We start from the raw sequence: 226,751 nt of genomic DNA on the forward strand, positions 1-226,751 counted from the left end.
CGGTGATTGGCGTGCGCTTCATGGACATGATTGCCGAAGGCAAGATGCAACTCGATGAAGTCGAGGACATCGGCAAGATCATCGCCGGCGCTGCGCAAGGCCGTAGGAACGATGAAGAAATCATCATCATGTCGGTGGGCGGCATGCCCGTGGAAGACGTGGCCTGGGGCACGGTGGTGTATCGCAACGCGATCGAAAAAGGCATCGGCGTCACCTTGAACCTGTGGGAAACCCCGGTTCTGCGTTAAGCCATCCATCACTTATTTTGAAGAGGCATTCCACATGACAAACATCATTAAGCTCAAGACCGGTTCCCCGTTTGAGGATCAGGCCAGCTATTCGCGCCTGGTGGTCGTGGACAACTGGATCTACGTGTCCAACACCGCAGGCCGCAACCCGCAAACCAAACTGATTCCGGAAGATACCCTCGAGCAGACGCACCAGGTATTCGCCAACATCGAGGCGGCCCTGGCGGCGGTCGATGCGAGTCTGGCGGACGTGGTGTGTTCGCGGGTGTTCATCCAGGACCCCAAGGACGTACCGGCCGTGATGGCCCTGATCGGCGAAAAGTTTCGCGGCGTTGACCCGGCCAGCACCGTCACCTGTCCGCCCTTGGGGTCGACGGTCTACAAGGTTGAGCTGGAGGTGACGGCGTATCGCAATGCGTCGAAGGCGCAAGTTGAAGTCATTCGCCTGTCGCAGTAACTGTCACGCGGCCGTGCGCAGGTGCGGCCTACTTCATTCGATTACCGAGTCTTGATCATGGCCCCCACAATAGCGCCCGTGAATACGTCTACCGTGTTTCCCTCCGCAACCTCTGTCGTCATCATTGGCGGCGGGATTATCGGCCTGACTGCTGCGTTGACATTGGCCGAACGCAATATCTCGGTGGTGGTGCTGGAAAAAGGCCATATCGCCGGTGAGCAGTCGTCACGCAACCTGGGCTGGGTACGCAAGACCAGCCGCCACGCGGCCGATATTCCCCTGGCCCTCGCCGCGGACCGCTTGTGGGCGAAGATGCCTGAGCGGGTAGGGGCGGATGTCGGGTATCGCCAGGAGGGCATCATGTTCGTGGGCCGCAACCCCTCGCAGATGGCGATGCATGAGGGATGGCTCAAGTCGGTGGAGCATTTGTCACTGGATTCACGGCTGCTCAGCAAACGCGAAATTGGCGAGCTGGTGCCAGGTGGCGTGGGTGACTGGGCCGGCGGCATCTTTACCCCCTCCGATGCGCGTGCCGAACCGACGCTGGCAAGCAGCGCGATCGCCAAGGCTGCCATGGCCTTGGGTGTGGTGATTATCGAGCAGTGCGCGGTGCGTACGCTGCAGATGTCCGCCGGTGTGGTCAGTGGCGTGGTCACGGAGAAAGGTGAGATTCGCTGTGATCATGTGCTGCTCGCAGGGGGGATGTGGTCACGGCGCTTCCTGGGCAACCTCGGTGTGTCGTTGCCGACCTTGCCCTTGACTTGCTCGGTGTTGCGTACCCACCCAATGGAAGGGCCGACTGAGATTGCTGTCGGCGCACCTGACTTTTCGTTTCGCAAGCACAGGGACGGCGGCTTCATCATTACCCAGCGCGGCAAACTGGATGCCTTCCTGACACTCGATCACTTGTTGCTCGCCAAGCAATATATGCCGCAGTTCCGTGCGCAACGCAGCGTTCTGAACGTGTCGTTGGGCAAACCTTTTTTCAATGACCTGGCACTTGCCCGGCGCTGGAATTCCGACAGCGTCAGCCCGTTCGAGCGCGTCAGGGTCCAGGACCCGGCCGCCAACCCGCGGCTCAATAACGACGCGATGAACAACCTCATGGCGGCCTGGCCGGTGTTTGAGCACGCGCGGATCGCCCAGGCCTGGGCAGGCACTATCGACGTCACGCCGGATTCGAATCCAGTCATAGGGCCGGTCGCGCAGATTCCGGGGCTGACCGTGGCCACCGGATTCTCGGGGCACGGCTTCGGCACCTCGCCGGCGGCAGGCCACCTCGCGGCGGATCTCGTCAGCGGTCATGCACCGATCATTGATCCAAGCCCTTATCGGTTCGATCGTTTCTAGGTCGGTCGAAGCCACGCATTAAGGAACCAACCGATGCCATCTGACAGCTGTTTCTTTACCAACCGTTCGGGCTTGCGCCTGCACTTTTTGCGCTGGGGTGAGTCAACCGGCGTTCCCCTGGTGCTGTTGCATGGCTTGCGGGCCTATGCACAAACCTGGGAATCGCTGGTGCAATCCCTGGGTGCGGGCTACTGCATCTATGCCCTGGACCAGCGCGGCCGAGGACTGAGTGATTGGGCCGCGCCCGGCAGCTACCACACGCAGTCGTATGTCGAGGACCTCGAGGACTTTGCCGCCCATGTTGGCTTGTCGCGTTTTGTATTGCTGGGGCACTCATTAGGGGGCGCCAACGCCCTTGAATATGCACGGCAAAATCCGCGACGGTTGATTGGCTTGATGATTGAGGACATCGGTCCCGGCTCTTCAAGCCAGGGCGATGGTGCCGCGCGCATTCGCCGCGAGATGAGCCAGACGCCTTTGCAGTTCGAGAGCTGGGAGGCGGCCCGCGAATTCTGGCAGGCTTCGCGCCCGGGCTTGTCGGAACAAGGCCTGGCGTCAAGGCTCGCTCATTCGATGAAAGAGAGCGAGGGCGTGATCACCTGGCGCCATGATCAGCAGGGTATTGCCGAGGCGCGCCTGAGTATCGAGCCGACAGACCTGTGGCCGGCGGTGCGCGCGCTGGATTGTCCGACCCTGTTCATTCGCGGCGGCCGCTCGGACTTTCTGCCGCCCTCGACACTGCAGGCGATGAGCGCCAGCAATCCGCACGTGCGGACGGTGGAGGTCGCAGGCGCCAGTCACTATGTACATGACGATCAAGGCGAGGTGTTCAACGCGCTGGTCGCAGGCTTTCTCAAAAGCCTTGAGCTCCCGGGTCAATGAAACCCACGGCACGTCTGATCGCACTGCTGGCATCGCTGACGGCCTTTGTGCCGTTTTCCATCGATACCTACCTGCCCAGCCTGCCGCAGATCGCCGCTGACCTGTCGAGCAGTACTTCCCAGGTGCAACACACGATCAGTGCCTTCCTCGCAGGGTTGTGCCTGGGCATGCTGTTCTATGGGCCACTGTCGGACCGCTACGGGCGTCGCCCACTGTTGCTGGGCAGTCTCGTGCTCTATGGCCTGGCGACACTGGGCTGTCTGTTTGCCGGCAGCATCGAACAACTGACGGCGTGGCGATTTCTCCAGGCACTTGGCGGGGCCGGTGCGCTGGTCCTGGCGAGGGCCATTGCCAGAGACCTGTTCGGTCTGGCGCAAGCGGCCAAGGTGCTGTCCTGGATGCATCTGCTGACGATGATGGCGACGTTGGTCGCGCCAATGATCGGTACCTGGCTGGTGCTGATTGACGGCTGGCGCACCATATTTGCCGCGTTGTTCATTCTGTGCGGGCTGTGCCTGCTGATGGTGAGCGTGGGGCTGAAGGAGAGCCTGCCAACGCAGGCGCGCGGCACCTCGCTCAAGGGGGCGTTCGCCGCTTACCCGGGCATCGTCCGACAACCTCGGGCGGTGGCGCTGATCCTGTGCATGGCACTGGCCTTTGGCGGCATGTTCGCTTTTATCACCGCCTCACCCTTTGTGTACGTCGTGTACTTCGGAGTCTCACCGCGTACCTTCAGTTGGCTGTTCGGCCTGAACATTCTAGGCATCATCGTGGTGACCTTTATCAATGCCCGCTGGGTCACTCGCTTCGGACCACAACGCATGCTGGGAGTGGGCGCCTTGCTGGCGGGCGTCGCAGCGTTGGCGCTGATGGTGGCGGGGTATACGCAGTGGGGCGGGCTGACGAGCATTGTGCTTTGCATGGTGCTGTACATGGGCGTCACGGGCTTGCTGGGAGCCAATTGCACGGCGAGCCTGATGAGCATGTTCCCGGCGCAGGCGGGGGCGAGTGTCGCCCTGGGTATTTCGGTGCAATTCGCCAGCGGGGCGCTGGCCAGTGTGTGGGTCAGTCGCCTGGCCGATGGCACCCCATGGCCCATGTGCCTGGTGGTGGGAAGCTGTGGGCTTGGCTGCCTGGTTGCGTATGGCATCTCGATCCGCGCACCTGTCAATCCAGCCGCTGCGCGGGATGAAGTGAGTGCGCCGCTTCGACCCTGACTTCAAGGTTTGGTATTGCCCTCGGCCTTTTGACACGCCCGCTTCGAGACATCCCCTCTCTGAAGGGAGCCTGAGAAGCGGGCGTGGCCGTTCAACGCTTTTGAGCCGGATTACTGCTCGCGCTTTACTACCAGGGTCAAAATGTCATAACTGGCTACCAGTTCTCCCAACTGATTGGTCACTTCCACATCCCAGGCCACCACCCCTTGCGGAATGCCTTGCGGGCTCTTTTTGCCCTGGTCGATTTTGCGTTTGCAGGTCAGGCGCGCCTGGATGGTGTCGCCGATGCCCACCGGGGTGATGAAGCGCAACGTATCCAGGCCATAGTTGGCCAGGACCGGGCCCGGCGCCGGGGACACGAACAGGCCGGCCGCCGCCGACAGCACGAAGTAACCGTGGGCGATGCGTTTGCCGAATTGCGATTCTTTGGCGGCGATGTCGTCGAAGTGCATGTAGAAGTGATCGCCGGACAGGCAACCGAAGTTCACCAGATCGGCTTCGGTCACGGTGCGACGGTGAGTCAGCAGCGATTCGCCGATCTGCAGGTCCTGGAAGAACCGGCGGAACGGATGCACTTCGGTTTCGATGACCTTGGCGCCACGCACATATTCGCCGGTGACCGCCGCCAACATGGTCGGCGAGCCTTGCACCGCCGCGCGTTGCAGGTAGTGTTTCACTGCGCGCAGACCACCGAGCTCTTCACCGCCGCCGGCACGACCCGGGCCGCCGTGTTTGAGTTGTGGCAGGGGTGAACCGTGGCCGGTGGATTCGGCGGCGGATTCGCGGTCCAGCACCAGCAAGCGCCCGTGCCAGGCAGCCGCTACCGGGATTGCCTTGGCGGCGATCTGCGGGTCTTTGGTGATCAAACTGGCCACCAGGCTGCCTTTGCCGCGAGCAGCCAGGGCCAGAGCTTCATCCAGATCGTCGTAGGCCATGAGGGTGCTGACCGGGCCGAACGCTTCGATGTCGTGAGCGCCGCCCTCGGCGTGCGGGTCGCGTGACTGCAGCAACGTCGGCGCAAAGAATGCACCCTGGCTGACGTTTTCACCGCGCGGCTCGAAACCGTCGCGGGCACCGAACAACAGGTCACTGCTCTGCAACAGGTTTTCCAGGCGCTCGGCGACGTCTTTCTGCTGATCGTGGGAGGCCAATGCGCCCATGCGCACGCCTTCCACGGACGGGTCGCCGACCACGACTTTTTTCAGTCGATCACGCAGGCGAGTGGCAACGGCATCAATGTGTTTGGCCGGAACAATCGCGCGGCGGATGGCGGTGCATTTCTGCCCGGCCTTGGTGGTCATTTCCCGGGCGACTTCCTTGATGAACAGCTCGAACTCTTCATCGTCCGGCGTCACGTCCGGGGCGAGGATTGCGCAGTTCAGCGAGTCCGCTTCGGCGTTGAACGGCACCGAGTTACGAATCAGATTCGGATTGACCCGCAGCTTGGCGGCGGTGTCGGCGGAGCCGGTGAAAGTCACCACGTCCTGGCCTTGCAGGCGATCCAGCAGGTCACCGGTGCTGCCGATGATCAATTGCAGGCTGCCTGCCGGCAACAAACCGGATTCGTCCATCAGGCGCACCACGGCTTCGGTCAGGTAGCTGGTGGCGCTGGCCGGTTTGACGATGCACGGCATGCCGGCGAGAAAGCTCGGGGCGAATTTTTCCAGCATGCCCCAGATCGGGAAGTTGAACGCGTTGATGTGCACGGCCAGGCCGCCACGAGGCACCAGAATATGCGTGCCGGCGAAGGTGCCGAGTTTGCTCAGTTGCATCGCCGGGCCTTCGTGGACGATGTTGCCCGACGGCAATTCTCGCGAGCCCAGGCTGGCGTAGGTGAACAGCGTGCTGTTGCCGCCCTCGATGTCGATCCAGCTGTCGGCGCGGGTGGCGCCGCTGTGGTGCGAGATCGCGTAGAGCTGTTCTTTGCGTTCGCTCAGGTACAAGGCCAGGGCCTTGAGGCGCTGGGCCCGTTGCTGGAAGTCCAGCGCCATCAATCCGCTGACGCCTTGGCGACGGCCGTGCTCGACGGCTTCGGCGAAGTCCGGGCGCTCTTCGTGAGTGCGCGCAATCTCGTGGCCATCGATGGCGCTGCGCAGCACCTGGGCACCTTGTTGGCCGATCCAGCGACCGGCGATGAAGCTTTGCAGGGTAGGGGCGTGAGGCATCACGATTCCTCCAGGTTATGAAAAGTGTTGGCGCGACCGTGACCGCGCCATTCAGGGATTACCAAAGTGCCAGGGTGTAACCGACGATCAGTCGGTTCTCGTCGAGGTCGGTGGTCAAGCCATTGCCGGAACGGAAGGTCACGTTGCGCCAGCGCAGGCTGACGTCCTTGAACACGCCGCTCTGGATGACATAACTGATGTCGGTGTCGCGTTCCTGCTCGCGGCCGTTGTCGACGCTGCCGGCCTTGACGTGGCGACCGTCGGTGTAGCGCGTCATGAAGGTCAGGCCGGGGATGCCTTGCGCCGAGAAGTCATAGTCGTAACGCAGTTGCCAGGAGTCCTCGTCGGCGCGGGTGTAGGTGTTGAAGGTCACCAGGTTGACCACGTACGGATCGCCGCCGTTGAGGAACGGAAAGGCGCTGTCACCGGACAATTGCTGGTAGGTGGCACTGACCTTGTGGGCGCCGTGGGACACGGTGAACATGCTGTTGAAATTGCGGTTGTCGATACGCCCGGCGCGCTCGGCGCCATCCCCTCGGCTATCGAAATAGCGCACGTCGCTGCGCAGGTTGAAACCGTTGCCCAGCGGCTGGGTATGCACCAGCCCGACGAACTGCTGACGATAAATTTGATCAAGCTTGCCGTAGTAATAGCTCAGGTTCAGCTGCGGGCTGAAGGCGTAGCTGCCGCCGGCAAAGTCGAAGTGATCGCTGCTGGCGGCGCCGTAGCCGATGTCATCGTTGCTGGAAGAGTCCCGCAGGTTGGCCTTGGTCAGGCGCCCGGCATTGACTGTCAGGCCACTGATTTCCTGGCTGGTCAGCAAGCCGCCCTCAAAGGTTGAACCCAGCAGGCGGGTGTCGTTGTAGGTCGCCACCGGCAGCAAGGGTTGCAGGGTGCCGAGTTTCAACACGCTTTTGGATACGCGCAGCTTGCCGGTCAGCCCCAGTTGGCTGAACTCGTCAGCCGGCTCATGGCTGTCCGGGCCGAACGGCAGCAGCCCGGTGCCACGGCGATCCGGGCTGGAGTCGAGTTTGAGCCCCAACTCCCCAAGAGCGTCGAGACCGAAGCCGAATGTGCCGTCGGTGAACCCGGACTCGACGCGCGCGGTGAAGCCCTGAGCCCATTCCTCGGCCTTGGATTGCGGCGCGTTGTCCTGACGGAAATCGCGATTGATGTAGTGGTTGCGCATTTCAATACGGGCCTTGCTGTCGTCGATGAAGTCGGCCATGGCGCAGGGGGCGACCATGGGCAGACTCAATGCGGCGGCTAACGAAAACAGTGATTCGTAGGGTGCGGTACGCGCGGGCTTCATTATTTTTATTCCCTGACATCAAATCGGTCGTTGTTTAGTGCTTGCTGGCGCCGGAGGCACCGATGCCGGTCATCGAACGGATGAACTGCGCCAGATAACGGCCACGCTCAAGGGCTGCACGCGGGGACGTGTCGGTGACCGAAAAAAACCAGGCGCTGAAGAACGCCAGGCTCATGGAGAACAACGCCGGGTTGGAGTAGGGGAACAGCGCCTTGTCGTGATGCAGCACGTTGACCCACACCGCCGGGCTCAGCACCAGCAGGACAATCGCTGAGGTCAGCCCTGCCAGACTGCCGGTCACCGCACCGCGAGTGGTCAGGCCTTTCCAGTACATCGAGAGGAACAGCACCGGGAAATTCACCGAGGCGGCGATGGCCAGCACCAGACCGGACAGGAACGCGATGTTCTGCGATTCAAATAACAGGCCGAGGATGATCGCCAGGACACCGATGCACAGCGTGGCGATCCGCGACACACGAATTTCCTGCTGTTCGCTGGCCTGGCCCTTGCGCATCACGCAGGCATACAAATCGTGGGACACCGCCGAAGCACCGGACAACGCCAACCCGGCAACCACCGCGAGAATGGTGGCGAAGGCGACCGCCGAGATGAACCCGAGGAACAGGTTGCCGCCCACGGCCTGGGCCAGGTGCACGGCGATCATGTTGCCGCCGCCGATGATTGCGCCGTTGGCATCACGGAACGCCGGATCGGTGCCGACCATGACGATTGCGCCGAAGCCGACGATGATCAGCAGCAAGTAGAAGTAGCCGATAAAACCGGTGGCGTAAAACACGCTTTTACGTGCTTCCTTGGCATCGCTGACGGTGAAAAAACGCATCAGGATGTGCGGCAGACCAGCGGTGCCGAACATCATGCCCAGGCCCAGGGAGATCGCATCGATCGGGTTCGACAGTAAACCGCCAGGCGCCATGATCGCGTTGCCTTTGGCGTGCACGGCAGTGGCCCCGGCGAACATTGCTTCGGTGCTGAAACCGAAATGCTTGAGCACCATGAACGCCATGAACGTGGTGCCGAACAGCAGCATCACGGCCTTGATGATTTGCACCCAAGTGGTGGCGAGCATGCCGCCGAAGGTCACGTAGAACACCATCAGCACGCCGACCAGCATGACGGCGTAGAGGTAGTCGATGCCGAACAACAACTCGATCAGTTTGCCGGCGCCGACCATCTGCGCCACCAGGTACATCAGGGCCACGGTCAAGGTGCCGAAGGCTGAGGTCAGGCGCACCGGGGTTTGTTCCAGGCGATAGGAAACCACGTCGGCAAAGGTGTATTTGCCCAGGTTGCGCAGGCGTTCGGCGATCAGGAACAGAATGATCGGCCAGCCCGCCAGTACGCCCAGCGCGTAGAGCAAGCCGTCATAGCCATTGAGGAACATCATCGCCGAGATGCCCAGGAAGGACGCCGCGGAAATCATGTCGCCGGCAATCGCCAGACCGTTCTGGAAACCGGTCATGCCACCGCCAGCGGTGTAGAAATCGCTGGCGGAGCGGGTACGCAGCGCGGCCCAGCGCGTCACACCAAGGGTGAACAGCACGAACACCAGGAACATGCCGATCGCGTTCCAGTTCAGCGGGCGGGACGCGCCGTCGGCCGCTGCCGCAAAGTCAGCGACGAAGGCCAGAGGCAGCAGGAATAACGCCAGGAACCGGCTCATCGGGCGCACTCCTGTTTCAGCTTTTCGTTGAGCGGATCGATCACGTTGTTGGCGCGGTAGACGTAGAAACCGGTCAGTGCGAACGCCAGTACCACGATCACCACACCCACCAACATACCTACAGTGGTCACTCCGCCACTGAGGGATTGGCCGAGTGTGGCGGGGGAGAACGCCACCAGTAAGACGAAGCCGAAATAGATCACCAGCATGATCAGCGACAGCGACCAATACAGGTTCTGTTTGCGGCGTACCAACTGGATGAAATCGGGGTTCTGACGGATGAGTTCTACGTCTGTGGGTGTCATGGCGCGCTCTCTGTTGTTGTTTTTGTTGTGGGGTGAAACGGGTTTTCCGGCCTCTGTAGGAGCGAGGCTTGCCCGCGAAAGCGGAATATCAGGCGACATCGATGTTGAATCCGATGGCCTCTTCGCGGGCAAGCCTCGCTCCTACAGGTTCGGGTGGGGCTGAAATCAGAACTGGTCGAAATCCAGCACCACTTTGTCGCTCACTGGAAACGCCTGGCACGACAGCACATAGCCGGCAGCCACTTCGTAGTCTTCCAGGGCGTGGTTGCTGTCCATTTCCACTTCACCTTCGATGACCTTGCATTTGCAGGTCGAGCACACGCCGGCCTTGCACGAGTAAGGCAGTTCGGCGCCTTGGGTATTGCCGGCGTCAAGGATGCTTTGGCTATTGCGCGGCAGGTCGAACGCCAACGCGCGGCCGTCGCTGATGACGGTGATCTGGCTAACGGCGGCATCAACCTGCCGAGCCGCCTCGCGGGCCTCGCGTTTCTGCTGGCTGCCGACAGCGGCAAACAGTTCGAAATGGATGCGTTCGTGCGGCATGCCTTTGGCTTTCAGGCTGTCGCGCACGGTTTCGGTCATCTCCTGCGGGCCGCAGATGAACGCGGCGTCGAGGGCTTTGACGTCGAGCCAGCGGGAGAACAATTGCTCGCATTTCTCGGCGTTGATCCGACCGTTGTACAGGTCGACATCCTGCTGTTCGCGGCTGAACACGAAGATCAGGTTCAAACGCTGCAGGTAGCGGTTTTTCAGGTCTTCGAGTTGTTCGCGAAACAACGCGCCGGAGCTGGAACGGTTGCCGTACAGCAGCGTGACGCGGCTATGCGGTTCGGTTTGCAGGGTGGTCTTGATGATCGACAGGATCGGCGTGATGCCGCTGCCCGCCGCGACCGCCAGGTAGTTGCCATGGCGGGTCGGGTCGAGGTCGACATGAAAGTGCCCGGCTGGCGGCATCACCTCCAGGCTGTGCCCGGCCTTCAACTGCTCATTGGCGAACGCCGAGAAACGTCCACCCACCACGCGCTTGATGGCGACGCGCAGTTCACCGTCGTTGACCCCGGTGCAGATCGAGTAGGAACGGCGCACTTCTTCGCCGTCCATCTGCGTGCGCATCACCAGGTGCTGGCCCTGGGTGAAGTGAAAACTGTCTTGCAGGTGCTGCGGAATCTCGAAGGCGATGGACACCGCATCACGGGTCTCGGTGCGCACGTCCTTGATGGTCAGGCTGTGAAATTTACTCATTATTGTTCTCCAGCTGGGACGGCCGATCGCCGCTCAGATGCATTTGAAATAGTCGAACGGTTCCCGGCAATCGACGCAGCGGTACAGCGCCTTGCAGGCGGTTGAACCGAACTCGCTGAGCACTTCGGTGTGCGCACTGCCGCATTGCGGGCAAACGATTACCGGGCTTTCGCCGAGCAGACTGCGCTTGCTGATGCTGCCGTCGGGCGGCGCAATGCCGTAGGCGCGAAGGCGTTCGCGACCGCTGTCGGTGATCCAGTCAGTGGTCCAGGCCGGGGTCAATTTGCGTTCCAGCTGTGGCGCCTTGAACCCGGCGAGCTCCAGCGCCTCGCGGATGTCGCTTTCGATCACTTCGGTGGCGGGGCAGCCGGAGTAGGTCGGCGTGACCACCACGTGCAGGTGCCCGGCCTGCCAGTCGAGATCGCGAACGATGCCCAGGTCGACGACGCTGACCACCGGCACTTCCGGGTCCATGACCTGCGCCAGTGTCGCCCAGGCAGCGGCCAGGTCGGTTGGCTGAGCCGGCCGTGCGCCCTGGTCGCTGGCGATCAGCTCACCAGGTTGCATCGGGGTACGCTCGTGGCAGTGATTGCATCTCGGCCAGCAGAATGCCCAGGTGTTCGGTGTGCAGGCCTTTGCGCGCATTCAGGTAGAAATAGCTCGGCGCGGCGGGCACGGGCAGGGTGGCGCTGGCGAAAATTTCGTTGACCTTGACCTGCCAGGCCGCAGCGACTTGCGCAGCGTTCGGGGTGACGCCGGCATCGCACAGGCGTTGTTCGCTGTCGTCGGCGCTGGTCAGCTCGACCGTGAAACGCCAAACCTCAGGGATGGCCGCGAGCATGCGCTGATGACTTTCCTCGGTGCCGTCACCCAGACGCTCGACCCATTCACCGGAGCGGCGCAGATGATAGGTGACTTCCTTCACGGCTTTGGCGGCAATGCCGGCGATGCGCTCATCGCTGGACTGGCTCAGGCCGCTGAGTACTTGCAGGTGCCAGGCGTCGTAGAGGAATTGCTTGAGGAGGGTCACCGCGTAGTCGCCGTTGGGTTGTTCCACCAGCAGCAGATTGCGATAGGCGCGCTCATCTCGACGGAACGCCAGGTGATCGGCGTCGCGACCGTCGTTCAGCAGTTCGGCGGCGTATTCCAGCCAGTTGCGTGCCTGGCCCACCAGGTCGAGGCCGACGTTCATCAGCGCCAGTTCTTCTTCCAGTGCCGGGGCCTTGCCGCACCATTGGCACAAGCGCTGGCCCTGGATCAGGGCGCTGTCGCCGAGGCGCAGCAGGTATTCGATCAGATCTGTGTTGTTGTTCATGGTCGACCTCACATGTGCCCGACTTCAGGTGGCAACTCGTAGAAGCTGGCATGGCGATAGACCTTGTCGTCTGCCGGGTCGAACAGCGGGTCTTTTTCATCGGGCGACGACGCGGTGATCAACGCCGAGGGCACCACCCACAGGCTCACGCCTTCGCTGCGGCGGGTGTACAACTCGCGCGCGTTCTCGATGGCCATGGTGGTGTCGGCGGCATGCACGCTGCCGACATGCTTGTGGTTGAGACCGTGCTTGCTGCGCACGAAGACTTCGAAAAGGGTCCATTCAGACATATCAGTGACTCCACATCAGGTGGCCGATCAGGCGGCGTTCTTGTTTTGTTTTTTGCGAGCGTGAGCGACTGCGGCTTCGCGGACCCAGGCACCGTCTTCAATGGCTTTGCGACGGGTTGCAACGCGTTCCTGGTTGCACGGGCCGTTGCCCTTGAGCACTTCGTAGAATTCGTTCCACTGGATTTCGCCGAAGTCGTAATGGCCGCGCTCGGCATTCCACTTCAAGTCCGGGTCGGGGCAGGTGCAGCCCAGCAGTTCCAACTGTGGGATGGTCTGGTCGATGAAGCGCTGGCGCAGTTCGTCGTTGCTCTGGCGCTTGATTTTCCAGGCCATGGACTGGGCGCTGTTTGGCGAGTGTTCGTCGCTCGGGCCGAACATCATCAGCGACGGCCACCACAGGCGGTTGATCGCGTCCTGGACCATGTCTTTCTGCGCCTGGTTGCCGTGACGCATCATGGTCAGGAGGATTTCGTAGCCCTGGCGCTGGTGGAAGCTCTCTTCCTTGCAGATCCGCACCATGGCCCGGGAGTAGGGGCCATAAGAGGTGCGCTGCAACACCACCTGATTGACGATCGCCGCGCCGTCCACCAGCCAGCCCACGGCGCCCATGTCGGCCCAGTTCAGCGTCGGGTAGTTGAAGATGCTCGAATACTTGGCTTTGCCGCTGTGCAGCTTGGCGATTTCTTCATCGCGGTCGGCGCCGAGGGTTTCCATCGCGCTGTAGAGGTACAAGCCGTGGCCGGCTTCGTCCTGAATCTTCGCCATCAGTTGCAGTTTGCGTTTGAGCGATGGCGCGCGGGTGACCCAGTTACCTTCGGGCAGCATGCCGACGATTTCGGAGTGGGCGTGCTGGGAGATTTGCCGGATGAGGGTTTGGCGATAGGCATCAGGCATCCAGTTTTTGGCTTCGATCTTGATTTCTGAATCGATTTTTTCCTGGAAGGCGCGTTCCTGGTCGGACATCTCCGACAGGTCTTTTATGCGCTTGACGCCGGTTTCTACGAGCTGTGCGTACATGAGGGGCTCCCGCCGTGAATCTTCTTGATGGCATGGAGAACTTTATAAGCGATACATAAATTAATATCAAACACAAAATAACGTGTCGCTTGTGTTTTTGTATCGCTTCGGGATGAGTGGTCGATTTGGGAGAGGTTGTTATGTGTGTATATCCATTTCTTCGGTAACGGCTGCTGATGGTTCCGCTCTTACAGCGGGTCACTTGGAAAAGCCCCAAGTAACCAAGGGCTCTTGCCCCTGACGTCCGGCCCTTCGCCTAGGCTCAGGGTGCCCTCGCTCCGGTCCTGCTCCGTGGGCCCGCCGCCATCGGCCATCCATGGCCGGGGGCGGCTACCGCGGCATCCTTGCCGCGGTGCCCACTGCGCAGAACCTCCACTCGGCCTTCCGACGGGGCAGATCAAGATCAAAATCAACAACGAGGCGGCCTGCCAGCCGGCCTATTCTTCAGGCCACGCGCCCAATCTAATGTCCGGCAAAAATCCAAATTGTGGGAGCGAGCCTGCTCGCGAAGGCGGACAGGCATCCGCCATTGATGTCGACTGACACGGCCACTTCGCGAGCAAGCCCGCTCCCACAAAAAAGCAGATCGGCGTACGGCTTTCGCTCTTCACCACTCAACAGGCCGAGCGTTAGCTCGCCTGCCGCTTTTGATCTTGATGCACCGCCCCCTCGAGAGGCCGAGAGGAGGTTCTGCGCAGTGGGCAACCCGGCATGGATGCCGGGTTAGCCGCCCCCGGCCATGGATGGCCGATGGCGGCGGGCCCACGGAGCAGGACCGGAGCGAGGGCATGCCGAGCCTAGGCGAGGCACCGAACGAAAGGGGCAAGAGCCCTTGGTTACTTGGGGCTTTTCCAAGTGACTCGCTGTAAAAGCGAAACCAATAGCCGCCGTTACCGCAGCAACGGATATGTACAAAAAAAAACCCAAAAAAAACCCCGCAAAAGCGGGGCCATAAAGGGTGCAGCAGTCATGCTTTCGGGCGTTTGTCCAACACGTGACAAGCCTTGCCCTCAGACCGCTTGATCGAATGCAGAGGCTGCAAGACGATCCGCGTACTGATCCCGATATACGTCTTGATATGCCGACTCAACTCGGCAGCGACGGCTCTCTGCTGATCATCGCCCAGATGCTGATGCTCAGCCTTCAGCTCCACATGCACATCCACGCTGTCCAGGTTGCCATTGCGATACAGATGAATCTCGTAACACTCCGAAAGCTGTTTGATTTTCAGCACCTGCTCCTCGATCTGCGTCGGAAACACGTTAACCCCGCGAATGATCAACATGTCATCGCTGCGCCCAGTGATCTTGTCGATACGCCGCATCGGCCGCGCAGTGCCCGGCAACAGACGCGTCAAGTCGCGGGTGCGATAGCGGATCATCGGCAACGCTTCTTTACTCAGCGACGTAAACACCAGCTCGCCCATCTGCCCGTCCGGCAGCACTTCACCCGTGACCGGATCAATGATTTCCGGGTAGAAGTGGTCTTCCCAGATCGTCGGCCCATCCTTGGTTTCCGCGCATTCCATGGCGACGCCTGGCCCCATGATCTCCGAGAGGCCGTAGATATCCAGGGCGGTAATGCCCATACGCGCTTCGATGGCGCTGCGCAGTTCGGCGGTCCAGGGTTCGGCGCCGAAGATGCCCAGGCGCAGGGCCAGTTTGTGCGGGTCGATGCCCTGACGCTCTATCTCATCGGCGATGTTAAGCATGTACGACGGGGTGACCATGATGATGTCGGGTTGGAAATCCTTGATCAGCTGCACCTGTTTCTCGGTCTGCCCGCCGGACATCGGAATCACCGTGCAACCCAGGCGCTCAGCACCGTAGTGGGCGCCGAGTCCGCCGGTGAACAGGCCGTAACCATAGGAAATATGCACTTTGTCGCCACGTCGGCCACCTGCCGCGCGGATCGAGCGGGCGACGACGTTGGCCCAGGTGTCGATGTCGTTCTGGGTGTAGCCGACGACAGTCGGTTTGCCGGTGGTGCCACTGGAAGCATGCAGGCGCACGACGTCATGCATCGGCACGGCGAACATGCCGTAGGGGTAGTTGTCGCGCAGGTCGGATTTGGTGGTGAAAGGAAACTTCGCCAAGTCTTCCAGCGACTTGATGTCATCCGGGTGCACGCCCAGCGCATCGAAGCGTTGACGGTACAGCGGCACGTTCTGGTACGCGTGTTTCAGGCTCCAGCGCAGCCGATCCAGCTGGTGCTGACGGAGTTCGTCGATGCTGGCGGTTTCAATCGGGTCCAGCACTGGATCAAGCACGGCGTTGGCAATTGGCATGTTCATAACTTCACTCGAATTATTTTTGTGTTTCAGCCCTTTCGCACAAGGGCTTAGAGTGCATGCCCCAAGGATACCTCTCGGCTCCTCGGGAATCGCGGTTCTTTAGTCGGATAGGCGCTCGATGATCAGCGCGATGCCTTGGCCAACGCCGATGCACATGGTGCACAAGGCGTAGCGACCCTGACGCTCTTCCAATTCATGCAGGGCGGTGGTCACCAACCGCGCGCCGCTCATGCCCAGCGGATGACCGAGGGCAATGGCGCCACCGTTGGGATTGACCCGCGGATCGGTGTCGCTCAGGCCGAGTTCGCGCAACACTGCCAGGCCTTGTGCGGCAAAGGCCTCGTTGAGTTCGATCACGTCCATGTCGGCGAGGCTCAGGTTGGCCAGTTCCAGTACCTTGCGCGTCGCCGGTACCGGGCCGATGCCCATGATGCGGGGTTCAACGCCGGCGGTGGCCATGGCGACGACCCGGCCGCGCGCTTTCAGGCCGTGGCGCTTGGCGATTTCCGGGCTGGCCAGCAACAGTGCGCAAGCCCCGTCGTTGACCCCGGACGCATTGCCGGCGGTGATGCTGCCGCCTTCGCGAAATGGCGTGCCAAGCTTCTGCAACTGCTCAAGCGTGGTATCGCCGCGCGGGTGTTCGTCGTGCTCGACCACTTTGCCCGGGCCTTTGCGCTGGGGGATTTCTACCGCGACGATTTCTTTGGCAAAGCGGCCGCTGGCCTGCGCTGCGGCGGCGCGCTGCTGGCTGCGCAGGGCAAAGGCGTCCTGGTCGGCGCGAGAGATGTTGAACTGCTCGGCGACGTTCTCGGCGGTCTCCGGCATGGAGTCGATGCCGTAGGCTTTTTTCATCAGCGGATTGACGAAGCGCCAGCCGATGGTGGTGTCGTAGACCTGAGCGTCGCGGGAAAACGCCTGTTCGGCCTTGCCCATCACCAGCGGTGCACGGGACATTGATTCCACGCCGCCGACCAGCATCAGCCCGGCCTCGCCGCAGCGAATCGCCCGGGCGGCGGTGCCGATGGCATCCAGCCCGGAACCGCACAAACGGTTGAGCGTGGTGCCGGGCACGCTGACCGGCAACCCGGCCAGCAGCGCCGACATGCGCGCGACGTTGCGGTTGTCTTCGCCGGCCTGGTTGGCACAGCCGTAGATCACATCGTCGACGCCATTCCAGTCGACCTGCGGGTGACGGCGCAACAGTTCGCGCAGCGGCACGGCGCCGAGGTCGTCGGCGCGCACGCTGCTCAAGGCTCCGGCGTAGCGGCCGATCGGGGTCCGCACCGCATCGATGATCAAGGCGTCATTCATTCGGGATCTCCTGCGTCAGCACAGTGCCGCGCACTTTGTAGGATTTGCCATGGAACAGGGCGATCAGTTGGCCCTGTTGGTTTTCAATGCGTACGTCGTAGTTACCGGTGCGACCGGAACGGCTTTGCTCGGTGCAATCGGCCGTCAAGGTGTCGCCCAGGTGTGCCGGGGCGATGTAGTCGATGCTGCAACCGATGGCTACCGTGGCCTCGTTGTAGCTGTTGCAGGCAAAGGCAAACGCTGAATCGGCGAGGGCAAACAGGTAGCCGCCGTGGCAGGTGCCGTGGCCCTGAATCATCTCGGCGCGCACGTTCATCCCAACGCGGGCACAGCCGGGCGCCGCTGAGAGCAGGCGCATGCCCATTGCCTGGCTGGCGGCGTCGCGCTTGAACATCGCTTGCGCGCAGGTGCTGGCCAGAGTCATTGCTTCATGGTTTGTCATGGAATGTCCTTCCTTCTGCGACCCGACGGCGCAACAGCAGCGACGGCCGATAACGTTCTTCGCCGTAGCTGGCTTGCAGGTGTTCCAGCACGGTGAGGATCTGCGAAAGCCCGATGGCATCGGCCCAGGCCAGCGGGCCTTGGGGGTAATTGACCCCGGCGCGCATCGCCAGGTCGATGTCGGCGGCCGAGGCCACGCCTTGCAGCAGGGCATCGGCGGCTTCGTTGGCGAGCATGGCGACGGTGCGCAACACGGCGAGGGCCGGGCTGTCGCTGAGCAGGCTGACTTTGAATCCTGCCTGTTGCAGCAACGCGACACCCTGTTCGAGCGCGGAAGGTTCGATGCCAGCCGAACAGCTGATAGCGATTCGGCTGGCCTTGCCGTAGTCGAACGCCAGATCCAGCAGGATCAGATTGCGCAGGCCGTCCTCATTGGCCCGTTGACTGGCCATGCGCCCGTCGCTCAAGGCCAGCACCGCATCACCGACGCGCAGCAAACCCTGGCCATCGCGCTGGATGACGTCGACGCCGTGCTCGCGAAAGCGCGAGATCAGAGCGTTTGCGATGCCCAGATCACCTTCTACAACGCAGGTTTCAACGGGCTGTCCGCTGCTGATTGAAGTGGGCTGCGGGCGCTCGATACCTTCGGCATAGCTGTAAAACCCCTGGCCGCTTTTGCGCCCCAGCCGCCCGGCGTCGACCAGCTCTTTCTGGATCAACGACGGCAGGAATCGCGTGTCGCCGTAATAGGCGTCGAATACCGAGCAGGTCACGGCATAGTTGACGTCATGGCCGATCAGGTCTGTCAGCTCGAAAGCGCCCATGGCAAAACCACCGGCATCGCGCATCAGCGCATCGAGGGTCGGGCAATCGGCGGCGCCTTCCTGGAGCAAACGCAAGCTTTCGGCATAGAACGGCCGGGCCACGCGGTTGACGATGAAACCCGGCGTGGAGCGGGTGTGCACCGGTTTTTTGCCCCAGGCTTTGGCGGTGTCATACAGGCACTCGGCCAACGCTGGATCGCTGGCCAGGCCCGAGACGATTTCCACCAGCGCCATGACCGGCGCCGGGTTGAAGAAGTGCAGGCCGAGCAGACGTTGTGGGTGATGCAATTGCGCGGCGATGCTGGTGATCGACAGCGACGAAGTATTGCTGGCGAGAATGCAGTGCTCGCCGCAGATGCTTTCCAACTGGCGGAACAGGGCGCGTTTGACCTCAAGGTTCTCGACAATGGCTTCGATGATCAGCTCGCAATCGGCCAGCGCTTCGATGGCTTCCACCGCCTGAAGACGGGCGATGGTCGCCGTGCGTGCTTCGGCCGAGAGCTTGCCGTTTTCGACGCGTTTGCCCAGTTGTCGGTCAATGCCATCGATCGCCTGCGCAGCAGCGCCGGGACGATTGTCGAGCAACAGCACGGGATGGCCGGCCTGTGCGGCGACCTGCGCAATGCCGGCGCCCATGGCTCCGGCGCCAATCACCGCGATGCGCGCGTTAGTGTTCAGTGCAGTCATGACTCAGCGCCCCTTGAAGCTTGGGCTGCGTTTTTCCATGAAGGCGCTGACGCCTTCACGGTAATCCTCGCTACGCCCAGCCAGACGCTGCAGGTCTCTTTCCAGCTCCAGCTGTTCGTCAAACGTATTACTCAGGCTGGCGTTCAGGCTGCGCTTGATCAGTGCCAGTCCGTAAGTCGGTTGCGTGGCCAAATGACGAGCCAGCGTCAGGGCTTCATTGCGCAGTTCCGCGTCGTCCACGCAGCGGTAGATCAGTCCCCATTGCTCGGCTTGCTCGGCACTCAAGCGATTACCCAGCAAAGCCAGGGCCTTGGCGCGGGCCATGCCGACCAGGCGCGGCAAGGTCCAGGTGCCACCGGAATCAGGGATCAGCCCGATCTTGCAGAAGGCTTGGATAAAACTCGCCGAGCGCGCCGCCAGCACCAAGTCGCAGGCCAGCGGAATGTTGGCCCCGGCCCCGGCTGCCACGCCATTGACCGCGCAGATCACCGGCATCGGCAGGTCGCGTAATTGGCGGATCAGCGGGTTGTAGAACTTCTCGATGGACTCGCCCAGATCCGGCGCGGCACTGCCCGGCGCGACATTGCGGTCGTTGAGGTCTTGTCCGGCGCAGAAACCGCGACCTTCACCGGTCAGCAGCAAAACGCGCACGTCCGGGTTTTGCCGCACGTGTTTCAGCGCTTCCTTCACTTCGCCATGCATCTGCGGGTTGAAGCTGTTGAGTTGGTCCGGACGATTGAGGCTGAGCAGGGCGACGCCGGCCTCGACGGAAAACAGGATGTGTTCGAAGTTCATGGTCATGGCGCTCTCTGAGAGGTCGTTCGCTGCTTTTTTATTGGGGGTGACCGGGTTATTGCCCGGTGAAAGTCGGCGTGCGCTTTTCCTGAAAGGCTCGGATGCCCTCATCACGATCGCGGGTGCCGGCCAGCACGGTGAAGGCATGGCGTTCGAAGCGCAGGCCGCTGGCCAGGTCGGTGTCCATCGCCTTGAGCAGCGCTTCCTTGGCCAGACGCACGGCCAGCGGTGCCTTGCCGGCAATGCTGCGGGCGATTTGCAGGGCGCGTTCGACGGTGAATTCCGGTTGGGTCACTTCACTGACCAGGCCGGCACGTTGGGCCTGGCGGGCGTCGATCGCCTCGCCGGTCAGGACCATCTGCATGGCCATGGATTTACCGACGGCGCGCAGCAGGCGTTGGGTGCCACCGGCGCCGGGCATGATCCCGAGATTGATTTCCGGCTGAGCGAAGCGCGCATCTTCACCGGCAATGATGATGTCGGCGTGCATCGCGAGTTCGCAGCCACCGCCCAGGGCGAAGCCGTTGACGGCGGCGATCAGCGGTTTGTTGAAACGGGTGATGGTCTGCCACGACGTCTGGCGTGGGTCGTCGAGGATGCCGACCAGATTGCGTTCGGCCATTTCCTTGATGTCGGCGCCGGCCGCGAAGGCTTTTCGGCTGCCGGTCAGGACCACGGCGCGGGTGTCGGGATCGGCCTGCGCAGCGTTGAGTTCGTCCGCCAGTTCACCAAGCAATTCGGTGGTCAGGGCGTTCAGCGCTTGTGGGCGCTGCAGGGTAATCAGGCGGACGCCCGGCTCGATGAACTCGACAGCAAGGGTTAGAGGCATGGCGGATGCCCTCACGGTGCACGCTCGGCTGTAATGCCGGCTCATTATTGGATCGGCGCGGTGGGCCGGTTTTGCCTGAGTATACCTACAACGTGATACGCAAATACAACACTAAAATAGATTTAATGTGTCTTATTGATGAGTGGCTGGTGTTTGGGTGAGAGCTTTATGAGGAGGCTTTGCAGCGGAATATCGCTGGTTTTATTGGCTGGGATGGTTGCGCCAGACGCATTGCCGGACCTTTTTCAAAGATCGTTATTAAGTGATACGGATTTTTTGTCTTTGTGCTGGTAAAAGCGATGTGATACAAAATGACCCCATATCGGCATCGCTTTGCAAATACACCCGGCATTACGCTTAAAGGAACGTCCCATGACTTGCTACAGCCTCGATGGCTTGACCCCGGTGGTTGATCCCACTGCTTACGTTCATCCGTCGGCCGTCCTGATCGGTGACGTGATTGTCGGCCCCCATTGCTATGTCGGGCCGTTGGCCAGTCTGCGCGGGGACTTTGGCCGGATCGTGCTGGAGGAGGGCGCCAACCTGCAGGACACCTGCGTGATGCACGGCTTTCCGGACAGCGACACGGTGGTGGAGCGCAACGGCCATATTGGTCACGGCGCGGTGTTGCACGGTTGCCGGATCGGCGCCGATGCCCTGGTGGGCATGAATGCGGTGGTGATGGACAACGCGCGGATTGGCCCTCGCTCATTCGTCTCGGCAGCAGCCTTCGTCAAAGCCGGATTCGCATGCCCGGAGCAGTCATTGGTGATGGGCGCACCGGCCAGCGTCAAGCGCAGCCTCAGCGATGAGGAAGTGTCATGGAAGCAGGCGGGCACTCGTGAATATCAGCAACTGGCCAAGCGTTGCCTTGAGCAGATGCAAGTCTGCGAGCCGCTGACCGAACCGGAACCCGATCGCCCACGTATCAGCGACAGCGGCTTGCGGCCCAAGGGCACCATGCTATGAACGCTGAAGAACCTGTAGCAGCTGCCGAAGGCTGCGTTCGAGCGCGAAGCGGTCGCCATTCAGACGACTCAATCATCCTGAATCACCGCATGCTTGGATTTAGCGACTGCTGCGCAGCCGAACGCAGCCTTCGGCAGCTGCTACAGGGGTACGTGTGAGCTTTATGAAACCGGTATATTCCTTTTCTTTTTTTAGCTCGGTACGCCCATGTCGTCCCTGACACCATTGAACCATCTGATTACCCGCTTCCAGGAGCAGACGCCGATCCGCGCCAGTTCCTTGATCATCACGTTATACGGCGATGCCATCGAACCCCACGGCGGAACGGTCTGGCTGGGCAGCCTGATTCAATTGCTCGAGCCCATCGGCATCAACGAGCGGCTGATCCGCACCTCGATCTTCCGTCTGACCAAGGAAGGCTGGCTGACCGCCGAGAAAGTCGGGCGCCGCAGTTACTACAGCCTGACCGGCACCGGTCGCCGGCGTTTCGACAAGGCTTTCAAGCGGGTCTACAGCTCCACCGTGCCGGCGTGGGATGGCTCCTGGTGCCTGGTGATGCTCACGCAACTGACCCAGGACAAACGCAAACAAGTGCGCGAAGAACTCGAGTGGCAAGGTTTTGGTGCGATCTCGCCAGCCGTGCTGGCCTGTCCACGCAGCGACCGTACCGATCTCAACGCCACCTTGCTCGACCTCGGCGCCCAGGAAGAGACCATCGTCTTTGAAACCACCGCGCAGGACGTGCTGGCCTCCAAGGCCCTGCGTTTGCAGGTGCGCGAGAGCTGGAACATCGAAGAGCTGGCGACCCATTACAGCGAGTTCATTCAGCTGTTCCGACCGCTCTGGCAAGCGCTTCGCGAGCAAGAGAACCTCGAACCCTCCGACTGCTTCCTGGCACGGGTTCTGCTTATTCACGAGTACCGCAAATTGCTGTTGCGCGACCCGCAATTGCCGGACGAGTTGTTGCCCGGTGATTGGGAAGGTCGGGCCGCCCGCCAGTTGTGCCGCAACATTTACCGGCTGATCTACGCCAAAGCCGAAGAATGGTTGAACACTGCGCTGGAAACCGCCGATGGCCCGTTGCCGGACGTCGGTGAAAGTTTCTATCGGCGGTTTGGCGGGCTCAAGTAGCCCGTCAACGTTCAGGGAGAATGACTGTTCAGGAGAACCTGTGGATTGGCGTAGACAATAAAAATAAGCCTGCGTGAGGCCCGACATGATTTCTTCAATTGCACAGCGCCGTGATGGCTTTGATCAGTGGATTCATCAGATCAACCAGATCTGTGGCGCCTTCAATGCGCAACCTCTGGGCGCTGAGTTTGCCGGCGATATCCGGGAACACCAGGACGGCGCGCTGAAACTCAGTTTTGTTGATGCCTGTCAGGCTCGACTGTTCCGCACGCCACGGGAAGTCGCTGCCGGCGAGGGCGGGAAATACTTTGCGGTGTTCCAACTCGACGGCACGGCCGGCATGGCCCAGGGTGACAACAAGGTTTTACTCTCGGCCGGTGACATCACGCTGATCGACGCTTCGCGCCCCAGCGACTTCACCTACAGTGAAAACTCCCGGCAATTGTCGCTGATTCTGCCGTCGCAACTGGTTGAGCACACCCTGCGCTTCAATCAGGTCAAATGCGGCCACCGGATTGCCGCGACATCGCCCATTGCGATGCTGTCTCACCGCTTGATCCTGGATGCCACGTCCCAGACAAACCTCAGCCGGCAAGAAAGCGAAGCGACCCTGGAGGCCATTGTCAGCCTGCTGCGCCCGGCGATCAGTCATGCCGAAGACGGCAGTGATGTGCATGAACGTATCTTCCGCAAGACCTTGGGCGTTATTGATGCGCAAATCCGCTCGGAAGACCTCTGCCCGGAATGGCTGGCACGGGAGGTCGGCATGTCGACTCGTGGGTTGTATCGGATGTTTGCCAAGAAGGGATTGGTGGTCGCGCGCTACATCAAGAATCGCCGACTGGATTTGTGCGCCGAATCCCTGCGCCAGTCGGGTATGGAGCAGAAGCTGTCGGTGCTGGGTTACTCGTGGGGGTTCTCCGATTCGAGCTACTTCTCCACCGCGTTCAAAACACGCTTCGGCATTTCACCTGGTGAGTACCGCAAAAAGCACGCCTGATAGTTCCCTTGATACACGCTCCCACAGGGGTAAAGAAGGGCTACGGCTTGAGCAACTGGCTGAACGCCTCCAGTTCACTTTTCTCCAGATCGGAAACCAGCACGAAGCGCATGTGGCTGGCCTGCCATGACACCACGTTAAAGCCGCGAATGGTCTGGCTCTGCCGGGGCTTGTCCGCCTCCGGCGTGGGCAGTATGAACACATTGATAATGTGCCTGGCCCGCCCGTAACTCAGCGCCGCTGTGGTCTGATGTTGCAGGTAATCCAGCCGCCCGCCCAACAGCGCAAACCCTTGCGCCGAGTAATCGAATACCGGCGGCGAAAAGTCGAGTTTGCCGGTGAACCAGGGCTTGACAGTGTGCCGGTCGGACGAAACCACATCGTTCAAATGCTCGCCCATCAATGAGCGGACATGGCTCGACACCGCCTCATCCATCAACGGTTGTTCACTGCCCGGCGTGACCACATACAGCACCACCGCCAAGGCCAGCGCCGCCGCTGAAAAAACCGGTGCGAGCCATTTTCGCCAGTGTTCGACAGCGCGGGGCCGTGGCGCAACAGCGGCCAGTACGCTATCAGCCAACACCACCGGCGCCGGATAATAAGGGGCCTGGCGCTTCACGCTGACCTTCAGCAGCCGTGCCTGATCGTGCAACCGAGCACACTCGGCGCACGCGGCTAAATGCCCGGCCACCTGCGCAGCCATCGGCGGATCAAGTTCCTGGTCCAGATAGCCATGGATCAGCGTCTGGCAAACCGTGCAGTCGAGTTTATTCATGATCGTGCAACTTCATCAGTTCGAGCTTGAGCATGGCGCGAGCCCGGGCCAGTCTCGACATGACGGTGCCGATGGGAATGTCGACCACCAGGGCGATGTCCTTGTAGGGCATGTCTTCGAGCTCCTTCAGCACAATCACCTCGCGAAACACCGGCGGCAGGGCGCACAGCGCTTGCTGGATCAGCGCGGCGTTTTCCGTGTGGATCGCTTGCAATTCCGGGGTCTGGCTGTGGCTCAGCGCTGCGTAGTCTTCGGGGAGTTCGTCGCCGATAGCGACCCAACGGTGCCCGGCCGAGGCCTTGAGCCAGGTGTAGCTTTCGTTGCGCACGATGGTCAGGAACCAGGCCTTGGGGTTGCCATCGGCGAAACGCTGCAAAAACCTGAAAGCGCGCAGCGCACTTTCCTGCACGACATCGTGCGCGGCGCTGTCGTTGCCCGTGAGCCAGCGCGCGAGGTTGTAGGCGGCGTCCAGATGGGGCGCAATCAGTTCCTCAAATCGCTTCATAGTGATTCCCGCACCGTCCCACCCCTATAACTGTGAGTCGCCGTGTTTTATTCCCGGAGAAAAATTTATTTTCCGGCGCGGAATAAACCCCGGTTTCGCAAGGTTGTACCTCGTGTCAGCTACATCACTGTAGTTCGCCAGAGAGGGCATACCGATGGACATTCATGCAAAACATCAACGCCGCACCGACGGTCCGTTGAACCCTGACCGCCGTACGCTGCTCAAGTGCTCGGCGTGGGCCGGTGCCGGGGTGATCTGGGCCCTGAGCGGCGGCATTCCCCGGGCCTTCGCGATGGATGAGGCAGGCAACGTCACCGACCCCAAGGCACTGGCCAGTACGTTTCACTTCGTGCAGATCAGCGACTCGCACATCGGCTTCAACAAGGAGGCCAACCCTGAGCCGCTCAAGACTTTGCAGGTGGCGATCGACAAGGTCATCGCGCTGCCAAAACGGCCGTCGCTGATCCTGCACACCGGCGACATCACGCACCTGTCCAAACCCGAAGAGTTCGACACCGCCGCGCAGTTGCTCAAAGGCCTGCCGTCCACCGTGCATTACGTACCGGGCGAGCACGACACCCTCGACGAGGGCGGCGGCAAGCTCTACCTGGAGCGCTACGGCAAGGGCACCAAAGGCAATGGCTGGTACAGTTTCGATGATCACGGTGTGCATTTCATCGCACTGGTGAATGTCTTCAACTTCCAGGCCGGGCATGAAGCAACCCTCGGTGCCGATCAACTGGCCTGGCTGGCCGATGACTTGCGCGCCGTGACCAGCAGCACGCCCATCGTGGTGTTTACCCATATTCCGTTGTGGACGATTTATCAGCCGTGGGGCTGGGGCACCGAGGATGGCGATCAGGCGATTGCGATGCTGCGCAAGTACGGTTCGGTGACGGTGTTGAACGGGCATATCCATCAGGTGATCCAGAAGGTCGAAGGCAACATCACCTTCCACACCGCCCGCGGCACCGCCTATCCACAACCCGCACCGGGTACGGCGCCAGCACCGGGGCCCATGACCGTGGCGGCTGATCAACTGCGCAATTATCTGGGGATCACCGATGTGCGCGCGACCCAGGGAGATCATCCGCTGGCGCTGATCGATTCGACACTGGTTTAGGGGAGGGCTGAGGAATGAACACGCGACTGTTGGCCGTGATCGGCCTGATGCTGTCGATGCCGACATGGGCGCAGGAAGTGAAAGTCGACATCAAGGAATTCATGTTCAGCCCCAAGGATTTGAATGTGGCCGTGGGCACCAAAGTGACCTGGGTGAACGACGATCAGATTCCGCACACGGTGTCGGAAACCCACAAGGCGTTTCGCTCGGGGGCGCTGGATACCAATGACAGTTTTTCCTGGGTGTTCAACACCCCGGGGGAGTTTGAGTATTTTTGTGTGCTGCATCCGCAGATGATCGGGAAGATTGTGGTCCAGTAATTGCGCAGGAAGCCTGCAAGAGATCCAGCTGACGTCACGCTAACCCACTGTGGGAGCGAGCAAGCCCGCTCCCACAGGTTTTTGTGCATGACCCCATTACTGCGGGGCGTTGAGGTTCAGCGTCGGTGTCTCATCGAAGAAATTCCACGGCTTCAACAGCACATGCACCCACTCGGTCGGCATGATCGGCCACTCTTCAGCCCGCGCGATGTGCGTGGTGCCCGTGGTCAGCCAGACCACATCGTCGGTGTTTTCGATGGACTGGTTATCGTGAGTGAACTGTCCCAGGCCTGAGTCTTTGTCCGAGCGATTCGGGTATTTACCTTCCGGGTATTTCTCGTCCGGGTTGTAGCGCGTCACCCACAGTTGTTTGTCCATGAAGCTCAGGCGGTGATAGAGCCATTCGTCCTTGCCGAAGTTGGCACCCTTGGCCACCGGGTGAGTACCGCCGGCATACGGAATCAGCTGATAGGAAACCGGGTTGCCGACTTTGTTTTCCTTGCTGAAATTGGTCATCAAGCGGACGGTCGAAGGGTCGAATTTCTGCGCGGCTTGCTGTTCGGTGCTGACCACGTTGTGCTCGGTCTGCATCGTACTGCTCCGCGGTCCGCCACGGTCGTTGGCGACCACCACCGGGTTCACTTCAACCAGTGAGTTGTTTTCACCGTCCACATCCATATCCAGACGGAAGTTGTAGATGTGCTGGTGGGTGGTGCCGACGATGTTGTGGTCCAGCAGGGTGCCGTAGCGGGTGTCTTCGTTGGCCGTGGCTTCATGCATGGTTTTGGATTTCACACCCTTGACCGCTTCGATACCGGTGGCGCCGGCATCGATGCCGAGGGTCCCGTTCTGCTGGAAGACCCAGTCGAAGATGTAGTCGTAGTTGCCGACGGTGCTGATCCAGCGCACCACCAGCTCACGACGCTCGGTACTGAGGTTGGGCTGGCCCATCTCCTGGTGTTTGTATTCCGGGCCGGCGTAGCGTTCGAACACGGCCATTGCGCGCGGAATCGAGGTCGGTGCGCCGGTATAGTCCGCAATGGTGGCGTCCAGCAGCACAGCGTTTTCCGGGGCGTCTTTGCCGCGCGCGATCGGCGAGGTCAGCGTGCCCATGCCGTAATCGCCCGAATCCAGGTAAGCCTTGAAGTACCAGCCGACGTCGGGATCGCCGTAAGGCACGATCATGCCGCCCAGCGAGCCCTCGTACATGATTTTGCGTTTCTTGCCCTTGTCGTCATAAGTGACCGTCGACAGTATCGGGCCGACCCGCGAATCGAGGCGAACATGGAAGTCCCAGTTCTGCCAATGAATGCTGTTGCCGGTAATGGTGTAGTTCTTTCCTTCCGGCTCGATGATCTCCAGCGGCTTGACCTGCGTGCCTTTGCGGCCACGCCCGTCATAGGGTGTCGGCTTCATCGGAACCGGAATGACGGCCTCATCTTCGATCTTGATCAGCTTCTTCTGCTCCAGATCGACAATCGCCACCAGGCCCTCGATCGGGTGCGCCCAGTAGTTGCCATCACCGGTATTGAGGTAGCTGACGATTTTCAGCAGGCGTTTATCCTGCGCCAGACCGTCTTTGCCGTCGAAGTAACCGACGGTCAATGGCGTGGCCACGACCTTTTTGACATCGGTGATACCACGCTTGGCCAGTGCTTGCGTGTATTCGGGGCTCGTCTCTACGGCCGACTGCACGGTCGCGAAGTCGTCCAGCAAGACCATGCCGTGAGCGCCTTCGACGGGTTTCCATGACTTGAGTGTCTTGCTGTCGAGATCGACCAGCGCCTCGATCACATGCTTGCCATCGAGCACCACAATATTGGCCTGGCGAGGCTGGGTGACGTTCTGGCCGGTGTAGACGAAATTCCAGACCTGAGCCTTGGGTGGCTCATTGACGGACACTTCGGTGAAGCGAAAGCCGGGCTTGTAGTGGGCGGAATGCTTGACGACCTCCACCGCCGCCTTGATTTCGTCGGCGCTTAGCGGGTTGAGCGGGTTAGGGCGGGTCTCGACGACAAACGTCTTGTCCAGGCCGGACTGGAAGACCTGGTTGATGAAGTCCTTGGACATGAACGCCGTCTTGCCTTTGAACACCACCGGCACTGACAACTCCATCCGTTTGCCGTTGAGCACGGCCACCTTGCTACCCGGTTTGACCTTGAGGTAGACACCGTCCTTGGCAATCACGAACAGGTCGGAATAGTCGTCCCATTTGACCGTGGCGCCGAAGTCCTCAAGGGTCGATTGCAATGGCACCATTTCGGCGTGACCGCCGTGAGCATGGGCACTGGACATCCAGCAAGGCAAGCCGAGGGTGCCCAAGGTAATGGCTAGCGCGAGCCGGGCAAGTGGTTTTCTTTTAAGCAGCGCAACGGAGGCGAACATTTCTGAGTTCCTTCAGGCGAGCCGAGGAGAGGCACACCTGCACTTTGCTACAAATGGTGGATGGATTCTTTTTGATTCTTGCCAAAAACCTTTTGCTCTGTGCCGAAATCAGTAACTCATCCCGTCTTCAATCGCAATGCCTTGCGCGCGCATCTCTTTTATCAATTCGGCGCGGGTGCCCGGGAGGTTGAGCATGGCTTTTTGGCGCAGCGCGGAGACTTCTTCGGCGCTGTAAGGCTGGTAGTGCGCGGGGGTGCTTTTGCCAGCCATGCCGTCTTCACGCATTAACCAGTTGAGTAAGTCGGCCAACTGCGCGTTGTTAAGCGCGGACTGTGACATACCGGGCACACGCACGAGAAATTCGCGGCCGCCCGGTACTTTCAGAAAATTGCCGACAAACCCCTGTAGCCGAGGCGTGTCATTGGCGGGGGACCCCATACCATCACCCAGATGGCAACCGGCGCATTGCAGTTGGTAGTTCACGCCAACACCGTAACCCGCCTCGGAAATGGGTTTTTGAAGTTCTTCGTTGCCCGGAGCATGACGCTGCGCCGGGTTGGGAATGGCTCTGGCATAAACGAGCGGGGCGGTCATGACGCAGACAAGACCGAGCAATAGCAACCTACGCATGACAAGCACCTTTTTCTTGTTGTCGGTAACAATGAACAAAAAAAACAGCTCACAAACACAAAAAAAAACCGCCGATTGCGCGAGCAACCGACGGCAAATGCGCGTTAAACCGCGACGCCGCGGATGATCGAAACGGTGCAGTGGTAGATGTGCGATTTAGCGGCCAGGCACCAGTTCACATCGTTGTTGTTGAACGGGCGATAGGCGGGTTCTTCACTGTCGTTACGGGTGCACGCGCACTGGGCGCAGCTTTGCTTACCGCAGCAGTCGTTGTACGAAATGATGTAGTCCTTGCCGTCGGCCGGGTTGCGGCAGGTGCCGATCCAGGTGACTTGCGACGCTTCCGTGCCCGGCGGGCAGGACGTGACCGAGCCCCCGCAGCAGCTGCACAAGAAGCCATCGATGGAGCAATAGCGCCAGTAGTCGCAGCTGTTCGGATCACCCGGGTCGCCGGCTTTCGGGTTATCGGCGGCCAGGGCTTTGCTGGTGCGATCCAGCGGCAACAGCAGGGGCAGCGCAGCACCCGCGACCATCAAGGAACCCATGCGCGCGAGCAGTTTGCGTCGAGAGGTGGTGTCGGCGACACGGCGAGCCGAGCGCTCAAACAACAGATCCAGCAGTTTCATAAAAGTCTCCCTGCCTTAATCAGTGGCTATGGCCGTGGCTGTGGTCGTGCGTGTGAGGTTGGCTGTTCAGGTAGTCCTGCAGCGTGGCGCTTTTCAGGTGCTCGACTTCGAACAGGCTGTCCAGGTGCTCGCGGGAATTGACCAGGCCTTTGGCGCGCAGGGTGCCGGCCTTGTCGATCAGCGCAGCGTAAGGCAGCTTGCCAATCTGATAGGTCATGCCCACTTGCGGGCCGACCACGTAAGTGGCGTCGTCCAGTTTGTGCTCGCGGATCAGCGCTTGCTGAGCGTCCATGTCGCCGTCGCTGATAAACACCACGTCGAGACGATCGGCCTGTTCCCGGGCGATGGATTTAATGGCCGGCAGCAGGGATTTGCAGATCGGGCAGGTCGGCGAGAGGAAGAACAGCAGTTGAGATTTTTCACCGGCATAGCCGAAGTTCACCGGGCGACCGTGACGGTCGGTCGCGGTGACTTGCGGCGCGGGCTCGTTGACGGCCACGCCTTTGTCGACCATCAGCGCACCGGCCGGGGCCAGTCGGCCGTGCAGCACACCAATTTGCCGAACCAGGCCCATGACGACAAACGCCACGGCCAGCAGCAGCATCCAGAGCAGAACGTTGGAAACGATTAAGCCTTCCATTGATCACCTACCAATCAGTTTGAGCAGAAGAGGGGAGTTCGCCAGCAAGCCATCGGCTGCGGCGTAAATGAGCAGCGCGACGCTGCTGGCGGCGACGGTCACAAAGCCGTCGAAAACGTTCAGGTCGCGGACGATGGGCGACACGCTGGCCAGCAGCGCCAGCCCCACCAGTACGCTGTTGCGCAGCAGCAGAATCGGGCGCAGTGGCTGCGCCTGATCCGGGCCGGCACAGCCGCAGTCGATATCCCGACGGCCGCGCCACAGGTTGATGCCAATGGCGGTGGCATACAGCGCGATCAGGCTGGCGGCACTTAGTGCAGCCCATGAACGGCAGGCCGGAACCAGCAGCGCGAAGGCAATCACCAGCTCAAGCACTGGAATCAGCCGGGCGCTCGGGCGCACCAGCGAATCGGGCAGTAGCTGGTAGTCAGCCAGTTGCTTGGCAAAACGTGCCGGCGCCCGCACCTTGTTGGTCGCGGCACTGGCCAGCAACACGGCAATAGCGAGTGCGCTGGCAATGATGAAGATCGGATCTGTGTGCATGGCCGAACCTCGTTAGTAGCTCAGAACCTGAGTCGCCGTTTTCGCGACTTTCGGCATGCTGCCGGTGAGCGTGTTGGTCTTGAGGTCGAAGATCTGCAAGCCGCCTTCCACGTCGGTGCCGAGCAACAGCGGTTTGTCGTCGCCGGTCGCTTGCATGCTCCACACCGGAACCGGTGCTTGCAGGGTCGCCAGTTTCTTGTGGGTCTTGAGGTCAAAGGCCCAGATCAGCGGGCTTGGGTCTTCCCACTTCATGGGTTCGTGGGCGTCGTGCATCAGCACGTACAAACGGTCCAGCTTCGGCGCGACGGCCATCAGCTGCCAACCACCCGGAGCCCAGCCGGCTTTCTTTTCCTCGTCAGTGGTCAACGACCAGGACGGCAGGATTTTTGGCGCTTCACCGGCAAAATCCACCGGCCGCACGGTGCCCGTTGTGGTGGTGAAGTAATAGGTGTCGCCGACGTTCACGGCGCGCTCCACCAGTTTTTCCGCGTTCGGGTCGAAAAACGGCGTGCGGCTGCGCGAGGCTTCCAGGCCTTGCTCATTGAGAGTGACCACCTGCAAGCTGCCGTCGCCACACAGCGAGGCGAAACGGCGGTTGCCGATCGGGTAGTTGAGCACGCAACCCGGAATCGCGATTTCGCTGGTGACGGCCTTGGCTTGGGTATCGACCACGGTCACCGAGGTTGAAGGGGTGAAGTTGTAGACGTAGACAAAACGGTCATCACCGCTCGGGTTCAGCGAGTAACGCTGGGTCAGGGATTCGGCGCGCTTGGTCGGAATCAACAGCTCCCAGGCCGGCGACAGGGTCGAGCTGTCCCAGGCGGTCAGCACATCGGTACGCGTACCGCGGGTACCACGGGAGTAGAAGATGTCGGCGCTGTAGATCGTCTTGCGGTCATGGCTCAGCGTCGAGGGGGCGGCAAAGCCGGTCGGCACCATGCCGAGGACGCGTTTTTTGTCAGGGTCGACCACGGTGACACGGCCCGCCACGAAACTCTCGAATTCAACATCAATGATGAATGCTCGGTGTGCTTCAGCGGGAAACGCCAAGGTGGTCTGGCCGATCGTGTCAGCGGGCAGATCAGCACTGGCATGATTCAAACCGAGTACCAGCAGGCTGAGACTCAGCCCTGACTGTACGGTGATCCTGGTGGCTCGCATTAGGGGGAACTCCCTGAATTATTGTTCTCGCACATCGCGGGTGCAGTGGCAGATTTTTGCAGTTCGATTCTGCCTCGACGGGAAAACCGAAGAATTGTTGTGGCTGCCAAGTGTTTGTGTGTCTGTGCCAGTCTGATGAAACTGGCCGCACACGCCGCGATTGCGGGGTCAGGCGGGGGTTGCGAGGGGAAGGGAGAAGGTGAAAACGGCGCCGCAGGGCTCGAGGTTTTGCGCCCAGATATCGCCACGGTGACGGCCGATGATGTTTTTGCACAGGGCCAGGCCGATGCCGTTACCGCTGACCTTGGAAGAGAAGAAGCCGTCGAAAAGCTTCTCTTGCGCCTCCGCTTGAATACCGCGACCGCAATCTTCGATGCTCACTAATGCGACCTCTTTGTCGGCGCTGGCATGGATGCGCAGCAGACGCCGTTCGACGGGCAGATCGCTCATCTCTTCAATCGCATTGAAGGCCAGGTTGAGGATGACCTGGCCGATCAACACTTTCTCGCAGCTCACCAGCAGCGGTTCGGGGCTGGTGACAATGTCGACTTTGATCAAGCTCGGGGCGGCCCGCAGGCTGATGAAATAACGGGTTTCGCGCAGCAGCTCATTGAGGTCGATCAGCTCTTCGGATTGCTCCAGCTTGACCACGTAATCGCGCACGCTTTTGATGATCAACGAGGCATGCTCGATTTGTCGCACGGCGTTTTGCAAACCCCAGGCGACGCCTTGTTCAGTCGTTTCAACGTTGCCCAGGCGAATCACCGCGCCTTCGATGAAGTTGCGGGTGGCGGCCAGTGGCTGACTCAGTTCATGAGCGATGGCCACGGCCATTTCGCCCATCGCGTTGTAGCGCGCCAGGTATTCGAGCTTTTGCTCGCTGACGCGCCTTGCTTCTTCGGCGCGGACTTGCTCGGTGACGTCGCGGAACAGCAGCAGATGGCCGATCAGGTCGTCTTCAATCTCGATATAGCGGCACGTCGCGTCATGCCAGCGCCACTCACCGTCACGCCGCTGCACGTGGTAGTGCACGCTGAAGGGCGCGTGCTCCGGTTGTTCGCTGGCCATCTGGTGCAGCAGGCGCAGGCGCGAAGGCTCGTCGCACCAGGCGAGGAAATTTTCGCCGATCAGCGCGTCTTCTTCGCTATGGAGCAAGTGCGCGCCTGAGTCGCTGATAAAGCGAATATCACCTTGCGGGCCGAGCACCGCCACGCCCTCGGCCAGGTCCTGCATAAACGCCTTGAGCCGGCTTTCGAAACGCTTGAGGTCGCGCTTGACCTTGTCTTCCTTGGAGATGTCACGGAACTGCACCATCAGCACATCGCGGTCATCCAGATTCACCAGGGTCGCGACCGCCTCGGACAGAATTTCCACCCCTTGTTTGGACCGATAACACCACTCGATGGCGCGCTGACCAGTGCGCGCGGCGCCCTCCAGCCAACGCAAACCTACCGAGCGGCGGTACTTCGGCGCGTCGCGGGTCATGTCCGGGGCTTTTAGCGGAGTAAGTTCTTCCAAGGTAAAGCCGAGCGCCTTCAAGGCCGCGGCGTTGGCCCAGAGAATCTCCTTGCTTTGTGCGTCATGAAGAATGATGCACAACGGCATGGCTTCAATGAGGGTGTAAAAGTCGTTCGGTTTAGGCAGATACATCGCGCAACCCTTGGAGGCGGAGAGTTCCACTAGGGGTGAAAGTGGAAGTATGGCGTTTTATACCGTCTTGCGTGTGGGGATGCGCTCAGAGGTAACGGGGGGCGGGCTAGGGGTTTTCTTTAGCCGAGGGGCTGCACGCCCCAATAGTGGCGAGCGGATGCGGTTTTTACACTGAACCCATCAACGGTCGCCACGCCTCCAGGCAGGCTCCGGCTAATAACAAGTAAACGGAGAGAAGCCCATGCTGCGTTCAGCTGTCGCGGAAAAAGACGCTCTGCCAAGCGTTGTCGATAATATCGTCGAGAGTCGGGAATTTCAGCAGGTGCTCGATGAGGTGCGCCAGCGTCGGAACGAATTCGACACCGGCTCCCACGTGCCACGGGACATGATCGAGCGCTTCAAACAGGTGGGCATCTACCGTGCCGCGACGCCGAAATGCTACGGCGGTGACGCCCTGGCACCGGCACAATTTCTACACATAATTGAACGCATCTCCGAAGCCGACGGCTCCGCAGGCTGGGTGGCCAGTTTCGGTAGCGCCGGCGTCTATCTTGCGGCTTTGCCGAAAGAAACCCTGGCCGAGATTTACGCGCAAAGCCCTGATCTGGTGTTCGCCGCTGGCTTGTTCCCGTTGCAGCCCGCCGAGGCAGTCGAGGGCGGCTGGCAGGTTAACGGCACCTGGAAATTTGCCAGCGGCTGCAAAGGCGCTGATTTGCTAGGCGTCGGTATCGGCGCTGCCGGCGGCAAGCCGCGCACAGCGGTATTCCCGGCAAGCCAGGTCGAGATCATCGAAAACTGGGATGTGGTCGGTCTCAAAGGCACCGGCAGCCATGACCTGCGCGTCAACGACAAACGCGTCGATGAGCGCTGGACCTTCATTCGTGGTGGTGCCTCAACCGTCGATGAACCGTTGTTCCGCTACCCGTCGATTGCCTACGCCGCGCAAGTGCTGGCGGTGGTCAACCTCGGCCTGGCCCGTGCAGCGCTCGACGAAGTCAGCCGCATGGCCGCCGGCAGTGGCATCACCGGCGCCCCGAAGATGGCCGACCGCGCCTATGTGCGCATCGAGATTGCCAAGGCCGAAGCGCAACTCGCCGCCGCACGCGGCTTCTTCTACGGCGCTACCGAGCAGGTGTGGAACTCGATCCTCGCCGGCAACCCGGTCACCGCCGAACAAACCAGCCTGTTGCGCCTGTCCGCCATTCACGTTTCCCAGGCCGGTGCGGCCGTGGTGCAGAGCGCTTACAGACTGGCCGGGACCACCGCGATTTACTTGCGCCATCCGCTGCAGCGTTACCTGCGCGACTCGATGGTGGTCACCCAGCACGCATTTCTCAGCGAAGGCCTGTACGACGGCGCCGGCTCGGTATTGCTCGGCGTGCCGCCATTTCCTGGCTACATCTGAATCGTCATCACTTCTTCAAGGATCAATCCCATGTCGCAAGCCACCCAAGAACCCCTGCGCGTCGTCTTTTGCATCGGCATCACCCAGAACTTTTTCGACTTGCCGACCGGCGAAGGCCTGAGCGTGTGGAAAGGCTTCAGCCAGATGATGGGCTCACTCGGCGCCATGCCGGGCATCACCGTGCTCGGCGCGATGGACGATGACCGCTTGATGGTCGGCCCATCCACGACCTCGCCATGGACCGTCTACATCATGGCCGACGTCGATTGCCATCAGTCGGTGATCGACGCCTGCAACCTGTTCCGCACCACGCCGGTGAACGAATACAGCCTGTGGCGCTACGCCAAGGTCGAAGCGCGCATCGGCCGTCCGCTGACCATTCCTGACGCCGCCAAGGTTTAAGCCATGAACGAGGCCTTGCTGCAGCGTCTCGAGACGCTCGAAGGGGAGAGTCAGGTGCGCCGTTTGATGGCGCGCTACATGGACCTGTGCGATGTGCCAAGGGCGGCCACCCATGTCAGCCAGTTGGCGCAGCTGTTCAGTGCCGATGCCATCTGGGAAGGCGTTGGCAGCCAGACCGCGCAGACCTTTGGCCAGCACCGCGGGCGTGACGCCGTGGCGGCGTTTGTGGCCGGTTACTTGCCACCGTCCGAGCACTTTCGCCTGAACCTGCATTACCTCACCAGCGAGTCGATCGTGGTCGACGGCAGCACGGCGCAAGGGCAATGGATCATGCAGCAGATTTGCACCTACGCCGATGAGCGCAGCGAATTGTTCGGCACGCGGCTGAACATCGATTTCCGCTGTGTCGACGGTGTCTGGTTGATCGCGCATTTTCGTACGCAACGCTTGTTCAACACGGAGCTGGGTGCATGAGTACGTTTATCAGCGAGTTCTTACTGGGCGGCAGTGGCAAACGGGTCGCGATCAAAGACTCGATCGACATTGCCGGGCATCCGACACGTTCGGGCAGCCGCGCATTTGCCGATGCCGCGCCCGCAACACGCAACGCCGAAGTGGTGGACGCGATCCTCGACGCCGGTTGGCAGATCGTTGGCAAAACCAACCTGCATGAGCTGGCCTTCGGTGTGACCGGCATTAACGACTGGACCGGCACGCCGATCAATCCGCAAGCACCGGATCGGGTACCGGGCGGCTCTTCCAGCGGTTCGGCAGCCGCCGTAGCGGCAGGCCTGGCGGACATTGCCATCGGCACCGACACCGGCGGTTCAGTGCGTGTACCGGCGGCGTGTTGCGGCATCGCCGGGCTGAAACCGACTTACGGGCGAGTCAGCCGCGTGGGCGCGCATCCGGCAGTGTCCAGCCTCGATTGCGTGGGACCGTTCGCGGCGAACATGGACGACCTGATTGCCGCGATGCAAGTGATCTGTCCCGGCTTCCGGGTTCAAAACCAGCCTTCGAGCAATGTGTCAGTGGGCTTCCTCGACGTCGCCTGCGACCCGCATCTGCACGCGTGCCTCGGCGCCGCTGCTGACCGTGCGGGTTGGCGTCGCAGTAACGTGCAACTGAGCGAATTCGACGCCGCATTCGCCGCGGGCCTGACCGTCATCAATTTCGAAAACTGGGCCGCGTTTGGCCACCTTACCGGTAAAGGCCTGATCGGCGCGGATGTGGAGCAGCGCCTGTTGGCCGCCAGCCGCACCAACGCCGCTGACCTGGCGGAAGCCGAAAAGGTGCGCGTGCGCTTCAGCCAGCAGGTGGATGCCGCCCTGGAAGAATTCGCGGTACTGCTTCTGCCGACGCTGCCGAGCCTGCCACCCACGCTAAGCGAAGCCCGCAGTGCGAGCAAAGCCGTGGCCGGCATGACGCCGCTGGTAAGACCTTTCAACCTCAGCGGCCATCCCGCACTGACGATACCGGTGGAACTGGATTGCGGCGGGCTGAAAGTCGGCCTGCAAATCGTTGGCCGTAAAGGCCAGGACGAACTCGTCTGCGCCTTCGGTGCGCAGTTGCAACAGAGCATGGCCGGTGAACGGCCCGCCTCTAAAAATAAATCTTGAAAAGCCATGAGGAGGACCGCATGAGCACTCATGAATACCGGCTGATCGCAACGTCGAAAAGCCCTGACGAACTGGTCAAACACGACCGCGTTGACGTCTCGCTGTACAACGATCCGGCGCTGTTCGAAGCGGAGCTGGAAAAGATTTTCTACCGCACCTGGGTGTGGGTCGCCCACGAAAGTGAAGTGCGCAACAGCGGCGACTTCAAGACCGCCACCATCGGCCGTCGCCCGGTGATCGTTGTTCGCGACAAGAAGAACAACATCAACGTCCTGGAAAACCGTTGCCGGCACCGCGGCGCCACTGTGTGTGAAAAGCACAAAGGCAACGCCACCGGTTTCACTTGCCCGTACCACAGTTGGTCGTATGGGCTGGATGGCAAGCTGCGTGCGCTGCCTTATCCGGACGGCTATGAAGGCATTCTGGAAAAGTCCGAACTGCCGCTCACCAGCCTGCGCGTCGAAAGCTACGCCGGCATGGTGTTCGCCAGCTACAACGATGAGATCGAACCGCTGGAAGACTTCCTCGGTGGCGCGAAACACTGGATGGACCTGTTCATGAAGCAGGGCGCTGGCTATCCGATCAAAACCCAGGGCGAACACAAGTTCAGCTTCAAGGGCAACTGGAAGATCCAGCTGGAAAACACCACCGACGGTTACCACTTCCCGATCGTGCACAAGTCGTTCATGTCGTCGGTGGATGCAGAAACCTCGGAAATGCTCTCGTTCATGACCGACGAACAGGCCGTCACTCATTCGCTGGGCAACGGTCACAGCGTGATGGTAATGGTGCCCGAGCACGTCGACCTGGATCACGACGACGGCACCGAACAGTTGCAGGAGCGCTTCGCTCACGTCACTGAAGAACTGTCGAAAACCATGGAGCCTGCGCAAATCCGTCGCATCGTCCGCTCGCTGCACGGCGCCGGTTTCAACCTCAACCTGTTCCCGAACGTTGCGATGTCGATGTCGTTCTTCCGCGTGCTGCGCCCGGTCTCGGTCACTGAAACCGAAATCCGCCACGTCGCACTCGGCATGGACGGCGGCCCGGAGATCGCCAACCGCGAACGGATGCGCATTCACGAACACTTCCAGGGCCCGTTCGGTTTCGGCAGCCCGGACGATGCCGAGGCCTGGGACCGTGTGCAGCGCGGTTCGTACGCCGGTGTCGACGCGCCGATCCTGGTCAACCGTGGCCTCAATCGAGAACTCACCGCTGAAAACGGCGACAAGGTCTCCCACGCCACCGACGAGGGCGGCATGCGCGGTGCCTACGACATGTGGAAAAGGATGATGAGCCAATGAGCAATCAAGACACCCTGAACGGTTTTTCCGGTCCGTTGGCCCAGGCCATCGAATTCATCTGGCGTGAAGCCGAACTGCTCGACCACAAGAATTACGCCGAATGGGCGACCCTGTGGAGCGACAGCGGTAAGTACATCGTGCCGATCGACCCGGGCACCGAAGACTTTGAAGCCACCCTCAACTACGCCTACGACGATGCGCGCATGCGTGACTTGCGCATCGAACGCCTGACCGCCGGCTACTCGCCGTCGGCAGTGGACGCGGCGAAAACCGTGCGCAGTATTTCGCGGTTTCGCTTGGTGGAAGCGGCGGGTGACGTGGTTGAAGTCAATTCCGCGCAGCTGCTGTATGCCTACAAACGCGGCGTGCACACGCCGTTCGTGGCCGATCTGAACCACCGCATTCGCTTCACTGACGGAGTGGCGACGTTGGAACGCAAGGTCGTGCGCCTGATCAATTCGACCGACAGCCTGAGCGCGCTCGGCTTCCTGCTATGAGGGCCACCACCATGAACCGAGTAGCCCTGGTGACCGGCGCCTCGCGCGGACTTGGCGAATGCATCGCCCGTCGCTTGCACGCGGCGGGGTATCGCGTTGCCCTGGCCGATGTGCGCCTCGACGGCGTACAGCATCTGGCTTCGGAGTTGGATGGCAGCGGCGCGAGTGCCATCGCCATTGAGCTGGATGTGCGCAACAAGGCGGATTTTGTCCGGGCTCGTGACTTGCTCGCCGAGCGTTGGGGCGGCACCGACATTCTGGTGAACAACGCCGGCGTGTCGAAAGTCGCGGCGCTGATGGAGATCACCCCGGAGGAGTTCGACGAGTCGATGGCGATCAACCTGCGCGGCACGTTTGTCGCGTGCCAGGTGTTCGGCGCGCACTTCGCCGAGCGCGGTTTTGGCCGCATCGTCAACATCGCTTCCCTGGCCGGGCAAAACGGCGGCACCGCCACCGGTGCGCACTACGCCGCGGCCAAGGGTGGCGTCGCGACGCTGACCAAAGTCTTCGCCCGCGAACTGGCCCCGCAAGGTGTGACCGTCAACAGCATTTCGCCAGGGCCGCTGGACTTGCCGGTGGTGCGCGAAACCGTGGCTCCGGAGCGCCTGGAGCAGATTCTGAAAATGATCCCGGCAGGCACCCTCGGGGCGCCCGAGTACATCGCCGACAGCGTTTTGCTGTTGATCGCCGACCACGCCAGCTCCGTAACCGGTGCCTGCTGGGACATCAACGGCGGCTTGTTCATGCGCTGACATTTGTCACGACGCGAACAAGTAGCAGCTGTCGAGCCTGCGAGGCTGCGTTCGGCTGCGCAGCAGTCGTGAAGTCAGGCGGTGCGGTGGATCAGTAAGACCGCGCACTCAGGTTTTACGACTGCTGCGCAGCCGAACGCAGCCTCGCAAGCTCGACAGCTGCTACAGGCGAACGCGGCGGCTCCAGGGTTGCTCATTAACCAAAAACGTATTTCAGGTGATGCAATGATGAAGGTGAAAATCCAAAGGATCGTCGACGAAGCGCTGGATATCCGCTCCTTTCGCCTCGTGCGCAGTGATGGCCAGCCGCTCGACACCTATGAACCGGGAGCTCATGTTGACCTCACCGGGCCGACCGGGGTTACCCGCCAGTATTCTCTGTGCAGCCCGCCGCACGATCGCCGTGCGTATCTGGTGGCGGTGAAGAAGGAGGCGCAGTCGCGTGGTGGCTCATTGGCGCTGCATGAGCAGGTGCAAGAGGGCATGGAGCTGGAAATGGGTGCACCGCGCAACCTGTTTCGCCTCGACCCGACGGCGACCGAGCATGTGCTGTTCGCTGCCGGCATCGGTGTGACGCCGCTGCTGAGCATGGCCTATCGGCTGGCGGAAAGCGGCCAGACCTGGCGCCTGCACTATTTCGCCCGCTCGCCGGAGTACGCCGCGTTTGCCGAGCTACTGGCGAGCACCTTTGCCGGCCATGTGCAGTTCCACTACGGCGTCGAGCCGGGTGATCTGGAGGCGGCGTTGAGTGAATGCCTGAACCAGGCGGGACTTGCAGCGCATGTGTACACCTGCGGCCCGGCACCGTTCATGAACAAAGTGGTGGAAGTGGCTGCGCGCAGCCGATCCGACGACGCGATTCACCTCGAACACTTCGCCGCCGACCCGGCCGCCAATGCCGGCCCGAGTGGAGGATTCGAAGTGGAGCTGGCCAGCTCCGGCGTGGTCCTTCAGGTCCCGGCCAATACCAGCCTGATCGATGTGCTGCAGGCCCACGGCTGTGATATCGACACCGAATGCCGCGAAGGTATCTGCGGTACCTGCATAGTGGAGGTCCTGGAAGGTGTACCAGAGCACCGCGACAACTGTTTGTCGAACAAAGAGAAGGCAGCCAACAAGCAGATTTGCGCCTGCGTTTCGCGAGCACTTTCCGCTCGTCTGGTATTGGACATTTAACCAGAGGGAACGCTGGCAAGCTAACGCCGGAGCCTGTTGAATGGGGGCCGGCGGCCGTCGAAGGAGGTGACGACCCAGTACGATACATTTGCCGAACCGCTCGACGAAGCGGTCGAAAAATAACAATAAAATACGCGTGAGGCTTTGCAGTGATGATGACTTCTTCGGCGGTTCGCAATGAGGCGTTCGAAAACTGGCTGAGCCAGGTCAACCAGGCCTGTGGGCGTTTCGATGCCCGAGCGCTGGATTCGGATTTTTACGGTGAGCTGGCGGAGTTTCGCAGCGGCGCCATCAACCTCAGTGTCGTCGACATGGCGCACGTTCATCTGTATCGCACCAGCAAAGACGTCAGCATCAGCAGCGACGGCCACTACTACGCGGTATTCCAGATGCGCGGCAGCTCGCAGCTGGAGCAGGGCGACAACCGCGCTCAGCTGGGCACCGGCGACATCGCCCTGATCGATGCCTGCCGCCCGAGCGACATGACCTACAACGATGACTCCCGACAGTTGTCACTGATCCTGCCACGTCAGGTGGTGGAGCGTGGCTCGCATTTCAATGCGGTCAACTGCGCCACGCGCATTGCGGCTAACACGCCGTTGGCCGCGATGGCCAATAAGCTGGTGCTGGACACCCGGCAGCAGGAAGGCCTGGACATGCAGGAAAGCGAAGCCGTGCTCGACGCTCTGGTCAGCCTGCTCTTGCCGGGGATCAGCGCCCGTGACAGCGGCGGCGATGCCCATGAGCGGCAGTTCCGCAAGATCATCGCCTACATCGACGAACACCTCAGTGTCGAAGAACTGTGCCCCGAGCTGATTGCCCGTGAGGTAGGGATTTCGGTGCGTGGCCTGTACCGGATGTTCTCCAAGCGCGGCCTGGTGGTGGCGCAATACATCAAGCACCGACGCCTGGATTTCTGTGCGGAAAACCTGCGCCGCGCGCACGTCGAGCAGAAGCTCTCGGCGCTGTGCTACGCCTGGGGATTCTCCGACTCCAGTTACTTCTCGTCGGCCTTCAAATCGCGTTTTGGCGTGTCGCCGGGCGCGTATCGCAAGCGCTACAGCCACAACTGAGGCAACACCGCGAACTCCGTAGCAGCTGCCTCGCAGGCTCGACAGCTGCTACGGGGTGATGTGGTTATCAGTGCCGCGCCGTCTCATCGACCGGCAGGTGCAGCACTTCGCGCACCAGCATCGCAATGCTGGTCACGCCCATCTTTTCCTTGATCTTGGTCCGGTGCACGTCCACGGTTTTGACGCTGATGTTCAACTCGCGGGCAATGACCTTGCTGGCTTTGCCGTCGATCACCAGCATCAACACTTCGCGTTCGCGGCTGGTGAGCAACTTAAGCTTGCTTTGCAGATGCTGGCGTTGCTCCTGATCGGCCTGGGCATGCACGGCAACTTTCAGCGCCGCCTGGATTCGGTCGATCATTTGCTGCGGGTTGTAGGGCTTCTCAACGAAGTCCAGTGCGCCGTTCTTCATCGCTGTCACGGACATCGGAATGTCGCCATGGGCGGACACGAAGATGGTCGGTAAGGTGCTGCCGCGCTGGTTGAGTATTTCCTGCAGCTGAAAACCGCTGGTCTCCGGCATGCGCACGTCCAGCACCAGACACGCCGGCTGCTTGGGATCGTATTGGCTGAGGAATTCTTCAGCGCCTGCAAAGCACTGTGCTTGCACGCTGACCGACTCCAGCAACCAGGCCAGCGAGGTGCGCAGGTCTTTGTCGTCATCAACGATATAAACAATCGGTTTGCGGATTTCCATCAGGGACTGCCACGAAAATTTCTAATTATTGTTTTCGCACGCGTGCACGCTGCGGCGGATATCGGCTCATCAAGGAGCTCAGTAGCAGAATACCCACTGCGACGGGCCCTGACGATAAAGAAACCACCTAGTCGACTAGCGGAAAGCCAACCTCCGCATGGGGATGGTCAGGATGGTCGTGCAGCGTGTCGGACCTTAGTCTAGTTCCATCACCTACGGACCGCACACTGGCGGTCCTTCTGAAGGAGGGGCAACGACATGGCCGACCTGAGCCAGCATCAAATAGACTTTCGCAACGCCATGGCGCAGTTGCCTGCTGCAGTAAACATCATCACCACCAATGGCCCGGGCGGGCGCTGCGGCATTACCGCCAGCGCGGTGTGTTCGGTGACTGATTCGCCACCCACCGTGCTGGTCTGCGTCAACCGTGGCAGTGCGACACACGATGTGTTCCGTACCAATGGCCGTCTGTGCATCAACGTCCTGTGTGGCGAGCAGGAAGAGTTGGCCCGACACTTTGCCGGCATGACCCAGGTGCCGATGGCAGAGCGTTTTGCCTGGGATTTGTGGGACGGTGGCGAGACGGGCGTGCCGGTGCTGCGCGATGCGCTGGTGCAGCTCGAAGGGCGGATCAGCGAGTGCAAGGAAGTCGGTTCGCATTCGGTGATGTTTGTCGAACTGTCGAAGGTCGGTGTGCGCGGGGAAGGTGACAGTCTGGTGTATTTCAACCGGTTGTTTCATCGGCTTGAGCATGCCGGTGCGGTGTGCTGAAACCGTCTTGATTAAAAGCGTCTAGCGTAACTGTGGCGAGGGAGCTTGCTCCCTCGCCACACACGCTCTGGCGTTTGCCGCTACTGTTGCAAATACTCCCGCGCCAATCGACACGCCCGATCAATCAACATCGGCGCCATCTCAATCGCCGTCGGCGTGCCTTTACGGGTATGAATCCAGCCCAGGTACGTCGTGCCACGCAGCAGCAGAAACAGCGCCAGCGTCTCTCGATCAGCCGCAGTCAGTGGTTTGATCGCGTCATAACCAGCAAACAGTGCCGTTTTGATTTGCTCATAACGCGGGTCGTCCAGGCTGAAGTACAGCGCGGTGGCGAGCTCAAACATGTGCCAGCCGAACCCGGCATCGTCGAAGTCGATCAGGCGCAGGTTGGCACCTTCGATCAGCAAATTCTCGGGCACCAGGTCGGCGTGGATCATCCCGAAGTTGTCCAGATGCCGACCATATTGGCGCAGGTCGCAGCGTGCGCGGCGACGGGCCTGTTGCAACAGTTCACGTTGTTCTTCATTGAGTTGTTCCAGGTCCCAGAAACGTCCCCAGAACGGGTTGGCACCAATCAAACCTTCTTCATCCCAGGCGTGCCGGACAAACTCGTCCGGCTGCTGCCACTCGGCTGTATGCAAATGAATGCGCGCGGCAATCGCGCCTGCTTCGGCAAACAGAAAGTCGATTTCGGTATCCGCCTGTACACCGGCTTCCGAGGTGCCCGCCGTCGCGCCGGGCAGCCAGGCGAGCATGTCGACATGGCGCGGTTCTCCGATGTCGGCATGGAGCACTTCGATCAGATGGCGCTCGTTCCGGGCCCGGATTATCTGCGGCACGGTGATGCCGGCCGTGGCCAGCGCCTCCATCCATTGCAGCTCGGAACGCAGCGCCGCCTCGCCGTGATAGCCGTTGCGATGGATGCGCAGGGCGACCCGTTGGCCGTCCTCACGGCGTGCCGAGAACACCGCGTTCTCGCGGAATTTCACCAGTTCAACCTCGGCAAAGGTGCCCTCCCAGTGTTGCAGGGCGTGGCGCGCTAGGTCATGCAGTTTGGCGACTTGCTGGTCGTGGCTCAGGGTATGGAAATCATTCATGGCGAGGCCTCAGATAGCACACAGGGCGATGTCTAGCGTGTCGACGAAAAGGTCGGCGTGGTCGCGGTTGAACACCAGCGGCGGCCGCAGTTTGAGAATGTTGTCGCCCGCGCCGATCTTGCTGATCAGCACGCCAAGTTCGCGCATATGGTTGACCACCTTGCGCGCTTCCAGCCCGGCGGGTTCTTTGCTGGTGTGGTCACGCACCAGTTCCAGGGCGAAGAACAGGCCCTTGCCGCGTACATCGCCAATGATCGAATGCTTGCTGGCGAGCACTTGCAGACGCTGCTGCACATAAGCGCCCACGGTGTGCGCATTGCGCAGCAGCTGTTGATCTTCAATCACATCGAGCACGGCCATGCCGACCGCTGCCGCCACGGGCGAACCACCAAACGTGTTGAAGTACATGGCACTGCGCCCGAACGACTCGACCAGTGCCTTGCTGGTGATCAAACCGGCTAACGGATAACCGTTCCCCATTGGCTTGCCGAGGGTGACGATGTCCGGCACCACTGCGTGGGCCTGATGCCCCCACAGATGTTCTCCGGTGCGAGCAAACCCGGATTGCACTTCATCGGCAATGAATAAACCGCCCGCCGCGCGGATCAGTTCAGCGGCTTTGTTAACGAAACCGGCCGGCACCCGTGGCAAGCCTTCGTTGGCAAACAGGGTGTCGATCAGCAATGCGGCCGGGCGAATGCCCTGAGCCTGCAGCGAGGCGATGGCCGCTGCAATGTTCGCGGCATAGTGCTCCGTCAGTTGCGCCTCGGTGGTCCCGGCGGGTGCCCGGTACAGACAAGGAATGGGGACCGCGCGGGCATGTGCGGCGAACGGTTCCGGCGACGGCAGTGCGGTGGTGACTTCGGCCAAGGACGCGGAGTTACCGTGGTAGTTGTAATCGCTGACGATGATGCCGTTGCCACCGCTGGCGAAACGTGCCAGGCGTAGCGCCAGTTCGTTGGCTTCGCTGCCGGTGCAGGTGAACATTGCGGTGTCGAGCGGCTCGGCGAAGGTGGCCGTCAGGCGCTCGGCGTAGCGCACGACGTGTTCATCGAGGTAGCGCGTGTGGATGTTCAGCGTCATGGCCTGGCGGTGCATCGCTTCCACCACGTGAGGGTTGCAGTGACCGACGCAGGGCACGTTGTTATAGACATCGAGGTAGCGCCGACCGTCAACGTCAAACAGCCAGACACCTTCACCGCGCACCAGGTGCAACGGCTTGTCGTAGAACAACGGTGAGGCGCTGCCGAGTACGCGGTGGCGGCGCTGCAAAAGTGTGTCTTCAGGCATGTTCTTGAACCTCGAGTACGGTGGTGCGGCCTTGCAGTCGGGCACGCAGCAGGAAGTTGAAAATACACAGGGCGAATGTCACCGCGAGGGCGATCAGCATCAGTTGGTCAAGTTGGAAGCAAGCTGCGATCACCACCAGCGTCAGCGCCAGGCCTAGCCAGGCAATCACCTTGCCAGCCGCCAGACGGAACGGACGCGGCAGATCCGGTTGGCTGCTTTTAATGCGCAGATAGGCGCCGAAAATGAACAGGTAGCAAACGTTGAGCAGCAGCACGACCGCGAGCATCACAGTCGCCGGTTCGACCGCTGACATCGGCAGGCCGATCACACTAATCAACAGCAGCGCCGAGAAGGGAGTGCCGCGCTTGCCGGTTTTCCCCAGCCACTGGGGGAACAAGCCATCGCGGGCCATGGCGAACAGCTGCCGGGAGGCGGCGTACACCAACGAGAAGAACGTAGCGATCAGCCCGAACACCGCGCCGCAGCCAATTACCTTTGCCAACCACGAGGCTTCGCCGTAGGCGTTGGTGCTGGTCATCGCGGCGTACAGCGGATCACCGGCCGACCCCACCAGCTCGACGCCGCCCGCGCCAGGTGCGCAGACCAAAACAACCAGCGCCGTCACCAGCAAAGTGCCGATGGCCGCAAGAATGCCGCGCGGCATGCTGCGACCAGGATTATTCGCTTCTTCGGCAGCCGAGCCGATTTGCTCAACGGTAATGAACAACCAGATGGCGAACGGAACACAGGCGAAGATGCCGCCGAAACTGATCGCGGGCGCTGCGTTGGCAGAAGGCATCTTCAGCAGGTTGGTCAGCTCGACATGCGGCGCCATGGCCACACCAAAGGTGAGCAGGGCGACGACCGCGATGACGCCAGCGATCATGGTCAACCCCATGGCTTCACCGACGCCGCGCAGGTGGATGCCGATAATGACCGCGAACAAAGCGATTTTTACCGGCCAGCCGCCGAGACCGAAAATCGACTCGGTATAAGCGCAAATGAAGGTCGCCGCCGCGCCAGTGCTGATGGTCAGTGCCACCGCACACGCCACACCCACCAGGTAGCCCACGAAGGGGCCGAACGCGCTTTGTGCATAGACGAACACGCCGCCGGCACTTGGCAGCGCGGTCGACAGTTCTGCTACGCATAACGCCAGACCGCCACAGAGCAAGGCCATCAACAATGTGGCGATCAGCATGTTCAGCCAGCCGCCCGCCATCAGCCCGAAATTCCAGCCGGAAAACTGCCCGGCCACCACCAACGCAATTCCGAGGCCGGCGATTTTTGGCCAGCCCAACGCATTTTTCTTAAGCACAGAAGTCTCCTGCGACCCGAAGGTCGATTTATTGTTTTTGGGGGTAGAAGAGGTCGGTTTTGATACTACGCGCGGCGGGCGGCGTGGCTTGTTTGCGCGCATGCCATCTGGTTGCGTGTGGGTGCCAGATTTGGCGTGATTGCTGACACACCGCGATATCGGTGTGTCAGGCAACATCGTTTTTCAGATACGAAAACTCCCCACCAACTGATTAAGCCGATCAGCCTGCCGCTCCAGCTCTGTGCAGGCCTGCAACGTCGAATGCAGGTTTTCCACCCCTTGCTGATTCAGTGTGTTGATTTCTGTTATGTCCACGTTCAAAGCCTCGACCACTGCGGTCTGTTCTTCAGTCGCAGCCGCAACGGACTGGTTAACGTTGTCGATCTCACCGATGCGCTGGGTCACGCTGCCCAACCGTTTACCGGCAAGGTTGGCGATGTTGACGCTTTCCTCGCTGTGCTGCTGGCTCTCGGTCATGGTGGTGACCGAGTCGCGCGCGCCCACTTGCAGCGCTTCGATCATCTGTTGGATCTCCAGCGCCGACGTTTGGGTGCGCCCGGCCAGGCTGCGCACTTCGTCGGCGACCACCGCGAAACCTCGACCTGCTTCACCCGCGCGCGCCGCTTCGATGGCCGCGTTGAGGGCCAGCAGATTGGTCTGTTGAGAGATGCCCTTGATCACTTCAAGGATCTGCCCGATGTTCACGGTTTTGTCGTTCAACACTTCAATGTTGATGCACGACGCGCTGATTTTTCCGGACAGTTCGTTCATCACCTGAATCGTGCGCTCCACCACCTGACGCCCGTCTTCGGCTTGTTGCCGTGCGGCAGAGGCCTGCTGTGAGGCATTGGACGCATTACTTGCTATTTCCTGTGCGGCGGCACCCAGCTCGTTGATGGCGGCGGCGACGCTGTGGGTGCGGGTCGATTGTTCGTCGAAGTTGCTCATCGACGAGTTGGAGGCCAGCAGCACGCGCTTGGCCACTTCATTCACCCCGAGCGCCGCCGAAGACACCTCGCGGATCGACTGGTGAATACGCTCGACAAAGCGGTTGAAGGCGGTCGCCAGTTGGCCGATCTCATCCCGCGATTGCACCTCAAGGCGCCGGGTCAAGTCGCCTTCGCCCAGGGAGATATCTTCCATGACCCGGGTCAACACTTGCAGCGGCCGGGTGATACGAAACGCCGTGTACCAGATCAACAGCAAGCCGAGCAGGGCGGAGCCGCCACCCAACAGCAGTTCCAGCGCGGTGCTTTGCACACCTTGCGCATCGAGTTCTTTTTGCAGCGTGGTGACCGGTGCCAGTAGCACCTCCTGTGGCACACCCACCAGCACCCCCCATGGCGCAGCGCCGGCAATCGGTGCCAGCGGCTCGAGCACCTTGATTTGCTGCTGATCGACAAACACTGTCGGTCGTCCTTGACGCAACGCGTCCATGACGTCGGGACTGTCCAACGGTTGGCCGAGGCGACTGACGTCCTGGCTGTTGGCCGAAATCACCCCGTGCGGGCTGACGATGCTGATCTGGCCGTTGCCGTCGAACAGTTGATGCGCGCTGGCTTCGCTGTTTTGTTGCAGGGCGGCGAGGTTGATGTCGAGGCCGACCACGGCGATGACTTTGTCATTGTCCATCAGCGGGAAAGCGATGCTGGTGACCAGTTTGCGGCTGCCGGACGCCTCATCGAAATAGGGCTCCAGCACGCAGACCTGACGGGTATCGCGGGCGCAGGTGTAGAAAGCGTTATACGGCGCGCCGCTGGGACCGGGAGAGGTGTTGGCGAGTAGCGATTCGTCGCCGATCACCGCTTGCAGTTCGCCGGGTTTGCTTTGTACCCAATAGAGGGAAAAACGGCCGGTCTCGTTGCTGCCCGTGGCGGCCTGGTCGACGAAACTGGCGTCGGCGCCGTCCAGTGCGTCGGGCTCGAAAATGACATAAAGCCCGAGCAGGTCGGGCTTGTCGATCAGGGCCTGGTGAAGCTGTGTACTCAGCTCCTGCCGCAGTTGTTGGCGGGTCAGACTACCCTGGTGTTGCAGTTGCCTGAGGTAGAGCAAATAGCGCGATAACCCTTGGCCGAATTCGTGCGTCTGCATGAAGGTTCGTTGCACCTGCATGGCCTGCACTTTGCCTAACGCTTGCATGTGTTCTTTGGCAGCATCGGCCAGCATCTCGCTGCTGGCGCGAGCCACTTGCTGGCTGCTTTGATGCGTTTGATAGAGCGACAAGCCCATCAGCAAACCCACCACCAACAGCAGGCAAAGGCCGGCAAGCAGAGTGATCTTGCTCTGGATCGTCAGGAATTTTTTGTGCATTGGAAAGGCCTTTTTCCATAGGGGCAGTGGATGCGCCACTGCCCCGGTCTGGCTTAGAACGTGGTGGCAAACACCACTTGGCTGTAGAGGTTTTTGTCGTTGCTGCCTAGCTGGGTGCCACCCTGTTCGGCGCTCTTGTCCGGTTGGTACAGACCGATCAGCGGCATCACGGTCAGGTGCTCGTTGACGTGCCATTCGGCATACAGATCGACTTCGTGGCCATCGGTATTGCCCAGGCTGCGGTCGATGGTGTCGTAGTTGAAATACATCGCGCCCACCGTCAGGTTTTCCAGTGGCGAGACTTTCAGTGTGACGTTCTGGATGCGCGAGTTGGTGTTGAACGGGCCTGCGTAGTTACCGGCGACTTCACCCTGGAACCAGGTGCCGAAACCGCGGTTGAAACCGTAGAACAGGGTGTCATAGCCTTCCGAGAACCGGCTGTAGCGGTAGCTGACATACGGCGTCCAGGCGACGTCGGCAAAGGTCCAGCCGGCTTCCAGGTACCAGGCATCTTCGGTGGCGGTGTGGGGTTTGTCCTGCTTGGCGTATTCGCCGGAGAGGAACAGGTTTTTCACCCCGGCGTTGCCTGTCGCACGCAAGCTGTAGGTCTTCATGCCGTCGCGTTCAAGTTGCGCAGGGGAGGCGAATTGCTCGTCGACATCGGTGCTGTCGATGTAGGTCAAACCGACCGTGCCGGCTTCAGCGACGTGTTCAAGCGTGCCGACGTACATTTCGGTCTTGGCCTGGGCGCGATTGTCTGATTTCAACCACATGAGGTCGCCGCGCCAGCCTTCCTTGCCACCCAGACGCAACACGGCGGTCTCGTCGAACGCTTTGCGCGCGGCCAGCCAGTAGGCGCCGCCACGGTTGAATTCGCCGTCGGCCAGGCCTTTGCCCAAGTTGAGCGCGTCGCCATTAATCAGGAAACCGTCACCGACCACAATGTTCTGGCGGCCGAAGGACAGGTCCACACCGTCCTCATCGAGCACGTCAAAAAGCTTGCCCGAGCGCCAGCCGAGGTAGGCGTCTTCGAACTTGGTGGTGCGTTCAGAACCGTCGCTGAAGCCCGCGGCATCGCCGTCGCCCCAGGTGCCGGAACTGAGCAGGTTCGCCGCGCCATACGCGGTGCCCACACCGGCGAGGCCTTTGTCGAAGCTCAGGCCATATTTGATGTAGCCCTCGCGCCACGACGACGAACCTTGGTCAAGGCGGCCGGACAGCGCGTAGTTTTCCTGGCTGTGGAAAATACCGAATACCGCTTCCAGGGTAGCGTTCAGGTGACTGTCATCATCGGCATAGAGTTCGTAGGCGCCAGCCTGGCCGGCACTGATCATCAGGGCGAGAGTCGAGAGACGAAGCAAGGGGGACTTGAGCATGTGTGGCATCCGTTCTTGTTCTTGAGCGCAGGTTTGCGGTCTTTTTCGATACTACGGCCCGGAACTTTTTCGCCCTTTTGTGTGGTTGCCAAAGAGTTGGCTGTGCTTGCCAGATTGGCCCGTTTGGCAGCCCCACCAACACGACTGGCACGCAGGACAAAACCTGCGTGCCTGCGACCATCGACAATCCGTACCAACCCCACCGATGCGGCGCTGTATCGGTACTTTCAGTGTTGGCGCTCGTCTGGCGAGCGCGCGGACTCCAAGGTCGTTTCTTATGTTTACCTCCCTGCGATTGCCTCTTATCGGCTTGCTCTCCTTCACCCTGGCGCACACCGCGCTGGCTGCCGAGTGCACCTCAAACCAGGACCGTGGCGCCCAGGTCTTCGCCAATGAATGCGGTGTTTGTCATTCGGTGAACAAGGGAGTGGCGGGGATGATGGGGCCTAACCTGGCGGGTGTGGTCGGGCGTAAATCCGGTTCGCTGGAAGGCTTCAACTACTCCCAGGCCATGCGCAGCAAAGACATCAATTGGCAAGCCGAAAACATCGCGCAACTCATTGCTCAACCCCAGGCCTTTGTGCCGGGGACCTATATGCCCTACATGGGGCTGGCCTCTGCAGACGATCGCCAGGCGGTCGTGTGTTTCCTCAAAGAACAACAGTAATCAGCCGGTTTACTGGCTGAACAGCTCGTCTGAACGAAAGGTGAATTATGAAAAACGTTGAAATTCTGCCGCAAGTGGCTGCATTCCTCGACCGCCGTCATGGTTGTTTTATCGACGGTCAGTGGGTGTTCGCTGAAGGGCAAGGCATTGCCGTGGTCAACCCTGCTACCGGGCAAACACTCTGCGAAACACTGGATGCGCCGCTGGAAATGGTCGAGCGCGCGGTGCAGTCGTCCCATGCCGCCTTCAAGTCCGGCGTGTGGTCCGGTTTGCGCCCGGCGGACCGCGAACGCATTCTGCTGAACTTCACCCGCCTGGTTGAGGAACATGCTGAAGAGTTGGCCCAGTTGGAAACCTTGAGCCAGGGCAAATCAATCAATATGGCGCGCGCGCTTGATCTGAACGCCACCGTGGAGTTCATGCGCTACATGTCCGGCTGGGCGACCAAGATCGAAGGGCAGACCTTTGATGTGTCGATTCCGCTGCCGCCGGGTGCGAAGTTCACCGCCTTCACCAAGCGTGAACCGGTGGGTGTAGTGGTCGGGATTGTGCCGTGGAATTTTCCGCTGTTGATCGCCACCTGGAAGCTGATGCCGGCGCTGGCCACCGGTTGCACGGTGATCATCAAACCGGCGATGGAAACCCCGTTGACCGCCATGCGTCTGGCTGAATTGGCGATTGAGGCGGGCATTCCTGCGGGCGTATTCAACGTCGTGACCGGTGGCGGCGCCTCGGTTGGCGGCGCGCTGACGGCGCACCCGCTGGTGAGCAAAGTGTCCTTCACCGGCTCCACCGCTGTGGGCAAAAGTGTCGGCGTTGCCTGCATGGAAAACATGACGCGTTTTGCCCTGGAACTGGGTGGCAAGAACCCGATGATCGTTCTCGAAGATGCCAACATCGAAAAAGCCATTCAGGGCGCGATCCTCGGTGGCCTGCTGAACAACGGCCAGGTCTGCGCAGCGGCCTCGCGCTTCTATGTGCATCGCTCGATCTACGACAAGTTTGTCGAAGGTCTCGCGGCGGCGGTATCGGCCATGCCGATCGGTGCGGGTATGAACTGCGACGCAGCGATCAACCCGCTGGTATCACGCAAGCAACAACAAAGCGTGCTCAAGCACATCGAGCTGGCTCGCCGGGAAGGTGCGCGCGTGGTATCGGGCGGCGAGTTGCTGGAAGGCGAGGGCTTCTATGTGCAGCCGACCATTCTGGCCGACATCGACCACAGCATGGCGGTGGCCCGTGAGGAGGTGTTTGGTCCGGTACTGGGCGTGATGGCGTTTGATGATGAAGACGCGGTGATTGCCTTGGCCAACGACAATCGTTACGGCCTGGCCGCCAGTCTGTGGACCAACGACTTGAGCAAAGCCATGAACATGGTGCCGCGTATCGAGGCGGGCACTGTTTGGGTCAACGCTCACGTACTGCTAGACCCTGCGATGCCGTTTGGTGGCGTTAAACAATCCGGTATGGGCCGTGAGTTCGGTCGCGCGGTCATTGAGGCTTACACCGAGCTGAAGTCGGTGTGCATCGCGCACTGATTTAGCCGGCCTTGGCTCGTTTACCGCTCCTGGATTCACAAAAAACGCCACTCAATGAGTGGCGTTTTTTGTGTGTGATAGCGCTCAGTGATTTTGAAACGCTTTCAATCCTCGCTGTACGGCGGGCCGGGCTTCGATCGCGTCGAACCAGCGTGACAAGCGTGAAAGCACTGCCCAATCCAGCCGGTCACGAATGGATGCCGCAAGGGTGAAAGCAGAGATGTCCGCCATGGAGAACTGATCGCCGGCCATAAAGTCTCCGGTAAGAAACCGTTCTGCATAAGCAAGTTGTTCAATGACGCGCAGATCGATGACTGTGGCCGCATCAATGAATCCCGTCTGGCGCAGGAAAAATGCCGCATGGCTGGGCCCGATGACGTCCGTTACGAAAAAGAAGTAACGATCAAACACCCGGTCGCGCTCTGGTCCAGGATGCGCGGGTGCGAGTCGGCCGGGAGCTTTGGCGTCCGCGAACTGAATGATTGCGTTTGATTGGTTGATGACCCGTGCCGGTGTCGACGTATGGTCGACCAGGGTCGGGACTTTTCCTGTCGGATTAAGCGCCAGGTACGCCAAGTCGCGCTGCTCGTTCGCTTGCAGATTCAGTCTCCGGGCCGTGTAGGGGATACCTGCTTCTTCCAAGGCTATCGCAGCCCTCAGACTGTTGCCGGTTTGAGCGCCATACAGCTCTATGTTGGGGTTCATCAGGCACTCCATGGGAAATGAATGGACAATCATTGGATGCTAAGTGAAAAGCGGCGTATGCGTATGTCTTCAAGACCAAGTGCATACGCCCATAGCGATCACACCTCGAACGCTTGCCGGTTTGCGCGCACGAAGTCAGCCACCGTTTGAGGCGCTTGTCCGGTGATTTCGCCGATAACCCCGTCCTCACCGCTAAAGATTCCATTCTGGTAATCGACCGCGACGGCAAGGAAGTGCTGGATCACAAACTCCGGCAGATCGTAGGTCTGCAGATGCTGGCGATACTCTTCCAGGGTCGAAGGGCTATAGGTGATGGTGCGGCCTGTGATGCCGCTGATTTCGTCGGCAATTTCTTGATGGCTCAGCTCGACAGGGCCGTACAGCGGATAGGTTTTCCCGATATGGCCAGACGGCTGTGTGAGAACGGCGGCGATTAGCCGCGCCTGGTCTTCAGCGGCGATGGGTGCATGTCGGCCGGTACCGTATGGCAGGGTGATCTTGTTGTCCTTTTTGATCTGATCAAGCACCCACGGAAAGATCAGCCACTCGGAAAAGAATGTCGGGCGGATGTGCACGGTGGGTACGCCCGACCAGTCGAGTACGCGCTCTGCAATCCAGTGGTCGCGCGCGGCGTGACTCAAAGAGTCTTCCCGAGCAGAAATCTGCGACATTTCCACAACGACCTCGACGCCGGCTCGCCGGGCGGCATCCGCAAAATAGGCGGTCGCCTGAATGTAGCCAGGACGCACGGGATAGCACAGGTAGGCGCCTGTCACGCCCTCCATCGCGCGAATGATGTCGTCATGTTCAAGGAGGTCGCCCACAAATATTTCGGCGCCTTCGCTTTGGAGCGCCGCGCTGCGCTCGTCCTCCTGGTGTACAAAAGCCCGAACCGCATGACCGCCGTTGAGAAGGTGGCGAATGGTGTAGACGCCGGTTTTTCCCGTAGCGCCGGTGACGAGGTATTTACGTTGCTGCATGGTGAATACTCCACAGTAAAGGAACACACATGGCTGGCGCCGATATCACGTATCGGGCGTTACCCATTCAAGAAGGCTGTGCAGGAGCGCATCGCCGTCAGCTATCGAAAGGAGCGTGGTCAATCAGGTCGCACACATTCGGGCATTCGAACCCGTGCACGTGACGACGTCCGACATCCGCGAGCCCGGTGCCAATTGCGGTGTGAGGTTTCTTCCGGGCCACTTCGGCGACCGCTTGGGTAAACGCGGCCTTCATGCCAATGCGGGGGTAGAGGGCCAGCGTATCCTCGACCAGCGATGGCGTGATTTCCTCCAGCCGTAATCCCATCACATCGACATGGGCGCCCATGTAGATCAGGGCGATCTCTGGCTGTTTGCGGTCGGCGATGCCGGCGCTAGAGTGAAGGGCGATCGCATCCCAAACCAGTTCGGCTTTTGATTCCGGATAACCGTTTTCCAACAGGAAGCGGCTGGCAGCGTCGGCGCCGTCGACCTCAAAACGTTGGTCGCCTGCAAATTCGTACGTCAGGCCCAGGTCGTGCAGCAGTGCGGCGAGATAGACGGCCTCGCGGTCGTATTTCAGGCCTCGCTGCTGGCCGAGGAATTCGGCAAACCACCAGGTGCGATGCACATGGTGCAGGAGCACGGTCGAGTGAACGCGTTCGACGAGGAAAGAGGCCTTGCGAGCGAGTTCAGAGTCTGGAGCGCTGAAGCCGCCGATGATCACGGGTGTACTCATGTTTGCTCCCGGGGGATGAAGTGGGCTCGCGGTTCATTTTAAATAGTTGCAATTGGCAAAATTGACTATTTTCAGATGATTTGTGCCAATGTGCGTGCCAGGTCAATGCGGGAGATCGCTGTGAAAATGACGACGAAATCAAGCCACTCCTTTGTCGGCGTGGCGCAAAAACGAGTGGTGATATTGGGTTTGCCGCCCGTGGACTCACTTGATGTGATCGGCCCGGCAGAAGTGTTTGCTTATGCAAACAACCTGCACCGTGGTGACTCAGTGCCCTACGTACTTGAGCTCGTTTGCGCAGGTGCCAATGAACACCTGGAGAGCAGCACCGGCATCGCACTCATGGCGCACAAGACGCTTGAACAGGAGCGACTTGAAAACAGGGCCATCGACACGTTGATCGTGACGTCGGGCTGGAAAGCCATGGATCAGCTGGATCAGACGGCCATCGAGTGGATCCGCACGCGAGCCAAGAGCGTCCGGCGTGTGTGCTCGATCTGTGTCGGCGCGTTCGCCTTGGCCGAGACAGGGCTTCTGGATGGTCGAAAGGCAACAACCCATTGGCGGATGGCACGCAGCCTGGCCGATCGCTATCCCAACGTGCAGGTCGATCCCAACCCGATCTGGGTCAAGGACGGCAACGTGTACACCTCGGCAGGCATCTCGGCGGGAATTGATCTTGCGCTCGCCTTGGTCAGCGAAGACCTGGGTGACGACATCGCTTTGGAGATCGCGAAAAATCTGGTTCTGTTTCTGCGACGTCCAGGCGGCCAGGCACAGTTCAGCGTCGCACTCCAGTCGCAGCATGCGACAGGTTCGAACCTGGATGAGTTATGCGTATGGATCAGTGAGCATCTGCATTCGGAGCTGACGGTCGAGATACTGGCAGACAGGCTCGCCACCAGTGTGAGGACCTTGATTCGCATGTTTCAGCGGGAATTCAAGACCACGCCTGCGAAGTACGTCGAGGACGTCCGGGTCGAAGCAGCCTGTCGGCAAATAGAGCTGGGAAGGCGGTCGATGGAAGAGGTTGCGCGCCGATGCGGCTACCACAGCGTCGACGTGCTCAGGAAAGCCTTCGTGCGACGCATGGGGGTGAGTCCAAAGGAGTACGCACAACGTTTCGCGCCAGTTAAGGAGCCCGCATAGGTATTGGCAAACAGAATGTAAACGCTGCTCAGCACTAATGTGACTTGTCATGGTCAATAAATCCCGCACGACCGCCAGCGGTCGTACTGCTCGGAGCCGACCGGGTCCGCATCGGCATTTTGATCAAGGACAGTGAAAGCATGCTCGCCGCAAGATAATCAGCAACCGCCTCCACCGGGTTCCGTGAATCGGGACTCGCCGTACGTTTACTCTCAATTCAATTCGAAGATTAAAAGCATGCACCTACGCAAAATTGCAGTTGGGCTGTCGGCCCTTGTTTTGCTCTCGACCGGGGCAGAAGCCCGCAGTCTGCTGGATCTCCTCAAGCCGCCCGCCCAGCATCACGAACAAGCGTCCCACTCGGGCTCGATCAGCCAGAACGCGGCGCTGGAACTCTACTCAAACAAACAGAAACAGGCATCGTTCGACGGCTGCACAGATCTGTTCCCGGCAGCCAAACCGATCAACATGGCCACTGTGCCTGCAAACATGAATCCCTTGGCCCTGTGCTCTGACAATTTCGCGGTGCTGTACTCGCAAACCAGTAAGACGCCGTTGGTAGTGGTCGAACGCCTCAATGCCGCCCAGCTGCAGGATGCCAAAGGGGAGGAGCGCACCAACCAGTTCTACCCGGACCCACGCATCCCCAAGAGTGGGCGGGCAGAGTTGAGCGACTACCGTAGCCAACATCCGGCGGTGGACCGCGGCCATCAATCCCCGGCAGCCGATGCACCGAACCCCAATGCAATGGCCCAATCCTTTGCGCTGTCGAACATGGTGCCGCAAGACCCCACCAACAACCGGAAGATCTGGAGCAAGGTCGAGGCGGATGTCAGAAAATTTGCCAAGCGAGCCGATGGCAATGTGTTTGTCTTCACAGGCCCGCTCTTTGACTCAGGCCACAGCACCATCGGCGACAACAAGGTCTGGGTGCCGACTCGCCTGTTCAAGCTGGTTTACGACGCATCGTCCAAACGTGCCTGGGCCTACGTACTACCCAACGCTGAAACCCGTATCGAGAGACCGATGGACTATGACGCTTTCGTGAAGAGTACCGGGCTCCACTTGCTGGGGAATCTGCCGGTCACAGGATCCGTGGGGCGCTCTTGATGGCTTGATGAATTGCACCCCAAAGGCTGGATGCAACCGATGGGGGGCTTCATTCACGGATAGATGGCGGCGGTTTAAACGGTGGTGCGTGACATCGGATTTGTAAACGCTACTTGCGTCTTGAACGGTCTTTTTCCGGTTCGGTAAACACATCAACAACCGTATGGGGAAAGGCCGATCGCCCGCGTCTGGCCGTTTACTGCCGGCCATGATTGCTTAGGGGATCCAAGCCTGAAAGGACAGATCCAGAGAGTTTCGAAGTGCCATATCTGGACACTCGTTAAGTAGCCGTGTGAGTGGCTAAGTGCTATCATCTGTGGCCTCTTTGGACTATACAATCACAAGGATTTTCGAATGACGTACCTCCGCTTACTGTTAGCTTCAGCCCTGATTGCTCTTTGCACTGGCTGTGCCTCGCCCGCTCAAATTTCCGGCATGTCAGTATCTGCCGATCAAGCAAAGGCAAGCACCTATGACTCTCAGCTAAGAAATAATGTCCGGCTTTCCGAGGTGAATGGCGGAGATAAAACCAACCCTCTATGGACTTCGGAAATCGACAGCCCTGACTTCGGCGCTGCACTCAAGCAATCGCTCGCTAATGCTGATTTACTTGGTGACGAGTCAGCCTCCTATGCTCTACGTGCCAATTTGCTGCGCGTTGACCAGCCTATATTCGGACTGGATTTTGAGGTGACCAGCGAAGTGGAATACACGTTGACAGAGTCATTGACCAACAAGGTTGTTTTGCGTGAAATTATCCGAACGCCTTTTACGGCTGGCTTCGGCGATTCCGTTATAGGAATCAAGCGTCTACGACTGGCCAATGAGGGATCCGCTCGAGTAAACATCATCGCTATGCTCAAGCGTCTCAGTGATCTCAAAATCGAAGCCAAACAAGTTGCGTTAAAGAACTAGGTATTTCCTAACACTGCTCTTCTGCCCAGACCCTAGGCTATGCGCGAGTCTACCATCTCAATTTAGTAACTCGATTGTCCGCTTTTGGCCGTTTTCTGCCCGGTGCGACTGGCTGAAGTCGACCCAAAGCGGACTGCACACGTTCAGGCATATTGATTCAGATTTCATCGCGTCAGGGGCGATGCAACCCCGTTACGTCCCGCCAGTACAAGATTTCTTCGAACTGGAAGGTTATCAGGAAGAGTGAAGAACTGGTCTGAGCAATGGCTTCGGCTATTTTGTCCAGGTCTTCCATGGCCGACTGCCCTTCCGGTTCAGGGCCTTTGATTCTGATGTTACAACGCAGGGCGACGCGGAAGTCGATGCCCTTCGTATCCTCAGCGTAAATCGTAGAGTCAGTGGTTGCGCCATCGGCAGTCAATGTTAGGCCCGACATAAAGGCAGCTTCCAAACCGCCGTTCACCATGTTGACTTCCAATGCGCCAGCAGTTTCCAAGGCTAGTCCAAGTGCCGGGACTGTGAGTGCATTATCAGCTTCTAGATACAGATCAAGACTCACCTGAACCCTTCCTTCTGCGGGAGCACCAGCACTGAAAGGTATTTTCAGTGCGAGTGTCACGGCATTGTAGTGGTCAACGGTTTGGGCGTCAGCTATTGGGCCGATTGCTGCCCTTTGGCACAGGCAGCTTCGGGGCGTCAGCCCATGGTGTCGACGACAGCTTTAAGGCGCTCCAGCCCTGTGCGGTAGAGTGCCTCGAAATGCTCGACGACCTCAGTTTCATCTGCACCCTGGACCACAAAGGTGTTGGACCAAAAGGCCAGCGTCCCGCCTTTGCCATGAGAAACGCTCCAGGATTCACAAAAAACGCCACTCAATGAGTGGCTTTTTTTTGTGCGTGAGATTTATGTTCAGCGTCCGGCCATTAGAACTGCTTTGACGAGCGTTCTGAGCCTGAGGCATGAGTCGCCTGCAACGCGCCTTGCAGGGCACTCATCACCATGTCTTGCAGCAGCTTGCGGCGTGCGCTCTTGCTTGCCTGAGGCTCGCCAACCCAGGCCGGCAGTTGGTTGAGGAGGGAGACGATGCCGCTCAAGGTGGCACGCCGGGTGGCACTGGTCGGTTTACCGGTGAGCTGCTCGACAACGTCCACCAGGTGCTCCTCGTAGCGTCGGCGCAGGTTCAGGATCAAGGCCTGCTGTTCGCTGCTCAAACAGTGGAGGTCGTACTCCGCCAGGCGGAAATGCGCCCCCATGCGCTCGTGCAGCAGGAGGTGCGCCTCAAGCAGGCCGTGCAGACGTAGCGCCGGTGCGGATTTGCGACGAGTCACCAGGCTGGCGCCGTGCAGCAACTGTTCGTAGAGTTCCTCGATCAGCTCGAACAGCAGGGCTTCCTTGCTGTCGATGTGGTTGTAAATGGAGCCGACATTGATCCCCAGATAAGTGGCGAGGTCGCGCATGCTGACCCGGCTGAAACCACACCGGGCAAACAGCTCGAGCGCCTTGTGGCGGGTTTCCAGGTAGCGCGAGGGTTCGACAGGTGCCGCCATCCCCTTCATACGCGAAACTGCCCCAACAGCCGATTGAGCTGACCCGCCAGTTGGCCCAATGCCTGGCTGGCCTCGTTGGAGCGGCCTGCGGCCTGGGCATTGTCGTGGGCCAGCGAGGCGGCACGGGTGACATTCTGGTTGATGTCCTCGACCACATGGGACTGCTCCAGGGTGGCGCTGGCGATCGAGGCGTTCAGTTCGGTGAGATTGCGCAGCGCGCTGAGAATCTGGTGCAGGCTTTCCCCTGTTCGGCGGGCCTGTTCCACGGTGTGTTGAGCGGCCTGGCTGCTGGTGTTGATGACCTTCACCGCCGCTTCCGAGTTGCCCTGCAGGCGCTCGATCATGCCCTGGATCTGCGCGATGGACTGCTGAGTGCGCTGGGCCAGCAGGCGCACCTCGTCGGCGACCACGGCGAAGCCGCGGCCCTGTTCTCCCGCGCGCGCCGCCTCAATGGCGGCATTCAGCGCCAACAGGTTGGTCTGCTCGGCGATGGCACGAATGACTTCCAGCACACTGCCGATCTGGGTGCTTTCCTGGGCCAGGCTCTGGATCACCTCGACAGCCTGGCCGATGGTCTCGGACAACTGGTCGATCTGGCTCAGGCTGTTGTCAAGGTTGTGCTGGCCCTGGCGTGCCTGCTCATCGGCCTGGCGGACTTCGTTGGCGGCGTGTTCGGCGTTCTTCGCCACTTCCTGCACGGCGTAAGACACCTCGTGAATGGCGGTGGCCACCAGTTCCATCTGCTGGGACTGTTGCTGGCTGTGGCGCTGGCTGTCGCTGGCAATCCCGGCCAGTGATTGCGAGGCCTGATCCAGGTTGCCGGCGGTCTGCATCGACTCGCCGATCACCGTGCGCAGCTTGTGGGTGAACACGTTGAAGTGCCCGCTCAGCGCGGTCAGTTCGTCGCGCCAGCGGCTGTCCAGGTTACGGGTCAGGTCGGCCTCGCCGCTGGCGATGTTCGCCATGGCGTCGACCACCTGCGCCAGTGGCGAGGCGATGCTGCGGGCAATCAGCAGGATCAGCGCACTGAGCAGCAGGGCGATGGTCATCAGGATGACGATCGCCTGTATCAGTTGGCGGCGGAACTCGACTTTGACATCGTCGACGTAGATGCCCGAGCCGACGATCCAGCCCCAGGGTTTGAACAGTTCGACGTAGGAAACCTTCTCCACCGGCGCGTCGGAACCCGGCTTGGGCCAGCGGTAACTCACCAGGCCGGAGCCGTCGCGTTTGGCCACGGCCACCATCTCGTCGAACAGCGCCTTGCCATCCGGGTCGAGGGTGCCGGTCATGCGCTGGCCCTGGAGCTTGGGATTGGGGTGCATGACCATCCGGGTGTCGAGGTCTTCGAGGAAGAAGTAGTCCTCGTGGTCGTAGCGCAGGTCACGTATCACCGCGCTGGCCTGTTGCTGCGCCTGCTCTCGACTGAGCCCCTGAGCTTCCAGGTTTTGGAAGTGGCGCAGGATGCCACTGGTGGTCTCGACCACGTGGCGGGTTTTCAGCGCCTTGGCGGCATAGAGGTCGTCATAGCTTTGCTTGAGCATCAGGCCGGCCAGAATCAGCAGCATCAAAATGGACATCAGCAGGATCAACCACAGGCGACGGTTGATCGGAATATTACGCAGACCGAGCATGGGCGACTCCACAAGGTGTGGCAAAAAGGGGGGGGCAGCCGGACGCAGCGGGCGCGTCCGGTCGGAGGGGCTCAGAGTGCGTAGTGGGTCAGTTCGCGGGCGATCAGCAGGCGCTGGACCTCGCTGGTGCCTTCGTAGATCTGGGTGATGCGCGCATCGCGGTAGTAGCGCTCCACCGGGTAGTCCTCCAGATAGCCGTAGCCACCATGGATCTGCATCGCGCTGGAGCACACGCGTTCGGCCATTTCAGAGGCGAACAGCTTGGCCTGCGAGGCTTCTGACAAGCACGGTTGCCCGGCGCTTTTCAGGCGTGCGGCATGCAGCACCAGCAGTCGGGTGGCATTGAGCCGGGTGTGCATGTCGGCGAGCAAATTGGAGACGCTCTGGTGTTCGATGATCGGCTTGCCGAACTGGATGCGTTCGCGGGCATACCCCAGCGCGGCCTCGAAGGCGGCGCGGGCGATGCCCAGGGCCTGGGCGGCGATACCGATGCGTCCGCCTTCCAAGTTGGACAGGGCAATCGCCAGGCCCTTGCCGCGTTCGCCCAGCAAATGGTCCTGGGGGATCACGCAGTTGTTCAGGGTCACTGCGCAGGTATCGGAGGCCTTGATACCCATCTTGTGTTCGCTGCGGTCGACCACGAATCCTGGATTGTCGGTCGGCACCAGGAAGGCCGACAGCCCCTTCTTGCCCAGCTCCGGATCAGTGACGGCAAAGACGATGGCCAGCTTGGCACGCCTGCCGTTGCTGACGAACTGCTTGGCGCCGTTGAGCACCCACTGACCGTCGCGCAGTTCGGCGCGAGTGCGCAAGTTGTGCGCTTCGGTGCCGGCCTGTGGCTCGGTCAAGCAGAAGCAGCCGATGGCCTGGCCGCTGGCCAGAAGCGGCAACCAGCGGTCTTGCTGGGACGGGCTGCCATATTTCAGCAGAGGGCCGCAGCCCACTGAATTGTGGATGCTCATCAATGCGCCGAGCGCACCGTCGCCGGCCGAGATTTCCTCCACGGCCAGGGCGTAGGCCACATAGTCGGTGTAGCTGCCACCCCACGTGTCCGGCACTACCATGCCCAGCAGGCCCAGCTCACCCATCTGCGCCACCACGGCGTCATCGATCCAGCCGGCCTTCTCCCAGGCTTGGGCATGCGGGCCGACTTCGCTGCGGGCAAAGTCGCGCGCCATGTCGCGGATCATGCGTTGTTCTTCGGTCAATTCGATATCGTGCATTGCGGTGTCTCCTGCCGGTCAGGCGGTGCGAAGGGGGTTGGCAGAGGCCGGACGGAAGCCGCTGAAAAAGGAATGCACTCGCGGTGGTGCCAGTTCCGCCAGGGTGGGTGGGTTCCAGCGTGGGGTCTTGTCCTTGTCGATGATCAGGGCGCGCACGCCCTCCATCAGGTCGCCTTTGTCGAACCACTGATAGTCCAGGTGCAACTCCAGGGCAAAGCAGTCGGCCAGGCTCAGGTAACGACCGCGACGCAGCAGCTCCAGGGTCACGGCCATCGCCAGTGGTGAACGGCTGTCGAGCAGTTTGGCCGTCTGCTCGGCCCAGTCGCGCAGCTCGGGACGTTGCTCGCGCAGCAGGGCGGTGCGAATGGCCGGCACATCGGGCAGGGAAAAATACTCATCGATCACCTGGCGATAGGCCTTGAGTTCCGATCCTGCAATACGCTCGGTGGCCATGCCGGCGAGCAGGTCTTGCAGGTCTTCCTCGGGAGCACCGGTCCAGTTCAACTGATCCAGCGCGGCATCCAGTTCGGCCAACTGCTCACTGGGCAGGCAGTAGTCAGCCAGGTTGGCATAGAGGGCGTCGGCGGCACGTATCTGGCAACCGGTGACGCCCAGATAGATACCCAGCTCACCCGGAAGGCGCGGCAGGAAATAACTGCCACCGACATCGGGGAAAAAACCGATGCCGACTTCCGGCATCCCCATCCGTGTGCGCTCGGTGATCACCCGCAGCGAGGCGGCCTGGGCCAGGCCCATACCGCCGCCCAACACATAACCATCCAGCAGCGCCAATACCGGTTTGGGGTAGCGATGCAGGTACTCGTCAAGGGCGTATTCCTCCTCGAGGAACACCTCGTGCAGGTCGTCGCCGGCCTTGTGGCTGTCGTACAGCATGCGGATGTCGCCACCGGCGCAGAAGGCTTTTTCCCCGGCACCACGAATGGTCACGGCGACAATCTCCGGGTCCTGTTCCCAGACCCACAGGTGCCGGCACAGCAGTGTCACCATGGGCAGGTCCAGGGTGTTCAACGCGCCGGGTCGATTCAACGTCAGGTGGCCGACGCGGTTGCGCACACTGGCCAGCACCGGGGCTTGCTGCTCGCTCATGCTCAGGCTTCTCCACGGAACAGTTTGATGATCGCGGAGAAATCCAGGCCGCCATTCCCTTGCAGGCTGAAGGTCTGGTACAGCTGCTGTGCGGCAGCACCGAGCACCACCGGCTGGCGCACATGTTTCGCAGCTTCGGTGGCGAGGCCGAGGTCCTTGAGCATCAGGTCGGTACCAAAGCCGCCACTGTAACCACGCGAGGCCGGAGCGTTTTCCAGCACGCCCGGGAACGGATTGTTGATCTCCGAACTCCAGCAGCGACCGGTAGAAGTGCCGATGACACCGGCCAGCACCTTGGCGTCCATACCCAGGGCCACACCCAGGGCCATGGACTCGGCAACGCCGACCATGGAGATGCCGAGCAGCATGTTGTTGGCGATCTTGGCCACCTGGCCGTTGCCTGCGCCGCCGCAGTGCACGATGTTCCTGCCCATGGCCGAGAGGATCGGCAGGGCTTGGTCGAACACGCTGACTGGGCCGCCGACCATAAAGGTCAGGGTGCCTGCCGTCGCGCCGCCGGTGCCACCGGATACCGGTGCGTCGAGCATCGGGTTGCCTTGGGCCAGGGCAAATTTTGCGACTTCGCGGGCACTGAGCGGGTCGATGGTCGAACTGTCGATCAACAGCACGCCTTGGCCAATGTTGGCCAGCAGGCCGTCCTTGCCGCGATAGACCTGCTTCACATGATCGGCGGTTGGCAGCATGGTGATGACCACCTCAACCCCGGCTTTGGCCACGGCTGCGGGTGAGTCTGCGGCGCTGGCGCCAGCTTCCACCAGGGCGGCGACCGCCTGCGGGAAAGGATCGAAGACGGTCAGGCTGTGGCCAGCCTTGAGCAGGTTGCGGGCCATTGGGCCGCCCATGTTGCCGAGGCCGAGAAATCCGATATGCATGATGGTTACCTTTTGCGTGTGGTGGCGAGGGGATAAATCCCCTCGCCACAGATCATTTCAGGGTGATGGTGGTGTTCACCGAACCGCCGGTGTCATCCTCGTCGAACCAGCGCTGGGTGACCGTTTTGGTCTGGGTGTAGAAGGTCACCACTTGCTTGCCGTAAGGGCCCAGGTCGCCGAGCTTGGAGGCGCGCGAACCAGAGAACGAGAACAGTGGGACCGGTACCGGGATCGGCACGTTGATGCCCACCTGGCCGACGTCGATTTCTTCCTGGAAGTGACGGGCGGCAGCGCCGGAGCGGGTGAACAGGGCGGTGCCGTTGCCATTCGGATTGGCGTTGATGATCTCGATTGCCTCGCTCAGGCTGGCGGCGTGCATGACGCACAGCACCGGGCCGAAGATTTCTTCGCGGTACACAGACATTTGCGCCGTGACGCTGGAGAAGATGGTCGGGCCGACGAAGTTGCCGTCCTGGTAGCCAGGCACGCTAGGGTTGCGTCCATCCAGTTCGAGCTTGGCGCCTTCTTCGATGCCGCTGGCAATCAGACTGTGGACACGATCCAGCGCCGCGCAGGAGATCACCGGGCCGATGTCCGTGCCAGGCTCGGTGCCGCCATTGATCTTGAGGGTCTTGGTCCGCTCGATCAGGTCCGGCAGCCAGGTCTGCGCTTCACCCACCAGAATCACCACCGGCAGGGCCATGCAGCGTTGACCGGCGGCGCCGAAAGAGGCGCCCAGCAGGTTGTTCAACGTCTGCTGCTTGTTGGCATCAGGCAGGACGATGGCGTGGTTCTTCGCGCCCATCATGCACTGCGCACGCTTGCCGTTCTGGGTGGCGCGGTTGTAGACATGGGTACCGACTTTGGTCGAACCGACGAAGGACACCGCTTTGATGTCCGGGTGGTCGCAGATCAGGTTCACCGCGTCGACGCCGCCATGGATGACGTTGAGCACGCCCTTGGGTACGCCGGCCTCCAGGGCCAGTTCGACCAGACGCATGGTCACCAGCGGGTCTTGCTCGGACGGCTTGAGGATGAAGGTGTTACCAGTAGCGATGGCCATCGGGAACATCCACAGCGGGATCATCGCCGGGAAGTTGAACGGGGTGATGCCGGCGCACACGCCCAGCGGCTGCATCAAGGTGTAGGTGTCGACGCCATTGGCGACGTTGTTGGCCAATTCACCCATCTGCAGGTTGCCGATGGAGGTGGCGTGTTCGACCACCTCCAGGCCGCGGAACACATCACCTTCGGCATCCGGCAGGGTTTTGCCCTGTTCGGCGGTGAGCAGGGCGGCCAGTTCCTTGATGTTCTCGCGAATCAGTTGCTGGTATTTGAAGAAGATCCGGGAGCGGGCGCCGATCGGGGTCTTGCGCCAGGTCTTGAAGGCTTCCTTGGCGCTGGCCACGGCGGCGTTCATTTCCTCGGCGGTGGCGAAGGGCACGCGAGCCAGAACTTCCTGGGTGGCTGGGTTGATCACGTCGCGCCACTGAGTGCTGCGTGATTCGACGAATTGGCCGTTGATGAGGAGCTTGACGGTTGGAATGCTGGAGGAGGTCATTTTCGAGTCCTGTCTACTTTTTTTGAGTCGAGTGAGGCCCCTCGGCCTGATTGGCCGAGCGGTCGCGTTTGAATTCAGAAGGGCCGGCGTACCGGCCCGGGTTCAGCCCTTGAGGTGCGGGAAGTCTTCTTCGAAGTATTCCTGCGGGCCTCGTGCGTCGCCCTGGCGACGCTGCACTTCCATTTGCCGCAATTCCACCCGGCGAATCTTGCCGGAGATGGTCTTGGGCAGTTCGCTGACGAATTCGATACGTCGCACCCGCTTGTAGGGCGCCAGGTGCTCGCGGGCGAAGGCGAGGATGTTGGCGGCGAGTTCGGCACTGCCGGGTTCGTCATGGGCCAGGATCAGGAACGCCTTGGGCACGGCCAGGCGTAGCGGGTCAGGGCTTGGCACCACGGCCACTTCCATCACCGCCGGGTGCTCGATCAGTGCGCTCTCCAGCTCGAAGGGACTGATGCGGTAGTCGGAGGCCTTGAACACATCGTCGGCGCGGCCGACAAAGGTGACGTAGCCATCCTCGTCGATCTGCGCGGTGTCGCCGGTGCGGTAGAAGCCGTCACGCATTACTTCGGCGGTTTTTTCCGGGCTGTCCTCGTAGCACAACATCAGGCCGAGTGGACGCACGTCCAGTGGCAGGGCCACTTCACCCTCGTTGCCCGGCACCCCGTCGGGGTCGAGCATGGTCACCCGGTAGCCCGGCAGTGGGCGGCCCATGGACCCGGGCTTGAGCAGTTGGCCGGGCGTGTTGCCGACCAGGGCGGTGGTTTCCGACTGACCGAAACCATCACGCAGCGGCAAGTCCCAGGCATGCAGGATCTGCTCGATGATCTCCGGGTTCAGTGGCTCACCGGCGCCCACCAGTTCGCGCAGGTTCAAGCGCTCTTTGTAACTGGCGAGGTCTTCCTGGATCAGCATCCGCCACACGGTAGGCGGGGCGCACAGGCTGGTGACGCCGTAGCGTTCCAGCGCGCCAAGCAGGGCCGGGGCACTGAAGCGCGCGACGTTGTGGATGAAGATGCAGGCGCCGGCGTTCCACGGTGCGAAGAGGCAGCTCCAGGCATGTTTGGCCCAGCCCGGTGACGAGATGTTCAAGTGCAGGTCACCCGGCTGCAGGCCGATCCAATACATGGTCGACAGGTGGCCGACCGGGTAGCTCTGGTGGCTGTGCAGCACCATCTTTGGCTTGGAGGTGGTGCCGGAGGTGAAGTACAGCAGCATCGGGTCGGTGGCCAGCGTGCGGCCCTCGACTTCGAACTGCTCGGAATATTCGCTGGCGGCGCTGTGCGGGGTCCAGCCGGCGGGGGCCGGGCCGACGCAGATGCGGCTGCAGCCTTCTCCCAGGCCGACGAACTTGTCGACATGGGCGCTGCCGACCACCAGGTGGCGAACCTGGCCGCGTTCGATGCGGTCACCCAGGTCATCGGGGGTCAGCAGGGCGGTGGCGGGGATCACCACGGCGCCAAGCTTGAAGGCGGCCAGCATGGTTTCCCACAGGGCCACGTCGTTGCCGAGCATCAGCAGGATGCGCTCGCCGCGGCGCACGCCGAGGGCACGCAAGTGGTTGGCCACCTGATTGGAGCGCGAGGCCAGTTGCTGGAAGCTGTAGCGCTGTTCGCTGCCGTCTTCTTCGACGATCCACAGGGCGTTGGCCTGGTTGCCCTCGGCCATGGCATCGAAGTAATCGAGTGCCCAGTTGAACTCGTTCAGTTGCGGCCAGCGGAAGTCACGCACGGCAGTGGCGTAATCGGTACGGTGGGCCAGCAGGAAGTCTCGAGCGGCGAGGAAGGGTTGGCAGTTGCTGTTCATTGGAGTCTCCATCGATCGTGGTGACGATCGGCGCGGTTACAGGTACGGGAGGGTCAGGCGGCGAGGGGGGCTTCGCTGCGGGCAGCAATGCGTACAAGACGCGTGGAGGTACCTGAGAGCGGGGAGACGGCGGCAAGCATGGATGTCTTCACGGTGTATGCCCTTGTTTGTTTTTGTTGGGTCTGGCCCGGTTCATGACCAGGCTGTTGAGCCCAGTATAGGCATGCAAAAATCAATTAAAAATGCTCATAAAAACCGGTGCGTTGTGCAAAAAAATCATAGATCTGGCGCGTTGGATTTGAGGCCACTCGCACCGTCAGGCGACGCGAGTGGCCCCCGTCTGGCGAGGGGATTTACCAGATCGGTAAGGTGTAGCTGAGGATCAGGCGGTTTTCATCCAGGTCGCTGCCGAAGTGGGTCGAGCGCACCGTCGCGTTGCGCCACTTCACCCCGACATTTTTCAGCGGCCCGCTCTGCACGACATAACCGATGTCGGTATCACGTTCCCATTCCTTGCCTTCCGGGCGATTGCCGCCCAGATCGATATTGTCGCCGGTGAGGTAGCGGGTCATGAAGGTCAGCCCCGGTACGCCGATGGCGGCAAAGTTGTAGTCGTAACGCGCTTGCCAGGACTTTTCGTCCTTGCTGGCGAAGTCGCCGATCTGTACGAAGTTCACCAGGAAGGCATCAGTGCCGTTGACGTAGGCGTAGCCGGTGTCGCCGCTCATGCCTTGATAACCCAGGCCGAACGCATGCCCGCCGAGGTTGTAGGTGAACATCGCGCCAATCGCATTGTTATCGACATTGCTGCCGCCATCGTCCGTGGAGCGGGCGAAACGCAGATCCGTCTTCAGCGATTGCCCGGTTGTGACTGGCAACACGTAGGTCAGGTTGACCAGGTGCTGACTGTAGAAGTTGTCGAGATGGCCGTAGCTGTAGCCAGTGGCGAGGTTGCTGGTCCATTTGTAGTTCAGGCTGGCGAAATCGAAGCTGTCGCTGTCGACATGGCGGGTGGTGATGCCCTTGGCGCCGGTGCGGGTGATGCCCATGTCCTCGTAGTCCGAGGAGTCGCGCTGATTGACCTGCGTCAGTCGCCCGGCATCCACGGTCAGGCCTTCGAGTTCCAGCGAGGTCAACTGACCGCCCTTGAAGGTTTGTGGCAGCAACCGTGAATCGTTGGCCAGTACCGTCGGCAGTTTCGGCAACAGCGTGCCGAGTTTCAGGGTGCTTTTGGAGGCACGCACTTTGGCGGTCAGGCCCAGTTCGCTGTACTCATCCTGCGCCCCTTTGCTCGTGTCGCGGTGACGTTTGAGCAGGCCGGAACCTGCGCGATCCGGGCTGGAATCGAGCTTGACGCCAACCAGGCCGATGGCATCGAAACCGACACCGATCAAACCGTCGGTGAAGCCCGATTCGTAGCGCAGCAGGAAACCCTGGGCCCATTCCTCTTGTTTGGATTGGGCGGCGTTGTCCTGGCGATAGTCACGGTTGAAATAGAAGTTGCGCAGCTCAAGACTGGCCTTGCTGTCTTTGACAAAGTCCGCATGGGCTTGGGTGGCAAGGCTGCTGCCTGCCAGGAACAGGGTGATCAGGGTGGGTTTCATTGCTTTTCTCTTGTTGTTATGAGCAGTGTTGTTTTGAGCAAGCCGTTCCCGCACTGACCGGGGCCAGTGGAGGGGAGGCTCGTTGAAGGTGCCCCGCGCCGGGCGGCGCAGGGCGGGAGTAAAAAAGCGCGAGCAAAGGAGCGGACTCGCGCTCGGGGCTGTTGACCCCGCAAAGCTGCAGCGTTAGTGACTGCTGGCCATGGCAGCGCCCAGGCCCGTCTGGGCGCGGACGAACTGATCGGCATAGGCCGCGCGCTCGCGGTCGGCGCGCTCGCTGCGGTCCAGCTTGGACGCCACCACGATGACCAGGAAGGCCAAAGGCATGGAGAACAGTGCCGGCTGATCGTAGGGGAAGATCGCCTGGGCATGGCCCAATACGCCGACCCACACCGACGGCGAGCCGATGACCAGGGCCAGGGCGCTGATCAGGCCAGTCAAACCGCCATAGAGGGCGCCACGGGTGGTCAAGCCGCCCCAGTACATGGCCATGATCAACACCGGGAAATTCGCAGAAGCCGCGATGCCAAACGTCAGGCCGACCAGGAAGGCGATGTTCTGGCCCTCGAACAGAATGCCGAGGGAAATCGCGACGATGCCCAGACCGACAGTGGCGATGCGCGAAACGCGCATTTCCTGCTTCTCGTCGGCCTTGCCCTTCTTCAATACCGAGGCATAAAGGTCGTGAGAGATGGCCGAGGCGCCAGCCAGTGCCAGGCCGGCCACCACAGCAAGAATGGTGGCGAAGGCCACGGCGGAGAGGAATCCGAGAAACAGGTTGCCACCCACTGCCTTGGCCAGGTGCATGGCCACCATGTTGCCGCCGCCGATCATGGCGCCGCCGAGCTTACCGTCGACATAGTACTGCGGGTCTGTGCCGACGATGACAATGGCGGTGTAGCCCAGGATGCAGACCACCAGGAAGAAAAAGCCGATGAACACCGTGGCGAAGAGCACCGATTTGCGCGCCTCCTTGGCATTGGGCACGGTGAAGAAACGCATCAGGATGTGCGGCAGGCCGGCGATGCCGAAGACCAGGCCGAGTGACAGTGACACCGCGTTGATCGGGTCGGCCAGCAAGGTGCCCGGGCCCATAATCTGCACGCCGCTGGCATGCACCGCCACGGCTTGGGCGGCCAGCGTCTCGAAGCTGAAGCCGAAGCGACTCAGGGCCAGCAGCATCAAGGTAGTGCCGCCGGCCAGCAGCAGGACCGCCTTGGTGATCTGCACCCAGGTGGTGGCGAGCATGCCGCCGAAGATCACGTAGACCAGCATCAGCAGGCCGACCACCACCACCGCCGTGCGGTAGTCGAGACCGAACAGCAGCTTGATCAACTGACCGGCACCGACCATCTGCACCACCAGGTAGCAACACACCACCGTCAGCGAGCCGAGGGCGGCGAAGCTGCGCACGCGAGTTTGATCCAGGCGGAAGGAGACGATGTCGGCGAAAGTGTAGCGACCCAGGTTGCGCAGGCGCTCGGCCATCAGGAAGGTGACGATGGGCCAGCCGACGAAGAAGCCAATGATATAGATGAAACCGTCATAGCCCTTGGCGAACACCAGGCTCGAGAGACCCAGCAAAGTGGCCGCCGACATGTAGTCACCAGCGATCGCGAGGCCATTCTGAAAACCCGTGATACCGCCACCGGCGCTGTAGAAGTCGGCGGCGGAGTGCGTGCGACGGGATGCCCACCAAGTGATCAGCAAGGTGGCAAGGACGAAGACGAAGAACATGCCGATGGCATGCACATTGAGCGGTTGCTTCTCCGCGGTGATAGTTGCGGCGTTGGCCAGCAGGGGGCTTAGGGCGAGAAGGGCGAGTAGGCGTTTCATGCGCGGGTCTCCAGGAGGATCTGCGCGCTGAGCGCGTCGAAACGGGTGTTGGCGGTGTTCACGTACCAGGCGGTAAGCAGCCAGGACAGCAGGATAATTGCCACGCCGATCGGCATGCCGAGGCTGAGATGACTGCCGTCGTACAGTGGCAGGTGCAGCCAGGCAGGTGCGAAGGCCACTACCATGATGAAGCTGTAATAGACAGCCAGGACCGCGGCGCTCAGTGACCAGGCCAGCAGCGCGCGCTGGCGGGTGAGTCGCTGGAACTTGGGATTGGCCCTGACCTGGGCGCAGGTCTGGGCGTGGTTCGGATGGTCAGTCGTCATGATGAGGCTCCGCTTCTAATTGTTGTTGTATGTCGGCCTTTTGAGGGGCGTACGGGTACCCGGGCGACGTCCCGAAGCGGAGCGTCACCTGAATGCTGCTGGAGTCGTATCTGCCCTTGCGATCTTCCGGAGGCGAGGGATGTTGAAATGGCACCGGTCAGGTGCCGACAGGGAACCCGCCTATGAGCTCTCGACGGGTCCGAATGTGGCAGTGGTTGCGCTGTCGCACAGCTGCCTGTTTCGGCTTGAAAGCAGTGTTTTTTTCCTGCATTCATGCCGTCAGCCCTGATTGAAAATTGGGCGTTTCCGGTTGAGAAACGATGCTGGTCAAACCAGGCTGAATGCGAGTATATGTTGGCTAATTTCCAATATGTATTGGCAGAAAAGCCTGATGAATATGCAAAAACGCACAACCCAAAGTCATGTGAATTGGGACGATATGCGCTTCTTTCTCGAGGTCGCCCGTGCTCACACCGCGAGTGGCGCAGCACGTCGTTTGGGGGTGGACTACACCACGGTGTCGCGGCGCATCCGAGCCCTTGAGCAAAGCCTTGGCGCGTTGCTTTTCGAGAAGTCCCGAGCGTCGGGTTTTGTCATGACTGTCGAGGGGCAGCGCCTGGTCAGTCACGCCGAAACGCTGGAAAGTACGCTGCTGGCAGCCTGCGAACAGGTTTCCGGAACCACCGGGGGGCTCGCCGGGCACCTGCGCATCGGCTGTACCGAAGCTTTCGGCTCCTGTTTCATCACCACGCAGATGAGCCACTTCATCATCCACTACCCGCATATCTCCGTGGACATCCTGCCGGTCCCGCACTTCGTCAACCTGTCACGGCGCGAGGCAGACATCGCCATCACCCTGGAGCGGCCTGAGCGCGGTCCGTACGTGTGCTCGCGGCTGTGCGACTACCGACTGCGTCTGTATGCGACACCGGAGTACCTGGCCAATCATTCGCCGATTGCCAGTCGCGAGGATCTGGCCGGTCACCCCTTCGTGACCTACGTCGAGGATCTGGCCTTCAGCTTCAAGCTGCTCTACCTGAACGATCTGCTTCCCGGCGCGCACAGCCGCCTGCGCAGCACCAGCGTAGTTTCCCAGTACCATGCGGCGCTGGAAGGGCGTGCGCTGGCCATCCTGCCTTGCTTCCTCGCCGGTCGCGACCCGCGCCTGTGCGAAGTGCTGCCGGATGAGGTGGAGGTCACTCGACAGTTCTGGATGTACTACAGCGAGGACCTGCGCAAGCTCAAACGGATTACTTTGGTAGCCGACTACCTGCGCGCCTGCGCGGATCTCAATCGCCCGCTGCTGATGGGCGAGTCGCAAGCGATGGCCTACTTGCCGTCGCCCTGAGGTTGCTACTCTGATCAGCGGTTCACCCTAAAATAATAAAAACAGGTGTCTCCATGCGTCTCGACCATGCGTTGTTAACCGATGTCAGCGGCAAACCGATACGTCAGCAGCACAAAATTTTTTCAACCGATTGGGATGAAATCAGCGACTGGTCGGATCGCGTTTACATGCCCTATCGTGTGTCCCCCATAGGGCATGCCATCAAGCCGCGCGCAACCATGCATTCATCCAGGATTGGCGAGTTGACGCTGACTCGTTTTGCCTATGGCGTTGGTGTGAGCGTCGATGAATTTTCGCCCGAGGCGGGGAATGCATTACTGCTTACGACCATTCGCGGTAATGCCCGGCACTGGGCTCAGCGTTCGGTCACCGAGGATACGGCGGTAGGTGAATCCTTCATTGCCAATTGCAGTCGTGTCGATTACCGGATCGACCTCGACCCGGAGCACTTGCAATTGAATCTGACCATTCCTCATGCAGTCTTGGAGCGGATGGCGCAGCAGTGGTTTGGGTTCGTGCCCGATGATCAGTTCTGGAGACACAAGTGCGTCATCGGTGGAGTCGGTTCGAGCTGGCTAAGTCTGCTGGAGTACACGGTTCGTTGTGTGGCCGAGGCTTCCGAACACATGGCTGAAGGACGTCTGGGGGCTCATCTGGAGCAAAGTCTTTGCGTTCATTTATTGCGAGAGTGGGCGGCCCGCGCCGCGCAAGCAGGGCTTGATTTCAATAGTCCAATGAACCGGATTGCACCGCGTTATGTCCGGGCCGCTGAAGAGTTCATGAGTGCCAATGCAGCGTGCCTGCCGACGATGGCAGAGGTTGCCAGTGCCGTTGGGACCAGTGTGCGGGCATTGAGTGGGGCCTTCTCGCGTTTTCGCGGCATGACGCCCGGTGCGTTCTTGCGCGAGCAGCGGTTGCAGGGTGTGCGCCGGGATTTGTTGGCAACGGATCCGGCGTCGGGTACGACTGTTTCCGCCATTGCCTTTCGGTGGGGGTATCTGAACCTGGGTGAATTTGCGGGAATCTATCGCAAGCGTTTCAGTGAATTACCCTCCCAAACCTTGCAGCGCCGACTGCGCTAGCGATGCGAGGCAGGAAAGGGCACCGAGAGTGACGTCTGACTCACTCTCGGTGCCCGGGAAGCCAACCACTTGCTGTGGGTCAGAACACCCACAACAGCCGTAGGTTAACCCGCTGCTTTTCCTTGAAGCCGTTGTCGACCGATACGTCTTGGCCGTAATTGAGCAGGGCCTGGAACGTGGGGGTCATCCAGTACGATCCCCCGACACGGTACTTGCTGGTGTTGGGTTCATCGTCCTGATCCTGACCGTCAATGCGCGTCTCACCCCCCCAGAGTTGAGACGCACCGACATGCACCGACAGCTTGGGCGTCACGGCGTATCTCAGGTACGTCTGGGCTTGCCATAGCGGCTTCTGGCGTAACGTCAGGCTTTGACTCGTGAGGTCGTCATTTTTGCCAAACAGGGTCACATCGGCGGTGAGGTCCAGAGACAAATTGTCAGTGAGGCCGGTCACATAGCCCGTCTGCAATGTCATCTTCCAACGATTCTCGCCAAGGTTTAGTGCATCGTTTCGGTCATAGCTACCGGTCGGCACGAACAGGTAGGGCGCTATGCCCCAGTAACGGTTCTTCGCCGGATCATTCACGAGCCACAGGGTGGACGCCAGAATCAAGTCGCCCGTGCCATTGGCTTGTCCCAACGCGTCGTTATCGCGTGTTCCTTCCAGACGCCCGAATGGCAACAGGAACTGCGTATTGATCGTGTAGTCACCCAGCTGCTGGTAATTCGCGACGCGCAAGATGCCGATGTCCGAGTCGAGTCCCGCTTTGATCCCAACCTTGTGACCATCACTGTAAAGCGCCCGCCGCTCGGCATGCTGGAGGTAAAGCAAGCCAATATTGCTGCCGGCCGGCAGCGCAGCGGTGTATTCGCCGGCGTCCACATCGATGGCTTGGGCGTTGCCCGCCAGAGTCGCCAGCAGGAAGCCAGCACTGATTGTTGCCGTGTCAAATGCGCATTTTGTGGATCGAGCGCGCGCAGGGGTACGTGTGGAGATCTCCATGAGTCACCTGTTTTGTTTTTATTGTTTTCGCAGAAGAGGGATAGTTTTCTTGCGCCATCGCCTGGAGCCCTTGGAGGGCTCTCATGCGAATCGAATCAGGTACGGAGTCAGGTGTTCAGATTGCGGTAGGCCGCCGTTTCGAAATCCAGATAACCATTGGTCGAAACAGGGTCTACGAACGGCAATATCTGAGTGGCCCAAAAACCACCGATGCCATTCTTGCGATCGATCCAATAGAAAAGATTGGCCAACCCCGCCCACGCCAAAGAGCCCGCAGGGCGACCGGTGGGTGCGTCTTGTTCGTTGACCATGAAACTCAACGCCCATGACTTTGGCATGCCGGGGAAGAATTCCGCAGTGTGGGAAATACTCGGAATCACGCAGGGAAGGGCTTTGATTTTCAGGTTGTCGAGCCCGTTTTTTTCAGCAAAACGAATCGTCCCAGGCTTCAGGATTCGTCCGTGATCACCCTGTCCATCGTTTAGCCAGGCCCGGATGAACAGGCAATAATCCTTCACTGTCGAGAACAGGCCATGGCCTCCCATGTGCACTTCCGGTTCCTCTGGAAGGAGGGGGCCCTCGACTGCGGTCAGTGATCCGTCTTCTTCACGCTGATGCATTCCAGCCCGTCGCTGGAGCATCGATGCGGTCATGCTAAAAGCGGTATCGGTCATGCCCAGAGGCTCGAAAATACGCTGTCGCATGACGTCACCCAGACGATTGCCGGTAATGGCCTCGACCACCAGGCCGGCCCAATCCATGTTGGAGCCGTATTCCCACTGTTCGCCAGGCTCAAACAGCAAGGGCGTTAAAAGTGCCGCCAACGACCCACTGATGATGCTGGGCTGGCGACCTTCCTGGACGAGCCTGTTGTAGTTTTCGTTAAAGAATTCATAACCCAGGCCTGCCGTATGAAGCAGAAGCATCCGCGTGGTGATATGTTTTTTAGGGGCTCGAAGCCGCGGGGTGCCGTCGCTGTCAAACCCTTCGAGCACCTTCAGTTCGCCGATCATCGGCACATAGTCCCTGGCAGGCGCATCGAGATCCAGTCGGCCTTCCTCGACCAGCTGAAGCACCGCCGTGGCGGTTATCGCTTTAGTCGTGGAAAACATGGCGAAGACACTGTCGGTCGTCATTGCACCGGCTTGACCGAGCGTCCGTTGACCTGAAGCACCCTCGTAGATCAAACCGTCTCGCCCGGTGATTGCTGCGACTACGCCTGGGACGCACTGCTGTCCTGTGGTGACGGCATCGAGCAAGTGGTTGAGTGATGATGTAAAACCTGGATTCATTATTTTTATTCTCCTTAAACCCAACCCATAGTCCGCTCGGCTAGAGCCTATGGCGGGGCAGTGGTAGGACTGACTGGGCCGACGTGAAGCGAGGAGCGTCGGGCCAGTGGAGAGTAAAAAAATAAATTGAATGCGTTTGTCGGCTGCCGGCAGAGGGTGTCGGAATCAGGCACTTAATTTAAGTGCCGTGCAGGTGGGGATGTTTTGTGGTTTGACGAGTTGTCTGTGCCGCGCTTTGCCATGCAGATCAGGCACTACCGGGCGGTATCAGGGGGGGAGGGTTGGAACGGTTACGGGGCAGTGTTTACCGCCCCATAGCACCTGCGGTCTTTATTGGCTGGAGCGAACGGCCCCTCCATCAATCAACAAATTCTGCCCGGTCAGGTAGCCCGCATGGCTGCTGCAAACGAAAGCGCACAGGGCGCCGAATTCTTCGGGTGAGCCGAAGCGTTTAGCGGGAATTTCGCTGCGGCATTCGCCGAGGAATGCTTCACTGTCTTGCCCCGACTCTTGGGCAGCAGCGACCAGGTTGTCACGCAGTCGATCGGTGTCGAATGAGCCCGGTTGCAGGTTGTTGATCGTCACATTGCGACTGGCAATGTTTTCCTGTCGGGCAAGCCCTGCGATAAATCCGGTCAGACCACTGCGCGCGCCATTGGAAAGGCCCAGGCTTTCGATGGGGGACTTCACGGCACTCGATGTGATGTTGATGATTCGGCCAAATCCGCGTGACGCCATACCGTCTACCGTTGCCTTGATCAACTCGATAGGGGTGAGCATGTTGGTATCCAGCGCCTTGACCCAGGCGTCGCGGTTCCATTCGCGGAAATCCCCGGGAGGAGGGCCTCCGGCGTTGTTGATCAAAATATCGAAATGCTCATGGGCCATGAGGGCTGCTGCGCGACCCTCAGGCGTTGAAATGTCTCCGGCTACGGCGATGACAGTCACTTCAGGATTGATCGCTCTGAGCTGACGGGCTGTTTCATTCAGCGTCTGTTCGCCTCGCGCGGTGATCACCACGTTCACGCCTTCGCTGACGAGTGCCTGTGCGCAGGCTTTACCCAGGCCTTTGCTGGCCGCGCATACCAGCGCCCAGCGTCCTGCTATTCCGAGATTCATGCGTGTTTTCCTGAAAGAAGGAAGCTCATAGAGAGTGCTTGCCTACTGCAGCACCCATGCTCACGCATGGTTCGCAGTGATAGGCAGGTTTGGCGATCGAGTACTGATGCCCATGAAGCGCCGCACTCTCTCTCCTTCGGCATCGCAGCGTATGGTTTCTGGTGCAGCATCCAGCTGGATATTACCGTTCTCCATGAAGACGACCCTGTCGGAAATCGACATGGCAAAGTCCATTTCGTGGGTGACGATAATCATGGTCATGCCTTCGCTGGCAAGGTCGCGTATGACGTTCAGTACATCGCCCACCAGCTCTGGATCGAGCGCTGACGTAGGCTCGTCGAACAGCATGATGTCCGGCTCCATGGCCAAGGCACGAGCGATCGCCACGCGCTGTTGCTGTCCGCCGGAGAGCTGGTGCGGGTACTTGTGGGCATGGGCGAGCAGGCCGACTTTGTCCAGCAGCGCATAAGCACGGTGTTCGCTCAGCTCGCCCGGGATGCCGTGGTAACGCGGCGCCAACGTGACGTTGTCGAGAATGGTGCGGTGCGGGAACAGATTGAAGCTCTGGAACACCATGCCAATGTGTCGCACACCTTTGCGCAGGCGGGCGCTGTTGGGCTTGTCCGACGCTTCGATGAATTTTTCGCCGAACAACAGAATGTCGCCTGTATCGATGCTTTCCAGGCCGTTGACCGTGCGGATCAGCGAAGTTTTGCCGGAGCCGGATGGGCCAATGATCGAGATCACCTGGCCGTATTCGACATTCAGATCGATACCCATCAGCACTTGGTGCGTGCCATAGCTCTTCTGGATGTTCTTCAGTTGCAGGATGGGCGTCGTGTTGCTGGCCGCGGCTTTACGCGCAATGTCGGGTAAGGCTTCGGCGCAGGCTTTGAGCTTGGCCACGGCAGCGGTATCGAGTGTATGCGGCTTGCGGAAGTTCAGGTCCAGGTAGCGCTCCAGACGCTGCAGGAAAAAGCCGAACACGGTGACGATCAGCACGTAGTACACGCCCACCGCCGCCAGGGTTTCCATGACCAGGAAGTTGGTGGCATAGAGGCGTTGGCCGACCGTGAGGATTTCGGTCAGGGAGATGACCGAGACCAGCGACGTTAGCTTGACCACCGTGATGTATTCATTGATCAGCGTCGGCAGCGAGATACGGAAAGCCTGGGGGATCACGATCAAGCGCTGCATGCCGAACAGGCCGACACCCAGCGCGCGGCCGGCTTCCTTCTGGCCCTTGGCCACGGAGATCAGGCCACCACGGTGGATCTCTGCCATGTAAGCCGCTTCCGTGACCACCAGGGCCAGCAAGCCAGAGTAGAAGGGGTTGGACAGAATCGGTCCGCTACCGGGAAACAATTGCGGCAAGTTGTAGACAAAGACCACCAGCACCAGCAACGGGATGCTGCGGAAGAACCAGATGTAGACCGCCGCGGGAATGCGCATTAAAGGCGACTGGGACAGCTTGGCCGTGGCCAGGCCAAAGCCCAGCAGCATGCCGAGGAACCAGGCCAGGGCACTGAGTTGGACCACCGTGACGCAGGCCTTCCAGAAGTCCGGCAGGGAGAACAGGGAGATGAAATACGACCAATCGAATTGCATAGGGCACCTCGATCTGCCGCCCCGGTGCAGGGGCGGCAGATGACCAGACTACAAGGACACGTTCTTAGTGGGCAGTCGGTTCTTCCAAGCCATATTTCTTAAGAATAGCGGCGTACTCACCGCTCTTTTTGGTCTCCTCGAAGGCTTTTTGCACGGCCTGGTAGGTTTCGTCGTTACCTTTCTTGACGAAGATACCCAGGGTTTGCTGATAGATCGGGTGTTCGGTGGTGATCACGACCCGGCCATTGGTTTTTTCCGCGATCATTTTTGCAGCGCCAGCGATTTCAACCTGGGCCTGGATGTTTTTGGACAACAGGGCCTGGGTCACTTCGGGTGCGGAGGGGTACTCGCTGACGGTGATGGCGCCTTTGTTGTTCGGCACGCAGTAGTCATCGGAGAGTTTCTTGAACTCCTTGACCCAGGTGGTGCCCTGTTCCAGGCCCAGTTTCAAGCCGCACAGGTCTTCCGGTTTTTTCGCATTGATCTCGCTGCCCTTGGGCACCATGACCGCGGCACCGGTGTTGGCATAGGCGATGGTTTGGGCCTGAGTCTGGCGCTCCGGTGTGATGTACATGCCGGAAATGACCGCGTCGTATTTGGCGGAGTTCAGGCCCAGGATCAGGCTCGGGAACTTGGTGTCGACGAACTCCACCTTGGCGTTCATGTGCTTGGCCAGGGCCGCTGCCAGTTCGGGATCCGAACCCACCACGTTTTTGTCTTTGTCATAGGACTCGAAGGGTGGGTAGGTGATTTCCATGCCGACCTTGAACGTGTCTGATGCGGCCATGCTCAACGAGGCACCGAGCATACCGGCTGCCAATACAGCCAAGCTCAACAGGTTTTTTTTATTGTTTTTCATTTTTACTGACTCCGGCGTAGGTAAGGGGAAACTGAAAACTTCAATCAGGACGGTTGAGCCTGATTTTTCAAATGTCCGAAACTGGCGGGCTTGCGTGCCTTGCCTGGCAGTTGAACGTCCCCATTGGCCACCCTCTGCCGCAGATACTGATAGGTCTGCAGTGCCTGGCCATACATGTGTTCGCCGATCGTGATTTCTTCGTAGTCGTGACCTCCCTGGGCGAACCCGGGCAACGGTTTGATCTGGGTGTGATAGTCGCAGGCATAAAACAGTGGGAAGGAGTAACGCTCCTCCTTCACGCTCCGCACCCGGTGCGCAGTGGCGACGAATGCGCCTGCCGTCATCACTTCCAGCATGTCGCCGATGTTGACCACAAAGGCATCGGCAAGCGGTGGTGCATCGATCCATTCTCCGAGGTTGTTCATCACCTCAAGGCCTGGTTTGTCGGCCAGGAGGATGGTGAAGCACTCATAATCAGTATGGGCGCCAAGACCCGGTGCGTCATGGGCGGCACCGTCGAAGGGATAGTGGATCAGGCGCAGCTTGGACGGCGGGCGGGTGACCAGGCTGTCGAAGTAGTTTTCTTCCAGGCCCAGGGTCAGGGCAAAGCCGCCGAACAAACGCCGGCCCAAGGCGAAGATCGCTTCATAGTAGGCCTGCACCGACGCCTTGAAATCCGGCAGCTGCGGCCAGTCGTTGGGCCCCAGCAACGGGGTGTTGGCCAGCACCAGCGGGTCATCGGCCGGGACTTCGAAGCCGACGTCGAAGGCTTCCTTGTGGTCCGGCTTGCCTTTGGAATAGACCTCTTCGCCTTCGGGTACAAAGCCCTTGTGAGTTTGCGAGGTGCCGATGTAATGCCGCATCTTGGTGTCGAAGGGTTGGTCGAAAAAGTCCTTGGCCGCCTTGCGCAGGTTGGCGATCAGTTGCGGGTCGATACCGTGATGGGTGATATAGAGGAACCCGACCTCGCTGGCGGCGCGCCCCAATTGTTCGGCCACGGCCAAGCGTTGTTCCAGTTCGACGCTGAACAGACCGGCGATGTCGACCACCGGGATGCTATTGAAGTTGGCTTTGTGTGTGTCAGTGCTGGCGCTGTTGTTTTTATTGTCAGGCATGACGCATCGGCTCCCTAAGGATGGCTTGAGTGGTGGAAACGCTCGAAGTGTTCGCGCTCGGTCTGGCCCATCCACACGTTCAATGACCACAGGTCGGCGACCGGGACATTGGTGAAGGGCAAATGATGCAGGTAGCCGTCGGCGCCGAATTCCGGGGTCAGGGTGCTGACCTGGTAACCGCGGGCTTGCTGCGAGCGCCAGATGCTTTCCCAGTGCTGCTGATGGAAAGCCAGTTCTTTTGCATATTCGGGAGCCGCCGGGTGCGGAACCTGCGGGCCCTGGTCGTAACCGACCCGTGCCTGGATGTGGTGAACCCGCTCGATGAAAGCGCTCAGATCATCGGCCGGGTCATTCAACAGACGCTCGCAGGTCACGACCCAATGGCTGATGTCACTGGTGAACAACAGATCGGGCAGTTGCCGGATCAACTCCAGGGTCACCCAAGGGTTGAACAGCGAACGCGAGCGGTGGGTTTCGAAACTGCAGACCTGACCGTGCTTGCGCGCCAGTTCCAGTGCCTGACCGAAGAACTCCACTTGTTGTGGCAAGGACCAGCGATCATTGCCCGCCAGCACGTTGACGAAACGTGGGCCGAGCTCGGCGGCCCAGGCGAGTTTCTGATCGAGGTCATTGAGGTGAACGGCAGGGGTCGCCGACTGCTCCGGCAGCACATCGTATGCCGTGAAGACGGTGCTGATATAACCCAGACGATTGGCCTGGAGAAAGGCCGCGAACTCAGCCCGTTCACGGGCGTCCAGTGGCAGACGCGCTTCCATTCCATCAAAGCCCGCCTGCAGCAGCTCTTCAAGCGCCTGGGCCTTGCTGGCGGTGTAACCCCACAGCGTGCGGAAAATTTCCAGCTTCATCGGCAATCCTCAAAAATTCTCGGGCCTGTTGCAAAAGCACTTCGACAAAGCCAGTCGGCGACCAAGGGCCAGCAATGGCAGAGGATTTTTGAGCCGGGTCTCTGCCTGATGGGTCCCACTAAGCGCTGCCGAGGCTGGTTCGCTGTGGAGCCGATGTTAGGCATAGGCGGCGGGGTGGAAGAATCTGAAAACTCAAATGAATACTTCAGACTTTCGTCAACAAATAGCTAGCTATTCATCGCGCTTTTCAAGAGGGATTTTATCGGCGAGCAGGTGTCTACGCTGGCTATTAGCGAGGAGTGCCACTGTTACGGCATCGTTTTGAAGAGTCCCAAGCGAGAGCGGGGCGCTGATGGTCTGCTTCTGGGTCGATTGCCGTCTGTGGCGAAGGGCAGCAATCGACCAAAAACGATCATTGGAAACCGACACCGGCAACGTCTCGATGTTGCTGTTGAAAGGTTAGGGATGGGCCCTGCGCAGTATTAATGCCCGGGCATCGGACTGCTCGGGCGTTTTACATCGCGTTTTCGCCTTGCCGGGTCAGGGCCCGCCATACGGCTCGGTTGAGGCAACCGGGGCGTACGCAGTAACAGGCTGATTTCATCGCAGCTGACCGCTTTGCTGAAAAGGTGGCCCTGAATTTCATCGCAGCCGTTTTCACGCAGGAAGGTTTGCTGCTCTTCGGTTTCGACACCTTCGGCAATGACCTTGAGGTTCAGTTTGTGCCCCAACGAAATCACCGCGGTGGCGATGGCTTTGTCGTTCTCGTTGTCGGGCAGATCGCGCACGAAAGACTGGTCGATCTTGAGTCTCGCGATCGGGAAGCTTTTCAATGCGGCGAGGCTGGAGTAGCCGGTGCCGAAGTCGTCGATCGAGAGACTGATCCCCATTGATTGCAGTTCCTTCATTTTGCTGATGGCTTGCTGAAGGTCTTGCATGATCAGGCTTTCGGTCAGTTCCAGCTCAAGGTACTTGGGGTCAAGTCCGGTTTCTTGCAAGGCATGCCTCACCCGGTCGATCAGGTCCCTTTCGATGAACTGGCGTGCTGAAATATTCACCGACATCGTGATCGGCGGCCAGCCTGCATCCTGCCAGTCCTTGTTCTGTCTGCACGCGGTATGAATCACCCAGTCGCCGATGGGCACGATCAGCCCGGTCTCTTCGGCCTGCGGAATGAATTTGATTGGAGACACCATGCCGAGCTCGGGGTGCTGCCAGCGAATCAGTGCCTCTACGCCGATAATCTGACCTGACTGCAAATCCACCTGTGGCTGGTACAGCAGCAGGAACTCGTCATGGTTGAGTGCGTTTCGAAGCCCGTCTTGCATGGCGAGCTTGCCCTGAACCTTGTTATTCATCTCGCTCTTATAGAACTGGTAGCTGTTGCGACCCAGCTCCTTGGCCCGGTACATGGCGGCGTCCGCGTTGCTGAGCAACGTGTCGGTATCGCTGCCGTCGGCAGGGTAGGTGGCCAATCCCATGCTGCAGGTGACGTGGAGTGTATGTCCGCTGAGCTGAATCGGCCGCAGGATGGCTTCCTGGATTTTGTGCAGGGCTGGAGTAACGCCGTCGACGTCTGAGGGCTGGTCGAACAGGATGATCACAAACTCGTCGCCACCCAGTCGCACGACGGTGTCGGTGCGGCGTACACACTCCAGCATGCGCTGGGCGACGGTTTTCAGCAGTTCGTCTCCAGCACTGTGCCCAAGGCTGTCATTCACCAGTTTGAATTTGTCCAGATCGAGAAACACCACCGTCACCAGGCGGTTGTAGCGCTGAGCATAAAGTATTGCCTGCTTGAGACGGTCTTCGAGCAGTGTGCGATTCGGCAGCCCGGTCAGTGCGTCATGATCGCCCATATAGCGAATGCGCTTTTCGGTAAGCTGGCGTTCTATCGCAATGCCGGCAAGCGGCGTCGCCATGTTGATCAGTCGCGTCTCGGTCACGCTTGGGCTGCGTACGGTGTTGGAATACAAGGCAAACGTACCCAATACCTTTCGCTCATGGGACAGAATCGGCGTCGACCAGCAGGCGCGAAATCCATAGGGCGCAGCGGCTGCACGGTACGCCTCCCACAGCGGATCCAGCTCGATATCCGTGACGATGACCGGTTCTCGTCGATACACCGCGGTGCCGCATGAACCGACGTTCGGACCGATCGCAATCCCGTCAATGAGCTGGTTATAGGCTTTCGGCAAACTGGGGGCCGCCCCGTGCAGCAGGTGCTTGCCATCCTCATCCAGCACCAGGATGGACACCATCATCCCCTCCAGCTGGGACTCCACCAGGTGAGCCAGGCTGTCCAGGACTTCTGCTAGCTCGGTGCTTCTGGCGATCAGCTCCAGGACATGACCTTGTCCGGCACGGATGACGGCTTCTTGCTCTAATCGGCTGTTTTGCAGGGCGAGCCGCTCTGTGGCGATACTCAATTGGACCGTTCTTTTTTCCAGTTGAAGTCGGTCCTTGAGGAATTGATTCACCGCGCGAGCCATGTTGCCGATCTCGTCCTTCCCATGCTCCGCCATCATCAAATGCGTTTTGTCAGTGTGTTCCTGGCGCAATTGCCGGCTTATTTCATTCAGGCGCACGAGCACATGACGGCCCATGAAGACCCGGGTCACGAACCAGGCGAACACCAGGCTGGCGCCCAACATGATCAGCACCCATTGCTGGCTACGATTTGAGGCCTCGACCAGGCGCTGCAAGGCTTCGCGATAGTCTTCGGTGTAAGCACTGGATTGCGCACGTGCCACCGCGACCAGAACCCCGGCCTCATTCTTCAGTTCCTCGTTGAAGCGCTGTATGACGTTGTGCTGATTGATGAGCCTCAGGCGCAGGGAGAAGAGATCGGGCGTCTGCACATCAGCGTCGGGTAACTGGCCTGCGGTGCGTGACAGGTGCTCATAGCGGATCTGCAGCCGTTGCACGGCAGCACTGTCAACTGCCTGCGGCAGATCGAAAAGCAACACCGCCAGTTCCAGGCTGGCCGGGGTCTGAGTCGCGGTTAACCGGGTGGTGTGATCCTCCATGGCTTGCTCGAAGGTGACCTCTGTTTGCAGCAGGCTTTCTCGCAGCTGCGCAACGATGGTGGCGGTATTGCGGAACATCTGACTCGACTGATGCATGTCGAGTATCGCCACGCCACTGTTCGAGGCAGTCAGCTGCTGCACCAGTTGATCAAGGGCTTCAAGCTGTTCGACGGTCGCCGCATAGCTTGACCGCAGAGTGTCGGGGGAGCGGGTTGTCAGAAGCTGATCGGTCTGGCGTTCGATCAGCAAGGTACGCTGCAGCATGTCTTGCCCGTCCTGCATGCGGACCAGTCGTTCATCCGTCAGCTGGCGGGTGGCGCTGTTCGACGTGCGCAAGGCGTAGACCGCCGTTGCACCACTCGCCAGGATCAGCAGCGCCAGTGTCAGGAACGCCAGTGTGAACTGTGCGCGTAGCGATTGCGGCAATAGCCGGCGTCCGAGCCGGGAAGTAACGTCCACTGTCAGGGATTCCATTGGTGGCGATAGATGTCTCGATAGCCATTGTCAGGGTCGTACTGGAATTTCTTCCCGCCGTCGAAGGCGATATTGTCGGCATTGACCAGGTGGATCGGCGCGACGAAGCCGCTCACCGGCTGACCTGCAAACAGCCGGTTCAATTCATCCATCACTTGCCAGCCATGCAGGTTGAGCGGCTCGGCGACGGTGACGGTCTGGTAGGTTTTTGCCTGGATGCGCAAGAAAGCCGAAGCGCTGCCATCACCGGCAGACAACAGGCTGATGCCGTCGCTGGGTATTGCGGCGTTGGTCAATGAGGCAATCGAGTAGTCGAAATAGATATCGTTGATGGCCAGCGTGTGGGTCCAGCGCTTGCCATAGCGCTGAAGCAGCTCCTTGGTGATCGCCGGCATTTTCTCGCCACTTTCGGAGATTGCGACATCGCGCACTTCCAGCAACGTACATTCCTGACAGGCCCGAATGACGTCTTCCATGGCCTTGGCTTTCGCCATGGCGATGCTGTACTTGGAATCGGTCAGGATGACCACGCCGGCCTGTCCGTTTGACTGTGCCACTGCCGCCATGGCCGTGAGGCGAGCCACTTCGAGCGGGTCGGTCGTGACGTTCATGGCCACCGGTGTGCCGTCAATCGGCCCGGGTCGTGCCCCGGCGTGCCAACCAACCACCGGCACATCTCTTTTGGCGAAGAGGATCAGCGCCGCATTGTTCTCAAGGGCATCGGAGCCGCACAGAATGAGGCCGTCGGGTTTCGCTGCCAGGGCATCGGAAAAGGCCTTCGCACGCCCGGCCGATGATCCCGCGCCATCGAATATCTTCAGCGTCCAGCCCATCGCCTTGGCAGCCTCGCGAGCGCCCTGGGCGACACCGACAATTCCTCCGTTACGCAAATCTTCTGCGACAAAGGCGATGCTCTTGCCCCGCAGGGCTTGCGGGCCGGATTCAGGGCCGCTCCAGCGAACGGCTTCGAGGGTGGCCCTGGAAACGATTTCCTGCGCTTGAATCACCGTAACCGTGGCGTTTTCGACACCCGCTGCGGTTGGCAGGTTCTGGCCGAATCCGGGAGTTGCCGTGAGAAGACAGAAAAACGTAATTGAAGCCATCCAGGGCAGCCCGGGCCTGATCAGGCAGGTTCGATCACCGCCTGTGATGCCGGGTCTGGAGCCGATAACGCGATCATAGTCTGGCATGGCGTCCCTTTTTGCCAAGAGTGCAGCGTTCACTGTCCGAAAGGATAGTCGGTTCTGCTGTCATCCGGTCTTTTGTGGGTAATGTGCGCGAACTTTAGTCCTGAGCATTCAGGAAATGGGACAGGGTCCATGGCACAAAACAAGGGACGAAGGCCAATTGCATCGTTGACTACATTGAGTGGTTTTACAAGGCTTCGACTGCTGCATCAGTTGATAGGCGCCAGAGCTGCGGAGCCATCTCAGCCGCAACGCAAAACCTGTAGCAGCTGGCGAAGCCTGCGTTCGGCTGCGTAGCAGTCGTGAAATCAGGCAGTGCGGTGTTTCAGTTAAACCTCGTACACAGGTTTTACGGCTGCTGCGCAGCCGAACGCAGCCTCGCAAGCTCGACAGCTGCTACGGAGGGTGTCGTTCCTTGACTGATTGGCATTACGGCACACCCACGCCTTTACAACGCGCTGTTGTACAAATCCGTCACCAGCATGCAACCGGGCGCATGGGTGATGCACAGTGGCGGGCGTGAGGCTTGCACCACCGATTGAGGCGTCACACCGCACGCCCAGAACACCGGTATTTCGTCAGCTTCAATGGGGACGGCGTCGCCATAGTCCGGGGTGTCGAGCGCGTGGATGCCGATCAGCGACGGATCACCGATGTGCACGGGAGCGCCGTGGACGTTGGGCATGCGTGCGGTGATTTGAATGGCCTGGATGGCGTCAGCCGCTTTCATCGGCCGCATGCTCACCACCAGCTTGCCACCGAGGCGAGCGGTGGGGCGCGTGTCGATGTCGGTCTGGTACATGGCGACATTGCGCCCCAGATCGATGTGCTTGAGGGGGATGCCGGCATCCAGCAGCGGTTGTTCGAAGGAGAACGAGCAGCCGATGGCGAACGCCACCAGGTCATCCTGCCAAAGGTGTTCGATATCCAGCGGTTCTTCGCTCAGTTCGCCATGGCGATAAACCCTGTATCGGGGCACGTCGTGGCGAACATCAATGGCTGTCCCGAGATTGCGGAAGTACGGATCGCCCGGTTCGGTAATGTCGAGCAACGGGCAGGCTTGACGGTTGAGGGTGCAATACCTGAGGAACTCATTGGCCCAATCACTGTGCAGAATCACGATATTGGCTTGCACCCGGCCTTGGCCCAGGCCGCTGGTGTGACCCTGATAGTGCCCGGCGGCGATGCTTTGGCGCAGGGCGAGAGGAGTGCTGCGTTGCAGTTGTTCGAAGGGTAGCGCGGGCTGACTCATCATGGCATCTCGGCAGGTTCGTTGATCCTTTTTAGAAAACTGCAGTGATGCCGTCCAACAAGGAATGTTGTTGCCCCCAGACAACTAAAAGTTATTCAGGGGGCAGTCGGCTGTCGAGGCCCGGCGCCGCCACCATGAGTAACGGACCGACATCCGCAGCGTATTGGCAGACCACCTGGCGACTCATCTCGACGATGTTCTCGATCAGTTCCAGCCCGACTCCGGCTCGCCAAGAGGCCACGACATCCAGTTGCGGCAAGCGACTGCCGGGATCCAGCTGGATCAGTTCGCCGCTGGCCAGGGGTTTGGCCACCAGTGCCGCCGGCAAGGCGCCGATACCGAAGCCGTCACGAATCAGCCGGGTCATGGCCGACACCGAGTTGACGCAACTGACGCGCGGTGCGCCGATGCCATGGGCGTGCAACAGATTGAGCACATCCTGATGCGGTCGTGAGTGTTTGACGAAGGTGATGATGCGCTCGCCGGCCATCTCGGTGAGCGAGGCGTAAGGACGGGCATAGATCGAGTTGCTGGCGGCGATCCAGTGCATGGGGTAGTGCGCCAGTTCGAGGTTGCGCACGCTTTCGTGGCGGATCAGGTCCGTCTGGAAAACGATGTCCAGATAGCCCTTTTGCAATTGCTCGCAGAGATTGCGCGCGGCGTCGGCAGTGATCTCGATTTCCACGGCAGGGAAGGTCTGCATCAAGGTCGACATCAGCGGGCTGAGCCAAGTGTGAATCACCGTATCCATCACACCGATGCGCACCAATCCCTGCTGCGGGCTGGTGTTGTCCAACGAGTGTTTCAGCGCACGCTGAACCTCGAGCATCTGCTCGGCGTAGTCGAGCACCTTGAGGCCTTCGGGCGTCAGCGACACCCCGCGTGAATCGCGCACGAACAATCGCAGACCCAATTCGTCTTCCAGCGCGGCGATCCGGCTGGAGATCGCGGCCTGAGTGCTGAACATTTTCTCGGCGGTCAGGCTGAAGCTTTGCAGGCGGGCGACCCAGACGAAGGTTTCGAGGAATTTGAGGTTCATGGCGGTTCCCTTGGCGCTTATGGCTCTTGTAATGAAGGGGCGGGTTGCAATTGTTACTCCAGAGTCCGCCATTGCGGGCATCAAATTTTCTTATGCATAACCTCGCCTTTTTCCCGTTTGACGCCGTTCTGCCCCGGCACGAAGAATCCGCCCCACGACGCAGGTCACTGCGTCCGCCCCCCACGACAACGCCTTCACAAAAAAACAATGAGGCGTGTCCGTCATCTTCGCTTGCTGCCGCAGGAACCTCTTCCATGGGAAAAATCATGACTGTCCACGTGCCTTCAAAAGCGGCTCGCACCCGCCCATTCAACGGGTGCGCCCCGGTTGGCACATTGCTCGGCCTGAGTCTGCTCTGTGCACCGGCCGCTCAGGCGGATTTCGTCGCGGACAGTAAAGGCAGCCTGGAAGCGCGCAACTTCTACTTCAATCGCGATTTTCGCCAGGACGGTTCGCGCGACAAGGCCGAGGAATGGGCGCAGGGTTTTCTGTTGCGGATGGAGTCGGGTTACACCGCCGGCACGTTTGGTTTTGGCCTGGATGTTTTGGGCATGGCCGGTTTCAAGCTGGACTCCGGTGGCGGGACGGCGGGGACTAATCTGTTGCCACCGGATTTGTCCGGCGGCTCACAGGATCGCTATGGCGAGTTAGGCGTGACGGGCAAAATGCGCGTGTCCAACAGCACGCTGAAGTTCGGGACGTTGCAGATCAAGGACCCGGTGGTGAATTCCAACGACACCCGCCTGTTGCCGAGCACGTTCAAGGGCGGCCTGGTGAATGTGCAGGAAATCGATCGTTTGAAGCTCACGGCCGGTCAACTCACGCAGATCAACTCTGTCGACTCCACTGACTATCAGGACATGACCGCCAACCGCATCGGCGGCCAAAGCGACAAGTTTCAGTTTGCCGGGGCGGACTATCAGTTCCTGCCGAACCTGACCGCGCAATACCGTTATGGCCAGCTGGAAAACATCTACCAGCAAAATTACCTCGGGCTTGTGCACGTGCTGGACCTGGGCGCCGGCCAGTCGCTCAAGAGCGACGTACGCTATGCGCGCAGTACCGAAGACGGCAATTTTCGTGATATCGACAACCAGGCCTTTGGTGCGTTGTTCACCTACAGCCTGGGGGGGCATGCGCTGGGTTTCGGCTATCAGCGCATGAGCGGCGACGATCCGTTTCCGTATATCGGGCGCAGCGATCCGTACCTGGTCAACTTCGTGCAGATCGGTGACTTCGCCAACATCGACGAACACTCCTGGCAGGCACGCTACGACTACAACTTTGCTGCACTCGGCGTGCCGGGATTGACCTTCATGACCCGCTACATCTCTGGCGACAATGTGCAACGCACTGCGCCGGGCGAAGGCAAGGAATGGGAGCGCAACACCGACATCGCTTACGTGGTGCAGGACGGTTCGTTGAAAGGGCTCGGCCTCAAATGGCGCAACGCGTCAGTGCGCTCGAACTTCGGTAATGACCTGGATGAGAATCGCCTGATCGTCAGCTATACCCTGGCGCTTTGGTAGATGCTTGGCGGACTTTATATTCGATACAGGAATAAGCAAATTGATATTTATTCCTTTTAATATTATTCCGGGGCGTGCATTTTGAAGGCCTGCACATCCGTGCGGATGTATTCGACATCAGACAGGAAGCCTCATCATGACCATCAAAGCGATCAACGTCCGCAACCAGTTCAAGGGTGTCATCAAGGAAATTGTGACCGGCGAAGTGGTCTCCGAAATCGATGTGCAAACCGCCTCCGGCATCGTCACCTCGGTGATCACCACCCGTTCAGTGCGCGATCTTGAATTGAAAGTGGGGAGCGAAGTGATTGCCTTCGTCAAATCCACCGAAGTCTCGATCGCCAAGCTCTGAAATGGCCAGGATTTGAATCGCGGAGCCGCTCACATCAAGAAAAGGACAACCCCTGGCTGGCGCGAATCAAGTCATAGGCCTTGCGGGCAATCAAATTCGCGGTGTTGGGCCTGATCCACAGGTAGTAGGTCACGTCCGGCATTCGCGGCAATCCGTCATTTTCACCCAGCACGCGCATGTCTGGACCGAGCATTTCCATGCTTCGGGGGGTGACACCCAAACCAGCACGCGTCGCTGCCTTGATGCCAATCAGATTCGACGCCAGGTACGCCTGGCGCCAACTGATATTGGCGCGTTCCAGTGCCTCCAGGGCATAGCGCCGGTAGATGCTCGGTTCATCCACGAGGATCAGTGGCAACGGCTCGCCGGGGTTGTGAATGTACTGCGCCGAGCAGATCCACCACACCGGCGAAGTGCGTAAGGCGAAGCCTTCCAGGCTCGGGTCCTGTCGGGTGGAGATCACCATGTCGACCTTGCCCCGGTGCAGATCGTCCATCAGAAACGGGCTGCGCCCGACATCGATCTCCAGACGCAAGCGCGGTGCCGAGCGGGCGATGTGGCTGAGGATCGGCGGCAGGATGGTGTCCGCGATGTCATGGGGCGAACCGATGCGCAACACGCCGCTCAAGCTGCTTTCACGCAGGGAGTTCAACGCCTCGTCGTTGAGCGACAGCATCTGCCGGGCATGACGCAGCAACTGCAAGCCGGGTTCGGTGAGTTGCTTTTGTCGTCCGCGCTTTTCGAACAGGCTCACCCCCACTTGTTGTTCCAGGCGTTGCATGTGTTGGGTGACCGACGATTGCGTGCGGGCCAGTTGCGCGCCGGCCTCGGCAAAACTGTGGTGATCAACCACGGCAATGAAGGTGCGCAGCAATTCGAGATCGAGGGTAGGTGAGGTCGGCATGGCCATTTCCGGGGCTGCTTTTATATCAAGGCTGAAAACATAAACATTACGATTATTTATGTGTTTTTGCTGGTTTTTTCTTTGGCTGATCTTTGGTGCCAGTAAATACGGGCTTTATGGGGATGCGCTCTCGGTGAGAACACGAGAAGTTATAACGATATTAGATATTTGAATTTCCGTTACTTCAACGCGGTACCTAGGATGCCTCCACATCAGGTCGGGGGACGCCGATCAATCATCAGGGGAAGAACCATGTCGCAAAAGTGCTCAGCCGTTAAAAAATTGTTGCCTGTAATGCTGGGCGCCTTGATCTCGCTGGGTGCCAGCACCGGCGTCCGGGCTGATGCAACCCTGGACAAGATCGAGCAACGGCATGTGCTGGTGGTCGGCGTATTGCTGTCCGGCGGCCCGTTTGGCGGGATTGATCCAGCGAGCCAAAAGCCGCGCGGTTTGAATGTCGATCTCGCCCAGGAGCTGGGACGGCAACTGAACGCCGAAGTGCAGTTGGTGCCGGTACTGCCCGCCAACCGCGTGCAGTTCTTGCAGCAGGGCAAAGTCGATTTGCTGATTGCCAACATGGAGTGGACCGCCGAACGCGGCGAGATCCTCGGGTTTGTACCGACGCCGTTCTACCGCGTGGGCGGAACCGCAGCGGTGCTGAAGGACAGCAAGATCACTCGTTGGGAAGACCTGAAAAACCAACCGGTCTGCACCTCCCAGGGCAGCAGTTACATCAAGCCGCTGACCGAGTTGGGCGTCGAGATCAAAGCCTTCAAGAGCTCTTCGGAATCGTTGCTGGCGTTGCGCGGCAACAACTGCGTCGCGGCGGTGCATGACGCCACGCTGATCAATCCGCTGCTCGCCGGCACCGCCGAATGGCAGGGCTATCGCGCGCTTACGCCGGAACTCAACCCCGCGCCGTCGGTGATCTGGACCCGTCCCGGAGAAAGCGATACCCAGGCCAGGCTCGATCCGATCGTCAAGGAACTGCACCGCAGCGGCTGGTTGATTGAGGCCCAGACCCGCAACCACATCACGCCCGCGTCGCCCGCTCTGGTGGAACTGCAGAAACAGTTCCAGGCCAACGGCGCCTGACCCCCGGTTCTCCACCTCATCGTTTTCAACAGACCGTCCTTTTGCCGGGCGGTCGTTCAAGGTAGTCGTGCATGAACCGATATTTTTCCGCTAAAGCCCTGTGCTTCGCCTGGTGCGCTGCTCTGGGTGCGAACCTGGCCCAGGCCGATGCCACACTGGACAAGATCGAGCAACGCCACGCCATCAGCGTCGGGGTGATTCTCAGTGGTCCGCCATTCGGCACCATCGACCCGAAGACCGGCGAACACCTGGGCTACAACGTCGAACTGGCCAAGGGCATCGCCAAGGCTTTGGGCGTCGAAGCGAAGACCGTTTCGGTGCTGGCGCCCAACCGCGTGCAGTTCCTGCAACAGGGCAAGGTCGACATTCTGATCGCCAATATGCAGTTCACCGAAGAGCGCGGCGAGATTCTCGACTACGTGCCCACGCCGTATGAAGAGGTTGGCGGCGCGGCGTTGATTCGCAAAGGCGCTGGCGTGACCCAGTGGGCCGATCTCAAGGGCAAGCCAGTGTGCGTGTCCCAGGGCAGCAACTTCATCAAGCCCTTGCAGGAAACCTACGGCGCCGAGATCAAGGCGTTCCGCAGCCAATCCGAATCGTTGTTGTCGCTGCGCGGCAATGGCTGCGTGGCGGCGGTGCATGTCAGCCCGACCATGCATGCGCTGTTGAGCGATGCCGAGTGGGCTGAGTATGAAATCCCGCTGCCGGGTGATTTGATCCCGTCGAACTCGGTGATCTGGCTACGCAAAGGCGAGCACGATACCCAGGCAAAACTGGATGCGATCGTGCGTGACTGGCATCGCAGCGGCTGGCTGATCGAATTGGGCGAGCGCACCGGCATGACGCCGTCCAAGGCATTGCGTGATCTGCATGAGCAGTACCGCAACGCCGAGCCGCTGGCGGTGCAGCCATGAGTCAGACGTTGTTCGTGGCCTTGCAGCAATTGCTCGGCGCCAGCCATGTGCAGAGCAGCGAAGAGGCCGCGCCCTACCTGACTGACAAACAGGGCCGTTACGTCGGGCAGGTCATCGCCGCCGTGCATCCGGCGAACACCGAGGAAGTCGCGGCCGTGGTTCGCGCTTGCGTCGCCAGCGATACGCCGGTGGTGGTGCAGGGCGGCAACACCGGGCTGATGGGCGGCGCGACCCCGGATGACAGTGGTCGCGCGGTGTTGCTGTTGCTCGATCGGCTGAATCGTGTGCGGACGGTGGACACCGACAACGACACCCTGACCGTCGAAGCGGGCTGCATTCTGCAAACCGTCCAGGACGTTGCCCGTGATGCCGGCCGGTTGTTTCCCCTGAGTCTGGGCGCCGAAGGCAGTTGCACCATCGGTGGCAATCTGGGCACCAATGCTGGTGGCACCGCCGTGTTGCGCTATGGCAACACCCGCGAGCTGACCCTGGGTCTGGAAGTGGTCACCGCCGAGGGTGAAATCTGGAATGGCCTGCGCGGCTTGCGCAAGGACAACACCGGCTACGACTTGCGTGACCTGTATATCGGCAGCGAAGGCACGCTCGGCATCATCACCGCCGCGACCCTGAAACTCTTCCCGCTGCCCAAGGCGCAGGCGACGGCACTCCTGGCCTTCGACTCCCTGGCCCAGGCGGTGCAATTGCTGTCCCATGCCCGCGCCGGTTTCGGTGCCAGCCTCACCGCGTTCGAACTGCTCAGTGCCGACTGCCTCGCGCTGCTGCGTGAGCAGTTTGCGGACGGTCCGCGACCTTTTCTCGGCGCCAGGCAGCCTTGGTTTGCACTGTTGGAACTGTCCGACAACCACAGCGAAGCCCATGCCCGCCAAGCCTTTGAAGAAGTGCTGGGGGAGGCCTTCGAGCGCGAGTTGCTGGCCGATGCGTTGATCGCCGAAAGCCTGGCCCAGAGCGAAGCCCTGTGGCTGTTACGGGAGAACATGAGCGAGGCGCAGAAGCGCGCCGGTCGCAACATGAAGCACGACATTTCAGTGCCGATTTCCCAGGTCGTGGCGTTTGTCGCCCACACCGATGCGTTGTTGCAGGCGAGCTTTCCCGGTGTCCGTCACTTCACTTTCGGCCATTTGGGCGACGGTAACCTGCACTACAACGTTGCTCATCCGCTTGATTCGACGGTCGAGGCGCATATGGCTCACTACGCGGCGCTCAGCTTGCTGGTTCATGACAGCGCCCACGCCCACGGCGGTTCGATCAGCGCCGAGCACGGCATCGGCCAGCGCAAACGGGACATGCTCGGGCGTTACAAAAGTCCGGTGGAACTCGACCTGATGCGCCGCATCAAGCAGGCGCTGGACCCGAAAAACCTGCTCAATCCAGGTAAGGTCGTGGAGGTGGTTCCGTCATGACACTTCGCCTGTCCAAACGCGTTCAGCGCGTCTCGCTGTCGGCCAATGCCGCCGCGAAATCCCAAGCCACGGCGTTGCGTGATGCCGGTCGCGACATCCTCGACCTGACCACCGGCGAGCCGGATTTTGACACCCCGGAACACATCAAACAGGCCGCTTATGCCGCCATCGCCGCCGGTGCCACCAAGTACACTCCGACGCCGGGCGTAAAAGCCTTGCGAGTTGCGGTGCAACGCAAGCTCAAGCAGGAAAACCATTTGGACTATCCGCTGGAATCGATCGTGATTGCCAACGGGGCAAAGCAAATCATCTTCAATGCCTTCGCCGCGACCCTCGACGACGGCGATGAAGTGCTGGTGCCGACGCCGTACTGGCCGTCGTTCCCGGACAGCGTGCGCTTCAATGGTGGCGAGCCGGTGTTCATCGAGTGCGCGCTGGCGCAGGGCTGCAAGCTCACCGCAGAACAGCTGGAGCAACACATCGGCGAGCGGACTCGCTGGCTGATTCTCAACGGTCCCGGTAACCCCAGCGGCGCGGTGTACAGCGCGGCCGAATTGCAAGCCTTGGCCGAGGTGCTGCGTCGCCACTCGCAGGTGCTGATTCTGCTGGATGAACTCTACGAACATATTCGCTTTGACGGTCTGCCAGCGCAGAGCCTGCTCAACGTCGCGCCGGACTTGCAGTCGCGCTGCCTGCTGGTGGGCGGTGTGTCGAAGACGTATGCCATGACTGGCTGGCGCATCGGTTTCGGTGCCGGGCCGCAAGTGCTGACCAATGCCATGGCGGTCGTGCAATCGCAATCAACATCCGGCGCCTCTTCGGTGGGGCAAGCCGCCGCGTTGGCGGCCTTCGAGGGTGGCCTGGATTTCTTGCCGGAACAGGTGGCGGCCTATCAGCAACGCCGGGATTTACTGGTGAGCGCCTTGCGCACAGTGGACGGCCTTGAAGTGCTCGAACCTCAAGGCGGTTTCTTCGTGTTTATTCGCTGTGCCGGATTGCTGGGGCGTTATCGTCCAGACGGCGTATGCCTGAACAGCGACGCCGATGTCGTGGCGTATTTGCTGGAGCAGGGCGTGGCGGGTGTGGCGGGCAGCGCTTATGGCTTGTCGCCGTGGTTTCGCCTGTCCATCGCCACGGCGACCGAGAGCGTTGCCGAAGCCGGACGTCGCATCGCTCACGCCTTCGGGCAATTGCGGGGCGAACCATGAGTCATTGGCTGGAGTTTTTCGTCCACTGGACCGCCGGGTTGGGTCTGAACTACGGTTTTCTGCTGGACGCCTACCAGCGCGGAACCCTGGAGCAGGGCGCGCTGACCACGGTGCTGCTTTGCCTGTTCACCATTGTCGGCAGCTTGCTGGCGGGCGTCGGATTGGCAGCAATGCTGACCTCTGGAAAACCCTGGCTGGCAAAACCGGCACGCCTATTTGTCGAGGTCACCCGCAACACGCCGACCCTGGTGCAACTGTATTGCGCCTTCCTGGTGTTGAACATGCTGCTGACTCAAGCCGTCGGTGCGGCCAACCCGCTGACGCCGTTCGCCTGGGTAGTGATCGTGATTTCGTTGCACAAGGGCGCGTTCCATGCCGAAGCCTTGCGCGCCGGCATCGAGGCGGTGCCGACCGTGACGCTGGAAGCGGCCAGTTCGCTGGCGTTCAGCAGCCGTCAGTTGCTGTGGAATGTACAACTGCCATTGGCCCTGCGCTTTGCCCTTCCGTCGCTGATCAACAACCTGATCGACCTGGTGAAAATGACGGCCGTGGCCTCGGCCATTGCCGTGGGGGACATCACCTACGCGGCGATCATGATCTGGACCCAAAGCGACAACGTGCTGGAGCTGATGATTCTGATCCTGAGCTTTTTCGGCCTGCTGAGTTTTATCGTCAATTGCGTGGGGCGCTACCTTGAAGCGCACCTGAGGATGCCCGGCTATGGCCATTGAAACGACCGTCAGCGCACCGCTGGCCTGGCCTCGGCGGCATGTCGGCAAGTTGATTTTGTTGGTTTGCGCCGTACTGTGGCTGGTGTATGTCGCCCCGGAAAGCCCGGTGTTCAAGGCCTTGCTGCAATGGTCGCCGGCACTGGCCGTGGGCTTTGGCCAGAACATTCTGATCAGCCTCGTCGCCATCGGCCTGGGGTCGTTGCTGGGGCTGTTGGTCGGCGCGTTGGCGCTGTCACCCCTGCGACTGCTGCGTTTGCCGGCACGGATCTGGGTGCAGATTTTTCGCAATGCGCCCTGGCTGGTGCTGATCTATTTCACTACCTACGTGTTCCCGTTCGAGATACGAATCGGCAGTGCTTATGTCTCGTTTCCGGACTGGGTCAAGGTCACCCTCGGCCTGGCGCTGCCGGCGAGTGCCAACGTCGCGGAAATCTTCCGTGGCGCCATTGCCTCGATCCCCAGCACCCAATGGGAAGCCGCACGTTCCCTGGCATTCACTCGTGGGCAGATTTTCCGTTCGATCATCCTGCCGCAGTGCTTCAAACGCATGTTGCCGCCGTGGATGAACCTGTATGCGGTGATCACCATGGGCACTGCGCTGGCGTCCCTGGTGGGTGTGCATGACGTGATCGACACCGCGCAAATCGCCAGCAACACCGTGAACATGACCGGTTTCACCGTGGTGATTTACCTGAGCCTGTTGGTGCTGTTCTTCGCCTATTGCTACCCGATTTCTCGACTCACCCAACGCCTGGAGCGACGTTATGCCTTTTACTGAAACCGTCGCCGAGCCCTTGGTCAGCCTGCGCGACCTGCACCTGTCGTTTGGCAATAACCCGGTGCTCAAAGGCATCGACCTCGACGTGCACCGTGGTCAGGCCGTGTCGATCATCGGCCCGTCCGGCTCCGGCAAATCAACCATCCTGCGTTGCATCACCGGCCTGTTGCAGCCCCAGCGCGGCAGCATCCGTGTCGGCGCGACCGAGGTTCACACCCTGGCCCAGGAAGCGCAGCGCATCGAGTTGCGCAAGCGTGTGGGTTTTGTGTTCCAGCAATACAACCTGTTCCCGCATTTGTCGGTGTTGGAGAACCTGGTGATTGCCCCGCGCAAGGTGCTGGGGCGTAACCGGATCGACGCCGAGAAAGACGCCCGCGCCTTGTTGGCCAAGGTGCGTATGGAACACAAGGCCGATGCCTATCCGGGCCAGCTCTCGGGCGGTCAGCAGCAACGGGTGGCGATTGCCCGCGCCCTGGCGATGCGTCCCGAACTGATTCTGTTTGATGAGGTGACCTCGGCCCTCGATCCGGAAACCGTCGGCGAGGTGCTGACGGTGATTCGCGAGCTGACCGAAGAGGGCATGACCTGCGTGCTGGTCACCCACGAAATGCGTTTTGCCGAAGAAATCAGCGACATCGTCTACTTCACCGAGAACGGCGTGATCGTCGAGCACGGCAGCGCCGCCCAGATCTTTCAGCACCCCACCAGTGAGCGCACCCAGGAGTTTTTGCGTCACGCCCTGGGTGATCCGGGACGCCGGCCGCCCATCGCCAATGATCCGTACCTGTTGACCAACCTGAGCCGCTACAGCCTGTCCGTCTAATACTGAGGAGCCTGTTCATGAGTACTGTTAACCGTGCCGCCGTCATCGAGGATTTCCTGAAGAAAATCCGCGTCATCCATCAACGGGGCGTCGACCGCGCCGCGCTGGTGGAAATCGTGTCCTTGCTTGAAGTCCTGGCCGAGCGCCGTGATCTGTTCAATTTCGACGAGTTCCCCGCGCCGGTACCGGGGCAGGGCAGTACCGCGTTCCGCTACCGTCTCAATGACGACGGCGACACGCCGACGCTGTACCTGAACTCGTTGTTGCCGGGCAAAAGCACGATCCCGCATAACCATGAAACCTGGGCGATCATCAGTGCCATCGAAGGCCAGGAAATCAACTACGTCTACCGTCGTGATGACGAAGGTCGCGAGCCTGGTTTCACCACCTTGCACTTGGAAAAGGAAGTGATCGTGCAACCCGGCACCTCCATCTCGTTTCTCGGCGAAGACCTGCACGGCATTCGTGTCGAAGGCGAGCAGGCAACCCTGCATTTCCACCTGTACGGTTTGCCGCTGGAGTCCCTCAACGGCCGCTACGGCGTGGAAGCCGACGGGCGCATCCTCAATTACAACGCCTCGCAAATGGCGCCGTCGATCAAGGCCTACGCATGATCGATCTGTATTACTGGCCGACTGGCAATGGCTTGAAGGTCGGCATCCTGCTTGAAGAGCTGGCGCTTGAGTACCGCCTGCTGCCAGTCAACATCCGTGCAGGCGAGCAGAAGCAGGCAGCGTTCCAGCGCATCAGCGCCAATGGGCGGATTCCGGCGATTGTCGACCATGCACCCCAGGGCTTAAGCGAGCCGCTGAACCTGTTCGAGTCCGGCGCCATCCTCAATTACCTGGCCGACAAGGCCGGGCTTTTCCTGCCGGCGACCGGCCATTCAGCGTGCGTATGCGAAGGGCCGTGAAATCGCCGCCAACGAGCGCTCTCTGGTACTTCAATAACTCTTTTTCCAAACGGGACTCTTATGAGCCAGACCGTAACTCCAGGGCAACTCCAGCAGTGGCTGCTCGACGGGCAGGAAATCGCCCTGTTTGACGTGCGCGAGCACGGCCAGTATGGCGAAGCGCACCTGTTTTTCGGGGTGAATTTGCCCTATAGCCGTCTGGAGCTGGAGGTCCGGCGTCTCGCGCCGAATCCTCTGGTTCGGCTGGTGATCTATGACCAGGACGGCGGGGATGTCTCGGCGCGTTCCGCTCGGCGTTTGCAGGCGCTCGGGTATGGCCAGGTGCATGTGCTCGATGGCGGTGCCGATGGTTGGCAGGCTGCCGGTTTCCAGCTGTTTGCCGGGGTGCACGTGCCTTCCAAGGCCTTCGGTGAATTGGTCGAAGAGGCCAGCCATACCCCGCATGTCACCGCGCAGCAACTGGCCGAATGGCAAGCCCGGGGCGAGCCGCTGGTGGTGCTCGACGGTCGGCCGTTCGATGAGTACCGCAAGATGACCATACCCGGTTCGGTGTGCTGCCCGAATGGCGAGCTGGGGTATCGCGTCCATGATCTGGTGCCGGACGACAGCACGCCGATCGTGGTCAATTGTGCCGGCAGGACCCGCAGCATTATCGGTGCCCAGACGTTGATCAATCTGGGGTTGAAGAATCCGGTCTACGCATTGGAAAACGGAACCCAGGGTTGGTATCTGGAAGATTTTCAGCTGGAGCATGGCAGCACCCGACGTTACGCCGAGGAGGTGTCCCCTGACACCTTGCCGGGGCAGCGACTCGCGGCTGCGCAACTGGCGGAGCGGGCCGGTGTGAAGACCGTTGAGGCTGCGCAGGTTGAACAATGGGCCGAGGAGGCCGGTCGCAGCCTGTTTTTGTGCGATGTGCGCACCGCCGAGGAGTTTGCCGCGGGCAGTCTGTCGGGTGCGCAACACACACCGGGCGGGCAGTTGATTCAATCCACCGATCTGTATGTCGGTGTGCGTCAGGCGCGGTTGGTGCTGTTCGACAGTGATGGTGTGCGGGCACCGATCGTTGCCAGTTGGTTGCGGCAATTGGGGCATGAGGCCTATGTGCTGGCAGGCGGGGTGAGCAGTGATCTGGTGCTGCCCGCGCTTGAGGTGATCGCTCACGAGGCTGTGCCATTGATCACGGCGCGAGCCTTGGCCGATTCGCTGCAGGATGACGCGGTCGCACTGATTGACCTGCGGCCGAGCATGACTTATCGCAAGGGCCATATCGCCGGCTCACGCTGGTCGATTCGCTCGTTGCTGGCGTCTGAAGTGGCCGGTGAGCAGCGACCTCTTGTGTTGGTCGCCGATGATCCTTTGCTGGCTGCTTTCGCGGCGCAGGAGCTACCGGAAAATCAGCGCCTACAAGTCCGGCTGCTGGACGGCGCGATCGATGCCTGGCGTGCAGAGGGGTTCGCGGTGCAGGAAAATCCGACCGTGCCTTCCGATCAGCAGTGCATCGATTTTCTGTTTTTCACCCATGACCGTCACGCCGGCAACAAGGACGCGGCGCGTCAGTACCTGGCCTGGGAAATCGGTTTGCTGGCGCAGATGAGTGACGACGAAATCGCCAGTCTCAAGCCGCTGCGCGACACAGGGTCCCGTGATGCCCGGGTGCGTACGCGTCTGGTCCATTCGGCGCGCACCGAACAGGGGAATGGCGGCAGGGCAGTCAACGTGCCGGTCACGCGGTTGAGCACAGTGCTGTTCGATAACCTGGCGCAAATGCGCGACGCCCGCGCTCGCCGTGATAGCGAGCGGGTCCTGAGTTATGGCGCCCGAGGCAATCCGACGGCCTTCGCCCTGGAAGATCTGGTGACAGAGCTGGAGGGCGGTTACCGCACGCGCTTGTTCGGCACCGGGCTGGCGGCGATCGCGCAGACCTTCCTGGCCTACCTGCGGCCCGGCGATCACGTCGTGATCAGCGACGCGGTCTACGCCCCCGTGCGACGGCTGGCCCATGAGTTTCTTGAACCGTTCGGCATTCAGGTCAGCTACTTCGCCCCTGATGGCCGCGGCCTGCAAGCGCAACTGCAAGCCAACACCAAAATGGTCTACACCGAAGTGCCGGGTTCCTTACTGTATGAACTCTGCGATTTGCCGGCGATCGCCGCCCTGTGCAAACCGCGAGGCATTCTCCTGGCCGTCGACAACACCTGGGGCTCGGGTTACCTGTACCGACCGCTGACCTTGGGCGCGGACATCTCGATCATGGCGTTGACCAAGTACCTGTGCGGCCACAGCGATGTGGTCATGGGCAGCGTCTGCACCCGACAAGACGTGTGGCAGCCGCTGGCGTCCATGGGCGACACCTTTGGCGCCACCGTCAGCCCCGACGATGCCTACCTGGTGCTGCGCGGTGCACGAACCCTGGCACCGCGACTGGAAGTGCACGAACGTCAGGCGCTGGAAATCGCCCATTGGCTGCAAGCGCAACCGCAAGTGAAACGGGTGTTCCATCCAGCGTTGCCCGAGCATCCTGGTCATGCCCTGTGGCAGCGCGACTTCAATGGCAGCAACGGTTTGCTGTCCTTCGAGCTGCGCGATGCAGATCCGACCTACGTCGAACGCTTTATTGATTCGCTCCAGTTGTTTGGGCTCGGCGCTTCCTGGGGCGGCTACGAAAGCCTGATCACCGTCGCCGATACCACGGATCGCGACAGTGCTGCGGATCGTTCATTGAATCCGGTGTTGCGGTTGCATATCGGGCTTGAGGATGTCGAGGCGTTGATTGAGGATTTGCAGCGCGGGTTTGCGGCTATGGAAAACTAGGGGCCACCGCCAACAGTTGAAAGGGTGCCTGTTCCACAAAAAACGCCGCTCACTGAGCGGCGTTTCTGTTATCGGTGCTGACAGGAGAAAAGTGTCGGCGGCTGTTTTTCTACGGTGTACTGAGCGCTACTCGGGCAAGCTCAATGCACTTCAATGCCAAAATGGTTGTCGGGTCGACCAATGCGACCTCATGATTTTTAATCATGAAGGATTCGCTATGCGCAAGCACCAGAGGTAGCTCCGTACATCCCAGGATGAGCACATCAGCGCCCAATTCACATAAGTGTTCTGCCGCAGTCAGGAGCTGGTCTTTGCAGATGCCCCCTGTGAAACCCGCCTTGATGCCGTGCGCTCCGTAAATGGCCTCCATAACCAGCGCTTGGTAATCCACACCGGGGGTAATTATTTGAAGCCCTGCTTGCCGAGCTGCCTGGTGATAAACCTGACTTTTGATGGTGCCTGAGGTCGCTAGCAGCCCGGCGGTTTTGCCGGCACCGTACCGCTGCACGATAGCCTCTACCGTCTCGGTCAGCATATTCACAATAGGCACACGCAGGTGCGCCTGGATGCGTTCGACGAAGGCGTGAGCTGTGTTGCACGGAATCGCAATGGCATTGGCGCCGGCGCTTTCCAGTCGCTTGCACGTTGCGTACATCGCCATCGTCGGATCAGTTTCGTTGTACAGCAGGTTGGCTGTGCGATCAGGGATCTGGGGGTTCTGTTCCACCACCATTTTGATGTGTTCCTGATCGCGACCTGCCGGTGTGTGCGCCACAACCTTACCCATGAAGTCGACCGTTGCCGCTGGCCCAACTCCACCGACAATCCCAAGCTTGAAAGGCGGACGAGTCGACTGGCCTTTCTCCAAGGTGGCGAAAGCGGCATAAATCTCGTTGATATCCAGGACAGTCAAGCCACGCCGTTGAAGATCACCGCAGACCAACGAAAGCTCCGTCATGCCAGGCAGGATGATTGTGGCCCCCTGATCCTGAAGCGACAGACAGGCCTGATAAACACATTCGAGTGGTACCCCGTCAAGGAATCCATCTTTGATGCCGTTAACCCCGTACATGGCGTCCATCAAGCCAGATTGCTCGCTTTCGTCAGGATAAACGAGCTTGAAATCTGTGCCGAAATAGCGCTCAAACAACCCGGAATACCTGACATAGTCGGACGCGATGATGCCCAGTGTCGTACCAGGGGCAGCGACATGATCCACGTGCTTGCGTAACGCCGCCATCATATCCAGAACGGGTATCCCGATTTCCTCCTGGATCTCCTCCCGAAAGGTGTGGCTGGCAAAACAAGGCAACAAGACTGCATTGACTTCGCTCGCCTCGAACGTCTGGCAAACCTGAAATACGTAAAACTTTCTGGAGGTCATGTTGGCACCCTGATCAAGCGGCATCAGCACGTCCTTGAACGGGTGTTGTTCAAACAGAAAGTGATAGCGACCTTGATCCTCCAAAACAGCTCTGGACTTCACCAGTTTGTAGAAAAGATCGCCGCCGGCCAGTGAGCCAAGCCCGCCGACGATACCCAGTTTGCGAGCAAACGATGACCCGCTGGACGGCTTCGATTTACCTTTCATTTTCAGTTTCTCAGGCGGTGGCTGCAGTATGAATTGGGAGGGGAGATTCAGTGCCGGGCGCGTCTTCAGCTTCTTCATGCGGTTCTGATTTGGCAACCACAGCCGTCGCTATGCTGTTGCCAACCACGTTGGTGGCAGTCCTGGCCATATCAAGGAATTGGTCAATGCCAAGGATCAGCAAAATGCCGGCTTCGGGAAGATTGAACATGGGTAACGTAGCCGCCACCACGACCACCGATGCTCGGGCTACACCCGCCATTCCCTTGCTGGTGATCATCAGCGTCAGCAAGATGAGCAGTTGCTGTGTGAAGCTCAAGTCGACGTTGTAGGCCTGAGCAATGAACATGATGGCGAACGCTTGATACATCATCGAACCATCAAGATTGAATGAGTACCCCAACGGAAGGACGAAGCTGGATACGCGCTTGGGCGCACCAAATTTCTCCAGTGCCTCCATGGTTTTCGGGTAAGCGGATTCGCTGCTGGCAGTGGAAAATGCGAGGAGGATGGGTTCGCGAATGAGCTTGCCCAAAGTAAACACTGAGCGACCCAGGAACAGGTAGCCGGCAGCGAACAACACACACCACAGAATCACAATGCCCAAGTAGAACTCGGCAATCAGTTTTCCGTAATCGACTATCAAGCCGAGACCTTGCGTGGTGATAGCCGATGCGATGGCTGCGAACACTCCAATGGGTGCGAAGGCCATGACGTAGTCAGTGACCTTGAACATCACCTTGGCCAGCTCTTCGATGCTATCGACAATCCTTGTGTAACCCGCTCGCTTCACACCCGCCAAGGCGAACCCGAAGAACAACGAGAACACCACGATTTGCAGGATTTCGTTGTTGGCCATTGCTTCAGCAATGCTGCGGGGAAACACGTGACTGATAAAAACCTTGAGGCTGAAATCCCCGGTGTTGACCACCACGGGACTTGCCGCATGCTGGACAACCTCCATGTTCAGTCCGGCACCCGGTTGGAACAGGTTGACCAGGCCCATGCCGATGGCCAGCGAGATCACCGAAGCGGTGACGAACCAGGCCATGGCTCTCAGGCCAATCCGGCCAACGGAGCGGGAGTTACCCATACTCGCGATGCCGCCGACCAAGGTCGCGAATACCAGAGGCGCGATGATCATCTTGATCATGCGTAAAAAGATGTCGGTGACCATCGAGAAGTAAGAGGCGATCTCTTTGGCGCTTTGTTCGCTCCCTGCGAAATGGTGACACGCCCAACCGACAAGCACGCCTAAGGCGATGCTGATTGCGATCCGACGTGGAAGTTTATTTTTCTTCACGGAGCTTTCCTCAAGTGGTTTTTTTGCTTTTGTTACTTGGCAGGAGACAAGTGTCATTGGGTCGAAGCTCTCTGGCGTCGATTCAACGTTTACGATTCTAGGGTCGGGTTTGACACGTCGTGATGAGTAATCCCGATAGCCTCATGCGCTTTTGGAATAGTTTTGGAAACTGCTGCTTTGTCCTGACTGAGGCGCAGTACACTGCGCATTCGGGGCATGAGGTGCCGTTATGCAAATCAAATGGTTAGATGATCTTTTAGCGATTTCCGAGTGGAAAAACTTTTCTCGTGCTGCGGAAGTACGGTGCGTGACCCAGTCAGCACTGTCGCGTCGCATACGGTCACTTGAGGAATGGGTCGGGGCAGAGTTGGTGGATCGCGGAACGTATCCCGTTCAGCTCACGCCAGCGGGGCGAAGTTTTTGTGAAGAGGGCCGCGAGGCATTGGCGGGGTTATTGAGACTGCGTTCAGCCCTGCGGGAGGTTGAGCGAATGCCCGGGCGATCCATCCAGGTCACTGCTGGCCACAGCCTTTCAATGACGTTTCTACCGAAATGGCTAACCCAATTTCAGCAGCACAATGAGCAGTTCAACGCCCGAGTCGTTGCAGCGAACATTCATGACGCCGTTATAGCCTTGGAGGAGGGGAGTTGCGATCTGATGATCGTCTACCACCATCCCCTGGCACCCATTCTGCTCGACCCGGAAAAATTCGGTTGCCTGACGTTGGGACATGACGCCTTTATTCCGTTATGTGCCCCTGACAACAACGGGCAACCGCTGTATCGCTTGCCCGGTACCTCAGCCAAAGCTGTGCCTCACCTCGCCTATACGGCCACCACTTTTTTAGGCCGCGTAGCAGACATAGTCATCAAAAATGGCCCAAGTGTGAGTGTGCTGGAGCGGTGCTATGAGGCCGACATGGCGATGCTTTTGATGCGAATGGCGATAGAGGGGTATGGCGTGGCATGGTTGCCACAAAGCGCTGTCATTGACGAGCTTCAGCGAGGTCAGTTGGTAAAAGCGGGTGGTGATGAATGGAGTACACGACTGGAGATACGCTCCTACTGCTCCATCACCAATGAGAACCCTACGATGCGCAGCCTATGGAAAACTCTCGAAGGAGCTTCCCGCGATCTCCATGGAAAAATAGCCAACTGATCGAAGCTTCGAGACTCGAAAAGTATCCCTATTTACTGCTTAAGTGCTTTTTGGCTTGCGTCCGCGCGAGCCTGGCTTCACCGGCACACTCTTCCCATATTCGCGCCACCATAACGCGAGTGCTTCCATCGTCGGCCCGAGCGCACGGGCCTTTGCCGTCATCTCATACTCGACGCGCGGGGGCACTTCGGCGAAGACAGTTCGCACTACCAGGCCATCGTTTTCGAGCTCACGAAGTTGCGCTGTCAGCATGTGCTGGGTGATGCCGTTGATCGCCTTGCGCAGTTCTCCGAAACGATAGATTCGCTGGTTCAATAACCACATGATTTCCAGCTTCCACTTGCCTGAAAGCAGCGCAAATGCACGGCGCATTTCCTCGTGCATGTTGATCTGATCGTCACCAATAGTCTGGTTTTCCATACTAAGCACCACTTTTTCATCCTACTTGTGGCTTTTCATATTAGGCGACATCTTTGACCTGAGTCGACTCATTCACCTTACGGCCAAGTAACCACGGCATATCAAGTAAACCCTGACTGATTGGAGATCAACATGTCCCGACTCAATGAAAAAGTTGCCATTATCACTGGCGCCGGCCGCGGCATCGGCCGAGCCACAGCGAAGCTTTTCGCGGAGGAAGGTGCGAAGGTAGCGGTCGTTTCACGCACGGCTGAAAATGTCGCTGCAGTTGTCGCCGAGATCCAGACTACGGGCGGGATCGCCCTCGGAGTAGTCTGTGATATCGCCGACCCGGATCAAATCAAAGCTGCCGTAGAAAAGGTGGTGGCTGCGTATGGCCGGATCGATATTCTTGTGAACAATGCCTTCGACCCCTCGGTGGTTCTTTCATCGGTTCTGGATCTGTCGGCCGAGCAATTGCAACGCAATCTGGAAATGGGGCCTATTGCCTATCTGCGCACGATGCAAGCCTGTTACCCCCACCTCAAAGCCAGCGGGGAGGGCAGGGTCATTAACTTCGCCTCGCTGGCCGGTGTCATTGGCCTGCAGGGATACGCCCCCTACAACATGGCAAAGGAGGCGGTGCGTGCCTTGACTCGCTCGGCGGCAAGGGAGTGGGGGGCTGACAAGATTACTGTCAACAATGTCATGCCGGTCGCAGACACTTGGGGTACTGCGGCAGAGGTGCCTGCGCCCACTAACGTACTTGGCCGTTATGGATCACCCGAAGAGGACATTGCGCCGGTCGTGCTATTCCTCGCCAGCAAGGATGCACAATTCCTGACGGGATACAGCCTGACGCCGGACGGTGGCCAAATCATCGACAGCGCACGCTGACCGTAACGTCCAACGTTCGAACGTGTGCACAATCTAAACCACAAGGCATGCCTTGGCGTGTCTTGTGGTTATTTCAAGCGATGTTCGCCGATGCAACAGGCTCCTGTGATGCTGCGCGTGCAGCCAGGAAGGCAAGAACGGCCGCCACGCCCAGCAAAGTCGCGCTCAACTCGAAAGTCGCTCGATAACCGCTTACGTCAAAGACCAGTCCGCCAATGGTTGCGCCAGACGCAATGGCCAGTTGGATGATCGCCACCATTAAGCCGCCTCCCGCTTCAGCAGCGTCTGGTAACGTTCTTGCCAACCATGTCCACCATCCCACGGGCGCAGCAGTCGCAACCAGGCCCCAGAGGCCAAGCAAGACAGTCGTGGTGGCCACCGAGCTACCGAATGAAACAAGCGCCAGTGCAATCACCGCCATCAAGATCGGGATGACGACGAGGGTTCGATTCAGGCCATTTTTCAAGAACGCTTCAATCAAGAAGGTTCCCGCGAGGCCCGCCAGACCCAGGACAAGCAACATCAGCGACAGCATGGAAACACTGACGTGCGTGACCGTTTCAAGGAACGGGCGCAAATAGGTAAACAGCATGAACTGGCCCATGAAGAAGACACTGACCGCCACCATGCCTAACGCGACCGGTAGGCTCTTCATCAACCTGAAGACATTCCCAGTGCCTGAACCGCTTTGCGACTTCATCGCCGGAAGGCTGAACAAAAGCCAGACAGAGGCGACTACCGCGACCGGAATGACGCACAAGAATGCACCGCGCCAGCCGATCAAAGCGCCGAGAAAACTGCCCAAAGGCGCTGCAATCACTGTCGCCAAAGCGTTGCCGCCGTTGACGATTGCCATGGCGCGAGTGATTTGGTCATCAGGCACCAAGCGCATGGCGGTTGCCGCCGACAATGACCAGAACCCACCTATCGCAACACCGATCAGCGCGCGGCCGATCATGAATACCCAGTAGTTCGGCGCGAACGCGACCACTGTTCCGGAAAGGATCATCAACAGTGTCAGTGAAAGGAGCAGCGGCTTACGCGCAACCCGCGTCGCCACCGATGCGATCAGAAGACTGGTGAACAAGGCAAACAGCCCCGAGACGGAGATTCCCTGGCCGGCTTGCCCCTCGGTGATATGCAGATCTGCGGCAATCGGTGTCAGCAGGCTGACGGGCATGAACTCCGACGCCACGAGCACGAAGGCGGCGAGCGACATGGCGAATACGGCACCCCATGATTTATGGGGCACTGGGAGCAGGTGATCAGTCATTGTTTGAATCCTGTATTGCGCGAAGCGTCGCAGCCCCGGCAACGAGGCTACGAGAGAACCGGTGCCCGGCCAGGGCACCGATCAGGCTACTTCAGGTTGCTTTTGAAGAACGTGGTCAACCTGGCGAATGGAATGAGGTTGACCCGGTCGTAAAGATCCACGTGTCCGGCATCTGGAATGATGAGCAGCTCTTTAGGCTCGGCGGCTCGCTTGTAGGCATCCTCACTGAACTCGCGTGAGTGTGCGTGGGCACCGGAAATAAACAGCAGCGGGCGCGGGGAAATGCTCTCGATGTCATTGAACGGATAGAAGTTCATGAACTTCACGTTGCTGGTCAGCGTTGGCATGGTGGTTGTTTGCGCCGACGCGCCGGCCGGAGTGACTTCCCCTCGCGGCGTGCGGTAGAAGTCGTAGAACTCGTCGCCCACGGCGTTGCCGGTCAGTTTGAGTGGTGAGCCGCTGGTATAGCGGATCTGCCCCCCTTGGAACTCCACATCGCGCTGTTGCGCCGCTTCGCGAATGATCTGCTGGCGTTGTTCAGCCGTTACGCCGTGCTTGAGGCCATTACGATTGGCCGCGCCCATGTCGTACATGCTGACGGTGGCGATGGCCTTCAGACGCGGATCGATCTTCGCCGCACTGATAGCGAAGCTGCCACTGCCGCAGATGCCGAGGACGCCGATTCGCTCACGGTCGACAATCGGTCGAGTGCCGAGAAAATCGACAGCAGCACTGAAGTCTTCCGCGTAGATATCTGGCGAGACTGCATGGCGAGGTGTGCCCTCGCTTTCGCCCCAGAAGGACAAGTCCAGCGACAATGTGACAAATCCTTGTTCGGCCATTTTGGTGGCATACAAGTTTGCGCTCTGCTCCTTCACCGCCCCCATGGGATGGCCGACGATGATGGCAGCGTTCCTGGATTCGGGATCGAGGTCTTTCGGGGTGAACAGGTTACCCGCCACCTTCATACCGTATTGATTCTTGAAAGTGACCTTTTCTACGGTCACCTTGTCGCCTTTGTAGAAGTTGTCCGCACCGTATGACATATCGGCTCCCATTGAAGAAAACGAGGTAACGAGAAGCCCCAGGGCAAGCAAAATTCCTTTCACTGGATATTCCTTCCGATTGAATAGTTGTCGGATGAACATTCTCCGGTGCTGCCCAAACTCCCTGTAGTGCATTGCGCTGGATTACTTGCCTGATTCTATGAGTCTCTGTTTTTTTGCAGGACGGTCGTGTGCTGGCGAGATACAGTTCAGCGAGAGGTACGAGATGAACATGACGACCCAATACGCAACCGCCACATCGCCCCAGGAAGCGCTCGCCCAAGTCATTGGCACGCAGGTTTCCAGACCAGGGGATTTCGGAACGCCCATTGCGGGCCTCGGCTTCTTCAGGCGCGAACATCCATCGCCGCCCGTCGTCTGCATGGTCGAGCCAAGCATCATCATTGTCGCCCGGGGGGAGAAGCAGCTCTGGGTGGGGGGCGAGGGTTACCCGTATGACACGTCGCGTTTTCTGATCACCTCATTGGACTTGCCGGCCAATTCAGAAGTGCTGGCAGCAAGCCCGGAACAGCCATGCCTGGGGCTGACGTTGAAACTCGATCTGCGCATGCTGGCAGAGCTGATAGCGCAAAGCGATCTGCCGCCAACCCGTGATCGTTCAGTTGCGAAGGGGGTCGGAATTGGTTCAGTGACCCCTGCAATGCTGGCGTCATTCGGGCGCTTATTGGCACTGCTCGATGAGCCGGAGTCCATCCCCGTTCTCGCCCCCTTGATCCAGCGCGAGATTCACTACCGTCTATTGCAGAGTGATCAGGCGAGCCGGCTTCGACAAATAACGTCTGTCGATGGCCAAGGTTATCGGATCGCCAAAGCCATCGATTGGTTGAAGTTGAATTACACCTCGGCGCTTCGCATCGAGGAGCTTGCGGCCCGAGTGCAGATGAGCACTCCGACCTTTCACCACCACTTCCGCCAACTCACCACAATGAGCCCGTTGCAATACCAGAAATGGCTGCGACTGAACGAGGCAAGGCGTTTGATGCTCAATGAACATCAGGACGTATCCAGTGCGGCTTACAAGGTTGGATATGAAAGTCCGTCCCAGTTCAGCCGCGAATACAGCCGTCTGTATGGCGTACCCCCCAAGCGGGATATTGCGGTGTTGCGTGGCAACGCCAATGGCACTGCAACGCGAAAGCAGTCGTGAGAAATCAATGGGGGCGCAGTGACAGATTCAAATTCATGAAATGCACTATCGCGGTGATTGAGCGCTTCCTGCCGATGACAATCGACTGCCAGGAGGCGGGAACACGGTGAGTGAATAAATTTGTCCCCTTTTCTCCGCGAAGTAGGAAAATCAAAGCGACGCCACGTCGAACAGTCGACCAACCGAAAAGAATCGAAGTCATGCAAGCACCTACCTACCAACTGCTGGAAGTCGCCAACGGTAAACAGATCAAGCTCTGGACCGAAGGCGTCCCGGTAGAAAACGAAGCCAGGCAGCAATTGATGAACACCGCCAAGATGCCGTTCATCTTCAAGCATCTGGCCGTGATGCCCGACGTACACCTGGGCAAGGGTTCGACCATCGGCAGCGTGATTCCCACGGTTGGCGCGATCATTCCGGCCGCTGTCGGAGTAGATATTGGTTGCGGGATGATCGCCGCGTGCACGTCGCTGACCGCCAGCGATTTGCCGGACAACCTGCATGGCTTGCGTTGCGCAATCGAGAAAGCGGTGCCCCATGGCCGCACCGTGGGGCGCGGCGCTCGGGACAAGGGCGCCTGGGACAGCGTTCCGCATCAGGCGGACCGAGCCTGGGCGGCACTGGACTCGCGGTTCAAGGCGATCACCGGCAAGTACCCGAAACTCGCCAACACCAATAACCGTAGGCACTTGGGCACGTTGGGCAGCGGGAACCACTTCATCGAGGTGTGCCTGGATGAAACCAACCGGGTCTGGTTCATGCTGCACAGCGGTTCCCGTGGCGTCGGCAATGCGATTGGCAACCTGTTCATTCAAATGGCTCAGGTGGACATGCGTCAGCACCTCGCCAATCTGCCGGACCGTGACCTGGCTTACTTTAAAGAGGGCAGCCGGCATTTCGATGACTACGTCGAAGCGGTCGGCTGGGCTCAGGACTTCGCCAGGCAGAACCGTGCATTGATGATGCAAGCGGTGATTCAGGCAACACGAAAAGTGATCAACAAGCCTTTTGAGGTGGCGCTGGAAGCGGTGAACTGCCACCACAACTACGTGCAGAAAGAACAGCATTTTGGTCAGGAAATTCTGGTCACCCGCAAAGGCGCGGTATCGGCCAAGAAGGGCGAGTTGGGGATTATTCCTGGATCGATGGGCGCCAAAAGCTTCATCGTCCGCGGGCTGGGTAACGAGGATTCCTTCTGCTCCTGCAGCCACGGCGCCGGCCGCACCATGAGTCGCACCAAAGCGAAAAGCCTGTTCACCGTCGAAGACCAGATCCGTGCCACCGCCCACGTGGAGTGCCGCAAGGACGCTGCCGTCATCGATGAAATTCCGATGGCCTACAAGGACATCGACCACGTCATGCACGCCCAACGCGAGTTAGTGGAAGTGCTGCACACCTTGCGTCAGGTGGTGTGCGTAAAAGGATAGGGAAAATGGGCACGCGTTCATCGCCGCAGCAGTGGAGCGTACCCTGCCCGAACTGCCGCGCACTCAGGAAGACACTACGCCACTACTTCACCGCGTAGAACTTGCGCACATACCGCGTACTTTTCCACGCGCACGGTGCACCGAGCGGCACAAACACGCTGTCGCCGGTGTTGACCTCCACGCTGGTTCCATCAGGCGCCAGCAGGGTGACACTGCCTTCGATCAGGTGCATCAACTCATGGAGTTTGTGGGGCCGGCCGTGACGCTCATACGGTGTCGAATCCCAAACGCCGACGCGCAGATGGGTGGCGTCGTCTTCGAAGGCATTGTGTGAGCGGCATTGCGGCGTCGGCCCGATCAAAATCTGCGGTTCCGGTGCGAGCGAAGGCGAGAGCATGTCCAGAGGATCGAGCGCGGTCAGGCCGGGTGTCGGGTTTGCGGTGGGGCTGGTGACGGCACAAAAGGCCCAGCACGTATCAGCATGAGCCTGAAGTCGCAGCGCTGTACCGCGACCGATCACGGCGCTGGCGCCGACACCCAGTTCCAGGGTCTGCATCTCGGATTGCAGCACGACATGGCCGGCGTGGACCACGATCACTTCGGTGTGCGGAAAGTCATCGCTATCAAGCGTTCCGCTGATGTGCACGATGCCCGCTGACACGCCATCCGGGCCGTTGTAGGCCACCTGGCGCCCGTCCTTGAACGGATCGAAACCACCCAAAGACGCTGCTGTAAAAGACGTGGTAACGCGGCTGCCGTCGGCGCGAGCCAACAGCAGAACGGTAGGTTCAGACATACGGGTGACGCTCCATAAAACGATGATGAGAGATAGCGATCAGCCAATGGCTTGAGTCACCACAGCGAACTGCTGAACGCCATTGGCTGTTTGCGGTGGCGTGCCCTTGGCCATTTGCGCCACGGTATCGACCTGCTTCAAACCCGCCGACGCCAGCCATTCGCCCAGGCCGCTGTCTGCCGGAATGTCGATGCGCACGAAGGCATCCGGTACTTGCGCCAGTAAAACGGCGATCAGGTGTTTGGCCTGCTCGAGGTTTTCGGCGACCACCGGGCCGATACAACGACCACGGCCGAAAGGACGCAACAAAGCGAAGGCACATAACTGGCCGTCGCGTTCGATCCCCACCGAATGCTCGACCACCTCAAACAGATCAGCGAGTACCGCTTTGCGATCCAACCCGCTGCCGGCGTTGGCCAAAGCCAGCACGCGAGCCTGATCCGCCGCGTTCAGCACACGGCAGTGTTCGCCGTCGGCCAGTGCGGCGGGTGTAGGCGCATTGGCGTTGCCCTGATGCTGCTGAATCCGGCCGAATTCGACAAAGCCCTGGCTGGCATACAACGGCGCGCCGGCCAGTGTGGCGTTGAGCATCGGGGTGCGTGACTGGCAGGCATCCAGGGCCTGTTCCATGAGCTTGCGGCCGATGCCCTTGCCTTGATAGTCATCGCTGACGATCACCAGGCCGATGGTGGTGAAGCCACCCTGGGGGCAGGCGAATGCGGTGCCGATCAGACGCTCGCCATCGAGCACCACAAAACCGTCGCTGACCCGTTGCAACATGGCCCAGTCGTCCTGGCGATGGGGCCACTTCAACTGCACGGACAAGGCGTGGGCCGAGGGCAGGTCGGCGGCCGTCATTGGCCGATAGACATAAGCAGGTTGTTGCAAGGCGGACATGGCGAGTCTCCGTTGGACAATGTGCGCGAGCGACCGGATTTCCAGCGCGATGGTGCCTGTATCCCATCTGTGTGAAGGCCTGACAAGGGGGGCTTGAGCATTCGGCAGATTCCGCAAGCCCGAGGCCGGCAGACCACACTTACTACTTAAATGCACCGCAAGGTCGGCAGCAAATGCCAGAGCTTTTTTTCTACGATGGAGACCTGAGTTCACGACGCGTCGTCCCCTATTTGGAGTGCTCCATGGATAGCTTCGATCCCCGCCTTATCGCTGTGCGCAGCGCTCACTTCATTGCCGGAAAGTACCGAGATGCACAACCCGGGCTTGAGGTGGTACGGCCCTCTGACGGCCGGGTCTATGCTCAGTTGCCAATCGCCGATGCCGACCTGGTGGATGAAGCGGTCACTGATGCCTGGCAGGCGTTCAACCGCAGTGACTGGGCCAGCCGTCCACCGCGGGAGCGGGCGCGGGTGATGCGCCGCTGGGCCGATCTGATCGAGGCGGACGCTGCCATCCTGGCACCGCTGGAAGCCGTGGGCTCGACGCGTCCTCATAAAGATGTGATCGCCTGGGATATTCCTTATGTCGCCGAAGGCATTCGCTTTTTCGCCGAACTGGCGGACAAGCATGGCGGTCAAGTGGCGGCGACCCAGACTGATCGACTGGGCATGCAGATCGCCGAACCCTACGGCGTCATTGCCGCCATCGCACCGTGGAACTTCCCCTTGAGCATGGCCTCCTGGAAAGTCGCCCCGGCGTTGGCCGCCGGTAATGCCGTGGTGCTCAAACCTTCGGAGCTGACGCCGTTCTCCAGCCTGCGCTTTGCCGAACTGGCACTGCAGGCGGGCATTCCGGCGGGGATTTTCAACGTGATTCAGGGCGATGGCCGCATCACCGGCGATGCCTTGTGTCGCCATCCGCGAGTGGCCAAGGTGACGTTCACCGGGTCCACGGCGACCGGGTCGAGCATCATGTCGACCTGCGCGCTGGTGGGGCCGAAACCGGTGACACTGGAACTCGGCGGCAAGAGCCCGCAGCTGGTATTCGCCGACGTGCCGGACATCGCCAAAACCGCGCGCACTGTGGCGCTGGCCATCACCGGCAACGCCGGGCAGGTGTGCGTGTCCGGTTCGCGGTTGTTGATCCAGCGCTCGATCATGGAACCGTTTATCGCGCATTTGCAGGCGTATTTCGAGGAACTGCGCCCGGGGCCGACCTGGTCCTCCGAGAGCACGTTGTCGCCGATCATTTCCCGACTGCAAGCCAGCCGCATCGACGGCATTGTCCAGCGCTCGCGTCAGGCCGGCGCTGAAGTGCTGACCGGCGGCGGAGTGTTTGAAGGGCTGGGCGGTGCTTATTACCAACCGACTTTGCTGGCGGGTCTGGACAATGACAATCCGGCCATCTGCGAAGAAATCTTCGGCCCGGTGCTGACGGTGCAGGCATTCGATGATGAAGAGCAGGCGCTGAGTCTGGCCGCGCACGCCACCTACGGCTTGGCGGCGGGCGTACACACCGCCGACATCAATCGCGCCCTGCGTCTGGTCCGGCGACTGGAGGCGGGGACGGTGTGGGTTAACCGTTACGGGCGCAGTAACGATTACATCCTGCCGACTGGCGGCTACAAACGCTCCGGCATCGGCAAGGACCTGGGGCGCGAAGCGTTCGAAGCCAACTTACGTTTCAAGAGTGTGCTGATCGATATCGTCCAGTAAACGCAATCTGTAGCAGCTGCCGAGCCTGCGAGGCTGCGTTCGGCGGCGAAGCAGTCGTAAAACCTGTGCATACGATTTATCTGAAAGACCGCGGTGCTTGAATTCACGACGGCTTCGCCGCCGAACGCAGCCTCGCAGGCTCGGCAGCTGCTACCTCGGGTAGGGGCAAGCAGTCGTAAAGCGTCGACAGGTTTCAAACCGCACCCAAACGGGCGCTTCCGCAAGGAAGCGCCCGTTTTCGTTCAGCCCGGCGCAGGTTCTGCGGCAGATCGGTGCGTGATCTGCCCTTGCAGGGCTATAAAGGCCCATAAGAGCGCACAAATACGGGGTTTGCCCAAGGCTTGTGCGCGCCGCAAAGTCTGCTGAGGGTGGGCGCTAAAACGGTGGTTTGTATCGAGCGAAGGTCGCTTTTAACGCCATCTGCTGATTTCACAGTGTTGTAATGACGGTGTGCTGCAGCGTTGCATCACCGCTTCGGTAACGGAGCAAATGCTTGTCACGCCATGACCTCAACGAACTTCAGGACCGCACTCAATGAGCTTTCTTCGCCCCAAATTCATTACGTTCGACTGCTACGGTACGCTGACCAATTTCCACATGGGCACGATGACTCGCGAACTGTTCGCCGATCGCGTGAAGCCCGAGCAGATGGATCAGTTCGTCAAGGACTTCTCGGCCTACCGCCTGGACCAGGTCATGGGTGACTGGATGCCCTATGACGAGATCCTCAAAACCGCACTGGCGCGGACCTGCAAGCGCTGGGGCGTCGAGTACCGTGACGAAGGTCAGCTGTATTACGACGCCGTCCCGACCTGGGGCCCGCACCCCGATGTGCCGGCCGGCCTGTCGAAAATCGCCGACAAGATCCCGCTGGTGATTTTCTCCAACGCCAGCGACAGCCAGATCATGTCCAACGTCGACAAACTCGGCGCGCCGTTCCACAAGGTCTTTACCGCCGAACAGGCCCAGGCCTACAAGCCGCGTCTGGCCGCGTTCGAGTACATGCTCGACAACCTCAACTGCGGACCGGAAGACATCTTGCATGTGTCTTCCAGCTTCCGTTACGACTTGATGCCGGCCCACGACATGAAGATCAAGAACAAGGCCTTCGTCGCCCGTGGTCACGAAGTGCCGGGCAATGCCTTCTACGGCTACCAGCAGATCACCGACATCGGCGGGCTGGCCGCACTGGTGGGTCTCTGAGTCGAACGGTAACGACACTCTTCAACGCATTCTTTTTTTGGCATAGGCGGGTTAGACATGGGCAGTGAATCCTACTGGCTCGACACCGCACCGGCGTTCAGCGGTGCTCAGCTCGGCGCATTGCCCGGGCAGGTCGACGTGGCCATCGTCGGTGGTGGTTTCACCGGCCTGGCGGCGGCCCGGGCGTTGGCCTTGAAGGGCGCCAGTGTGGTGGTGCTCGAGGCCGGAAGGGTTATCGGTGAAGCGTCGGGACGCAATGGCGGCCAGTGCAACACCGGTGTGGCCCAGGATTACGCCGGGCTCAGCGCCAGCCTCGGTGCCGACAAGGCTCGGGCTTATTACCAGGCCTACGAAAGCGCAGTGCAGAGTGTCGTTTCATTAGTGGACCAGGAGCAAATTGCCTGCGACCTGATCCGCAATGGCAAACTCAAACTGGCGGCCAAGCCCATGCATTACGAGGGCCTGGCACGGACGTGCGAACTGATTCGCAAGGAAGTCGATGCCGACGTCGAATTGCTGTCCGCCGAGCAGACCCGCACGGAAGTCAATTCGGCCCAGTTCCACGGTGGCTTGCTGCAGCGCAACGGCGTGCAGATGCATGTCGGGCGCTTCGGTGTCGGTTTGGCCGAAGCGGCAGCTCGCCATGGTGCGTTGATCCATCAAGGCACCTCGGTGACGGACTGGAAAGCCCGGGCCGGCGGTTATCAGGTCAACACCAGCAAAGGATCGCTGCACGCCGGTCAGGTGTTGCTGGCCACGGGCGCCTGTCAGCACGGTGGGTTGGGTTGGTATCGGCGGCGGATCGTGCCGGTGGGCAGTTTCGTGATTGCCACCGAAGTCCTTCCACAATCGCTGATCGAGCAGTTGTTGCCGGGCCGCCGCGCCTATGTCACCAGCCGCATGATCGGTAACTACTTCCGCTTGACCCCGGACAATCGCCTGCTGTTTGGCGGCCGTGCGCGGTTCGCCATGTCGGACAGCGTCAACGACGCCAAAAGCGGCAAAGTGCTGCAAGCGGCGATGGTGCAGATGTTCCCGCAGTTGGCCAACGTGAAGATCGACTACTGCTGGGGCGGGCTGGTGGACATGACGTCCGATCGGCTACCCCGGGCCGGTCAACACGGCGGGATTTACCACTCCATGGGCTACAGCGGCCATGGCGTGCAGATGTCGGTGCACATGGGCCAGGTCATGGCCGATGTCATGGCCGGCAACGTCGAAGCCAACCCTTGGCGTGAACTCGAATGGCCGGCGATTCCCGGGCATTTCGGCAAACCGTGGTTCCTGCCGTTTGTGGGCGCCTATTACCGTTTCCAGGATTATTTGCATTGAGTTGATGTTGTGGCGTCACCGTCGTTTGCGTTTCAACGCTCCGGACAACCCGAGCCTTCTCATTATCGACAGGTACAACTGATATGACTGACAAAAAGATCGACTCTCAACTGATCTCCGGCCAAGAAAGCCTGCGAGTCTTTGAAGGCCTCAATCGCGGCATGTCGCGCCGCAATGCCTTGCAGATGCTTGGTGTGGCAGGTGTTGCAGCTGCCGGTGCAGGCAGTCTGTTCGGCGCCGCCGGCAAACTGTTCGCCGAAGAAGCTGCCTCCCCCGGCAAAGGCAAACCGGGCGGGCGGATTCGCGTCGCCGGCATGTCCAGTTCCACCGCCGACACCCTCGACCCGGCCAAAGGCGCGTTGTCGACCGACTACGTGCGCCACTTCATGTTCTACAACGGCCTGACCCGTTTCGACGCCCACTTGGTGCCACAACTGGAACTGGCCGAGCGCATCGACAACACCGACGCCACGCTGTGGACCATCACCCTGCGTAAGGATGTGACCTTCCACAACGGCAAGACCCTGAGCGCCGCCGACGTGGTGTACTCGCTGTCGCGCCACAAGGATCCGCTGACCGGTTCCAAGGTCATGCCGCTGATGGCGCAGTTCGAAGAAATCAAAGCCACCGGCCCCAACGAAGTTCAAATCCGCCTGAGCGCGCCGAACGCCGAGCTGCCTTCGATCCTCGCCGTGTCGCACCTTCTGATCGTTCCTGAAGGCACCACTGACTTCAACCAGGGCATCGGCACCGGGCCATTCAAGGTCAAGGAATTCAAACCGGGCGTGCGCTCGATTGCCGCGCGCAATACCGGCTACTGGAAGCCGGGCCTGCCGTACCTCGACGAGATCGAGTTCATCGCCATTGCCGACGAACCGTCGCGGGTCAACGCGCTGTTGTCGGGCGACGTACACATGATCAACGAGGTCAACCCGCGTTCAACCACGCGCATCAAGGCCAGCCCCAAACACCGCGTCGTCGATGCGCCATCGGGTAACTACACCGACCTGATCATCCGTCAGGACCAGATGCCGGGCAAAAGCGCCGAATTCACTCAGGCCATGAAACACCTGCTGGACCGTGAACAGGTCAAATCCGCAGTGTTCCGTGGTTTTGCCGTGGTCGGTAACGACCATCCGATATCCCCGGGTTCGCGCTACTACAACGCTGATCTGCCGCAACGGGTCTACGACCCGGAGAAAGCCAAGTTCCTGCTGAAGAAGGCCGGCATGGAAAGCATCACCATGCCACTGGTCGCATCGCCGGCCGCCACCGGTTCGGTGGACATCGCAGTGCTGTTGCAACAGTCGGCGAAACAGGCCGGGCTCAAGCTCGACGTCAACCGCCTGCCGAGCGATGGCTACTGGTCCAACCACTGGATGAAGCACCCGCTGAGCTTCGGCAACATCAACCCGCGGCCGAACGCCGACGTGATGTTCTCGCAGTTCTTCCAGTCGAAAGCGCCGTGGAACGAATCCGGCTGGCAGAACGATCAGTTCGATCAGTTGCTGATGCTCGCCCGGGGTGAAACCGACGACGCCAAGCGCAGCAAGATGTACGCCGACATGCAGACCCTGGTGCATGACCACAGCGGCATCGGCGTGCCGGTGTTCATCAGCAACATCGACGGTGTCGACCAGCGCATCAAAGGCTATGGCAGCAACCCGCTGGGCGGTTTCATGGGCTACATGTTCGCCGAGCAGGTCTGGCTGGACGCTTGACGTGCAGTGATTGAAGCGACGGGGACATTGCATGAGGGTAGGGCGATGAATAGCAACACACTGTGGTTGATCGGACGGCGCCTGGGCGCCGCGATCGTGACTTTGTTGATCGTGTCCATGGTCGTGTTTGCGATCACGGCGGTACTGCCGGGGGACGCGGCGCAACAATCGCTCGGGCAGTTCGCCACGCCGGAACAGGTGGCGGCGTTGCGCCTGAAACTGGGGCTGGATCAGCCCGGTGTGTTGCGTTACCTGCATTGGCTGATGAACCTGCTGAGCGGCGACATGGGCCAGTCGGTCTCCAACGCCATGCCGGTCAGCGAGTTGATGGCCGGGCGGGTGCCCAACACCTTGATGCTGGCGGCCGCCACGGCGCTGGTGTCAGTGCCGGTGGCGTTGATTCTGGGCATCGGCTCGGCGATGGGCCGCGGTGGGCGCATCGACAGCTTCCTGAGCTTTTTCACCCTGGCCATGGTCGCCGTTCCGGAGTTTCTGGTGGCGACCCTGGCAGTGCTGATTTTTGCAGTGAACCTGGGTTGGTTGTCGGCGCTGTCGTACGCCAGTGACATCACCTCACCTTGGCAATTCATGCGCACTTACGCCTTGCCGGTGATGACGCTGTGCTGCGTGATTGTCGCGCAAATGGCCCGCATGACCCGGGCGGCGGTGATCGATCAACTGGACAGTCCCTACGTAGAAATGGCCCGGCTCAAAGGCGTGAGCCCGATGCGCATCGTGCTGCGCCATGCCTTGCCCAATGCCATCGGGCCGATCGCCAATGCCATCGCCCTGAGTCTTTCCTACCTGTTGGGCGGGGTGGTGATCGTCGAAACGATCTTCAACTACCCCGGCATCGCCAGCCTGATGGTCGATGCGGTGACCAACCGCGACATGGCGCTGGTCCAGGCCTGCACCATGCTGTTTTGCACGGCGTACCTGGGGTTGGTGCTGATTGCCGACCTGTGCGCGATTCTGTCCAATCCGAGGCTGAGAAACCAATGAACAATCTCATTGTGAAATCGACGCCAGCGACCCCCGACCTGTCGGTTGGCAAGGTGTCTCATGGTCCGGCCTGGCTGGGTCTGATCGGGGCTGCGATGTGTGTTATCTGGTTGCTGGTGGCGATCTTCGGCCCTTGGCTGGCGCCGCACCCGGTGGGCGAAGTGGTCTCTGACAATGTGTTCGACAGCATCAGCGCCGTTTACCCGTTCGGTACCGATTACCTGGGCCGCGACATGCTCAGCCGCATCCTCGTCGGCGCACGCTTCACTGTCGGCCTGGCGTTGGTGGCGGCTGTGTTGGCCAGCGGTCTGGGCACCAGTTGCGCGCTGCTGTCGGTGGTGTCGCCGAAGTGGCTGGATGAAGTGATCAGCCGCTTGATGGATGCCTTCATCTCGATCCCGAGCAAGATGCTGGCGCTGATCATGGTCTCGGCGTTCGGCTCGTCGGTGACCTTGCTGATCTGCACCGCGGTGCTGAGTTTCACCCCCGGCGCGTTCCGCATCGCCCGCAGCATGGCGGTGAACATCGAAGCCCTGGAATACGTGCAAGTGGCCCGTACTCGCGGCGAACGTCGGCTGTACATCGCGTGTGTGGAGATCCTGCCGAACATGCTCAACCCGGTATTGACCGACCTGGGCCTGCGTTTCGGCTTCATCGTGTTGCTGCTCAGCGGCATGAGTTTCCTCGGTCTGGGCGTGCAACCGCCGGATGCCGACCTCGGCTCGCTGGTGCGCGAAAACATCGGCGGCCTCAACCAGGGCGCGCCGGCCATCGTGATTCCGGCCCTGGCCATCGGCACCCTGACCATCGGTGTGAATCTGTTTATCGACCGCCTGTCTTCGCGACGTAGTCGACGTTCGGGAGGCCATTGAAATGAGTGAATTGATTCGAGTCGAAAACCTGCGCGTGGTCGCCAGTGGCGAGCGTGGCGAAGTCGAAATCGTCAAGGGCGTGAGTTTCTCCCTGGCCAAAGGTGAAGTGCTGGCGTTGATCGGCGAGTCGGGTTCCGGCAAGACCACCATCGCGCTGGCGCTGCTCGGTTACGCCCGGCGCGGTTGTCGCCTGGCGTCCGGTGTGGTGCAGATCGGCGAGCACGACATGCTCGCGTTAAGCGAAAGCGAGCTGCAAGGCCTGCGAGGCAACCGGGTTTCGTACATCGCCCAAAGCGCTGCGGCGGCGTTCAACCCGGCGAAAAAACTGATCGATCAAGTGGTGGAGGGCGCATTGATTCATGGCCTGGGCAGCCGGGCTGTGCTCGAAGCCAAGGCCATTGAACTGTTCCGCGACCTCGCGCTGCCGGACCCCGATCACATCGGCCAGCGCTACCCTCATCAAGTCTCCGGCGGGCAACTGCAGCGGGTGATGGCGGCCATGGCGCTGATCAGCGATCCGCTGCTGGTGGTGCTCGACGAACCGACTACGGCACTCGACGTGACGACCCAGATCGACGTGCTGCGCGCCTTCAAACGGGTGGTGCGCGAACGGGGGGCGACGGCGGTTTACGTGTCCCACGACCTCGCGGTGGTCGCGCAGATGGCCGATCAGATTGTGGTGCTCAACGGCGGCGAGATTTTCGAACAGAGCGCCACCGCGCCTTTACTCAAAGGCCCGGCCCACGAATACACCCGCAGCCTGCTGGCGGCGGCACGGCCGGACACGACGATTCGTCCGCCCTGCGATGTGGCGCAAGACACGCCATTGCTGACCATCCAGGGCCTGACCGCCGGTTACGGCAACAAGAACATGCACGGCATGCCGTCGATTCGGGTGCTGGAAGACATCGACCTGACCGTGCGCCGGGGCCAGGCCATCGGCGTGATCGGTGAGTCGGGCTCGGGTAAATCGACCCTGGCGCGGGTGGTGGCGGGGTTGCTGACCCCGGCGCTGGGCGCGCTGACTTTCGATGGTCAACCGCTGGGCGGCAGCCTGTCCGAGCGCACCGCCGAGCAGTTCCGGCGCATTCAAATGGTGTTCCAGAACGCCGACACCGCACTCAACCCGATGCACAGCGTCAGCACCATTCTGAGCCGGCCGCTGAAGATGTATTTCGGTCTCAAGGGCGCCGCATTGCGCGAGCGCATCGGCGAATTGCTGGACCTGGTGCGCCTGCCGAGAGCCATGGCCGAACGGCGTCCGAATGAACTGTCCGGTGGACAAAAGCAGCGGGTCAACCTGGCCCGGGCGCTGGCGGCCAAACCGGATCTGATTCTGTGCGATGAGGTGACCTCGGCGCTCGACACCGTGGTCGGCGCGGCGATCCTCGAACTGCTGCGCGACCTGCGTCAGGAACTGGGGGTTTCGTACCTGTTCATCAGTCACGACATCTCTACCGTCCGCGCGCTGTGCGATGACATTGTTGTGATGTACAGCGGCCACAAGGTTCAGGCCGGCACTCGGCAAGCGTTTGCCCAAGCGCCGTTTCATCCTTACACCGACCTGTTGATCCATTCGGTGCCGGAACTGCGCCAGGGCTGGCTGGAAAACTGTGGCACCACCTGCGGCGAACTGCCGCCAATCGGCGCCCGGGCCAACGTGCCGGAGCTGTGCACCTTTCTCAATCGGTGCCCGGTGCGGGTCGACGGCCTGTGCAATCGCACCGCGCCGAACCGCCGAGTCATCGCCGGTGGCAGCGAAATCCTTTGCCACCACGACACCACCGAGCTGCTGAAAACCCAGCAGGATTTAAACATCATGACCCAGGGAGCCTGCGCATGAACGGGCGTTTTGTGAGGCTGGCCGAGCAGGGCCGGCCGACCGTCAATCTGAAGGTGGACGGCTCATCCATCGAGGCGCTGCAGGGCGATACCCTGATGGTCGCGTTGCTGACCCAGGGCTCGTCGTTGCGCCAGTCGGAATTCGATTCAGGCCGCCGCGCCGGTTTTTGTTTGATGGGCGCGTGCCAGGATTGCTGGGTCTGGACCCGCAGCGGCGAACGCCTGCGTGCCTGTTCCAACGAAGTCCGTGAAGGGCTGGACATCGTCACCACACAACCGGAGGCGACATGGCCACTGCACGGCTGAGCGCTAATAAAGTCGTTATCGTCGGCGCCGGACCGGCCGGGATTCGCTGTGCCGAAACCCTGCTGGCGGCGGGTTTCAAACCGATCCTGATCGATGAAAATCGCCGGGATGGCGGGCAGATCTACCGTCGTCAGCCGGAAGGCTTTACCCGTGATTACGCCACGCTGTACGGCACCGAAGCCGCCAAGGCCCAGGACCTGCACCAAAGCTTCGATCGCTTGCGTGGGTCGATTGACTACCGCCCGGACACGCTGGTGTGGAACCTCACGCCGGGGCAATTGTGCTGCGTCAGTCAGGGCAAGCATACGACGGTGGAATACGACGCGCTGATCCTCTGCACCGGCGCCACTGATCGCTTGATGCCGATCGAAGGCTGGCAACTGGCAGGCACCTACAGCCTTGGCGGGGCGCAGATCGCGCTCAAGTCCCAGGCAGTCTCCATCGGCCGCAGCGTGGTGTTCATGGGCAGCGGGCCGTTGCTGTATCTGGTCGCCAGCCAATACGTCAAAGCCGGCGCCAACGTGGCGGCCGTGCTCGATACCTCGCCGCTGAGCAAGCGCATCCTCGCCATGCCCAAACTGCTGGCGCGCCCCGGATTGCTGTTCACCGGAATGAAACTGTTGGCGCAGCTGTATCAGGCGAAAATCCCGGTACATCTTGGGATCAAGCCTCAGCAAGTGCTGGGTGACGAGTCGACCGGAGTCAGTGGCGTGCGGGTCAGCACGGCGCGCGGGGAAACCCTGACGGTCAATTGCGATGCCGTGGCTCTGGGGTATCACCTGCGCCCGGAAACGCAATTGGCGGATCTGGCCGGTTGCCGCCTGCGGTTCGATGAGGCGTCCAGCCAATGGTTGCTGGCGGTTGATGAGGATGGCCGGACCTCGGTCAATGGTGTGTACGCGGCCGGAGACGGCTCGAAGATTCGCGGTGCGGACGCGGCTGAACACGCCGGAAGGCTGGTCGCCATGGCGCTGTTGGAGGATTTGCAGCAACCGCTGAATGCCGGGTTGCGCGACGAACAACGCCACGCGCTGGCGGTGATGGATCAGTTTCGCCTGGGGCTGGCCCAGGCGTTTCCCTGGCCGGCGGACCAAGCCAAAGCCTTGCCGGATGCCGCCATCGTCTGTCGCTGCGAAATGATCAGCGCCGGCGAATTGCGCCGCACCGTCAGCGAAAAGGGCGCCTGCGAAGTCAATCGGGCCAAAGCGTTCAGCCGCGTCGGCATGGGCCGTTGCCAAGGCCGTTATTGTTCCCAGGCCGGGGCCGAGGTGATTGCAGCCGCTGCCGGTGTCAGCGTGCAACAGGTCGGCCGGCAGCGCGGTCAGGCGCCGGTCAAACCCCTTTCGATGCTCACCGAGGAGGTGTCGCCATGACGGTTCACAAAGCCGATGTCGTCATTGTCGGCGGCGGCCTGATGGGCTCGGCGGCGGCGTTTTTTCTGCGTCAGCGCGGTCAGTCGGTAATCCTGCTGGAGCGCGACCAGATTGGTCAGTACGCCAGCGGCGTGAACTTCGGCAACGTGCGCCGCCAGGGCCGATTCCTTGGGCAACTGGCGTTGGCCAACCGGTCGTGGGCCCTGTGGAAGCGCTTGCCGGAGTTGATCGACGATGACCTCGAATTCATCGCCAGCGGGCACATGCGTGTGTGCTACCGCGAAGACGAAATCCCTGAGCTGGAGGCCTATGCGGCCGCGCCCGAAGCGGCGCAACTGGATCTGAAGATCTTTCGCGGTGCCGAGCTGCACGCGCGGTTTCCGTTCCTCGGGCCAGACGTGAAGGGCGGCTCCTACGCGCCCCACGACGGCCACGCCAACCCGCGTCTGGCAGCCCCGGCGTTTGCCCGTGCCGCACGGCGACTTGGCGCGCGGATCGAAGAACAGACCGAAGTCGCCGAAGTACAGAAGGTCGGTGGCGAGTTCAACGTCACCACCACCGACGGCCGCCAGTTCAACGCCGCTCAGCTGTTGATCACCGCGGGCGCCTGGGGCCAGAAATTGTCGGCGCAGTTCGGCGAGCCGGTGCCGCTGGACACCCACGGCCCGCAAATGGCCGTGACCGAACCGGTGCCTTACGCCTTGCCGACGGTGATCGGCGTGTACACCAAAATTCCCGAGGAAGTGATCTATTTTCGCCAGATTCCGCGCGGCAACATCGTCATCGGCGGCGGTTATCGCAGCAAACCGGACATGCTCAATCGCCGGGCCTATGTCGAGCCGCGCAGCATCCTCAATCAAATGGAGCAGATGCGCCGTCTGCTGCCGGGTGTCGGCAACCTCAACATTATTCGGGTCTGGAGCGGCATCGAAGGTTATCTGCCTGATTCCCTGCCGGTGATGGGCCCCAGCGGTACCGTCGATGGCTTGTTCTACGCCTTCGGCTTCTGTGGCCACGGCTTCCAGCTCGGCCCTGGCGTCGGCGACGTGATGGCCGAACTGATCAGCACCGGCAGCACCAGCACGTCGATTGAGCCGTTCTCCATCAACCGGTTCGCCCTCTCAGCCGAGCAACGGAGCAAGGCCTCATGAAACCCCGTGTACTGGATATTCTTAAACGCCTGATGGCCTTCGACACCGTGTCTTCGGAGTCGAACATGGCCCTCATCGAGTACGTGCGCGATTTGCTGCTGAGCAAAGGCATCGAGTCGCTGATCGTCAAGGATGAAACCGGCAAAAAGGCCAACCTGTTCGCCAGCACCGGCCCTCGCGAGTTGCCGGGGATTCTGATGTCCGGGCATACCGACGTGGTGCCGGCGGCGGGGCAGGCCTGGACCTTCCCGGCGTTTCAGGCGACGGTGCAGGACGGGCGGATTTACGGCCGTGGCAGCTGCGACATGAAGGGCTTCATCGCATTGGCCATCGACGCCATGTTCGACGCGGCGGACAGCCCCTTGAGCCGGCCGCTGCAACTGGCGCTGTCCCATGATGAAGAGACCGGTTGCGTCGGTGTGCGCCGTTTGCTGGACGTGTTGCACCTGGCGCCGGTGCGGCCGTTTTTGTGCCTGATCGGTGAACCGACCAACATGCAGTTTGTATTGGGGCACAAGGGCAAGGGTTCTTACCGCACCTACTGCCGTGGCCTGGAAGCGCATTCCTCGCTGGCACCACGCTCGGTCAATGCGATTCACGTGGCCTGCGATTTCATCGCTGCGCTGCGTCAAAGCCAGCAGCAGTTACAAGAGCAGGGCGCTCAGGATGCTGACTACGACGTGCCTTACAGCACCGTGCATGTCGGGCAGATTGTTGGCGGCAAGGCGCTGAACATTGTGCCGAACCTGTGCACCCTGGACTTCGAAGTGCGCAACTTGCCGGCGGACGATCTGGATCAGTTCCTGGAACAGATGCGCGAGCGTGCCGAAGTCATCGTGCGTGAGGCGAAAAAACTGTCCAGTGTCGCCGCGATCGAAATCGAAACCGTCAACGTCTATCCCGGCCTCGATACCCACCCGAGTGTCGAAGCGGTGCGCTTCCTGAAGAACTTCGCCGCGCCGGATACCGGCACCGCCAAAGTCTCGTTCGGCACCGAAGGCGGGCTGTTTAAGCAACGCCTCGATGTGCCGGTAGTGGTCTGCGGACCGGGCTCGATCGAACAGGCGCACAAGCCGGACGAGTTCATCGAGATCAGCCAGATGGAGGCCGCGGAGCGGTTTCTGGATGGCCTGCTCGGTTCCCTGAAACTGTAAGGCCGAGCCCGTCGTTCCCGGACGACTCCATTCCCCTGTGGCGAGGGAGCTTGCTCCCGCTGGGGCGCGAAGCGGCCCTGAAAACAGCTACCGTGGTCAGTCAGGTAACACGCATCAACCGGTTTACGACTGCTTCGCAGCCGAACGGGAGCAAGCTCCCTCGCCACAGGTTCTGCGTTCGCCACGGTAAACATCAAATTCCACCGGTAGAGCCTGCCGTCCCACCCCGAATTTCAGCATCCAACACCGCGCAAACGGCACTTTCAGCATCCTCATCCACAGCACCTCCCTAGACTGGAGCGTGTCTCGGATCAGGACTCGACCATGCTCAAGAATCGTTTGAAAGACCCCAGCCTTTTAGCAGAACTCGCCTATGTCGACGGGCAGTGGATCGGCGCTGACAACGCCGCGACCCTGGACGTTATCGACCCGGCCAGCGGCCAGTTGATTGGCCGCGTACCGGCGATGCAAGGCGCGGAAACCCGTCGCGCCATCGAAGCGGCCGAAAAAGCCTGGCCGGCCTGGCGCGCTCGCCCGGCGGCGGAACGTGCGGCGCTGCTCGAGCGCTGGTATCAGGCCATGATCGACAACCTCGACGACCTGGCGCTGATTATGACCTGCGAGCAGGGCAAACCGTTGAACGAAGCCAAGGGCGAAATTCGCTACGGCGCCGGTTTCGTCAAATGGTTCGCCGAGGAGGCCCGGCGGGTCTACGGCGAAACCATGCCGGCCCCCAGCGGTGACCGCCGACTGATGACGCTCAAGCAACCCGTGGGTGTTTGCGCCGCGATCACCCCGTGGAATTTCCCCAACGCAATGATCACCCGCAAATGCGCGCCAGCCCTGGCGGCCGGGTGCCCGATCATCGTCAAGCCCTCGGACCTGACGCCGTTGTCTGCTCTGGCATTGGCGGTACTGGCCGAGCGCGTGGGCATTCCGGCCGGGGTGTTCAACGTGTTGACCGGTATGCCCGCCGGCATCGGCGAAGAGCTGACCGGCAACCCGAGCGTGCGCAAGATTTCCTTCACCGGCTCGACCGCCGTCGGCCGCTTGCTGATGCGCCAAAGCGCTGAACACATCAAGCGTTTAAGCCTGGAACTGGGCGGCAACGCGCCGTTCATTGTGTTCGACGATGCTGACCTTGAGCAGGCCGTCGCCGGCCTCATGCTCAGCAAGTTTCGCAACGCCGGGCAAACCTGCGTTTGCGCCAATCGCATTCTGGTGCAGGACGGCATCTACGAACGCTTCGCCCAGCGCCTGGTGGAGGAGGTGGGCAAGCTCAAGGTCGGCAACGGCCTGGACGCCGACGTCACCATCGGCCCGCTGATCAACAAGGCGGCGGTGAGCAAAGTCGCCCGGCACATCGACGATGCCCTGAGCCAGGGCGCACGTTTGCTCTGCGGCGGCATGCCCGAGGGCGACAGCCAATTCGTGCAGCCCACGGTACTCGGCGAGGCCCACGCGGGCATGCTGCTGGCCAACGAAGAAACCTTTGGCCCGGTGGCGCCGTTGATGCGCTTTACCGATGAAGCCGAAGCCCTCGTGCTGGCCAATGCCACGCCTTACGGTCTGGGTGCCTACTATTTCACCCAGGATTTACGTCGTTCATGGCGTTTCGGCGAGGCGCTGGAGTTCGGCATGGTCGGCCTCAACACCGGGATCATTTCCATGGAAGTCGCCCCGTTCGGCGGCATCAAACAATCAGGCCTGGGCCGCGAAGGCAGCAAGTACGGTCTGGACGAATACCTTGAAGTCAAAGCCTTCCACATCGGTGGGCTGTAATTCACAGACACGGGGAGGCAGATTGATGAGCAAGACATTCAAAATCGCCGCGATTGCCGGCGATGGCATCGGCAAGGAAGTTCTGCCGGAAGGGCTGCGAGTACTGGAGCAAGCCGCGAAGAAATGGCAGCTGGACCTGAGCATCGAAGTGCTCGACTGGGCGCATTGCGATTACTACCTGGAACACGGGCAAATGATGCCCGACGACTGGTTTGCACAGCTCAAGGGCTTCGACGCGATCTATTTCGGCGCCGTGGGCTGGCCGGACAAGGTACCAGACCACATTTCCCTGTGGGGCTCGCTGCTCAAGTTCCGCCGCGACTTCGATCAGTACGTGAACATTCGGCCGGTGCGTCTGTTCCCCGGCGTGCCGTGCCCCTTGGCCGGACGCAAACCGGGGGACATCGATTTCGTGGTGATCCGCGAGAACACCGAGGGCGAGTATTCGTCGGTGGGCGGCAAGATGTTTGAAGGCACCGAGCATGAATTCGTGCTGCAAGAGTCGGTATTTACCCGGCGCGGCGTGGACCGGATTCTCAAGTTCGCCTTCGAGCTGGCCCAGACCCGTCCGCGCAAGCGCCTGACGGCGGCGACCAAGTCCAACGGAATTTCCATCAGCATGCCGTACTGGGACGAGCGCACCGCATTGATGGCGGCGCAGTACCCGGACATCACCTGGGACAAGCAGCACATCGACATTCTGTGCGCGCGTTTCGTGCTGCAACCGGACCGTTTTGATGTGGTGGTGGCGTCAAACCTGTTTGGCGACATTCTTTCCGACCTGGGGCCGGCGTGTGCAGGGACCATTGGTATTGCGCCTTCGGCGAACCTCGATCCTGAGCGACGGTTTCCGTCGCTGTTCGAGCCGGTGCATGGTTCGGCGCCGGACATCTACGGGCAGAACATCGCCAACCCGATTGCGATGATCTGGTCCGGGGCGTTGATGCTGGATTTCCTGGGGAATGGGGACGAGCGCTATCGCGCGGCGCATGACGGGATCTTGCAGGCGATCGAGCGGGTGATTGCGCAGGGGCCGATTACACCGGATCTGGGGGGGACGGGGTCGACTCAGGAGGTTGGGAAGGCGATTGCTGACTGGCTTTGAGTGTGTGGTGGATCTGAAATCGACCCCTCACCCTAACCCTCTCCCCGGAGGGTAGAGGGGACTGACCGTGGTGCTTGTACTGGATTTGGCGACCTGAAAATTTCGAGTCGAACTCAGGTTTCGAAAACAGTGAAGATCTGCTCCCTCTCCCCCTTGGGGAGAGGGCTGGGGTGAGGGGTGGCCTTAACAGACACCCCAAATACCAAGTCATACACACTCAATAACCCTGTTTTCGATCAATCTGACCGGCCATCAACTCCCCCCGCTCATACCGCCGGATATTCTCCAACAACACCCCAAACGCACTCTCCGGCTGCGTCATCGCGGCAATATGCGGTGTCAGCAGAATCCGCGGATGATCCCAAAACGGATGATCCGACGGCGCTGGTTCTTCCTGCAGCACATCGAGTACCGCGCCACTGAGCTGCCCGCTGTCCAGCGCCTCCAGCAAGTCACTTTCCACCAGATGCCCGCCACGGCCCATGTTGATCAACGCTGCGCCATGGGGCAATTGCCGGAACAACTCACGATCAAGAATGCCCAGAGTCTGTTCAGTCAGTGGCAGCACGCACAACAAAATATCGCACTGGCTAAGGAACGCCGACAGTTGCTCGCGCCCGGCATAGCACTCCACGCCTGCGACCTGATGTGCACTGCGCGCCCAACCCGACAAGGCAAAGCCCAATGGCTGCAATGTCGCCAGAATCTGCTGAGCCTGGGTGCCAAGGCCCATCACACCGATCCGCCGCGTGGCTGCCGGTTGCAGCAAGTGCGCCTGCCAGCACCGCGCCATTTGCTGCTGGCGATAGCGAAGCATGTCCCGGTGCAAGCTGAGTACGGCAAAACTGGCGTACTCACACATGCCGCGGGTGATGCCGGGGTCCAGCAGGCGCACCACCGGCAAGCTCGCGGGCAAGCGACTGAGGTCCAGTTGATCGACTCCGGCGGACAACGCGAACAACACTTTCAGGTTCGGCAGCAGCGTTTCCAGATCATCCGGTGCCTGCCATGCGGCCAGGTATTCAATCTCAGCCGGATCACCGATGTCCGGCCAGGCGCGCCATTCGATATCCGGGGCGTGTTCGGCAAACAGCGCTTTCCACTGTTCGCCGCGCACAGGGTCAGCTTTATAAAGCAGGGCCATGGGCATGTCCTGAAGGATGAAGGTGCTGAACATCATCGCGCAACGTCGGCGCAGGATCTGTCGAAAGGGCCGGGTTAAACGGGTTTCGCGATGTTCGATCGGCGACGGCCCGGCAGATTCGGCGGGCGAAAGGAATCTGCCGTTTGGCAGGGTGAAAACAGTCGATCCGAATTTCTCAGGGGCCAAGTTCGGCGTAGATCGTTTCGCGCAAGGCTTAACCTGAACACCATCGCAACCACCTCCCGGTTGCCGGACTCACGATGGGAAATGCCATGAATAGCAAAGTCGACGAAACCCCTCATTTGCTCCGTCAGCGCGATCAATTCGTGCCGCGTGGCCTGGTTACCGCTCACCCGTTGGTGATCGATCGCGCCCAAGGTGCCGAGTTGTGGGACGTGGACGGCAAGCGCTACCTGGATTTTGTCGGCGGCATCGGTGTGCTGAACATCGGTCACAACCACCCGAAGGTGGTCGCTGCGGTGCAGGCGCAATTGCAAAAGGTCTCTCACGCCTGTTTCCAGGTGGTGGCCTATAAGCCTTATCTGGACCTGGCCCAGCGCCTGTGCGAAATGATCGGTGGCAAGGAAGCGTATAAAGCGGCGTTCTTTACCTCTGGTGCCGAGGCGGTGGAAAACGCGGTGAAGATCGCCCGCGCCCACACCAACCGCTCGGCAGTGATCGCCTTTCGCGGTGGCTTCCACGGCCGCACCTTGCTCGGCACCACGCTGACCGGCATGAGCCAGCCGTACAAACAGAACTTCGGGCCGTTCGCGCCGGAGGTCTTCCACACCCCGTATCCCAATGCCTATCGCGGCGTCACCTGTGAGATGGCGCTCAAAGCCCTCGACGAGTTGCTGGCCACCCAGGTTGCCCCTGAGCGTGTCGCCGCGATCATCATCGAACCGGTGCAGGGCGACGGTGGTTTCCTGTCAGCGCCGGCAGCGTTTCTCCAGGCCCTGCGCGCGCTGACGGAAAAGCACGGCATCGTGCTGATTCTCGATGAAATCCAGACCGGTTTCGGCCGTACCGGCAAGTGGTTCGGTTTCCAGCACGCGGGCATTCAGCCGGACCTTGTGACCGTCGCAAAGAGCCTGGCCGGTGGCTTGCCGTTGTCCGGGGTGGTCGGCAAGGCTGAGATCATGGACGCGCCGCTGCCCGGTGGCCTGGGCGGCACGTACGGTGGCAACGCCTTGTCCTGCGCCGCCGCGCTGGCGGTGATCGAGGCCTTCGAGGAAGAACAGCTGCTGACCCGCGGCGAAGCACTGGGCGAGCGTTTGCGTCAGGGGCTGCTACGTTTGCAGGCACGCCATGCACAAATCGGCGACGTGCGCGGCACCGGGTTCATGCTGGCGATCGAACTGATCAAGAATGACCCTGCCCGCACGCCGGACGCCGACCTGAATCAGCGACTGATCGATGAAGCCCGGGCCGGCGGTTTGCTGGTGATCAAATGCGGTGTGTACCGCAACGTGTTGCGCTTCCTCGCACCGCTGGTGACCACCGAAGAACAAGTCGATGAAGCGCTGAAGATTCTTGAAGCGGCATTGGCACGCGTCTTGAACTGAGCTCATGGCCGCTCGGGGCGGTGCCACAAGGCATCGTCCGTGAGCATTTATGGAGCATGGATTGATCGAATGCATCATCGGAGGCTTTGCGCACCATGGGGCTGACTGAATATCGAGCACTGCTCATCGATTGCGATGAGGTCCTGGTCGATCGGGACTCGGGTGTCTGGACGGCACTGCAACCGCTGCTGGACAGCCGAGGCGGTCACCCGGACAAGGAACAGGTGCTGGCCGAATACAGCGAGGTGGTACGTGCGCTGTATCCGCGTTTCGCTGAGCTGGGTTTTAGTGGCCTGCTGTGTTTCGCCCATCGCCAGCTGGCCGAGCGTTGGGGCCTGAAAGCCAGCTGGGAGGAGGGCATGAGCTTTGCGCGTTCGGTGGCCGGCTGGTCGCTGTTCGAGGACGCGCCCGGGGCGATGTTGTACCTGCGCAAGTTCTACCGCTTGCTGGTGCACGGCGACCGGGATGCCGAGGATCGAGGGTTGCTGTGTGAGCGACTGGGGATTATGCCCGACGATTTCATTTCACTGGCCAGCGACCCGTTGCTCGATTCAGAGTGGTTAAAAGCCAACGACCTTGAACCCGGCAGCATCCTGCAAGTGACCCGTCCTTCGGCCGGTCGACAGGCGGCCAAAGACGTGTGCCTGATCTGTCGCGGCCGGTCAAAACACCCTACGCCGTGCGCTGCGGATTACTGTATTAACAGCATGGCGGATCTGGTAGCTCAGCATCAGCTGTCTTTACGGCGCTGATTTTGCTAGAAGATTGTCTTACAAACGGCAGTCAAGAGGTACGCAATGGAAGGGTTAGTCAAACTGGACCGAATCGACATCAGCATCCTGGTGGAGCTGCAAAAGGACGGGCGCATGACCAACGTCAGCCTGGCCGATGCCGTGGGCTTGTCGGCCAGTCCCTGCCTGCAAAGGGTCAAACGGCTTGAGTCGGCCGGGTATATTTCCAGCTACAAGGCGCACCTGAATCTGGCCAAGATCACCGATTCGGTGACGGTGTTTACCGAAATCACCTTGAGCGACCACAAGCGCGAAGACTTCGCCAAGTTCGAGTCCAATATCCGTCTGGTGGACGAAGTGCTCGAATGCCATTTGATCAGCGGTGGCTACGATTACCTGGTGCGCTTCATGACCCGCAGCATCCAGCATTATCAGGAAGTGATCGAAAGCCTGCTGGACAAGAACATCGGCATCTCCAAGTACTTCAGTTACATCGTGATCAAATCTCCGGTACTCAAGGACGGCGTGCCGCTGCGAAAATTGCTGCGCCACTGAAAGTCTCCAATCTCAAAACCAATACAAATCCCCTGTGGGAGCGAGCTCGCTCCCACAGTTGTTTTGCAGTGTCGCATTGCACTGCGCTTGGACATCGGGCCGGCAGAACCGCCCAAGGCGCTTCATCCTGGCGCAAGCCGCATAAACGGCTGTTTCAAGCCACAAAAACAGTTGCCGATTGCCCCGCATGCGCTGATTTCAGAGAAAAGCGCAAAAGTCTCTGCGCTGTAATGCGTACAGAGAGAGGGGCGCGGTTTTTGAAGTCGCTGATTCGACAGGATGAGGCAGCTGCAAAAAATCGCTGAATAACACCAATCGGAGTGTAAAAAAGATGCGAATGAGCAACGCAAAAGCACTATTGGGTTTTGGCGTCTTCTTGCTGGCGAGCAGCAGCGAGGCGCATCAAATCTGGTATGAACAACCACCCGGGCAACCCCTGGCGTTGTACTACGGGGAATATGACAAGAACATGCTGGAAGTCACGCCGGGCGGGATGGACCGGTTCCAGCAACTCAAGGGCTGGTCGATCAGCAACCGGTCCCAGCCATTAACGCTGACCTTGCAGCGCCAGGCCTTTGCGGTGGCGCATCAAACCCGGGCAGATGACTCGCTGTTGGCCCAGGACCCGCACTATCCGATTTTCGACCTTCATGAGGCGGACAAGGCGCTGAAGACTCACTGGACGCCAGCAACCCGCTGGGTTGGCGACTTGCGCGCGCGCACCCCGGAACTGACCCTGGACATCGTGCCCACCGGCGTCGCCGATGCAGGCAAGGCGCAGTTCCAAGTATTCTATGCGTCCACACCGTTGGCCAACCAGGACGTGGTGCTGGAAACCGGCTCCGGTGAAGTGTTCACCCAGCGCACCGATGCCGCGGGCAAAGTCAGCTTCGAGCTGCCGTGGCAGGGCACCTACGTGGTGGCCGTGGAATACAAGGACCGCACGCCGGGCGAACGCATCAGTCCTCAAGGCAAGGCCGAACCGTTCGATATAAAGAGCTTCAGTTCGACACTGTCGTTCTATCGATCACAGGGCCAGACGCCGTTGCCGCGCGCGCCGTCGCAGTTGCCGGCATCGGAAGTCGCCAGGCTGAAGAAACAGGCCTGACCCCTCGACCACACCATGAGTGACTGATATGACCCCATCTTCAGGATTGGCAGGGCGGGCGACAACCGCTTCCCCTGCGCTTGCAACCAGTGCCGTCAAGGCCAACACCCGCATGCTGGCGATCGACGCTCTGCGCGGTTTCGTCATGCTGTTGATGCTGATCGACCATGTACGGGAAACCTTTCTGCTGCACCGTCAGGTCACCGACCCGATCGATGCGTTGAGCGTCACGCCGGACCTGTACTTCACCCGCATGCTCAGCGAAATCTGCGCGCCGGCATTCATCTTCCTCACCGGTTTGTCGGCCTGGCTGTACAGCCAGAAACACACGGCGAAAGAAACCTCGGTGTTCCTGCTCAAGCGCGGGTTGTTCCTGGTGTTTCTCGAAGTCACCTTCGTGTGCTTTGCCTGGAACGCCGAGTTCCCGCCCAAGACCCTGTGGCTGCAGGTGATCTGGTGCATCGGCATCTGCATGATCGTGCTTGCCGGGTTGCTGCACTTCAAACGCAGTTGGTTGATCGTGCTCGGCGTGGCCATTGTCGCCGGGCACAACCTGCTCGATGGCGTGACCGTGGGGCCGGAGTCGCCGTTCTTCGTGCCGTGGTCGATCCTGCATCAGCGGGTGTTCATCGACATCACCGAGTTCACCCGGGCCCGCACCACGTACCCGGTATTGCCGTGGATTGGCGTGATCCTGCTGGGGTGGGGGATCGGGCCGTGGTTCGGCAAGGACATGAACCCGGCCGAGCGGATTTCCCGCCTGCTGAAACTGGGCGCCGGCCTGCTGGTGGCGTTCGTGTTCATTCGCTACTTGAACGTCTATGGCGAGAAGCCTTGGGTGCAGACCGGTGACTCGTTGCGCACCTTCATGAGTTTCATGAGCGCCAAGAAGTACCCGCCCTCGTTGATGTTCCTGATGCCGACGATTGGCCTTTCGCTGATCTTGCTGGCGCTGTTCGAGAAGCTGCAGGATCGCTGGTCCACCGCGACCCTGGCGATCTACGGCGGGGCGCCGATGTTCTTCTATTTGCTGCACTTGTACGTACTCAAGGCCATGTACCTGGTGGCGGTCGCGATCTGGGGCGCCAATCAGGGGGCCTACTATGGCTTCGACAACCTGCCCACGGTGTGGCTGTGGAGTGTGATCCTCGGGGTGTTGCTGTTCTTCCCGACGCGCTGGTTCGCCAACCTCAAACAGCGCCGCCGCGATATCGCGATCCTTAAATACCTTTGAGGTGACCGACGGTGTCCCCCGTTCGGCGGGACACCTTGCAGACCCCGAACTCTGTGGAGTTGCACTGTGAAAACCCTATCGACGCATACCCTGCTATTGGCATTGGGCGGGCAGTCCCTGCTCGCCCTGGCTTCAGAGCAAGACACCGCAAAAGGCTTTATCGAAGACAGCCAATGGAGCCTGCTCAATCGCAGCCTCTACGACCGTCGCGACTATGAGCACGGCTCACTGAGCAATGGCGCGCGCAATGCCTTCAAGCCCCGCGCCGAACGCAGCGACCTGGCCGAGGAGTGGGCTTATGGCCTGATGGCCGATTTCACCTCCGGCTACACCGCCGGCACCGTGGGTATGGGCCTGGATGCTCATGTCTATTCCGGCTGGGAACTGGACAGCGGCGGCGGGCGGGCCGGCAAGGCGCGGGTGGTGGGCGTGGACAATGACGGGCACCCCAAGGATGAATTCAGCCGTGGCGGCGCCGTGGCCAAGCTGCGGTTTTCCTCGACGGAATTGCGTTACGGCGAGCAGCGGGTGAAAACCCCGGTGTTCGGTTCCTCCGACAGCCGCTTGCTGCCGGAGACCGCCACCGGCTGGCTGCTGACCAGTCGCGAACTGCCCGCCACCACCCTGTACGGCGGGCATTTCAACGAAAGCACCGACCGCAACGCCACCAGTCATGACCAAGGCTTTGTGGTCAATTACTCCAACGGCAAACAGGGCGACAGCTTTGATCTGGTGGGGGGGCGCAACACGGCAGTCAAAGGGCTCAACGCCAGCCTGTTCAGCGCGGATTATGCCGACACCTGGCGACAGCACTATCTGGGCGCGGTCTACACCCAGCCGTTGGCGGAAGGCCAGGACCTGATCTTTGATCTCAATCTTTACCGAACCCAGGACACCGGCAAAGCCTTGTCCGGCCGCATCGACAACACCACCTGGAGTTTGCTGTCGACCTACAAACTCGGGGCCCACAGCTTCGGCCTGGGCTACCAAAAGGTCGATGGCGACACGCCGTTCGATTACGTGACCCGTGGCGCGATTTACCTGAGCAACGCCGTGGCGCTGTCGGATTTCAACGCGCCCCAGGAGGCATCCTGGCAAGCGCGTTACGATCTGAACATGGTCGGTTACGGCATTCCCGGCCTGACCTTCGGCGCACTGTACGTGCGCGGCAGCGGCATCGACGGCACGCACATGGACCCGAACGGCGGTTACAAATGGCTGGGTTACGGGCAGGGCGGCAAGCACTGGGAATGTGATCTGCAAGCCAAATACGTGGTGCAGTCGGGCGTCGCGAAAAACCTCTCGTTCAGCCTGCGCCATGCGGTTCATCGCGGGAATGCGGCGCAAGCGGAGCTGGACGCCAATCAGATCCGCCTGGCGATCGAATACCCGCTGGGTGGCAAATTCTGATCCGGAACGGAATCGCCTTCGTGCACTTTTATAAGGCCGCGCCATACGCCTCTGCACTATGCGAAGGCAAATATCGGGCGCTCATGGGCACCTGTAGTCAACGTTTACTGGCGCAAGGACTGCCAATGGCCGACTGGCACAAAGTCTGCAAGACACTGTTCAGGCCCACTGTGAAAGCAGTTGAGTGGGCAGCCCCCTCGGTCAACGACGATCGATTGGCCGAACAGGTCGCGGGCAACATCGGTGGTTCCGGCATAGATGCCTGACTTAGCACCGTAAACGAACAGGCAAAGACGCCTGGAACCGCAAGGTTTCAGGCGTTTTTTTTTGCTTTTTGAACAGCTATCGACGGGTGTCTCTTATGAATTCCAATGTTGCCACTTTGAACAAGCTGCAAACGCTGATCGTGATCGGCAATGGCATGGTCGGACATCATTGTGTCGAACAGCTGATCGAACGTGGTGCCCTTGATCACTATCGCCTGCACGTGTTCAGCGAGGAGCCGATGCGTGCCTACGACCGTGTGCACCTTTCCGAGTATTTCTCCGGCCGTGATGCCGAGTCACTGGCCCTCGGCGAAGCCTCGCTGTACCAGACCCCTGGCGTCACGCTGCATCTGGGGGTGCCGGTCCTGGAAATCGACCGTGCACGCCGCCAGGTGATCACCGCGCAAGGCTGTGTCTCCTACGACAAATTGGTGCTGGCCACCGGGTCCTATCCGTTTGTGCCGCCAATTGAAGGCGCCGAGGGCGATTCGCGCCTGGTGTATCGCACCCTTGAAGATCTCGACGCCATTCGTGCTGCGGCAAGCAACGCCCGACGCGGTGTGGTGGTCGGCGGTGGCTTGCTCGGCCTGGAAGCGGCCAACGCCCTGAAAAGCCTGGGGCTGGAAGCCCATGTGGTGGAATTCGCCCCGCGCCTGATGCCGGTGCAACTGGACGAGTACGGTGGCCTGGCGCTCAAGGCGCAGATCGAACGCCTCGGCGTGGGTGTGCATTTGTCGCGCGGTACGCAATCGATCAGCGCAGGCGAGGAATACCGCTACCGGATGAACTTCGCCAATGACGAATTTCTTGAAACCGACCTGATCGTGTTTTCCGCCGGTATCCGTGCGCAAGACGCACTGGCCCTCCAATGCTCGCTGGAAGTCGGCCCGCGCGGCGGGGTAGTGATTGACGATCAATGCCTGAGCAGCGATCCGAACATCTACGCCATCGGCGAGTGTGCCGCGTGGAACGGCAGTATTTTTGGCCTGGTCGCCCCCGGTTACCAAATGGCGCGCGGTGTTGCCGCATTGCTGTGCAACGAAACGGCTGAGCCGTTCATGGGCGCGGACATGTCGACCAAGCTCAAGCTGCTGGGCGTCGATGTTGGCTCCATCGGCGACGCCCACGGCAACACGCCGGGCGCGCGCAGCTATCAGTTCATCGACGAAACCACGGCCAGCTATCGACGCTTGGTGGTGGACGCAACCGGCAAGCACGTCATCGGTGCGGTGCTGGTCGGTGACAACAGCTATTACGACACGCTGCTGCAATACATGCAGAACGCGATTGCGCTGCCGGCGGAACCCGCCAGTCTGATTCTGCCATCGTCCGAAGGCGCGCCGACCCTCGGTCCGGGCGCGTTGCCCGAAGCGGCCACGGTGTGCTCGTGCCACAACGTCACCAAGGGCTCCATTTGCTCGGCCATCGACGGTGGCTGCACCGACCTCGGCCTGCTCAAGTCGCAGACCAAGGCCTGCACCGGTTGCGGTGGTTGTGCCGGGCTGCTCAAGCAGGTCTTCGAACATGAGCTGATTGCCCGTGGCGTCAGCGTCGACAAGAGCCTGTGCGAACACTTTGCCTATACCCGCCAAGAGCTTTATGCGCTGGTGCGGGTAGAAGGGGTGATCACCTTCGAAGAACTGCTGGCCAAGCATGGCCGTGGCCACACCGGTTGCGACGTGTGCAAACCGGCGGTGGGCTCGATCCTCGCGTCGTGCTGGAACCAGCCGATCATGGACGCATCGCTGGTGCCGCTGCAGGACACCAACGACACGTTCATGGCCAACATGCAGAAAAACGGCACCTATTCGGTGGTGCCCCGCATCCCCGGTGGCGAGATCACCGCCGACAAACTGATCGCGATCGGTGTGGTGGCGAAGAAATACGACCTCTACACCAAAATCACCGGCGGCCAGCGTATCGACCTGTTTGGCGCGCAGTTGCATGAACTGCCGGACATCTGGGCCGAGCTGATTGAAGCCGGTTTCGAAACCGGGCATGCCTACGGCAAATCGACCCGGACGGTGAAGTCGTGCGTCGGCAGCACCTGGTGCCGTTATGGCGTGCAGGACAGCGTGCAAATGGCCCTGACCATCGAGGACCGCTACAAGGGCCTGCGCTCGCCGCACAAGCTCAAATTCGCGGTGTCCGGTTGCACCCGCGAGTGCGCCGAGGCCCAGAGCAAAGACGTTGGCGTAATCGCCACCGAGAAAGGCTGGAACCTTTACATCGCCGGCAACGGCGGCATGCGTCCACGTCACGCCGAGCTGTTCGCCACCGACCTCGACGATGAAACCCTGATCCGCTACATCGACCGTTTCCTGATGTTCTACATCCGCACTGCCGACAAATTGCAGCGTACCTCGGTGTGGCGCGAAAGCCTGGAGGGCGGCCTCGATTACCTCAAGGATGTGATCATCAACGACAGCCTCGGGCTGGGTGAAGAACTCGAATCGCAGATGCAACTGGTGGTCAACCGCTATGAATGCGAGTGGGCCAACGCCCTCAAAGACCCGGAAAAACTCAAGCGTTTCCGTACCTTCGTCAACGATAAACGCCCAGACCCGGACATCCACTTTGTCCAGGAACGCGGCCAGCGGCGCCCGATCATGGCCGCCGAACTCAACCTTATCCCTGTTACCGAGGAGATTGTCTGATGAGCCAGTCCAGTACCCAACGCATCGATTCCCTGGAAAACACCGAGGCCTGGCAAACGGTGTGCGAGCAACAGGACCTGGTCAGCAACTCCGGCGTCGTGGTCTGGCTCGACGGCGCGCAAGTGGCGTTGTTCTACCTGCCGGGTGCCGAGGGTCGGACCCTTTACGCCATCGACAACCATGACCCGCAATCCGGGGCGAATGTGATTGGTCGCGGGTTGGTCGGCAGTATCAAGGGGGATCTGGTGGTTGCATCGCCGATCTACAAACAGCATTTCCGCCTTGAGGACGGCAGCTGCCTGGAGTACCCGCAACAGCGTCTGCGTGTCTGGCCCGTGCGGTTGAACAGCGGTGTGGTGGAAGTCGGGGTGCACTTATGAAAACAGCCGCACAGCTGCTGAAACTCAAGGTCGTGCAAAACCGGCAGGTGCATAGCATCGCGCCCGATGAAATGGTGCTTGAAGCCCTGAGGGTAATGGCCGAGAAGAACGTGGGTGCGCTTCCGGTGATCGAGGGCGGGCAGGTGGTCGGTGTGATCAGCGAGCGTGACTATGCGCGCAAGGTCGTGCTGCAGGGGCGCTCTTCGGTGGGTACGCCGGTGCGCGACATCATGAGCGCGCCCGTGGTGACCGCTGACAGTCAGCAGAGTATCGAGCGTTGTATGGCGGTCATGACTGACAGTCATCTGCGTCACTTGCCGGTGGTGGATGGCGGCGAACTGATTGGGCTGTTATCGATTGGGGATTTGGTCAAGGAGGCCATCGTTGAGCAGGCTGATCTGATTCGGCAGCTGGAGCATTACATTCGCGGGCACTGAACATGGTGTTCATTTAAGGTTTGGGGTACATATCCGTTGCTGCGGTCACGGCGACTTAGGGTTCCGCCCTTACGGCGGGTCACTTGGAAAAGCGCCAAGTAACCAAACGCTCTTGCCCCTGACGTACGGTGCCTCGCTTAGGCTCGGCATGCCCTCGCTCCGGTCCTGCTCCGTGGGCCCGCCGCCATCGGCCATCCATGGCCGGGGGCGGCTACCGCGGCATCCTTGCCGCGGTGCCCACTGCGCAGAACCTGCGCTCAGCCTTCCGACGGGGCAGATCAAGATCAGAAGCAAGATCAAAAGCAAGATCAAAAGCCCGGCGTTGTACCTGTGGGAGCGAGCCTGCTCGCGAAAAACGTCCGGACACCGCGTTCATTCAGACAGCACGCGTTATCGTTTACATTTTTCGCGAGCAGGCTCGCTCCCACAGGGGAATGCGTACGCTTGAAGAGACAGGTCGGCCGGTAGGCCGCCTCGCGGTGCTTTTGCGGTATTCGCCCCCTCGAGAGGCCGAGTGGAGGTTCTGCGCAGTGGGCAACCCGGCATGGATGCCGGGTTAGCCGCCCCCGGCCATGGATGGCCGATGGCGGCGGGCCCACGGAGCAGGACCGGAGCGAGGGCATGCCGAGCCTGGGCGAGGCACCGAACGACAGGGGCAAGAGCCCTTGGTTACTTGGGGCTTTTCCAAGTGACTCGCTGTAAGAGCGAAACCGCCAGCAGCCATCACCGCAGAAATGGATATGCACACAAGCTTGAGTGTTTTGCGGCTTTCTTGATCAGTGTCAACCGCATAGCCAGGCAGGCTCTGTAGTCTCCAGAGACCGACAGCCAGTGCGCTCACCCCCAATGTTCGCCGTAGCGCGGGTTGCCTTGACCCAAGGCGAAAACACCATGATCTATCCGCTGATTCTGACCTTGCACCTGTTTGCCGCGCTGATCTTCATCGGCACGGTGTTCTTCGAAGTCCTGTTCCTGGAAAACATCCGCAAACAGCTACCCGCCAGGGTGATGCTGCTGGTGGAGCAGGGCATCGGTCGCCGCGCTCGCTCACTGATGCCGTGGGTGTTGCTGGTGTTGTTCGGTGCAGGACTCGGCATGGTCTGGTTGCGCTACTTGCCAGCCCTGGCCTCACCACTGGCCTCGTCGTTCGGCACATTGCTGGCGTTGAAAATCGCGGTGGCCGTGAGCGTGCTGCTGCATTTCCTCGGCGCCATGTTCTTGTTCAAAAGCGGCCGAATGAGCCCGCGATACCTGCACTTCATCCACGGCAGCCTGTTCTGCCACATGGTCGTGATCGTGCTGCTGGCCAAGGGCATGTTTTACCTGACGTGGTAATCGGGGCTGACCGGTGGTCCGTTGTGCAGACACTTCGCTTGCGCTTGACGCAAATCAAGGAGCATTGATGGTTAAACCCGGAGACTGTAAATCCGCAGCCAGTCTCGGAGACCGTCATGCTCGATTTATTTCACAACCCCGGCGAGTTCGTGATCGCTCGGTGCGATCAAGGCGTGCTTGACCCTAACTGTCATGCCGACACGCAAAAATTTCATGACGGTATTGGCTCACTGGACCTGCTTCGTGCATTGCGCGTCAGCCGCCAGAAGTGCCGACCGCTGTCCCTGAACGTGCAGCTGCCTTCCAGCCTCAAGCCGTCTTCCTGTTCCCCTCGCGATGTCGCCGGCGAGCACAGCGGTATCGAGCAGTACCTCCAGCGCCTGGAGCGTGAAATCGACCTCGTCGGTTGTCACCTGGGTGCGGAGCAACGGGTCGAGCAGTTTCATCTGGGTGGCGGAACACCTGCGCCTGCCCATCTGGAGCGGCTGATGAGTCATCTGCGTGGCCGGTTCAACTTTCTTAATCATGAAGGCGGCGACTACAGCGTCGAAGTCGACCTTCACCATACCGACTGGTCGACCATGCGTTTGCTGCGCGACCAGGGATTCAATCATGTGAGCATCGGCGTTCCGGATATCGATGCCGACTGTGACAGGTCGGTGGCCTGCTACCAGAACCCGGCGCCGATCCAGTCGCTCATGGATGCCGCGCGCACCTTTGGCTTTCGATCCATCAACGTCGATCTCGGTTTTGGCCATGCCTGGCAGACGCCCGACAGTTTTGCGCTGAAGCTGGCGACCATTATCGAGCTGGAGCCGGACCGGCTGATGGTGTTCGACTATGCCCGGCCACCACGGCGCTATCGGCCGGTGCTCGGTGACAAAGTCAGAGCGCTGTGCAGCCAGGACGATAAAGGCGCGATGCGCCAGATCTGTTTCGAGCAACTGCTTGGCGCGGGCTATCACTACATCGGTCTGGGGCAATTTGTCCGGCCTGATGATGATCTGGCGATCGCCCAGGAGCGCGGCCGGTTGCGCCGTACCTGTGAGGGTTTCTCCCGTCACGGCTATTGCGATCATGTTGGATTTGGCTTGGGCGCCATCAGCCAGATCGACGATTTGTACACGCAAAACACTGACGAGATTGAACGCTATCTACAGCAACTGGACATGAAGCAATTACCGACGTGTCGAGGCTGGCGCTTCGAGGCGGGGGATCAGATCAGGCAAATGGTCATGGAGCGTCTGGCCTGTGATCAGGAACTGGATATCCGCGCCATCGAGCGGCGCTATGGGCTGGTTTTTTCCAAGTACTTCTCCGCCGTCTGGCCATTGCTGGAGCAATTGAGCCGGGACGGGTTGATCGAGTTATCAGACCGTTTCATCAGCATCCTTCCCGCCGGTCGGCCGGAAGTGGATGCCATCTGCAACCTGTTTGAAAAGGATTTGGGCGGTGCGAAGCATTAACCCCATTGCGAGTTGATCGATCATGAACACGACATTTGATTTCAATCGCGCCCTGGTCGAAAAGTATGACCGCCCGGGGCCGCGCTATACCTCTTATCCCACGGCGCCGCAGTTTCACCAGGCGTTTGCCGTCGACGATTATCAGCGTGCCGCCCGCGACAGCAATCAGGTGGCTGCGCCGAAACCGTTGTCGGTGTACATCCACATTCCGTTCTGCAAGAGCCTTTGTTACTACTGCGCCTGCAACAAAATCATTACTCAGAAGACCCATCGCGCCGTCGAGTACCTGAAGTACCTCAAGCGTGAAATCGCGATGCAGGCGGCCTTGTTCGACAACACCCGCAAACTCACGCAGTTGCACCTGGGGGGCGGCACGCCGACCTATTTGACCAGCGAACAACTGGCGGACCTGATGGACTGCCTGCACCAGGCGTTCAACATGGATGACAGCGACGACCATGAGTTCTCCATCGAGGTCGACCCGCGCACCATCAGCACTGAGCAGATTCAGTCGTTGCGCCAGTTGGGCTTCAATCGCCTGAGCTTCGGCGTGCAGGATTTCGACCCCGACGTACAGGCAGCGGTCAATCGCCAGCAAAGTGAAGAGCAGATTTATGCGCTGGTGGCTGCGGCGCGCGAGGCGCAATTCAAGTCGATCAGTGTCGACCTGATCTACGGTCTGCCCCTGCAAACCGTGCAGAGTTTCGACGTCACCCTCAGCAAGATCATCGCGTTGCGCCCGGACCGGATTGCCGCCTACAGCTATGCGCATCTGCCGGAGATGGTCCGTGCGCAACGGCTGATTCGCCCCGCCGACATGCCGCCACCAGAGCGCAAGCTGGAACTGCTCGAGCTGACCATCCGCCGTCTGACCGAGGCCGGTTACGTCTATATTGGCATGGATCATTTCGCCTTGCCGGATGACGAGCTGGCGCTGGCCCGGGCCAATGGCACCTTGCAGCGTAACTTTCAGGGCTACTCCACCCATGCCGACTGCGATTTGATCGGCCTTGGGGTGTCGTCGATCGGCAAGGTCGGCGACAGCTACAGCCAAAGTGTCAAGGAGCTTTCGCAGTACTACGCGCGTATCGATCAAGGGTTGTTGCCGGTGCATCGCGGTTACCGCTTGAACGCCGATGACCTGCTGCGCCGCGAGGTGATCAGCGACCTGATGTGCCATGGCCGTATTGCGTTCGACAAGTATGAGACGCGGCATGGCATTCGCTTCACCGAGTATTTTGCCGAGGCGCTGGCACAGCTGGGCGAGCACGTGCGCGATGGGCTGCTGCAGATTCACCGCGACGAATTGGTGTTGTTGCCACAAGGTCATTTGATGATGCGCAGTGCCGCGATGGCGTTTGACGCCTATCTGGGCGGTGAACAAAAAGGCCAGTTTTCACGCACAGTCTGAGAGGCAAAACACACTCTTTGTAGCAGCTGGCGAAGCCTGCGTTCGGCTGCGCAGCAGTCGTAAATCCGACTTGCACGGTTTTCCTGATACACCGTGAACTCTGATTTCACGACTGCTACGCAGCCGAACGCAGGCTTCGCCAGCTGCTACCAGGTTTGCGTTGCGGCTGAAAGGGCGGGAGCCTGTTTTCCGGGGCTGAGTTCTTAAGTTGATCTCAATCAAGGGCAGGGGGCGCAACGCTCCCTAACATGACTGAAAGCCCTTTCGAAATCAGCGAACCCATGACAATCCATCAGCCTTCGATACACGCCAACCTGCGCGCCTGGGGCGTCGGGCTGGTGGTTCTGCTGATGCTGATGCACGCCACGTTCGAAGGCGCGCAGGCCAAGCAATACGGTGACATCGAGCAGCAGCGCATCGAAAAAACCTTCCCTCAGACCGATTCCGTTTCTGCCCCCGAAGGCCGGTTCAAGGTGCGCACACTGTCCGCTGCCGGCAAGGTCATCGGTTATGTGTTCCAGAGCCTGGACGTGGTGGATATTCCGGCCTACTCGGGCAAACCGATCAACACCCAAGTGATTCTCGACACGACCGGCATGATTCAGGATGCCTATGTGCTGGAACATCACGAGCCGATTCTGCTGATTGGCATTCCTGAGGCAAAACTTCACGGCTTCAGCGCCAAATACAAAGGCATCAAGGTCAGCCAACGGGTTGTCGTCGGCCATTCCAGTGATCCGAATGCGGTCACCGTCGATGCCATCGCCGGTGCAACGGTCACGGCGATGGTGGTCAACGAGGTCATCATGCGCGCGGCCCACGATGTGGCCGTATCGCTCAAGCTGATCGAGGACACGGGCGGTGTGGTGCGCAAGCCCGCCACCGTGCGCCAGGACTTTTTCGAGCCCGCCACCTGGGAACAACTGACCGGCAACGGCGCCATCCGCCGCTTGAACCTGACCCGTGGGCAAGTCGACGCAGCCTTCAAGGGCACCGATGCCGAAGGCGTCGACAACGCCAGTGCCGATCAGGTCGATGAGACCTTTATCGAACTCTACACCGCCGACCTGAATCCGCCGACCATCGGCCGCGCGCTGTTGGGCGACAACCAATATCGCTTCCTCATGCAAGACCTCAAGCCCGGCGAGCAGGCCATCGCGGTGCTGGGTCGTGGGCTGTTTTCCTATAAAGGCTCGGGGTATGTGCGCGGCGGGATTTTCGATCGGGTGCAATTGCGTCAGTTCGGCAACGTCATCAGTTTTCGCGACATGGACCATCAGCGGCTCTCAGACGTGTTTGCCAAGGGGATGCCGGAATTCACTGAGATGTCGATTTTCATTGTGCGCGAGCCGGCGAAGTTTGATCCGGGATCGCCCTGGTCTCTGGAGTTATTGGTGCGTCGTCAGACTGGTCCGCTCAGTGGCACGTTCAGCAGCTTCGAACTGGCCTATCAATTGCCCGAGCCCTACCTTGAACGGCCACTGCCCAGCGCCGAAGAACTGGCCGCCACCGAGGAAGCCAGCCGGCCAATGTGGTTGAACATCTGGTACCAGAAACACTTCCAGATTGCCGTACTCGGCACCGCGTTGCTGCTGCTGACGGCCATCCTGTTCCTGCAAGACACGTTCACCCGCCGGCCGCGTTTTCTGCACTGGCTGCGTCGCGGTTACCTGGTCTTTACCGTGGTGTTTATCGGCTGGTACGCGCTGGGGCAGTTGTCAGTGGTCAATGTCCTGACCTTCGCCCATGCGCTGTTCGATCACTTTCGCTGGGAGCTGTTTCTCACCGATCCGCTGATCTTCATGCTCTGGGTCTTCGCCGCCGCCAGCATCCTGCTGTGGGGCCGCGGTGTGTTCTGCGGCTGGCTGTGCCCGTTTGGCGCCTTGCAAGAGTTGATCAACGAGGCCGCGCGCAAGTTGAAAATCCCTCAATACGAACTGCCGTTCGCCGTGCATGAACGGCTGTGGGCGATCAAATACATCATTTTGCTGCTGCTGTTCGGCATCTCCCTGGAGTCGATGTCCACCGCCGAGCTGTTCGCCGAGGTGGAGCCGTTCAAGACCGCCATCACCCTCAGGTTCGACCGCCAGTGGTGGTTCGTGCTCTACGCGGTGGCGCTGCTGGTCATCAACCTCTTCACGCGCAAAGTCTATTGCCGCTACATCTGCCCGTTGGGTGCGGCGCTGGCGATTCCGAGCAAATTTCGCCTGTTCGACTGGCTCAAACGCCGCAAGGACTGCGGCACGCCTTGCCAACTGTGCGCCAAGGAATGCGAGATCCAGGCGATTCATCCCGATGGCCGGATCAACGCCAACGAGTGCCACTACTGCCTCGATTGCCAGATGACGTACCAGAACGACAACAAATGCCCGCCGCTGATCAACAAGCGCAAGAAGCGCGGCAAAGCGGCACCCGCTGCTGTGCAACTGATACCTGTCGTGGAAGTGACCGCTCTGGAATAAACCCCGCGAGCGCCTGTCCGCAGTGACCGTTTTTATCCCTTCAAGGAAAACACCTGATGAACGACACAGAATCCAAAAAAGTAGCTGAAGTGCCGGAATCGTCCGGCCTCAGCCGCCGCGGTTTCCTCGGCACCAGCGCGGTGACCGGCGCGGTACTGGCTGGCGCCACGGCCCTTGGTGGCGCGGTGTTCACCCGTGAGACCTGGGCGGCAGCGGCCAAGGACGCGCAACTGAAAACCCACGTCGGGCCGGGCGAACTGGACCAGTACTACGGTTTCTGGAGTGGCGGCCATCAGGGTGAAGTGCGGATCATGGGCATTCCGTCGATGCGCGAGTTGCTGCGTGTTCCGGTGTTCAACGTCGACTCCGCCACCGGATGGGGCCTGACCAACGAAAGCAAACGGATCATGGGCGACAGCGCGCATTTCCGGAATGGCGACTGCCACCACCCGCATTTGTCGATGACTGATGGCAAGTACGACGGCAAATACCTGTTCATCAACGACAAGGCCAACAGCCGCGTTGCGCGTATCCGTCTGGATATCATGAAGTGCGACAAGATGCTCACCGTGCCGAACGTGCAGGCTGTGCACGGACTGCGCCTGCAAAAAGTGCCGCACACAAAATACGTATTCGCCAATGCCGAATTCGTCATCCCGCACCCCAATGACGGCAGCACCTTCGACCTGCAGGACAAGAACAGCTACACCATGTTCAACGCGATCGATGCCGAGAAAATGGAGATGGCCTTCCAGGTCATCGTCGACGGTAACCTGGACAACACCGATGCCGACTACACCGGCAAATATGCCGCTTCGACCTGCTACAACTCGGAGAAGGCCTACGACCTGGGCGGCATGATGCGCAATGAGCGCGACTGGGTGGTGGTGTTCAACATCGAGCGCATCGAAGCGGCGATCAAGGCCGGCAAATTCATCACCCTGGATGGCTCGAAAGTGCCGGTGGTCGACGGTCGCAAAACCGAAGGCAAGGACAGCGCATTCACCCGTTACATCCCGGTGCCGAAGAACCCCCACGGGATCAATATGACGCCCGATGGCAAGTACTTCATTGCCGCCGGCAAACTCTCGCCCACCTGCACGATCATCGCCACCGCCAAGCTGGATGATCTATTCGACGACAAACTCAAGGACCCGCGTGACGCGGTGGTCGGCGAGCCGGAACTGGGTCTGGGCCCGCTGCACACCACTTACGACGGCCGCGGCAATGCCTACACCACGCTGTTTATCGACAGCCAGGTGGTGAAATGGAACGTGGAGGAGGCCGTTCGCGCTTACACCGGCGAGAAGGTCAACTACATCAAGCAGAAACTCGATGTGCAGTACCAACCGGGCCACAACCATGCGTCGCTGACCGAAACCCGCGAGGCCGACGGCCAATGGCTGATGGTCCTGAGCAAATTCTCCAAAGACCGCTTCCTGCCGACCGGCCCGCTGCACCCGGAAAACGATCAGTTGATCGACATCTCCGGCGAGGAAATGAAACTGGTGCACGACGGCCCGGCCTTCGCTGAACCCCACGACTGCGTCATGGCCCGCCGCGACCAGATCAAGACCAAGAAAATCTGGGACCGCAACGACCCGTTTTTCGCCGAAACCGTGGCGATCGCCGCCAAGGACGGGATCAAACTGGAGACCGACAACAAGGTCATCCGCGACGGCAACAAAGTGCGCGTCTACATGACCTCGATGGCCCCGGCCTACGGCCTGCCGGAGTTCACCGTCAAACAGGGTAACGAGGTCACGGTGACCATCACCAACATCGACCAGATTGAAGACGTGACCCACGGCTTCGTGATGACCAACCATGGCGTGAGCATGGAGATCAGCCCGCAGCAGACCTCATCGATCACCTTCATCGCCGACAAGGCTGGCCTGCATTGGTACTACTGCAGTTGGTTCTGCCATGCGCTGCACATGGAAATGGTCGGCCGCATGAAGGTCGAGAAGGCCTGACCGTTGCCCATCGACAGGAGCGAAGCAATGACTGATAGCAAGGGAAACCCGGTGAAGGTCATTGCGCTTGCGCTCCTGCTGATGTCCGGCAGCGCGCTGGCGGTGCAACCCGTCACCACGCTGCCGTTGACGGTGGACGCCGATCAACGCTGGCACCTGCCGGCAGGGGAGTACCGTGGCTCGTTCAGCGTCGATCAGCCGATGCAAATTGTCTGCGAGCCGGGCGCGGTATTTCAGGGCGAGGGGCAGGGCAACGGCTTGATCATCAGTGCGCCGGATGTCGGCATCGAGGGCTGCACCTTTCTGGACTGGGGGCACGACCTCACGGCCATGAATGCAGCGGTGTTTATCCAGCCCAAGGCCCATGGTGCGGTGATCAAAGGCAATCGCCTGCAGGGTATGGGCTTCGGAATCTGGGTCGACGGTACGCAGGATGTGAGCCTGATCGACAACCGCATCCAGGGTGATCCGACGATGCGCTCGCAAGATCGCGGCAACGGCATTCATCTGTATGCGGTGCACGGCGCCAAGGTGGTTGGCAACCAGGTCCGCGACACCCGCGATGGCATCTACATCGACACCTCCAACGGCAACCTGCTGCAGGGCAACACCCTGGAAGACCTGCGCTACGGCGTGCATTACATGTTTGCCAACGATAACCAACTGATCGGCAACACCACCCGCCGTACCCGTACTGGCTACGCCTTGATGCAAAGCCGCAAGCTCACGGTGATCGGCAATCGCTCCGAACAGGATCAGAACTACGGGATCCTGATGAACTACATCACCTATTCAACCTTGCGTGACAACTTCGTCACTGACGTGCGCGACGGCTCGACCGGCGACAGCATGATCAGCGGTGCCGAGGGCAAGGCGCTGTTCATCTACAACTCGCTGTTCAACAGCATCGAACACAACCATTTCGAGCACAGCGCCGTGGGCATCCACCTCACCGCCGGCTCGGAAGATAACCGCATCGCCGACAACGCTTTTGTCGGCAACCAGCGGCAGGTCAAGTACGTCGCCACCCGCTTGCAGGAATGGTCTGCGGAGGGGCGAGGCAATTACTGGAGCGATTACCTGGGCTGGGACCGCAACAACGATGGCCTCGGCGATATCGCCTACGAACCCAATGACAACGTCGACCGTTTGCTGTGGCTGTACCCGCAGGTGCGGCTGTTGATGAACAGCCCCGGCATCGAGTTGCTGCGCTGGGTGCAACGGGCCTTTCCGGTGATGAAATCGCCGGGGGTGCTGGACAGCCATCCACTGATGAAGTCATCCACTCAAACCCTGACCCAGGAGCCCACCTCATGAACGTCATCGACATCGAAGGCGTCAGCCAGCGCTATGGGCATACCACCGTGTTGCATCAGCTCAACCTCAGCCTGGCGGAAGGTGAAGTGCTGGGTTTGTTCGGGCACAACGGCGCGGGCAAGACCACCAGCATGAAACTGGTGCTTGGCCTGCTCCAGCCCAGCGAAGGGCAGGTCAGGGTGTTCGGCCGTTTGCCCAGCGATCCCCACGTGCGGCGCCTGCTCGGGTATCTGCCGGAGAACGTGACGTTTTACCCGCAACTGAGCGGTGTTGAGACCTTGCGCCATTTCGCACGACTCAAAGGCGCCGCGTCCGCTCAAGTGGACGCACTGCTGGAGGAAGTCGGCCTGGCCGGTGTGGCGCATCGGCGGGTCAAGACCTACTCCAAAGGCATGCGTCAACGATTGGGGCTGGCGCAAGCACTGCTCGGCGAGCCGCGTTTGTTGCTGCTAGACGAGCCGACCGTCGGCCTCGATCCCATCGCCACCCAGGACCTTTATCGGTTGCTCGATCGCCTGCGCAGCCAGGGCACCAGCATCATTCTGTGTTCCCACGTATTGCCGGGCGTTGAGGCGCACATCAATCGTGCAGCGATTCTGACCCAAGGTCGCCTGCTGGCCCTCGGCAGTCTCCACAGTCTGCGTGAGGAAGCCGGGTTGCCGACGCTGATTCGCGCCAACGGCCTCAAGCACGCCGGGCCCTTGCAGCAACGCTGGAACAACGCCGGGCACGTTACCGAGCGCTGGGGCGTCGAAGGGCTTGAAGTGGCCGCGATCAATGGCAGCAAGCTCGGACTGTTGCGCCAACTGCTCAATGAAGACGAACCGGCCGACGTGGAAATCCATCAGCCGTCGCTGGAAGACATTTACCGCTACTACATGAGCCGGGCCGGTGCGGCGCCGATCGGGGAGGCCGTATGAACGCTGTCTGGAACATGGCCCGCAAGGAATTCAGCGACGGTTTGCGCAATCGCTGGTTGTTGGCGATCAGTGTGCTGTTCGCGGTGTTGGCCATCGGCATCGCCTGGCTGGGCGCCGCAGCTTCCGGGCAATTGGGTTTCACCTCGGTGCCGGCCACCATCGCCAGCCTCGCCAGTCTGGCAACGTTTTTGATGCCGTTGATTGCGTTGCTGTTGGCCTATGACGCCATCGTCGGCGAGGACGAAAGCGGCACGTTGCTGCTGTTGCTGACGTACCCGTTGGGTCGCGGGCAGATTCTGCTCGGCAAGTTTGTCGGCCACGGGTTGATCCTGGCGCTGGCGACGCTGATTGGTTTCGGCTGCGCCATGCTGGCCATCGCCGTGCTGGTGGACGATGTCGAACTGAGCCTGCTGCTCTGGGCTTTTGGCCGGTTTATGGCGTCGTCGACGTTGCTGGGCTGGGGGTTTCTGGGGCTGGCCTATGTGCTGAGCAGTGTGTCGGCGGAGAAGTCCACGGCGGCCGGGCTGGCGCTGGGCGTGTGGTTCTTCTTCGTGCTGGTGTTCGACCTGGCACTGCTGGCGCTGTTGGTGCTCAGCGAAGGGCAGTTCAACCCGAAAGTGCTGCCCTGGTTGCTGCTGCTCAATCCGGCTGACATCTACCGCCTGATCAATCTCTCCGGTTTTGAGCCCGGCGCCAGTACCGCGGGTGTGCTGACGCTGGGCAGCGATTTGCCGATGCCGGGCTCGATGCTCTGGCTGTGTCTGTCGCTGTGGGTGGTGGTGCCATTGGGCTCGGCCTGGCTGTTGTTTCGTCGCCGGGCGACATGAATTTCCACTTTGATAGTTTTGGAGCAGTTGACGATGAACACCTTTTATCTGACGACGATGCGCGCGGTGGCGGGCCTGATGATGTGCCTGTTGCTGACGGCCTGTGACAACCCGGCGCAAGCCACCTATAGCAGCGCCGCCACAGCCTTTCATCCCAGTGATGAATGCCATGTCTGCGGGATGATCATCAACGGATTTCCCGGGCCCAAGGGCGAAGTGGTCGAGCGGGCCGGGGTCAAGAAATTCTGCTCCACGGCGGAAATGATTGGTTGGTGGTTGCAGCCGGAAAATCATCATGGCGATGCAAAACTGTATGTCCACGACATGGGCCGCAGCCCTTGGAACGCGCCGGATGACGCCCACCTGATCGATGCCAGAGACGCGTTCTATGTGGTCGGCACCCAACTCAAGGGCGCCATGGGTGTGGTGCTGGCGTCGTTCTCCAGTCGCGAGGCTGCTGAAAAGCTTGCTGCTGAACAGGGCGGTCGCTTGCTGCGCTTCAGCGAGATCACTCCGGCGCTGTTGCAGCAACACTAACGACGTCGAAAAAATCTGATCGCGGTCAAGTCGTTTTTTCTTCTCCTGTTCAAAGATAGGGGCTCGCTATGTCCCCAGTGCTTGGCATCCGTGATGCCCAGGAGTGAATGATGAAAACCGAGTTTCAGGATCGTTTGGCGGTGGTCACGGGTGCCAGCTCCGGGATTGGCCTGGCGCTGTGCGCCGCGTTGTTACCGCGCGGTGTCAAGGTGCTGGCGATGTCACGGACCCTGGGTGAACTGCCGGCGTTGCAGCAGATATACGGCGAGCGATTGCAGTGGTTTGCCGGGGATGTCACGAGTCAGCAAGACCTGCGCGAGCTGGCCGAGCGCGCGGCGGCGATGGGCCCGGTGGATTATCTGGTGCCCAATGCGGGGATTGCCGAAATGGCGGACAGCCTTGATATGCAGGCCTTTCAGCGTCAGTGGGCGGTCAACGGTGCCGGGGCGTTGAATACGCTGGCGGCGTTGCGGGGTGAATTGGCGAACCCTGCTTCGGTGGTGTTTGTCGGGAGTTTCCTGACGGGTTCGAGCTTTCCGGGGTTGGCTGCGTGCATTGCCAGCAAGGCTGCGCTCACGGCTCAGGCGCGGACGCTGGCGGTGGAGTTTGCGAGTTTTGATGTGCGGATCAATCTGGTTTCTCCGGGACCGACAGCGACTTCGATGTGGGACAACCTGGGGTTGAGCGAGGGGGAGCTCGGCGACGTTGCGGACACCCTTGGTAAACGTCTGTTGCCCGGTCATTTTCTCGATGCGGCGGCGGTGGCCAATGTGATTGTTTTTCAGTTGTCGCAGGGGGCTCGAGGTGTTTACGGTCAGGACTGGAAGGTCGATAACGGTTACACGTTGGGCTGAATTTTTACGTTTGGAGTACATATCCGTTGCTGCGGTAACGGCTGGTATTGGTTCCGCCCTTACGGCGGGTCACTTGGAAGAGCGCCAAGTAACCAAATGCTTTTGCCCCTGACGTACGGTGCCTCGCTTAGGCTCGGCATGCCCTCGCTCCGGTCCTGCTCCGTGGGCCCGCCGCCATCGGCCATCCATGGCCGGGGGCGGCTACCGCGGCATCCCTGCCGCGGTGCCCACTGCGCAGAACCTGCGCTCGGCCTTCCGACGGGGCAGATCAAGATCACAAGCCAAAGCCAAAGCCAAAGCAAAGCAACAGGTCCCGCCGGGAACGATCATCACACCTTGAGCTGAAGCCACTACGCAGTCTGTAGCAGCTGCCGAAGGCTGCGTTCGGCTGCGCAGCAGTCGTGAATCCTGCCTCCTCGGTAAACCTGACACACTGCAGCGTCTGATTTTGCGTCTGCTTCGCAGCCGAACGCAGCCTTCGGCAGCTGCTACAGGGATGTGCGTCAGGGCAGGAGACTTAGTGCGAAGTCCCCTCGGCAAACTCAATCTTGTTCCCCACGTTGTACTTGCCCGAAGGCTTGTTCATCGGAATGCGTTTGATCTCCTTGAGGGTGTTGCTGTCGTAGACGATCAGCGCACCGTCGGTGTCCCAGATGCTCAGCAGCAAGTAGCGGCCATCCCGGGTGAACTCAACATGAGCGGCGGTTTTGCCGGGCATCGGACGCAAGGTGTGGGCAATCTCCAGCGTCTGTTTGTCGATCAGGTGGATCGCATCGTTGTCGGGGCCGAAGAACACGTCGCTCCAGGCATACCGCGAATTGACGTGACTGCGCATGAAGAAACCCGGTCCCAGGGTCGGGATTTCCTTGATCAGTTTCCAGGTCTTGAAGTCGATGACCGAGATCAGCCCCTTGCTGATGTTCGGCGTAGCGAACACCCACTCGCCGTTGCGTTTCCAGTAGGTCCCCGAGCCCAAATGCGGCATGCCCGGCAGCGGTATGTCGGTGATTACCTTGCCGCTGTCGAGGTCGATCACCTGACCGCCCTGGGCTTTGCGCGACGTGGCCAGCAGCTGTTTGTAGTCCGGTGAAAAAGAGAAGTCGTCGAGAACATCCCCGGCAGGAATCCGCCGTGGTTCGAAATCCGGTGTGCCGGCCCAGGACAGTTCCCAGACTTCCTTCACGTCCTTGAGCGCCACGATGAAGCTGTTGCGCGGCGGGGCGGAGTAGACCGCGCTGACCCGTGACGCGGTGCCGTCCTGCCCGATCGTGGGAATGGTTTTGACCAGTGACAGATCGCGGGCATCGAGCACCACCACATTGCCGGGCAAATAGTTGCCCACCAGCACCCAGCGTCCATCCTTGCTCACCGCCAGGTTACGGGTGTTGAGACCGGCGCGGACCTCGGCGATCAATTTCAGGTTGTGCAAGTCATACAGGCTGATCCAGCCGTCACGGGAGGCGAAGTAGACGAAGCGCCCATCGGGTGAGAACTTCGGCCCGCCATGCACGGCGAAGTGCGAAGCAAACCGCGCCAGCACTTCAAAGCGGTCACCGTCGAGGATGTCGATGTGATGGTCGCCGGCTTCCACCACCACGAACAGGTTCAGCGGGTCGGCGCCATGCTGGGGCGTGGTGGGCAGCTTGCTGAGGTCTGCGAGCATCGAGTGACTGCCGAGAATGTCGTCATTGCTCCAGGTGGGCGGGGTGGCGGGCGGTTGCTGAAGGTAGTCCACCAGCGCGTCGATCTGCGCGGGGCTGAACACGTTGGCATAGCCGGCCATCTGGCTCGCGGGCCGGCCGTTCTGAATCACGCTGCGGATTTCATCGGGTTTGATCCGGCTGAGACTCTCCGGCAACAACGCCGGGCCCGCACCGCCGAACCGATTGGCGCCATGGCAACGTTGGCAATGCTGCTGATAGTTTTGCGCGGCGTGTTCAAGTGCCGGAACCGCTGCGCCGGCCTGGGCCGCACTGATCCATAACAGGTGGGCAAGGACGATGCGCCTCATATCGCCACCTTGGCGTGGCGTTGCAGTGCTTGCGCCGGGTAAAGCCGTGCCGGGTATTCCAGCTGTTCTGCAGCGAACAGATCGACCACCGTGCCGATCACCGTCAGTGTCGGAATGCCCGGTGGACAATCCAGCGCCAGGGTCGGCAATTGGTGCAGCTTGCCGCGGGCGACGTGCTGGTCGGGACGCGTGCCGTTGCTGATCAGCGCCGCCGGCGTATCGGCTGACAGCCCGGCTTCGATCAAGCGCTGAGCGATGATCCCCAGGTTCGACAAACCCATGTAAAACACCAAGGTCTGGCTACTGTCGGCAAGGCTGCTCCAGGGCAGCGACAACTCGCCATCCCGTTGCAAATGGCCAGTGATAAACCGGCAGGAGTTGACCAGGTCGCGGTGGGTCAACGGTATGCCCGCGTAGGCGCTGCAGCCGGATGCGGCGGTGATGCCTGGTACTACCTGGCAATCAACACCGCGTTGCAGCAGGTACTCCAGCTCCTCGGCGCCGCGACCAAAAATGAACGGGTCGCCGCCCTTGAGCCGGACCACGCGCTGCCCTTGATCGGCAAGGTCGGCCAGCAGTTCGTTGATCTGTTCCTGGGGCAAGCTGTGGCAGCCGCTGGCTTTGCCGACGTAATGGCGGGCGCAGGTGAGGGGGATCAAGGTCAGCAGTTCGGGGCTGATCAGCCGGTCGTACACCACGGCGTCGGCCTGCATCAGCAGGCTCCAGGCGCGCAGGGTCAGCAGGCGTGGATCGCCGGGGCCAGCGCCGACCAGGGCAACTTCGCCCGGTCGGAACGGGGACTCAAGTGTGGCCGGTATAGCAATCGATGGAGGCATGGGACGTCCTTGGTGCTTCATCAGGTTGACCGGCCCCAGCCTTTGTCAGGTGGTTGGCCGTGCGGGCTATTCAGTGGGTGATGCAAGGGATGGTCGTTGACGGCGCGACACCGATTTCGTCATCGCTGAGGTGGCAGCCGGGGTCCTGGCCCCACAAATCACCTTCGGCCCAGGCTCGGGTGCGGGTGTTGCCGTTGCAGATGGGCAACCAGCGGCATTGCGCGCAACGGCCACCGACGGCGCGGGGATGTTCACGCAGGCGCAACAACAAGGCATCCGGCTGATCCAGCCACAACGTGCGGAACGGCGTGCGCCGGACATTGCCCACCGAGTGCTGCCACCAGTAGGTGTCCGGGTGCACTTCGCCGGTGTTGTCGATGTTGGCAATGCCGCTGCCCGACGCGTTGCCACCCCAGGCGCGGAGCATGTTTTCCAGGCGTGGGTAATGCTCGGGCAGACGAAGGCCTGCCCATTGCAGCAAGAGAATGGCGTCGGCATCGTTGTTGCCGCTGACAAAATCGCTATCGCGGCCCTGTTGGATGTCTGCCCAGGCGCGCTCAAAGATCAACGTCATGGCCTCCCGGCTCATCTGCTGGTGCGCATCGAGTTTGCGACTGCGTTTGCCGCGACCGCTGTAGTTGAGGTGAGACAGGTAAAACTTTTGCACGTCGTACTCGCGCATCAGCGCCAGCAGTTGGGGCAGTTGCTGATGGTTCTCCTGAGTCAGGGTGGTGCGCAGCCCGACGCGAATGCCCTGTTCGCGACAGAGCCGGATCGCCTGCATGGAACGGCCGAAGCTGCCCTTGAGTTGGCGGAAGGCGTCATGGGTGGCTTCCAGGCCATCGATGCTGATCCCGACGTAGTCGAAGTTCGCTGCGCTGATCTGCGCGATGTTCTGCTCATCGATCAGCGTGCCGTTGGTGGACAAGGCCACAAAGAAACCCTTGGTCCGGGCGTAGGCGCTGAGCACAAACAAGTCCTCGCGCAACAGCGGTTCGCCACCGGAGAGAATCAACACCTTGACCCCGGCATCGTGCAGATCGTCGATCACGGTCAGCGCCGCGGCCGTATCCAGTTCGTCGCGAAAGACACTGTCGGCGGAGGTGGCGTAGCAGTGTTTGCAGGTCAGGTTGCAGCGCCTGAGCAGGTTCCAGATCACCACCGGCGCTCGATTGCTGCCCGGAGGACTGGTTCTGGGCGCAGGCGCCTGGCCGGCCAGCGCACGCAGGTATTGGCTGATCCTCAACATGTAAATCTCCTTCAGTCAGAGCGTGTTCAGCTGGACGCAAGCCTGACACCCGTAGCAGCTGTCGAGCCTGCGAGGCTGCGTTCGGCGACGCAGTCGTCGTGAAATCAGGCACTGCGGTGTCCCAGGAATACCGCGTTCGCAGGGTTTACGACGACTGCGTCGCCGAACGCAGCCTCGCAGGCTCGACAGCTGCTACAAGGGGTGCGTTGAACTGGTTGGCATTAAACGCAATCCGGTTTTTTTCAGGATGCGGCTGCTCACCAGCATTTCGTCGGCCCCACAGGCGTCGCCCAGCAAGTAGCGCAGGTGCTCGCGGTAGCTGTTGATTTCATCGCTGCTGCGGCCATGCACCATGGCGAACAGGTTGTAGCGCCAGTCGTTTCGGCGCGGGCGGCGATAGCAGTGGCTGACGAAGGCTTGCGCGCCGATCAGTGCGCCGAGACGCGGCATGTCGGTGTCGCGCACATCCCAGACCGTCATGCCGTTGTGGCGATAGCCCAGTCGGTAGTGATTGGGCACGGCGGCGATCCGCCGAATCGCGCCCTCGGCTTGCAAGCGCTTGAGCAGATCGAGGGTGGCTTCGATGTTCAGCCCCAGCTGTTCGGCGAGCCACGCCCACGGGTCGTCCAGCAAAGGCAGACCGGCCTGGGTCAACACGATCAGGCGCTGGATAAGGGTGTCTTCAGGCCGGGAAATACAGACCGACATGGTAGGTCTCCTCTTTGGGCAGGTTGAGCAGCGGCAGGCCGGTCAGGGTTTCGATGCGGTGCAGGGCTTCGCTCAGGTCATGCTCAGTTGCGCAGGCGAGTACGAACCACATGTTCCAGGCGTGCTCGCGTCGATAGTTGTGCGCCACTTCAGGCATGCCTTGCAGTTGCTCGGCGACCTCTTCAAAACGGTCTTCCGGGACAGCCAGCGCGGCGAGGGTGAAGGCGCCGCCCAGGCGTTCGATGTCAAACATCGGGCCGAAGCGCGTGAGCATTCCGTCATCGAGCAGGGTATGCAGTCGGCCGAGTAGTTCAGTGCTACTGGTCTCCAGTTCGGCCGCCAATACCCGCCAAGGGTGACGCACCAGCGGCATGCCCAGTTGCAAGCGGTTGATCAGGCGACGGTCGAGGTCATCCATGGGTCGGTGCTCCTGTGCGCGAGGGCGCAAAGCGTCCGCCGCACTGCTTGAAGACCTGGGTGCTGAACAGCAATTGATGGGGCAGGTCGCTCAGCAGATGTTCTTCCAGCAACGCCTGGATCTGCGCCTCCACCTGTTCACGTTGACGCCCGTGCACCATGCAAAACAGGTTGTACCGCCACTGCGGCAATCGCCGGGGTCGTTGATAGCAGAGGTTAATGCCGGGCGCTCGCCCCAGGCGCTGGCCGACTTCGTCGATCAGCGCATCGGGAATATCCAGCACCAGCATGGCGTTGGCGGTAAAACCCAGCGCGCGATGGTGCAGCACCAGGCCGATACGGCGGAACAGCCCTTGCTCGCTCCACTGGCGCATTTGCTCGAGCACCTGGTTTTCGTCGGTGTTTATCCGTTCGGCGAGTTCCTGATAGGGACGTGCTACCAGCGGCAATCCGCCTTCGAGGTGCCGGCGCAGCGCCAGCGCTTGTTGGGGGCTCAATCCAGATGTCATGAGTTGTCTCCCAGGGCAAAACCGAGGTCGATGCGGTAGGCGGTCAACATCGGCAGGTCCAGCGGCATGAGGCCGGTGTCGTTCTCCAGTTCCTTGAGCACACGATCGATGTGTTGGCGATCAGGAGCGGTCAGCACAAACCACAGGTTGTAGAAATGCTCCCGTGCGTAATTGTGATTGACCTCGGGGTACTGACTGACGCGATCGGCCACCTGTTGCAGGCGTTCAGCGGGCACGGCGAGGGCGGCGAGGGTGCTGGCCCCGGCGCGGCTGTGCTCGAACACCGGACCGATGCGCGAGAGGGTGCCGGCCTGATCCATTTCTTCCAGGCAGGCCATTACTTGCGATTCGCGGCACCCGAGAATCCGCGCCATCTCCTTGTACGGTGACGGGCACAGCGGCATGCCGTGCTGGAAGCGGTCGATGAGTTGGCGGCTGAGCAGCTCAAGGTTCATTTCAATACCCCATTTTCTGCGCGCGACTGCTGAAGAAGATGCCGCTCGGCGCACTGGCGGGCAGGGTGCTCAGCAGCTTCAGGCGGTACGGATCCCAGACTTGCACCTGATCGCCGTCGCGTAACGACAGCCACAACTGATCGCCGCGTGCGGTGAACTCCATGTGCAGCACCGCCGGCCCCGGCTTCAGATCGGCGACCACGGCATGGGTTTCGGTGTCGATGACCTGAACCCGATCATTGTCCGGGTAGGCGAAATTGACCCATAGCTGCCGACCGTCCGGACGCGAGGTAACGAACACCGGTTGACCGGCCACCGGGATCACAGCGGTCTGCTGCCAAGTGCGCGAGTCCATCACCAGCACTTGATGACGGCCGACAGCGGGCACGAAGGCCTGGTTGTCGGCGACGGCCCAGCCTTCCAGGTGCGGCATCTTGTACACCGGGAGTTTCGCCTGACCGCGTCCGTAATCGCCGAGTACCCGCTGCACACCACGCTCCGGATGCCAGAGGTCGAGTTGCGCCATGCCGTCTTCACCAAACAGGCCGGCCATGTAATAGCGCCCATCGGGCGTTATCAGGGCGTCGTAGGGTTGCTCACCGATGCCGGTGAAACGGTTGATCTGCGGTGTGCTGCCCTGACTGAAATCGGCGGTCCAGATCTCGCCGGTATCGAACAGACTGAAGACAAAACGTTGCCCCGGCGCGTCAACCAGACCGACCACCCGGGAGCGCTTGCTGCCATCGGCCAGGGATGTGGCCGGAATATCGGCCACCTGTTGCAGGGTGTCGGCATCGAACACCTTGACTCCGCCGGGCACGTAGTTGGAAACCGCGATCAACTTGCCGTCCTGACTGATGGCGCCGCCAATGCTGTTGCCGCCCTGGATGACGCGATGATCGATACGCCTGGTCAGCAAATCGATTTTGCTCAACCCGCCGTCGCGCCCGAACACATAGGCGTAGCGCTGATCCCGCGAGAACACCACCGAGGCATGGGACAGGTCGCCGAAACCCTCGAGTCGGGCCAGCGCGGTGTGGGTGTCGCTTTCGATGATTTGTACGCTACCGGTGGCGCGCTCCACGACCACGCCCAAGTCGCCGGTGCCACGCAACGGTGGTTGAACGCAAGCGGACAACAACAGCCCGGTCGCCGCTGACAGCAAGATTGAACGGATCATGGTGCGGGATATCCCTGGAGAAGAAGATCGACCAGCCAATGGATGTCGTCGGGGCTGAGCAACGGGGCCCAACCGGGCATCGCGGTGCCGGGCCGGCCTTGGGTGACGGTGGCAATCAGGCTGTCCCGTGACTTGCCGGCCAGCGCTGCGCGCGTCAGTTCCGGGCCCAGCCCGCCGGTCAGGTGCAGCCCATGGCAGGCGCCGCAGTCCTGGGTCAGCAGGTGTTCGAGTTGCACCTGACGCGGGGCGTCCGGCGCCGCAACCGCAGTTGCGCAAATGAGGAGGAGGGCCGCCAGAATCACAGCGTGTCGATAAACCATCGTGGCGCCCTCCAGGCGGTTATTTGAGTGTCAGTACCCAGGTCGCGAGAATTTTCGCTTCTTCTTCAGTCACCGGGTTGGCCGGCATTGGCATCGGGCCCCAATTGCCTTGTGTGCCGTTTTTGATGTGGCCGGCCAGGGTGTCCACGGCCCCAGGTACGCCAGCGTTCTTGGCCGCTACATCTTTGAGCGCCGGGCCGACAATCTTGGTGTCGACGGAGTGACAGGCTGCGCAGGGTTTGCTCTTGAACAGCTCCAGCGCGTCTTGGGCCATGGCCGGCTGCACACTCAGCGCAGCGGTCAGGGCGAACAGTGAGAACAGAGTATTTTTCATGGTGTTTCCTTGCATTGATGGAGCTCAATAGATGTCGTGTTGGGTGTTGTAGACATTGAACTTCCCGGTGGGTGTGATCAGTCGTTTGTCCTTGATGACTGACTTGAGCTTCAGTGTTTTGTCGTCGATCACCACCAGCGCCGACTCGTCTGCCTGGCCGCTCCACACGGAGAACCAGACTTCATCGCCGGCCTTGTTGAATTCCGGTTGCACGACGCGCATGGCGCCTTGCTTGATGCCGGCGTACTCAGCAATGGGCAGCACGGTGTAGCCGGCGTCGAGCTTGTCGATGTCGAACACCGCCACCGACTGGCTGAGCTTGGCGTCCGGGTTGAGGGTGGTGTCGACGTACAGGTGATGAGACTTGGGATGGGTTTTGATAAACAGCGAACCGCCGCCCTGGCCCTTGAGCGAGCCGACCTGCTTCCAGGCGTATTGCGGGTGTTTGGTCGGGTCGGTGCCGATCAGCGAGATGCCGTCATCACCCAGGTGGCTGGTGGCCCAGACCGGGCCGTAGATCGGGTGATTGAAGTTGGCGCCGCGACCTGGGTGTGGGGTTTTGCCGACGTCCACCAGCGCGGTCAACTTGCGCTCCTTGGAGTCGATCACGGCGACTTTGTTGGAGTTGTTGGCGGCGGTCATGAAGTAGCGGTGCGTGCTGTCCCAACCGCCGTCATGCAGGAAGGGCGCGGCATCGATGTAAGTGACGGTGAGGTTTTTGATGTCCTGGTAATTGACCAGCATGACCTTACCGGTTTCCTTGACGTTAACGATGAACTCCGGCCATTCGTGGGAGGCGATGATCGCCGCGACCCGTGGTTCCGGGTGATATTCCTGCTTGTCGACGGTCATGCCGCGGGTCGAAACGATCTGCTTCGGCTCCAGGGTTTCGCCATCCATGATGGTGAATTGTGGCGGCCAATAAGAACCGGCGATGGTGTATTTGTCTTCGTAGCCCTTGAACTTGGAGGTCTCGACCGAGCGCGCCTCGATGCCCACTTTGACTTCGGCGACCTTGGTCGGCTCCACCGGCCACAGGTCGATCATGTCGATCCGCGCGTCTCGACCGATCACCAGCAGGTAGCGGCCCGAAGCCGAGATCCGCGAGATGTGCACGGCATAACCGGTCTCGATCAGCTTGACGATCTTCTTGCTGTCACCGTCGATCAGGGCAATCTTGCCGTCATCGCGCAACGTCACCGAAAACAGGTTCGGCAGGTTGAGTTTGCTCAGTTGCTTCTTCGGACGGTCCTCGGGTTTGACCAGTACTTTCCAGGTTTTCAGCGTCTCGGCCATGCCCCATTCCGGTGGCGTCGGCGGCGTGTGCTGAATGAACTTGGCCATTGACGTGATCTGATCCTTGGTCAGCGCATTGGAGGTCCCCCAGTTCGGCATGCCCGCTGGTGAGCCGTAGGTAATCAAGGCCTCCAGATACGGTTGTCCGCGGCTCTGGGTGATGTCCTGTGTCAACGGTTTGCCGGTCGCGCCTTTGCGCAGAACACCGTGGCAGCCTGCGCAGCGCTGGAAGTAGATTTCCTTGGATGAGTCGAACTCGTCCTGGCTCATGTCGGGAGCGCCGACGGTTTTCACCATGGGCGGGATGGCCGCGGCGGCGGGCTCTTCAGCGCTGGCGGCATGACTCACCGCCAGGGCCAGTGACGAACACAATGTGGCGAGGGTCAGGGCAAACGTTTTTCTGTTGCTGATCAGCATTCCATTTCTCCTCAGGCAAGACCTTTGCGATGTGCTGAAACGGCAGCGCAGAACGCAGGTTCTTAGTGCCGTGCAAGGCTATGCCCGAGCAGGCCAATGTTCGCTTGACGACGATCAAGTTTGCCGGCCATCTCACTTGCCAGGTTGTCGCAGGGGCCCGTAGCGTGTTCCTTGAATCCGCTTTTGGAACAGGCACCCCATGGACCGTACCCAGTCTTGCGAACACCCGATCGAACCCTTCTACCAACCGCTGAATAATGAGGAAGCGCTGTTCGAACAAGCCTGGCGACACGGCATGCCGGTACTGATCAAAGGCCCGACGGGGTGCGGCAAGACCCGTTTCGTCCAGCACATGGCCCATCGGCTGAAACTGCCGCTGTACACCGTGGCTTGCCATGACGACCTGAGCGCGGCCGACCTGATCGGCCGTCACCTGATCGGTGCCCAGGGCACCTGGTGGCAGGACGGACCGCTGACCCGCGCGGTGCGTGAAGGCGGCATCTGTTACCTCGACGAAGTGGTCGAGGCGCGCCAGGACACCGTGGTGGTGTTGCATCCACTGGCTGATGATCGTCGGGAGTTGTTCCTGGAACGCACCGGCGAAGTGCTGAAGGCGCCGCCGTCCTTCATGCTGGTGGTGTCCTACAACCCCGGTTACCAGAACCTGCTCAAAGGCATGAAACCCAGCACCCGCCAACGCTTTGTGGCGATGCGCTTCGGCTATCCGCCGGTGGCCGATGAGGAGCGCATCGTTGCCCGGGAGGCTCAGGTGGACAGCGCGCTGGCGGCGCAAGTGGTGCGGCTGGGACAGGCGCTGCGCCGGCTCGATCAACATGATCTGGAGGAGGTCGCCTCAACGCGACTGCTGATTTTTACCGCGCGGATGATCGGCTCCGGCATGAGCCCGCGTGAGGCCTGCATGGCCTGCCTGGCCGAACCGCTGAGCGACGATCCGCTGACCGTTGCCGCGCTGATGGACGTGGTTGATGTCCACTTCGGCTGAGTCAACGGGCGTCACGCGTCGTCACTTGCCGGGCGATCTGGCGATGTGGTTTTTCATTCTGGCCGAGCTGTCGGTGTTCGCCATCCTGATCCTGACGTTCGCCGTGACCCAGGCGCTCAAGCCGCAGATGTTCAGCGAAAGCCGTCAATTGCTGAACACCTCAACCGGGTTGGCGATGACCCTGAGCCTGCTCACCGCGGGGCTGTTCGCCGCGCTGGCGCAGGAGCAAGTCCGGCGCTCACGGTCCCGTCATGGTGCCGTCTTCCTGCTGATGGCGTTGCTCGCCGCCAGTGTCTACGTAGTGCTGAAACTCACGGAATACCGGCACTTGCTGGCCTCGGGGCTGGGCATGGAGCACAACACGTTTTTCACGTTGTACTGGATTCTCACCGGTTTTCATTTTCTCCACGTAGTGCTCGGCATGGTCATTCTCGGATGGCTGGCCGAGCGCTGTCGCCGTGGCCTGTATGACGCCAATACGTGCAGCGGGTTTGAGTCCGGCGTGTTGTATTGGCACATGGTCGATCTGATCTGGGTCATGCTGTTTCCGCTGGTCTACGTGCTGAGTTGACGAGGTTCTTATGACTATTCCCAGGGTTTTGCTCGTCTGTTGGGCAGCGCTTGCGACGCTAAGCGTCTGCACCGTGGTGCTGGCCCACGTTGGCGCGACATCGCTGCTGTCGATTGCCATCTTGCTGGTGGCGGTCGGCAAGGCGTGGCTGATCACCGATGGCTTCATGGAGATGCGCCACGCACCGCGACTGTGGCGCCGCTTGATGTTGAGTTGGGCGCTGGTGGTGGCGACCGTTGTGGGGCTGACGCTGATTTTGTTCCGTTAACCGATCCCTGTAGCAGCAGGCTTCGCCAGCTGCTACACGGACCGAGTTTGGCTTACGTGGAATACCCGACCCAAACCATCTGCCTTTCTTGATCGCCATCAAGCAGGTTTTGACCCTTCGCTTCCTATGATGGACGGGCCTAGCAAAGAGGAAGCGACCATGTCAGACACCTTCACCAAAGGCATGGCCAGGAACATCTACTTCGGGGGAAGCATCTTCTTCTTCCTGATATTCCTGGCTTTGACCTATCACACGGAACAGACCTTTCCAGAGCGCAGCAATGAAGCGCAGCTAACCGAATCAGTGGTGCGCGGCAAGTTGGTCTGGGAGCAAAACAATTGCATCGGCTGCCACACGCTGTTGGGCGAGGGCGCCTACTTCGCGCCTGAGCTGGGCAACGTGTTCCAGCGACGCGGCGGAGAGGCGGGCTTCAAACCCTTCCTGCATGCCTGGATGAAAATGCAGCCACTGGGCGTACCGGGTCGGCGCGCGATGCCTCAGTTCAAGTTGAGTGACCAGGAGGTGGATGACATCGCCGAGTTCCTCAAATGGAGCTCGAAAATCAACACCAATGGCTGGCCGCCAAACAAGGAGGGCTAAGAGATGAGCATTGCAAATCCGCATCTGAAATTCGCCTCGCAATCTGTGGCCAAACCGTACTTCGTGTTTGCTCTGATCCTGTTTCTCGGTCAGATAGTGTTCGGTTTGATCATGGGCCTGCAATACGTGATCGGAGACTTTCTGTTCCCGATCATCCCCTTCAACGTGGCGCGGATGGTGCACACCAACCTGCTGATCGTCTGGATATTGTTCGGCTTCATGGGGGCTGCCTACTACCTGATTCCGGAAGAGGCCGACCGCGAACTGCACAGTCCGAAGCTGGCGATCATCCTGTTCTGGGTATTCGCCGCCGCTGGCGTGCTGACGATCCTCGGTTACCTGCTGGTGCCTTATGCCGGCCTGGCCAGGCTGACCCACAACGAGCTGCTGCCGACCATGGGTCGGGAGTTCCTGGAGCAGCCGACCATCTCCAAGATGGGCATTGTGGTGGTCTGCCTGGGCTTTCTCTACAACATCGGCATGACCTTGCTCAAAGGGCGCAAGACCACCGTCAGTATGGTCATGATGACCGGGCTGATCGGGCTTGCGGTGTTCTTCCTGTTCTCCTTCTACAACCCCGGCAACCTCGCCCGCGACAAGTTCTACTGGTGGTGGGTGGTGCATCTTTGGGTTGAGGGCGTGTGGGAACTGATCATGGGTTCGATGCTGGCCTTCGTCCTGATCAAGATCACCGGTGTGGACCGGGAGGTCGTGGAGAAATGGCTCTACGTGATCATCGCCATGGCGCTGATAACGGGGATCATCGGTACCGGTCACCACTTCTTCTGGATTGGTGCTCCTGAGGTCTGGTTGTGGGTGGGTTCAATCTTCTCGGCACTCGAGCCGCTACCCTTCCTGGCGATGGTGATATTCGCCTTCAGCATGGTCAAGAACCGTCGGCGGGACCACCCGAACCGCGCGGCCACGCTGTGGGCCAAGGGCACCACGGTCACCGCCTTCTTCGGCGCTGGCGTCTGGGGTTTCCTGCATACCCTGGCACCGGTCAACTTCTACACCCATGGTTCGCAGTTGACGGCGGCTCACGGTCACCTGGCCTTCTACGGTGCCTACGCGATGATCGTGATGACCTTGATCAGCTATGCCATGCCGAAACTGCGCGGGCTCGGCGAAGCAGCGGACGAGCGTTCGCAGCAACTCGAGATCTGGGGCTTCTGGTTGATGACCCTGTCGATGGTCATGATCACGCTGCTGCTCACCGCTGCCGGTGCCGTGCAGATCTACCTGCAACGCTGGCCGGTGGATGGCGTCGCGTTACCGTTCATGGCCACGGTCGAACATCTGCAAGTGCTGTTCTGGGCCCGTCTGGGCGCCGGTCTCGGTTTCTTCGCAGGGCTGCTCTGCTACCTGTCCAGCTTCAAGCGGCGGGTGCCAGTGGGGATGACTGCGACTGCCGCATCCGCTGTTCGTTCGTGAGTCAATAACAACCTGAAGGAGGACGGCCCGGCTGGTACAGCGGGCCGTTTCACATTGGTTTTCAGAGGAAAAAAACCATGGCCTTTACCGTCGAACTGGAAGAGTGGGTCGGCAGTGTCTGGCATCGCTTTATCACCCGGCGCGCCAGCCCGGACTTTCCCGAGGCCCGGGTCGAACTGATCCACCAGCAGCGACCGCTGGCGTTGTTGTTTCGCGCCATGGGCGGCGCCAATGGCGTCGGTGTCGAAGCCGCCAGCGACCGCGATCTGCTGTTGCGACGCAACGTGCTGCAGCAGATCGCCGGCACCTGCAAGCAAGTGCCCTTGGCGTGGTGTGACGAGACGAATCTTCGTCTGCCGTCGAGCCTCGCGGTGTTTCCTGAAGTCGCGCTGAACGAGGAACTCTATCGTTGGCTCGCGTTGCTGGCGGCTCAGGCCGGCCAGATGCGGCACTGGGGGCGGGACAATCAACGCTGGACGCAACAGCTGTTGCGGCGCTATCCCGCGTTGCGTAGCCGGTACAAACGTTTGGTCGATGCCCATCTGCAATTGCGCCCGGATCCGGCAACATTGAACCCCGGCGAAGCAGCACTGGAACGAGCGTTATGTCAGGCGTTGCGCGAGCCCGGCAGTGTTGAACATTTTCCCCGCAGCGAACGGGCCGCCTGGCCGCTGCCGCTGTGGTTGTACCCACCGCAAAACCTTGCGAGCCCGCAGGCGGCCGATCTCGGTGACGAGTCGGAAGAGTCGCTGACGACCCCACCCGGTGAGCAGAAAGGTGGAAGCAAACGCGCCAAGCGGATCGATGAAGGCACCCGCGACGGTGGGTTGTTAATCGTGCGCCTGGAGAACCTGTTCAGTTGGACCGAACACGTTGACCTGGATCGCTGGTCAGACGACAGCGAAAACCCTGACGCGGCCAGAGTCGCCGAAGACCTGGACGAGTTGAGTTTGTCGCGCACCCGTCTGCGCAAGGGCGGCGGCCTCAAGCTGCACCTGGATTTGCCGCCGGCCGATGTCGACGATATTCCCCTGGGCGAAGGCATCAAGTTGCCGGAGTGGGACTATCGCAAGCAGCAAATGCAGGACGCCTTCGTCAATCTGCAAATGATGGTGCCCCGCGACTGTGAGGCGCAGTCATTGCCGCCACGGCTGAAGGCCCCGGCGCACCGCCTGCGCCGCCAGTTCGAGCACCTGCGCAATGATCGCCAATGGTTACGCCAGCAACCTCAAGGGTCTGAACTGGACATGCAGGCCTGGCTGGATTTTCACGTCGAACGCGAGCATGGCCAGTGTGCGGAACGCGGTCTGTTCATGGAACAACGGCAGACGCGCCGCGACCTCGCGTGCCTGTTGCTGGCCGACGTGTCGATGTCCACCGACGCGCATTTAAACGATGAGCACCGGGTGATTGATGTGATACGCGACAGCCTGCTGCTGTTCGGCGAAACGCTGTCGGTGCTGGGTGATGATTTCGCCCTGTACGGGTTTTCCTCGCTACGTCGTCATCAAGTGCGGATGCAGGAACTCAAGTCCTTCACCCAGCGCTATGACGACAACACCCGCGGTCGCATTCAAGGGCTCAAACCGGGTTATTACACGCGCATGGGCGCCGCCATTCGCCACGCCACCCAACTGCTGGGCAAGAGCAAACGCCGCAGCAAACTGTTGCTGCTGCTGACGGATGGCAAACCGAATGATCTGGATCTGTATGAGGGCCGCTACGGTGTTGAAGACACCCGCGAGGCGGTGCTGGAGGCGCGGCGTCAAGGGTTGACGCCGTTCTGTATCACGATTGACCGCGAGGCCGGGGATTACCTGCCTTACATGTTCGGCGCCAATGGCTACACCTTGATCCGCCAGCCCGAGCAATTACCCCTGCGCTTGCCGCAGTTGTATCGGCAGCTGACTCAGCCGTGATCTCCTTGGCGAACTGCATCCCTGTAGCAGCTGGCGCAGCCTGCGTTCGACTGCGCAGCAGTCGTAAAACCATTCACCGCGGTGTTTCAGAAATACCGTGGGCTCAGGATTTACGACTGCTGCGCAGCCGGACGCAGCCTCGCAGGCTCGGCAGCTGCTACGGGGGGATGTGTGGGGATCAGATACTGCGTGGCAACCAGAAAAACATCGTCACGCAGAAGATCGTCAGGCCGATGCAGAACCACATGAATCGGCGCAGCCGGCGTTCCCCCGCCTGTGCGGCGAATTCCGGCAGGGGCATGCCGCATTGGCGGCACTCGGTTTCTTGCGCAGGGTTTACGTGTTGGCAATACAAACAGACGGGCATGGCGCTCACTCGAACTGTTCCAGGCGCAGACGATCGAGAATGGCGATCTGGCGGCCGTCCTGGGTGATGATTCTTTCGTCGATCAGGCGACGGATGATCCGCGAAAAGGTTTCCGGCTGGATCGACAGATGCCCGGCAATCAGTTGCTTGGCCATCGGCAGTTCGAATTGGCTGTCAACGGTTTGCTGGCGCACCAGTTGCGTCAGCAGATAACGCACGACCCGGTGGGTGGCGTTTTTCAGGGACAGGGTTTCGATTTCGTTGACCCGTTGATGCAGGCGAACGCAGAGTTTGCCCAGCAGCGCAAAGGTCAGTCGGCTATTGCTTTGCAGCAGGCGCATGTAGGTGTTGTTGGATAATCGGTAGAGCTGGGTGGGGCAGATCGCTTCGGCCGAGGCCACGTAGTTCGGGGTGTCCATCAGCATCATCGCCTCGGCGAAGGTTTGCCGATCGCTGATCACCTCAAACACTTTCTCCTGCCCATCGGGTGTCAGTCGGTAGATCTTCACCGCACCGGCAATGATGAAATAAAACGAGTCTGCCGGCTCACCCTGACGGAACAGCGGTTCGCCTTTGTCGATGCTCAGCAAGTGGCTGGTACTCATCAACTCATCCAGCTGTTCTTCGTTCAACGGCTCGAACAAGTGATGACTGCGCAGAATCTGGTGATGGACGCGATGAAGCACCATAAGAATTCATCCTGAGGATTGAGGAGGGGATGGCAATCAAGTCAAACGAGGCCCAGCGAGACACCGCTGGCCAACGCCAGAACCGAGGTCAACACGACAAACCAGGCCAGTGGCTGGATGACTTTTTTCATGACGACTCCTGGGGATCGAGAGGGATCAAGGTTTCTTTGATTGCTGAAAGCTTGAGCAAGACGCGGGCCATGCCTGGAGGCCCTTGTTTATTGGGGTTGTCGGAAAAGAGGGTAAAAAAGACCGCGATGTTTAGGGTCTAATTAACCATTAACGGGTCATTTCTACCCTGAGCCGATCACCCTTGTAGGAGCGAGCCTGCTCGCGATGATGGCGGTACATTCAGCATCCATGTCGGCTGACCCGCCGCTATCGCGAGCAGGCTCGCTCCTACAAGGGAAAACTCCCTCGCCACAGGAATACGAGAAAGCTGCAGGGCACGCCCCTTGCACACTTGATCTGCGACAAAGGCAATTGATCGCCAATACCCGATCATTGCCCCCGGACTTACTTCGACGCGTGCGGGTTAGCGTCAGGTCAGCAGCAAGGTAAAGGAGTGGCTATATGCAAGTGCTCGACCGCCGTAAAGCGATGGCCATCGCGCCGCTGTTACGTTTGGCCTTTCGGCCATTTTTCCTCGCCGGCTGCCTGTTGGCAGTGCTGGTCATTCCGCTCTGGCTGGCGGCCTTCAGTGGTGCGCTTTCCGGCTGGCAGCCGGCGGGTGGCTGGCTGGGCTGGCATCGACATGAATTGTTGTTCGGGTTCGGCTTGGCGATCATCGCGGGCTTTCTGCTGACGGCAGTGCAGACCTGGACCGGTCGCCCCGGCCTCAGCGGTCGACCCTTGGCCGCGCTGGCATTGCTGTGGTTGTTGGCGCGTGTGGCCTGGCTGGTCAATGCACCGTGGCCGGTGCTTGCGGTGCTGGAATTGGCGTTCCCGCTGGCGGTGGCCGCGCTCATGGGTTTCACCTTGTGGAAGGTGCGGCAGACTCGTAACTACCCGATTGCGGTGGTGCTGCTGTTGTTAGCGGCGGCCGACGGGTTGTCCCTGTACGGCCTGGTCGAAGGTCATGAAGGCTGGCAGCGCCAAGGCGTGCTGACCGGCCTCTGGCTGGTGGCGGCGATGATGGGGCTGATCGGCGGGCGCGTCATTCCGTTCTTCATCCAGCGCGGTCTCGGCAAGGTCGAAGGCGTTACCCCTTGGCCGTGGCTGGATTGGCTGCTGCTGATTGGTTCACCGCTGGTGGCGTTGTTGTACGCCGCCGGACCTGCGCTTGACCCCACTCTTTGGGTCGGGCTGTTGTTCGCCGTGTTGGCCGCCGGGCATCTGGTGCGTCTGGTTCGCTGGCATGATCGCGCTCTCTGGCGCGTGCCGTTGCTGTGGTCGTTGTACCTGGCGTATGCCTGGTTGGCGGTGGCCTGTCTCGCAATGGCGCTGTGGCATTTTGGCGTGCCGATCAACGCGAGTCTGGCGGTGCATTGCCTGACCATCGGCGCCATGGGCGGCCTGGTATTGGCGATGATTGCGCGGGTCAGTCTGGGGCATACCGGCCGCGCGCTGGAGCCGCCGTCGGGCATGACCCTGGCGTTCATTTTGCTCAACCTGGCCTGTCTGAGCCGGGTCGTGTTGATCCTGTTCTTTCCCCTGCCTGCGTTGTGGCTGGCCGGTCTGTGCTGGGCGCTGGCGTTTGCGCTGTACGCCTGGCGCTATGGGCCGATGCTGCTGCGGGCGCGGGTGGATGGCCATCCGGGCTAAGCAAGTCAACTGATGGAGGCTGCCAGTGTTATATCCCTTTTTACTGGTCACCCACTTGCTGGCAGCGATTGCCTTTATCGGCACGCTGTTTTTCGAAGTGGTCATCTGGCACCGCGCCCGCCAGCAGTTGGCAGATGGCGCGCAAACGACCGCAGATCAAGCGATTGCAGTGCGTTCGCGCAAGGTGCTGCATGGCGTGGTGTTGCTGTTGTATGGCGCCGGCATCAGCCTGGCGTGGCAACACCGTGGCGTATTGAGTCAGCCGCTGGCGAGTAGTTTTGGCACGTTGCTGAGCCTGAAAATCGTCCTGGCCTTGAGCATCATCGGCCATTACTTTTTGCTGGCGTACTGGCTGAAAAGCGCACGACTGACCACGACCCGCGCCAGCTGGATTCGCCGCAGCATCCTCGGGCACATGGTGTTGATCGTGATCCTGGCCAAGGCGATGTTCTATTGGCACGGTTGATCGCTCGCCTTCCCTGACAGACAAAACCCGCGTCAACCGGTGGGCTGGCGCGGGTCGGGTGTGAGCGGCAATCGATCAATGACGACAGTTCAAGGCATTAACAAACAACACGTTGTTCTCCAGATGGATGTGTTGCATCAGGTCATCACGAAACTCCACCAGCCCACGATAAAGGGCCCGCCAGGTGTTACAGGCATCGGGCGGCGGGGTGATGTTGTTGGTCAGCGCGAGCAGCTTTTCGAGGGCTTCGCCATGTTGATCATGTTCAAAGCGCAGCACCTGGATCGGAGGGGCGGCCTGAGGGCCGATGCCCTGTTGCAGCATCGGGAAGAGCACTTGTTCTTCCTTGAGCATGTGGCCTTCGAGTTCTTGTTGCATGTCGGTCAGCAGATCGGCCAGGCCGTTGGGGCAGCTGCTGCGCGCACCGTGGACCTGCTCGACGCGACGGGCCAGGCGAATCAGTTCCGGCAGTTGCTCGCGATGGCGGGCGTGGTAGCGCGCCAGAAGGTAGGCGATCAACAGCTCCGACGGTTCGTTGCGCCAGTCGTGTTGGGTTTCGCCGGTGTCTTGCAGCCGGTGCAGCGCGTCGGCAATCAAGGCCGGGTCGAGGTCTTTGCCAGCGGCCGCTTCGCGCAGGCTTTTATGCCCGCCACAACAGAAGTCCAGTTTGAAGGTGTGAAAAATCCGCGTGGCGCCGGGAATGTCGCAGGCCAGTTGGCCGAGGCTTTGTTCCAGTAGGTTCAGGCTCATCAGGAGGTTCCTTGTTTGGATTTCAACGGTTCCCCAAACTCATTGCACCCGGCATGCCATATCTAACGTATTGAAAAATAGGGCTTTATTTTTAGTTGTGGTGATAGACACCCGGACGCATTAGGGTGAATCCAACCATAGAGGGTAATAACTACCATGCTGCGTGAAAGCCTGGCGGCCGACCTGATTGTCGAGTTGCCCAATGCTGTGCGGTTGCAACGACTGGTCCAGACCCTGCGCGAGTACTTCAACAGTGGCGCCGTGGGATTACTGCGTCTGGATGACGACAGTTTGAGACCGGTCGCGACGGTGGGGCTGGTGCATGAAGCGTTGGGCCGCCGGTTTGTCATCGCCCAGCATCCGCGGCTGGCGGCGATCATGGCGTCGCGCGAACCCACCTGGTTCGAGCCCGACAGTCGCTTGCCGGACCCTTATGACGGCTTGCTCGACGACCATGTCGGCGAACCACTGCCGGTGCATGACTGCATGGGCGTGAGCCTGTATGTGGAGGGGCGGATCTGGGGCGCGATTACCCTCGATGCGCTGCACGCCGGGACCTTCGACAGCCGTGCGCGGGAAGAACTCAAGCGCTGCACCTTGCAGATCGAAGCCGCCGTGCGAGTCACCCGGCTCGAGCAGGAAAACCGCAGCCTGCGCTTGTCCCGCAGCGATATTCAAGATGTGCGGCGGCCGGCTGATGAAGGCGAAATCCTCGGGCAGAGTGAAGTGCTGCATCAGTTGCTTAATGAATTGGACGTACTGGCCGATTCCGAGCTGCCGGTGTTGCTGCTGGGCGAGACCGGCGTCGGCAAAGAGCTGTTCGCAAGGCGCTTGCATCGTCTGTCGCGCCGCAGTCATAAGCCGCTGGTGCAGGTCAACTGCGCCGCCTTGCCGGAGTCTCTGGCAGAGAGTGAATTGTTCGGCCACGTCAAAGGCGCGTTTTCCGGCGCCACCAGTGACCGTGCCGGACGTTTCGATGCGGCCAACGGTGGCACGCTGTTTCTCGACGAAGTCGGCGAATTGCCATTGGCCGTGCAAGCGAAGCTGCTGCGCACTCTGCAGAACGGCGAGATCCAGCGTCTCGGTGCCGACAAGCCGTTGCATGTCAATGTGCGAATCATCGCCGCGACCAACCGGCACTTGCCGGACAGCATCCGCGACGGCTTGTTTCGGGCCGATCTGTATCACCGGCTCTCGGTGTACCCGGTGCCGATTCCGCCGCTGCGCGAGCGGGGCAACGATGTGTTGATGCTGGCCGGGCATTTCCTTGAGCTCAATCGGGCGCGGCTTGGCTTGCGCGGCTTGCGTCTGTCGCCAGCGGCCGAGCGGGCGCTGCTGGCTTACAGCTGGCCGGGCAACGTGCGCGAGCTGGAGCATGTGATCAGCCGCGCCGCGTTGAAGCAGCTCAGTCGCGGCACCAGTCGCACCCTGATCATGACGCTGGAACCCGAGATTCTGGACCTCGACAGTGCCATGGGCGGGCAGGGCGCGGTCGTCGAAAGTCCCCTGGACGTGACGGCGGATGAGCCGTTCCAGCCCCTGAGTGAAGCGGTCGACGATTACCAGCGCAAGAAAATCCTCCAGGCCTTGAGCCTGTCCGGGGAGAACTGGGCCAGCGCCGCGCGGATTCTGGAAGTCGATCCCAGCAACCTGCACAAACTGGCTCGGCGTCTGCGCCTTAAATAAGGTTGGGCGTGCTTAGTGTTGATGGGGGTCAAGGTGGTGTTGCGCCGTGCATTGCACACTGGGCGGAACCTTCCTGGAGATCACTGTCATGCCCCTTTCCCTGGCACAGATGCGCCGTAACTACACCCTTTTTGGCCTGCAAGACGAGTCGGCGCTGGACGACCCGATGGCCATGTTCCGGCAATGGATGCAACTGGCCCGCGACACCGAGCGCGTGCCTGTCGAAGCCAACAGCATGGTGTTGGCGACGGTCGACAGTGAAGGGCGCCCGCACTGTCGGGTCTTGCTGCTCAAGGGCTTGAGCGATGAAGGCTTCACCTTTTTCGGCAATTACCAGAGTGACAAAGGCCAGCAACTGGCCGCTAACCCGCATGCCGCCATGACCTTTTTCTGGCCGAGCCTGGAGCGCCAGGTGCGTATCGAAGGCCAGGTCTCCAGGCTCGACCCGACGCTGTCGGATGCGTACTTCGATTCCCGCTCACAGGACAGTCGCCTGGGCGCCTGGGCTTCACCGCAAAGCCGGCCCTTGGCCAATCGGGCCGAGCTTGAATCGCTGTTGCTACAAACCACCCAACGTTTTGCCGGCAAGACTGTGCCGCGGCCCGAGCATTGGGGCGGCTACTGCCTGCACCCTGAACGTCTGGAGTTCTGGCAGGGGCGCGCCGACCGCTTGCATGACCGTCTCGATTACCGGTTGCGCGATGGCGCCTGGCAACGAAACCGCCTGGCACCTTGAGCCCCATTATCAAACTAGCGCAGAACCTGTGGAGGTACCTCCTTGGAGGAATAGGCTCACCAGGGATTCCGGTTCACGCTTTGTCCCATACCCCTCATTTACGGGAAGGCTTGGATATGGCCCATCTGGCGCAACGCACGTTTGAACCCCTGAACATTGCCGTGCTGACCATCAGCGATACGCGCACCTTTGACACCGATACCTCGGGGCAGACCCTGACGGATTTGCTGCAAACGGCCGGGCATGTATTGATCGACCGTGATCTGGTCAAGGACGACATTTATCAGATCCGCGCCAAGGTCTCTCACTGGATCGCCGACCCTCAGGTTCAAGTGATACTGATGACCGGCGGCACCGGTTTCACCGCCCGCGACAACACTCCGCAAGCGGTGCTGCCGTTGCTGGACAAACACGTGGAAGGCTTCGGTGAACTGTTCCGTCAGGTGTCCCTGGCGGAGATCGGCATGTCGAGTCTGCAATCCCGCGCATTGGCCGGGATGAGCAACGGCGTGTTGGTGTGCTGCGTGCCGGGTTCGCCGGGCGCGTGTCGAACCGCCTGGAACCAGATCCTGCTCGAACAATTGGACAGCCGCACCGGCCCGTGCAATTTCGCCCCGCATTTGAAACCGCAAGCGCAACGGGTCATCGACGCCTGCGAGACACGTTCATGACCGGCCGGGTGTGTGACCTTGGCCACCTGATGCCGGTGGACGAGGCCATCAGCCGTCTGCTGGATCAGGCACCGCCGCCGCCCCTGGCGCAAAAGATCGGACTGGATCAAGCCTTGGGGCGGGTGTTGGCGGCGGACATACATTCCCCCGTCAACCTGCCGGCCTGGGACAACAGTGCCATGGACGGTTACGCCCTCAGGGCAGCTGACCTGCCACCGGACGGAGGCTGCTTGTTGATTGGCGGACGAATTGCGGCGGGGGATCCGGCGTGCTCGCCCTTGCTCGCGCAGCAGGCAGTACAGATTTTTACCGGCGCGCCATTGCCGCCGGGAGCCGACACCGTGGTGCCGCAGGAGCGCTGCCGGATCGACGGCGAGCGTGTCTGGTTTCCACCCGTAAGCGCTGGCGATCACGTGCGCAAGGAAGGCGAGGAGGTTCGCCGGGGAGACCTGTTACTCCAGGCCGGTAAACGCCTGCGTGCGCAGGAAGTGGGGTTGCTGGCCGGCGCTGGCATCGCGCAGGTCAAGGTTTATCGACCGTTGCAGGTGTGCTTGCTCAGCAGTGGCAATGAACTGCGTGAGCCGGGCGATTCATTGGCGCCCGGACAGATTTACAACAGCAATCGCTACTGCCTCGCGGCGTTGTTGAGTGGCTGGGGCGTCGAGGTGCATGACTATGGCGTCATGGCCGATGAGTTGGCGGCCAGCCGGCATGCCTTGAGCCTGGCGTCCTCGGAATGCGACCTGTTGTTGAGTTCCGGTGGCGTCTCGGTGGGCGAGGAAGATCACCTCAAGCAGGCCATCGAGGAACTGGGCAGCCTGGATTTCTGGCGGTTGGCCATTCAGCCGGGTAAACCGCTGGCCTTCGGCGAAGTGGCCGGAAAACCCTGGATCGGCATGCCGGGCAATCCTTCGGCGGCGCTGATTACCGCGTTGGTGGTGGTGCGTCCGTTTCTGCTCAGGGCGCAGGGTGTCAAAGACGTGTTGCCGGTGCCATTGGCCGTGTCCGCCGGGTTCGACTGGTTGCAACGCAACAAACGTCGGCAGTACTTGCGGGCAAGACTCACTCCTGACGCTAACGGCCAGATGAGCGTGGAGCTGCACCCTCAGCAAAGCTCGGCGATGTTGACCGCCGCGTGTTGGGCCGACGGGCTGGCGGTGATCGAGTGCGAGCAGCAAGTGCTCAAGCACGACAACGTGATGTTCCTGTCCTTCGCCGACCTGATGCATTGATGGCAATTGATTGCCGTCAAGGCCGCGCCTGCCGGTCTCGTTAGACTCTGTGGCGAGGGAGCTTGCTCCCGCTGGGTCGCGAAGCGGCCCTGTTATTCAGGCCTGCTGCGCAGTCCAGCGTCGGAACGCCGCCCGGAGCAAGCTCGCTCGCCACAAGTGCATTCCAACCATGACTGATTAGGCCCCGGACTGCGTTTTTCCATGAGGATTACCCATGCAACTGGTCTGCCCGGCAGGGAACCTGCCTGCGCTGAAAGCGGCGGTGCGCGAAGGCGCCGATGCCGTTTATGTCGGTTTTCGCGATGACACCAATGCCCGGCATTTCGCGGGGCTGAACATGGACGACAAACAGTTCGACGCGGCGGTCGCCCACATCCGCCAGCATCAACGCAAACTCTATGTCGCGGTCAACACGTACCCACAACCCAAGGGCTGGGAACGTTGGCAGCGGGCGGTCGATCGTGCCGCCGATTTCGGCGTGGATGCGCTGATCGCCGCCGACCCCGGGGTGCTCAACTACGCCAGCCAGCGCCATCCGCAACTGGCGTTGCACTTGTCGGTCCAGGGCTCAGCGACCCACGCTGCAGCGCTGGAATTTTATGCGCAGCGTTACGGGATTCGGCGCGCGGTGCTGCCACGTGTGTTGTCGTTGGCGCAAGTGCGCCAGGTCGCTGCGAGCAGCCCGGTGCCCATCGAGGTCTTTGGCTTTGGCAGCTTGTGCATCATGGCCGAAGGGCGCTGCCATCTGTCTTCCTACATTACTGGCGAGTCGCCGAACCTGTGCGGTGTCTGTTCGCCGGCCAAAGCGGTGCGCTGGAGCGACGACGCCGACGGCTTGAGCGCACGGCTCAGTGAAGTGCTGATCGACCGTTACACCCCTGACGAACCCGCCGGTTACCCAACCCTGTGCAAGGGCCGCTTCCTGGTCGGCGGCAAACGCTTTCATGCGCTGGAAGAACCCACCAGCCTCGACACCCTGGACTTGCTGCCGGAATTGACGGCCATCGGCGTCGAAGCGGTAAAAATCGAAGGCCGGCAACGCAGTCCGGCCTATGTCGAACAAGTCACCCGCGTCTGGCGCGCGGCACTGGATGCCCATCGCGGTTCGCCGGGCAGTTTTCGGGTCAAGGAGGAATGGCGCCGGGTGCTGGCCGGTTTGTCCGAAGGCAGCCAGACCACCCTGGGTGCTTACCATCGATCATGGCAATGAGGGAGGCCACATGAAGCTCAGTCTTGGACCGGTCCTGTTTTATTGGGACAAAGAGCAACTCAGCAACTTTTACGCCGAGATGTCGGCCTTGCCCCTGGATGTGATTTATCTGGGGGAAACCGTGTGTTCGAAACGCCGGTCTTTTTCACTGGATCAATGGCTGGGATTGGGGCGCGAGTTGCAGGAGTGCAGCCAGGCACAGTTGGTGATCTCCAGCCTGACGCTGATCGAAGCGGCCTCCGAGCTCTCCAGCCTGCGAAGGCTCTGCGACAACGGCCAATTGCTGGTGGAGGCCAACGACATGGGCGCGGTGCAGTTTCTGGCCGAGCGCAAGTTGCCGTTCGTGGGCGGCCCGGCGCTGAATTTGTACAACGGTCACACGCTGGCACAACTGCTGGACTGCGGGATGACCCGTTGGGTGCCGCCGGTGGAATGTTCGGCGGCGCTGATTGGCGATGTGCTCGATCAAGTGCGCGGACTGGGCCGTGAGGTGCCGGAAGTCGAGATCTTTGCCTATGGGCATTTGCCGTTGGCCTATTCCGCACGCTGCTTCACGGCCCGGGCGGAAAACCTGCCCAAGGACGACTGCCGGTTTTGCTGCCTCAACTACCCCGATGGCCTGCCGTTGACCAGTCAGGAAGGGCAGGCGCTGTTCACCATCAACGGTATTCAGACAATGTCGGCGGAGGTGACCAATCTGCTGGCGGATTACACTGGGCTGGTGGCCTGCGGTGCCGATTTGTTGCGCCTGAGCCCTCGTGCTCAGGGCATGGCCGAGGTCATTGCCGCCTATCAACGGGTTCGTTTGGGCGAGACGCCGCCGCTGTTCGTCGACGGTTGCAACGGTTACTGGCATGGTCAGGCCGGCATGTTGCGCGTCGAGGAGGTCGGCCTGTGTTGAATCGTAAAAAGTGGTTGTTGAAAGGTGCCGACCGGTTATTGCCGTTGGTGCGCCGGGTGCCCTTTGCGGTGCAGCGCCTGGCGTTGCAGCAGGCGCTCAATCGCTGCCTCGCCGAGCCGTTACGCGATGGTGAATTTGAAGTGTTGCGTGGGCGTTGGTTGTGCTTGCGGATTCCAGATCTGGGGTTGTCCTGGTATTTGACGCTGACCCGTCAAGGGTTGCGAATAGCTGAACATGCCACGGCGCATGTGACTATTAGCGGTAACTGGCGAGAGTTTTTATTGCTGGCGAGCCGTCAGGAAGATCCGGATACGTTGTTCTTTCGCCGGCGTTTGGTGATTGAGGGTGATACGGAGTTGGGGTTGGCGTTGAAGAACCTGATCGACAGTCTTGATCCTGATGTGTTGCCTGTGTGGCTGTGGCGCAATCTGGAGCGGGCAGGGAAGGGGTTGGCGGCCTGATAGCCGACCTGTGTTTTTGGTTGGGGTACATATCCGTTGCTGCGGTAACGGCTGCTATTGGTTCCGCCCTTACGGCGGGTCACTTGGAAAAGCGCCAAGTAACCAAACGCTTTTGCCCCTGACGTACGGTGCCTCGCTTCGGCTCGGCATGCCCTCGCTCCGGTCCTGCTCCGTGGGCCCGCCGCCATCGGCCATCCATGGCCGGGGGCGGCTACCGCGGCATCCTTGCCGCGGTGCCCACTGCGCAGAACCTGCGCTCGGCCTTCCGACGGGGCAGATCAAGATCAAAATCAAAAGCGAGGCGGCCTACACCAATCCCATGCTCGGTGAAAATCAAAATGTGGGAGCGAGCAAGCTCGCTCCCACAGGGGAATGCGTACGCTTGAAGAGGCAGGCCGGCCGGTAGGCCGCCTCGCGCTGCTTTTGCGGTGTTCGCCCCCTCGAGAGGCCGAGTGGAGGTTCTGCGCAGTGGGCAACCCTGCATGGATGCCGGGTTAGCCGCCCCCGGCCATGGATGGCCGATGGCGGCGGGCCCACGGAGCAGGACCGGAGCGAGGGCATGGCGAGCCTAGGCGAGCCACCGAACGACAGGGGCAAGAGCCCTTGGTTACTTGGGGCTTTTCCAAGTGACTCGCTGTAAAAGCGAAACCAATAGAAGCCGTTACCGCAGCAACGGATATGTACACCACCCTCAAAAACCTCATCGCCTGACACTACGCCATCGCGGGCAAGCCCGCTCCCACAGGGTTTTTGTGTTCTTCAGGCCATCGTTTCCTGCCGGCTTTCATGCTGCCGGGCATCACTGCTAATCAACTCTTTGATCTGTTCAAACAACTCATCACTCTCTGCTGGCGTGCAGTCCTCGCCATAACGCTTACGCAACCCATAATGGCTAAGAATCAAATGCACATCCGCATGCAGACCATGCTGCTTCAGGCAGTTTTCAACGCATTGCAACGGGCAACCATCCAGCGCAAAAATCCGCCGTCCCGAGCTCGCCTTGTTGACCAACGCCGCCACATGCCCGCCAACCCCAACGATGCAGGACATTTCAGCCAGGCCGCTGCGATCAAGCCGCACGGCCAGGGTATTGGCCAGTTGGGCGACGTTGGAGCAGCCTGAGCAGGAGTAAATCAGGGGCAAGGTTGAACGAGACATGAGCGTTCTCCATGGATGGACTTCTTCAGTGTGCAAGGCCGGTGGCTTTGCGCATTGACTGCGGTCAATTCCGTCTATTGGAAAGCCGCGAGATCCTCTTCGGCGAGGATGCTGATGTTGCGACGTTCCATCGCGATCAGGCCGCTGTCCACCAGGCGGTGCAAGATCCGCGAAAACGTTTCCGGCTGAATACCCAGCTTCGAGGCCACCAGGCGTTTGGACACCTGCAAGACAATCAAGCCGCTGACCGGGTTGCGTTCCTGGAACAGGAAATTGATCACCCGACGGCTCGCGCTGGCCATGGTCAAGGTGTCGATGTCGCGCAGACGCAGGTGCAGGTGCACGCTCATGCTCGCCAGGATCGCCAGGCAGACTTTCGGCTGGTCTTCCAGGGCGTTGCGGTAATGGCTGCCCTCGATACTCACCAGCACGCTGTCCTTCAGCGCCGTGGCGCTCACCGGGTAGAGACGGGCCTGGCTGAACAGCAACGCTTCGGCAAAGGTCTGGCCGGGCTGAATGATCTCCACCAGGTTCTCCTGGCCTTCACCGGTAAGCCGATACAACTTGATCTGACCGCTGACTAGCAGGAAAAAACGCTTGGCCGGGTCCCCTTGATGCATGAGTGTGCTGTGACAGGCCAGGCGTTTGAGCATGGCCAGGCCGCAGACTTCCTCGAAGATTTTCTCCGGCAGTTGGCTGAACAGATGATGACGACGCAACGTTAAAACGATGGAAGGGTGGGTCAGCATGGCGTACCTCCGCTGACGCTCATAGTAGAGAGCAAGAGGCGAATGACCTATGCCTCTGCCGGCCTACCTCCAAGGAGGGATGCCCGTCAGCCCGCATTGCGCAGGTGCTCCATGGCCCACACCGCCGCCTCGACCCGCGAGCGCAAGCCGAGTTTGTGCAGCAGGTTTTTCACGTGAACCTTGACCGTGCCTTCGGTGATGCCCAGCTTGTGCCCGATGACTTTGTTGCTGAAGCCGCTAGCGATGGTTTTCAGCACCTGGCGTTCACGCTCGGTCAGTTCCACCACGGTCTGACGCTGCGGTGAGCGCAGTGCCTGGGCCATGACTTGGGTCAGCCCCGGGCTGATCACCAATTCGCCGTTCAAGGCATTGCGGATGTACTGAATCAACAGTTCGGGCTCCATGTCCTTGAGCAGGTAGCCGTCGGCATCCAGACGCAGTGCGTCGCGAATATCGTCTTCGGCGTCCGAGACCGTGAACAGCAGCACCTTGCCGGTGTAGTGCATCGCCCGTAATTGGCGCAGGGTTTCAATGCCATTCATCTGCGGCATGTTGTTATCGAGCAGCACCAGATCCGGTTTCAGCGGTTCGATCAGAACGAGGGCTTCTTCACCGTTGTTGGCTTCGCCGACGATCAGGAAATCATCTTCGAGTTCGAGCATCTGGCGGATGCCGTGACGCATCATCGGATGGTCGTCGACCAGCAGGATGGTGTGTTGCAGGGACGGGTTCATGTGACGCTACCTTCTGTTTGCTGCCCGAGAAACTCCGGTTGGAATTCCAGCTGGACGCGGGTGCCTTGCGGCTCCCTGGAGACTATTTCGAGTTGACCGCGCAAGCTGCGGGCCCGCTCATCCATGATTTTCAGGCCGTGGTGTTCGCGTTGGTCGACGTTGCCGCTGAAGCCACGCCCGTCGTCTTCGACGATGAGCCGAACGGTTTCACCGTCCTGACGCAGTTGCAGCCAGGCGTTCTGCGCATGGGCGTGGCGCAGGCAGTTGGAGAGCGCTTCGCGGGTGATCTGCAGAATGTGGATTTGCTCGCTGGCCGATAACTGAAAGGCCAGCGCGTCGACGTGCAGGTGCACCTGGAATTCGCCGCGCCGGGAGAACTCCTCGGCGGTGTCCTTGAGTTCCTGCACCAGCCCCGCATCGTGAATCTGCAAGCGAAAGGTGGTCAGCAGCTCGCGTAGCTGGCGGTAGGCATTGTTCAGCCCTTCGCGCAGTTCGGCAGTGACGTTTTCCAGGGTTTCGACCGGTTCGCCACGGCGCATCAGGGTCTGCAGGCGGCTGACTTGCAGCTTCATATAGGACAGGGCCTGGGCCAGTGAGTCGTGCAGTTCGCGGGCGATGATCGTGCGCTCGTCGAGCAGCAGCAGGCGATGATCCTGCTCCCGTTGACGCTTGAGCGAGAGCGAGGTGCCAATCAGGTTGGCCAAGGCTTGGATCAATTGGGTTTCCCAGGCTTGGGTTGGGTGTCCGTCGACAAAGTGCGCCTTGAGCTCACCCAGTTCACTGCCCTGATTGCTGATGCTGAAGGTTTGCGGGCTGGCTTTATGGTGCTTCTGACACGTGGCGCAATCGCTGCTGGCGCACACTTCGCGGATGTTCGCGCCGTGGAGGGCGAGCAACTGCTGGGCCGGTGCCTGCATTTGTCCTTGCAGGCACAGCGACAGGCGCAAGCCGGGCAGGCGTTGCTGGAAGCGCCGGATCAACTCATCCAGGCCTTCGGCATTGGCTAGGCGCGTGGCCAGGCTTCGACTGCTTTGATACAGCAACTCGAGAGCAGCGTTGGCTTGTTGCAGGTTCAGGGTTTTTTGCTGGACCTGACTCTCAAGGGTGCGATGGGAGTCTTCAATCGTCTCGGCCATGGCGTTGAAACTCGTGGCCAACTGGCCCAGTTCGTCCTGGGACTGATGATTGACCCGCACCTTGAAATCGCCGCGACGAAAGCGCTGGGTCGCATCCACCAACTCTTTCAAGGGCATGACGACCCCGTACTGCAATTCGTAGAGCCCCAGCAGCAGGATAATCATAGTGGTGAACAAGGCCAGGCCCTGGATCGCCTGTTGCCAGCCTTGCTTCTGTTCGCTTTGGCGCTGCAACAGGTTGACGAACTGGTTCAGCTGTTCAATGAAGGGCAGGGCCTGGACCTGAAAGTAGGCGGCATCGCCGCGCTCCAGTGCCGGGCGCAAATCCTCGTTCCATTGCTGCTGGATTTGCCCGTAGCTGATTTGCAGGGCGGCGGTCGGGCCATCTTCCAGCACCGCCTTGAGTGACTGGCTGTTGAGGCGGGTTTGCAGGCTGTCGCTGATGGCGATGATTTCTTCGCCGGTTGCACCCGCGGCCAGTTTCCAGCTCAGGTGGTAAGTCTCCATGCGCACCGAGCCTGCGGTGTTGATGGCGGCCGCATCGCCCTGGCTGAACCAGGCGATCAGTCCGGCACTCAGCGAACTGGCGAGGGCGAGCACGGCGATCAGAATCACCGCCAGCCCGGCGCGAGCGGGCAGGGAGCTGCGCAACCAGCGGATCATCAGCGCAGGTCCCGGAAGAATTCAGGAAAACAGAGCACGTGGAGCTCCAGGAAGGGGTTTTGCCGCCGATCCCGGGCGCGCTACCTCTAAAGAGTTGTCGACTGATCCTTGTCAGCAAAAAACTTGGCAGAAAACCTTAAGACGCTGATAAACAAACGGTTTTAGGGTTTCCCTGTACTACCTCCTTAGAGGTAGACCGCGCAAGCATAGGCCTATGCCCCCATGGGCTTCGTTGACATGGATCAAGTTTTTGAAGGGTTCGTCTCTCTAGTCTGCCGCCATGGCTAATTGATTGGAGAGCATTTGTGAACCCACCGCGTGTACGACAAGGCTTGGTGTTGGGCATGAGCACGCTGGCCTTCACCGTGTGTTTCATGGTCTGGATGATGTTTGCCGTGCTCGGTGTACCGATCAAGGACCTTCTCCAGCTCAATGAAACCCAGTTCGGCCTGCTGGCCGCGACCCCGGTCCTGACCGGCTCGCTGGTGCGGTTGCCGCTGGGCCTGCTGACCGACCGCTTTGGCGGGCGCAGCGTGTTCTTCCTGCTGATGCTGGCCTGCGTCACGCCGCTTTACCTGATCAGTCACGCCACCGCCTACTGGCAGTTCCTGGTACTGGGCTTGTTCGTCGGCCTGGCCGGCGGCTCGTTTTCGGTCGGGATCGCCTACGTCGCCAAATGGTTCGACAAAGAGAATCAGGGCTTCGCGATGGGCATCTTCGGCGCCGGTAACGCCGGGGCCGCGGTGACCAAGTTTCTCGCCCCGGCGTTGATTGCTGCCGGCAGCTGGCAGCTGGTGCCGAAAGTCTTCAGCGCAATCCTCTTTATTACTGCGCTGTTGTTCTGGTTCCTCAGCGCTGAAAACAAGAACCATCGCAGTGCCACCGGCGCCACGTTGCGTGAGCAACTCAGCTCGCTGAAGGACCCGGCGGTGTGGCGCTACTGCCAGTACTACTCGATCGTCTTCGGTGGTTATGTCGCCCTCGCGCTGTGGATGACCAAATACTACGTGCAGGAATACGGTTTCAGCCTGCAAAGCGCGGCGCTGCTGGCGGCCTGTTTCTCCCTGCCCGGTGGCGTGCTGCGTGCGGTCGGTGGCTGGATGTCGGATCGCTGGGGTGCGCAAAGCGTGACCTGGTGGGTGTTGTGGGTCAGCTGGATCTGCCTGTTCCTGCTCTCGTATCCCCAGACCCAACTGCAAGTGCAAACGATCAATGGCCCGGTGGATTTCCACATTGGCCTCAATCCCGCGCTGTTCACCGTGCTGCTGTTCGTTATGGGCATCGCCTTCGCGTTCGGCAAGGCCTCGGTCTTCAAGTACATCGCCAACGACTACCCGAAAAACATGGGTGCGGTGTCCGGCATCGTCGGCCTCGCCGGTGGCCTGGGCGGTTTCGTGTTGCCGATCCTGTTCGGCGCCCTGGTGGACCTCACCGGCGTGCGCTCTTCCTGCTTCATGTTGATGTACGGCGTGGTCTGGGTCTCCCTCACCTGGATGTACTTCAGCGAAATACGCAAAAGCCCGGTGCTGGGTAAAGCGCCGCTGCTGACCCCAATCCCGATTTCCAGCATTGCCCTAGGAGAAGAACATGTCCGTTCTGCAAAAGCCTGACAAAGGCCCGGTCATTCATGACTGGCGCCCCGAGGACCCAGCATTCTGGGGACGTAGCGGCAAACAGACCGCCACGCGCAACTTGTGGATTTCCATTCCTGCGCTGCTGCTGGCCTTTGCGGTGTGGATGGTCTGGAGCACGGTGATCGTGCGCTTGAACGCCATCGGTTTCAGCTTCACCACCGACCAGCTGTTCTGGCTGGCGGCGTTGCCGGGGCTGTCCGGGGCAACCTTGCGCGTCTTCTATTCCTTCATGGTGCCGATCTTCGGTGGCCGTCGCTGGACGGCCCTGAGCACCGCGTCGCTGTTGTTGCCCTCGATCTGGATGGGCTTCGCCGTGCAGGACCCGAGCACCTCCTACAGCGTGTTCGTGTTGATTGCCTTGCTCTGCGGTTTTGGTGGCGGCAACTTCGCCTCGAGCATGTCCAACATCAGCTTCTTCTATCCCAAGTCGCAGCAGGGCACAGCCCTTGGCCTCAACGCCGGGCTGGGTAACCTGGGCGTCTCGGTGATGCAGTTCTGTGTGCCGCTGGTGATTACCTTCGGTGTGTTCGGCTTCATGGGCGGCTCGCCGCAAGCACTGCCGGACGGCGGCCAGTTGTGGTTGCAGAACGCCGGCTTCATCTGGGTGCCTTTTATTGTCCTGGTGACGGTGCTCGCCTGGTTCGGCATGAATGACCTGTCCAGTGCCCGCGCTTCTTTCAGCGAGCAGGCCGTCATCTTCAAACGCAAACACAACTGGCTGATGTGCTGGTTGTACCTGGCGACCTTCGGTTCGTTCATCGGTTTCTCCGCCGCGTTTCCGCTGCTGATCAAAACCTCGTTCCCTGATGTCATCGCGTTGAAATTCGCCTTCCTCGGCCCATTGGTTGGCGCGCTGGTACGCCCATTGGGCGGCTGGCTGGCGGACAAGCTCGGCGGCGCGAAAGTGACCTTGTGGAACTTCGTGCTGATGATCGTGATGGTCTTCGGGGTGCTGCACTTTCTGCCGCAGAACGGTACCGGCGGCAACTTCTACGGCTTCCTCGGCATGTTCATGTTGCTGTTCATCACTACTGGTGTGGGCAACGGCTCCACCTTCCGCATGATCCCGGTGATCTTCCGCACCCAGCACGAAAAAGCCTCGGCCGGCAAACCACCCGCCGTGCGCGAACAAGCGCTGAAGAATGCCGGCAAAGAGTCCGCCGCGGTCCTGGGCTTCAGCTCGGCCATGGGCGCCTTCGGTGCGTTCTTCATTCCCAAATCCTTCGGCACTTCGATGGCCCAGACCGGCGGCCCGGAGATGGCCTTCTACATGTTCGTCGGCTTTTACCTGAGCTGCATCGTCGTGACGTGGTGGTGGTACGCGCGCAAAGGCGCCGCGACACCCTGCTAATCGAGCCGAATCCAACCATTGCGTGGGCGGGGCACAGACTCCGCGACAAAGCCTGAGAGGACTACACCGTGAGTCATTTACTGGATCAATTGCGGTTTTTCAACCGTAAGCAAAACGAGTTTTCCGACGGTCATGGAGAGACCCGCAAAGAGTCTCGCGACTGGGAGAACGTCTACCGTTCGCGCTGGCAGTACGACAAGATTGTGCGGTCCACCCACGGGGTGAACTGCACCGGTTCCTGCTCGTGGAAAATCTACGTCAAGAACGGCCTGATTACCTGGGAAACCCAGCAGACCGACTACCCGCGTACCCGTAACGATCTGCCAAACCATGAGCCCCGTGGCTGCCCGCGTGGTGCCAGTTACAGCTGGTACATCTACAGCGCCAACCGGCTCAAGTACCCGAAAATCCGCAAGCCGTTGCTCAAGCTCTGGCGCGATGCGCGGCAGACCATGGCGCCGGTCGAAGCCTGGGCCAGCATCGTCGAGGACAAGGCCAAGGCCGACTCCTATAAAAGCAAACGCGGCATGGGCGGCTTCATTCGCTCCAACTGGGAGGAGGTGAACGAGATCATCGCCGCCGCCAACGTCTATACGATCAAGCAATACGGCCCTGACCGGATCGTCGGCTTCTCGCCGATCCCGGCCATGTCGATGGTCAGTTATGCCGCAGGCTCGCGTTATCTGTCGCTGATCGGCGGCGCCTGCCTGAGTTTCTACGACTGGTACTGCGACTTGCCACCGGCCTCGCCGATGGTCTGGGGCGAGCAGACCGACGTGCCGGAATCGGCCGACTGGTACAACTCCAACTACATCATTGCCTGGGGCTCCAACGTCCCGCAGACCCGTACCCCCGACGCGCACTTCTTCACCGAGGTCCGTTACAAGGGCACCAAGACGGTCGCGATCACCCCGGATTACTCGGAAGTCGCCAAGCTCACCGACCTGTGGCTGAACCCTAAACAAGGCACCGATGCGGCGCTGGCCCAGGCGTTCAACCATGTGATCTTCAAAGAATTCCACCTGGACAAACCGAGCGCCTATTTCACCGACTACGCCAAGCGCTTCACCGATTTGCCGGTGCTGGTGCTGCTCAAGCAAATGGTCGACAAGACCCCGGGCGCCGGGTATCAGCCGGACCGCTTCCTGCGTGCCAGTGACCTGACCGACAACCTCGGCCAGGAAAACAACCCGGAATGGAAAACCATCGCCCTCGATGTCAGCGGCGAACTGGTCTCCCCTCAGGGTTCCATCGGTTATCGCTGGGGCGAGAAGGGCAAGTGGAACATCCTGCCCCGTGAAGGCGGCGAAGGCCGTGAGATCGATCTGAAACTGAGCCTGATCGGTGATGACGTTGCCGAAGTGGCGTTCCCGTATTTTGCCGGCGAGTCCCACGAGCACTTCCAGCACGTGGCCGGCGATGCCGTGCAATACCGCCGCGTGCCGGTGCATAACGTGGTGCTGGCTGACGGCAGCGTGGCCAAAGTGGCGACCGTGTTCGACCTGTCGGCCGCCAACCTGGCGATCGATCGCGGTCTCGGCGGCGAAAACGTGGCCAAGGATTACGACGACGCTTCCGTGCCTGGCACCCCGGCGTGGCAGGAGCAGATCACCGGCGTCAGCCGTGAGAAAGCCATCCAGATTGCCCGTGAGTTCGCCGACAACGCCGACAAGACCAAGGGTCGCTCGATGATCATCGTCGGCGCGGCCATGAACCACTGGTACCACATGGACATGAACTACCGCGGGCTGATCAACATGCTCATGCTCTGCGGGTGTGTCGGTCAGACCGGTGGCGGTTGGGCGCATTACGTCGGTCAGGAAAAACTCCGTCCGCAATGCGGCTGGCTGCCATTGGCGTTCGGCCTGGACTGGAACCGTCCGCCTCGCCAAATGAACGGCACCAGCTTCTTCTACGCCCACAGTTCGCAATGGCGTCACGAGAAGATGAGCATGCACGACGTGCTCTCGCCATTGGCCGATAAATCACAATTCCCTGAGCATGCGCTGGATTACAACATCCGCGCCGAACGCGCCGGCTGGTTGCCCAGCGCACCGCAACTCAACACCAACCCTCTGCACATTTGCCGCGACGCGGCTGCGGCCGGCATGGACCCGAAAGACTACGTGGTCAAGTCGTTGCAAGACGGCTCGCTGCGCTTCTCCTGCGAACAGCCGGACAGCCCGGTCAACTTCCCGCGCAACATGTTCATCTGGCGTTCCAACCTGCTGGGCTCCTCGGGCAAGGGCCACGAGTACATGCTCAAGTACCTGCTGGGCACCAAAAACGGGGTGATGAACGAAGACATCGGCCAAGTCGGCGACTGCAAACCTGAAGAAGCCGAATGGGTGGACGAGGGCGCCATCGGCAAGCTCGATCTGGTCACCACGCTGGACTTCCGCATGTCCTCGACCTGCGTCTATTCCGACATCGTGTTGCCGACGGCAACCTGGTACGAAAAAGACGACATGAACACCTCGGACATGCACCCGTTCATTCACCCGTTGTCGGCCGCCATCGACCCGGCATGGGAATCGCGTTCCGATTGGGAAATCTACAAAGGCATCGCCAAGGCATTTTCGAAAATGTCCGAAGGGCACCTGGGCGTTGAAAAGGACCTGGTAACCATCCCGTTGATGCACGACAGCGTCGGCGAACTGGCTCAACCGTTTGGCGGCACTGACTGGAAAAGCGCCGGCGTCGCACCGGAGCCGGGCAAGAACGCGCCGAACCTGCATGTGGTGGAGCGTGATTACCCGAACATCTACAAACAGTTCTCGTCCCTCGGGCCATTGCTGGAGAAAAACGGCAACGGCGGCAAAGGCATCAACTGGAACACCGAAGACGAAGTGAAATTCCTCGGTGAACTCAATCACAAAGAAGGCGATGCCGGTATCAGCCAGGGTCGGCCGAAAATCGACACGGCGATCGACGCCGCTGAAGTGATTCTGTCGCTGGCGCCGGAAACCAACGGCCAGGTTGCCGTCAAGGCCTGGGCCGCGCTGTCGGAATTCACCGGCATCGACCACAGCCACCTGGCGCTGTCCAAGGCCCACGAGGCGATTCGCTTCCGCGACATTCAGGCACAGCCGCGCAAGATTATTTCCAGCCCGACCTGGTCGGGTCTCGAAGACGATCACGTCAGCTACAACGCCGGTTACACCAACGTTCACGAAGGGATTCCATGGCGCACCATCACCGGTCGCCAGCAGTTCTACCAGGATCACCCGTGGATGCAGGCGTTCGGCGAGCAACTGATGAGTTATCGGCCGCCGGTCAACACCCGCACCATCGAAGGGGTGAAAGGCAAGCGCAGCAACGGCGAGATTGAAATCGTCCTGAACTGGATCACCCCGCACCAGAAATGGGGCATCCACAGCACCTACAGCGACAACCTGCTGATGCTCACCCTCAGCCGTGGCGGGCCGATTGTGTGGCTCTCGGAGAACGACGCGAAACGCGCCGGTATCGAGGACAACGACTGGATCGAGTGCTTCAACATCAACGGTGCACTGACCGCCCGTGCGGTGGTCAGCCAACGGGTCAAGGACGGCATGGTGATGATGTACCACGCTCAGGAACGGATCGTGAACGTGCCCGGCTCGGAAACCACCAAGACCCGTGGCGGCCATCACAACTCGGTTACCCGGGTGGTGCTCAAGCCGACCCACATGATCGGCGGCTATGCCCAGCAGGCCTACGGTTTCAACTATTACGGCACCGTCGGTTGCAACCGCGACGAATTCGTCGTGGTGCGCAAAATGTCCAAAGTCGACTGGCTCGATGGTTCATCCGGTGATGACCTGCCGCGTCCACTGCCGTCCGATATTGAGGAGAACTGAGATGAAGATTCGCTCACAAATCGGCATGGTTCTGAACCTGGACAAATGCATCGGTTGCCACACCTGTTCAATCACCTGCAAAAACGTCTGGACCAGCCGCGAAGGCATGGAATACGCCTGGTTCAACAACGTTGAATCGAAACCCGGGATCGGCTACCCGAAAGAATGGGAAAACCAGGACAAGTGGAAGGGTGGCTGGATCCGCAATGCCAACGGCACGATCAACCCGCGCATCGGCGGTAAATTCCGCGTGTTGGCGAACATTTTCGCCAACCCGGACCTGCCGAGCCTCGACGACTACTACGAGCCGTTCGACTTCGATTACCAGCACCTGCACACCGCGCCGCTGGGCGAGCATCAGCCCACCGCGCGTCCGCGTTCGCTGATCTCCGGCAAACGCATGGAGAAAATCGAGTGGGGCCCAAACTGGGAAGAAATCCTCGGCACCGAGTTCGCCAAGCGTCGCAAGGACAAGAACTTCGACAAGATCCAGGCGGACATTTACGGCGAGTACGAAAACACCTTCATGATGTATTTGCCGCGTCTGTGTGAGCACTGCCTCAACCCGACGTGCGCCGCGGCTTGCCCGAGCGGGGCGATCTACAAGCGTGAAGAAGACGGCATCGTCCTGATTGACCAGGAGAAATGCCGTGGCTGGCGGATGTGCATCAGCGGCTGCCCGTACAAGAAGATCTATTTCAACTGGAAGAGCGGCAAGTCCGAGAAATGCATTTTCTGCTACCCACGTATCGAAGCCGGGATGCCGACCGTTTGCGCGGAAACCTGCGTCGGGCGCATCCGCTACCTCGGTGTGTTGCTGTATGACGCCGACCGCATCAGCGAAGTGGCGAGCACCGCCAATGAGCAGGACCTGTACGAGAAACAACTGGAGATCTTCCTCGATCCGAACGACCCGGCGGTGATTCGTCAGGCGCTGGCCGATGGCGTACCGCAGTCGGTGATCGATTCAGCCCAACGTTCGCCGGTCTACAAAATGGCCGTGGACTGGAAACTCGCACTGCCGCTGCACCCGGAATACCGCACCTTGCCGATGGTTTGGTACGTACCGCCACTGTCGCCGATCCAGAACGCTGCCACTGCCGGCACCGTCGGTATGAACGGAGTCATCCCGGATGTCGACAGCCTGCGTATTCCACTGAAGTACCTGGCCAACCTGCTGACCGCTGGCGATGAAAAACCGGTCAAGCGTGCGCTTAAACGCTTGCTGGCGATGCGCGCCTACAAACGTTCCGAGCAAGTCGACGGCGTTCAGGACCTGCAAGTGCTGGCGGATGTCGGCCTGAGCGTGGCCCAGGTCGAGGAGATGTATCGCTACCTGGCGATTGCCAACTACGAAGACCGTTTCGTGGTGCCGAGTGCCCACCGTGAAGACGCCATGAGCGACGCCTTCGCCGAACGTTCCGGGTGTGGCTTCAGTTTCGGCAGCGGCTGCAGCGGCAGTTCCGACACCAACATGTTCGGCGCCAAGAAGGCCAACCGCCGCGACATCTTGAAAACCGTCCAGTTGTGGGAGGAATGAGCATGCAAATTCTCAAAGTGATTTCGCTGCTGCTCGATTACCCGACCGAGACACTGATTGGCGGTCGCGACGAACTGGAGCAAGCGATCATCCAGTCGCGGGAAATCAGCCCGACGCAGCGCGGTGCGTTGTTCGAATTGCTCGAGCTGATCTGCGGCAATGACCTGATGGACGGGCAGGAGCACTACGGTGCGCTGTTCGGTCGGGGGCGCTCGCTGTCGCTGCTGTTGTTCGAGCATGTGCACGGTGAATCCCGCGACCGTGGCCAGGCGATGGTCGACATGATGGCGCAATACGAAGAGGCCGGTTTTGCCATCGGCGTCAAAGAGCTGCCCGACTACATCCCGCTGTACCTGGAGTTTCTGTCCACCCGCGAAGACATCGAGGCCCGCGAGGGCCTGGCGGATGTTTCGCACTTGCTGGCCTTGCTCGCGGCACGTCTGGAAGAACGCGAAAGCGCCTATGCCAGCTGCTTCCGGGCGCTGCTGCAAATTGCCGGGGCCGAGCCGCATCAAGCGGTCGCCGACCTGCGGGCGCAGGTCGCGGCGGAACCTCGCGACGACTCCCTCGAAGCCCTGGACAAGATCTGGGAAGAGGAGGCCGTGGACTTCCTCCAGGCCGAACAGCAGGACCGTTGCAGTTCGTTGCCAAGCGCACCGGGCAAGGCCCGGGAAGAAAGCGCGGTACCGTTGCACTGGGTGGATTTTCAGCATGAAGGGCTGGCCGCCGTGCCAGCCAAGGAGGCAAACAATGTCTAAATGGAACCTGTTGTTGTTTGGGGTCTATCCCTACGTCGCCCTGGCGATTTGCCTGATTGGCAGCTGGGCGCGCTTCGATCTGTCGCAGTACACCTGGAAGGCGGGCTCCAGCCAGATGCTCAATCAGCGCGGCATGCGCGTGGCGAGCAACTTCTTCCACATCGGTGTGTTGTTCGTACTGGCCGGGCACTTTGTCGGCCTGCTGACCCCAGCGTCGATTTATCACCACGTGATCAGCACTGAGAACAAGCAGTTGCTGGCGATGGTCTCGGGCGGGCTCTTCGGTCTGTTGTGCCTGATCGGCCTGCTGATGCTGGTTAACCGGCGGCTCAGCGATCCTCGGGTCCGCGCCACCTCCAGTCCTTCGGACATCCTGATTCTGCTGGTGCTGCTCGCGCAATTGCTGCTCGGTCTGCTGACCATCGTCGCGTCCACCGGACACATGGACGGCTCGGTAATGGTGATGCTCGCCGATTGGGCGCAGAACACCGTGCTGTTGCGGCCAGTGGAAGCGGCGGCGGCCATCGCGCCGGTCGGACTGATCTACAAGATGCATGTGTTTCTCGGTTTGACCCTGTTTGTGCTGTTCCCCTTCACCCGTCTCGTACACATGATCAGCGCACCGATCTGGTACCTGGGGCGTCGTTATCAAATCGTTCGTCAGAAGTACTGAGGAGAAAATCATGTCAGGTGGATGTGGATGTGGTGGCGGTAACGGGGGCAGCGGTGGCTGCGGTTCTTCAAAAAAAGCGGAGGCTGTTCTCGACATCGCGCCGGTCGCAGCGGCGCAGTTTGAAGCACTGCCGGTTGAACCTGCGGCGGCCGATGGCGCCCCGGCGCAGTTGATCGCCAGCAGTGAGCAGGAGTGGCCGATCATCAGCGTCAACGAGGTGTCGATCACCCCGGAAGCGATGGCCCAGGAGCTGCAATATCACCCGGCCGAAAGCCGCGAGGAGGCGGTGTATCTGGCCGCCCGTGCGCTGGTGATCCGCGAGTTGTTGCAGCAGCGCATCACCGAACTCGGGGTGGCGCTGGAAATCGGCGCCGGTGAAAACGAAGAAGAAGCGGCCACGCGCTTGCTGCTCGAACGTGAGGTGAAAGTGCCGCAGTGCGACGAGGAGTCGAGTCTGCGGTACTACGAAAACAATCGCGGGCGCTTCCACAGCGCGCCGTTGCTGGCGGTGCGGCACATCTTGCTCGAGTGCGCGCCGGACGATGTCGAGGCCCGGGAGCTTGCGCATGGCCAGGCGGAAGTCCTGCTGGCGCAACTGGATGAATTCCCCGGCAGTTTCGCCGAGCTGGCCGTGAAATATTCCGCCTGCCCGTCGAAGGCTCAGGGTGGTTCTTTGGGGCAGATCAGCAAGGGCCAGACCGTGCCCGAGCTGGAGCGTCAGCTGTTCACCCTGGCACCGGGCCTGGCCAGCAAACCGCTGGAAAGTCGCTACGGCTGGCATGTGATCAGTGTCGATCAGCGAATCGAAGGCATGCCGTTGCCCTATGAAGTGGTGTCGACGGCGATCCGTACGCAGTTGCAGCAAGGCGTCTGGCAGAAAGCGCTGGTGCAGTACCTGCAAACCCTGATTGGTGCAGCCGATATTCGTGGTATCCACTTGCAGGGCGCCGACTCACCGCTGGTGCAGTGAGCCTTGGGCAAACCGGGAGAAGTGATGAACGCTGTGATGCAGGATGGTTTTGGGCGGCAGATCGATTATCTGCGGATGTCGGTGACGGACCGCTGTGATTTTCGCTGTGTGTATTGCATGGCGAAAAACATGACGTTCCTGCCGCGTCAGCAGGTGCTCACGCTGGAGGAATTGCAGCGTTTGGCGACACTGTTCGTTGGCCTGGGCGTACGCAAAATTCGTCTGACCGGTGGCGAGCCGCTGATCCGGCCCGGCATTGTCGGACTGTGCCGCAACATCGCCGCCTTGCCCGGTTTGCGCGAACTGGTGATGACCAGCAACGGCTCGCAACTGGGCCGTCTGGCCCGGCCGTTGGTCGACGCCGGGGTCAAGCGGATGAACATCAGCCTCGATAGCCTGGACGGGCAGAAGTTTCGGGCGATCACCCGTAACGGCGATCTCGACCAGGTGCTCAATGGCATTGAAGCGGCGCGGGACGCAGGGTTCGAGCGAGTCAAACTGAACTGCGTGGTGATGAAGGGGCGCAACTTCGATGAAGTCCTGGGATTGGTGCAATACGCGATTGATCAGCGCATCGATATCAGCTTCATCGAAGAAATGCCCTTGGGCGACGTCGGCCGCTCCCGTGGCGAAACGTTCTGTTCCAGCGACGAAGTGCGCACACTGATCGCCAGCCAGCATCGATTGCTCGACAGCACCGAAAACAGCGGCGGACCGGCGCGTTATGTGCGCCTGGAACGCCATCCCGAGACCCGGATCGGCTTCATTTCACCCAACAGCCACAACTTTTGTGGCAGCTGTAATCGGGTGCGGATGACGGTTGAAGGGAAGTTGTTGCTGTGTCTGGGCCAGGACGATTCCCTGGATTTAAGAGGATTGCTGCGGCGTTATCCGCTGGATGACCAACCGGTGATCAATGCGGTGCAGAAGGCTTTGCGCGGCAAGCCACTGCGCCACGATTTCAGCCCCGACGGGGAGGTGCAGATTGTGCGGTTCATGAATATGAGTGGTGGTTGATTTTGGGGGGGCTGATCCGAAATCCACCCCTCACCCCAGCCCTCTCCCCAGAGGGGCGAGGGGGAAAGGGGGCCGATCTTCATGCTTTTCGAGCCTGAGTTCGACTCGGGCTCTCAGGTCGATGTAACTCTAAGAACAACTCGGTCAGTCCCCTCGCCCCCTTGGGGAGAGGGTTAGGGTGAGGGGTGGATTTCAGATCAGAGTGTTTACCCCGGCTTACCAACAGTTTCCCTTTGCCGTCTCCGGGCGGTTTTTTTTCGCCGGCAAATCTTGATATCGATCAATTGCAGAACAGCACTTTGTCCGTAGCCTTCACTGCATGTTGTGGTTTTAAGTTTTATTAAGTCTATATGTAGTGTCTGGAGGCCAAATGCAGAGCACGCTGATCGCAGTAGGATGTAACCGCTTGCACAAACGCGATGGCAGTCAGGTCGCCTTCGATGCCGACAAAATCCGTCAGGCATTGATCGCCGCCGGCAAGGCGACAGGGGAGTACGGCGAGGTTGAGGTTGAAGGCTTGCTGAACGCGGTATTGGCCAGGCTCGAAGGGGTGCCGAGGCTGCATGTCGAGCAAATCCAGGACCGTGTTGAACGGGTGTTGATGGACGCCGGTTTTTTCCTCGCCATGCGCGCCTACATCGTCTACCGCGAACAGCACGGTCGTTTGCGCCGCGATCGGCGGACCATGGTCGAGGTGGCGACCTCGATGAACGAATACCTGGACCGAGAAGACTGGCGGGTCCAGGCCAACGCTAACCAGGGATATTCCCTTGGCGGTCTGGTGCTCAACGTGTCGGGCAAGGTCACCGCCAACTACTGGCTGGACGAGGTGTACAGCGAGGCCATCGGCCAGGCTCACCGCGAGGCGGATTTGCATGTGCATGACCTGGACATGCTCGCCGGTTACTGCGCCGGCTGGTCGTTGCGCACCCTGTTGCACGAAGGGCTCAACGGTGTGCCCGGGCGAGTCGAAGCCGGTCCGCCGAAGCACTTGAGCAGTGCCCTGGGGCAAATGGTGAATTTCCTCGGCACCCTGCAAAACGAATGGGCCGGCGCCCAGGCGTTCAGCTCGTTCGACACCTACCTGGCGCCCTATGTGCGCAAGGATCAGCTGAGTTTTCAAGAGGTGCGCCAGGCGATCCAGGAGTTCATCTACAACCTCAACGTGCCCTCGCGCTGGGGCACCCAGACGCCATTCACCAACCTGACCTTCGACTGGGTGTGCCCGCAGGATTTGCGTGAGCAGATACCCGTCATCGGTGGTGAGGAAATGCCGTTTGCCTATGGCGACCTGCAAGTCGAAATGGAGCTGCTCAACCGCGCCTATATCGAGGTGATGCAGGCCGGCGATGCAAAAGGGCGGGTGTTCACCTTTCCGATCCCGACCTACAACATCACCCACGATTTTCCGTGGGACAGTGAAAACGCCGACCGCCTGTTCGAGATGACCGCGCGTTACGGCCTGCCGTACTTCCAGAATTTCCTCAATTCGGACCTGCAACCCAATCAGGTGCGCTCGATGTGCTGCCGTTTGCAACTGGATGTCCGCGAGTTGCTCAAGCGTGGCGGCGGTTTGTTCGGCTCGGCGGAGCAGACGGGTTCGCTCGGCGTCGTCACCATCAACTGCGCGCGGCTCGGCTATGTGTTCAAGGGGGATACCAGCGGTTTGCTGCAACGCCTGGACACGCTGATGGAACTGGCGATGGAAAGCCTGGAGGTCAAGCGCAAAGTCATTCAGCACCACATGGATGCCGGTTTGTACCCATACACCAAGCGCTACCTCGGAACCCTGCGCAACCACTTCTCCACCATCGGCCTCAACGGCATGCATGAAATGCTGCGCAATTTCACCGGCGACGAGGAGGGTATGCACACCGAGCTCGGCCGGCAGTTTGCCCTGAAGATGCTCGATCATGTGCGCGCCACGTTGCTGCGTTTCCAGGAAGAAACCGGCCACATGTACAACCTGGAAGCGACGCCGGCCGAGGGCACGACCTACCGCTTCGCCAAGGAAGACCTCAAGCGCTACCCCGACATTCTCCAGGCTGGCAGCGTGCAAGCGCCGTATTACACCAACTCCTCGCAATTGCCCGTGGGCTACACCGAAGACCCTTTCGAGGCGCTGGAACTTCAAGACGAGTTGCAATGCAAATACACCGGCGGCACGGTCTTGCACCTGTACATGGCCGAGCGGATTTCTTCGACCGAAGCCTGTAAGCAACTGGTGCGCAAAGCCCTTGGCCGCTTCCGCCTGCCGTACCTGACCGTGACCCCGACATTCTCCATCTGCCCGGTGCACGGCTACCTCGATGGCGAGCATGAGTTCTGCCCCAAGTGCGACGAAGCACTGCTGCTGCAAGAACAGAAGCTCGGCACCGTTCATTGATTTCGATCCACTCAACTGCAAGGAGCTACACCATGACTGCATCGCAAACATTGCCCCAGGCTCAACGTCAACGCTGCGAAGTCTGGACTCGGGTAATGGGCTATCACCGCCCTGTGTCGGCGTTCAATCCGGGCAAACAGTCGGAGCACCGCGAGCGGGTGCACTTCACTGAAAGCGCGGCGCTGGCCGGGCGCCAATGAGTCGAACGCTTCGGGTCGGGGGCATGGTGCCCCTGACCACTATCGACTATCCGGGACAGCTCGCCTGCGTGCTGTTTTGCCAGGGTTGCGCCTGGCGTTGTCGTTACTGCCATAACCCGCAGTTGATCCCGCCTCGTGGCACAGACGAAGTGGATTGGCGGCGGGTGTTGGCGTTTCTGCAACGGCGTCAGGACCTGCTCGATGCGGTGGTGTTCAGTGGCGGCGAGCCGACCTTGCAGGACGGTTTGCTCGGTGCCATGGATGAGGTGCGGGCGATGGGATTTCGCATCGGTTTGCACAGCGCCGGCATCAAGCCCGCCGCGTTCGCCAAGGCGCTGACCGGGGCCGATTGGGTCGGTTTCGATGTCAAGGCGTTGCCCGAGGATTGCCAGGCGATCACTCGGGTCGAGGGCAGCGGAACCGCTAACTGGCGCAGTCTTGAGTATCTGCTGGCCAGCGGTGTCGACTACGAATGTCGCACCACGGTGCATTGGCATCTGTTCGAGCCGGCGCGTCTGCTGATCCTCGCCAAGCGCTTGAGCGAACTCGGCGTCAAACGCTTCGCCGTGCAGTTGGTTCGCACCGAGCGGATGTTCGATCCGCTGTTGCCCAGCGTTTCGGCACAAGCCTTGCTACCTGAGCTGTGGGAGGCCATGCGCGAGTTGTTTCCAGCCTTCGTGTTACGGGGGTAACCGAGGCTGAGGTTTAACGTTTAACAGGGACATCCATCATTAGGTTTTCAAATGCGCTGCCAATCGGCAGGTATCAAACGGGGAGCATTTGATATGGCCAAATTAACCACAGCACAACGGATCGTCATCGGCTTTGCCATCGCGCCGTTGGCATTGATGGGCATGGCGTTTTACGCGTTGCACGATCTGGCAACGCTCAAGGAACAGGCGGTGGTGATCGTCAAACAGGACTGGCCGAAGATCGATCCGATCATGGTCATCGCCACCGGCGTGCGCGATAACGCCAGGAACACACGGGATCTACTGATCGATAAAGACAATCAGCAAGTGCAGCAGTCGATCGATGCCACCAAGAAGCGGATCACTCAGGCGCTCGAAACGCTTGAGCCGCTGTTCTACTTGCCTGAGGGCAAAACCGCTTACGCCGCGCTGAAAAAGAATCGCGAAGCCTACGTTGCGGCGTTCACTCAAGTGCAGGTGTTGATCCGGCAAGGGGCCTTCGATGACGCCATGGCACAGCTGAAACAAAAGGTCGTGCCGGCCGAACGCGAGGTTTATGCCAGCCTGGATCAGTTGATGGCGCTCCAAGGCAAAATATTCGCCGACCGTGAACAGGCGGCGCAGGCACTGTACAGCGATGCCCGGCGCAATATGTTCGGGTTGTTTTTGTTCTGTGTGGCGCTGGTCATTGCCGCGGCGGTAGTCGTCACGCGCAGTGTGACCCGTCCATTGGGTGGCGAGCCGGATGATGCCGCACGGTTTTTGAGTCAAATTGCTCTAGGCGACCTGACGATTCAGGTGCCCGTGAACTCGAGTGTCGGCGGCAGCGTGATGATGAACATGCATCAGATGCAGCAAAGTCTGAATGCCATGGTCAGGCACATCGCGACCTCGGTGGACCAGGTGGCCAGCTCCTCCGAAGAACTGAGCGCGGTCAGCAGCCAGACCAGCAGTAACCTGCAATTGCAGGGGCTGGAGATCGAGCAAGCAGCCACCGCAGTGAACCAGATGACCGCAGCAGTCGATGAAGTGGCGCGCAATGCGGTCAGCACCTCCGAGGCCTCGCGGCAGTCCGAACAAACCGCGCAGCGCGGGCGTGAACAGGTTCAGGAAACCGTGGTTTCAATCGGCGCACTGGCCGATGGCGTCACCGACACCTCACAACGCATCGAGCAACTGGCGGGCCGGGTGCAGGACATCAGCAAGGTGCTGGACGTGATTCGCAGCATCGCCGAGCAAACCAATTTGCTGGCCCTCAACGCGGCGATTGAAGCGGCGCGGGCGGGGGATGCCGGACGCGGTTTTGCCGTGGTCGCCGATGAAGTGCGCGCCCTGGCGCATCGCACTCAAGAGTCCACCCAGGAGATCGAGCAGATGATTGGCAACATTCGTCTCGATACCGGCCATGCGGTGACCGCCATGCAAAGCAGCAGCAACCTGGTGCGGGCCACCCTGGAAGTGGCGCAACGCTCGGGCGATGCACTGGATGAAATCACCCGGTCGATCTCGCAGATCAACGAGCGCAACCTGATGATTGCCAGCGCCACGGAGGAGCAGGCATTGGTGGCGCGTGAGGTGGATCGCAATCTGATGGGGATTCGAAACTTGTCCGAGCAGGTCTTGCTCGGCGCTCAGCATACTCACACGGCGGGTCACGATTTAGCGCAGATGGCCGGGGCGCTGCACCAGACGGTGGCGCGTTTTAAGGTCTAGTCGATCCGGTGGGTGGTTGTGTCGGGGGCTCAGGCCCAGCCCCAGAACAGCAACCACCAGCCGAACCCTACCAAGCCGATGGCGAGTGACAGGCAAGTGCTGCCAGCGCAGCGACGAACCTGGGAAAGGCCTTCGCGGTCCAGCCGTTTCCATCCCAGCAGCAGGCTCCATCCCATCGTGGCCAATAACAAACAGGCCCTGGCCGGTTGTACCCACTCCAGCAACAGACCTTCGTAGCGCAGCAATTTCACCGTTGTGGCCGACAGCCCGAGAAACAATCCCGCACCACCCAGGGGCGTGAGTGTCAGCGCCAGGGGCCAATACAGTGCAGGATCTTGCGCCAGTCGAGCCGTCAGGCGCAGAAGGATCATCAGCGCAGTGCCCAACACCATCGAACTCAAACCCAGATAGACGACGATGCTGAAACCGTCGAGCCAGCTGAAGCTGTCGTTGAGCTGCGGGTAATGGGTCAGCAGCCACCAGGGCGCGTTGTCCTGCAATGCCCAGAGTTGGTCGTGCTCGACTAGCCATTGGGCGAGGGTTTGTTTGAGGGCGACGAACCATGGGCTGACCGTCCACTGAAAGGCGCCCATGGCCAGGCCGATCACACCAAACAGCAATAGGCGCGCGTCCCACGGTGAAAGCGTTTGCGCCGTTGCGTGAAGAATCTCTTGGTTGCTGGAACGGGCAATCAGTTGAACGGCGCCGCGTTGGCCGCTGCAACGTCCGCAGGCGTGACAGTCACTGGCGCCTTGCATGCGACGGATATCGAGCAAGGGCGCGCAGTTGGGCGGCGGCAGGCGAGGTGCGGAGTTTTCCATCCAGCGTTGTTCGTCTACCTGAAAGTGCACGGGCGCCAGGCGGGCGAGCAGGGCGAAGACGCCGCTGACCGGGCACAGGTAACGGCACCAGACCCGCTTGCCCCGGGCGAACAGCAACCCGACGACGACCGCGGCGACGGTCGAGCCGCCCAGAATCAACAGCGCCGCCTGGGCGTAGTCATAGACGCTGATCAACTGGCCGTAGACGGTCGTGAGGCAAAACGCGAGGGTTGGCCAGCCGCCCCAGCGCAACCAGCGCGGCACACCCAAACCTTTGCCATAATGGCTGGCCCATTCGCTGAGTGAGCCTTCCGGACAGAGAACGCCACACCAGAGTCGGCCGAACAGCACGATCGACAGCAGCACGAATGGCCACCAAACGCCCCAGAACAAAAACTGCGCGGACAGGGTCAGGTTATCGAGCAGCCGTGCCTGGCTGTCCGGCAGCGGCAACACTGCCGGGATCACCAACAGCAACGCGTAGAACAACACAACGACCCACTGCACGGCACGAATGAGGGGCGCATGGCGACGCATGCCGTCGCCCAGACGCTGCAGCCATTGATTGTGGCGACTCAGCTCAGGCATGGGACTTTTTCCGTAGCCCGTTGACGCAGCCAACCGCCGACGGCCAGCCAATAACCGGCCAGCACCAATAACGTCATGCTGCTGGGCGTCGCACGATAACCGGCAAAACCTGCGAGAAAACCACCCAATCCATGGCTGTCGCTGAGCAAGGCACTGCTGTCCCAAAGCGCATCACCCACGAGGCTGTACATCACCTCCGGTAAATCCAGGGCGAGTAATTGGCCGCCGACTCGCTCGGTGCCGCTGACCAGCAATGCCGCGCCGAGTACCAGCAAAACAGCTTCGCTGATGGCAAAGAATCGCTGCCACGAGATGAACCGGCGACTGCTGTGCAGCAGGGCAATGGTCAGCGCGGACAGCACCAGTCCCATTGCGCCGCCGATGGCAAACAAACCGAGCTGCGGGCCTCGCAACTGCGCGCCGGCGCCATAGAGAAAGACCACCGTTTCACTGCCTTCGCGGCTGACGGCGAGCATGGCCAGCAGTAACAGACCTGCGCCACCTTGCCGGGCCAGGTGGCTATCGGCGTGTCGTTGCAAATCGTGCTTGAGCGTGCGCCCGTGACGGTGCATCCAGCCGACCATTTGCACGATCAGCAGGCTGGCCACCAGCGCGAGTGCGGCCTGGAACCATTCACTGGCCGAGCCGCTCATGGCCTCACCGGCAAACAGAATCAACACCGCCAGCAGCCCCGACAGCATCAACCCCAGCACGACGCCGGCCCACAAGTACTTCGCCAGTCGATCACCTTGATGCTGCTGGCTGACCCAGGCCTGGAGAATGCCGATCACCAGCAGCGCCTCGACGCTTTCGCGCCAGACAATGAACATTGATTGATTCATGGAAACTCCGTGTTTGAACGGGTTATTTCGCGAGGATGCCGCCCTCGGGCAGTTGCGGATTGAACTCGTCGAAGAAGGGGTAGTGACCGGGCCTGAGCGGGTGAATGACCACAAAGGTTGTCACGCCCGGCGACAGTACTTTTTCAACCCGCAATGGCGTGCTCTCGAACTCGGCAGGCCCCTTGCCGATATTTTTCAGGATGATCTTGAAGCGCTGTCCGGCCGGAACCTCCAGCAAGGCTGGGGAGAAGTGGCCATCGCCCAGGCTCAGCTCGTAGCTGGGTAACTCGGCATAGGCCGTCAATGGCGCCACTGCTCCGGCGAGCATCAGCCAGGCAATCTGCAGGCGCTTCATTCAATAGCCGCCTTTTTTACCGATGCCGGCGTAGATGAACTCGTAGTGCAATTCGCAGCGTTCAAACCAGGGGGCTACGCCGGTTTCCTTATCGGTATGGCGGCCAAGGGACCCATGACCGCCGGGTGGCAGGACGGTGAAGGTCAGCTGATATTTGCCTGGACCGAGCAGTTTTACATTGTCGCCATAGTGCGGGCCGTCATTGGCGACCATGGCGTGGAAATCGCCTTTGAGTTCGTTCTCGTTGCCCTGTTTTTTCAGGTTGAACGAGACATTGAGGTAAGGCACGAAACTGCCTTCCTGAAAACCCTGTCGATTGTCCGCCGTGGCGCGAATGTCGGCTTCCAGGTGCACATCGGAATCCGCCGTGGCCCGCATCATTCCGGCAGGCGCCATCTCGATCGGCTGCAAATACACCGCCCCGACTTCCAGGCCCGGACACAACTGGGGTTCCCCGATCGGGTATTCCTTGGCCTGAGCCAAGGGTGTGAGCAAGAGCAGGGCGAGAGACAGCGAAAAGGTCGTACGCATGATGTCTTCCTGGGCACTAACGAGTAAGAGCCCGAGTGTAGGAAGCTTTCCTGCGAATAATAATGATTGTTATCAAGTTTTCAGCGATTAAGCCTACAACTTGGAGCGCTTCCGAAATCGCTCAGCGCGGTCGACGCTGTCGCTCATCTGCGCAGCCGCGTGAATCGTCAGCGGATGCTGGGTGAAGCCAGGTCGGGGTGAAATGTAGGCGGCCATTTCGCGAGCGACGGCTAACTGTTGATCCGAACTTTGTGCCAGTAACGCGATGACCAGGTTTTCCAGGGCAATCACCCGGACACGGAGGTGGACCAGTTCTGCATTGGTCAATTCGGGGGGAGAGGAAAATGCTTCAGCGTCGAGTGATTTTTCCGCGACTTCATCATCCCAGGTCGACAATCGAACAGGGCTTTGATCTCCGGCAGGTGTTTTTTTACCAGGCATAAGAAGCTTCTCCAGGTGTTTTTATGTGGCTGCCCAAGTGCCGGAAAGCGCTGTGACGTAGCCGATTTCCCGGCAGGACAAGCTTAGCCGTACCTTGATTCGTATCAAGGTCACCTTTGCGCGAGCGATGTAGGTTGGAGGTACATCCTAGTGGTAAACCGGGGATCGACATGGCCAAGAATTTTCCCATCAGCCCCAAGCACCCCGAGCGCATTTGCTGGGGCTGCGACAGGTACTGTCCAGCAAACTCCCTGGCGTGCGGCAATGGCTCCGACAGGACAATGCATCCAGCCGAAATGATCGGAGACGATTGGTATCTGCATGGCGACTGGGGCATTGAACCGTTGATCGCGGTAGAAGACGTGACGGACGATCCCGGCCTGAAGGGCTGAGCAACCCCCTGGAAACATAGAAACTACCTGACGGAATTTTTTTTGAAATCAAGGGGTTGCCAGCCTCGGGAAATCAGTACATAATTCACGCCATCGAAAGCACTGACCGCTGAAAAAGCTCAATGTTTTCAAGGAGTTAGATCACGAATCTCACTCCAAGTTTGTACGCGTTTGTTGTTGTGCTACATGACATCAAATGTTTGAGGCCGAGTAGCAAAATGGTTATGCAGTGGATTGCAAATCCACCTACGCCGGTTCGATTCCGACCTCGGCCTCCACTTTAAACGAGCTCCGTAGATCTATGATTTACGGAGCTTTTTTATTTGCACTGTCCTGCAAGATTTAGTCTTGAAAAGGGCAGTCGCGAACTTGCTTCACCGGAGCGGGATGTATATATTTCCCCCTCTGCTGCACAGGCGTCAGAACTGCCAGATCGTTATTTGACAGTCTTCAGACTGCTTCACCGCGCTACCGCCCGAATGGCGAAACTGGTAGACGCATGGGACTTAAAATCCCCCGCTCGTAAGGGCGTGCCGGTTCGATTCCGGCTTCGGGCACCATCTTAAATCAAGGGTTTGCGGGCGAAAGCTGATGCAAACCCTTGTTTGTTTCTGGTCCTCTATTTTAGAGTTGGTCCGCAATTCACTTAGTTGGTCAGACTTTTTTGCCTTTGTGGTTGCGGTGGCGCCCGCCGGATCAAGCGCGGCGTAGTGAGGGCACTTTTCATCGCTCAAAGCATTTGCGGGATTGCTCATTGGCAATCCCCAGGCAGAAGCCTGCGTCGTCGGCTGGCGTGATTCGTAGAAGTGGGGTATTTGTGTTCGGCCCGGCATGGAGCCGGATCAAGGAGATCGAAATGGTGTTAGTGGAAAGGCCGTACCCAGTTGAATATGAGCATCGAGGTGTTAAAGCGAAGATTGATTTCGAATGGGATAGCGACAGTGATTCTGTGCCAACAGGACTTAGAATCGCTGTAGAGAACAAAGAAAACCGGGTTGAAGCAATCCGTGAAAATGCCAAGTACGACAGCTTCAATGAGGCGTTAGCCCGCGGCAAAGCATTGGCGAGGCTAGACATCGATTTGACTCTTGGGCCTGCTCCTTTGGCCTGAAAACAGTACTTCGCACAATAGGTGAGGGTGGGTCAGGCGGCTGCTGTCGATTCCGGCTTCGGGCACCCTCTAAAATCAAGGGTTTGCGAGCGAAAGCTGATGCAAACCCTTGTTTGTTTCTGGCTTGCTGTTTTTTAGCCCGCGGCAGTTATCGACCCGGCCCGCTAACCCCTGGATTAGCGCCGCGTCGATCTTCGCCAGCAGGGTTGCCGGTATCGACAAGCCTTCTCTCCACCAAGACATTTTGAAGGGCCTGGCGGGCTGCAGCGTCTAGCTGGTCTTCTCTCTCCTTGAGTTCAAGCAAGATTGGGCTGGACCAGGTGCGATAGGTTTTTTCGGTATCTCGAATTGATGTCATCTGTCCCCTCCTTGATGAGTGCCCGCCAACACCGTCGGCGCAATTTCGATTCGATAGAACCCTAGTCGAGAAATCTGTTCGCCGCCAAAAAATGGCAGGGTGCTGGGGGCTTAAGAATCATCCAACTAACGCACACGCCGAGCGCTATAACGCCGAAAGCCGTCGCTGTATCGAAGAGGCGTTGGGTGCAGTCGAGGACGCGCAAGGATTGCAAGCAGCCTATTCGGCGCTGCCCGATCAGTATTACGAGATCGTTTTTGCTACACCGGCGATGCGTGATATCTGGTCCGGGATGCAGGCGGACAAACAGCTCATGGCGTTGGAACTGCAGGAGAGTCGTATTGCGGGCGGGTTATTGGCTGACGCGATGCTTCGGGTATTCCCCGACAGTGATGCGTTGCGGGTTCGGGAGTCTGCGTTTCTGATCTGGCATCTGGGGGAGGCGACGATGCGGCTGGCCATCTCATGCGCACCCGAGGAGGGGCGTGGTCTGGTCGAGCCCTTCAAACGCATGTCGTTGCTGGAAATCATGGCGCCAGCGGCCGGATCGAATGAGTTCGATCCGGCCGCCGATGCTGTCAGCTAAACGAAAGGCTGACCGGTGAAACCACGAGGCAATCGTTGCAGTCCTTCCATGGCGGTGAGCCGTTCGACCCAAGCCGCACGCCAGTCATTGGCAGTGTGCGTAACTTTGGCTTTGCGTGCGGCGCGGCGTGCAGCGTTGCGTTGGTCTTTGCGCGCATCCTTGAACGCGTCGGTGTTGCGGCAGCTTCTGCATTTCACCCGGGTCAGTTCGCTGGTTGAAACGAGATTGCTGCCTTTGTGACCGCAGGCCAGATGCCCGCCGACTTTGAAGTGAGTAACCATCAGACGCCTCCTTGGTGACGTGTAATCGTTTGACCTCTAGCGTGCGGTGACGTTCGTTGCCAGCGTAATGGGCAAAAAAAAGGCCCGCATGCGGGCGGGCCAGGGGGATTCTTCAAAGGAGTCCGGTCAATCTAGAGCCTGAGATGTGAACGCAGCGTGAAACAGATTGCGCAGCCATAAAAAAGCCCAGCGCCAGGCTGGGTTGGGGATGTAGCAGGAAGCGTTCAGGCAAGGACGCACCCGGTGACGATAAGGTCGCCGTTTATGCGTCCTGAATCAGGCCGTGTCCTTGAGGATGTCCAGGTCGAATCATCTGAACCGCGGCAGGGGCGGGTCGACAGGTTTGAGCGACGACAGCGTATTGCGAATCAGTGGCGCGTCCTTCTCGATGTCGTTCAGACGATCACGGATTCTGAGGGCCGTCGGGTGCCCGCCTTGATGATCGACCCAGTCGGCGATTTCCTTGCATGCCGCTGCCAGGCGAGCCTGACGGGAGTCGAGCAGGGTGAGCAGTGTGGTGATGGACTCTTTTTCGGACATGGCAAACACCTCCGTTCAAGAAACCTGTAATTGGCAGCAAAAAGCCCGCGGGGGAGCGAGCTGTCTGCCGATGGGGTCGCTAATCCTTCAGCTTTTTTCAGTATAGACCCGTGAAAGGCAGGTAGCATCAGCCTTCTCGGACCGTCACTTGTGACCTGGCATTCAGCTGCCGGCATTCACGCCGGGCGTCTTCTTCATGGTCGAAACCGTCACCGATGAAGCCACGGGTTCGAGTATCGGCGATGCGATACCAGACGGCGGCATCGGGTGGTGGATGGCTGGTATCTCCGGCTCGGCGGCCATAGATGATGATCTTGTTGCAACGCTTCACAACGAAAATGTCTTCCATGGCTCACCACAGCTAATTCAGGTTCACAACAACTATAGAAGCCATTTGCGATCGTGCAAAAAATAGACAGGTCAGTTCGTCGCTTCAACGGTTGCACTCATCTTCTCCAAAAACACCGCCAGCCCGACTTCCTCCGCCCTGAGCCCTTTGCGCGCTCGAGGCCTGGGCAGCTCAGCCAGCGCACCCAACAGAAAACCATCGAGCACCGCCGGGTGGATGTAGCACTTGCGGCAGACGGCCGGGGTGTTGCCCAGTTGTTTGGCAACGCTCTTGACCATCTCCACCACATGCCGCTTGGCATCCGACTCAGGTTCCCACTGCCGTTTGCGCAAGACCGCCAACGCCAGCGCGCTGCCGGCCCAGGTGCGGTAGTCCTTGGCAGTGAAGTCGGCACCGGTGAGGGTTTGCAGGTAGGCGTTGACGTCAGAGGAACTGACGGTGTGTCGCTCACCGTTTTCATCCAGGTACTGAAACAGGTTTTGCCCGGGAATTTCCAGGCAGCGTTTGATGATCCGCGCCAGGCGTCGGTCTTTCACGGTGATCTGGTGCTCGACGCCGCTCTTGCCGCGGAATTGGAACAGGATCGCGTTGCCGTTGACCTCGACGTGACGGTTGCGCAGGGTGGTCAGGCCGTAGGAGCGGTTGTCCCGAGCGTACTGGGTGTTGCCGACCCGGATCAGCGTCGCGTCGAGCAAGGTGATGACCGTGGCCATGACTTTGTCGCGACTGAAGCCGGGAGCCGCCAGCAGTGCTTCAAGCTGTTTGCGCAGTTTCGGCAGCGCCAACCCAAAGTCCCGCAAACGTGAGTACTTGTCGGCATCACGCACTTCTCGCCAGCGTGGGTGATAACGGTATTGCTTGCGACCTCGAGCGTCACGGCCGGTGGCTTGCAGATGACCGCGCGGGTCCGCACAGATCCACACATCGGTGTAGGCCGGGGGTACGGCGAGGGCATTGATGCGTTTGATTTCGTCTTGATCGGTAATGCGCTGACCCGCAGGGTCGAAGTAGCAGAACGTGTCGCGTAGTTTCTTGCGGGTGATGCCGGGCTGGGTGTCATCGACGTAATGCAGGTCGGATGGCAGCGCATCGGGTAGCGCGATATCGGGCATGACGGTAGTCCTTGGCGAGGGATCAGGGGCCGTTACAGCCATTGACCGCGCGCCGTTGCAGTCGTGCCAGCGGATTTACGCCAGCACCGCCACCGCCTTGATCTGCGCCCAGAGTTGCTGGCCGGGGTGCACGCCCAATTGGTCCCGGGAGTAACGGGTGATCCGCGCCAGCAGCGGTGTGCCGCCAGCGTCCAGACGGATCAGCACATGGGCGGCATTGTCCGCGCCCATTTCGCTGATCACGGTGACCGGCAGGCGATTGAGGATGCTGCTTTGCTCGACGCTTTGCAGGCTCAGGCTGACATCCCGCGCCTGAACCTTGCAGCGCAGCGCCTGACCTGGAGTCATCGGTGAGTGAGCCACGCGAATGTTCAGGTTCGTGTTCGGCAGTTGAAGGGTCAGCAACTGATAGTCGGGGTCATAGGCACTGACGTGCCCCGCGATTACCACGCCAGCGTCGTCGCCCAGCGCCAGAGGCAGGTCGAGACGGGCCAGCGTTTCGCCAATAGCGCCGCTGGCCAGCGCCTTGCCATGGCTGAGCAGAACAAGGTGATCGGCCAACCGCGCGACTTCATCCTGTGAGTGGCTGACGTACAGTACCGGGATGTCCAGCTCATCATGCAGTCGTTGCAGGTAAGGCAGGATTTCGTTTTTGCGTTGGCTATCCAACGCTGCCAGCGGCTCGTCCATCAGCAACAGTTTCGGGCTGGTGAGCAGGGCGCGGGCGATGCCGACCCGCTGCCGTTCACCGCCGGAAAGGTGCTGCGGATGGCGATCCAGCAAATGGCCGATCCCGAGCAGTTCAGTCGCGTGTGCCATGTCGACCCGTCGCTGTGGGCGAGGAATGCGCTTGAGGCCGAACTGCAGGTTGGCCAGCACCGACAGATGGGGAAACAGGCTGGCTTCCTGGAAAACGTAACCCAACGCCCGTTTGTGGGGCGGCACGAAAATCTTCTTGCCGCTGTCCTGCCAGACTTCATCGTTGACCTGGATGAAACCCTGCTCGGCCTTCTCCAGGCCAGCGATGCAGCGCAGGCAAGTGGTCTTGCCCGAACCGGAGTGACCGTAAAGCGCAGTGACGCCGCGGCCGGGCAATTGCAGATCCACTTCCAGGGCGAACCCCGAGTACCTCAGTTTCAGTCGCGTATGAATCATCGGTCAGCTCCAGCCCGCTTTGGTTTTGCGACTGGAGTAGAGCGCCAGCAACACCATAAAGGAGAACACCAGCATCGCCCCGGCCAGCCAATGGGCCTGGGCGTATTCCATGGCTTCGACGTGATCGTAGATCTGCACCGAGACCACGCGAGTCTTGTCGGGAATATTGCCGCCGATCATCAGCACCACGCCGAATTCACCCACGGTATGGGCGAAACCGAGAATGGCAGCGGTGATGAAACCGGGGCGGGCCAGCGGCAGGATCACGCTGAAAAACGTGTCCCAGGGATTGGCGCGCAAGGTTGCGGCCACTTCCAATGGGCGAGTGCCGATGGCGGAAAAAGCGTTTTGCAGGGGCTGGACCACGAACGGCATCGAGTAGAGCACCGAGCCGATCACTAACCCTGCGAAACTGAACGTGAGGGTGCCGAGTCCCAGCGATTGGGTGAAGTGGCCGACAAACCCGTTAGGGCCGAGCGCCAGCAACAGATAGAAGCCAATCACTGTCGGCGGCAGCACCAGGGGCAGGGCGACGATCGCCCCGACCGGGCCACGCAACCACGAGCGGGTGCGCGACAGCCATAACGCAATCGGAGTGCCGATGACCAGCAGGATAACCGTCGTCAGCGACGCCAGTTTCAGGGTCAGCCAGATGGCGGAAAAGTCGGCACTCGATAGCGTCATTTAGAGTTGGTAACCGTAGGATTTGATAATTGCGGCGGCTTTCGGACCTTTGAGGTAGTCAACCAGCGCCTTGGCAGCCGGGTTGTCCTTGCCTTTGTTGAGGATCACCGCGTCTTGTTTGATCGGGTCGTGCATATCGGCTGGAACGATCCAGGCCGAGCCGCCGGTGACTTTGCCGTCTTTGTAGATCTGCGACAAGGCCACAAAACCCAGTTCAGCGTTGCCGGTGGAGACGAATTGGTAGGCCTGGGTGATGTTCTGGCCTTCAACGATCTTGGTTTTGACCTTGTCGGTCAGGCCCAGCTTGGCCAGTACCTGAGTGGCGGCCAGACCGTAAGGTGCGGCTTTCGGGTTGGCGATGGACAGATGCTGATACTGGTTGTCGCTCAACACTTTGCCTTTGGCATCGACGTAACCTTCTTTCGCCGACCACAGCGCCAGGGTGCCGATGGCGTAGGTGAAGCGCGAGCCCTTGACCGTGTCGCCTTCGGTTTCGAGTTTTTGCGGGGTGGTGTCGTCCGCCGAGAGGAACACCTCGAACGGTGCGCCGTTCTTGATCTGGGTATAGAACTGGCCGGTGGCACCAAAGGAGGTGACCAGTTTATGCCCGGTGTCTTTTTCGAAATCGGCGGCGATCGCCTGAATCGGTGCAGTGAAGTTGGCAGCGACGGCGACCTGGACTTCGTCCGCCTGGGCGGACCCGAAAACGAACACTGCCAGCAGGGTTGCCAGGCAGGTGGGGGCAAAACGTGAGGCACGAATGGTCATGAAACGGCTCCGTGGTAGGCAAGTTCAACGAGGGGGTGAAACGCTATATAGCGGAATATATAGCGAAATGCCTGCAAACGGAATGTGTCGGATGCGCGTTGTTGAGACCACGCATGAACCTGTAATTGGATGGACTCGCCCAAGCCGAGGCGTCAATGCGCCACGGTGGCAGTCTAAGCAGCCAACGACAGCGAGGGCGAGTCCATGAAAAATCATAGTTCGATTGATCAATCCCTGTCTTCTTCCGATTTGTCGGTCTGCACAACCTTGGCGGTCGATCTGGCCAAGCAGGTCTTTCAGGTCGCCGGTGAAGATGTCCTCGGCCAAGTGCGCTACGAGCAGCGGATCAAGTCGCGTGAGGCGTTTTATGAGTTTCTCCAACAGTTGCCACCTCATGTCGTGGTTTTGATGGAGACCGGTCCGGGTGCTCAAGCCTGGGCCCGGCAGCTGCAAGACCAAGGCAATCCGGTGCGGATTCTTCCAGCCGGTTTGGTGGCTACACATCGCAGCGGACCTAAAAATGATCGTAACGATGCGCTGGCGATTCTGCGGGCTGATCGCGATGAAAAAATCTGCGCAGTACCGGTCAAAAGCGTTGCAGCGCTGGCAATGCAGGCGTTGCATCGCACCCGTCAGGGCTATGTGCGTCGACGCACGGCAGTCAGTAATCAGATGCGCGGCCTGCTGCTCGAACACGGCGTGGCCCTGGCGCAGGGCGATGTTGCAATCAGCCAGAAAATTCCGCGGGTACTGGAAGATGCTACCCAGCCGGTGCCGGGGCTGCTGCGTGAACTGATCGACGAACTGTTGGCCGAGTGGCGCCATTTGGGCGAGCGCATCAGCGTGCTGACGGGACGCCTGGAAGTGGCCGCCAACGCCGACATGACGGCGAAGCGACTGATGACGGTGCGCGGCATCGGCCCAGTCACTGCCACTGCACTGGTGGCCAAGGAAACCAAGCCTGAACGATTTCCCAATGCCCGCAAGTTTGCCGCGTACTTTGGCATGGTGCCTGACCAGCACAGCAGCGGGAACACGGTCCGGCTGGGGGACATGACCAAGCGAGGTGATGTTTATTTACGCAGCCTGATGATCCAGGGAGCCCATGCGGTGCTGCAACAACTACGACCTGATTCCCAGCAACCCGATGACCGTCGCTTGTTGCGCTGGATGAGCCGGCTGGGCCGTAAGGAGGCGGCGATCAGGCTAGCCAACCGCAACCTGCGAATCGTCTGGGTGCTTTTACAGAATGACCAGACTTATCGTCGCCACGCGGGTGATGGCCAGCAAGCGACGATGAGCCACTGAGCGACAGAGTTCTGCCACCGAGGTACTAACTGTCCGACCCTTTGCTGAAAAAAAATTGACCCCAGGTAAGACCGGCGTGGATTGATGCCTAAGCTGCTACTGGCCTTCGAGGCCTGACTGTAATCGGCATACCACGAGCTTTTCCAATTTTGGCCAGAGGCCGAAGACGGCTTCCACGAATAGGCCTGATACATAGATGCAACGGGGCGACGGTTTTTCAGAAGCGGGTAGACAGTGGGGGCGAGTCCATACATAGCAGCTGCCGAAGGCTGCGTTCGGCCGCGTAGCGGTCGTAAATCCAGCTGCCACCGTTAGCCTGAAAGACCGCGGTGTCTGGTTTCACGACCGCTGCGCGGCCGAACGCAGCCTTCGGCAGCTGCTACACGGACGTGTCCTAGCGACGAAGCAACTTAGCCAATCCTTCCTTAGCCAGGCGCCGGGTCAGTTCTGCCGTGGTCATTTCAACGCCCAGCGTGAATGCCTGACCCGCCCAGAGATTGCTGAAATCCGCTTCCCCCTTGGCCCGCAACGGCATCAGCGCACCACCCGCCAGAGGGAAGGCCGGTGCTTTGTCGCTCATCGGTCCGAGTTCGCGCATCACCCGATTGAGAATGCCGCGCGCCGGGCGTCCGGTGAAAATGTTAGTGACGGCCGTTTCACTTTCCTTGGCCGTGCGCAACGCCTTGTGATGAGAAGCGCTGACCTTGGCCTCTGGTGTGAACAAGTACGCCGTGCCCACTTGCACCGCCGAAGCCCCCAACAGGAACGCCGCCGCGACGCCTCGCGCATCGGCAATCCCCCCGGCAGCAATCACCGGCACTTTCACCGCATCGACGATCTGCGGCACCAGCGCAAAGAGGCCCACCTGGGTGCTCAGATCATCACTGAGAAACATGCCCCGATGGCCACCGGCCTCGTACCCCATGGCGATAATCGCGTCACAACCCTGCTGTTCGAGCCAGATGGCCTCTTCCACGGTGGTGGCCGAGGAAAGGATTTTCGCTCCAGTGGCTTTCACGCGATCCAGCAGGGATTTTTCCGGCAGACCGAAGTGGAAGCTCACGACTTCAGGGCGAAACTCTTCGACGACTTCGCAGGCTGCGCTATCGAACGGCGCTCGATTGGACACTGGCGTCGGCGCGTCGAAGTCCACGCCAAGTTCCCGGTAGTAGGGTTCCAGCAGATTCTTCCAGTCTTGAGCGCGTTGCTCATCGGCGGCGGGAGTCTGATGGCAGAAGTAGTTGACGTTAATCGGGCGCTGAGTGTGTTGACGAATCGTTTTCAGCTCTTCGCGCAACTGATCGATGCTTAACATGGCTGCCGGCATCGAGCCCAGGCCGCCGGCATTACTGGCTGCGATAACCATGGCCGAATTGGTCGCTCCGGCCATGGGCGCCTGGATGATCGGCAGCTCAATGCCAAGCAGGTCAAGAATGCGGGTGTCTGGCCATTTGCTCATTTGAAGGGTTCTCCGACGTCATAACAGGGCAGGGACGGTAGGACCGTTTTTGTATCAGCAATGACTGATGCAAGGCCAGTCGAGTTTTCGTTCCTTGTGTCACTCTTGGCTGAAAGTCGAGTACGGTGAAAGGTTGCTATGTGTTATTTCAACTGCACGACAACTGAGTGATTCCATCTGGAGGCAGCAATGTTCCAAGGCATTTTGATCGACAAAGACGACAGCGGTTACCGGGCCACACTGCAACAGATCAATGACGATCAACTGCCCGAGGGCGATGTGACAGTACGTGTTGCGTACAGCACGCTGAACTTCAAGGATGGCCTGGCGATCACCGGCAGCAGCCCGGTGGTGCGAAAATTCCCGATGGTGCCGGGGATCGATCTGGCAGGCACTGTCGAAGTCAGCGGGCATCCAGACTACAAGGTCGGTGATCAGGTCGTACTCAATGGCTGGGGCGTTGGTGAAGGGCATTGGGGCGGACTGGCGCAGAAGGCTCGCTTGAATGGCGACTGGCTGATTCCGCTGCCCAAGGCATTCACCACGGCGCAAGCGATGGCCATCGGCACGGCGGGTTATACGGCGATGCTGAGCATCCTGGCGCTGGAACATAATGGCGTGACGCCCGAGCAGGGCGAAGTTTTGGTCACAGGCGCCAATGGCGGCGTAGGCAGTTTTGCCATCGCACTGCTGAGCAAGCTCGGCTATCGGGTGGTCGCGTCTACGGGCCGCACCTCTGAACACGATTACCTCAAGCAACTGGGCGCCAGCGAAATCATCGACCGCGCCACGCTGTCCGAGCCGGGCAAACCCTTGGCCAAGGAGCGTTGGGCGGCGGTCATCGACTCGGTCGGCAGCCACACCCTGGCCAATGCCTGTGCCAGCACCAAGGCCAACGGCACTGTCGCCGCATGTGGCCTGGCGCAAGGCATGGACTTCCCGGCGTCAGTCGCACCGTTCATTTTGCGCGGCGTGACCCTGGCCGGGATCAACAGCGTGACTCAGCCCAAAGCCAAGCGGATACTGGCCTGGAATCGTCTGGCCAAGGATCTAGACTTCACCTTGTTGCCGCTGATCAGCCACGAAATCGGCTTGAGCGAAGTGATCGAGGCGGCACCGCGATTGCTCGCCGGTCAATTGCGTGGGCGGGTGGTGGTTGACGTCAATCGTTGATGGTCTCACCGCCAATCAAACAAAAAACGACAGAGACAAGGATTATCGACCATGGATGTAAAGCAGCGTGAAGTGCGGCCCTTTAGCGTCTCGGGCCTGCAAGTGCGCACCTGCAATGCCGCAGAGCAGCAACCAGACACTGCGCGCATCGGCCCGATGTGGGAACAATTCTTCGTTGAGGGAATCTTCGACAAGATCGCCCACAAGCAGCCGGATTCGTTTGTGTACGGCGTCTATTCCAACTACGAGTCGGACGCTTCGGGCTACTTCGATGTGACTGCGGGGGTGGCGGTCACCGCGCCTTCCGAGGACTTTGCGCAGGTTCAGGTGCAGGGAGGCGAATACCTGGTGTTCAGCGCCCAAGGGGCGATGCCAGACAGCGTCATTCAGGCGTGGGGCCTGATCTGGGCCTACTTTAAGGACAACCCGCAGATTTGCCGCTCGTTCGCCACAGATTTCGAGGTCTATACCAGCCCGGATTCAGTGTCGGTCTATATCGGCATTCAGGACTCAGACGGGTTTTCGCGCTCAAGCAACTGACGCTTGCGCTCCACACCCCAGCGATAGCCCGAAAGGTTGCCGTCGCTGCGCACCACGCGGTGGCACGGAATCGCCACCGCCAGGTTGTTCGCGCCGCAGGCTTGAGCCACGGCGCGCATTGCTTTTGGCGCGCCGATTCGTTGAGCGATATCGGCGTAGCTGGCGGTGCAACCAGCGGGAATCTCCCGCAGGGCTTGCCAGACCCGTTCTTGAAAAGCGGTACCACGAACATCCAGCGGCAAGTCCAGGCCCAGGGCCGGCGCTTCGATAAAACCTACAACCTTGGCGATCAGTTGTTCGAACCTGTGATCGGCGCCAATCAGATTCGCACGCCGAAACTTGTCCTGCAGATCGCAGACCAGTTGGTGCGGGTCATCGCCCAACAGGATCGCGCAAACACCCCGTTCACTCTGCGCCACCAGAATCGCCCCCAGGGAACACTGACCGACAGCAAAACGAATGTCGTTGTTCTGACCGGCCGCGCGGTAATCACCGGGTTTCATGCCCAATAACTGATCGGCGGCTTCATAGAAACGGCTGTTGGAGTTGAAACCGGCGTCATACAGCGCGTCGGTCACTGAGCCCCCATCCGTGAGTCGCTCACGAACCCTGCGGGAGCGATGGGCCGCAGCGTAACCCTTGGGCGTCAGACCGGTCACCGCTTTGAACACCCGATGGAAGTGAAAGCTACTCAGGCCCGCAGCAGAGGCCAACTCGCTCAGAACAGGCAGATTCTCCGCGGTTTCAATCTGGCGGCATGCGGCCGCCACGGTCGCGGCATGTTGCGCGGCGACGTCGCTTTGATCCTTCGCGGCTCGTTTGCTAGGCCGATAACCCGCGGCTTGTGCCTGCTCGGCCGTATCGAAAAACTCGACGTTCTGCGGTTTCGGCAAGCGCGCCAGGCTGCTGGGGCGACAGTAAATGCCGGTGGTTTTCACCGCATACACAAACTGTCCGTCTGCCCGGGGATCACGGGCGACGACGGCGGCCCAGCGAGGATCGTTCTCGGTGGCGATCTTTGTCGAATGGCTTGTCATGGCTTCATGTCCGTTGATCCGTTTCATGCAGATTAACCAGCCGACAGGGTCGCAGCACCCCGGGTCTTGCGGTCGAATTCGAAGGCTTCATCCAGCGGTACGAAAAGTGAAGTTGATCCGTTGTTCGCCCAGTCGCGGGTGTTGGCCGTCCTTGATCGGCAAGACGCCGTGATAACGCAAGCGATCCACGCCGCCCCAGACCACGATGTCGCCATGCAACAGAGGCACTCGTTGGCTTTTATCGCTGCGCTCGAAACCGCCGAACAGGAACACCGCCGGCAATCCCAGGGACACTGAAACAATGGGCGCTGCGTAGGAAACTTCGTCTTTGTCCTGGTGCAAAGACATCTTGGCTCCGGGAACATAACGGTTGATCAGGCATGAATCAGGCACGAAATCCGCGAACCCTGCTTCCCGCGCCGCCGCTTGTGCCAGTTCGAAAAACACCTCGGGCATTGTCGGCCAGGGTTTTCCGGTCAGCGGATCATGGCGGGTATAGCGATAACCGCTGCGGTCGGTGGTCCAGCCCAGCGCGCCGCAACTGCTCAAGGCCACCGACATGGTAAAGCCCCCGGGCGTGATCATCTGCCGAAACGGTGCCGCCGCCAGAACGGCGTCCAGTGCAGGCAGCAGCTGATCCAGCCAGGGCAGGGCAAAGCCTCTGAGGACGCAGGACTGTTCACCGATCCGATCGAGCCTGGGTTGCTGCTCGGGTTCGGCGTCGGCAAACAAGTCGAAGGTGATCGGGTTCATGGGGTCATAACGCGTCGTGAAAGATGATTCCAAGGGTATGCCGTTTTCCACTGTGCAGGCGACTCACGCCGTGGCGCAGGGTGACTCGGTAATAGCCACGAACGCCTTTGACCGGTCGTTGGTTGACGGCGAAGATCAGCGCGTCGCCTTTCTTCAGGCCAATGACTTGGGGGCGCGATTGCATTCGTGGGCGCTGTTCGGTCAGCACGAACTCGCCACCGGTGAAGTCTTCGTCCGGCTCTGATAGGAGAATCGCCACTTGCAGCGGGAAGACGTGTTCGCCGTACAGGTCCTGATGCAAGCAGTTGTAGTCCTGCGGTCCATATTGCAGCAACAACGGCGTCGGGCGTTCCTGACCGGCGGCATGGCAGCGTTCGAGGAACGCTTCATGGGTTTCCGGGAAACGGGTCGGCAGGTCCATGTGCTCGTACCAGCGATTGGCTATCGGCACCAGTCTCGGGTAAAGCGCACTGCGCAAACGGGCGACGATGTCCGGCAATGGGTACCGAAAGTATTTGTACTCGCCACGGCCAAAGCCGTGACGAGCCATGATCACTTGCGAGCGAAACGGTTCGGCGCTGGCATACAGAGTGCTGATTTCATCGCACATCTTGTGGCTTAACAGCGACCGGATGATCGCGCAGCCATCCTGATCGAGCTGCTGTTCCAGCATGACCCAGTCCAGTCTGTCGAGAAATTGCGCACTCATCGCTGCGCCTCACGCTCCAGCAGCTGCCGTTTGCGCTCCAGCCCCCAACGGTAGCCGCCGAGGCTGCCATCCTGACGCAACACCCGATGGCACGGCACGATAACCGCCAGCGGGTTTGCTCCGCAGGCATTGGCCACCGCCCGAAAAGCCGTGGGTTGGCCCAGTTGTCGTGCGATATCCAGATAGCTGGCGGTTTCACCCACCGGTATGTGCCGCAGGGCATCCCAGACTCGCCGTTGAAAAACGCTGCCTGTCAGATCCAGTGGCAAATCCAGGGTGGTGCGTGGGTCTTCGAGGTGGCGCAGGGTTTGTTCCAGCGCAGGCATCAAGCCTTCATCGCGCTGCGGTGCTTGTGGGCCGGGGAAGCGTTGCGAAAGATCGCGTTCCAGCGTGGCCAGATCATCACCGATCAGCAACGCACACAAACCCTCGGCGCTGAACGCGAGCAGCAAGACGCCAAGGCTGGAAGTGCCGCTGATGAAGCGAATCGAGGAAGTAGACATGTTCTGACTCCTTAACCAAAGGTTGAGGTGGCCAGTCTAGGGAGCGGGGATGGAGGGAACACTCCGGCGCTTGCGGTTGAATTCCAGAGGCAGGAGCAGACGTCCACGTTGTCGCTCCGGATCCCGTTACAGCGCTTTGCTGACGCTTATTTCGCTGATGACGTCTTCGCTCGAGCCATGAAGAGCATCCAGCGCAGCCTTGGCTTCTTCTTCGGTGCCGTTTTCAAGCTGGGCAAATTCGAAGCGACGCTCACCATTGAGTTTGTATTTGATGACGTACTTGGTCGTTTGAGCCACGGTCATACCTGCCTGTCTTGGTGTTTGGGTGTCACTCAGCTCAGTTTCGTGCTGGAGCGGCGGATGATCTTGATGGTGTGAGTCAGGGTCGGTTTGCGCGTCACGCTGATCGGCCGGCGGTTGACCGTGTCGATGGTGATGTTCCAGAAACCGGTGCTTGGCGCAGTAATCCGGGCCGGGAAGGTGTCGAATGCTCCACCATGGTAAGTGTGGCGACCGCCATTTTTGAAGCTGCGGAAATTGGCGTCGTTCATCAAGCGGATATTGCATGTTTGGGAGCATTGGATGACGACGATGTCGTCTTCGTTGAGGTGCTCGCGCTGGTGGATAAATTTCATGAGGCGCCTCCAGAAGGGCTTTTTCTACAAAATCAAAACGATAGCATGTGCGATTGGCGCAGTTTATCAGCCCGAACGGGTTATTATCCGGTCGTCGAGGTCTGCTTTGACAATTAAAAACAGTTATACGGAATTCTATGTGCGATAAACGCAGCAAGCCTCGGAGAAAAACAGCATTTGTACTGTCGGAGTGTCTTTATCGGAGGTTTTGTATGAAGTGGGGTGTACTGGTCCTGCCTATGGCGATAGCGATGAGTGGTTGTGCAACTGTCTCGGAGATCAATGAGACGCTGCCGACCATGAGCGTGATTTCAGGAAAGAAACCTCATGAGTACGCGCAATGCCTGACCGAAAAACTGGCCAGCAGCCGGGGCGCCCTGCAAGTCGAGCCGCACAAGGACGGAATGCGAGTCATCGTGCCGCAGAAGTTCTCCTCGGGCCCGGCCGCGGTATTTGATATCGAAGACCGCTCCACTGGCAGCAGCATCAAGCTGCATGAGCGCATTTCCAATGTGCCGTTGCGTCCCATGGATGTACGTAATGCCGCTACGGCGTGCATTTCCGGCTGATAGACTGTCGCCCGTCAGCACCGATGCCGCCAAAGCAACGCTTTGGCGGCATTGTCATTTCTGGAGTCGAGCATGAAGCGAGAGCAGGTACGGGAGCGCCATGCAGAGGGTCACATCTCTGCCACCCACGTGATTCAGAATCCGGCGAATCCGGGAGAATGGATCGTGTTTTTCAAGAAAAGCGCCGGGCGCAGTTATTTTCTGGTGGATGAAAACGACGAAGTCGAATCCTTCAGCAGCCTCGATGAGTTGATCGAGACGGTGCGCGGTCTCGGGATCAAGTTCGCCGAAATTCACATGTAGGGCAGTGCGCCTTACTTGCAGACCACCACGACGCTGCGGTTCTTGAAGTTGCCGACGTCGACACCCAGCGTCTTGTCGCTTTCCTTGGGCGAAGGTGATCCGTCGGTACCGACGATCCGATAGCCGGTGCCGGCGCAAGAGGCATCGGCTTTTTCGTAGCAGGTCGCCCAGGAATTGGCTTCCCCGGAGCAGTCGATTGCCAGGCCTTGCTCGCCGTTGTTCAGGTAGGTCGTTTCCGAAGTGGCGCAGCCGCTCAGGGCCAGTACCGCGATCAGGGGCAAAAATTTATTCATGTCGTTGTCGTCGTCAGGATGAAGGGGCTGAGCCTGTGACAGCGCTGGCATCAAAAGGTTATAGCGAATGGCCACTTGTTTGCAGGCAATCACAAAAAAGCCCTGCGCGAGCAGGGCTTGGGTCGAGTCGGGTGCTTCTCAGGACTTGTCCTTGCCGCGACGCTTCGGGGCTGGGTGTTCGAGCTCTAACACGGATGCCACTTCAATCGCCAACGCCTCGGTCGGGAAAGGCCCAGCAATATTCTCGCCACTGGCACTGTCTACCCACCACTGGCCGTCTTTCGCCTGATTGATCAGGAACCCGTTGACACTTTTTGCTACCGACATCTATCTGCCTCGTTGGCTGGTTCAATCGCGCAATGATAGCGCCAAATGCACTCAACCGGTGCTGATGGTGTAGGGTTGTGCTATTCGCGGCCGTGCAGATCTGATGGTCTGTGCTATCTATAAAGGCTGCGGAGCTATCTCGGGAACTATCCGCGAAAATATTTCTCTATGATGGCATTGGTTGGCCAGTGCGGGGCATTGTAAGGTGCGCGCCGCCTGATTAGACTGCGCCGAAACTCGTACACACAGCCCTATCAAGGACTTTTATGATCAAAAAATGCTTGTTCCCAGCAGCCGGTTACGGTACTCGCTTCCTGCCAGCGACTAAAGCCATGCCCAAAGAAATGCTGCCGGTGGTAAACAAGCCACTGATCCAGTACGGCGTCGAAGAAGCACTGGACGCTGGGTTGACCGAAATTTCCATCGTCACTGGTCGCGGCAAACGCGCTCTGGAAGACCACTTCGACATCAGCTACGAGCTGGAAAACCAGATCAAGGGCACCGACAAGGAAAAATACCTGGTCGGCATCCGTAAACTGTTGGACGAGTGCTCGTTCTCCTACACTCGCCAGACCGAAATGAAAGGCCTGGGCCACGCCATTCTGACTGGCCGCCCGCTGATCGGCGACGAACCGTTCGCGGTAGTGCTGGCGGACGACTTGTGCGTCAACCTTGAAGGCGACGGCGTCCTGACCCAGATGGTCAAGCTGTACGAGCAGTATCGCTGCACCATCGTTGCGATCCAGGAAGTGGATCCGCTGGAAACCAACAAGTACGGTGTGATCTCCGGCGAACTGATCGCTGATGATTTGTACCGCGTTCGCAACATGGTCGAAAAACCAGCCCCGGAAGACGCACCGTCGAACCTGGCGATCATCGGTCGTTACATCCTGACGCCTGATATCTTCGAGCTGATCAAACAAACCGAGCCAGGAAAAGGCGGCGAGATTCAAATCACCGACGCCCTGATGAAGCAGGCGAAAAACGGTTGCGTGATTGCCTACAAGTTCAAAGGCAAGCGTTTTGACTGCGGTGGCGCTGAAGGCTACATCGAGGCCACCAACTTCTGCTTCGAGAACTTCTACAAGACTGGCAAGGCTTACTGATAGCCTCTGACCCACTTGTATTGAAAAGCCACCTTCGGGTGGCTTTTTCATTTTCCGTCCCCATATCGTTTGCAGCGCTTGCCCAACGGATGTCTGCGGGTATGCTTGTGGACTGCCGAGGAGATTGAAAAAATGGCCTACGATTTTGACCTTTATGTGATTGGCGCCGGTTCCGGCGGTGTGCGGGCTGCGCGTTTTGCTGCCGGTTTTGGCGCGAAAGTGGCGGTGGCCGAGAGCCGCTACCTGGGTGGCACTTGTGTGAACGTCGGCTGCGTGCCGAAGAAGCTGCTGGTCTACGGCGCGCACTTCGCCGAAGACTTCGAGCAGTCTTCGGGTTTTGGCTGGACGCCGGGCGAAGCGAAATTCGATTGGGCTACGCTGATCGCCAACAAGGATCGCGAGATTAATCGCCTGAACGGCATCTATCGCAACCTGCTGGTTAATAGCGGCGTGACCTTGCATGAAGGCCACGCCAAAATCGTTGATCCGCACCAGGTCGAGATCAATGGCGAGCGCTACACCGCCAAAAACATCCTGATTGCTACCGGTGGATGGCCACAGATTCCGGAAATTCCGGGGCATGAGCATGCAATCAGTTCCAACCAGGCGTTCTTCCTCAAAGAACTGCCCAAGCGCGTTCTGGTGGTAGGCGGTGGTTACATCGCCGTCGAATTCGCCGGGATCTTCCACGGTCTGGGTGCCGACACCACGTTGCTTTATCGCGGTGAGCTGTTCCTGCGCGGCTTCGACGGTGCAGTGCGCAAACACCTGCAGGAAGAGCTGACCAAGCGCGGCATGAACCTGCAATTCAACGCCGACATCGAACGTATCGACAAGCAATCCGATGGCAGCCTGAAGGTAACCCTCAAGGACGGCCGAGAGCTGGAAGCGGATTGTGTGTTCTACGCCACCGGTCGACGTCCGATGCTCGACAACCTAGGGCTGGAAAACACCGGCGTCAAACTCGACAAGAAAGGTTTCGTCGAGGTCGACGAGCAGTATCAGACGGCTGAGCCGTCGATTCTGGCGCTTGGCGATGTGA

215 protein-coding genes, 2 tRNA genes and 4 pseudogenes (2 of these 221 only partly in view) are annotated in these 226,751 nt (G+C 60.3%); 116 read left to right on the forward strand and 105 right to left on the reverse strand.

Translation table 11 applies throughout. The features are described from left to right. The 5 genes in view from ABH912_RS03430 to ABH912_RS03450 are tightly spaced (at most 57 nt apart) and all read left to right on the forward strand, a layout consistent with a single transcriptional unit that may run on beyond the window. Positions 1-248: the 3' portion of a tyramine oxidase subunit B gene (locus ABH912_RS03430; protein WP_033062029.1), read on the forward strand. 892 nt of this gene lie to the left of the window's left edge; the window shows 248 of its 1,140 coding nt (coding positions 893-1,140); the start codon falls outside the window, past its left edge; its stop codon occupies positions 246-248. Positions 249-282: 34 nt separating this feature from the next. After that, entirely contained in the window at positions 283-705 is a 423-nt protein-coding gene (locus ABH912_RS03435; RefSeq protein ID WP_429509618.1) for a RidA family protein, read from the forward strand. Between the two features lie 57 nt (positions 706-762). Continuing rightward, on the forward strand, positions 763-2,055 hold the full coding sequence (locus ABH912_RS03440; RefSeq protein ID WP_429509619.1) for an NAD(P)/FAD-dependent oxidoreductase: 1,293 nt from the start codon (positions 763-765) through the stop codon (positions 2,053-2,055). Between the two features lie 33 nt (positions 2,056-2,088). Then, on the forward strand, positions 2,089-2,937 hold the full coding sequence (locus ABH912_RS03445; protein WP_429509620.1) for an alpha/beta fold hydrolase: 849 nt from the start codon (positions 2,089-2,091) through the stop codon (positions 2,935-2,937). Next, the gene (locus ABH912_RS03450) at positions 2,934-4,154 is read left to right on the forward strand and encodes a multidrug effflux MFS transporter (protein WP_429509621.1); all 1,221 of its coding nucleotides are present in this window, start codon (positions 2,934-2,936) and stop codon (positions 4,152-4,154) included. Before ABH912_RS03445 ends, ABH912_RS03450 begins: the two co-directional genes overlap by 4 nt. A 110-nt stretch (positions 4,155-4,264) precedes the next feature. Here ABH912_RS03450 and paaZ read toward each other — a convergent pair whose 3' ends face one another. The 15 genes from paaZ to paaF form a co-directional block, all read right to left on the reverse strand. Continuing rightward, positions 4,265-6,319, reverse strand: a complete 2,055-nt coding sequence (gene paaZ, locus ABH912_RS03455; RefSeq protein WP_429509622.1) for a phenylacetic acid degradation bifunctional protein PaaZ — start codon at positions 6,317-6,319, stop codon at positions 4,265-4,267. Positions 6,320-6,377: 58 nt separating this feature from the next. Then, complete coding sequence (locus ABH912_RS03460) at positions 6,378-7,631, reverse strand: OprD family porin (protein WP_033062035.1); 1,254 nt, start codon at positions 7,629-7,631, stop codon at positions 6,378-6,380. A 34-nt stretch (positions 7,632-7,665) separates the two neighbouring features. Continuing rightward, positions 7,666-9,312: a cation acetate symporter gene (locus ABH912_RS03465; RefSeq protein WP_033062036.1), complete on the reverse strand. Its 1,647-nt coding sequence runs from the start codon at positions 9,310-9,312 to the stop codon at positions 7,666-7,668. After that, on the reverse strand, positions 9,309-9,617 hold the full coding sequence (locus ABH912_RS03470; RefSeq protein WP_033062037.1) for a DUF485 domain-containing protein: 309 nt from the start codon (positions 9,615-9,617) through the stop codon (positions 9,309-9,311). The genes ABH912_RS03465 and ABH912_RS03470 overlap by 4 nt, the downstream gene beginning before the upstream one ends. Before the next feature lie 165 nt (positions 9,618-9,782). Continuing rightward, the gene (gene paaE, locus ABH912_RS03475; protein ID WP_429509623.1) at positions 9,783-10,859 is read right to left on the reverse strand and encodes a 1,2-phenylacetyl-CoA epoxidase subunit PaaE; all 1,077 of its coding nucleotides are present in this window, start codon (positions 10,857-10,859) and stop codon (positions 9,783-9,785) included. Between the two features lie 33 nt (positions 10,860-10,892). Further along, complete coding sequence (gene paaD / locus ABH912_RS03480) at positions 10,893-11,426, reverse strand: 1,2-phenylacetyl-CoA epoxidase subunit PaaD (protein ID WP_429509624.1); 534 nt, start codon at positions 11,424-11,426, stop codon at positions 10,893-10,895. Continuing rightward, positions 11,413-12,174, reverse strand: a complete 762-nt coding sequence (paaC, locus tag ABH912_RS03485) for a 1,2-phenylacetyl-CoA epoxidase subunit PaaC (RefSeq protein WP_429509625.1) — start codon at positions 12,172-12,174, stop codon at positions 11,413-11,415. Before paaC ends, paaD begins: the two co-directional genes overlap by 14 nt. An 8-nt stretch (positions 12,175-12,182) precedes the next feature. After that, positions 12,183-12,464 carry a 1,2-phenylacetyl-CoA epoxidase subunit PaaB gene (paaB, locus tag ABH912_RS03490; RefSeq protein WP_033062041.1) on the reverse strand — a complete coding sequence of 94 codons (282 nt, stop codon included), beginning with the start codon at positions 12,462-12,464 and terminating at the stop codon, positions 12,183-12,185. Positions 12,465-12,491: 27 nt separating this feature from the next. Continuing rightward, positions 12,492-13,481 (reverse strand): 1,2-phenylacetyl-CoA epoxidase subunit PaaA, encoded by a 990-nt coding sequence (gene paaA / locus ABH912_RS03495; RefSeq protein ID WP_111449688.1) that lies wholly within the window; start codon positions 13,479-13,481, stop codon positions 12,492-12,494. A gap of 967 nt (positions 13,482-14,448) precedes the next feature. Beyond that, on the reverse strand, positions 14,449-15,774 hold the full coding sequence (gene paaK / locus ABH912_RS03500; protein WP_429509626.1) for a phenylacetate--CoA ligase PaaK: 1,326 nt from the start codon (positions 15,772-15,774) through the stop codon (positions 14,449-14,451). A 99-nt stretch (positions 15,775-15,873) separates the two neighbouring features. Beyond that, entirely contained in the window at positions 15,874-17,085 is a 1,212-nt protein-coding gene (gene pcaF / locus ABH912_RS03505) for a 3-oxoadipyl-CoA thiolase (protein WP_429509627.1), read from the reverse strand. Beyond that, positions 17,078-17,527 carry a hydroxyphenylacetyl-CoA thioesterase PaaI gene (gene paaI / locus ABH912_RS03510; RefSeq protein WP_033062045.1) on the reverse strand — a complete coding sequence of 150 codons (450 nt, stop codon included), beginning with the start codon at positions 17,525-17,527 and terminating at the stop codon, positions 17,078-17,080. The genes pcaF and paaI overlap by 8 nt, the downstream gene beginning before the upstream one ends. Next, the gene (paaH, locus tag ABH912_RS03515) at positions 17,514-19,037 is read right to left on the reverse strand and encodes a 3-hydroxyacyl-CoA dehydrogenase PaaH (protein ID WP_429509628.1); all 1,524 of its coding nucleotides are present in this window, start codon (positions 19,035-19,037) and stop codon (positions 17,514-17,516) included. Before paaH ends, paaI begins: the two co-directional genes overlap by 14 nt. 3 nt (positions 19,038-19,040) lie before the next feature. Next, positions 19,041-19,832, reverse strand: a complete 792-nt coding sequence (gene paaG, locus ABH912_RS03520) for a 2-(1,2-epoxy-1,2-dihydrophenyl)acetyl-CoA isomerase PaaG (RefSeq protein WP_033062211.1) — start codon at positions 19,830-19,832, stop codon at positions 19,041-19,043. Positions 19,833-19,887: 55 nt separating this feature from the next. After that, complete coding sequence (paaF, locus tag ABH912_RS03525) at positions 19,888-20,661, reverse strand: 2,3-dehydroadipyl-CoA hydratase PaaF (protein ID WP_033062047.1); 774 nt, start codon at positions 20,659-20,661, stop codon at positions 19,888-19,890. Between the two features lie 372 nt (positions 20,662-21,033). Here paaF and paaY point away from each other — a divergent pair, with 372 nt between their 5' ends. From paaY to feaR (ABH912_RS03540), 3 genes are all read left to right on the forward strand, one after another. After that, entirely contained in the window at positions 21,034-21,630 is a 597-nt protein-coding gene (paaY, locus tag ABH912_RS03530) for a phenylacetic acid degradation protein PaaY (protein ID WP_033062048.1), read from the forward strand. A 207-nt stretch (positions 21,631-21,837) separates the two neighbouring features. After that, positions 21,838-22,761 carry a phenylacetic acid degradation operon negative regulatory protein PaaX gene (paaX, locus tag ABH912_RS03535; protein WP_033062050.1) on the forward strand — a complete coding sequence of 308 codons (924 nt, stop codon included), beginning with the start codon at positions 21,838-21,840 and terminating at the stop codon, positions 22,759-22,761. Between the two features lie 85 nt (positions 22,762-22,846). After that, the gene (gene feaR, locus ABH912_RS03540) at positions 22,847-23,761 is read left to right on the forward strand and encodes a transcriptional regulator FeaR (protein WP_429509629.1); all 915 of its coding nucleotides are present in this window, start codon (positions 22,847-22,849) and stop codon (positions 23,759-23,761) included. 40 nt (positions 23,762-23,801) lie between these two features. Here the strand turns inward: feaR (ABH912_RS03540) and ABH912_RS03545 are convergent, their stop codons facing one another. Together ABH912_RS03545 and ABH912_RS03550 are read right to left on the reverse strand one after the other, a co-directional pair. Further along, a complete protein-coding gene (locus ABH912_RS03545; RefSeq protein WP_429509630.1) occupies positions 23,802-24,539 on the reverse strand; it encodes an anti-sigma factor family protein in 738 nt (245 codons plus the stop codon). Beyond that, positions 24,532-25,044 carry a sigma-70 family RNA polymerase sigma factor gene (locus tag ABH912_RS03550; protein WP_033062054.1) on the reverse strand — a complete coding sequence of 171 codons (513 nt, stop codon included), beginning with the start codon at positions 25,042-25,044 and terminating at the stop codon, positions 24,532-24,534. The genes ABH912_RS03545 and ABH912_RS03550 overlap by 8 nt, the downstream gene beginning before the upstream one ends. 154 nt (positions 25,045-25,198) lie before the next feature. On the opposite strand from ABH912_RS03550, the gene ABH912_RS03555 reads away from it, so the two are divergent. Beyond that, positions 25,199-26,167, forward strand: coding sequence for a metallophosphoesterase family protein (locus ABH912_RS03555; protein WP_033062055.1), 969 nt, complete (start codon positions 25,199-25,201; stop codon positions 26,165-26,167). 14 nt (positions 26,168-26,181) lie between these two features. After that, positions 26,182-26,487, forward strand: a complete 306-nt coding sequence (locus tag ABH912_RS03560; RefSeq protein WP_033062056.1) for a cupredoxin domain-containing protein — start codon at positions 26,182-26,184, stop codon at positions 26,485-26,487. A 96-nt stretch (positions 26,488-26,583) separates the two neighbouring features. Here the strand turns inward: ABH912_RS03560 and tynA are convergent, their stop codons facing one another. From tynA to ABH912_RS03595, 7 genes are all read right to left on the reverse strand, one after another. Then, positions 26,584-28,872 (reverse strand): primary-amine oxidase, encoded by a 2,289-nt coding sequence (gene tynA / locus ABH912_RS03565; RefSeq protein WP_429509631.1) that lies wholly within the window; start codon positions 28,870-28,872, stop codon positions 26,584-26,586. 108 nt (positions 28,873-28,980) lie between these two features. Next, positions 28,981-29,502: a cytochrome C gene (locus ABH912_RS03570; RefSeq protein ID WP_429509632.1), complete on the reverse strand. Its 522-nt coding sequence runs from the start codon at positions 29,500-29,502 to the stop codon at positions 28,981-28,983. A gap of 104 nt (positions 29,503-29,606) precedes the next feature. Beyond that, a complete protein-coding gene (locus ABH912_RS03575; protein ID WP_033062059.1) occupies positions 29,607-30,128 on the reverse strand; it encodes a methylamine dehydrogenase light chain in 522 nt (173 codons plus the stop codon). 19 nt (positions 30,129-30,147) lie between these two features. Then, on the reverse strand, positions 30,148-30,768 hold the full coding sequence (gene mauD, locus ABH912_RS03580; RefSeq protein ID WP_429509633.1) for a methylamine dehydrogenase accessory protein MauD: 621 nt from the start codon (positions 30,766-30,768) through the stop codon (positions 30,148-30,150). 3 nt (positions 30,769-30,771) lie between these two features. After that, positions 30,772-31,311 (reverse strand): MauE/DoxX family redox-associated membrane protein, encoded by a 540-nt coding sequence (locus ABH912_RS03585; RefSeq protein ID WP_429509634.1) that lies wholly within the window; start codon positions 31,309-31,311, stop codon positions 30,772-30,774. A gap of 12 nt (positions 31,312-31,323) precedes the next feature. Further along, complete coding sequence (locus tag ABH912_RS03590; RefSeq protein ID WP_033062063.1) at positions 31,324-32,472, reverse strand: amine dehydrogenase large subunit; 1,149 nt, start codon at positions 32,470-32,472, stop codon at positions 31,324-31,326. Between the two features lie 168 nt (positions 32,473-32,640). Continuing rightward, positions 32,641-34,122 carry a PAS domain-containing sensor histidine kinase gene (locus tag ABH912_RS03595; protein ID WP_033062064.1) on the reverse strand — a complete coding sequence of 494 codons (1,482 nt, stop codon included), beginning with the start codon at positions 34,120-34,122 and terminating at the stop codon, positions 32,641-32,643. A 241-nt stretch (positions 34,123-34,363) separates the two neighbouring features. Between ABH912_RS03595 and ABH912_RS03600 the strand changes: the two genes are divergently transcribed. The 9 genes from ABH912_RS03600 (at position 34,364) to feaR (ABH912_RS03640) (ending at position 42,350) form a co-directional block, all read left to right on the forward strand. Continuing rightward, complete coding sequence (locus ABH912_RS03600; RefSeq protein WP_429509635.1) at positions 34,364-35,527, forward strand: acyl-CoA dehydrogenase family protein; 1,164 nt, start codon at positions 34,364-34,366, stop codon at positions 35,525-35,527. Between the two features lie 30 nt (positions 35,528-35,557). Continuing rightward, entirely contained in the window at positions 35,558-35,929 is a 372-nt protein-coding gene (locus ABH912_RS03605) for a hypothetical protein (protein WP_033062066.1), read from the forward strand. Positions 35,930-35,932: 3 nt separating this feature from the next. After that, positions 35,933-36,403 carry a nuclear transport factor 2 family protein gene (locus ABH912_RS03610; RefSeq protein WP_033062067.1) on the forward strand — a complete coding sequence of 157 codons (471 nt, stop codon included), beginning with the start codon at positions 35,933-35,935 and terminating at the stop codon, positions 36,401-36,403. Beyond that, the gene (locus ABH912_RS03615; RefSeq protein ID WP_429509636.1) at positions 36,400-37,548 is read left to right on the forward strand and encodes an amidase; all 1,149 of its coding nucleotides are present in this window, start codon (positions 36,400-36,402) and stop codon (positions 37,546-37,548) included. The genes ABH912_RS03610 and ABH912_RS03615 overlap by 4 nt, the downstream gene beginning before the upstream one ends. Positions 37,549-37,568: 20 nt before the next feature. Next, positions 37,569-38,852, forward strand: coding sequence for an aromatic ring-hydroxylating oxygenase subunit alpha (locus ABH912_RS03620; protein ID WP_429509637.1), 1,284 nt, complete (start codon positions 37,569-37,571; stop codon positions 38,850-38,852). Beyond that, a complete protein-coding gene (locus ABH912_RS03625) occupies positions 38,849-39,349 on the forward strand; it encodes an aromatic-ring-hydroxylating dioxygenase subunit beta (RefSeq protein WP_429509638.1) in 501 nt (166 codons plus the stop codon). The genes ABH912_RS03620 and ABH912_RS03625 overlap by 4 nt, the downstream gene beginning before the upstream one ends. An 11-nt stretch (positions 39,350-39,360) precedes the next feature. Then, entirely contained in the window at positions 39,361-40,101 is a 741-nt protein-coding gene (locus ABH912_RS03630) for an SDR family NAD(P)-dependent oxidoreductase (protein ID WP_429509639.1), read from the forward strand. Between the two features lie 225 nt (positions 40,102-40,326). Then, positions 40,327-41,277, forward strand: a complete 951-nt coding sequence (locus ABH912_RS03635; RefSeq protein ID WP_429509640.1) for a PDR/VanB family oxidoreductase — start codon at positions 40,327-40,329, stop codon at positions 41,275-41,277. 152 nt (positions 41,278-41,429) lie between these two features. After that, a complete protein-coding gene (gene feaR / locus ABH912_RS03640) occupies positions 41,430-42,350 on the forward strand; it encodes a transcriptional regulator FeaR (protein ID WP_033062074.1) in 921 nt (306 codons plus the stop codon). 67 nt (positions 42,351-42,417) lie between these two features. Here the strand turns inward: feaR (ABH912_RS03640) and ABH912_RS03645 are convergent, their stop codons facing one another. Continuing rightward, positions 42,418-43,047 (reverse strand): response regulator transcription factor, encoded by a 630-nt coding sequence (locus tag ABH912_RS03645; RefSeq protein ID WP_033062075.1) that lies wholly within the window; start codon positions 43,045-43,047, stop codon positions 42,418-42,420. A 258-nt stretch (positions 43,048-43,305) separates the two neighbouring features. Here ABH912_RS03645 and hpaC point away from each other — a divergent pair, with 258 nt between their 5' ends. Beyond that, positions 43,306-43,818, forward strand: coding sequence for a 4-hydroxyphenylacetate 3-monooxygenase, reductase component (gene hpaC / locus ABH912_RS03650; RefSeq protein WP_033062077.1), 513 nt, complete (start codon positions 43,306-43,308; stop codon positions 43,816-43,818). An 80-nt stretch (positions 43,819-43,898) separates the two neighbouring features. On the opposite strand, the gene ABH912_RS03655 is transcribed toward hpaC, so the two are convergent. The 6 genes and pseudogenes from ABH912_RS03655 to ABH912_RS03680 form a co-directional block, all read right to left on the reverse strand. Further along, positions 43,899-44,915: a phosphotransferase enzyme family protein gene (locus tag ABH912_RS03655; RefSeq protein WP_429509641.1), complete on the reverse strand. Its 1,017-nt coding sequence runs from the start codon at positions 44,913-44,915 to the stop codon at positions 43,899-43,901. Positions 44,916-44,924: 9 nt separating this feature from the next. Then, positions 44,925-46,205, reverse strand: coding sequence for an aspartate aminotransferase family protein (locus ABH912_RS03660; protein WP_429509642.1), 1,281 nt, complete (start codon positions 46,203-46,205; stop codon positions 44,925-44,927). After that, positions 46,198-47,523: an amino acid permease gene (locus ABH912_RS03665; RefSeq protein WP_033062080.1), complete on the reverse strand. Its 1,326-nt coding sequence runs from the start codon at positions 47,521-47,523 to the stop codon at positions 46,198-46,200. Before ABH912_RS03665 ends, ABH912_RS03660 begins: the two co-directional genes overlap by 8 nt. A gap of 183 nt (positions 47,524-47,706) precedes the next feature. Beyond that, the gene (locus ABH912_RS03670) at positions 47,707-48,471 is read right to left on the reverse strand and encodes a methyl-accepting chemotaxis protein (RefSeq protein ID WP_429513025.1); all 765 of its coding nucleotides are present in this window, start codon (positions 48,469-48,471) and stop codon (positions 47,707-47,709) included. A gap of 90 nt (positions 48,472-48,561) precedes the next feature. Then, a pseudogene (locus ABH912_RS03675) lies at positions 48,562-49,833 on the reverse strand (HAMP domain-containing protein); the annotation flags it as partial. 53 nt (positions 49,834-49,886) lie between these two features. Next, a complete protein-coding gene (locus ABH912_RS03680; protein WP_429509643.1) occupies positions 49,887-51,209 on the reverse strand; it encodes a hypothetical protein in 1,323 nt (440 codons plus the stop codon). Positions 51,210-51,486: 277 nt separating this feature from the next. Here ABH912_RS03680 and ABH912_RS03685 point away from each other — a divergent pair, with 277 nt between their 5' ends. Beyond that, entirely contained in the window at positions 51,487-51,876 is a 390-nt protein-coding gene (locus ABH912_RS03685; RefSeq protein ID WP_033062084.1) for a c-type cytochrome, read from the forward strand. A 47-nt stretch (positions 51,877-51,923) separates the two neighbouring features. Continuing rightward, positions 51,924-53,414: an aldehyde dehydrogenase family protein gene (locus tag ABH912_RS03690; protein ID WP_429509644.1), complete on the forward strand. Its 1,491-nt coding sequence runs from the start codon at positions 51,924-51,926 to the stop codon at positions 53,412-53,414. Positions 53,415-53,498: 84 nt separating this feature from the next. Here ABH912_RS03690 and ABH912_RS03695 read toward each other — a convergent pair whose 3' ends face one another. The 3 genes from ABH912_RS03695 to ABH912_RS03705 form a co-directional block, all read right to left on the reverse strand. Next, positions 53,499-54,119, reverse strand: a complete 621-nt coding sequence (locus tag ABH912_RS03695; protein ID WP_429509645.1) for a glutathione S-transferase family protein — start codon at positions 54,117-54,119, stop codon at positions 53,499-53,501. Between the two features lie 98 nt (positions 54,120-54,217). Continuing rightward, entirely contained in the window at positions 54,218-55,099 is an 882-nt protein-coding gene (locus ABH912_RS03700; RefSeq protein ID WP_429509646.1) for an NmrA family NAD(P)-binding protein, read from the reverse strand. A 97-nt stretch (positions 55,100-55,196) separates the two neighbouring features. Then, entirely contained in the window at positions 55,197-55,838 is a 642-nt protein-coding gene (locus ABH912_RS03705; protein ID WP_033062088.1) for an HD domain-containing protein, read from the reverse strand. A 126-nt stretch (positions 55,839-55,964) separates the two neighbouring features. Between ABH912_RS03705 and ABH912_RS03710 the strand changes: the two genes are divergently transcribed. The 3 genes from ABH912_RS03710 (at position 55,965) to ABH912_RS03720 (ending at position 59,012) form a co-directional block, all read left to right on the forward strand. After that, on the forward strand, positions 55,965-56,987 hold the full coding sequence (locus tag ABH912_RS03710; RefSeq protein WP_429513027.1) for a GlxA family transcriptional regulator: 1,023 nt from the start codon (positions 55,965-55,967) through the stop codon (positions 56,985-56,987). A 237-nt stretch (positions 56,988-57,224) separates the two neighbouring features. Then, entirely contained in the window at positions 57,225-58,097 is an 873-nt protein-coding gene (locus tag ABH912_RS03715) for a DNA/RNA non-specific endonuclease (protein ID WP_429509647.1), read from the forward strand. Positions 58,098-58,451: 354 nt separating this feature from the next. Then, positions 58,452-59,012, forward strand: a complete 561-nt coding sequence (locus ABH912_RS03720; RefSeq protein WP_429509648.1) for a hypothetical protein — start codon at positions 58,452-58,454, stop codon at positions 59,010-59,012. A gap of 172 nt (positions 59,013-59,184) precedes the next feature. Here the strand turns inward: ABH912_RS03720 and ABH912_RS03725 are convergent, their stop codons facing one another. The 11 genes from ABH912_RS03725 to ABH912_RS03775 all read right to left on the reverse strand — a co-directional run bounded on the left by ABH912_RS03725 (position 59,185) and on the right by ABH912_RS03775 (position 72,546). Further along, entirely contained in the window at positions 59,185-59,571 is a 387-nt protein-coding gene (locus ABH912_RS03725; protein WP_429509649.1) for a hypothetical protein, read from the reverse strand. Between the two features lie 364 nt (positions 59,572-59,935). Further along, positions 59,936-60,568: a TetR/AcrR family transcriptional regulator gene (locus tag ABH912_RS03730; RefSeq protein ID WP_429509650.1), complete on the reverse strand. Its 633-nt coding sequence runs from the start codon at positions 60,566-60,568 to the stop codon at positions 59,936-59,938. Next, complete coding sequence (locus ABH912_RS03735; RefSeq protein WP_429509651.1) at positions 60,565-62,193, reverse strand: methyl-accepting chemotaxis protein; 1,629 nt, start codon at positions 62,191-62,193, stop codon at positions 60,565-60,567. Before ABH912_RS03735 ends, ABH912_RS03730 begins: the two co-directional genes overlap by 4 nt. A 71-nt stretch (positions 62,194-62,264) precedes the next feature. Then, complete coding sequence (locus tag ABH912_RS03740) at positions 62,265-63,416, reverse strand: acyl-CoA dehydrogenase family protein (RefSeq protein ID WP_429509652.1); 1,152 nt, start codon at positions 63,414-63,416, stop codon at positions 62,265-62,267. A gap of 18 nt (positions 63,417-63,434) precedes the next feature. Next, entirely contained in the window at positions 63,435-64,523 is a 1,089-nt protein-coding gene (locus ABH912_RS03745) for an enoyl-CoA hydratase/isomerase family protein (protein ID WP_429509653.1), read from the reverse strand. A 2-nt stretch (positions 64,524-64,525) separates the two neighbouring features. Beyond that, complete coding sequence (gene mmsB / locus ABH912_RS03750; RefSeq protein WP_033062103.1) at positions 64,526-65,416, reverse strand: 3-hydroxyisobutyrate dehydrogenase; 891 nt, start codon at positions 65,414-65,416, stop codon at positions 64,526-64,528. 52 nt (positions 65,417-65,468) lie between these two features. Then, positions 65,469-66,977: a CoA-acylating methylmalonate-semialdehyde dehydrogenase gene (locus tag ABH912_RS03755; protein WP_429509654.1), complete on the reverse strand. Its 1,509-nt coding sequence runs from the start codon at positions 66,975-66,977 to the stop codon at positions 65,469-65,471. A 102-nt stretch (positions 66,978-67,079) separates the two neighbouring features. Continuing rightward, a complete protein-coding gene (locus ABH912_RS03760) occupies positions 67,080-68,783 on the reverse strand; it encodes an AMP-binding protein (RefSeq protein ID WP_429509655.1) in 1,704 nt (567 codons plus the stop codon). A 353-nt stretch (positions 68,784-69,136) separates the two neighbouring features. Then, positions 69,137-70,387 (reverse strand): OprD family porin, encoded by a 1,251-nt coding sequence (locus tag ABH912_RS03765; protein ID WP_429509656.1) that lies wholly within the window; start codon positions 70,385-70,387, stop codon positions 69,137-69,139. A gap of 183 nt (positions 70,388-70,570) precedes the next feature. Then, positions 70,571-72,220, reverse strand: coding sequence for a cation acetate symporter (locus ABH912_RS03770; protein ID WP_008145787.1), 1,650 nt, complete (start codon positions 72,218-72,220; stop codon positions 70,571-70,573). Next, positions 72,217-72,546 carry a DUF485 domain-containing protein gene (locus ABH912_RS03775; RefSeq protein WP_008145786.1) on the reverse strand — a complete coding sequence of 110 codons (330 nt, stop codon included), beginning with the start codon at positions 72,544-72,546 and terminating at the stop codon, positions 72,217-72,219. The genes ABH912_RS03770 and ABH912_RS03775 overlap by 4 nt, the downstream gene beginning before the upstream one ends. Positions 72,547-72,943: 397 nt before the next feature. Between ABH912_RS03775 and ABH912_RS03780 the strand changes: the two genes are divergently transcribed. Next, entirely contained in the window at positions 72,944-73,894 is a 951-nt protein-coding gene (locus ABH912_RS03780) for a LysR family transcriptional regulator (protein WP_033062215.1), read from the forward strand. A gap of 53 nt (positions 73,895-73,947) precedes the next feature. Beyond that, positions 73,948-74,976 carry an AraC family transcriptional regulator gene (locus ABH912_RS03785; protein WP_429509657.1) on the forward strand — a complete coding sequence of 343 codons (1,029 nt, stop codon included), beginning with the start codon at positions 73,948-73,950 and terminating at the stop codon, positions 74,974-74,976. Positions 74,977-75,055: 79 nt separating this feature from the next. Here the strand turns inward: ABH912_RS03785 and ABH912_RS03790 are convergent, their stop codons facing one another. The 11 genes from ABH912_RS03790 to ABH912_RS03840 all read right to left on the reverse strand — a co-directional run bounded on the left by ABH912_RS03790 (position 75,056) and on the right by ABH912_RS03840 (position 89,819). Continuing rightward, positions 75,056-75,979, reverse strand: a complete 924-nt coding sequence (locus tag ABH912_RS03790; protein ID WP_429509658.1) for a transporter — start codon at positions 75,977-75,979, stop codon at positions 75,056-75,058. Between the two features lie 107 nt (positions 75,980-76,086). Further along, entirely contained in the window at positions 76,087-77,271 is a 1,185-nt protein-coding gene (locus ABH912_RS03795; RefSeq protein WP_429509659.1) for a serine hydrolase domain-containing protein, read from the reverse strand. Positions 77,272-77,601: 330 nt separating this feature from the next. Then, complete coding sequence (locus ABH912_RS03800; RefSeq protein ID WP_429509660.1) at positions 77,602-78,390, reverse strand: SDR family oxidoreductase; 789 nt, start codon at positions 78,388-78,390, stop codon at positions 77,602-77,604. Positions 78,391-78,450: 60 nt separating this feature from the next. Beyond that, positions 78,451-79,998: an amino acid ABC transporter permease/ATP-binding protein gene (locus ABH912_RS03805; RefSeq protein WP_429509661.1), complete on the reverse strand. Its 1,548-nt coding sequence runs from the start codon at positions 79,996-79,998 to the stop codon at positions 78,451-78,453. Between the two features lie 64 nt (positions 79,999-80,062). Continuing rightward, positions 80,063-80,857: an ABC transporter substrate-binding protein gene (locus ABH912_RS03810; protein ID WP_429509662.1), complete on the reverse strand. Its 795-nt coding sequence runs from the start codon at positions 80,855-80,857 to the stop codon at positions 80,063-80,065. 44 nt (positions 80,858-80,901) lie between these two features. Beyond that, on the reverse strand, positions 80,902-81,972 hold the full coding sequence (locus ABH912_RS03815; protein ID WP_429509663.1) for an isopenicillin N synthase family dioxygenase: 1,071 nt from the start codon (positions 81,970-81,972) through the stop codon (positions 80,902-80,904). Between the two features lie 14 nt (positions 81,973-81,986). Beyond that, positions 81,987-82,838 (reverse strand): sugar phosphate isomerase/epimerase family protein, encoded by an 852-nt coding sequence (locus ABH912_RS03820; protein ID WP_033062116.1) that lies wholly within the window; start codon positions 82,836-82,838, stop codon positions 81,987-81,989. Between the two features lie 482 nt (positions 82,839-83,320). After that, on the reverse strand, positions 83,321-86,341 hold the full coding sequence (locus ABH912_RS03825; RefSeq protein WP_429509664.1) for an EAL domain-containing protein: 3,021 nt from the start codon (positions 86,339-86,341) through the stop codon (positions 83,321-83,323). Beyond that, entirely contained in the window at positions 86,329-87,348 is a 1,020-nt protein-coding gene (locus ABH912_RS03830) for a substrate-binding domain-containing protein (RefSeq protein WP_033062216.1), read from the reverse strand. The genes ABH912_RS03825 and ABH912_RS03830 overlap by 13 nt, the downstream gene beginning before the upstream one ends. Before the next feature lie 628 nt (positions 87,349-87,976). Then, on the reverse strand, positions 87,977-88,780 hold the full coding sequence (locus tag ABH912_RS03835) for a putative hydro-lyase (RefSeq protein WP_429513030.1): 804 nt from the start codon (positions 88,778-88,780) through the stop codon (positions 87,977-87,979). 91 nt (positions 88,781-88,871) lie between these two features. Then, positions 88,872-89,819: a LysR family transcriptional regulator gene (locus tag ABH912_RS03840; protein ID WP_008145748.1), complete on the reverse strand. Its 948-nt coding sequence runs from the start codon at positions 89,817-89,819 to the stop codon at positions 88,872-88,874. A gap of 266 nt (positions 89,820-90,085) precedes the next feature. Here ABH912_RS03840 and ABH912_RS03845 point away from each other — a divergent pair, with 266 nt between their 5' ends. Both ABH912_RS03845 and ABH912_RS03850 read left to right on the forward strand, forming a co-directional pair. Beyond that, positions 90,086-91,348, forward strand: coding sequence for an OprD family porin (locus tag ABH912_RS03845; protein WP_050482901.1), 1,263 nt, complete (start codon positions 90,086-90,088; stop codon positions 91,346-91,348). A gap of 136 nt (positions 91,349-91,484) precedes the next feature. Beyond that, a complete protein-coding gene (locus ABH912_RS03850) occupies positions 91,485-91,700 on the forward strand; it encodes a TOBE domain-containing protein (RefSeq protein ID WP_008145745.1) in 216 nt (71 codons plus the stop codon). A 34-nt stretch (positions 91,701-91,734) separates the two neighbouring features. Here the strand turns inward: ABH912_RS03850 and ABH912_RS03855 are convergent, their stop codons facing one another. Continuing rightward, on the reverse strand, positions 91,735-92,604 hold the full coding sequence (locus ABH912_RS03855) for a LysR substrate-binding domain-containing protein (RefSeq protein WP_033062119.1): 870 nt from the start codon (positions 92,602-92,604) through the stop codon (positions 91,735-91,737). A gap of 252 nt (positions 92,605-92,856) precedes the next feature. On the opposite strand from ABH912_RS03855, the gene ABH912_RS03860 reads away from it, so the two are divergent. The 10 genes and pseudogenes from ABH912_RS03860 (at position 92,857) to metC (ending at position 103,301) form a co-directional block, all read left to right on the forward strand. After that, positions 92,857-93,699, forward strand: a complete 843-nt coding sequence (locus ABH912_RS03860) for a transporter substrate-binding domain-containing protein (RefSeq protein WP_033062120.1) — start codon at positions 92,857-92,859, stop codon at positions 93,697-93,699. A 71-nt stretch (positions 93,700-93,770) separates the two neighbouring features. Then, on the forward strand, positions 93,771-94,613 hold the full coding sequence (locus ABH912_RS03865; RefSeq protein WP_033062121.1) for a transporter substrate-binding domain-containing protein: 843 nt from the start codon (positions 93,771-93,773) through the stop codon (positions 94,611-94,613). Next, the gene (locus ABH912_RS03870) at positions 94,610-96,034 is read left to right on the forward strand and encodes an FAD-binding oxidoreductase (RefSeq protein ID WP_033062122.1); all 1,425 of its coding nucleotides are present in this window, start codon (positions 94,610-94,612) and stop codon (positions 96,032-96,034) included. Before ABH912_RS03865 ends, ABH912_RS03870 begins: the two co-directional genes overlap by 4 nt. After that, positions 96,031-97,242 (forward strand): aminotransferase class I/II-fold pyridoxal phosphate-dependent enzyme, encoded by a 1,212-nt coding sequence (locus ABH912_RS03875; protein WP_429509665.1) that lies wholly within the window; start codon positions 96,031-96,033, stop codon positions 97,240-97,242. Before ABH912_RS03870 ends, ABH912_RS03875 begins: the two co-directional genes overlap by 4 nt. Continuing rightward, the gene (locus tag ABH912_RS03880) at positions 97,239-97,973 is read left to right on the forward strand and encodes an amino acid ABC transporter permease (protein WP_429509666.1); all 735 of its coding nucleotides are present in this window, start codon (positions 97,239-97,241) and stop codon (positions 97,971-97,973) included. The genes ABH912_RS03875 and ABH912_RS03880 overlap by 4 nt, the downstream gene beginning before the upstream one ends. Beyond that, on the forward strand, positions 97,963-98,751 hold the full coding sequence (locus ABH912_RS03885; protein ID WP_033062126.1) for an amino acid ABC transporter permease: 789 nt from the start codon (positions 97,963-97,965) through the stop codon (positions 98,749-98,751). The genes ABH912_RS03880 and ABH912_RS03885 overlap by 11 nt, the downstream gene beginning before the upstream one ends. Then, positions 98,738-99,574: an amino acid ABC transporter ATP-binding protein gene (locus ABH912_RS03890; protein ID WP_429509667.1), complete on the forward strand. Its 837-nt coding sequence runs from the start codon at positions 98,738-98,740 to the stop codon at positions 99,572-99,574. Before ABH912_RS03885 ends, ABH912_RS03890 begins: the two co-directional genes overlap by 14 nt. Positions 99,575-99,591: 17 nt before the next feature. Next, positions 99,592-100,188 (forward strand): cysteine dioxygenase, encoded by a 597-nt coding sequence (locus tag ABH912_RS03895; RefSeq protein ID WP_033062128.1) that lies wholly within the window; start codon positions 99,592-99,594, stop codon positions 100,186-100,188. Continuing rightward, positions 100,185-100,457: pseudogene (locus ABH912_RS03900) on the forward strand (glutathione S-transferase N-terminal domain-containing protein); the annotation flags it as partial. The gene ABH912_RS03895 and the pseudogene ABH912_RS03900, both read left to right, overlap by 4 nt. Before the next feature lie 90 nt (positions 100,458-100,547). Then, entirely contained in the window at positions 100,548-103,301 is a 2,754-nt protein-coding gene (gene metC, locus ABH912_RS03905) for a cystathionine beta-lyase (protein ID WP_429509668.1), read from the forward strand. A 109-nt stretch (positions 103,302-103,410) separates the two neighbouring features. On the opposite strand, the gene ABH912_RS03910 is transcribed toward metC, so the two are convergent. Both ABH912_RS03910 and ABH912_RS03915 read right to left on the reverse strand, forming a co-directional pair. After that, on the reverse strand, positions 103,411-104,892 hold the full coding sequence (locus ABH912_RS03910) for an amino acid racemase (RefSeq protein ID WP_429513032.1): 1,482 nt from the start codon (positions 104,890-104,892) through the stop codon (positions 103,411-103,413). A 10-nt stretch (positions 104,893-104,902) separates the two neighbouring features. Continuing rightward, on the reverse strand, positions 104,903-106,192 hold the full coding sequence (locus ABH912_RS03915) for a dicarboxylate/amino acid:cation symporter (RefSeq protein WP_429513034.1): 1,290 nt from the start codon (positions 106,190-106,192) through the stop codon (positions 104,903-104,905). A 229-nt stretch (positions 106,193-106,421) separates the two neighbouring features. On the opposite strand from ABH912_RS03915, the gene ABH912_RS03920 reads away from it, so the two are divergent. Beyond that, positions 106,422-107,351 carry a LysR substrate-binding domain-containing protein gene (locus ABH912_RS03920; RefSeq protein ID WP_056743971.1) on the forward strand — a complete coding sequence of 310 codons (930 nt, stop codon included), beginning with the start codon at positions 106,422-106,424 and terminating at the stop codon, positions 107,349-107,351. Between the two features lie 39 nt (positions 107,352-107,390). Here the strand turns inward: ABH912_RS03920 and ABH912_RS03925 are convergent, their stop codons facing one another. Then, positions 107,391-107,723, reverse strand: coding sequence for a winged helix-turn-helix transcriptional regulator (locus ABH912_RS03925; protein WP_429513035.1), 333 nt, complete (start codon positions 107,721-107,723; stop codon positions 107,391-107,393). A 180-nt stretch (positions 107,724-107,903) separates the two neighbouring features. Between ABH912_RS03925 and ABH912_RS03930 the strand changes: the two genes are divergently transcribed. Continuing rightward, positions 107,904-108,647: an SDR family NAD(P)-dependent oxidoreductase gene (locus ABH912_RS03930; RefSeq protein ID WP_429509669.1), complete on the forward strand. Its 744-nt coding sequence runs from the start codon at positions 107,904-107,906 to the stop codon at positions 108,645-108,647. A gap of 73 nt (positions 108,648-108,720) precedes the next feature. On the opposite strand, the gene ABH912_RS03935 is transcribed toward ABH912_RS03930, so the two are convergent. Both ABH912_RS03935 and ABH912_RS03940 read right to left on the reverse strand, forming a co-directional pair. Then, positions 108,721-109,920, reverse strand: a complete 1,200-nt coding sequence (locus tag ABH912_RS03935; RefSeq protein WP_429509670.1) for an MFS transporter — start codon at positions 109,918-109,920, stop codon at positions 108,721-108,723. 86 nt (positions 109,921-110,006) lie between these two features. Then, positions 110,007-111,029: an alpha/beta hydrolase gene (locus ABH912_RS03940; protein WP_429513036.1), complete on the reverse strand. Its 1,023-nt coding sequence runs from the start codon at positions 111,027-111,029 to the stop codon at positions 110,007-110,009. A 169-nt stretch (positions 111,030-111,198) separates the two neighbouring features. Here ABH912_RS03940 and ABH912_RS03945 point away from each other — a divergent pair, with 169 nt between their 5' ends. Next, positions 111,199-112,134, forward strand: coding sequence for an AraC family transcriptional regulator (locus ABH912_RS03945; RefSeq protein WP_429513038.1), 936 nt, complete (start codon positions 111,199-111,201; stop codon positions 112,132-112,134). A gap of 200 nt (positions 112,135-112,334) precedes the next feature. Next, positions 112,335-113,561 (forward strand): RtcB family protein, encoded by a 1,227-nt coding sequence (locus tag ABH912_RS03950; protein ID WP_429509671.1) that lies wholly within the window; start codon positions 112,335-112,337, stop codon positions 113,559-113,561. 82 nt (positions 113,562-113,643) lie between these two features. Here ABH912_RS03950 and ABH912_RS03955 read toward each other — a convergent pair whose 3' ends face one another. After that, complete coding sequence (locus ABH912_RS03955; protein ID WP_429509672.1) at positions 113,644-114,357, reverse strand: cupin domain-containing protein; 714 nt, start codon at positions 114,355-114,357, stop codon at positions 113,644-113,646. A gap of 39 nt (positions 114,358-114,396) precedes the next feature. Then, complete coding sequence (locus ABH912_RS03960; RefSeq protein ID WP_429509673.1) at positions 114,397-115,254, reverse strand: GNAT family N-acetyltransferase; 858 nt, start codon at positions 115,252-115,254, stop codon at positions 114,397-114,399. A 242-nt stretch (positions 115,255-115,496) separates the two neighbouring features. On the opposite strand from ABH912_RS03960, the gene ABH912_RS03965 reads away from it, so the two are divergent. The 13 genes from ABH912_RS03965 to ABH912_RS04025 all read left to right on the forward strand — a co-directional run bounded on the left by ABH912_RS03965 (position 115,497) and on the right by ABH912_RS04025 (position 131,812). Further along, positions 115,497-116,969 (forward strand): aldehyde dehydrogenase family protein, encoded by a 1,473-nt coding sequence (locus ABH912_RS03965; protein WP_429509674.1) that lies wholly within the window; start codon positions 115,497-115,499, stop codon positions 116,967-116,969. Between the two features lie 534 nt (positions 116,970-117,503). Then, positions 117,504-118,172, forward strand: coding sequence for a haloacid dehalogenase type II (locus tag ABH912_RS03970; protein WP_033062141.1), 669 nt, complete (start codon positions 117,504-117,506; stop codon positions 118,170-118,172). A gap of 57 nt (positions 118,173-118,229) precedes the next feature. Then, complete coding sequence (locus tag ABH912_RS03975) at positions 118,230-119,504, forward strand: NAD(P)/FAD-dependent oxidoreductase (protein WP_429509675.1); 1,275 nt, start codon at positions 118,230-118,232, stop codon at positions 119,502-119,504. Between the two features lie 83 nt (positions 119,505-119,587). Beyond that, entirely contained in the window at positions 119,588-121,225 is a 1,638-nt protein-coding gene (locus ABH912_RS03980; protein WP_429509676.1) for an ABC transporter substrate-binding protein, read from the forward strand. A gap of 45 nt (positions 121,226-121,270) precedes the next feature. Continuing rightward, complete coding sequence (locus ABH912_RS03985) at positions 121,271-122,227, forward strand: ABC transporter permease (RefSeq protein WP_033062145.1); 957 nt, start codon at positions 121,271-121,273, stop codon at positions 122,225-122,227. Next, entirely contained in the window at positions 122,224-123,099 is an 876-nt protein-coding gene (locus tag ABH912_RS03990; RefSeq protein ID WP_033062146.1) for an ABC transporter permease, read from the forward strand. The genes ABH912_RS03985 and ABH912_RS03990 overlap by 4 nt, the downstream gene beginning before the upstream one ends. Position 123,100: 1 nt before the next feature. After that, positions 123,101-124,942 (forward strand): ABC transporter ATP-binding protein, encoded by a 1,842-nt coding sequence (locus tag ABH912_RS03995; RefSeq protein WP_429509677.1) that lies wholly within the window; start codon positions 123,101-123,103, stop codon positions 124,940-124,942. Further along, entirely contained in the window at positions 124,939-125,247 is a 309-nt protein-coding gene (locus ABH912_RS04000) for a (2Fe-2S)-binding protein (protein WP_033062149.1), read from the forward strand. Before ABH912_RS03995 ends, ABH912_RS04000 begins: the two co-directional genes overlap by 4 nt. Continuing rightward, a complete protein-coding gene (locus ABH912_RS04005) occupies positions 125,229-126,620 on the forward strand; it encodes an FAD-dependent oxidoreductase (protein WP_429509678.1) in 1,392 nt (463 codons plus the stop codon). The genes ABH912_RS04000 and ABH912_RS04005 overlap by 19 nt, the downstream gene beginning before the upstream one ends. Further along, positions 126,617-127,771, forward strand: coding sequence for an NAD(P)/FAD-dependent oxidoreductase (locus ABH912_RS04010; protein WP_429509679.1), 1,155 nt, complete (start codon positions 126,617-126,619; stop codon positions 127,769-127,771). Before ABH912_RS04005 ends, ABH912_RS04010 begins: the two co-directional genes overlap by 4 nt. After that, positions 127,768-128,925, forward strand: coding sequence for an acetylornithine deacetylase (gene argE, locus ABH912_RS04015; protein ID WP_429509680.1), 1,158 nt, complete (start codon positions 127,768-127,770; stop codon positions 128,923-128,925). Before ABH912_RS04010 ends, argE begins: the two co-directional genes overlap by 4 nt. 324 nt (positions 128,926-129,249) lie before the next feature. Next, complete coding sequence (locus tag ABH912_RS04020; protein ID WP_429509681.1) at positions 129,250-130,707, forward strand: NAD-dependent succinate-semialdehyde dehydrogenase; 1,458 nt, start codon at positions 129,250-129,252, stop codon at positions 130,705-130,707. Between the two features lie 25 nt (positions 130,708-130,732). After that, entirely contained in the window at positions 130,733-131,812 is a 1,080-nt protein-coding gene (locus tag ABH912_RS04025; RefSeq protein WP_429509682.1) for a tartrate dehydrogenase, read from the forward strand. Positions 131,813-132,029: 217 nt separating this feature from the next. On the opposite strand, the gene ABH912_RS04030 is transcribed toward ABH912_RS04025, so the two are convergent. Continuing rightward, positions 132,030-132,956, reverse strand: a complete 927-nt coding sequence (locus ABH912_RS04030) for a 2-hydroxyacid dehydrogenase (protein ID WP_429509683.1) — start codon at positions 132,954-132,956, stop codon at positions 132,030-132,032. Between the two features lie 272 nt (positions 132,957-133,228). Between ABH912_RS04030 and gabT the strand changes: the two genes are divergently transcribed. From gabT to ABH912_RS04130, 20 genes are all read left to right on the forward strand, one after another. After that, positions 133,229-134,521 carry a 4-aminobutyrate--2-oxoglutarate transaminase gene (gene gabT, locus ABH912_RS04035; RefSeq protein ID WP_429509684.1) on the forward strand — a complete coding sequence of 431 codons (1,293 nt, stop codon included), beginning with the start codon at positions 133,229-133,231 and terminating at the stop codon, positions 134,519-134,521. A gap of 95 nt (positions 134,522-134,616) precedes the next feature. Further along, entirely contained in the window at positions 134,617-135,273 is a 657-nt protein-coding gene (locus ABH912_RS04040; protein WP_033062157.1) for a 2-haloalkanoic acid dehalogenase, read from the forward strand. A 45-nt stretch (positions 135,274-135,318) separates the two neighbouring features. Then, positions 135,319-135,807: an Lrp/AsnC family transcriptional regulator gene (locus ABH912_RS04045; RefSeq protein ID WP_008055821.1), complete on the forward strand. Its 489-nt coding sequence runs from the start codon at positions 135,319-135,321 to the stop codon at positions 135,805-135,807. Between the two features lie 337 nt (positions 135,808-136,144). Beyond that, the gene (locus tag ABH912_RS04050; RefSeq protein WP_231670608.1) at positions 136,145-136,915 is read left to right on the forward strand and encodes a DUF4198 domain-containing protein; all 771 of its coding nucleotides are present in this window, start codon (positions 136,145-136,147) and stop codon (positions 136,913-136,915) included. 28 nt (positions 136,916-136,943) lie between these two features. Further along, entirely contained in the window at positions 136,944-138,149 is a 1,206-nt protein-coding gene (locus ABH912_RS04055) for a DUF1624 domain-containing protein (protein ID WP_429509685.1), read from the forward strand. Positions 138,150-138,215: 66 nt separating this feature from the next. Then, entirely contained in the window at positions 138,216-139,559 is a 1,344-nt protein-coding gene (locus tag ABH912_RS04060) for an OprD family porin (RefSeq protein ID WP_429509686.1), read from the forward strand. A gap of 125 nt (positions 139,560-139,684) precedes the next feature. After that, the gene (locus tag ABH912_RS04065) at positions 139,685-139,825 is read left to right on the forward strand and encodes a hypothetical protein (protein ID WP_429509687.1); all 141 of its coding nucleotides are present in this window, start codon (positions 139,685-139,687) and stop codon (positions 139,823-139,825) included. Between the two features lie 95 nt (positions 139,826-139,920). Then, positions 139,921-142,482, forward strand: coding sequence for a nitrite reductase large subunit NirB (gene nirB, locus ABH912_RS04070; protein WP_429509688.1), 2,562 nt, complete (start codon positions 139,921-139,923; stop codon positions 142,480-142,482). Then, positions 142,482-142,862 (forward strand): nitrite reductase small subunit NirD, encoded by a 381-nt coding sequence (nirD, locus tag ABH912_RS04075; RefSeq protein WP_429509689.1) that lies wholly within the window; start codon positions 142,482-142,484, stop codon positions 142,860-142,862. The genes nirB and nirD overlap by 1 nt, the downstream gene beginning before the upstream one ends. Next, the gene (locus tag ABH912_RS04080) at positions 142,859-143,299 is read left to right on the forward strand and encodes a CBS domain-containing protein (RefSeq protein ID WP_429509690.1); all 441 of its coding nucleotides are present in this window, start codon (positions 142,859-142,861) and stop codon (positions 143,297-143,299) included. The genes nirD and ABH912_RS04080 overlap by 4 nt, the downstream gene beginning before the upstream one ends. Before the next feature lie 891 nt (positions 143,300-144,190). Beyond that, the gene (locus tag ABH912_RS04085) at positions 144,191-144,634 is read left to right on the forward strand and encodes a CopD family copper resistance protein (protein ID WP_429513039.1); all 444 of its coding nucleotides are present in this window, start codon (positions 144,191-144,193) and stop codon (positions 144,632-144,634) included. 116 nt (positions 144,635-144,750) lie between these two features. Beyond that, positions 144,751-146,100, forward strand: coding sequence for a coproporphyrinogen III oxidase (locus tag ABH912_RS04090; protein ID WP_429509691.1), 1,350 nt, complete (start codon positions 144,751-144,753; stop codon positions 146,098-146,100). Positions 146,101-146,122: 22 nt separating this feature from the next. Further along, positions 146,123-147,511, forward strand: a complete 1,389-nt coding sequence (gene hemN / locus ABH912_RS04095) for an oxygen-independent coproporphyrinogen III oxidase (protein WP_429509692.1) — start codon at positions 146,123-146,125, stop codon at positions 147,509-147,511. A gap of 248 nt (positions 147,512-147,759) precedes the next feature. Then, the gene (gene nosR, locus ABH912_RS04100; protein ID WP_429509693.1) at positions 147,760-149,973 is read left to right on the forward strand and encodes a transcriptional regulator NosR; all 2,214 of its coding nucleotides are present in this window, start codon (positions 147,760-147,762) and stop codon (positions 149,971-149,973) included. Between the two features lie 53 nt (positions 149,974-150,026). After that, on the forward strand, positions 150,027-151,949 hold the full coding sequence (gene nosZ, locus ABH912_RS04105; protein WP_429513041.1) for a TAT-dependent nitrous-oxide reductase: 1,923 nt from the start codon (positions 150,027-150,029) through the stop codon (positions 151,947-151,949). 27 nt (positions 151,950-151,976) lie between these two features. Then, on the forward strand, positions 151,977-153,266 hold the full coding sequence (locus ABH912_RS04110; RefSeq protein WP_429509694.1) for a nitrous oxide reductase family maturation protein NosD: 1,290 nt from the start codon (positions 151,977-151,979) through the stop codon (positions 153,264-153,266). Then, positions 153,263-154,186 (forward strand): ABC transporter ATP-binding protein, encoded by a 924-nt coding sequence (locus tag ABH912_RS04115; protein WP_429509695.1) that lies wholly within the window; start codon positions 153,263-153,265, stop codon positions 154,184-154,186. Before ABH912_RS04110 ends, ABH912_RS04115 begins: the two co-directional genes overlap by 4 nt. Next, positions 154,183-155,013: an ABC transporter permease gene (locus ABH912_RS04120; protein ID WP_223430115.1), complete on the forward strand. Its 831-nt coding sequence runs from the start codon at positions 154,183-154,185 to the stop codon at positions 155,011-155,013. The genes ABH912_RS04115 and ABH912_RS04120 overlap by 4 nt, the downstream gene beginning before the upstream one ends. Positions 155,014-155,046: 33 nt before the next feature. Continuing rightward, on the forward strand, positions 155,047-155,550 hold the full coding sequence (locus ABH912_RS04125; protein ID WP_429509696.1) for a nitrous oxide reductase accessory protein NosL: 504 nt from the start codon (positions 155,047-155,049) through the stop codon (positions 155,548-155,550). Positions 155,551-155,660: 110 nt separating this feature from the next. Then, the gene (locus ABH912_RS04130; RefSeq protein WP_429509697.1) at positions 155,661-156,404 is read left to right on the forward strand and encodes an SDR family NAD(P)-dependent oxidoreductase; all 744 of its coding nucleotides are present in this window, start codon (positions 155,661-155,663) and stop codon (positions 156,402-156,404) included. Between the two features lie 517 nt (positions 156,405-156,921). Here the strand turns inward: ABH912_RS04130 and ABH912_RS04135 are convergent. The 11 genes from ABH912_RS04135 to ABH912_RS04185 form a co-directional block, all read right to left on the reverse strand. Then, complete coding sequence (locus tag ABH912_RS04135) at positions 156,922-158,415, reverse strand: cytochrome D1 domain-containing protein (protein WP_429509698.1); 1,494 nt, start codon at positions 158,413-158,415, stop codon at positions 156,922-156,924. Further along, complete coding sequence (gene cobA, locus ABH912_RS04140) at positions 158,412-159,251, reverse strand: uroporphyrinogen-III C-methyltransferase (RefSeq protein WP_033062177.1); 840 nt, start codon at positions 159,249-159,251, stop codon at positions 158,412-158,414. The genes ABH912_RS04135 and cobA overlap by 4 nt, the downstream gene beginning before the upstream one ends. A gap of 70 nt (positions 159,252-159,321) precedes the next feature. Next, positions 159,322-160,500, reverse strand: coding sequence for a heme d1 biosynthesis radical SAM protein NirJ (gene nirJ, locus ABH912_RS04145; RefSeq protein WP_429509699.1), 1,179 nt, complete (start codon positions 160,498-160,500; stop codon positions 159,322-159,324). A 192-nt stretch (positions 160,501-160,692) separates the two neighbouring features. After that, positions 160,693-161,208, reverse strand: a complete 516-nt coding sequence (locus ABH912_RS04150) for a nitrite reductase (RefSeq protein ID WP_429509700.1) — start codon at positions 161,206-161,208, stop codon at positions 160,693-160,695. Then, complete coding sequence (locus tag ABH912_RS04155; protein WP_033062181.1) at positions 161,183-161,626, reverse strand: Lrp/AsnC family transcriptional regulator; 444 nt, start codon at positions 161,624-161,626, stop codon at positions 161,183-161,185. Before ABH912_RS04155 ends, ABH912_RS04150 begins: the two co-directional genes overlap by 26 nt. Next, on the reverse strand, positions 161,619-162,134 hold the full coding sequence (locus ABH912_RS04160; protein WP_033062182.1) for an Lrp/AsnC family transcriptional regulator: 516 nt from the start codon (positions 162,132-162,134) through the stop codon (positions 161,619-161,621). Before ABH912_RS04160 ends, ABH912_RS04155 begins: the two co-directional genes overlap by 8 nt. Further along, entirely contained in the window at positions 162,131-162,589 is a 459-nt protein-coding gene (locus ABH912_RS04165; RefSeq protein ID WP_429509701.1) for an Lrp/AsnC family transcriptional regulator, read from the reverse strand. Before ABH912_RS04165 ends, ABH912_RS04160 begins: the two co-directional genes overlap by 4 nt. 1 nt (position 162,590) lies before the next feature. Further along, the gene (locus tag ABH912_RS04170) at positions 162,591-163,769 is read right to left on the reverse strand and encodes a cytochrome D1 domain-containing protein (protein WP_429509702.1); all 1,179 of its coding nucleotides are present in this window, start codon (positions 163,767-163,769) and stop codon (positions 162,591-162,593) included. Then, positions 163,766-164,089 carry a c-type cytochrome gene (locus ABH912_RS04175; protein ID WP_429509703.1) on the reverse strand — a complete coding sequence of 108 codons (324 nt, stop codon included), beginning with the start codon at positions 164,087-164,089 and terminating at the stop codon, positions 163,766-163,768. Before ABH912_RS04175 ends, ABH912_RS04170 begins: the two co-directional genes overlap by 4 nt. A gap of 19 nt (positions 164,090-164,108) precedes the next feature. After that, positions 164,109-164,423, reverse strand: a complete 315-nt coding sequence (locus tag ABH912_RS04180; protein WP_033062188.1) for a c-type cytochrome — start codon at positions 164,421-164,423, stop codon at positions 164,109-164,111. A 24-nt stretch (positions 164,424-164,447) separates the two neighbouring features. Continuing rightward, positions 164,448-166,136, reverse strand: coding sequence for a cytochrome D1 domain-containing protein (locus ABH912_RS04185; protein ID WP_429509704.1), 1,689 nt, complete (start codon positions 166,134-166,136; stop codon positions 164,448-164,450). A gap of 199 nt (positions 166,137-166,335) precedes the next feature. Between ABH912_RS04185 and ABH912_RS04190 the strand changes: the two genes are divergently transcribed. The 6 genes from ABH912_RS04190 to ABH912_RS04215 all read left to right on the forward strand — a co-directional run bounded on the left by ABH912_RS04190 (position 166,336) and on the right by ABH912_RS04215 (position 171,931). Further along, positions 166,336-167,139, forward strand: coding sequence for a CbbQ/NirQ/NorQ/GpvN family protein (locus ABH912_RS04190; RefSeq protein WP_046052673.1), 804 nt, complete (start codon positions 166,336-166,338; stop codon positions 167,137-167,139). Beyond that, on the forward strand, positions 167,123-167,710 hold the full coding sequence (locus ABH912_RS04195; RefSeq protein ID WP_429509705.1) for a cytochrome c oxidase subunit 3 family protein: 588 nt from the start codon (positions 167,123-167,125) through the stop codon (positions 167,708-167,710). Before ABH912_RS04190 ends, ABH912_RS04195 begins: the two co-directional genes overlap by 17 nt. Before the next feature lie 10 nt (positions 167,711-167,720). Beyond that, on the forward strand, positions 167,721-167,978 hold the full coding sequence (locus tag ABH912_RS04200) for a cytochrome C oxidase subunit IV family protein (RefSeq protein ID WP_429509706.1): 258 nt from the start codon (positions 167,721-167,723) through the stop codon (positions 167,976-167,978). Positions 167,979-168,137: 159 nt separating this feature from the next. Then, the gene (locus tag ABH912_RS04205; protein ID WP_033062194.1) at positions 168,138-168,578 is read left to right on the forward strand and encodes a c-type cytochrome; all 441 of its coding nucleotides are present in this window, start codon (positions 168,138-168,140) and stop codon (positions 168,576-168,578) included. A gap of 3 nt (positions 168,579-168,581) precedes the next feature. Further along, positions 168,582-170,012 carry a cbb3-type cytochrome c oxidase subunit I gene (locus ABH912_RS04210; RefSeq protein WP_033062195.1) on the forward strand — a complete coding sequence of 477 codons (1,431 nt, stop codon included), beginning with the start codon at positions 168,582-168,584 and terminating at the stop codon, positions 170,010-170,012. A gap of 77 nt (positions 170,013-170,089) precedes the next feature. Continuing rightward, positions 170,090-171,931 carry a nitric oxide reductase activation protein NorD gene (locus ABH912_RS04215; protein ID WP_429509707.1) on the forward strand — a complete coding sequence of 614 codons (1,842 nt, stop codon included), beginning with the start codon at positions 170,090-170,092 and terminating at the stop codon, positions 171,929-171,931. A gap of 178 nt (positions 171,932-172,109) precedes the next feature. Here ABH912_RS04215 and ABH912_RS04220 read toward each other — a convergent pair whose 3' ends face one another. Beyond that, a complete protein-coding gene (locus ABH912_RS04220) occupies positions 172,110-172,298 on the reverse strand; it encodes a protein DnrP (RefSeq protein ID WP_429513043.1) in 189 nt (62 codons plus the stop codon). Between the two features lie 5 nt (positions 172,299-172,303). Further along, positions 172,304-172,987, reverse strand: a complete 684-nt coding sequence (locus ABH912_RS04225; RefSeq protein WP_033059051.1) for a Crp/Fnr family transcriptional regulator — start codon at positions 172,985-172,987, stop codon at positions 172,304-172,306. A 573-nt stretch (positions 172,988-173,560) separates the two neighbouring features. Here ABH912_RS04225 and ABH912_RS04230 point away from each other — a divergent pair. Beyond that, positions 173,561-174,751: an NnrS family protein gene (locus ABH912_RS04230; protein WP_429509708.1), complete on the forward strand. Its 1,191-nt coding sequence runs from the start codon at positions 173,561-173,563 to the stop codon at positions 174,749-174,751. A 25-nt stretch (positions 174,752-174,776) separates the two neighbouring features. After that, positions 174,777-175,217: a CopD family copper resistance protein gene (locus ABH912_RS04235; protein WP_429509709.1), complete on the forward strand. Its 441-nt coding sequence runs from the start codon at positions 174,777-174,779 to the stop codon at positions 175,215-175,217. A gap of 75 nt (positions 175,218-175,292) precedes the next feature. On the opposite strand, the gene ytfE is transcribed toward ABH912_RS04235, so the two are convergent. Then, the gene (ytfE, locus tag ABH912_RS04240; protein WP_429509710.1) at positions 175,293-175,967 is read right to left on the reverse strand and encodes an iron-sulfur cluster repair protein YtfE; all 675 of its coding nucleotides are present in this window, start codon (positions 175,965-175,967) and stop codon (positions 175,293-175,295) included. 156 nt (positions 175,968-176,123) lie between these two features. Here ytfE and norR point away from each other — a divergent pair, with 156 nt between their 5' ends. The 7 genes from norR to ubiT all read left to right on the forward strand — a co-directional run bounded on the left by norR (position 176,124) and on the right by ubiT (position 182,864). Beyond that, entirely contained in the window at positions 176,124-177,653 is a 1,530-nt protein-coding gene (gene norR, locus ABH912_RS04245) for a nitric oxide reductase transcriptional regulator NorR (RefSeq protein WP_033059058.1), read from the forward strand. An 88-nt stretch (positions 177,654-177,741) separates the two neighbouring features. Beyond that, positions 177,742-178,389 carry a pyridoxamine 5'-phosphate oxidase gene (gene pdxH / locus ABH912_RS04250; protein WP_033059059.1) on the forward strand — a complete coding sequence of 216 codons (648 nt, stop codon included), beginning with the start codon at positions 177,742-177,744 and terminating at the stop codon, positions 178,387-178,389. A gap of 116 nt (positions 178,390-178,505) precedes the next feature. Next, positions 178,506-179,060: a molybdenum cofactor biosynthesis protein B gene (gene moaB, locus ABH912_RS04255; protein WP_046052662.1), complete on the forward strand. Its 555-nt coding sequence runs from the start codon at positions 178,506-178,508 to the stop codon at positions 179,058-179,060. After that, entirely contained in the window at positions 179,057-180,292 is a 1,236-nt protein-coding gene (locus ABH912_RS04260) for a molybdopterin molybdotransferase MoeA (RefSeq protein WP_429509711.1), read from the forward strand. Before moaB ends, ABH912_RS04260 begins: the two co-directional genes overlap by 4 nt. A gap of 214 nt (positions 180,293-180,506) precedes the next feature. Then, the gene (gene ubiU, locus ABH912_RS04265; protein ID WP_033059066.1) at positions 180,507-181,502 is read left to right on the forward strand and encodes a ubiquinone anaerobic biosynthesis protein UbiU; all 996 of its coding nucleotides are present in this window, start codon (positions 180,507-180,509) and stop codon (positions 181,500-181,502) included. Positions 181,503-181,512: 10 nt separating this feature from the next. Beyond that, a complete protein-coding gene (locus tag ABH912_RS04270; RefSeq protein ID WP_429509712.1) occupies positions 181,513-182,403 on the forward strand; it encodes a U32 family peptidase in 891 nt (296 codons plus the stop codon). Then, positions 182,397-182,864 (forward strand): ubiquinone anaerobic biosynthesis accessory factor UbiT, encoded by a 468-nt coding sequence (ubiT, locus tag ABH912_RS04275; protein WP_033059069.1) that lies wholly within the window; start codon positions 182,397-182,399, stop codon positions 182,862-182,864. Before ABH912_RS04270 ends, ubiT begins: the two co-directional genes overlap by 7 nt. A gap of 759 nt (positions 182,865-183,623) precedes the next feature. On the opposite strand, the gene ABH912_RS04280 is transcribed toward ubiT, so the two are convergent. The 4 genes from ABH912_RS04280 to ABH912_RS04295 form a co-directional block, all read right to left on the reverse strand. Then, entirely contained in the window at positions 183,624-184,022 is a 399-nt protein-coding gene (locus tag ABH912_RS04280; RefSeq protein WP_033059071.1) for a putative zinc-binding protein, read from the reverse strand. 74 nt (positions 184,023-184,096) lie between these two features. After that, on the reverse strand, positions 184,097-184,771 hold the full coding sequence (locus ABH912_RS04285; RefSeq protein WP_033059073.1) for a Crp/Fnr family transcriptional regulator: 675 nt from the start codon (positions 184,769-184,771) through the stop codon (positions 184,097-184,099). An 86-nt stretch (positions 184,772-184,857) separates the two neighbouring features. Beyond that, a complete protein-coding gene (gene narL, locus ABH912_RS04290; RefSeq protein ID WP_033059076.1) occupies positions 184,858-185,505 on the reverse strand; it encodes a two-component system response regulator NarL in 648 nt (215 codons plus the stop codon). Next, the gene (locus tag ABH912_RS04295; protein WP_033059078.1) at positions 185,502-187,304 is read right to left on the reverse strand and encodes a HAMP domain-containing protein; all 1,803 of its coding nucleotides are present in this window, start codon (positions 187,302-187,304) and stop codon (positions 185,502-185,504) included. The genes narL and ABH912_RS04295 overlap by 4 nt, the downstream gene beginning before the upstream one ends. Positions 187,305-187,609: 305 nt before the next feature. Between ABH912_RS04295 and ABH912_RS04300 the strand changes: the two genes are divergently transcribed. From ABH912_RS04300 to ABH912_RS04360, 13 genes and pseudogenes are all read left to right on the forward strand, one after another. Further along, a complete protein-coding gene (locus ABH912_RS04300; protein ID WP_033059080.1) occupies positions 187,610-188,914 on the forward strand; it encodes an MFS transporter in 1,305 nt (434 codons plus the stop codon). Then, the gene (locus ABH912_RS04305) at positions 188,892-190,289 is read left to right on the forward strand and encodes a NarK family nitrate/nitrite MFS transporter (RefSeq protein WP_033059082.1); all 1,398 of its coding nucleotides are present in this window, start codon (positions 188,892-188,894) and stop codon (positions 190,287-190,289) included. Before ABH912_RS04300 ends, ABH912_RS04305 begins: the two co-directional genes overlap by 23 nt. Positions 190,290-190,357: 68 nt before the next feature. Then, a complete protein-coding gene (locus ABH912_RS04310) occupies positions 190,358-194,131 on the forward strand; it encodes a nitrate reductase subunit alpha (RefSeq protein ID WP_429509713.1) in 3,774 nt (1,257 codons plus the stop codon). A gap of 1 nt (position 194,132) precedes the next feature. Beyond that, positions 194,133-195,671 (forward strand): nitrate reductase subunit beta, encoded by a 1,539-nt coding sequence (gene narH / locus ABH912_RS04315; RefSeq protein ID WP_046047388.1) that lies wholly within the window; start codon positions 194,133-194,135, stop codon positions 195,669-195,671. A gap of 2 nt (positions 195,672-195,673) precedes the next feature. Next, the gene (gene narJ / locus ABH912_RS04320; protein WP_033059087.1) at positions 195,674-196,429 is read left to right on the forward strand and encodes a nitrate reductase molybdenum cofactor assembly chaperone; all 756 of its coding nucleotides are present in this window, start codon (positions 195,674-195,676) and stop codon (positions 196,427-196,429) included. Next, positions 196,422-197,102 carry a respiratory nitrate reductase subunit gamma gene (narI, locus tag ABH912_RS04325; protein WP_033059088.1) on the forward strand — a complete coding sequence of 227 codons (681 nt, stop codon included), beginning with the start codon at positions 196,422-196,424 and terminating at the stop codon, positions 197,100-197,102. The genes narJ and narI overlap by 8 nt, the downstream gene beginning before the upstream one ends. Positions 197,103-197,112: 10 nt before the next feature. Beyond that, positions 197,113-198,072 carry a peptidylprolyl isomerase gene (locus ABH912_RS04330; RefSeq protein ID WP_033059090.1) on the forward strand — a complete coding sequence of 320 codons (960 nt, stop codon included), beginning with the start codon at positions 197,113-197,115 and terminating at the stop codon, positions 198,070-198,072. 24 nt (positions 198,073-198,096) lie between these two features. Continuing rightward, positions 198,097-199,089 (forward strand): GTP 3',8-cyclase MoaA, encoded by a 993-nt coding sequence (moaA, locus tag ABH912_RS04335; RefSeq protein ID WP_429509714.1) that lies wholly within the window; start codon positions 198,097-198,099, stop codon positions 199,087-199,089. A 370-nt stretch (positions 199,090-199,459) separates the two neighbouring features. Next, positions 199,460-201,475: a ribonucleoside triphosphate reductase gene (locus ABH912_RS04340; RefSeq protein WP_033055188.1), complete on the forward strand. Its 2,016-nt coding sequence runs from the start codon at positions 199,460-199,462 to the stop codon at positions 201,473-201,475. 32 nt (positions 201,476-201,507) lie between these two features. After that, on the forward strand, positions 201,508-201,675 hold the full coding sequence (nrdD, locus tag ABH912_RS04345; protein ID WP_017338867.1) for an anaerobic ribonucleoside-triphosphate reductase: 168 nt from the start codon (positions 201,508-201,510) through the stop codon (positions 201,673-201,675). Beyond that, positions 201,672-202,367: an anaerobic ribonucleoside-triphosphate reductase activating protein gene (locus ABH912_RS04350; protein WP_429509715.1), complete on the forward strand. Its 696-nt coding sequence runs from the start codon at positions 201,672-201,674 to the stop codon at positions 202,365-202,367. Before nrdD ends, ABH912_RS04350 begins: the two co-directional genes overlap by 4 nt. Before the next feature lie 93 nt (positions 202,368-202,460). Then, positions 202,461-202,985: pseudogene (locus ABH912_RS04355) on the forward strand (MCP four helix bundle domain-containing protein); the annotation flags it as partial. A gap of 390 nt (positions 202,986-203,375) precedes the next feature. Further along, positions 203,376-204,080, forward strand: coding sequence for a methyl-accepting chemotaxis protein (locus ABH912_RS04360; protein ID WP_371918033.1), 705 nt, complete (start codon positions 203,376-203,378; stop codon positions 204,078-204,080). A 29-nt stretch (positions 204,081-204,109) separates the two neighbouring features. On the opposite strand, the gene ABH912_RS04365 is transcribed toward ABH912_RS04360, so the two are convergent. The 5 genes from ABH912_RS04365 to ABH912_RS04385 all read right to left on the reverse strand — a co-directional run bounded on the left by ABH912_RS04365 (position 204,110) and on the right by ABH912_RS04385 (position 207,658). Continuing rightward, positions 204,110-205,489: a 4Fe-4S binding protein gene (locus tag ABH912_RS04365; protein WP_429509716.1), complete on the reverse strand. Its 1,380-nt coding sequence runs from the start codon at positions 205,487-205,489 to the stop codon at positions 204,110-204,112. Beyond that, positions 205,477-206,331 (reverse strand): FTR1 family iron permease, encoded by an 855-nt coding sequence (locus ABH912_RS04370; protein WP_429509717.1) that lies wholly within the window; start codon positions 206,329-206,331, stop codon positions 205,477-205,479. Before ABH912_RS04370 ends, ABH912_RS04365 begins: the two co-directional genes overlap by 13 nt. A 22-nt stretch (positions 206,332-206,353) precedes the next feature. Continuing rightward, a complete protein-coding gene (locus ABH912_RS04375; protein ID WP_429509718.1) occupies positions 206,354-206,686 on the reverse strand; it encodes a cupredoxin domain-containing protein in 333 nt (110 codons plus the stop codon). Beyond that, positions 206,687-207,217 (reverse strand): iron transporter, encoded by a 531-nt coding sequence (locus ABH912_RS04380; RefSeq protein WP_008153602.1) that lies wholly within the window; start codon positions 207,215-207,217, stop codon positions 206,687-206,689. It lies immediately after the preceding gene. A 93-nt stretch (positions 207,218-207,310) separates the two neighbouring features. Next, complete coding sequence (locus ABH912_RS04385) at positions 207,311-207,658, reverse strand: hypothetical protein (RefSeq protein WP_429509719.1); 348 nt, start codon at positions 207,656-207,658, stop codon at positions 207,311-207,313. 170 nt (positions 207,659-207,828) lie between these two features. Between ABH912_RS04385 and ABH912_RS04390 the strand changes: the two genes are divergently transcribed. From ABH912_RS04390 to ABH912_RS04405, 4 genes are all read left to right on the forward strand, one after another. Further along, positions 207,829-208,050: a DUF3079 domain-containing protein gene (locus ABH912_RS04390; protein WP_033055179.1), complete on the forward strand. Its 222-nt coding sequence runs from the start codon at positions 207,829-207,831 to the stop codon at positions 208,048-208,050. Between the two features lie 204 nt (positions 208,051-208,254). Continuing rightward, a tRNA-Cys gene (locus ABH912_RS04395) sits at positions 208,255-208,328 on the forward strand. 195 nt (positions 208,329-208,523) lie between these two features. Continuing rightward, a tRNA-Leu gene (locus ABH912_RS04400) sits at positions 208,524-208,610 on the forward strand. A 296-nt stretch (positions 208,611-208,906) separates the two neighbouring features. Continuing rightward, positions 208,907-209,161, forward strand: a complete 255-nt coding sequence (locus ABH912_RS04405) for a hypothetical protein (RefSeq protein WP_033055178.1) — start codon at positions 208,907-208,909, stop codon at positions 209,159-209,161. A gap of 148 nt (positions 209,162-209,309) precedes the next feature. Here ABH912_RS04405 and ABH912_RS04410 read toward each other — a convergent pair whose 3' ends face one another. After that, positions 209,310-209,519, reverse strand: a complete 210-nt coding sequence (locus ABH912_RS04410; protein ID WP_033055177.1) for a hypothetical protein — start codon at positions 209,517-209,519, stop codon at positions 209,310-209,312. A gap of 136 nt (positions 209,520-209,655) precedes the next feature. Between ABH912_RS04410 and ABH912_RS04415 the strand changes: the two are divergent. Further along, positions 209,656-210,105, forward strand: a pseudogene (locus tag ABH912_RS04415) (TetR/AcrR family transcriptional regulator); the annotation flags it as partial. Here the strand turns inward: ABH912_RS04415 and ABH912_RS04420 are convergent. The 7 genes from ABH912_RS04420 to modA all read right to left on the reverse strand — a co-directional run bounded on the left by ABH912_RS04420 (position 210,102) and on the right by modA (position 214,994). Beyond that, positions 210,102-210,386: a hypothetical protein gene (locus ABH912_RS04420; protein WP_429509720.1), complete on the reverse strand. Its 285-nt coding sequence runs from the start codon at positions 210,384-210,386 to the stop codon at positions 210,102-210,104. The pseudogene ABH912_RS04415 and the gene ABH912_RS04420 sit on opposite strands and share 4 nt — an antisense overlap. Before the next feature lie 309 nt (positions 210,387-210,695). After that, positions 210,696-210,926 carry a hypothetical protein gene (locus ABH912_RS04425; protein WP_010460746.1) on the reverse strand — a complete coding sequence of 77 codons (231 nt, stop codon included), beginning with the start codon at positions 210,924-210,926 and terminating at the stop codon, positions 210,696-210,698. 127 nt (positions 210,927-211,053) lie between these two features. Then, on the reverse strand, positions 211,054-211,275 hold the full coding sequence (locus ABH912_RS04430; RefSeq protein WP_033055174.1) for a hypothetical protein: 222 nt from the start codon (positions 211,273-211,275) through the stop codon (positions 211,054-211,056). A gap of 71 nt (positions 211,276-211,346) precedes the next feature. Further along, positions 211,347-212,387: a DNA topoisomerase IB gene (locus ABH912_RS04435; RefSeq protein ID WP_429509721.1), complete on the reverse strand. Its 1,041-nt coding sequence runs from the start codon at positions 212,385-212,387 to the stop codon at positions 211,347-211,349. 75 nt (positions 212,388-212,462) lie between these two features. After that, a complete protein-coding gene (gene modC, locus ABH912_RS04440; RefSeq protein ID WP_033055172.1) occupies positions 212,463-213,542 on the reverse strand; it encodes a molybdenum ABC transporter ATP-binding protein in 1,080 nt (359 codons plus the stop codon). 3 nt (positions 213,543-213,545) lie between these two features. Beyond that, positions 213,546-214,226, reverse strand: a complete 681-nt coding sequence (modB, locus tag ABH912_RS04445) for a molybdate ABC transporter permease subunit (protein ID WP_008153716.1) — start codon at positions 214,224-214,226, stop codon at positions 213,546-213,548. Beyond that, on the reverse strand, positions 214,227-214,994 hold the full coding sequence (gene modA / locus ABH912_RS04450; protein ID WP_429509722.1) for a molybdate ABC transporter substrate-binding protein: 768 nt from the start codon (positions 214,992-214,994) through the stop codon (positions 214,227-214,229). 249 nt (positions 214,995-215,243) lie between these two features. On the opposite strand from modA, the gene ABH912_RS04455 reads away from it, so the two are divergent. Next, entirely contained in the window at positions 215,244-216,302 is a 1,059-nt protein-coding gene (locus ABH912_RS04455; protein WP_080932109.1) for an IS110 family transposase, read from the forward strand. 394 nt (positions 216,303-216,696) lie between these two features. Here the strand turns inward: ABH912_RS04455 and ABH912_RS04460 are convergent, their stop codons facing one another. Then, the gene (locus ABH912_RS04460) at positions 216,697-217,761 is read right to left on the reverse strand and encodes an NAD(P)H-dependent flavin oxidoreductase (protein WP_429509723.1); all 1,065 of its coding nucleotides are present in this window, start codon (positions 217,759-217,761) and stop codon (positions 216,697-216,699) included. A gap of 189 nt (positions 217,762-217,950) precedes the next feature. On the opposite strand from ABH912_RS04460, the gene ABH912_RS04465 reads away from it, so the two are divergent. Both ABH912_RS04465 and ABH912_RS04470 read left to right on the forward strand, forming a co-directional pair. Further along, positions 217,951-218,934, forward strand: coding sequence for an MDR family oxidoreductase (locus ABH912_RS04465; RefSeq protein WP_429509724.1), 984 nt, complete (start codon positions 217,951-217,953; stop codon positions 218,932-218,934). 51 nt (positions 218,935-218,985) lie between these two features. Then, positions 218,986-219,474 carry a GyrI-like domain-containing protein gene (locus ABH912_RS04470; RefSeq protein WP_429509725.1) on the forward strand — a complete coding sequence of 163 codons (489 nt, stop codon included), beginning with the start codon at positions 218,986-218,988 and terminating at the stop codon, positions 219,472-219,474. On the opposite strand, the gene ada is transcribed toward ABH912_RS04470, so the two are convergent. From ada to ABH912_RS04500, 6 genes are all read right to left on the reverse strand, one after another. Beyond that, a complete protein-coding gene (gene ada, locus ABH912_RS04475; protein ID WP_429513045.1) occupies positions 219,438-220,511 on the reverse strand; it encodes a bifunctional DNA-binding transcriptional regulator/O6-methylguanine-DNA methyltransferase Ada in 1,074 nt (357 codons plus the stop codon). The genes ABH912_RS04470 and ada overlap by 37 nt on opposite strands. Positions 220,512-220,598: 87 nt before the next feature. Continuing rightward, entirely contained in the window at positions 220,599-221,264 is a 666-nt protein-coding gene (alkB, locus tag ABH912_RS04480; protein WP_033055166.1) for a DNA oxidative demethylase AlkB, read from the reverse strand. A gap of 4 nt (positions 221,265-221,268) precedes the next feature. Further along, the gene (locus tag ABH912_RS04485) at positions 221,269-221,973 is read right to left on the reverse strand and encodes a 2OG-Fe(II) oxygenase (RefSeq protein WP_033055165.1); all 705 of its coding nucleotides are present in this window, start codon (positions 221,971-221,973) and stop codon (positions 221,269-221,271) included. Further along, positions 221,970-222,476: a methylated-DNA--[protein]-cysteine S-methyltransferase gene (locus ABH912_RS04490; protein ID WP_429509726.1), complete on the reverse strand. Its 507-nt coding sequence runs from the start codon at positions 222,474-222,476 to the stop codon at positions 221,970-221,972. Before ABH912_RS04490 ends, ABH912_RS04485 begins: the two co-directional genes overlap by 4 nt. 126 nt (positions 222,477-222,602) lie before the next feature. After that, positions 222,603-222,779 (reverse strand): hypothetical protein, encoded by a 177-nt coding sequence (locus tag ABH912_RS04495; protein WP_156363902.1) that lies wholly within the window; start codon positions 222,777-222,779, stop codon positions 222,603-222,605. 29 nt (positions 222,780-222,808) lie between these two features. Further along, positions 222,809-223,111: a DUF1883 domain-containing protein gene (locus ABH912_RS04500; protein ID WP_024164534.1), complete on the reverse strand. Its 303-nt coding sequence runs from the start codon at positions 223,109-223,111 to the stop codon at positions 222,809-222,811. A 212-nt stretch (positions 223,112-223,323) separates the two neighbouring features. Between ABH912_RS04500 and ABH912_RS04505 the strand changes: the two genes are divergently transcribed. Both ABH912_RS04505 and ABH912_RS04510 read left to right on the forward strand, forming a co-directional pair. Then, positions 223,324-223,680: a hypothetical protein gene (locus ABH912_RS04505; protein WP_033055163.1), complete on the forward strand. Its 357-nt coding sequence runs from the start codon at positions 223,324-223,326 to the stop codon at positions 223,678-223,680. 72 nt (positions 223,681-223,752) lie between these two features. Then, positions 223,753-223,983 carry a hypothetical protein gene (locus ABH912_RS04510; RefSeq protein ID WP_008155098.1) on the forward strand — a complete coding sequence of 77 codons (231 nt, stop codon included), beginning with the start codon at positions 223,753-223,755 and terminating at the stop codon, positions 223,981-223,983. Between the two features lie 11 nt (positions 223,984-223,994). On the opposite strand, the gene ABH912_RS04515 is transcribed toward ABH912_RS04510, so the two are convergent. Beyond that, the gene (locus ABH912_RS04515) at positions 223,995-224,276 is read right to left on the reverse strand and encodes a lipoprotein (protein WP_033055223.1); all 282 of its coding nucleotides are present in this window, start codon (positions 224,274-224,276) and stop codon (positions 223,995-223,997) included. 138 nt (positions 224,277-224,414) lie between these two features. Then, entirely contained in the window at positions 224,415-224,603 is a 189-nt protein-coding gene (locus ABH912_RS04520; protein WP_033055162.1) for a hypothetical protein, read from the reverse strand. A 266-nt stretch (positions 224,604-224,869) separates the two neighbouring features. Between ABH912_RS04520 and galU the strand changes: the two genes are divergently transcribed. Next, complete coding sequence (gene galU / locus ABH912_RS04525; protein ID WP_033055161.1) at positions 224,870-225,709, forward strand: UTP--glucose-1-phosphate uridylyltransferase GalU; 840 nt, start codon at positions 224,870-224,872, stop codon at positions 225,707-225,709. A 132-nt stretch (positions 225,710-225,841) separates the two neighbouring features. After that, on the forward strand, positions 225,842-226,751 hold the 5' portion of the coding sequence (gene gorA, locus ABH912_RS04530) for a glutathione-disulfide reductase (RefSeq protein WP_429509727.1). The gene runs 449 nt beyond the window's last position; only the first 910 of its 1,359 coding nucleotides appear in the window; it begins with the start codon at positions 225,842-225,844; the stop codon falls past the right edge of the window.

The organism is Pseudomonas sp. BT76 TE3572 (assembly GCF_050435365.1).
Taxonomy (GTDB): Bacteria; Pseudomonadota; Gammaproteobacteria; order Pseudomonadales; family Pseudomonadaceae; genus Aquipseudomonas; species Aquipseudomonas fluorescens_W.

What these genes read in the sequence shown, in the direction of transcription:
- ABH912_RS03435 (WP_429509618.1), top strand. Translation starts at nt 283, where the DNA reads ATGACAAACATCATTAAGCTCAAGACCGGTTCCCCGTTTGAGGATCAG.
- ABH912_RS03440 (WP_429509619.1), top strand. Translation starts at nt 763, where the DNA reads ATGGCCCCCACAATAGCGCCCGTGAATACGTCTACCGTGTTTCCCTCC.
- ABH912_RS03445 (WP_429509620.1), top strand. Translation starts at nt 2,089, where the DNA reads ATGCCATCTGACAGCTGTTTCTTTACCAACCGTTCGGGCTTGCGCCTG.
- ABH912_RS03450 (WP_429509621.1), top strand. Translation starts at nt 2,934, where the DNA reads ATGAAACCCACGGCACGTCTGATCGCACTGCTGGCATCGCTGACGGCC.
- paaZ (WP_429509622.1), bottom strand. Translation starts at nt 6,319, where the DNA reads ATGCCTCACGCCCCTACCCTGCAAAGCTTCATCGCCGGTCGCTGGATC.
- ABH912_RS03460 (WP_033062035.1), bottom strand. Translation starts at nt 7,631, where the DNA reads ATGAAGCCCGCGCGTACCGCACCCTACGAATCACTGTTTTCGTTAGCC.
- ABH912_RS03465 (WP_033062036.1), bottom strand. Translation starts at nt 9,312, where the DNA reads ATGAGCCGGTTCCTGGCGTTATTCCTGCTGCCTCTGGCCTTCGTCGCT.
- ABH912_RS03470 (WP_033062037.1), bottom strand. Translation starts at nt 9,617, where the DNA reads ATGACACCCACAGACGTAGAACTCATCCGTCAGAACCCCGATTTCATC.
- paaE (WP_429509623.1), bottom strand. Translation starts at nt 10,859, where the DNA reads ATGAGTAAATTTCACAGCCTGACCATCAAGGACGTGCGCACCGAGACC.
- paaD (WP_429509624.1), bottom strand. Translation starts at nt 11,426, where the DNA reads ATGCAACCTGGTGAGCTGATCGCCAGCGACCAGGGCGCACGGCCGGCT.
- paaC (WP_429509625.1), bottom strand. Translation starts at nt 12,174, where the DNA reads ATGAACAACAACACAGATCTGATCGAATACCTGCTGCGCCTCGGCGAC.
- paaB (WP_033062041.1), bottom strand. Translation starts at nt 12,464, where the DNA reads ATGTCTGAATGGACCCTTTTCGAAGTCTTCGTGCGCAGCAAGCACGGT.
- paaA (WP_111449688.1), bottom strand. Translation starts at nt 13,481, where the DNA reads ATGTACGCACAGCTCGTAGAAACCGGCGTCAAGCGCATAAAAGACCTG.
- paaK (WP_429509626.1), bottom strand. Translation starts at nt 15,774, where the DNA reads ATGAACATGCCAATTGCCAACGCCGTGCTTGATCCAGTGCTGGACCCG.
- pcaF (WP_429509627.1), bottom strand. Translation starts at nt 17,085, where the DNA reads ATGAATGACGCCTTGATCATCGATGCGGTGCGGACCCCGATCGGCCGC.
- paaI (WP_033062045.1), bottom strand. Translation starts at nt 17,527, where the DNA reads ATGACAAACCATGAAGCAATGACTCTGGCCAGCACCTGCGCGCAAGCG.
- paaH (WP_429509628.1), bottom strand. Translation starts at nt 19,037, where the DNA reads ATGACTGCACTGAACACTAACGCGCGCATCGCGGTGATTGGCGCCGGA.
- paaG (WP_033062211.1), bottom strand. Translation starts at nt 19,832, where the DNA reads ATGAACTTCGAACACATCCTGTTTTCCGTCGAGGCCGGCGTCGCCCTG.
- paaF (WP_033062047.1), bottom strand. Translation starts at nt 20,661, where the DNA reads ATGCCTCTAACCCTTGCTGTCGAGTTCATCGAGCCGGGCGTCCGCCTG.
- paaY (WP_033062048.1), top strand. Translation starts at nt 21,034, where the DNA reads ATGACTTGCTACAGCCTCGATGGCTTGACCCCGGTGGTTGATCCCACT.
- paaX (WP_033062050.1), top strand. Translation starts at nt 21,838, where the DNA reads ATGTCGTCCCTGACACCATTGAACCATCTGATTACCCGCTTCCAGGAG.
- feaR (WP_429509629.1), top strand. Translation starts at nt 22,847, where the DNA reads ATGATTTCTTCAATTGCACAGCGCCGTGATGGCTTTGATCAGTGGATT.
- ABH912_RS03545 (WP_429509630.1), bottom strand. Translation starts at nt 24,539, where the DNA reads ATGAATAAACTCGACTGCACGGTTTGCCAGACGCTGATCCATGGCTAT.
- ABH912_RS03550 (WP_033062054.1), bottom strand. Translation starts at nt 25,044, where the DNA reads ATGAAGCGATTTGAGGAACTGATTGCGCCCCATCTGGACGCCGCCTAC.
- ABH912_RS03555 (WP_033062055.1), top strand. Translation starts at nt 25,199, where the DNA reads ATGGACATTCATGCAAAACATCAACGCCGCACCGACGGTCCGTTGAAC.
- ABH912_RS03560 (WP_033062056.1), top strand. Translation starts at nt 26,182, where the DNA reads ATGAACACGCGACTGTTGGCCGTGATCGGCCTGATGCTGTCGATGCCG.
- tynA (WP_429509631.1), bottom strand. Translation starts at nt 28,872, where the DNA reads ATGTTCGCCTCCGTTGCGCTGCTTAAAAGAAAACCACTTGCCCGGCTC.
- ABH912_RS03570 (WP_429509632.1), bottom strand. Translation starts at nt 29,502, where the DNA reads ATGCGTAGGTTGCTATTGCTCGGTCTTGTCTGCGTCATGACCGCCCCG.
- ABH912_RS03575 (WP_033062059.1), bottom strand. Translation starts at nt 30,128, where the DNA reads ATGAAACTGCTGGATCTGTTGTTTGAGCGCTCGGCTCGCCGTGTCGCC.
- mauD (WP_429509633.1), bottom strand. Translation starts at nt 30,768, where the DNA reads ATGGAAGGCTTAATCGTTTCCAACGTTCTGCTCTGGATGCTGCTGCTG.
- ABH912_RS03585 (WP_429509634.1), bottom strand. Translation starts at nt 31,311, where the DNA reads ATGCACACAGATCCGATCTTCATCATTGCCAGCGCACTCGCTATTGCC.
- ABH912_RS03590 (WP_033062063.1), bottom strand. Translation starts at nt 32,472, where the DNA reads ATGCGAGCCACCAGGATCACCGTACAGTCAGGGCTGAGTCTCAGCCTG.
- ABH912_RS03595 (WP_033062064.1), bottom strand. Translation starts at nt 34,122, where the DNA reads ATGTATCTGCCTAAACCGAACGACTTTTACACCCTCATTGAAGCCATG.
- ABH912_RS03600 (WP_429509635.1), top strand. Translation starts at nt 34,364, where the DNA reads ATGCTGCGTTCAGCTGTCGCGGAAAAAGACGCTCTGCCAAGCGTTGTC.
- ABH912_RS03605 (WP_033062066.1), top strand. Translation starts at nt 35,558, where the DNA reads ATGTCGCAAGCCACCCAAGAACCCCTGCGCGTCGTCTTTTGCATCGGC.
- ABH912_RS03610 (WP_033062067.1), top strand. Translation starts at nt 35,933, where the DNA reads ATGAACGAGGCCTTGCTGCAGCGTCTCGAGACGCTCGAAGGGGAGAGT.
- ABH912_RS03615 (WP_429509636.1), top strand. Translation starts at nt 36,400, where the DNA reads ATGAGTACGTTTATCAGCGAGTTCTTACTGGGCGGCAGTGGCAAACGG.
- ABH912_RS03620 (WP_429509637.1), top strand. Translation starts at nt 37,569, where the DNA reads ATGAGCACTCATGAATACCGGCTGATCGCAACGTCGAAAAGCCCTGAC.
- ABH912_RS03625 (WP_429509638.1), top strand. Translation starts at nt 38,849, where the DNA reads ATGAGCAATCAAGACACCCTGAACGGTTTTTCCGGTCCGTTGGCCCAG.
- ABH912_RS03630 (WP_429509639.1), top strand. Translation starts at nt 39,361, where the DNA reads ATGAACCGAGTAGCCCTGGTGACCGGCGCCTCGCGCGGACTTGGCGAA.
- ABH912_RS03635 (WP_429509640.1), top strand. Translation starts at nt 40,327, where the DNA reads ATGATGAAGGTGAAAATCCAAAGGATCGTCGACGAAGCGCTGGATATC.
- feaR (WP_033062074.1), top strand. Translation starts at nt 41,430, where the DNA reads ATGATGACTTCTTCGGCGGTTCGCAATGAGGCGTTCGAAAACTGGCTG.
- ABH912_RS03645 (WP_033062075.1), bottom strand. Translation starts at nt 43,047, where the DNA reads ATGGAAATCCGCAAACCGATTGTTTATATCGTTGATGACGACAAAGAC.
- hpaC (WP_033062077.1), top strand. Translation starts at nt 43,306, where the DNA reads ATGGCCGACCTGAGCCAGCATCAAATAGACTTTCGCAACGCCATGGCG.
- ABH912_RS03655 (WP_429509641.1), bottom strand. Translation starts at nt 44,915, where the DNA reads ATGAATGATTTCCATACCCTGAGCCACGACCAGCAAGTCGCCAAACTG.
- ABH912_RS03660 (WP_429509642.1), bottom strand. Translation starts at nt 46,205, where the DNA reads ATGCCTGAAGACACACTTTTGCAGCGCCGCCACCGCGTACTCGGCAGC.
- ABH912_RS03670 (WP_429513025.1), bottom strand. Translation starts at nt 48,471, where the DNA reads ATGAGCAACTTCGACGAACAATCGACCCGCACCCACAGCGTCGCCGCC.
- ABH912_RS03680 (WP_429509643.1), bottom strand. Translation starts at nt 51,209, where the DNA reads ATGCTCAAGTCCCCCTTGCTTCGTCTCTCGACTCTCGCCCTGATGATC.
- ABH912_RS03685 (WP_033062084.1), top strand. Translation starts at nt 51,487, where the DNA reads ATGTTTACCTCCCTGCGATTGCCTCTTATCGGCTTGCTCTCCTTCACC.
- ABH912_RS03690 (WP_429509644.1), top strand. Translation starts at nt 51,924, where the DNA reads ATGAAAAACGTTGAAATTCTGCCGCAAGTGGCTGCATTCCTCGACCGC.
- ABH912_RS03695 (WP_429509645.1), bottom strand. Translation starts at nt 54,119, where the DNA reads ATGAACCCCAACATAGAGCTGTATGGCGCTCAAACCGGCAACAGTCTG.
- ABH912_RS03700 (WP_429509646.1), bottom strand. Translation starts at nt 55,099, where the DNA reads ATGCAGCAACGTAAATACCTCGTCACCGGCGCTACGGGAAAAACCGGC.
- ABH912_RS03705 (WP_033062088.1), bottom strand. Translation starts at nt 55,838, where the DNA reads ATGAGTACACCCGTGATCATCGGCGGCTTCAGCGCTCCAGACTCTGAA.
- ABH912_RS03710 (WP_429513027.1), top strand. Translation starts at nt 55,965, where the DNA reads ATGACGACGAAATCAAGCCACTCCTTTGTCGGCGTGGCGCAAAAACGA.
- ABH912_RS03715 (WP_429509647.1), top strand. Translation starts at nt 57,225, where the DNA reads ATGCACCTACGCAAAATTGCAGTTGGGCTGTCGGCCCTTGTTTTGCTC.
- ABH912_RS03720 (WP_429509648.1), top strand. Translation starts at nt 58,452, where the DNA reads ATGACGTACCTCCGCTTACTGTTAGCTTCAGCCCTGATTGCTCTTTGC.
- ABH912_RS03730 (WP_429509650.1), bottom strand. Translation starts at nt 60,568, where the DNA reads ATGAAGGGGATGGCGGCACCTGTCGAACCCTCGCGCTACCTGGAAACC.
- ABH912_RS03735 (WP_429509651.1), bottom strand. Translation starts at nt 62,193, where the DNA reads ATGCTCGGTCTGCGTAATATTCCGATCAACCGTCGCCTGTGGTTGATC.
- ABH912_RS03740 (WP_429509652.1), bottom strand. Translation starts at nt 63,416, where the DNA reads ATGCACGATATCGAATTGACCGAAGAACAACGCATGATCCGCGACATG.
- ABH912_RS03745 (WP_429509653.1), bottom strand. Translation starts at nt 64,523, where the DNA reads ATGAGCGAGCAGCAAGCCCCGGTGCTGGCCAGTGTGCGCAACCGCGTC.
- mmsB (WP_033062103.1), bottom strand. Translation starts at nt 65,416, where the DNA reads ATGCATATCGGATTTCTCGGCCTCGGCAACATGGGCGGCCCAATGGCC.
- ABH912_RS03755 (WP_429509654.1), bottom strand. Translation starts at nt 66,977, where the DNA reads ATGACCTCCTCCAGCATTCCAACCGTCAAGCTCCTCATCAACGGCCAA.
- ABH912_RS03760 (WP_429509655.1), bottom strand. Translation starts at nt 68,783, where the DNA reads ATGAACAGCAACTGCCAACCCTTCCTCGCCGCTCGAGACTTCCTGCTG.
- ABH912_RS03765 (WP_429509656.1), bottom strand. Translation starts at nt 70,387, where the DNA reads ATGAAACCCACCCTGATCACCCTGTTCCTGGCAGGCAGCAGCCTTGCC.
- ABH912_RS03770 (WP_008145787.1), bottom strand. Translation starts at nt 72,220, where the DNA reads ATGAAACGCCTACTCGCCCTTCTCGCCCTAAGCCCCCTGCTGGCCAAC.
- ABH912_RS03775 (WP_008145786.1), bottom strand. Translation starts at nt 72,546, where the DNA reads ATGACGACTGACCATCCGAACCACGCCCAGACCTGCGCCCAGGTCAGG.
- ABH912_RS03780 (WP_033062215.1), top strand. Translation starts at nt 72,944, where the DNA reads ATGCAAAAACGCACAACCCAAAGTCATGTGAATTGGGACGATATGCGC.
- ABH912_RS03785 (WP_429509657.1), top strand. Translation starts at nt 73,948, where the DNA reads ATGCGTCTCGACCATGCGTTGTTAACCGATGTCAGCGGCAAACCGATA.
- ABH912_RS03790 (WP_429509658.1), bottom strand. Translation starts at nt 75,979, where the DNA reads ATGGAGATCTCCACACGTACCCCTGCGCGCGCTCGATCCACAAAATGC.
- ABH912_RS03795 (WP_429509659.1), bottom strand. Translation starts at nt 77,271, where the DNA reads ATGAATCCAGGTTTTACATCATCACTCAACCACTTGCTCGATGCCGTC.
- ABH912_RS03800 (WP_429509660.1), bottom strand. Translation starts at nt 78,390, where the DNA reads ATGAATCTCGGAATAGCAGGACGCTGGGCGCTGGTATGCGCGGCCAGC.
- ABH912_RS03805 (WP_429509661.1), bottom strand. Translation starts at nt 79,998, where the DNA reads ATGCAATTCGATTGGTCGTATTTCATCTCCCTGTTCTCCCTGCCGGAC.
- ABH912_RS03810 (WP_429509662.1), bottom strand. Translation starts at nt 80,857, where the DNA reads ATGAAAAACAATAAAAAAAACCTGTTGAGCTTGGCTGTATTGGCAGCC.
- ABH912_RS03815 (WP_429509663.1), bottom strand. Translation starts at nt 81,972, where the DNA reads ATGCCTGACAATAAAAACAACAGCGCCAGCACTGACACACACAAAGCC.
- ABH912_RS03820 (WP_033062116.1), bottom strand. Translation starts at nt 82,838, where the DNA reads ATGAAGCTGGAAATTTTCCGCACGCTGTGGGGTTACACCGCCAGCAAG.
- ABH912_RS03825 (WP_429509664.1), bottom strand. Translation starts at nt 86,341, where the DNA reads ATGGAATCCCTGACAGTGGACGTTACTTCCCGGCTCGGACGCCGGCTA.
- ABH912_RS03835 (WP_429513030.1), bottom strand. Translation starts at nt 88,780, where the DNA reads ATGAGTCAGCCCGCGCTACCCTTCGAACAACTGCAACGCAGCACTCCT.
- ABH912_RS03840 (WP_008145748.1), bottom strand. Translation starts at nt 89,819, where the DNA reads ATGAACCTCAAATTCCTCGAAACCTTCGTCTGGGTCGCCCGCCTGCAA.
- ABH912_RS03845 (WP_050482901.1), top strand. Translation starts at nt 90,086, where the DNA reads ATGACTGTCCACGTGCCTTCAAAAGCGGCTCGCACCCGCCCATTCAAC.
- ABH912_RS03850 (WP_008145745.1), top strand. Translation starts at nt 91,485, where the DNA reads ATGACCATCAAAGCGATCAACGTCCGCAACCAGTTCAAGGGTGTCATC.
- ABH912_RS03855 (WP_033062119.1), bottom strand. Translation starts at nt 92,604, where the DNA reads ATGCCGACCTCACCTACCCTCGATCTCGAATTGCTGCGCACCTTCATT.
- ABH912_RS03860 (WP_033062120.1), top strand. Translation starts at nt 92,857, where the DNA reads ATGTCGCAAAAGTGCTCAGCCGTTAAAAAATTGTTGCCTGTAATGCTG.
- ABH912_RS03865 (WP_033062121.1), top strand. Translation starts at nt 93,771, where the DNA reads ATGAACCGATATTTTTCCGCTAAAGCCCTGTGCTTCGCCTGGTGCGCT.
- ABH912_RS03870 (WP_033062122.1), top strand. Translation starts at nt 94,610, where the DNA reads ATGAGTCAGACGTTGTTCGTGGCCTTGCAGCAATTGCTCGGCGCCAGC.
- ABH912_RS03875 (WP_429509665.1), top strand. Translation starts at nt 96,031, where the DNA reads ATGACACTTCGCCTGTCCAAACGCGTTCAGCGCGTCTCGCTGTCGGCC.
- ABH912_RS03880 (WP_429509666.1), top strand. Translation starts at nt 97,239, where the DNA reads ATGAGTCATTGGCTGGAGTTTTTCGTCCACTGGACCGCCGGGTTGGGT.
- ABH912_RS03885 (WP_033062126.1), top strand. Translation starts at nt 97,963, where the DNA reads ATGGCCATTGAAACGACCGTCAGCGCACCGCTGGCCTGGCCTCGGCGG.
- ABH912_RS03890 (WP_429509667.1), top strand. Translation starts at nt 98,738, where the DNA reads ATGCCTTTTACTGAAACCGTCGCCGAGCCCTTGGTCAGCCTGCGCGAC.
- ABH912_RS03895 (WP_033062128.1), top strand. Translation starts at nt 99,592, where the DNA reads ATGAGTACTGTTAACCGTGCCGCCGTCATCGAGGATTTCCTGAAGAAA.
- metC (WP_429509668.1), top strand. Translation starts at nt 100,548, where the DNA reads ATGAGCCAGACCGTAACTCCAGGGCAACTCCAGCAGTGGCTGCTCGAC.
- ABH912_RS03910 (WP_429513032.1), bottom strand. Translation starts at nt 104,892, where the DNA reads ATGAAAGGTAAATCGAAGCCGTCCAGCGGGTCATCGTTTGCTCGCAAA.
- ABH912_RS03920 (WP_056743971.1), top strand. Translation starts at nt 106,422, where the DNA reads ATGCAAATCAAATGGTTAGATGATCTTTTAGCGATTTCCGAGTGGAAA.
- ABH912_RS03925 (WP_429513035.1), bottom strand. Translation starts at nt 107,723, where the DNA reads ATGCGCCGTGCATTTGCGCTGCTTTCAGGCAAGTGGAAGCTGGAAATC.
- ABH912_RS03930 (WP_429509669.1), top strand. Translation starts at nt 107,904, where the DNA reads ATGTCCCGACTCAATGAAAAAGTTGCCATTATCACTGGCGCCGGCCGC.
- ABH912_RS03935 (WP_429509670.1), bottom strand. Translation starts at nt 109,920, where the DNA reads ATGACTGATCACCTGCTCCCAGTGCCCCATAAATCATGGGGTGCCGTA.
- ABH912_RS03945 (WP_429513038.1), top strand. Translation starts at nt 111,199, where the DNA reads ATGACGACCCAATACGCAACCGCCACATCGCCCCAGGAAGCGCTCGCC.
- ABH912_RS03950 (WP_429509671.1), top strand. Translation starts at nt 112,335, where the DNA reads ATGCAAGCACCTACCTACCAACTGCTGGAAGTCGCCAACGGTAAACAG.
- ABH912_RS03955 (WP_429509672.1), bottom strand. Translation starts at nt 114,357, where the DNA reads ATGTCTGAACCTACCGTTCTGCTGTTGGCTCGCGCCGACGGCAGCCGC.
- ABH912_RS03960 (WP_429509673.1), bottom strand. Translation starts at nt 115,254, where the DNA reads ATGTCCGCCTTGCAACAACCTGCTTATGTCTATCGGCCAATGACGGCC.
- ABH912_RS03965 (WP_429509674.1), top strand. Translation starts at nt 115,497, where the DNA reads ATGGATAGCTTCGATCCCCGCCTTATCGCTGTGCGCAGCGCTCACTTC.
- ABH912_RS03970 (WP_033062141.1), top strand. Translation starts at nt 117,504, where the DNA reads ATGAGCTTTCTTCGCCCCAAATTCATTACGTTCGACTGCTACGGTACG.
- ABH912_RS03975 (WP_429509675.1), top strand. Translation starts at nt 118,230, where the DNA reads ATGGGCAGTGAATCCTACTGGCTCGACACCGCACCGGCGTTCAGCGGT.
- ABH912_RS03980 (WP_429509676.1), top strand. Translation starts at nt 119,588, where the DNA reads ATGACTGACAAAAAGATCGACTCTCAACTGATCTCCGGCCAAGAAAGC.
- ABH912_RS03985 (WP_033062145.1), top strand. Translation starts at nt 121,271, where the DNA reads ATGAATAGCAACACACTGTGGTTGATCGGACGGCGCCTGGGCGCCGCG.
- ABH912_RS03990 (WP_033062146.1), top strand. Translation starts at nt 122,224, where the DNA reads ATGAACAATCTCATTGTGAAATCGACGCCAGCGACCCCCGACCTGTCG.
- ABH912_RS03995 (WP_429509677.1), top strand. Translation starts at nt 123,101, where the DNA reads ATGAGTGAATTGATTCGAGTCGAAAACCTGCGCGTGGTCGCCAGTGGC.
- ABH912_RS04000 (WP_033062149.1), top strand. Translation starts at nt 124,939, where the DNA reads ATGAACGGGCGTTTTGTGAGGCTGGCCGAGCAGGGCCGGCCGACCGTC.
- ABH912_RS04005 (WP_429509678.1), top strand. Translation starts at nt 125,229, where the DNA reads ATGGCCACTGCACGGCTGAGCGCTAATAAAGTCGTTATCGTCGGCGCC.
- ABH912_RS04010 (WP_429509679.1), top strand. Translation starts at nt 126,617, where the DNA reads ATGACGGTTCACAAAGCCGATGTCGTCATTGTCGGCGGCGGCCTGATG.
- argE (WP_429509680.1), top strand. Translation starts at nt 127,768, where the DNA reads ATGAAACCCCGTGTACTGGATATTCTTAAACGCCTGATGGCCTTCGAC.
- ABH912_RS04020 (WP_429509681.1), top strand. Translation starts at nt 129,250, where the DNA reads ATGCTCAAGAATCGTTTGAAAGACCCCAGCCTTTTAGCAGAACTCGCC.
- ABH912_RS04025 (WP_429509682.1), top strand. Translation starts at nt 130,733, where the DNA reads ATGAGCAAGACATTCAAAATCGCCGCGATTGCCGGCGATGGCATCGGC.
- ABH912_RS04030 (WP_429509683.1), bottom strand. Translation starts at nt 132,956, where the DNA reads ATGGCCCTGCTTTATAAAGCTGACCCTGTGCGCGGCGAACAGTGGAAA.
- gabT (WP_429509684.1), top strand. Translation starts at nt 133,229, where the DNA reads ATGAATAGCAAAGTCGACGAAACCCCTCATTTGCTCCGTCAGCGCGAT.
- ABH912_RS04040 (WP_033062157.1), top strand. Translation starts at nt 134,617, where the DNA reads ATGGGGCTGACTGAATATCGAGCACTGCTCATCGATTGCGATGAGGTC.
- ABH912_RS04045 (WP_008055821.1), top strand. Translation starts at nt 135,319, where the DNA reads ATGGAAGGGTTAGTCAAACTGGACCGAATCGACATCAGCATCCTGGTG.
- ABH912_RS04050 (WP_231670608.1), top strand. Translation starts at nt 136,145, where the DNA reads ATGAGCAACGCAAAAGCACTATTGGGTTTTGGCGTCTTCTTGCTGGCG.
- ABH912_RS04055 (WP_429509685.1), top strand. Translation starts at nt 136,944, where the DNA reads ATGACCCCATCTTCAGGATTGGCAGGGCGGGCGACAACCGCTTCCCCT.
- ABH912_RS04065 (WP_429509687.1), top strand. Translation starts at nt 139,685, where the DNA reads ATGGCCGACTGGCACAAAGTCTGCAAGACACTGTTCAGGCCCACTGTG.
- nirB (WP_429509688.1), top strand. Translation starts at nt 139,921, where the DNA reads ATGAATTCCAATGTTGCCACTTTGAACAAGCTGCAAACGCTGATCGTG.
- nirD (WP_429509689.1), top strand. Translation starts at nt 142,482, where the DNA reads ATGAGCCAGTCCAGTACCCAACGCATCGATTCCCTGGAAAACACCGAG.
- ABH912_RS04080 (WP_429509690.1), top strand. Translation starts at nt 142,859, where the DNA reads ATGAAAACAGCCGCACAGCTGCTGAAACTCAAGGTCGTGCAAAACCGG.
- ABH912_RS04085 (WP_429513039.1), top strand. Translation starts at nt 144,191, where the DNA reads ATGATCTATCCGCTGATTCTGACCTTGCACCTGTTTGCCGCGCTGATC.
- ABH912_RS04090 (WP_429509691.1), top strand. Translation starts at nt 144,751, where the DNA reads ATGCTCGATTTATTTCACAACCCCGGCGAGTTCGTGATCGCTCGGTGC.
- hemN (WP_429509692.1), top strand. Translation starts at nt 146,123, where the DNA reads ATGAACACGACATTTGATTTCAATCGCGCCCTGGTCGAAAAGTATGAC.
- nosR (WP_429509693.1), top strand. Translation starts at nt 147,760, where the DNA reads ATGACTGAAAGCCCTTTCGAAATCAGCGAACCCATGACAATCCATCAG.
- ABH912_RS04110 (WP_429509694.1), top strand. Translation starts at nt 151,977, where the DNA reads ATGACTGATAGCAAGGGAAACCCGGTGAAGGTCATTGCGCTTGCGCTC.
- ABH912_RS04115 (WP_429509695.1), top strand. Translation starts at nt 153,263, where the DNA reads ATGAACGTCATCGACATCGAAGGCGTCAGCCAGCGCTATGGGCATACC.
- ABH912_RS04120 (WP_223430115.1), top strand. Translation starts at nt 154,183, where the DNA reads ATGAACGCTGTCTGGAACATGGCCCGCAAGGAATTCAGCGACGGTTTG.
- ABH912_RS04125 (WP_429509696.1), top strand. Translation starts at nt 155,047, where the DNA reads ATGAACACCTTTTATCTGACGACGATGCGCGCGGTGGCGGGCCTGATG.
- ABH912_RS04130 (WP_429509697.1), top strand. Translation starts at nt 155,661, where the DNA reads ATGAAAACCGAGTTTCAGGATCGTTTGGCGGTGGTCACGGGTGCCAGC.
- ABH912_RS04135 (WP_429509698.1), bottom strand. Translation starts at nt 158,415, where the DNA reads ATGAGGCGCATCGTCCTTGCCCACCTGTTATGGATCAGTGCGGCCCAG.
- cobA (WP_033062177.1), bottom strand. Translation starts at nt 159,251, where the DNA reads ATGCCTCCATCGATTGCTATACCGGCCACACTTGAGTCCCCGTTCCGA.
- nirJ (WP_429509699.1), bottom strand. Translation starts at nt 160,500, where the DNA reads ATGTTGAGGATCAGCCAATACCTGCGTGCGCTGGCCGGCCAGGCGCCT.
- ABH912_RS04150 (WP_429509700.1), bottom strand. Translation starts at nt 161,208, where the DNA reads ATGTCGGTCTGTATTTCCCGGCCTGAAGACACCCTTATCCAGCGCCTG.
- ABH912_RS04155 (WP_033062181.1), bottom strand. Translation starts at nt 161,626, where the DNA reads ATGGATGACCTCGACCGTCGCCTGATCAACCGCTTGCAACTGGGCATG.
- ABH912_RS04160 (WP_033062182.1), bottom strand. Translation starts at nt 162,134, where the DNA reads ATGACATCTGGATTGAGCCCCCAACAAGCGCTGGCGCTGCGCCGGCAC.
- ABH912_RS04165 (WP_429509701.1), bottom strand. Translation starts at nt 162,589, where the DNA reads ATGAACCTTGAGCTGCTCAGCCGCCAACTCATCGACCGCTTCCAGCAC.
- ABH912_RS04170 (WP_429509702.1), bottom strand. Translation starts at nt 163,769, where the DNA reads ATGATCCGTTCAATCTTGCTGTCAGCGGCGACCGGGCTGTTGTTGTCC.
- ABH912_RS04175 (WP_429509703.1), bottom strand. Translation starts at nt 164,089, where the DNA reads ATGGTTTATCGACACGCTGTGATTCTGGCGGCCCTCCTCCTCATTTGC.
- ABH912_RS04180 (WP_033062188.1), bottom strand. Translation starts at nt 164,423, where the DNA reads ATGAAAAATACTCTGTTCTCACTGTTCGCCCTGACCGCTGCGCTGAGT.
- ABH912_RS04185 (WP_429509704.1), bottom strand. Translation starts at nt 166,136, where the DNA reads ATGCTGATCAGCAACAGAAAAACGTTTGCCCTGACCCTCGCCACATTG.
- ABH912_RS04190 (WP_046052673.1), top strand. Translation starts at nt 166,336, where the DNA reads ATGGACCGTACCCAGTCTTGCGAACACCCGATCGAACCCTTCTACCAA.
- ABH912_RS04195 (WP_429509705.1), top strand. Translation starts at nt 167,123, where the DNA reads ATGTCCACTTCGGCTGAGTCAACGGGCGTCACGCGTCGTCACTTGCCG.
- ABH912_RS04200 (WP_429509706.1), top strand. Translation starts at nt 167,721, where the DNA reads ATGACTATTCCCAGGGTTTTGCTCGTCTGTTGGGCAGCGCTTGCGACG.
- ABH912_RS04205 (WP_033062194.1), top strand. Translation starts at nt 168,138, where the DNA reads ATGTCAGACACCTTCACCAAAGGCATGGCCAGGAACATCTACTTCGGG.
- ABH912_RS04210 (WP_033062195.1), top strand. Translation starts at nt 168,582, where the DNA reads ATGAGCATTGCAAATCCGCATCTGAAATTCGCCTCGCAATCTGTGGCC.
- ABH912_RS04215 (WP_429509707.1), top strand. Translation starts at nt 170,090, where the DNA reads ATGGCCTTTACCGTCGAACTGGAAGAGTGGGTCGGCAGTGTCTGGCAT.
- ABH912_RS04220 (WP_429513043.1), bottom strand. Translation starts at nt 172,298, where the DNA reads ATGCCCGTCTGTTTGTATTGCCAACACGTAAACCCTGCGCAAGAAACC.
- ABH912_RS04225 (WP_033059051.1), bottom strand. Translation starts at nt 172,987, where the DNA reads ATGGTGCTTCATCGCGTCCATCACCAGATTCTGCGCAGTCATCACTTG.
- ABH912_RS04230 (WP_429509708.1), top strand. Translation starts at nt 173,561, where the DNA reads ATGCAAGTGCTCGACCGCCGTAAAGCGATGGCCATCGCGCCGCTGTTA.
- ytfE (WP_429509710.1), bottom strand. Translation starts at nt 175,967, where the DNA reads ATGAGCCTGAACCTACTGGAACAAAGCCTCGGCCAACTGGCCTGCGAC.
- norR (WP_033059058.1), top strand. Translation starts at nt 176,124, where the DNA reads ATGCTGCGTGAAAGCCTGGCGGCCGACCTGATTGTCGAGTTGCCCAAT.
- pdxH (WP_033059059.1), top strand. Translation starts at nt 177,742, where the DNA reads ATGCCCCTTTCCCTGGCACAGATGCGCCGTAACTACACCCTTTTTGGC.
- moaB (WP_046052662.1), top strand. Translation starts at nt 178,506, where the DNA reads ATGGCCCATCTGGCGCAACGCACGTTTGAACCCCTGAACATTGCCGTG.
- ABH912_RS04260 (WP_429509711.1), top strand. Translation starts at nt 179,057, where the DNA reads ATGACCGGCCGGGTGTGTGACCTTGGCCACCTGATGCCGGTGGACGAG.
- ubiU (WP_033059066.1), top strand. Translation starts at nt 180,507, where the DNA reads ATGCAACTGGTCTGCCCGGCAGGGAACCTGCCTGCGCTGAAAGCGGCG.
- ABH912_RS04270 (WP_429509712.1), top strand. Translation starts at nt 181,513, where the DNA reads ATGAAGCTCAGTCTTGGACCGGTCCTGTTTTATTGGGACAAAGAGCAA.
- ABH912_RS04280 (WP_033059071.1), bottom strand. Translation starts at nt 184,022, where the DNA reads ATGTCTCGTTCAACCTTGCCCCTGATTTACTCCTGCTCAGGCTGCTCC.
- ABH912_RS04285 (WP_033059073.1), bottom strand. Translation starts at nt 184,771, where the DNA reads ATGCTGACCCACCCTTCCATCGTTTTAACGTTGCGTCGTCATCATCTG.
- narL (WP_033059076.1), bottom strand. Translation starts at nt 185,505, where the DNA reads ATGAACCCGTCCCTGCAACACACCATCCTGCTGGTCGACGACCATCCG.
- ABH912_RS04295 (WP_033059078.1), bottom strand. Translation starts at nt 187,304, where the DNA reads ATGATCCGCTGGTTGCGCAGCTCCCTGCCCGCTCGCGCCGGGCTGGCG.
- ABH912_RS04305 (WP_033059082.1), top strand. Translation starts at nt 188,892, where the DNA reads ATGTCCGTTCTGCAAAAGCCTGACAAAGGCCCGGTCATTCATGACTGG.
- narH (WP_046047388.1), top strand. Translation starts at nt 194,133, where the DNA reads ATGAAGATTCGCTCACAAATCGGCATGGTTCTGAACCTGGACAAATGC.
- narJ (WP_033059087.1), top strand. Translation starts at nt 195,674, where the DNA reads ATGCAAATTCTCAAAGTGATTTCGCTGCTGCTCGATTACCCGACCGAG.
- narI (WP_033059088.1), top strand. Translation starts at nt 196,422, where the DNA reads ATGTCTAAATGGAACCTGTTGTTGTTTGGGGTCTATCCCTACGTCGCC.
- ABH912_RS04330 (WP_033059090.1), top strand. Translation starts at nt 197,113, where the DNA reads ATGTCAGGTGGATGTGGATGTGGTGGCGGTAACGGGGGCAGCGGTGGC.
- moaA (WP_429509714.1), top strand. Translation starts at nt 198,097, where the DNA reads ATGAACGCTGTGATGCAGGATGGTTTTGGGCGGCAGATCGATTATCTG.
- ABH912_RS04340 (WP_033055188.1), top strand. Translation starts at nt 199,460, where the DNA reads ATGCAGAGCACGCTGATCGCAGTAGGATGTAACCGCTTGCACAAACGC.
- nrdD (WP_017338867.1), top strand. Translation starts at nt 201,508, where the DNA reads ATGACTGCATCGCAAACATTGCCCCAGGCTCAACGTCAACGCTGCGAA.
- ABH912_RS04350 (WP_429509715.1), top strand. Translation starts at nt 201,672, where the DNA reads ATGAGTCGAACGCTTCGGGTCGGGGGCATGGTGCCCCTGACCACTATC.
- ABH912_RS04360 (WP_371918033.1), top strand. Translation starts at nt 203,376, where the DNA reads ATGACCGCAGCAGTCGATGAAGTGGCGCGCAATGCGGTCAGCACCTCC.
- ABH912_RS04365 (WP_429509716.1), bottom strand. Translation starts at nt 205,489, where the DNA reads ATGCCTGAGCTGAGTCGCCACAATCAATGGCTGCAGCGTCTGGGCGAC.
- ABH912_RS04370 (WP_429509717.1), bottom strand. Translation starts at nt 206,331, where the DNA reads ATGAATCAATCAATGTTCATTGTCTGGCGCGAAAGCGTCGAGGCGCTG.
- ABH912_RS04375 (WP_429509718.1), bottom strand. Translation starts at nt 206,686, where the DNA reads ATGAAGCGCCTGCAGATTGCCTGGCTGATGCTCGCCGGAGCAGTGGCG.
- ABH912_RS04380 (WP_008153602.1), bottom strand. Translation starts at nt 207,217, where the DNA reads ATGCGTACGACCTTTTCGCTGTCTCTCGCCCTGCTCTTGCTCACACCC.
- ABH912_RS04385 (WP_429509719.1), bottom strand. Translation starts at nt 207,658, where the DNA reads ATGCCTGGTAAAAAAACACCTGCCGGAGATCAAAGCCCTGTTCGATTG.
- ABH912_RS04390 (WP_033055179.1), top strand. Translation starts at nt 207,829, where the DNA reads ATGGCCAAGAATTTTCCCATCAGCCCCAAGCACCCCGAGCGCATTTGC.
- ABH912_RS04405 (WP_033055178.1), top strand. Translation starts at nt 208,907, where the DNA reads ATGGTGTTAGTGGAAAGGCCGTACCCAGTTGAATATGAGCATCGAGGT.
- ABH912_RS04410 (WP_033055177.1), bottom strand. Translation starts at nt 209,519, where the DNA reads ATGACATCAATTCGAGATACCGAAAAAACCTATCGCACCTGGTCCAGC.
- ABH912_RS04420 (WP_429509720.1), bottom strand. Translation starts at nt 210,386, where the DNA reads ATGGTTACTCACTTCAAAGTCGGCGGGCATCTGGCCTGCGGTCACAAA.
- ABH912_RS04425 (WP_010460746.1), bottom strand. Translation starts at nt 210,926, where the DNA reads ATGTCCGAAAAAGAGTCCATCACCACACTGCTCACCCTGCTCGACTCC.
- ABH912_RS04430 (WP_033055174.1), bottom strand. Translation starts at nt 211,275, where the DNA reads ATGGAAGACATTTTCGTTGTGAAGCGTTGCAACAAGATCATCATCTAT.
- ABH912_RS04435 (WP_429509721.1), bottom strand. Translation starts at nt 212,387, where the DNA reads ATGCCCGATATCGCGCTACCCGATGCGCTGCCATCCGACCTGCATTAC.
- modC (WP_033055172.1), bottom strand. Translation starts at nt 213,542, where the DNA reads ATGATTCATACGCGACTGAAACTGAGGTACTCGGGGTTCGCCCTGGAA.
- modB (WP_008153716.1), bottom strand. Translation starts at nt 214,226, where the DNA reads ATGACGCTATCGAGTGCCGACTTTTCCGCCATCTGGCTGACCCTGAAA.
- modA (WP_429509722.1), bottom strand. Translation starts at nt 214,994, where the DNA reads ATGACCATTCGTGCCTCACGTTTTGCCCCCACCTGCCTGGCAACCCTG.
- ABH912_RS04460 (WP_429509723.1), bottom strand. Translation starts at nt 217,761, where the DNA reads ATGAGCAAATGGCCAGACACCCGCATTCTTGACCTGCTTGGCATTGAG.
- ABH912_RS04465 (WP_429509724.1), top strand. Translation starts at nt 217,951, where the DNA reads ATGTTCCAAGGCATTTTGATCGACAAAGACGACAGCGGTTACCGGGCC.
- ABH912_RS04470 (WP_429509725.1), top strand. Translation starts at nt 218,986, where the DNA reads ATGGATGTAAAGCAGCGTGAAGTGCGGCCCTTTAGCGTCTCGGGCCTG.
- ada (WP_429513045.1), bottom strand. Translation starts at nt 220,511, where the DNA reads ATGACAAGCCATTCGACAAAGATCGCCACCGAGAACGATCCTCGCTGG.
- alkB (WP_033055166.1), bottom strand. Translation starts at nt 221,264, where the DNA reads ATGAACCCGATCACCTTCGACTTGTTTGCCGACGCCGAACCCGAGCAG.
- ABH912_RS04485 (WP_033055165.1), bottom strand. Translation starts at nt 221,973, where the DNA reads ATGAGTGCGCAATTTCTCGACAGACTGGACTGGGTCATGCTGGAACAG.
- ABH912_RS04490 (WP_429509726.1), bottom strand. Translation starts at nt 222,476, where the DNA reads ATGTCTACTTCCTCGATTCGCTTCATCAGCGGCACTTCCAGCCTTGGC.
- ABH912_RS04495 (WP_156363902.1), bottom strand. Translation starts at nt 222,779, where the DNA reads ATGACCGTGGCTCAAACGACCAAGTACGTCATCAAATACAAACTCAAT.
- ABH912_RS04500 (WP_024164534.1), bottom strand. Translation starts at nt 223,111, where the DNA reads ATGAAATTTATCCACCAGCGCGAGCACCTCAACGAAGACGACATCGTC.
- ABH912_RS04505 (WP_033055163.1), top strand. Translation starts at nt 223,324, where the DNA reads ATGAAGTGGGGTGTACTGGTCCTGCCTATGGCGATAGCGATGAGTGGT.
- ABH912_RS04510 (WP_008155098.1), top strand. Translation starts at nt 223,753, where the DNA reads ATGAAGCGAGAGCAGGTACGGGAGCGCCATGCAGAGGGTCACATCTCT.
- ABH912_RS04515 (WP_033055223.1), bottom strand. Translation starts at nt 224,276, where the DNA reads ATGAATAAATTTTTGCCCCTGATCGCGGTACTGGCCCTGAGCGGCTGC.
- ABH912_RS04520 (WP_033055162.1), bottom strand. Translation starts at nt 224,603, where the DNA reads ATGTCGGTAGCAAAAAGTGTCAACGGGTTCCTGATCAATCAGGCGAAA.
- galU (WP_033055161.1), top strand. Translation starts at nt 224,870, where the DNA reads ATGATCAAAAAATGCTTGTTCCCAGCAGCCGGTTACGGTACTCGCTTC.